Source organism: Amycolatopsis sp. NPDC051045, from assembly GCF_040682955.1.
GTDB lineage: Bacteria > Actinomycetota > Actinomycetes > Mycobacteriales > Pseudonocardiaceae > Amycolatopsis.
This window is the reverse complement of record NZ_JBFBCC010000005.1, coordinates 1-230,686: the sequence shown is the minus strand read 5'-3', so window position 1 is coordinate 230,686 and position 230,686 is coordinate 1. Positions and strand designations below refer to the sequence as shown.

Sequence of the window (230,686 nt, the reverse complement as noted above, 5' to 3'; positions counted from 1 at the left end):
GGCCGGGGCACCGTGGCCCGCGTCGATCTCGGCGGGGCGCGCGTGCGGGATCGCGGCGACCAGTTCCCGCTGCTGGTCCGCCGTGACGATCCGGTCGTGCGCGCTGCCGAGCACCAGCACGGGCGCGGTGATCCGCCCCAGCACCGGCCGCAGGTCGACGGCCCGGTCGGCCTCGATCTGCCGGTCCGCGCCGGGCTGGATCACCGTCTCCAGCGTCTTGACGAGCTGTTCGTTGCTCTCTTCGGTGGCTTGTTCCCAGTAGCGCGGACCGAACGCCATCAGCGGGAGCATCCGGGCGAAGGTCCCGGTTTCGAGCAGGTCCAGCCAATAGCGGAACTCCGCGTCCTGCCGCACGTCGGTGACGGGCCAGGCGGCGTGCAGGACCGCCGAGCGCACCCGGCCGGGGTGGGTGCCGGCGAGCTGGGCCGCCACGACTCCGCCGAGAGAGTGCCCGACGACATGGGCACGCTCCACCCGCGCGTGGTCCAGCACCGCTTCGGCCTGGGCCGCGAGGGCCGGCACGGTGATCGGGCCGCCGTCGTCGGTGGTCAGGCCGGAGCCGGGGAAATCCGGGGCGAGCACGGTGAAGTGCTCTTTCGCGATCTCGGTCAGCGGTCCCCACTGCTCGCGGGAGGCGGCGGTGCCGTGCAGCAGGAGCAGCGCGGGACCGTCGCCCGTCCGGTCGTAGTGGACGACGGCGTCTTCGAACGGCACTTTCGGCATGGTCGGCTCCTTCAGGCGATGGCGCGGAGAGCGGCGGTGAACGCGCGCGGGTCTTCCTGGTGCGGGATGTGCCCGCAGCCGGCGAGGACGTGCACCCGGGCGCCGGGCGTCTCCGCCGCGCAGCTGCGCGGGACTTCGAGGGGGATCTGGGCGTCCAGCTCGCCGTGCAGGTAGGTGATCGGGACCTTCAGGTCCTTCAGCCGGGGCCGCGGGTCGTAGGTGGTGACCTCGGTGAACAGCGCGTCGATGTAGACGCCGGAATCGAGCAGCTGGCGGACGGTCCAGTCGACCAGCCCGGGCGCGGCCTTCGGGCCGAACCAGCCGGGCACCCAGCCGGAGAGGGTGCCGGCGCGGTCGTCGACGAGCTGTTCCCGCAGCTCGTGCACCCTTTCGAGCATGCCGGTGCTCGGCCAGTAGCCGGGACCGTCGACGGCGACGACGTGCTCGACCAGCTCCGGGCGCGCCAGCGCGAGTTCGGTGGCGAAGACCGCGCCGATCGACGAGCCGACGACCGTGGGCCTGAGGTCGAGCTTTTCGATCACCACGGCGATGTCGGCGGCGATGCCGTCGACGGTGTTGCCCTCGGCGGGGTGGTCCGAGCGGCCGCACCCGCGCCAGTCGAGGGTGACGACGCGGTGATCGCGCACGAGGTCGGGCAGGCACGACTGCCAGACGCGGCCGCTGGTCCCCCAGCCGTGCAGGAACAGGAGGGCCGGGCCGGTGCCGGCGTCTTCGTAGTGCAGCCGTGTGTCGTTGACGTCCAAGGAGGGCATGCCGTCAGCCAACCTTCGGCGTCCCCGCTTTTCGATGGGCAGTCCGCTCCTACACTCATCACGAACACTGATGAATGGGGGCGCCGTGGAGCTTCGCCAGCTGAGGTACTTCGTGGCGGTCGCGGAGGAGCTGCACTTCGGGCGCGCGGCGGAGCGGCTGCACATCGTCCAGCCGGCGGTGAGCCAGCAGGTACGGCGGCTGGAGCGGGAGCTGGGGGTCACCCTGTTCGGGCGGACGACGCGCAGCGTGTCTTTGACGGAGGCCGGGCAGCGGTTCCTGCCGCACGCACGGGCGGTCCTGGCGGCGGCGGACCGGGCGGTGGACTCGGTGGCGGAGTTCCGCACGTCGCCGGCGTTGGTGCGCCTGGGGACGAGCGAAGGCCTGGGCGACCGCCTGGACGTGTTGCTGGGCGCTTTCGCGCGGCTGGCGCCTTCGGCTTCTTTGGAGCTGCTCCACGCGCCGACTCTTCAGCGTCTCCAACGGGTCCGGGACGGTTCTCTGGACGCGACCATCGTGCGCGGTTCGTGGCCCAGCTCAGGACTCGACTTCACTCCTTTGTGGATGGACGAGGTCGTGGTGGCGTTGCCTTCGTCCCACCCGTTGGCCGCCTCCTCTTGCGTCGAGTTCGCGTCACTGGCTTCCCTTCCGGCGCGGTTGAGCCCACCCTCGCGCAATCAGCCGTTGCACGACCTGGTGGTGTCTTCCTGCCGCGAAGCGGGCTTCGAGCCGGTACTGGGCAAGGAGTTCACGACGGCGCAGGACACGTTGGGGACACTGGGATTCGGCCGTCCACACTGGACGGTGTTCTACCGGGCGCACGCGAATCTGCTGCCGGTACCGGGCGTGGCGTTCCGGCCGTTGCGGAACCCGACGCCCCGGATGCAGACGTACCTGGCAACACCGGCCGACCGGCGGTTGACTCCGGAACTGGTGGCGTTGATCGAAGCCGCGCGAACCATCGAAGCCGGCTGAACAGCCTCCGCGGCGCGTTGCCCGGGCCCGGGCTCGCCGATGGGCCATCATGTCCGGGTGGCCGACGCCGAGCCGAGTAGTAAGCCTGCCGAGAAGGAGCAGAAGCCGCCCGAGGGCTTGTCACAGTTCATTGGCAAGGTGCTCGACCAGCTGAGCCTGAGTGCCTGGATGCCGGCGGCCATGCTGGTCGGCTGCGGCGCTGTCCTCCTCCAGCTCCGAAGTCAGGGCAACTTCGACCTCGGCGCCGCTGTGGTCGGGCTGACCGCGAAGCCCTTGGGCATCCTCGTCGTGCTCTTGTTCGCGCTCGTCCTGGCGGCCTTGATCAGCCAGGCGTTCTCATTCTCGGCTATCCGCTTTTTCGAGGGCTACTGGAAGGGACCACTGGTCTGGCTGGGCGTATACCGGTTCATGGTGCGACGCAAGGCAAAGAGGCGAAAGAAGCTCGCGGACAAGCTGGAGCATGAGGAACAGTACGCTTTCGACAGGGCCGTTCTGAGGATGCTCATCCTGAAGTCCCCCGGCCGGTTGTCCGCGCGGTCGCCGAGGCCCGTTATCCGAGGAACGGGCCGACCGCACGTCAGCGGCAGGGCACCGCCTTCAACTGGCAGACGGTCCTTCCCCCCGATGTGATCGGCAGGCTGTCGAGGATCAAGCAGGCCAAGGAGGACTACCCGGCCCCACACCGAACACTGCCTACCAAACTGGGCAATATCCTGCGCGCCACCGAAGATTCGATCACCAAACAGGGCCAGGACACACAGAACCTCGTCTTGCAACGTGGCGACGCCATCCCGTCTCGACTCAGGCTCCACCACGACCAGTTCCGCACCCGGCTCGACATGTACTGCACCCTGATCTTCGTCAATCTCGGGCTGGCGGGAATCACCGTCGCACTGCTCGCCCCCGCCCAGAACCCGTTGATCGGCACTGCAGCAACCACCGTGGTGTTCTTACTGCTTGCGCTCGCGAGCTACTCGGCTGCGATCACGAGCGCCCGCGGATACTGCGCGACGCTGAAGGTGATCTTCTCCACCCGCGGCGACTAGGCAGCCGACTCAGCGCTTACCGCGTGTAACCGGCACCATCGGCAAGGCCCGGCACTCCGCGAGAGAGTGCCGGGCCTTGATCCACAACCTCAGGAAGCCGGAAGGGCCGCCAACCGAGCGGTGATGCGGCCGATGTCCGCCACCGCCGTTTCCTTGCGGGTCTTGATCTTCGCCACCACGTGCTCCGGTGCCTTCGCGATGAACGCCTCGTTGCCGAGCTTTGCGTCCGTCTGGGTCAGTTCCTTCCGGGCCGCCGCCAGGTCCTTCTCCAGCCGCTTGCGCTCCGCCGCCACGTCGACCGTGCCGGACAGGTCCAGCTCCACCGTCACCACGCCGTCCGACAGGGCCACCTCCAGTGAGGCGCTCGCCGCGAACTCGTCCGAAGGCGGCGTCAGGCGCACCAGGGACCGGACCGCCTCCTCGTGGCCGCCCGTGTAGCCCGCCAGGCGGGACGCCACCTTCTGGCCCGGCTTCAGGCCCTGGTCCGCGCGGAAACGGCGGATCTCCGTTACCAGCTTCTGCACGTCCGCGATCCGGGCGTCGGCCACCGCGTCGGCGTACCCCGTGGGCGCGGCCGGCCAAGCGGCGACCACCAGCGACTCACCGCCCGTCAGCGCGGTCCAGAGCTTCTCCGTGATGAACGGGATGAACGGGTGCAGCAGCCGCAGCACCGTGTCCAGCACGTGCCCCAGGACCGACCGGGTCGCCGACACGCGCGCGGAGTCCCCTTGGTACAGCTGGACCTTCGCCAGCTCCAGGTACCAGTCGCACAGCTCGTTCCAGGTGAACTGGTAGAGCGCGCCCGCCACCTTCGCGAATTGGAAGTCCTCGAACAGGCCGTCCACTTCGGACACCAACGCGCCCAGGCGGCCCAGGATCCAGCGGTCGGCTTCGGTCAACTCCGAGGAAGCAGGCAACGGCGCGGCGACCGAAGCGCCGTTCATCATCGCGAACTTCGTGGCGTTCCACAGCTTCGTGCAGAAGTTGCGGGACCCCGCCGCCCACTCGTCGGCCAAAGCCATGTCCGCGCCCGGGTTCGCGCCGCGGGCGAGGGTGAAGCGGGTGGCGTCCGCGCCGTACGCGTCCATCCACTCCAGCGGGTCGATCACGTTGCCGCGCGACTTCGACATCTTCTTGCCCTGCGCGTCACGGATCAGGCCGTGCAGGTACACGTGGTCGAACGGCTGCTTGCCGTCCATCTGGTGCACGCCGAACATCATCATCCGGACGACCCAGAAGAACAGGATGTCGTAGCCGGTCGACAGGACGCTCGTCGGGTAGAACTTCGCCAGGTCCTCCGACGAAGACGGCCAGCCCAGCGTCGACATCGGCCACAGGCCCGACGAGAACCACGTGTCGAGGACGTCCGGGTCCTGCGTCCAGCCGTCACCGGACGGGGGCTGCTCGTCCGGGCCGACGCACACCACTTCACCGTCGGGGCCGTACCAGACCGGGATGCGGTGGCCCCACCACAGCTGGCGCGAAATCGTCCAGTCGTGCATGTTGTCGACCCAGTCGAAGTAGCGCTTGCCCAGCTCCGGCGGGTGGATCTTGGTCCGGCCGTCGCGGACCGCGTCGCCGGCCAGCTTGGCCAGCTCCTCGACCTTGACCCACCACTGCAGCGACAGCCGCGGCTCGACCACCGTGTCGCAGCGCGAGCAGTGCCCGACGGCGTGCACGTACGGCCGCTTCTCGGCGACGATCCGGCCGGCCTCGCGCAGGGCGGCGACGACCGCCGGGCGCGCCTCGAAGCGGTCGAGCCCCTCGAACGGACCGGGCGCGGTGATTTCGGCGCGCTCGTTCATGATCGTCAGCATCGGCAGGTCGTGGCGGCGGCCGATCTCGAAGTCGTTCGGATCGTGCGCCGGCGTGACCTTCACCGCACCGGTGCCGAACTCCGGGTCGACGTGCTTGTCGGCCACGATCGGGATGCGGCGGCCGGTGAGCGGCAGCTCGACCTCCGTGCCGACCAGGTGGGCGTACCGCTCGTCGTCCGGGTGGACGGCGACCGCGGTGTCACCCAGCATCGTCTCCGCGCGGGTGGTGGCGACCACGATCGCGTTGGCACCGTCGCCGTAGCGGATCGACACGAGCTCGCCGTCGTCGTCGTTGTGGTCGACCTCGATGTCCGACAGCGCCGTCTGGCAGCGCGGGCACCAGTTGATGATCCGCTCGGCGCGGTAGATCAGGCCCTCGTCGTAGAAGTTCTTGAACACCGTCTGGACGGCCTTGGAGAGGTTCTCGTCCATGGTGAACCGCTCGCGCGACCAGTCGACGCCGTCGCCGAGGCGCTTCATCTGGCCGAGGATCTTGCCGCCGTACTCGGCCTTCCACTCCCAGACGCGCTCGACGAACTTCTCCCGGCCCAGGTCGTGGCGCGAAAGGCCCTCGCCGGCCAGCTGGCGCTCGACGACGTTCTGCGTCGCGATGCCGGCGTGGTCCATGCCCGGCAGCCACAGCACCTCGTAGCCCTGCATGCGACGGCGGCGGCTCATCGCGTCCATCAGGGTGTGGTTGAGGGCGTGGCCCATGTGCAGGCTGCCGGTGACGTTGGGCGGCGGCAGTACGATCGAGAACGGCGGCTTTTCCGACGAAGCGTCGGCCGTGAAGTACCCGGCCGCTACCCAGCGGTCGTACATCGGTGCTTCCTCGGCGGCCGGGTCCCAGGCACCCGGAAGGTCGGTGGTCTGCTGCGGAGCGTTCTCGGTCACAATGGACAAGTCTACGAACCCGTCACGGCGGGTCACCCAGGGGGAAGGCACTCTCCGATGGCAGAGCCTCAGCAGCCGCAGGATCCGGACGACCAGCGCCTCGAGACGCACCCGGACCTGATGAACCCGGATTGGCAGAAGCACGCCGAACGGGACGCCTGGCTGGGCGCGAAGAAGGACCTCAGGAAGCGCCGCAAACGCGAGCGCCGCACGGGCGGCTTCCAGCAGCCGGGGCACAGCCGCTGGCCGGGGGTGCTGGCCCTGCTCATCGTGGTCGGCCTGGTCGCGGCGGCGATCATCGTGCACCAGATCCAGGGCGTCGGCGTGAACGAGTTCGCGTACTTCGGGTAACGCTCGTCCCCCGCCGTCGATGATCAGGCATCGACCTTGGGGGAGCATCGTGGACGAGGACAACCTGATCGACTCGCACCCGGACCTGATGGACCCGGACTGGCGCAAGCACGCCCGGACCGACGCGTGGCTGGGCGCGAAGAAGGACCGCAAGCAGTTCCGCAAGCAGCAGAAACGCGCCGCACGCGGCCCGCGCCGCCGCTGGTGGATCTTCGCCGTGTTCGTGCTGATCCTCGCGGTGACCTCAGCGGTGATCGTGCTGGTCGGCCGGCGGCCCGCCCACGACGCCGCGCCGCCCGACCCGACGTCGGTGCCCGACGTCGCCCCGGTCGACCTGGCCCGGCCGTACGCGCACACCCCCGCCGATGTTTGGCCGAAGGGCGTGGACGGCATCACCGCACCCGCCGCGGCCCCCGTCGGTGCCTTCGAGGCCGAGACGGTCGCCGGCGCCTACGCGAAGGTCAGGCAGGCCATCAGCGCCGCGCACCTCGACCCGGCGGTCCTGACCGCGCACGACGGGAAGGCGTTCGCGGCCTTGTTCGCGCCCGACGACCGGGACCAGATCCTCCCGGAGCTGACCAAGAAGCCGACGAAGGAAGGCGGCGGCTTCGCCGCGTACCTCACCGAGATCGCCGACGGCTACCACCTGCTCGACGCGGGCCCGCGCACCTTCGGGACGCTCACCGCGCACGCCGGCGCCAAGCCCGGTGAGCTGGTCGTCGACGCGAAGTACGCGGTTGCCTACGCCTTCGACCACGCTCACCCCAAGCAGCTCATGAGCCCCGCCGAGATCGTCACGTTCGAGCGCCTCGACGAGACCTACGTCCTCCGGAGCGGCTCGGCTTTCGCGACGGCCAGCCAGGGCCTGTGGCTCGACAAGACCACCGGCGCGTACTCATCGGTGGGCTGTGCGGCGGCGAAGGACGGCTACCTGGCGCCGGGCTACGCGAACCCGCCGTCGCCCACGCCGGCGACCGGTGACAAGGACGCGCCCGGCTACTACGACCCGAAGTACCCGGTGCCCACCCTCGACGGCTGCCCGGACTGAGATCCGGCCCACACCCGATGCACAGGCTGGACTGCACAGTTAGACTGTGTACATGGGCGAAGTACCTCCGCACGTCGCCGAGAGCGCCGGCTGGATCCGCGGGGTCGTCGGGCAGCTGCACCGGCGGCTGCGCCAGGTCGACAACGCGGGGATCCTGACGCCCTCGCAGTCCGCCGTGCTGAACCGGCTCCACCGCGAAGGCCCGGCCACGCAGGGTGAGCTCGCCGCTGCCGAGCACGTTCGGCAGCAGTCGATGGCCGCCACCCTCGGCGTCCTCGACGAGCTCGGCTACCTCGACCGCACGCCCGATCCGGCCGACCGGCGCCGCGTGGTGATCAGCCTCTCCGCCGCCGGCACCGACACCGTGCGCGGCATTCAGCAGCACCGCGACGAGTGGCTGGCCCACGCCCTGCTGGACGAGCTGTCCCCCGCCGAGCTCGACGCCGTCACCCGCGCGCTGCCGCTGCTGCAGCGCATCGCCCAACGCTGAACCCGGCCGGCCCGCGCAAAACAAGGAGTTCCTCACGCGCACCGTCACCGCTCCCGCCAAGTTCGGCGCCCGCCTGGTCACCCCGCTGGTGGCCGGCGCGGTGCTCAACCCGATCAACTCCACGCTGATCGCCGTCGCGCTCGTGCCGATCGGGCAGAGCTTCGGCGCCGGCCCCGGCCAGACCGCCTGGCTGATCTCGGCGCTGTACCTGGCCACCGCGGTCGGGCAGCCGGTGGTCGGGCTGCTGGTGGACCGCCACGGCGCCCGCCGCGTCCTGCTCGGCGGTGCGACCCTGGTGATCATCGCCGGCATCGCGGGCATGATCCCGATTTCGGTGGGCTGGCTGACCGGGGTTCGCGTCGTGCTCGGCCTGGGCACGTGCGCCGGGTTCCCGGCCGCGATGGCCGTGCTGCGCCACCACGCCGAGGCGAGCGGCCAGGGCGTGCCCGCCCGCGTGCTGTCGGTGCTGTCGATGTCCGCGCAGACGGTGATGGTGATCGGCCCGACGCTGGGCGGGCTGCTGATCGGGCTCTTCGGCTGGCCCGCGATCTTCGCGGTGAACATCCCGCTCGCCGGGCTGTCGCTGGTGCTGGCGCTGCTGTGGGTGCCGAAGGACGACCGCGGCGAACGCACCGCCACCCGGATCGACGTGCTCGGCATCGCGCTGTTCTCCGCGACCCTGCTCGCGCTGCTGTTCTTCCTGATGGACCCCGGCGCCGAGGCCTGGCTGCTCGCCGTCGTCGCCGCCTTCGGGACCGCCTTCACGCTGGTCGAGCTGCGGCGCGACGCCCCCTTCCTCGACCTGCGGGCGCTCGCGGCCAACGGCGCGATCCTGCGCACGTACCTGCGGCAGGCGCTGAGCTTCATGGCCATCTACGCGATCATGTTCGGCTACGTCCAGTGGCTGGAGACCGCCCGGCAGCTGTCCGAGGAAGCCGCCGGGCTGATGCTGCTGCCGATGTCGGGCACCGCGGTCTGCGCCGCGGCGTTTTCCGGGCGCGCGTCCGGCATCAAGGCGCGGCTGGTCACCGTCGCGGTGGCACTGGCCGGCGGTTCGGCGCTGCTCCTGCTCGTCCACGACGGCACCTGGGTCGGCGCGCTGCTCGCCCTGGCCGCGTTGTTCGGCCTGGCCCAGGGCCTGACCAGCGTCGCCAACCAGACGACGCTCTACCGCGAAGCCCCCGCCGAGCAGATGGGCACGGCGAGCGGCCTGTTCCGCACGGCCCAGTACCTCGGCGCGATCGTGGCCTCGACGCTCATCGCCCTCTGCTACAGGTCGCACGCGGACTCGGCGGGGTTGCACCGGCTGGCCGTCGCGCTGGCCGTCATCAGCGGGCTCCTGCTCGTGGTCACCCTCGCCGATCGGGGGCTGCGCACCCGGACCACGTGACCCCCTCTCATCGCCCACTCCGACAACGGCTCGCACGCGGACTCGGCGGGGTTGCACCGGCTGGCCGTCGCGCTGGCCGTCATCAGCGGGCTCCTGCTCGTGGTCACGGTCGCCGACCGGGGGCTGCGCACCCGGACCACGTGACCCTGGTGGCCGACCGCGACCATCGAGGCGCACGATGAACACATGACCCGTGAAGCGCCGGCCCAGGACGTGGACGAAACCCGCCTCGAGGTGGGCAAGCCGAAGGGCTGGGCCGCCGGGATACCCGGCGTCGCCGTGTCGCTCGCGCGCAGCGTGGAACAGATGGGCACCGGCCGGACGATCAAGGCGCTGCGGCTGCTGAACCAGCGCGAAGGCTTCGACTGCCCCGGCTGCGCGTGGCCGGAACCCCGCGAGGTCGACGGCGAGAAGCGCAAGCTGGCCGAGTTCTGCGAAAACGGCGCCAAGGCCGTCGCCGAGGAAGCCACGAAACGGCGGGTGGACCGGGCCTTCTTCGCCGCCCACCCGATCGGGGAGCTCGAAACCAAGACCGACTACTGGCTGGGCCAGCAGGGCCGGATCACCGAGCCGTTCGTGCTGCGCGAAGGTGCGACGCACTACGAGCCGATCTCCTGGGACGACGCGTTCGAGCTGGTCGCGGGCGAGCTCAAGGCGCTGACCGACCCGAACGAGGCGATCTTCTACACCTCCGGCCGCACCAGCAACGAGGCCGCGTTCCTCTACCAGCTGCTGGTGCGCTCCTTCGGCACCAACAACCTGCCGGACTGCTCCAACATGTGCCACGAGTCCTCCGGCGCGGCGCTGTCGGCCACCACCGGCATCGGCAAGGGCTCGGTGAGCCTCGCCGACATCCACCAGGCCGACCTGATCGTCGTCGTCGGGCAGAACCCGGGCACCAACCACCCGCGGATGCTCTCGGCGCTGGAGGAGGCCAAGGGCCGCGGCGCCAAGATCATCGCCGTGAACCCGCTGCCCGAAGCCGGGCTGATGCGCTTCAAGAACCCGCAGAACGTCCGTGGGGTGGTCGGCAAGGGCACGCCGCTGGCCGACGAGTTCGCCCAGGTCCGCCTCGGCGGCGACCTGGCGCTGTTCCAGGCCGTCGGGCACCTGCTGCTGGCCTGGGACGCCGAAGCGCCCGGCGCGATCGTCGACCGCGAGTTCGTCGAGCGGGTCACCGAGGGCTTCGACGACTACGCGAAGCACCTGCGGGAGATCGACTGGACGGAGGTCGAGCGGGCGACCGGCCTGACGCGGGAGCAGATCGAACGCGTCGCGCGGATGATCGCCACGTCCGAGCGGACGATCTACTGCTGGGCGATGGGCCTGACGCAGCACAAGCACGCGGTGCCGACGATCTCGGAGATCGCGAACCTGGCCCTGATGCGCGGGATGATCGGCAAGCCCGGCGCGGGCCTGTGCCCGGTGCGCGGGCACTCGAACGTCCAGGGCGACCGGACGATGGGCATCTGGGAGAAGATGCCGCAGTCGTTCATGGACGCGCTCGCCGCCGAGTTCGGCATCGAGGTCCCGCGCGAGCACGGCCTCGACACCGTCGACGCGATCCGGGCGATGCGAGACGGCCGCGGCAAGGTGTTCTTCGCCGTCGGCGGCAACTTCGCGGCGGCGACGCCGGACTCGGAGCTGACCGGGAAGGCGCTGCGCTCGTGCGCGCTGACCGTGCACGTGTCCACGAAGCTGAACCGGTCGCACGTCGTGCACGGCCGCACCGCGCTGATCCTGCCGACGCTCGGCCGCACCGAACGCGACGTCCAGGCGAGCGGCGAGCAGTTCGTCACGGTCGAGGACTCGATGTCGCAGGTGCACACCTCGCGCGGGCGCCTGCAGCCGGCGAGCGAGCACCTGCTTTCGGAGGTCGCCATCGTCTGCCGGCTGGCCGGGAAGCTGTTCGGCGCGGGCCACGCCGTGCCGTGGCGGACGTTCGAGACCGACTACGACCTGATCCGCGACCGGATTTCGCGGGTCGTGCCCGGCTGTGCCGACTACAACCGCCGCGTCCGCGAGCCGGACGGCTTCGTGCTGCCGCACGCGCCGCGCGACTCCCGCGAGTTCACCGGCACCGCGAACGGCAAGGGCAACTTCACGGTTTCGGCGCTGGAGTACCCGCAGGTCCCCGAGGGCCGGCTGCTGCTGCAGACGATGCGCAGCCACGACCAGTACAACACCACGATCTACGGGCTCTCGGACCGCTACCGCGGCATCGAGAACGCTCGCCGCGTGGTGCTGGTCAACCCGGACGACATCGCCGCACTCGGCCTGGCCGACGGCGCGCTGGTCGACCTGGTCTCCGAATGGCGCGACGACCCGGAACGTCGTGCGCCGGCGTTCCGGGTCGTCGCGTACCCGACCGCGCGCGGCTGCGCGGCGGCGTACTTCCCGGAGGCGAACGCGCTGGTGCCGCTGGACTCGGTGGCGGACAAGTCGAACACGCCGGTTTCGAAGGCGATCGTGGTGCGCCTGGAACCTCAGCCCTGAAAGTCCCGCTGCAGGGTGCCGGCCATGTCCGTGACCACGGCCTGCACGCTGTCGAGCGTCGCGGGCGGGATCAGCGCGGCCTCGGTGCCGCCGTCGGCGAGGGCCAGGCCCAGCACGACGTTCCCGGTCCGCACGGCGGCCCACCGCTCGGAGAACCCGGCCTCGTCGCCGACGCCGGTGGCGAGCCGGACGCCGGAGTGGTCGCCGAGCGCGTCGGTCATCAGCCGGGTGGCCTTGGCGGCGGCCTCGTCCGCGTCGGACTGCGTGAACCGCACCACGGCGATCGTGACGAGCCGGTAGTCCTGCAGGTTGGGCTTCCCGCCGCCGAGGTCGCGGGCGAACAGGCGACGGCAGCTGGTGACCTCGTTGCCGTCGCTGCCGCGGTCCTCGGGGACGACCGTGGTCTCGGCGGCCTTCACCGAGTCGGCCGGGATCTCGACGGTCCCGGGTGCGAGCTGCCCCTGCGCGTTCGGCCCGGGCAGCCGGCAGGCGTCGATCGCGCCCGGGTAGTGCACCGAAGCGGACGCCGACTGGCATCCGGTACAGAGAACGGCTGAAGCGAGGATGGGCAAGATCCACCCACCGCGGGCGACGCTGCTGCGCATAAATTCCGGACTTTCCGTATTCTCTGAAATTGACTTTCCGGATCGTTCACCGATCGGGTGAACTTTCCGGCCGCCACGTGGTCCTGCCCCGCCGACGGTCACCGCACCCTGCCTCACCAGTGCGGCAGCGTCAAGACCAGTGCCCCGGGTGGTCCACCGTGGTCCGGTGGTCCGGCGGGGCCGGCGGCGCCGGTGGAAATTCCGGACGCATTTCAGGTATTCAACGGAAAAACCCGTACTTCACCGTCGATCAATTCACGCAGACGACCCCGCTCGAGGTGATCGGCTCGTCACCGGCCCCCGCCGGAGCGCCGCCGCCGGCGGCCACGCCGGGGCCGTCGTACACCGTCCCGAGCACCACCTCGATGTGCCCGGCCGGCACCGACGCCGACTGCTGCGTCGCCAGCCCGCCCAGCAGCTTCGCCACCTCGGCGCCGCGCTCGGCGAGGTCGGGGCCGAACCGGACCAGTGACGTCCGCCGGGTGCCGGCGTTCTCGGTACCGCCCTGGGTGAACCCGTGCTGGACGAGGAACCCGGCCACGCGGGCCGCGAGGCCCTTCCGCGGGCTCGCGTTGGACACGTCGACGGTGACCGGGGCCGCAGCCGGCTTGGCCGGGCCCGCGGTCCCGATCAGGCTCGCCACGAAGGCCTTCACCGCGTCCGGGTCGACCCGGACCGCGGTGGCACGCGGGTTGTCCGGGTCGTAGCGGTAGTCCACGTTCACCACGGGGATCGTCGCGAACTGGATCCCGCCGCCGCTGACCCCACGCATCTGGGCGACGAAGTCGAGCAGGTTCCACGAGTCGTCCAGCACCACCGAGCGCTTCACCGCGTCGATCAGGTCCGACAGCTTCCCCGGGTCGGCCAGCGTGCCCGCCGACAGCACCTGCCTGGCCAGCCCGGCGAGGAACACCTGCTGGCGCCGGACGCGGGCGAAGTCGGTGCCCGGGAGGCCGTCGCGCTGCCGGACGAAGGCGAGCGCGTCCGCACCCGAGACGCGCTGCGGCCCGGCCTGGAAGTCCGCGCCGGAGTCCTTGTCCTTGGTGGCGTTCTTCAGGCAGACCTCGACGCCGCCGACGGCCTTGCTGATCTCGTAGAAGCTGAGCAGGTTGACCTCGGCGAAGTGGTCGATCTTCACGCCGGTGAGGTCTTCGACCGCCTGGCGCGTCGCGCGCCGCCCGGCGGTGAGGGCGGCCTGGTCGATCTTCGCCTTGTCGGTCTCCCCCTCCTTGCGCAACCGCCCCGCTTCGCCCGCCTTCGCCCGCCCGAACGCGGCGTTGATCTTCCCCTTCCCGCCCGGCATCGACACGTAGCTGTCCCGCGGGATGGAAAACGCTTTCACCTCTTTCGTGCCGTTCGGGATCCGCAGCACGATCAGGGTGTCGGTGAGGTCGTCGCCGTTGGCGCCGGCCCGCAGCTCACGCAGCAATTCCGGCGCCAGCGGGTTGCCTTGGTTGTCGCTGCGGGCGTCCCGGCCGACGAGGAGGATGTCGAGCGAGCCGTCAGCGGGCTGTTCCCCCGGCCGGGTCTCGCCGTCCGGGTCGATCACCCTGTCGCGCGTCACCCCGTCGAGGGCGTGAAGGTTCGCGTAGCCGTACGCCGTGCCGCCGAACACGATCATGGCCAGCCCGGCGACGGCCATCTTCCCCAGTGGATGCACGCCTCCTCGACGCCCGAGCACGGGCATCCGCTGCACGAGTGAGCGGAGTCACATCCGCAGGTGCGAGGCTCCGTTGAGGTCGAGGATCGTCCCGGAGGCCCAGGTCGCTTCGGCGGAAGCCAGGTACACCACGGCCGCGGCGACCTCCTCGGGCGTGCCGACCCGGCCGAACGGGCTCTGCGCGCGCAGGGCGTCGTCGATCCGGTCGGCCACGCGCTCGGTGGCGGTGAAGCCGGGAGCGACCGACGTCACGGAGATCCCGTGGGGCGCGAGGGAGACGGCGAGCGACTGGCCGAACGCGTGCAGTGCGGCCTTGCTCGCCCCGTACGCCGGGTGGTCGGGCTCGCCCCGGAACGCCCCGCGCGAGCCGATGTTGACGATCCGGCCCGGCGCGCCGCGCCCGATCAGGTGCCGGGCGACGCAGTAGCTCAGGTTCGCCGCGCCCACGAGGTTGACGTCGAGGGTGTGCCGCCAGATCCGCTGCCAGTCCGCATAGGACACCGAGGCGACCGGGTGCGCGGTGCCGGCCGACGTGGCGACGGCGGCGTTGTTGACCAGCACGTCGACCCCGCCCAGCCCGGCTTCGGCCGCGTCGGCGATGCGCCGCGCCGCCTCGGGGTCGGCGAGGTCGCCGCCGATCAGCACGTGCCCCGCGCCGGGCAGCGCGGCCAGGGTCTCCTCGGCGTCGGCGGCGCGGTGTCCGTAGTGGACGGCGATGCGGTGGCCGCGCGCCGCGAACGCGGTGGCCACCGCCCGCCCGATGCCCCGGGAAGCGCCGGTGACGAGAACGCCGTTGCTCATCCGAACAACTGCACCAGCTTCAGGAACAGCTGGTACACGCCGTAGCCGAAGGGCAGCACGACCCACGCCCAGGCCAGCACGATCAGCGGCACGCGGTTCGGCCGGGTTTCCTGTTCCGCCATCACGCCTCACTCCTCGCGGCCGTGCCCGCCGGCACCGGCTCGTGGTACTTCTCCCGCACCGGCCGCACCAGTTCGTTGGCCACGAAGCCGACCACGAGCAGGCCGATCATGATGTAGAACGACGTCGTGTACAGGTCGGGACCGGACTTGCCCGCCGCCTTCTCGCTGTCGGCGATCCGGTTGACGATCAGCGGGCCGAGCACCCCGGCCACCGACCACGCCGTGAGCAGCCTGCCGTGGATCGCGCCGACCTGGTAGGTGCCGAAGAGGTCCTTCAGGTACGCCGGGACCGTCGCGAAACCGCCGCCGTAGAACGACAGGATCACCATCGCGCACAGGATGAACACGAGCTTCGACGAGTTCTGCGTCAGCGCGATCACCAGGTACAGCACCGCGCCGACCCCGAGGTAGGTGCGGTAGATGTTCTTGCGGCCGACGAGGTCCGAAGTGGACGACCAGACGAACCGGCCGAGCATGTTGCACAGCGACAGCAGCGCGACGAACCCGGCCGCCGAGGCCACGCCCACCGGCGTCGACGTGCCCTTGAAGAAGTCCTGGATCATCGGCGAAGCCTTCTCCAGGATGCCGATGCCCGCCGTCACGTTGAAGCACAGCACGACCCAGAGGCACCAGAACTGCGGGGTCTTGAGGGCGTTGGCCGCCGACACGTTCGCGGTCGTGATCATGGCGGCGCCGTGGTCGGTCTTCGGCTCCCGGCCCGCGGGCTTCCAGTCGTCGGCCGGGACCCGCACGAGCAGCCAGCCCAGCGACATGAACACCGCGTACACGAGGCCGTGGACGAGGAACGCCGTCGCGATCGTCCCCGCGTCCGGCGCGGTGCCGAGCATCGACGACGACCACGGCGAAGCGATCAGCGCGCCGCCGCCGAAGCCCATGATCGCGATCCCGGTGGCCATGCCCGGCCGGTCCGGGAACCACTTGATCAGCGTCGACACCGGCGAGATGTAGCCGATGCCGAGCCCGACCCCGCCGATGCCGCCGTAGCCGAGGACGACCAGCCAGAACTGCCCGGTCGCCACCCCGAGCGCGGAGACGAGGAAGCCGCTGGCGAAGCAGCACATCGACACGAACATCGCCCAGCGAGGGCCGTTGCGCTCGACGAGCGTGCCGCCGAAGGCCGCGGACAGCCCGAGCATGACGATGCCGAGCTGGAACGGCAGCGAGCTCTGCGTACCGTTGAGGTGCATCGTCTTCTCGAGCGGGGTCTTGAAGACGCTCCACGCGTAAGCCTGCCCGATCGACAGGTGCACCGAGAGGGCCGCCGGCGGCACCAGCCAGCGCGTCCAGCCCGGCGGCGCCACGATCCGGGATCGGTCCAGGAAGCCGAGAGCCATCGGTTCCCTCCGTATTCTGGGGATGATGGAGGGAATGTATTACTAAATACCCGGTGTTGCACCATGCGAGTGTCAAACTTCCGGGACGGGAAAGGTGCAGGCGATGGGCAGGGTGACCGTGCGCAGGCCGGTACGGCGGATCTCCGCGACCGGGGACCGGCGCCGCCCCGACGCACTGGCGGCCGAAGAGCCCCTCGAGCTGCGGGTCGGCGGCAAGGCGCTGGCCGTCACCATGCGCACGCCGGGGCACGACGTCGAGCTGGCCCACGGGTTCCTGCTGTCCGAGGGCGTGATCGGCGGCCGCGAGGACGTGTCGGTCGCCCGCTACTGCGACGGCGTCGACGACCAGGGCCGCAACACCTACAACGTGCTGGACATCGCGCTGGCCGACGGCGTCCCGCCCCCGGACACCGGCGTGGAGCGCAACTTCTACACCACCTCGTCGTGCGGGGTCTGCGGCAAGGCCGCGCTGGACGCGGTCAAGCTCCGCACGCGCTTCTCCCCCGCCGAGGCCGCCTTCGCGGTGAAGAGCGAGACCCTGTCCGGCCTGCCGGATGTGCTGCGCACCCGCCAGAAGGTGTTCGCCAGCACCGGCGGCCTCCACGCGGCGGCGCTGTTCACCCCGGACGGCGAGCTCGACGTCGTCCGCGAGGACGTCGGACGGCACAACGCGGTGGACAAGGTGCTCGGCTGGGCCGTTCTCGCAGGACGCGTGCCGGCGCCCGGGTACGGCCTGCTGGTGTCCGGGCGTGCGTCGTTCGAGCTGGTCCAGAAGGCCGCGATGGCCGGTATCGGGCTGCTGGCCGCGGTGTCCGCGCCGTCGTCACTGGCCGTCGAGCTGGCCGAGGAGAACGGCATGACGCTGATCGGCTTCCTGCGCGGCGACTCGATGAACCTCTACACCGGTGACCACCGCTTGCTCACCTAAGCCTGCTCAATGGGGCAGCACCTTCGCCACGGCCAGGATTCCGTAGATCAGCGCGGCCAGGATCAGCACGATCATCGCGATCAGGACGAGCAGCGTCACGCAGCCGACGATGCCGTCCCGTTTGCGCATAGCGTCAGCCTAGACCGAGGCGACCCAGTTGCCGTGGAAGCCGTGGGGCACGCGGTCCGGCAGGTGGATCGCCGCCACGGTTTCCAGCGTGCCCGCGTCCAGGATCGTCAGGTCGCTGCGCTGCGTCGCCGGGTCGAAGACGAAACCCAGCAGGACGCCGTCGTCCTCGGCCGCTTCGTCGTGGCGAGGCACGAAGACGAACTCGCCGGGCTGCCGTCCGCCGCCGAACACGCGCTCGTCCCGTGAACCGGTGTGGAAGTCGTGCTTGAACAGCGAGCCGCCGGGTTGCGCGCCGTCGTCGGCCGACATCGTGTAGCCGTAGCGGTGGCGGTGGCCGACGAGCCGGTCGTCGACGCGGGGGAACTCCTGGCCGCGGTCGTCGAGCCGGTCCTCCAGGACCTTGCCCGCGACGAGGTCGACGGTCCAGCGGTCCAGGGTGGGGCCGCCCTCGTCCGGGCCGTGGAGCTCGCGGTCGAACATCCGCGGGTGGCGGACGACGTCGAGCACGACGCTGTCGTCCGACCCACCACTGTCGTAGGCGTTGAGGGGGTGGAAGACGTAGCACGGCTCGACGTCGAACCACCGGACGTCCCGGCTGCCGCCTTCGCGCGGCATGACCCCGATCCGCGCCGGGTACTTCGGGTCCCAGCGGTACGGCAGGCCGCCGTTCGCGCCGATCTTGCGGGCCATCATCGCGGTCACCGGGTCCGGCACCCGGACCTTGCCGACCATGGCCGACACCACCAGCTTCGCCGGCGTGCGCAAGGCAGCCGGCACGCCGGTGGCGACCGCCATCCCGGCGTTGAACGTGACCGGCAGGTCGTAGAACACGACGTGCTTCTCGGTCAGCGAGAAGTCGTGCATCATCGGCGACCCGGTGACCTCGACGTCGACCGTGCGGCGGGCGCGGCCGCCGGTGTCGATCACCGAGTACTGGACCTTGTTGCCCATGCCGAAGAAGTACGAGACGGCGTGCAGCTCACCGGTGCGCGGGTCGCGCTTGGGGTGGGCGGTGTAGCCGCCGGGGAGCGTGCCGTCGAAGTCGCAGCGGCCGACGGTGTCGAGCTCGTCGGTCAGCTCGTAGATCGGCGCGCCCGCCTCGACCAGGGCGAGGGTCTTGCCCGCGTGAGCGATGACGTTGGTGTTGGCGCCGAGCGCGTCCAGCCCGCAGAACCGGCTCGCGTCCTCGCCGTTCAGCGCCGCCGTGACGGCGGGGTTGCGCACCCACCGGTTGCGGTACCACTCGGCCTGGCCGTCGCGCAGGCGCACGCCGTGGACCATGCCGTCGCCCATGAACCAGTGGTAGGCCGCCGGGTCCACTTCGGACAGCGGATTGGGGCCGTTGCGCAGGTACCGGCCGTCGAGGAACTCCGGGATCCGCCCGGTGACGGCGAGCTCGGTGATCGTGTGCTCCCGGCTGACCGGGGCGAAGTTTCCTTCGAGGAACTTGTTGCCCATGCGACCCCTCCACGGATTTATAACTTGGTTATGCATACAGGTATAACAGGGTTATGGGATACTGGCAAGCATGAGCCCGAAACCGCGCGCGACGGACGTCAAGGCCCGGCTCGTCGAGGCCGCCATCCGGCTGCTCGACGAGAGCGGGCCCGAAGCCCTGCAGGCCCGCAAGCTCGCGGCCGAGGTCGGCGCCTCGACGATGGCGGTGTACACCCACTTCGGCGGCATGGCCGCGCTGGTCGACGAGGTCGCGCGCGCCGGCTACGTGCGGCTGTCGGAGTGGCTGGCCGAGGTCGGGGAAACCGGCGACCCGGTGGCGGACATCTTCAGCCTGGCCCGCACCTACCGGCAGGCGGTCGCCGAGCAGCCGCAGCTGTTCGCGGTGACGTTCGGCCAGTCCGCGCCCGGCGGCAAGCGGGCGACGCTCTCCGACCTCACGACCGAGGAAGGCCGCGAAGCCGCTCAGGAGGGGCTGGAGGCGTTCACCCACATCGTCCGCGCGACCGAGCGGGCCATCGAAGCCGGCCGGTTCCGGGCCGCGGACGAGTACCAGGCCGCCGCCCAGCTGTGGAGCGCGCTGCACGGGTTCGTCACACTGGAGGCGTCCGGCCACTTCGGCCCCGGCGAACAGGGCATAGACCACATTTTGATCCCCCTCGGGATCACGATGGCGGTGGGTCTCGGGGACACTGTGGAGCGGGCCGAACGCTCGGCCGAAACCGCGAAGGCGGCTTGGCGGGCGAGGACCGGAAACGCCGGGCAGGTCGGGAACGACTAACCCGGTGTGCAAGGGCGCGAGGGGAACGCGGAGCGGGTGCGCGGCGTCCTAATGAGGGGCAAGGGGGACGGAGACAGGTGAACGAGGAAAACGGGGAGGCGGAGCCCTCCGGGGCGGTCGTCGAGGCGGTCCAGGGCGCCCGGCGGTGGCTGAGCCGCCGTTCGGTGCTGATCGCGGGTGCGTCCGGGCTGGCCGTGACCGGCCTGGCCGTCGGCACCGCGACCGGCAAGCTGCCGTTCAGCCAGGCCCTGCAGCGCACGCTCGGCGTGACGTCGTCGAACCCGACGACCCAGCTGGGCAGCACCCGCGTCGAGCGCGTCTACTCCGCGGCCCGCGGCCGGATGGTCGACCTGGTGTTCATCCTGCCGTCGAAGACCCCACCGCGCGGGCTGCCGATGTCGCTCATGCTGCACGGCCTGCACGGCAACGCCCGCAGCGCGGCCCCGACCGGCACGCTCAAGCAGCTCGCCAGCGACGTCGCCCGCAAGGCGGTCCCGGCGTTCGGCTTCGTCGCCGTCGACGGCGGCGACAACTACTGGCACCAGGTCCACCCGGGCGACGACCCGATGGCGATGCTGCTGGAGGAGGTCCCGCAGTGGCTGCGGGCCCGCGGCTTCGCCGGCCCCACCGGGCTGCCGTTCGCCTGCACGGGCGCGTCGATGGGCGGGTTCGGCGCGCTGGTGTACACGCGCCGCCGGGTCGAGCGGCGCCAGCCGCCCGCCGCCGTCGCGACGCTGGCCCCGGCGCTGATCACGTCGTGGCCGGAGATGGCCAAGCGCCACATCTTCACCGGCATCCAGGACTGGACGGCGCTCGACCCGCTGCGGCACATCGACGAGACCAAGGGCGTGGCCAACGGCGTCTGGTGCGGCACCGAGGACTCGTTCATCACCGGCGTCCGCCGTTACATCGACGCCGCCCGCCCGGCGGTCGCGCACACGGCGCACGGCAAGCACGGCGACCCGTTCAACCGGACGGTGGTGCCGAGCTTGGTCAGCTTCCTCGGCAAGCACGTCCCCCGCGCCGACTGAGCCCGTCCCCGAAGGGCCGGGTCGTGAGCCGGGCCGCTCAGCGGGCGAAGTGGACCCGGGTCGTCGTGCGGCCCGGGACCCAATACGTGCGGACCAGGTCGGCCAGCCGGTTCACCAGCAGGAGGCCGCGCCCGCCCGGCGTCATGGCCGACGGCGGGATGCGGCCGGCCAGCGGCTCGGCGATCGTCCCGTCGTCGGTCACTTCGGCGACCACCTGCGACGGCTCCGCCCACAGCCGCAGCAAGCCGGTGCCGCCGCCGTAGAGCACGCTGTTCGTCGCCAGCTCGGCGATCGCCAGCGCGAAGTCGTCCCGCCGCGGACGGCGCAGGCCGTGCCGGGCGGCCCAGATCTCCGTGAAGCCGCGCAACGAAGCCAGCTGCCCGATGTCGAATCCGCGCTCGACCGCGCCCCACGGCGGCTCGAGCGGCCGGGTGAAGTCCGCGCGCACGCCGTCGGGATCGAAGCGCGGGCTGATGAACGGCCCGGCCAGGCCCCACAGCTCGGGATGGGTGCGCTCGGCGTCGGCCAGGATCGGCGGCGGCAGCGCCCCGACGTCGTACGGGCAGAGCACCGCCAGGTCACGTCCGGCGAAGGCGTTGTTGATGAGTGCTTCGTGCACCACGCACGCCGGGTACTCGGAGTCCGTGCGGCCGGCCCAGATCGGCTCGCCCACGATGCGCACCGGGCCGGCGTGTTCACCGGCGAAAGCGTGCAGCACCAACGGCAGGATGGCGCCGGGATTGCGGCCCGCCCGCTGCATGTCGAGCAACCGCACGTCGTTCGCCCGGCCTTCCAGGGCCTTCTCGATCAGCAGCAGGTTGCGGCCGGGAACGGCGACGGCCGCGGGCTCGCCCCGGTCGAGACCTTCCAGCAGGAACGGAATGACACCGTCGAGGTACTCGGTGTCACCGCGATAGAAGAGTGCCGGATGCCGGAACGGTCTGAGGGCATCTACCACGGGATTGTCTTACCCCGCCGCCGGTGACCGCAAACCCCTCCGGACGGCGGAGTTCACTCGACCCAACGGCCGACGACCGAAATCAGCCAGAAGCCGACCATGGTCGCGACCGCGAACAGGAGCACCCAGTTGAACAGCTGACGCCGCTCGGTCACGCCGCGCGCCTGCCACAGCCCGTACGCGGCGACGACGAACAACGGCACGGGGATCAGCGGCAACGGCGACAGCCGGGCCACCACAGCCACGACGCACGTGCCGGTGAACACGGCCAGCATGCCCATCAGCACGCGATTCAGCCACGGGTACCGGTCGGCGACGGACACGATCACGCGTTCGCTCAGCTCACGGAACCCCAGGACCCGGCCGGCCGGGACGGTCCCGGCGGGTTCCGGGGCCGGCGGTGGCGGCGCTTGCACACCACCACCGGGAGCGGCCCCGGAACCCGGGAAGGAGTCAGCAGTCATTCAGCTTTCCTGTCGGGTCTCCGGGCCGGGTGACCCGGAGACGCCCGGCCTCAGGCCGACTTCTCGCCGCGCTCGCTGCGCGTGCGCCGAGTCGGCTGCCGGGCGACGATCGTCGGGTTCACGTTCTCCCGGACGGTCTGCTCGGTGATGACGACCTTCGCCACGTCGTCGCGGCTCGGGATGTCGTACATGACCGGCTGCAGCACCTCTTCCATGATGGCGCGCAGCCCGCGGGCACCCGTGCCCCGCAGGACCGCCTGGTCGGCGATGGCCTCGAGCGCGGTCTTGGTGAACTCGAGCTCGACGTTGTCCATCTCGAAGAGCTTCTTGTACTGCTTCACCAGGGCGTTGCGCGGCTGGGTGAGGATGCTGACCAGCGATTCCTTGTCCAGGTGGCTGACCGTCGCCACGACCGGGAGCCGGCCGATGAACTCCGGGATCAGCCCGAACTTGATCAGGTCCTCGGGCATGGTGTCGGAGAAGACGTCGCTTTCCTCGATCTCGGACTTGGTGCGGATCTCCGCGCCGAAGCCGAGGCCGCGCTTGCCGACCCGCTCGTTGATGATCTTCTCCAGCCCGGCGAACGCGCCGGCCACGATGAACAGCACGTTCGTCGTGTCGATCTGGATGAACTCCTGGTGGGGGTGCTTGCGGCCGCCCTGCGGCGGGACCGAAGCGGTGGTGCCCTCGAGGATCTTCAGCAGTGCCTGCTGAACACCCTCGCCGGAGACGTCCCGGGTGATCGAGGGGTTCTCGCTCTTCCGGGCGATCTTGTCGACCTCGTCGATGTAGATGATCCCGGTCTCGGCCCGCTTGACGTCGTAGTCCGCCGCCTGGATGAGCTTGAGCAGGATGTTTTCGACGTCCTCGCCGACGTAGCCGGCCTCGGTCAGCGCCGTGGCGTCCGCGATCGCGAACGGCACGTTCAGCAGCTTCGCGAGCGTCTGCGCCAGGTAGGTCTTGCCACACCCGGTGGGGCCGAGCATCAGGATGTTCGACTTGGCGAGCTCGACCGACTCCTCCTTGGAGTCCTTCGGTCCGGCCTTGTCGTCCGCCTGGATCCGCTTGTAGTGGTTGTAGACCGCTACCGCGAGGGTCCGCTTGGCGTCCTCCTGCCCGATGATGTACTGCTCGAGGAACTCGTGGATGTCGGCGGGCTTGGGCAGCTCGTCGAGCTTCACGTCGCCGGCCTCGGCCAGCTCCTCCTCGATGATCTCATTGCAGAGGTCGATGCACTCATCGCAGATGTAGACCCCGGGGCCGGCAATGAGCTTCTTCACCTGCTTCTGGCTCTTCCCGCAGAAAGAACACTTCAGCAGGTCTCCGCCGTCACCGATCCGTGCCATGGCCGTTGACCTCGTCCCCTCCGGCGCGGGTTTCCGCGCCTGACTGTGTTGCGACGGTGCGACCCCCGGTCACGTGGACCGAGCGGAGCCCCACACATTGCCACTGACGGTACTCGTCCGATGCCGCGGGCGGGAACACCCACGAGTTCCGGGAGCACGTCAGAGGACGACCCTAAACCAGGATGCCGGTGTGTGTCGTCTTCTCGACACACACCGGCCCGGCGGATCTACAGCGCCGACGCCTTCCGGTACGGCAGCACCTCGTCGATGATGCCGTACGTCTTGGCCTCCTCGGCGGTCAGGATCTTGTCCCGCTCGATGTCCGTGCGGATCTGATCCGGGTCCTTGCCGGTGTGCTTGCCGAGGATGACCTCCATCTGGCGGCGCACCCGCTGGATCTCGTTCGCCTGGATCTCCAGGTCGGAGACCTGGCCGTAGGTGCCCTCGGTGGCGGGCTGGTGGATCAGCACGCGCGAGTTCGGCAGCGCGTAGCGCTTGCCCGGCGTGCCGGCCGCCAGCAGCACGGCGGCCGCGGAGGCGGCCTGGCCGAGGCAGTAGGTCTGGATGTCCGGGCGGACGAACTGCATGGTGTCGTAGATCGCCATCAACGAGGTGAACGAGCCACCCGGCGAGTTGATGTAGATCAGGATGTCGCGGTCCGGGTCCTCGTGCTCGAGGTGCAGCAGCTGGGCCATCACGTCGTTGGCCGACGCGTCGTCCACCTGCACGCCGAGGAAGATGACGCGCTCTTCGTACAGCTTGTTGTACGGGTTCGACTCCTTGACGCCGTAGCTGGTGCGCTCGACGTACGACGGCAGGATGTACCGCGACTGGGGGATGTTCGGGGCCCGGAAGTCACCCGGGAGCCTGAAGTTGCTCATCGAAAGTCTCCTTGGTGCTTCGCGCTCAGCGGGAGCCCGCACGGGCGATGTCGGCGGTGAGGACGTGGTCCACGAACCCGTAGTCCTTCGCCTCCTGCGCGGTGAACCAGCGGTCGCGGTCGCCGTCCGCGATGATCTGCTCGACCGTCTGCCCGGTCTGGTCCGCGGTGATCTTGGCCAGTTCCTGCTTCCACTTGTTGAAGAGGTCGGCCTGGATCGCGATGTCCGACGCCGTCCCGCCCACACCGGCCGACGGCTGGTGCATCAGGATCCGGGCGTGCGGCAGCGAGTAGCGCTTGCCCGGCGTGCCCGAGGAGAGCAGGAACTGCCCCATCGAGGCCGCCATGCCCATCGCGTAGGTCGCGACGTCCGGGCGGATCAGCTGCATGGTGTCGTAGATGGCGAACCCGGCGGTGACCGAGCCACCCGGCGAGTTGATGTAGAAGCGGATGTCGGACTCGGCGTCGTCGGCGTCGAGCAGCAACAGCTGCGCGGTGATGCGGTTGGCGATCTCGTCGTTGACCTCGGAACCGAGGACGACGATGCGCTCCTGGAGCAATCGCTCGAACACCGAGTCGGTGAGGGTGAGCCCTGCGGTGCCGGTCCGCGCCTCGGGCGTGTGCTGCGTCACGTCTGCCTGCCTTTTCGCCGGCAGCGGCCCAGTGCTGACGGCCGCCGCTGTCGTTTCAGATGCTTGAGATCTTGTATCCGACCCTAACGAACTTGGGCGGCGCAGAATGCCTGACACCGCCCAAGTTCGCTCACAGCTTCACTCCGCCGGAGTCTTCGCCGTTTCGTCGGTGACCTGCGTCTCTTCCGATGCCGCGTCGGCGGCCGGCTCGTCGCTGCCGAACAGCTCCGAAAGGTCGACCGCGGCACCCGAGCCGTCGGTCACGGTCGTCTTCCGGACGACCGAGGCGAGGGCCTTGCCGCGCCGCACGTCGGCGTAGATCGCGGTCAGCTGGCCCGACTGCTGGGCGCGCTGGACGTACTCGTCCGGGCTGATCCCGAAGCGCTGGGCCTGGTAGATGATCCGCTCGGTGAGCTCGCCGTCGTTGACCGAAACCTCTTCCTTGTCGGCGATGGTGTCCAGCAGCAGCTGCGTGCGGACGGCCTTCTCCGACTCGGTGCGGGTCTCCGCGTCGAACTCTTCGAGCGTGCGGCCTTCGGCCTCGAGGGCCTGCGCGAACTGGGCCTCGTCGTGGTCGAACGGGTGGATCGCGTCGTGCTTGCGGTTCTCGATCTCGGAGTCGAGAACCTTCTCCGGGATCGGCACCTCGGTGCGCTCCAGGAGCTCCTCGAGCACCTTGTCGCGGGCCTGGACGCCCTGCTGCATCTTCTTGACGCGGCCGAGCCGCTCGCGCAGGTCGTTCTTGAGCTCCTCGATCGTGTCGAACTCGCTCGCCATCTGAGCGAACTCGTCGTCGGCCTCGGGCAGCTCGCGCGTCTTGACCGACTGGACGGTCACGGTCACCTCGGCGTCCTTGCCGGCGTGGTCACCGGCGACGAGCTGGGTGGTGAACGTCTTCGACTCCCCGGCCGAGGCCCCGACGATCGCCTCGTCGATGCCGTCGACGAGCTGGCCGGAGCCGATCTCGTAGGACAGCCCGGTGGTGCTCGCCTCCTCGACGACCTGGCCGTCGACGGTCGCGGACAGATCGATCGAGACGAAGTCGCCGGTCTCGGCCGGGCGCTCGACGCCGGTCAGCGTGCCGAAGCGGGCGCGCAGCTCGTCGAGCTGCTCGTCCACCTCCGCGTCGGTCAGCTCGACGTCGTCGACGGTGATCGCGAAGCCTTCGAGGTCGGGCAGCTCGATCTCCGGGCGCACGTCGACCTCGGCGGTGAACTCGAGCACGTCGCGGTCCTCGAGCTTCGTCACGTCGAACTCGGGGTTGCCGAGCGTGCGGACCTCGTTGGCGCGGACGGCCTCGATGTACTTCGCCGGGATGGCCTCGTTGACGACCTCGTCGAGCACCGGGCCACGCCCGATCCGGCTTTCCAGGACGCGAGCGGGCGCCTTGCCGGGCCGGAAGCCCGGGATGCGCACCTGCTGGGCGATCTTGCGGTAGGCGCGGTCGAAGTTCGGCTTGAGCTCGTCGAACGGCACCTCGACATTGATCTTGACTCGCGTCGGGCTCAGCTGCTCGACGGTGCTCTTCAAGGTCTTCTCCTCGAGCGGTAACGATTGTGGTGGACAATCCTGCGGAAATGGCCCCGGTCACGTGCAGGCCGGGACGTCCGAGTCTAGGCCAGTGGCCTGCGCCACCGGGGCGGGGGCCACCTGCGCGGTCAGGGGCCCAGCATCCGGCCGATCACCCAGCGCATCTGACCGCTCGCGTGCGCCACCGACCCGCTGGGCTGCACCAGGTGGGAGAGCAGCAGCCGGACGAAGGCCTCGACCGCGACCGTCCACTCCGAAAGGGTCAGCCCGGCCTCCGGGTAGCACCGCGCGAACAGGGCGGCCACGGCGTCGACCGAACGCTCGAGCACGCCCTCGGGCCGGGTGGTGAGCAGCGGGAGGAAGTCGTCCCGGCCGCCCTGGGGGCAACCGAGCGCGGTCAGCAGCAGCGGGTTGGTCCTGGCGGCTTCGAGGGTCTGGCGGAACGCCGCGGTGACGCCGTCGGCCGGGCGGCCGGGGTGGGCGGCGACGACCTCGGCCACGCGCTCGGCGAAGCGCTCGGTTTCGCGCAGCAGCAACGCCTCGGCCAGCTCGGCCTTGGAGCCGAGTTCGTTGTAGACGGTCTGCCTGCTGACGCCGACGTGCGCGGCCAGCTTGCCCATCGTCACCGCGGTCCAGCCGTCCCCGGCGATGAGAGCGGCGGCCGCGTCCAGCAGCCGGTCCCGGGTGCGCGCCGGGGCGGGATGGGTGACGGCCTTCACAAGGGCAGCTTACCCAGCGCTTGCGTTCGGCTGGCCGGGACCTTTTTTCGAAGCGTGGCACAACGTTTACAAACCCAGCCGGGTTGTCTACGGTGACTCCCGCCTCGCCAGGAGCTTCTCGACCGAGGAGACCGCTCGATGCCCGTCGTCGATACCCCGCCGCGCGGCGCCCGGACGTCCGGATCCCCGTCGCCCGCGGCCGGCGTGCCGGCCCCGCGCTCGGTGCCCTCGCCCCGCATCCCGCTGCCCCGCCTCTCGGTGCCGACACTGCTGTTGTTCGTCGGCGGCGCCGCGCTGTGGGTCACCGCGACCTGGCTGCTGCTGGCCGGGATCGCGCCGCCGGTGTTCACCGTGCCGCTGCACGCGATCGTCACCTTCACGATGTTCACCGTGGTGCACGAATCCGCCCACCACGCCGCAGGCAAGCTGACATGGGTCAACGAGGTGCTCGGCAGGCTGGCGATGCCGTTCGTCGCGGCGTACGCGTCGTTCCCGCTGCTCCGGTTCATCCACAGTGAACACCACCGCAACACGAACGCGGACTCGCACACCGACCCCGACGCGTGGACGTCGCAGGGAGCCTGGTGGTCACTGCCGTTCCGCTGGCTCACCATCGATTTCTGGTACGCGCGGTTCTACACGGTTCGCGTGCGCAGTCGCCCGGCTCCGGAGCGGGCGGAGACCATCGTGCTGCTGTCGCTGGCGTTCGTCGCGGCCGCGACGCTGATCGCCGGCGGCCACGGCCGGGAACTGCTGCTGGGGTACGTGCTGCCGCAGCGGATCGGGCTGGCCGTGCTGGCCTGGTGGTTCGACTGGCTGCCGCACCACGGCCTGCCCGCCGCGAAGCCGCGCGACAAGTTCGGCACCACGCGGGTGCGGGTGGGGCTGGAGTGGCTGATGACGCCGATGATGCTGTACCAGAACTACCACCTGGTGCACCACCTCCACCCCGCCGTGCCGTTCTACCGCTACCTGCGGGCGTGGCAGGACAACCGGGACGCGTACCTGGCCCGCGACGTCCCGATCATCACGGCGTGGGGCCGGGAGCTGACCCCGGCGGAGTACCGCTCGTGGCGGCGGCTGGCCGACGACCTCGGCGACCGGGAGCCCGGCCCGGAGCCGCCCCCGCTCGGGCCGAGCCGGTTCCACCGGCTGCGGGTGCGGGAGGTCCGGCCGCTGACCGCGGACGCCGTCGCGATCACCTTCGACGTCCCGCCGCACCTGGCGCCGGAGTTCCGGTTCAGCCCCGGCCAGCACGTGACGGTCCGCGCGGTGGTCGACGGCCGTCCCGTGCGGCGGACGTACTCGATCTGCGCGCCGGCGGACTCGGGCGAGCTGCGGATCGCGGTGAAGCGGCGACCCGGTGGGGCGTTCTCCGGCTTCGCGGCCACGACGCTGGCCGCGGGCGACGTCCTCGACGTGCTGCCGCCCTCCGGCGCGTTCACGCTCACCCCCGATCCGGCGCGGACCGCGCACTACGTGGCGCTGGCCGCGGGCAGCGGCATCACGCCGGTGCTGTCCATCCTGGTCAGCACGCTCACCGCGGAGCCGCACAGCCGGGCGACGCTGCTGTACGTCAACACTTCGGGCGCGACGACGTTGTTCGCGCCGGAGCTGAGCGAGCTCGCCGAGGGGTTCGGCGGGCGGCTGCACGTCGTCCACTACCGCACCGACGAACGCGACCCGGACCTGCACGCGCACCGGCCCCGGCACTTCGACACGATCGGCGAGGCACTCGCCATCTCCCACGTGCGTTACCAGCGCGGGCGGCTCGACGGGACGCGGCTGCGCGCGCTGCTGCAGAACCGGCTGCACCCGGCGAAGGTCGACGAGTGGTTCCTCTGCGGCCCGCGCGGCCTGCTGGAGATGGCCCGCCGCACCCTCGCCGACGCGGACGTCCCGGAGGAGAACGTCCACTTCGAACTGTTCCGCGGCGCGGCGCCCCTGCGCGACCCGGCGGGCACCGCGGCGAAGGTGGCGGTGACGCTGGGCGGCACGACGACGTGCATCCGGGCCGAAGCCGGGGAGACGGTCCTGGACGCGGCTTTGCGGGCCGGGTTCGAGGTGCCGTACTCGTGCACGGGCGGCGCGTGCGGCACGTGCCGGGCGACGCTGCTGCACGGCCAGGTCGACATGGACGTCCGGTACGCACTGACCGAGGACGACGTCGCGGCGGGCCGGATCCTGACCTGCCGCTCCCGCGCGACGACCCCGCACGTCGCGGTCGACTACGACCGCCGCTGACCCGCCCCGCCCGGCCCCGAACGCCCGGGAGCCCGGGTCAGCCGGTCCGGGCCGGGGCGCCCGAAGGCGGGGTGCCCTGGCCGCCGCCCGGGGCCTGGCCCTGCTGCCCCTGGGCGCCCGCCTCGCCGTCGGTCACCGACGTCGCCGTGGCCGTGGTGCCCGACTCCGTCGCCACCACCGTCACCGTGTCGCCCGTCGCCAGGCCCGTCGCCTGCGCCGACGTGATCGTGTACGTCTTCGAGAACCCGTCGTCGCTCTTCGCGGTCAGCGACGTCGCGCTCAGCTCCGTCACCTCGCCCGTCTGCATGATCTTCGTGACGTAGCCGCCGTTCCCGTCGGAGGACACGTACTCCCCGTGCAGGGCCGCGCCCAGACCGCCGCCCGGCATGCCGCCGGGGCCGCCCGTCATGCCGCCCGGCCCGGCCTGGGCGTCGGTGGACGCCGACGACGAAGCGGCCCAGATCGCCGCTCCCCCGCCGGCCACGATCACCGCCGCGACGGCGCCCGCCGCGATCTTCTTGCCCGGTGACCGGTCCGGCCGCGGGGCCGTGCCCGGTGCGGGCGCCGCGCCCCACGTCTGGTCCGGAGTGGACGGTGCCTGCGGTGTGGTCATGATGGTGCTCCTCAACGAGATCCTTTGGTGTGATCCACGGTGGAGCCGCTCGCTGTGTGCGGACTGTGCCTGCCGTCAGCCGTTCCTGTGACCGGAGGAAGCGGACATCGGCGACGGGGCGGTCACCGCACAGCCGCCTCACAGGCAGCACACAACCCGCACACACAGCGCGGACGGACGCTGGCTCCATGGCCGCGCGAACCGTCCCCTCACGCCCCCGCCGGGGGCGGCTTTCGCTGCGCGCGAAACTGACCGGCTCGATGGTCGTGCTGCTCACCGTGGTGTGCCTGATCGTCGGGGTGGTCAGCGAATTCGCGCTCGACCTCTTCCTCACCCGCCAGGTCGACCAGCAGCTGTCCGCCGCGGCGGAGCGCTCGCTCGTCTTCGCGAGCAACGCCGGGCGCCAGCAGGGCGGCGGCCCGCCGCCGGGCGAGCAGCCCGGCCAGCACCCGCTCGGGCAGAACGTCGGCACGGTCAGCGGCACCTTCTCGGGGCGGGAGCTCGTCCACGACGACAGCATTTCCGAGCACGGCGAGCGCCTGCTCCTCTCGGCGGACCAGCAGGCCGTCATGCTCGCGGTGCCCACCGACGGCAAGCCGCACACGGTGTCCTTCGACGACCTCGGCGAGTACCGCCTGATGGCGCTGCCGGTCGCCGGGACGGCCGACGTCGTGGTCACCGGCCTGCCGATGAAACCGGTCAACGACACGTTGCTCACCGTCGGGCTGATCCTGGCCGGCGTCGCCGCCGCGGGCGTGCTCGGCGCGGCCTTCCTGGGCGCCTTCGCGGTCCGCCGCACGCTGCGCCCGCTCGAGCGCGTCGCGGCCACCGCCGGGCGCGTCACCGAGCTGCCGCTCGACCGCGGTCAGGTGGCGCTGTCCATCCGCGTGCCGGAAGGCGACACCGATCCGCGGACCGAGGTCGGCCAGGTCGGCTCGGCGCTGAACCTGATGCTCGGGCACGTCGCGCAGGCGCTGGAAGCGCGCCAGGACAGCGAAATCCGGGTCCGGCAGTTCGTCGCGGACGCCAGCCACGAGCTGCGCACGCCGCTGGCCGCGATCCGCGGGTACGCCGAACTGGCCGCCCGCGGCAGCGCGCTGGTGCCGCCGGACGTCGCGCATTCGATGGGCCGGATCCAGTCCGAGGCCGTCCGGATGACGACGCTGGTCGAGGACCTGCTGCTGCTCGCCCGGCTCGACGCGGGCCGTCCGCTGGACGTGCGGGAGGTCGATCTCACCCGGCTGGTCGCCGACACGGTCGGCGACGCCCAGGTCGCCGGGCGCGGGCACCGGTGGCTGCTGGAGCTGCCGCCGGACCCGGTCCTCGTGTCCGGCGACGTCCAGCGCCTGCACCAGGTGCTGGCCAACCTGCTGGCGAACGCCCGCACGCACACCCCGCCGGGCACGACGGTGGTGACGGCGCTGACCCGCTCGAAGGACACCCACAGCGCCGTGCTCACGGTGACCGACGACGGCCCCGGCATCGCCCCTGACCTGCTGCCGGACGTCTTCGAACGGTTCGCCCGCGGCGACTCGTCGCGCTCCCGCCAAGCCGGCAGCACCGGGCTCGGGATGGCGATCGCCGCCGCCGTCGTCGTCGCCCACCACGGCACGATCGAGGTGCACAGCCGTCCGGGCCGGACCGAGTTCGCGGTGCGCCTCCCCGTGGCCGTGCCCGCACAGCGAGTGCACAGCATCGGCACACGCCGGTCCCAGCTCGGCACCGGAAGCTGAGCTCATGACCGCTGTGACATCCGGGGCTTCGCCCCGGGCCGGGGACCCTGCCACCCCGAGCCCCCGAGAAGAGGACGCTCTCGCGTCCCGCGAAACCCTTGTGGCCCGTTCGGCACCCGCCCGCTTCTCGTGGCATCGGCCCGCCTTGGCCGTCCTGCTGCTCGGCACCGCCGTGCTCTACCTGTGGGGCCTCGGCGCCTCCGGCTGGGCCAACGCCTTCTACTCCGCGGCCGCGCAGGCGGGCTCGCAGAGCTGGAAGGCCCTGTTCTTCGGTTCCAGCGACGCGGCCAACGCGATCACCGTCGACAAGACGCCGGCCGCGCTGTGGGTGATGGGTCTGTCGGCGCGGCTGTTCGGCGTGAACGCGTGGAGCATCCTGGTGCCGCAGGCGCTGATGGGCGTCGGCTCGGTCTGGCTGCTGTACGCGACCGTCCGCCGCTCGTCCGGCCCGGCGGCCGGGCTCGTCTCGGGCCTGGTGCTGGCGCTGACCCCCGCCGCGGCCCTGATGTTCCGGTTCGACAACCCGGATGCGCTGCTCGTCCTGCTGCTGGTCGCCGGCGCGTACTGCGTGGTGCGGGCGTGCGAGAAGGCGGGCCCGCGCTGGCTCGCGCTGGCCGGCGTCGCGGTCGGCTTCGGGTTCCTGGCGAAGATGCTGCAGGCGTTCCTCGTGCTGCCCGCGTTCGCGGTGGCGTACCTGGTCGCCGCGCCGGTTCCGCTCGGCAAGCGGCTGCTGCACCTGCTCGGCGCGCTCGGCGCGACTGTCGTCTCCGCGGGCTGGTACCTGGTCGTGGTGGCGCTCTGGCCGGCGGCGGACCGGCCGTACATCGGCGGCTCGCAGACGAACTCGCTGTGGGAGCTGGTGTTCGGCTACAACGGCTTCGGCCGGATCACCGGCGACGAGGTGGGCAGCGTCGGCGGCGGCGCCGGCCGCGGCTGGGGCTCGACCGGCCTGACCAGGCTGTTCGGCAGCGAGATGGCGGGCGGAATCGCCTGGCTGCTGCCGGCGGCGCTGCCGGCGCTGGGCGCGGGCCTGTGGTTCACGCGCCGGGCCCCGCGCACGGACGCGTCACGAGCAGCCCTGCTCCTGTGGGGCGGCTGGCTGCTGGTGACGGCGCTGGTGTTCAGCTACATGGGCGGGATCATCCACCCGTACTACACGGTGGCATTGGCCCCGGCCGTGGGTGCGCTGGTGGGTACGGCAGCGGTCCAGCTGTGGCGGCTGCGAGCGAACCCCACCGCATCCGGCCTGCTCAGCGGCGGGGTGGCGCTGACAGCCTTGACGGCGTACCTGCTGCTGGGATCGTCGTGGCAGCCGTGGCTGGCCCCGACGGTGCTGGTGGGCGGCCTGCTGGCGGCGGTGGCCCTGTTCTTCGCGGCGCAGCTGACCCGCTGGGCGGCTTCGACCGTCGCGGCGTTCGCCCTGGTCGTCCTGCTTTCCGGCACGGGCGCGTACACCCTCGCCACAGCGGCGACGCCCCACAGCGGCGCCATCCCGTCGGCCGGGCCTTCCGCCGGCTTCGGCGGTCGCGGTCCAGGCGGTTTCGGCGGCCCCGGCGGCGGTCGTGGCGGTGGCCCGGGTGCGCTGCTGAGCACGACGGCACCCGGTGCTTCCCTCACGGCGTTGCTCCAGCAGGAGGCGTCGAAGTACACGTGGACGGCGGCCACGGTGTTGTCGAACGCGGCGGCGGGCTACCAGCTGGCGAGCGGAGCCCCGGTGATGGCGGTGGGCGGCTTCAACGGCACCGACCCGTACCCGACGCTGGAGCAGTTCCAGCAGTACGTGGCGAACGGGCGGATCCACTACTTCCTCGGCGAAGGCATGACGATGCAGGGCGGCAGCGGCTCGGACGCGGCCCAGCAGATCGCCGAGTGGGTGGCGTCCCGCTACTCGGCATCCACTGTGGACGGTGTAACGGTCTACGACCTGACTGCGACCGTGTGAGACACGACGAAAGCAGGGTGTGACGCCGGTCCGGGCCAGGGCAACCTGGTCAAGGACCGGCTCACTCCGGCACACTGGTGGTGCCCAGGCGAACAGGAGTCCCTGCCGATGACCGAGCCTCACGTACGGCCGGCCCGCTCCGCAGACCTGGAATCGTTCGCCGCAGTCCTCGGTGACCGCGAATTCTTCGACGATCGCTTCGAACGACAGCGGAAAGGCGACGGCAAACTGTTCTTGGCCTGGCTCGGTCCCCAGCCCGCCGGCGCGGTCTACTTGTGGCTCGAGGAGGCCGAGGAGCCGGCCATCCGCGATCACCTGCCGCACGTCCCCCTGATCACGCACCTGGCGGTCCACCGGGGCCTGCGGAGGAACGGGGTCGGCACGGCGCTGGTCGACGCGGCCGAGCGCTGCCTCGTCGAGCAGGGCTTCGACCGAGTCGCACTCGCGGTGCAGACGGACAACCGCTACGCCGCCGGCCTCTACGAGAAGCTCGAATACCGCGATTGGGGTTTCGGCGAGGTGACCTGCTACGCGCGGACGACCTTGCCGGACGGCACGGTCCTGATCGAGCCGGAGCGCTGTTACGTGCGGGTCAAAAACCTGATCCCGGTCACACCCGCGCCCCGGACCGAAGCATGGTCCGTCGGTGCGTCGCACCCGGGTTGAGCCGGACGTCGGCACCGGCCTGAGCCTCCAGCGGAATGCCCAGTGCCTCGACGGCGTGCTCGACACCGAAACCGCCGTGGTGGTCGCGCCGGAGGTCGGTGACCCGCTGCCGCCAGCGCACGCAGTCCTGCTGCCACGCGTGCAGGTACCGCACGCACAGCGCCGGCGTGATCAGTTCGCTGCGGCCGATCGCCGCCCGCAGGGAGTCGACCATCCGCGCCTGCTGGCCCGCCTCGATCGGCGCCGACCGCACCAGCTTGATGGTGTCCCGGATGATCCGGCGCCGGTCGGCGAGGAACTCCCGCCAGTACGGCCGGTCGGCGTGCGTCAGGCCGAGGTGGCTGTCGAACAGGCCGAACACCCCTTCGGCCAGGGTGTCGCCCAATTCCTCACCACGGGCGCGACGGGGGTCGCGGTAGGGGTCGTAGTCCTTCTGGACCGCGGTTCCCGTGGTCGCGGACGGACGCAGTCTCATGCCGTCGAGCAGGAAGAACCAGTCTTCGTTGTAGATGTTGGGGAAGAACGAGCTGAAGGCGGCCTCGCCGACCGCGAGCGCACCGCCCCCGATGAAGGTGTCCTGCTTCTGCCCGGCGTCCCGGATCGCGTGGCAGACGACGGAGTTGTCCGGCATGCCCACGTTGGCCAGGCCGACCACCGGGTATTCGCCGAGCAGACCGGCGGCGACATCGAGGTCGGCGGGGTTCGGCAGCTCGATGTCGTCGTCGAGGAAGAGGATCCGCTTCCAGCCGGCCAGCACCGCGATCAGCAGCCCCAGGTTCCGCTTGAAGCTGGTGTCGGTCTGCCGCCGGAACCGGGTGGACCGCAGGACCTGGTCGGTGGCGAACTCCGGCACGAGCCCGGGGTTCAGCAGGTCGATGTCGATCGCGAGCGCACGGACCCCGGCGCTCTTCGCCTCGAGGGCCGCGCTGGACGCGGTGGACCGGAGACTGCACAGCAGGAGGAGGAAGACGTCGCGTTCCTTGGCCACGGCGATGGCCTGCCTCAGGTAGGCGGCCGGACGCCCGGTGGGCACGATGATCGCGTCCATCGCCGCACCCGGGACGCCCTCCGTGTCGAAGTGCGCCAGGAGATCCTGGTGCGACTCGTGCTGCCGCGGGTTCACCCGGCAGCCTCGGGCCACTCGTGCAACCGGTTCTCCTCGAGGGTCCAGTCGGGGGTCAGGCCCTGTCCGCCGACGACAGGCACCCGGCTGATGATGCTGAAGGGTTCCACATCGCCGAACCGCTCACGCACGTACGCGATGTTCCGGTCGCGGAACCGCGCGTCCGTCAGCGCGCGAACCGCTCCGAGCGTGCCACGACCGTACATACCATTGCACACGGTCACCGTGCGCTTTCGGTTGAACGGGCTTTCTCCGCGGTAGAAGTGGGCGACGTCCTCCAGCAGGTGCTGCCGGCTGTCGAGCTTGGGTTCGAACAGCTTCGGACCGCCGTCCTGCCGCACCCGGAACCCGCCGTGTTCGGCGTCGTCGTCCCGGCCGACCTGCTCCACCGGGAGGTCCACCCGTTCGATCACGTCCCGGGTCACCGAGTTCCAGTCCACCCCGCCGAGCAGGACGAGGTGGCTCGTGTAGTCGTCGGCCGTCAGCTCCTCGCTGGTGCAGAACTTGACGTTGTTGCCGGGGTTGCGCGAGCGGATGTGCCCGAACAGCTCGATCAGCGCGTCGGGATCGGCGTAGGTGTACAGCGAGACGAAGTCGGCGCTCTCCGGGTTCGCGTAGGAGAGGTGCCGCCGGTACTTCTCCGGGAGCCGGGCGCAGACGATGGTGATGTTCTGCCCCTCGTCGAAGGTCCAGATGTCCGCCGGCGGCCGCGGCGCGGTGGACTCCCGGCCTTCGCGCAACCACAGCAGCTCTTCCAAGAGCTCCTTGCGCCGCGTCCGCTCCTCGTCCGTCAGTTGCTCGACAGGGAGGACACGCAGGGTGGCGCCGTCCAGGGACCGCCGGGTCGCGAACAGCGTCGCGTAGGCCTCGAGCCGCCTGTTCGGCGGCACGACCGGCTTGTCCGCGTTCTCCCACGACGAGATCAGCGAGATGCTGAGCGGCTTGCTCCCGCCGAGCGCCCGGGCGAGCTGGGTCTGCGTGATCCCCGCCTCGGGCCACAGGTCCTCGCGCAGCGCGCGCAGGCGGCGGGCAAGCGCAGGCCGAGGCAAGACTGGGGACACGACTCGGGCCACCCTTCAGGAAATTTCAGCACTCCCGACGAGGGCACCGATACTACTCCCCGTCACTGGTGCCCCTGTCGAGGCCCCGCCGAAGCAGGCACTGAAACGTTACGCCGAGCGGGACTTCCTCGCACCGAACAGATAACACCGATTCATCTCAGTTGATCCGGGGTACTTCGCGCCTTACAGTCTCCTTGACTGAACTTCAGTTTCAACCTGAAGGCAGGAGCGGGCCATGGACACCTCAGCAGGATTGCCCCGCCACCGGGCCATCGTGGCGGTCGACATCGAAGGCTCGACGACGCGGACCAACCCGGCCAGGGCGCAGCTCCGCACCGTCCTCTTCGAACTGCTGGACGAGGCCTTCCTGGCCGGCGGGATCACCAAGAAGTACCGCGACGGGTTCGTCGACCGCGGCGACGGCGCGCTGTGCCTGGTCCGGCCCGTCGACCAGGCCCCGAAGCCGGTGCTGCTCGCGACCGTCGTCCCCGCACTGACCGAACTGCTCGAGAAGCACGCCGAAAGCCGGCCCGCACTCGCCTTCCGGCTCCGGGTCGCGGTGCACGCGGGCGAGGTGCACTACGACGGCCGCGGCCCGTACGGCGAAGACATCGACATCGCCTGCCGCTTCGTCGATGCGCCGGAGCTGCGGCGGCAGTTGCGTATCACGGCCGCGCCGCTCGTGCTCGTTGTTTCGCAGGAGGTGCACCGCTCGGTCGTCCGGCACGGCTACCCGGGGATCGATCACAGCGCGTACCTCCGGACGGTGCCCATCAGAGTCGGCACTCAGCGGCTCCGCGGGTGGATCCACACCCCCGAAGCCGGCCGGCGCCAGGAGGACATGACCGCGTAGCACGGGAAGAGGTGGGGACGGTGGAACCGACGGGATTCTGGGCCGAGCTGGCCCCGGCCGACCGCCGCAAGCTGACGGAGTCCGCCACGCGGCGCTCCTACCGGCGCGGCGAAACCGTGTGCCGGGAAGGCGACCTCTCCAGCGTCGTGCTGGTGCTGCTGTCCGGGCACGTGCGGATCGTCCACGGCACGCCGGACGGCCGCGAGGTCGTCGTCGGGGTGCGGGGGGCCGGTGACGTCATCGGGGAACTCGCCGCGATCGACGACCTGCCGCGCTCGGCGACCGTCGAGGCGCTGGAGGACCTCGACGTGCTCGAGATTCCCGGCGGCCGGTTCGCCTCGCTGTGCCGGGCACGGTCGCGGATCTCCTGGGCTCTGCTGCTCGTGCTCTCGGGCCGCCTGCGGTCGGTCGGCAGGCAGTGGCTGGACATCGGCGGCGGAGCCGCGGCGCGGCGCGTGGCGGCTCAGCTCATGCAACTGGCCGTCCAGCACGGCGTGCCGCGCGGGGACGACATCCGGATCGCGGTCCCGGCCACGCAGGCCGAACTGGCGATGACCGCGGCGATCTCGCGTGAGTCCTGGGCGCGCGTGACGCGCAACCTGCGGCGGCAAGGGGTGATCAGCACCGGCAGAAGACAGGTGACGATCCACCGCCTGGCCGAACTTCGACGCTTGGCGAGCTGAATCCCGCGCTGTGTGTCAGCTGACACACAGGATGCGACGACCCCGAGGTTTCCTGGATCCAGGGCAGAGGAGGGCTTTCATGGACCCCTACACCACCGCACCGCGCCGGAGCCGCTGGCGCCGTGGCGTCTACGCGGCCGCTCTCGTCATCCCCTTCACCGCCTCCCAGCTGTGGGCGCTGCTGGTGCTGCTGCGGCTCGCCCCGCTGGACGGGCTGGTGGGTCAGGCTTTCGTGCTCGTCCTGCTGGGCTCCGCCGCCGCGATCTGGGCCGGCTGGCGCTGGACCTGGCAGCTCGGCCGCGACCGCGAGGTCAAACCCGAGCCCGCCCCCAAAACACGGATCCCGACATGACGTCCGGGCCGGTCATCGTCGCCGCACTCGTGCTGGCCTCCGGTGCCGGACGTCTCCTGCGCCACCTCGGCGGCCTCCTGCGCCGCCGGCCGACCGAACGGAGCACGGAAATGACCAGTACGCAACCGACCTTCCCGCTGCGGGTGTACCACTGGCGGTGGGAAATCCTGGCCGTGACGCTGCTCCCCTACGGCGCGGTGACCTTCGCGCTGTGGGCCGGCCCGCTGTGGGCATCGGCGTTCTTCGCCGCCGCGCTCGGCTTGGCGGTGCTGCGACGCCGCCAGGTGCGGGCGCGGATCAAGGCGATCGCGCTGCAGCACCGGCTGCGGGCGGTGTTCCCGCAGCTGCGCCTGCCCGGCGGCCGCCGCCCGGCGATCCTGTGGAGCCGGCCCCGCGGCGGCGACATCGTGGTGTCGCTGTACGGCCGTGAGGCGTTCGAGCACCTCCACCGGCACCGCACGGTCCTGGCCGAGGCCTGCTCGGTGCCCGAGGTGTACGTGGACCGCCACCCGAGGTACGCGAGCCTGGTGACGCTGACGATCAGCTCGACGCCGCCGAAGCGCGAGCCGGGGCGTGCTTCCCTGCCCAGCAACGTGGTGCCGCTTCGCGCCCACAGCTGAGTGCGCCGGTGCCCGGCCACGCGCCGGGCACCGCGCACAGCAACCGCACAGACAGAACACACGATCACCAAAGCGGCGGCCGCGACTGTAGGGGGCATGACAGCCACCGCCTCCGCATCACGGCCCGGGACCCTCCCGGTCGACCTGGCCGGCCCGCAGCCTGTTCTCGACGTCGTCATCCCGGTCTACAACGAAGAGACCGACCTCGAACCGTGCATCCGCCGGCTGCACGATCACCTGGCCGAGCACGTCTCCTACCCGTACCGGATCACCATCGCCGACAACGCGAGCACCGATGCGACGCTGCAGGTGGCCGAAAGACTCGCCCGGGAGTTCCCGGCGGTGGCCGTCCACCACCTCGACGAGAAGGGCCGCGGCCGCGCGCTCAACGCCGTGTGGCAGGCCTCGGACGCCGCCGTGCTCGCCTACATGGACGTCGATCTTTCCACCGATCTCGCCGCGCTCGGGCCGCTCGTCGCGCCGTTGCTGTCCGGGCACTCCGATCTGGCCATCGGCAGCAGGCTCGCCCGGGGGGCGCGAGTGGTGCGGGGCCCGAAGCGCGAGTTCATTTCCCGGTGCTACAACCTGATCCTCCGCTCGACGCTCGCCGCGAAGTTCAGCGACGCGCAGTGCGGCTTCAAGGCCATCCGCGCCGACGTCGCCCGCGAGCTGCTGCCGCACGTCGAGGACACCGGCTGGTTCTTCGACACCGAGCTGCTGGTCCTGGCGCAACGCGCCGGGCTGCGGATCCACGAGGTGCCCGTCGACTGGGTCGACGACCCGAACTCGTCGGTCAACATCGTCAAGACGGCCACCGCGGACCTCAAGGGCATCGCCCGCGTCACCAAAGCCACGTTCACCGGCGAAATCCCGATCAGCAGGCTGCGCGAGCAGCTCGGCCGGCAGCCGATCGGCGTCGACGCGCCGGGCGTGCCGCCGCGGCTGGTGACGCAGCTGGTGCGGTTCGCCGCGATCGGCGTCAGCAGCACCCTCGCCTACCTCGTGCTGTTCCTGCTGCTGCGGACGGCGGTCGGCGCGCAGCCGGCGAACTTCGCGGCGCTGCTGGTGACGGCGGTCGGGAACACCGCGCTGAACCGGCGGCTCACGTTCGGCATCCGCGGCCGCGCCGGCGCCGGGCGGCACCAGTTCGAAGGGCTGATCGTGTTCGGCCTCGGGCTCGCGCTGACGAGCGGAGCGCTGGCCCTGCTCAACGGATCCACCACCCCCGGCCTGGTCCTGGAGCTCACCGTGCTGGTGCTGGCGAACCTCGCCGCCACGGTGCTCCGGTTCCTCCTCCTGCGCGGCTGGGTGTTCAACCCGCGCCGCCAGGCCACCACTCAGAAGGAGTACTGATGACCGCCGTCCTGTCCACCCCGGTCACCGAGGAACCGGAACACCGCAAGGAGTCCGGCGCCCACGCACCGCCGCGCTGGGTCCGCCCGGCGGCGTTCGGGCTGCTGGCCGCCACCGCGGTGCTGTACTTCTGGAACCTCACCGCGTCCGGCTACGGCAACTCGTTCTACGCCGCCGCCGTCCAGTCCGGGACGCAGAGCTGGAAGGCGTGGCTGTTCGGGTCGCTGGACTCGGGGAACGTGCTGACCGTCGACAAACCGCCCGCGGCGCTGTGGGTCGCCACGGCGTTCGCCCGGATCTTCGGGTTCTCCAGCTTCACCGTGCTGGCCCCGCAGGCGCTCATGGGCGTCGCGTCCGTCGGGATCCTGTACCTGACGGTGAAGCGGACCTCCGGCCCGGCCGCCGGGCTGATGGCCGGCGGGATGCTGGCGGTGACGCCGGTCGCGGCGCTGATGTTCCGGTTCAACAACCCGGACGCGCTGCTGGTCCTGCTCATGGTCGCGGGCGCCTACTTCGTCGTGCGCGCCACGGAAAAGGCGAGCCCGCGCTGGCTCGCGCCGGCCGGGGCCGCGATCGGGTTCGGCTTCCTGACGAAGATGATGCAGGCGTTCCTGGTGCTGCCGGCGTTCGGCCTGGCCTACCTGCTCGCGGCGCCGGCGTCGCTGGGCAAGCGGCTGCTGCACCTCGGTGGCGCGGTGGTGGCGCTCGTCGTCTCGGCGGGCTGGTTCATCGCGCTGGTCGACCTGTGGCCGGCGTCGTCGCGGCCCTACATCGGCGGGTCCGAAGGGGACAGCCTGCTCGAACTCGCCCTGGGCTACAACGGTTTGGGCCGCATCTTCGGCGGCGAGGGCAACGGCGGGGGCATGGGCGGCGGCACGGGCGGCAACACCGGGTTCGGCGGGTCCACGGGGCTGTTCCGGATGTTCGGCGCCAGCTTCGGCACCGAGATTTCGTGGCTGCTGCCGGCCGCGCTGATCGGGCTGGTCGCCGGGCTGTGGTTCACGCGGCACGCGCCGCGCACCGACCGGACGCGGCTCGCGCTGGTGTTGTGGGGCGGCTGGCTGGTCGTGACGGCACTGGTGTTCAGCTTCATGAGCGGCACGGTGCACCCGTACTACGCGGTCGCGCTCGCCCCGGCGATCGCCGCGCTGGTCGCGATTTCGGGTCGCGCGCTGTGGCAGGGCCGGGCGCACCTGGCGCCGCGGGCGGTGCTGGCCGGGATGGTCGTGGCGACGGCGGTGTGGTCGTTCATCCTGCTGGACCGGACGCCGGAGTGGTTCCCGGCCCTGCGCTGGATCGTCGCGGTGCTCGGTGTGCTGGTCGGCACGGTCCTGGTGATGGGCGCGCCTGCTTCGCGTCGCCTCGTGGCCGTCACCGCGGCGGCCGTGGTCCTGACGATCGGCGTGTCTTCCGCGGCGTACGGCGTCGAGACGGCGTCGGTGGCGCACAGCGGATCGATCCCGACGTCCGGCCCGACGTCGAGCGCCATGGGCGGCTTCGGCGGGCCGGGTGGCGAGGACTCGTCGTCGAGCGCGATCGGCTCCCTGCTGGCGAAGACGACGACCAAGTGGGCTGCGGCGACGACCAGTTCGCAAAGTGCGGCCTCGCTGGAGCTCGCGAGCGGCAAGGCGGTGATCGGCATCGGCGGCTGGAGCGGTTCGGACCCGGCACCGACGCTGGCGGAGTTCAAGGCGTACGTGGCCGCGGGCGAGGTCAAGTACTACATCGAAGGCGGCCGCGGCGGCGGGCCGGGTGGCGGATCGTCGGAGATCGCGGAGTGGGTGACGGCGAACTTCACCGCCACCACGGTCGACGGCCAGACGGTCTACGACCTGCAGAGCTGAGGATCGCGAAGGGGGTCGTGAGCGGGACTTCCCGCTCACGACCCCTTTGTCCGCAGGCAGCGGCTTATAGCGAAAATATAGAGATCTTCCGTACGTTGGCGGCGACGGCGGCAGGGGGCCGCCGCACCAGGGGGTAACCGCATGACGCTCGATCGCCGCAACCTGCTCAAGCTCACCGCCGGCGCGGTGACCGTCGCCGGGGCCGCTGTGCTTTCCGGCACCGCAACGGCCACCGCCGCGGACAGCGGCCTGCCGCCCGTGCCCGGGATGCTCGGGGACCGGCGGGCCAACGAACTCTGGTACCAGCTCGACGAAATCGCGTTGTACCAGCCGTCCCAGGAAGTCCAGGACGCCTACGCCGTGCTCTTCCCGTTCATCCAGGAGAACGCTCCGGAAGGCCTGTACGAAAAGTGGCGGGAGCTGAGCCGGGAACCGGCCTACCCCGGGAACTACGCCGAGTTCGCCAAGCCGGTCGAACAGCCGCTGCGCACCCTCTCGAAACTGCAGCTCGACAACTTCGACCGCTTCTACCGCTGGGACGGCGAAGGGCTCGCGAACGCGTTCGCCGCCTTCGGGCAGGGCATCCTCTTCGACCCCCGGCGGGAGCCGGCCGAGTCGGAGGTGCACACCATGAACGGCAACCCGCCGAGCGGCTACCACTTCTGGCACTCCATCCTGCGCGCGCAGATGTTCCTCGGCATCGACCGGCACCGGTGGGCGCGGATCGACCCCCTGATCGGCTTCGGCTGGGCGCTGCAGTCCATCGCGAAACCCGACCACCGCCACGTCAACCCCGGCCTCCCGCGGGAACAGGTGCGCACGCTGGCCCGGTACTGGCTGCCGCGCACCCCCGCCCAGCTCGACCAGGACTTCCAGTCGGCGCCCTATCCCGCCTGAGCGTCCAGCACCCGCTGGTACGCCGCCCGTAGCGCGGGGCCCGGCGCGAACCCGAGCCGCTCGTCGAGGAGCTTGCGGCCCCGGTGGTACACCGCGACCGCGTCCGCAGGCCGCCCGCTCGCGCAGAGCGCGGCCATGAGCAGGGCTCGCGCGCGTTCCCGCATCGGGTGGTCGAGGACGAACGCGGTCGCGTCGGGCACCGCGCGCAGGTGGTCGCCCGCCGCGATCTCGGCCTCGATCCGGCCCTCCAGCGCCGCCAGCCGCAGTTCGTCGAACCGCGCCGCCTGACCCGCGCGGAGCGGTTCGGCGACGTCGGCGAGCACCGGACCGCGCCACAGCTCCAGTGCGGCGCGGAACAACCTCGCCGCGGGGGCCGGCCGGCCCGCGCGCAGCTCGACGTGGCCGGCCGAGGCCAGCCGCTCGAACTCCTCGGCGTCGACGGTCCCGCCCGGCGTCAGCAGGTAACCCCGGCCGGCCCGGACGAGCCGCGCCGGCCGGCCGAGGGCGTTGCGCAGCCGGGAGACGTACGTGCACACCTGCGCGTCGACCGTCGACGGCCGTTCGCCGTCCCACAGCAGCGAAATCAGCCGTTCGTCGGGCACCACCCGCCCGCGGGCCAGCAGCAACGCCGCCAGCAGCGTCCGCGGCTTCCGCCCGCCGAGCACGGCCGGGCGGCCGTCGGCGCGCGACACCGCCAGCGGCCCGAGTATCCGGAACTCCATGCCCCACCCCGTTTCCACCGTACGCGAACCGGCCCGGCCGGCCCGGAAAATCTCAGACGGCCCACAGGTTCGGCGCGGATCATGGAGGTCAGAGGGGATGAGGAGGCCGCGATGAGCACCACACGTCCGGGTTACCCGCGCTGGCACACCGCGAGCGCGCAGGGGCCGCGCTCGCTCAACGCCGACGCCGTCGGCGCGTACGCCGCCGCCGGCGGGCCCGGCATCGCGTTCGCCCTCGCCGACGGCGTCGGGGACGATCCCGCCGCCGCGCGCGCGGCCCGCACCGCCGCCGCGGCCGCCGCGCGCACGCCGGTCCACAAAGGACCGGTCGAGGCCGTCCTCGCCGCGCAGCGCGCGGTTCGCGAACAGACGCTCGGGGACGCCGTGCTCGTCGTCGCCATGCCGGCCGAGCACGGCGGGTACCGCATCGCCTGGGTCGGCGACGCCCGCGCATACGCCTGGGACGGCACCACGCTGAGCCGGCTGACCACCGACCACACGCTCGCCGAGTTCTTCCGCGCCCGCCACCAGCCGGTGACGCCGCGGATGGAGCACGTGGTCACCACCAGCGTCCGCACCGCCGAGGCGCACGAGATCGGCACGGCGGAGACGACGGCCGCGGGCCTGCTGCTGACCAGCGACGGCGTCCACAAGCCGCTCACCGGCACCGGCATCCGCGCGGTGCTGGCCCAGCCGGGCGCGGGCGCCGCCGAACTCGTCGAGGCCGCGCTCGCCCGCGGCGGTTCGGACAACGCGACCGCCCTCTACGTCGAACCCCTGGAGGCGGCCGACAACACCACGGTCCGATTTCCCGTCGCCGCGTGAAGCCTAGGCCGCGCGCTTCAGCTGCCGGTACTCCCGCAGCACCAGCACGATGATCACGACGTCGAGCGCGGCGAAGAACGGCAGCGCGATCGAGTGGGTGTGCACCGCGCGGAAGATTTCGTAGACGACGAACGCGGCGAGGATGGCGGCCGCGACCGGGTAGGCGCGGACGATCTTGCGGGCCAGCGCCCACACCAGGCCGAGCTTGATCAGCCCGTGGGCGAGCAGGTACGCGACGGCGAACGTCTTGGTGTCGCCGTGGAGGAAGTTCTCCGTCGCCGACTCGAGGTGGCGTGCCAGTGTGCCCGAGGGGTCGCCGAGCAGGTCGCGGGTGATCACGGCGTGGGTGAACCCGCTGACGGTCGACGCCGGGATGAACGCGAGGATCAGCGCCCCGACGACCTGCAGTGCGCCGTCGAGGCCCTTGAGCGCGATCGCGATCCGGAAGAACCGCTCGGTCGCCGTCGTCTTGTCCGCAGCCATGCCTCCAGCTCAGCAGAAACGGCGGATCAGCGCACGTGGACGCACTTTTCGCACCGTTCGTGGCGGGCTGTCCGGCCGGTCGGGTCCTTCCCGTAGAAGGGGTAGCACGCCGCACCGCAGACGGCGAGGAAGATCGGCCCGCACCGGAGGGGGTGCGGGCCGACCTGGTGGGCGACGGCCAGCGCGCGCCGCCGTGCGCCCGCTTCGGGGAGCCAGCCGTGGTCCGGGAGGCCGGCGCGGACCTGGGCGTCCAGCTCGTCGGCCCGGGTGATCAGGTCCGTACCCAGATCGGCGAGCCGTTCTCCCAGATCGCGGAGGATGTCGGGACGCGGCGCCTCCTCCCCGACCGTCCTCGCCAGCCACGCCAGATCGGGGACGAGCGAAGCGTGGAGGTCGCGGATGCGCTCCAGCAGCCGCTGGTCCCGGCCGGCACCGTTCAGCACCGCGCCAGCCACGCCGACTCGCATCCGGTACACGTCGGATCGAACCAATTCCCCCCGAGCTGCGGAACGTCGCGCACCGCGACGGTCACTTCCTCCCCGCACAAAGCCACGAACCGTTCCTCCGGACGCGGAGGGAACGGCCCGTCGAGCGCGTGGCGTTTTCCCTCCGCTTGCTGCCACCTCAACATGATGTCCAGTCAATCTGTCCGATCCGGTGGACACCAACACGCCGAGGGGGTGATGAACGGGGGGCCGAGCGACGAAAGCGAATTCTTCGCGCCGGGCCCGGGTCAGCGGCCCTCGACGGGCTTCGCCGACGTCTCCGCCCGCACCACGTCCTCGGCGAAGGCGACCGCCGTCTTCGCGCCTTCGTCGCCGAAGATCGGGCCGTTCGTGTACAGGCCGTCGATGATGAACATGACGCGGTCCGCCAGGCGCTCCGGGTCCGGTGCCGGCGTCTCCGCGGCCAGCTCCCGCAACTGCGTCCGGACCCGCGTGAAGTGGTCCATCGACACCCGGTGGGCCGGGTGCCGTCGATCCGGGAACTCGGCGAACGTGGTGCGCAGCGGGCACCCGCGCGTGCCTGGCTCGCTGACCCGCACCCCCACCTCGCGCACGAGCTCCACCAACTGCCCGCCCGGGCTTCCCGCAGCCGCTCTCGCCCCGTCGACGATGGCGTCCCAGTCGCCGCTGCAGCGCTTCAAGTAGGCCACGACCAGGTCGTCCTTGCTCGCGAACTGGCCGTAGAGCAGGTTCTTGCCGCACCCGCACTCGTCGATGATCTGCTGCATCCCGACGGCGTGCACGCCGTACCTGTTGAACAACCGGGTGGCGGTTTCGAGGATGCGCTCACGAGCATCCGGCGTCGGCTTGCGCGGCATCCGGGAATCGTACCGGACCGAATGGTCCACATCGTGGATTCCGGTTTGACAAGCGCCGACGGACGCGGCCATGATTCGGACCGTTCGGTCCCGGACCGATCGGTCCGACACACCTGGGGGTTCCTTTGACCGTCTCCACGCCGTCCGTCGCGGTCCACGACCGCCTCACCCCGCGCGCCCGCGGCCTGCTGCTCGTGCTCTGCGGCGCGCTGTTCCTCGACGCCCTCGACGTCTCGATGAAGGGCGTCGCGCTGCCCTCGATCGGCGCCGAACTCGGCATGTCCACCGGCTCCCTGCAGTGGGTGGTCAGCGGCTACGTCCTGGGCTTCGGCGGCTTCCTGCTGCTCGGCGGCCGCGCCGCCGACCTGCTCGGCCGCCGCCGGATGCTGATCGGCGCGCTCGCGGTGTTCGCCGTCGCCACCGCGCTCGGTGGCTTCGCCACCAGCGGTCCGCTGCTCATCGCGGCCCGGTTCGTCACCGGGATCAGCGCCGCGTTCAGCGCGCCCGCCGGGTTCTCGATCATCACGACGAGCTTCGCCGAGGGCCCGGCCCGCAACAAGGCGCTGTCGATCTACACCGCCACCGGCGCGACCGGCTTCTCGCTCGGGCTGGTCGCGGGCGGGCTGCTCACCGAGATCAGCTGGCGGTGGGTGTTCCACGCGCCGGTGCTCGTCGCGTTCGCGACGCTGATCGGCGCGCTCGCCGTCGTCCCGCGCACGCCCGCCGCACCGGGCCGGGGGTTCGACATCGCCGGTTCGGCGACGATCACCGCGGCGATGCTCCTGCTGGTGTTCACACTGGTCGAGGCACCGAACGCGGGCTGGGCGTCGGTGCGGACGCTCGGGTCGCTGGTGGCCGTCGCGGTGCTGCTGGCGCTGTTCGTCGTGATCGAACGCCGGGTGGCGCACCCGTTGCTGCGGCTGGGGATCCTGCGATCCGGCGCGCTGGTGCGGGCCAACGTCGCGGCGATGTCGCTGCTCGGCGGCTGGGTCGGCGCGCTGTTCATCATCACCCTGTACCTGCAGGGCTTCCGCGGCTGGTCGGCACTGGAAACCGGTCTCGCGGTGTGCCCGAGCGGCATCGTCGTGGCGGTCCTCGCGCCGCGGATCGCCGCGCCGCTGGTCGGCCGGTACGGCTCGGGCCGCGTCGCGCTGGCGGGCCTCGTGTCGTCGGTGGCGGCGTACGCGCTGCTGCAGTTCCTGGACGCCTCGAGCGGCTACGCGACGCTGATGCTGCCGGCGTTCCTGCTGGTGGGAGTGGCCTTCACGCTGACCTACGGGCCACTGACGATGGCGGCCGCGGACAGTGTCCCGGCCGCCGACCAGGGCCTCGCCGGCGGGCTGGTGAACACGGCGTTCCAGATCGGGCCGGCGCTGACGCTGGGCGTGGTCTCGGCGGTGACCGCGACCGGCAGCCTCCGGGCGGCCCTCGTGGTCCCGCTGATCGTGGCCGCGCTGGGGGTGGCCACGATGCTCCCCGCCCTGCGCCGCGCCTGAAAGCCGTGAATGCCACCTTGAGGGACGTCATGTCCCTCAAGGTGGCATTCACGGACCTTCGCTAGAGCGCGGGCGGCGCCGAGCTGGTGCCCCAGGTCGTGGGGGTATCGGCGAGGGTGAAGCGGATCTTGCCCGCGCGGAGCAGGTCCGCGTGGGAGATCCAGCTGCGGTCGTAGCCGCGGTGTCCGATGCGGACGTCCGCTGTGTACTGCAGCTTCGACGCGCTCGCGCCCGGCGCCTCGATCTCGATCTTGCGGCCGCCGGCCGGGCGGATCTCGACCTTTTCGAACATCGGCGTGCTGAGCAGGTACGTCCCGGAGCCCGGCTGGGCTTCGAAGACGCCGGTCATGCCGAAGACGAGCCACGACGAGATGGTGCCGAGGTCGTCGTTGCCGGGCATGCCGTACGGCGTGTCGGTGAACAACGTCCGCGCTGCGCGCAGCACGGCCGAGGTCTTCCACGGCGCGCCCGTCCAGCTGTACATCCAGGGCGCGTGCAGATCGGGCTCGTTGTTCGGGTTGAAGGCGAAGTTGTTGTGGTAGTCGTACGCGCCGTGGACCCAGGAGTCCTTGGCGGCCTTCGCCGGGTCGGTGAGCAGCAGCGGCAGGTCGAAGAAGGTGTCGAGCCGCCGCTCCGCCTGCGCCGGGCCGCCCATCAGGCCGAACAGCTTCGCGGTGTCCTGCTGGGCGAGCCATTGGTACTGCCATGGCGTGCCCTCGTGGAAGCCGGTGGACTTCGCGGGGTCGGGATCGCCGACGCCGGTGCCGTCCGCGGCTTTGGTGCGCGGGAACCCGGTGAAGCCGTGCGACTCGACGCTGGTGTCCCACAGCTTGGCGAAGTTGCCGCAGCGGTCCTTGAGCGTCTTCGCCTCGTCACCGTAGCCCAGCCCTTGCGCCATTGTGGACAGTGCGCAGTCGGCGAGGGCGTACTCGAGGGTCGCCGAACCGGCCTGGCGGGTGTCGCCGTAGGTGTAGCCCGGCAGGTCCTGGTAACCGATCCAGCCGTTCTGCACGTAGGTCGGGTTGCCGTCGCGGCCGCGGAAGATCGACTGGTCCTTCGGCACTTCGTTGGCGTTGCGCCACAACGCGTCGAACAGCTGCCGCGCGGTCCGGTCGTCGAGCAGGCCGCGGCGGTAGTTGTCGACCACCCACGGCGTCACGGGGTCGCCGCTCATCACGTTCGTCTCGCCGCCGGCGAGCGCCCAGCGCGGGACCCAGCCGCCGTCCTGGTAGATCTTGAGGACGGACTTGGTCATGTCCGCGGCTTTGTCCGGGTGCAGCAGCGCGACCAGCTGGTTCTGCGAGCGGTAGGTGTCCCACAGGGAGAACATCTGGTAGTAGGTGTCACGGCTGCGGTGCACCCGGTCGTCGAAGCCGCGGTACGAACCGTCCACATCGGACCCGGCGGACGGGTGCAGCAGCGACCGGTACAACGCGCTGTAGTAGGTGCGCTGGTCGGCGGTCGTCCCGCCGGCGACGCGCAGGCGGTTCAGCTCGTCGAGCCAGGTGTCGTGGGCCTGTTTCTTCGCCCGGTCGAACGACTTCGGCTGCTCGGCCGCGCGGTTCAGGCGGGCGCCGTCGACGGAGGTGTAGGAGAGCCCGACCGAGGCGCCGACCTGGTTCTTCGCGGTGTCGAAGGTGAGCCAGGCACCGGTGCGCTGGGTACCGAGCCGGGCGTCGCGCTGGTTCGGCGTCAGCTTGCCGTCGGTCCAGGTGCCGAAGCCGGTGAACTTGCGGTCGAACTTGGCGCTGAAGAAGACCTTGTAGCGCTCCTTCTGCGTCTCCCAGCAGAAGTTGCCGCCCTGCAGCCACCCTTCGACGGTGTCGTCGCCGACGACGTGGACGTCCCCGGCGTAGGTGTAGCCGTTGCTCTCGCCGACCTCGATGAGGACGTTTTCGCTGGTGGCGTTGGCCGGGAAAGTGTAGCGGTGCTGGCCGGTGCGCTGGGTCGCGGTGAGTTCGGCGTCGATGCCGTTGTCGAGCTTGACCCCGTAGTACCCGGGTTGACGGGTCTCGTTGGCGTGGCTGAACTTGGCGCCGTACTGCGCGGGGTCACTGCTGGTGACCGCGCCGGCGGTGGGCATGAACCGCACGTTCCCCATGGTCTGGCAGCCGACGCCCGAGAGGTGGGTGTGGCTGAAGCCGAGGGTGGTGTCCTGCGCGTAGTCGTAGGACGCGTACTTCTTGAGCTGGGTGTCCGGGCTGAGCTGGACCATCCCGAAGGGCGTGGTGGCACCGGGGAAGGTGGTGCCGTCGCCGTTGTTGCCGATCGAGGTGTCGACGAGCGTGGTGGGATCGTCGGCGAACCTCGGGTCGTCGTGGGCTTCGGCCGGGGTGGCCAGGGCCATCGTCGTGGCTCCGGCGAGCAGGGCGGCCAGGACGCGCGTCCCCCCTGTCGAGGTGAACCGTCTCATCCGTGTCCTCCTGACAACGTTGTCACATGCACGGTGGGATCTTTTCCGTTGTCCGGTGGACAAATCAAGTCCCCACGGTCGCGCCCCGCAGTCAGACGAAGTGCGTGACGTGGCCACCGAGGATCGTGGCCGTCACCGGGAGGTTCCGGAGATCCGACGGCGAGAGCGTCGACGGGTCCGCCGCTGTCACCATCAGGTCCGCGATGTCTCCCACCGCGACTCCCCGGCGTCCTCCCGAAGACGCGGCCAGCGCGTCGGGCAGGGTGATCGACTGCTCCGGGTGCCAAGGCGGGCGGTCGTCGTCCGTGCGGGAGATCGCCGAGGCGATCCCGTCCCACGGGTCCAGCGGGGCCACCGGGGCGTCCGAGCCGAACTCCAGGCGGGCCCCCGACTCCAGCAGAGAGCGGTAGGGGAAAGCCCGTGAAGTACGCCCGTGCCAGTGGCGGTCCGCGACATCGCGGTCGTCCGGCTGGTGCGACGGCTGCACGGCCGCGATCACGCCCAGGGAAGCGAACCGCGGGACGTCGGACGGGGAAAGCAGCTGGGCGTGCTCGATCCGCCCGGGGCAGCCGACCTCCTCGAACGCGTCCAGCGCGATCGTGTTCGCCCGGTCGCCGATCGCGTGGACCGCCGGGATCAGCCCGTGGTCGAACGCCCGGCGCATCAAGGGGACCAGGGAAGACGGCGGAAGTTCCAGCTGCCCGGACGAGTCGCTGCCGGGGTAGGGGTCGTGGCAGTAGGCGGTGCGGGTGTTGAGGGACCCGTCCACGAAGAGCTTGAACGGCCCGACCGTCAGGAGCCCGCCGGAGTCCGGCAGGACGTCGCCCGTGCGGTGGCCGCGCTCGATGGTCTGGTCCAGGAGGTGCTTCGCGATCACGCAGGAGATGCGGGCGGCCGGGGCGGCCCGGCGCGTCCAGTCCGCCACCGTGTCCGCGTACTCGTAGTCGACGATCTGCGTCACGCCGCGCGCGGCCGCCGCGGAAACCGCTTCCGCCACCCACTGGTCCTGGACGTCGATCGCCGCCGTGGGGAGCTGGGCCGTCGCGGTCATGCAGTCGCTCTCCAGCAGCACGCCCGTCGGGTGGTCGCGACCGATCAGCTTCAGCGCAGCCGGGCTGAGCCACAACGTGTGCAGGTCCGCGCTGAACAACGCGACCGCGCGCCCGGGCAGCGCCCGCTGCAGCAGATCCTTGTGCGGCTTGTCCGGCCACAGCCCGTCGCGGAACCCCGCGCCCACGACGAGTTCCGTCTGCGGCGCCGGTGTCGCCAGCAGGTGCGCGAGCAGCAGCTCGATCGCCTCCCCCGCCGAGCGCGCCGCGTCCAGGGGGATGCGCCGCCGGAAGGTCGCCCACTGCAGGACGTGGACGTGCGCGTCGACCAGCCCCGGCAGCAGCGTCCCGCCGTGACCGTCGACCACCCGCGCCGCGAACCCGCCGGACCCCGGTTCGGCGATCGACGTGACCCGGCCGTCGTTGACCCGGACGTCGGCGAGGTCGCCACCGAGACCCGGCCGGACGCGGCGCAGCAGGAGATCATCCATGCGGACCACCTTGCCAGCCGGACCCGTCCGGGTGAAGCACGGCTTGAGATGGGAAATATCCGGGTACCAGATACCGTTGGCATCACTGGCAGCCGTCGCCCGCCGAAGGGTCAGGGCCGGTCCATGGGCGCCGCCTTCACAAGCCGCGCAGGGTTCGACTCCCTCGGTTGCCGCTCGAATCCGTGAATGCCACCTTGAGGGACGCTCAGTCCGTCAGGGTGGCGTTCACGGATCTTCAGCCGACCGAGGAACGCCTGGGTGAGGCCGTCGGCGGTGATCGCTCCGGCCGACGTCGCCCCTGGAGTTCACTGTCCATTTCGGACAAAGCCGCGCGCGCCTTTTGGAGGAGCTCGGGCGCGGCGGGCGGGTGGGTCAGCACGTGGCCCGCCGCGCGGAAGCAGGCCTCGAAGCCGTCGATCATGGCCCGGCCGAGGTAGCGCCACAGCAGCAGCCGGCGCGTTCGGTGAAGAGCCGGATGGCGGCGCTTTCACACGAAGACGCCGCTTCCGGTGACCGCTCAACCGCCGAGCCGATTAGGCCATTTGGCTCGCAACCAATTGCGGTCTATGGGCTAACTGTCTGATTGCTGCCGCAGATTCCACCCTGTGTACTGCTCGGACGCACATCTTCACGAAGGGTCGTTTCAGTGGAACAGCACAGATCGCGCTGGAGACGGCGGGCCGGGATCACCATCCTCGCCACCGCGCTCGGCGCCTCCGTCCTCGGCGTGGCCGTCCCGGTGGCCTCCGCCCAGCAAGCCCCGCCGACCAACGGCGCGGCCGACGGCAAGACCCTCGACGAGCACGACCGCGCGCTCGTCGCCGAAGCCGAGAAGGCCGGGAAGCCGGACGTCACGCTGCTGATCGCCGCGGAAAAGGGGCAGACCGGCACCGCCGTGACCGAGCTCAAGGCCCTCGGCGGGGTCGTCCAGTCCACCGACACCAAGCTCGACTACGTCAAGGTCAGCATCCCGACCGGCAAGGCCGAGAAGGCGGCGAAGCTCAAGTCGGTGAACGCCGTCGACGTCGACGGGCTCATCGTGCGCGACGACCCGAAGCCCGACGGCGCGCAGGCCCCGGCGCCGCAGCCCGCCCCGGGCAAGGACACCCCGCGCGTCAACCCGTACCTGCCGACCGGGGACACCTACGCCGCGCAGTTCGGCCAGGTCCTGCCCAACTGGGACGGCAAGGACACCACGGTCGCGGTGCTCGACTCCGGCGTCGACCTCGACTCCCCCGCGCTGGCCACCACCAGCCACGGCGAACGCAAGATCGTCGACTGGTACAACGCCAACGCCACCAACTCCGGCGACGGCACCTGGGTCAAGCAGTCCACCCAGACCTACACCGGCACGTTCACGGCGAACGGCAAGACCTGGACGGCCCCGGCGACCGGCGGCCCGTTCACGTTCGGCGTGTTCGGCGAAACCGCGGGCGACCTGGGCGCCGCCGACAGCGAGACCGGCGGTGACATCAACCGCGACGGCGACCGCGCCGACTCCTGGGGCGTGCTGCTGAACCCCGCCACCAAGGAGGTCCGGGTCGACCTCAACGGCAACGGCGACTTCGCCGACGAAAAGCCGATGACCGACTACAACAAGAAGTACGACGTCGGCTTCTTCGGCACCGACAACCCGGCGACCGACATCGCCGAGCGGATGGCCTTCGTGGTCCAGACCGACAAGGCGGGTTACGTCGGCATCGGCATCGCCGGTGCGGAGCACGGTTCGCACGTCGCCGGCATCGCCGCCGGCAACGACCTGTTCGGCGGCAAGATGGACGGCGCGGCCCCGGGCGCGAAGGTCCTGGCCGTCAAGGTCTGCCTGACCAGTGCCGGCTGCACCTCGTCCGGCCTGGTCGACGGTGTCGTTTACGCCGCCAGCCACGGCGCCGACGTCATCAACATCTCGATCGGCGGCCTGCCGGCCCTCAACGACGGCAACAACGCCCGCGCGGAGCTCTACAACCGCACGATCGCCGAGTACAACGTCCAGATCTTCATCTCGGCGGGCAACAGCGGCGCCGGGGCGAACACCGTCGGCGACCCGTCGGTGGCCACGGACGCGATCTCGGTCGGCTCGTACATCACCAAGGAGACCTGGCTGTCGAACTACGGCTCGGTCACCAAGAACCCCGAGTCGATGCACCCGTTCTCCTCGCGCGGCCCGCGGGAAGACGGCGGCTTCAAGCCGGACATCATCGCGCCCGGCGCGGCGATCGCCACCGTCCCGCGGTGGGAGGCACCGAGCCCGGTGGCCGGCACGTACCCCCTGCCGGCCGGCTACGCGATGCTGCAGGGCACGTCGATGGCGGCGCCGCAGGCGACCGGCGCGGCGGCGCTGCTGGTGAGCGCGTACAAGGCCACGCACAAGGGCCAGCGGCCGCCGGTCGCGCAGCTGCGTGCGGCCATCAAGTCGACCGCGCGGTTCGTGCCGGGCATCGGCGCGTACGCCCAGGGCGCGGGCCTGTTCAACGTCCCCGCCGCGTTCGTCGCGCTTTCGCTGAACCCGAAGCCGGACGCCGTCTCGACGTCGGTCGAGGTGCACACCGTCCAGTCCGGGCTGCTGGCCACGCCGAACACGGGCGTGGGCATCCACGACCGCGAGGGCGTGACCACGGGCAAGGCGTACACCCGGACCTACACGATCACCCGCACCACGGGTTCGGCGCACCCGGTGCCGTACTTCGTGCGGTGGGTCGGCAACGACGGCACGTTCTCCTCGGGCGCCACGGTGGCGCTGCCGCTGAACACCCCGGTGAAGTTCGACGTCCAGGTGAACCCGAAGAGCACCGGGGTCCACTCGGCCCTGCTCTACCTGGACAACCCGCTGACCATCGGCATCGACGTGCAGACCCTCAACACGGTCTTCGCGCCGCAGGAGTTCGTCGCGGGCAAGGGCTTCCAGGTCGACGTCGCGGGCAAGGCCGCCCGCAACCAGGCGACCAGCTACTTCGTGCGGGTGCCGCAGGGCGCCAGCGCGCTGAAGGTGGACCTGGACGCCGGCGGCGGCGCCCCGGGCAAGGGCCAGGTGCGGTTCCTGCGGTACGACCCGACCGGTGTCCCGGCCGAGGCCAGCACCGCGACGACCGCCTGCTACCTGCCCGACGCGGGTGCGGGCTGCGCCGGCGGCACGCCGACCAGCCGGACCATCGCCAACCCGCTGCCGGGCGTGTGGGAGATCGTCGTCGAAGCGCGCCGGACGTCCGATGTGGCCGAAGCGCCGTACAAGCTGTCGGCCGCGGTGCTGGGCACGGCGATCTCGCCGAACCCGGACACCATCGCCTCGGCCACGCTGAACACGCCGATCTCGCGGTCCTACACCGTGCAGAACACGCTCGGCGCGTTCACCGGCAAGCTCACCGGGGCCACGCTGGGCAGCGCGAAGACGCAGCGGCCGTCCATCGCCGAGGGCACGCAGCAGCAGTACCAGATCCCGGTGACGGCGGGCTCGACGGCGCTGACGGTCACCATCGGCAAGACGTCCGACGTGGGCGCCGACCTCGACCTGGTGCTGTACAACTGCACCTCCGGGTCCTGCGTGCAGGCGGCGGTCAGCGCGGACGGTGACTCCGAGGAGTCGGTGACCGTGGCCAACCCGGCCGCGGGCACGTGGGTCGCGCTGGTCGACGGCTACGCGGTGCCGGGCGGCACCACGGAGTACGACTACCTCGACGTGTTCACCAACCCGGCGTTCGGTTCGGTCGCGGTGACCGACGCGAACGCGCTGCGGGCGTCGGGCAGCTCGTGGACGGTGCCGGCGACGGTCACGGCCACCGCCGTCCCGGGCGCGGGCCGGACCCTGCGCGGTCAGCTGACCGTGCAGACCGACGCCGGTGTCACGGTCGGCTCCTCGCTGGTGCTGATCAACGCGGTGAGCTAGTTCGCAAGTCCGTGAAGGCCGCCTCGAGGATTCCCCGGGGCGGCCTTCACGCTTCCTGAGCCCGGGTGAGGAACGGTGCCGGGTCGGCCAGGACGCGGTGGATGACCCGGCCGGCCGCGCCGAGGGTCGCCGCGTCGCCGCCGAGGCGGGAGGCGCTCAGGACCGGGGGCGTGCCGCGCAGGCCGCCGAGACGGGTGGCCAGCACCTCCGACACCGGCCCGGACAACCACGGGTACAGCTGCGTGAAGACCCCGCCCAGCACGATGCGGTCGAGGTCCAGGAGGTTCACCGCCGACGTCAGGGCGATGCCGAGGGCGCGCCCGGCCGCCGCGCACGCCGCCAGCGCCGTCTCGTCACCGCGCTCGAGGGCGCTCAGCAAGGCCGGCACCGAAGCCGCGTTCCCGGCCGTCAGCAGTGCTTCCTGCCCGGCGTAGGTTTCCAGGCAGCCGCTGCCGCCGCAGCGGCACGGCGCCCCCTCCGGGGCCACGACCACGTGCCCCAGCTCGCCGGCCAGGCCGGTCGCGCCGGAGTACAGCACGCCGTTCACGACCAGGCCGGCGCCGATGCCGATTTCGCCGGACACGTAGAGGAAGTCGCGCTCGCCGTCGCCGTACCAGAGCTCGCCAAGGGCGGCGAGGTTCGCTTCGTTGTCGAGCTCGACCGGGACCGGCAGCCGCAGCAGCTCGGCCGCGCGGACGTCCTGCCAGCCGAGGTGGGGGGCGCTGAACAGCACGCCGTCGCCGACCGGGCCGGACACCGCCAGCACCGCGCCCGCCGCCTCCAGCCCCAGCCGGTGGGCCTCGGTGAGCGCGTCGGTGGCCAGGTCCTGCAGCTCGCCCAGCACCTTCTTCGGCCGCGAGCCACGGTTGTCGCGTTCGCGGCGGGCGGCGAACCGGACCTCGCCGGTGAGGTCGAGCACGCGCACCGCGAGGTAGTCGACGTTGATTTCCAGCCCCAGCGACGCCACGCGCGCCCCGCTGAGCACGACGTCCACCCCCGGCCGGCCGCGTTCGCCCGCCCGCGCGGGGCCGGTCTCGGCGAGCAGGCCCGCGTCCACCAGGTCGCCGACGAGCTTGCTCACGGTCGACTTGGTCAGGCCGGTGACCTCGGCGAGCGCGGCCCGGGTGAGCGGACCGCCGCGGCTGACGGCGCCCAGTACGACCTCGAGGTTGCGGGCGCGCATCTCCTCGTGCCGCACGGCCTGCGTCATCGTGTCCTCCCGCGAAGCACTGTAACCCGGCCCCTTGACGCCGGGGACCCCCGCGGCGCATATTTAGTCTACAACGTGAACTAAATGAAGGGACAGTCATGAGCGACTACGCTCCCCAGCCGGCCGACAAGTTCACCTTCGGCCTCTGGACCGTGGGCTGGCCGGCGAACGACCCGTTCGGGGTCGCGACGCGGGCGCCGCTCGACCCGGTCGAGAGCGTGCACCGGCTCGCGGAGCTGGGCGCCTACGGCGTGACCTTCCACGACGACGACCTGCTGGCCACCGAGCCGGACCGCGACAAGGCGATCGAGCGGTTCCGCAAGGCGCTGGCCGAGACCGGCCTGAAGGTGCCGATGGCGACGACGAACCTGTTCACCCACCCGGTGTTCAAGGACGGCGGCCTGACCAGCAACGACCGCGACGTCCGGCGGTACGCGCTGCGGAAGGTGCGCCGGAACATCGACCTCGCGGCCGAACTCGGCGCCGAGACCTACGTCGTGTGGGGCGGCCGCGAAGGCGCGGAATCGGACGCCGCGAAGGACGTCCGGGCGGCCTTGGCCCGCTACAAGGAGGGCTTGGACCTGCTCGCCGACTACGTCGTCGAGAAGGGCTACTCGCTGCGGTTCGCGCTGGAGCCGAAGCCGAACGAGCCGCGCGGCGACATCCTGCTGCCGACGATCGGGCACGCGCTGGGCTTCATCTCGCAGCTCGCGCGGCCGGAGATGTTCGGGCTCAACCCGGAGGTCGGGCACGAGCAGATGGCCGGGCTCAACTTCGTGCACGGCATCTCCCAGGCGCTGTGGCAGGGCAAGCTGTTCCACATCGACCTCAACGGCCAGCACGGCCCGAAGTACGACCAGGACCTGATCTTCGGCCACGGCGACCTGAAGAGCGCGTTCTTCCTGGTCGACCTGCTGGAGAACGGCGGCTACGAGGGGCCGCGGCACTTCGACTACAAGCCGCTGCGCACCGAGGACCCGTCGGACGTGTGGGTGTCGGCGGCAGCGAACATGCGGACGTACCTGATCCTCAAGGAGAAGGCGCGGAAGTTCCGCGAGGACCCCGAGGTCACCGAGGCCCTGGCGGCGTCGCGGGTGCCGGACCTCTCGACGCCGACGCTGGCCCCGGGCGAGACGTTCGACGACGTCCTGAAGGACGACTTCGACCTCGACGCGGCGGCCGCGCGCGGCTACCACTTCACGCGGCTCAACCAGCTGGCCCTGGAGCACCTCCTCGGCGTCCGCTGACCGGCGGTCAACCGCTACGCCGCGGGCAGCAGCCCCGCGGCGTAGCGGATCGCGCCCAGGAGGAGCGCACGGAAAGCCGGGTCGGCGTATGACTCGGTCGTGTGGCCGAGTCCGGTGTAGAACGCCCGGCCGCGGCCCTGCGGGTGACACCACGTGATGGGGTGGTCCGCCCCCATCCCGCCACCGGCGTAACTGGACTCGTCCAGCGTCTGCAGCACGCGCACGCGGCCCCGCGGGTTGGCGCGGAAGTCGTACAGCTCGTCGGTCCGGGTCCACACCGGCGGCAGATGGGCCGTCGCCGGGTGCGTGCTGTCCTCGGTCACGAAACGAGCCTGCTGGATCGCCGGGTGGGTCTTGAACCAGGCTCCCACCAGCTGTCCGTACCACGGCCACTCGTACCCCGTGTCGGCGGCCGCGTGGATGCCGACGTAACCGCCACCGCCCTCTACATAGGACTCGAACGTCGCCTGCTGCGCCGCGTCCAGGACTTCACCGCTGGTCGACAGGAACACCACCGCGTCAGAGGAGGCCGTGACCGCCGACGCGTCCTCGGTGGCCGTGACGTCGAAACCGTGCACCGCGCCCAGGTCCCGGATCGCCCGGATTCCCGCCGGAATCGAGTCGTGCCGGTACCCGGCCGTCTTGGAAAACACCAGCACCCGCACCGGTGACCTCCTCACTCGACGGGAATGGCGGCCGCCAGCAGCAGGTCCTTGACTTCGGTGGCGTGGACCTTCTCGCGCGCGAACGCCGGGTCCGAGCACAGGAACACCGGCCCGTCCTCGGCCGAATCGGGCAGCCGGCCGTGGCTGCCGCGCACCGGCGCGGGATCGAGCGGGACGACCTGCATCGAATACCGGAGGCCGAGCTTCTTGCGGGCCAGCGCGGCCGCCGCCTTCAGCTTCACCATCGGATCGTTCGGGTCGAAGAACAGCTCGGCCGGGTCGTAGCCGGGCTTGCGGTGGATCTCGACGGTCTTCGCGAAGTCCGGCGCGCGGTCGTCGCTCAGCCAGTAGTAGTAGGTGAACCAGGCGTCCGGCTCGGCGACGGCGACCAGCTCGCCGGCCCGCTCGTGGTCGATCCCCCACCCGGCCTGCCCCGCCCGGTCCAGCACGACGTCCACACCGGACAGTCCCGCCACGATGTCCCGCACCCGCGGGAGGTCGGCCGGGTCGGCGACGTAGACGTGCGCGACCTGGTGGTCGGCCACCGCGAACGCCCGGGACGTCCACGGGTCCAGGTACTCCATGCCCGCCTGGACGTACACGTTCAGCAGGCCTTCGCGACGCAGGGCCCGGTTGATGCCGACCGGCCGGTTCGCGTTCGTGATGCCGTACTCCGACAGCGCGACGACGGTGTGCCCGCCCGCGGCCGCGAAGTCCAGCAACGGCTTCAGCGCGGTGTCGACCTCGCGCGCGGCGGCCGCGGCCTGGGGCGCGTCGGGGCCGAAGCGCTGCAGGTCGTAGTCCAGGTGGGGAAGGTAGACGAGCGTGGTGTCCGGCCGGTCCTGGGTCATGACCTGCTGCGCCGCGGCGATGATCCACTTCGACGAGGCGATCGACGCCGTCGGGCCCCAGTAGGTGAACAGCGGGAATTCGCCGAGGTTCCCCACCAGCCGGTCGTGCAGCTGCGGCGGGTAGGTGTAGGCGTCCGGGGACTTCTTGCCGTCGGCGTGGTAGATCGGCCGCGGGGTCACCGTGAGGTCGGTGTCCGCGCCCATCGCGTACCACCAGCAGACGTTCGCGACCCGGTGGCCGGGCTGCGCGCGGCGGGCGGCGTCCCAGAACTTGTCCCCCAGCACCAGCTTGTTGTGCTGGCGCCAGAGGAACACCTCGCCGAGCTCGCGGAAGTACCAGCCGTTGCCGACGATGCCGTGCCCGGCCGGGGTGAGCCCGGTCAGGAACGTCGACTGCACCGAACACGTCACCGCCGGGAACACGGTGTCCAGCTGCGCGGTGAAGCCGGGTTCGGCCATCTTGCGCAGGTTCGGCATGTGCGGGAGCAGCCGCGGGGTCAGCCCGACGACGTCGAGTACCAGCAAGCTCATGCGGAGACCTCTTCCAAGCCCAGGGTGATCAGTTCTCGCCGGGTCCAGTCCAGCTCGGCCGCGATGCCCGCGACCAGCCCGGCGTCGTCGGCGGGTGCGTCCGGGAGCACCTGCCAGGTGTAGGTCTCGACCTCGACGTGGTCGGTGCGCGCGGTGCCGCCGCCGAACAGCTCGGCGAGGGTCCCGGCCAGCACCGGCCGGGTCGACCTCAGCGGCGGCGCCGGGTCGGCGTGCAGCGGCACGTGGAAGTGCACCCGCCACGGCCCTTCGCCCGGGAGGCCACCGTCAAGCGCGAGGTCGAGGTCGTCGGCGCCCGGCGGAGCACCTTCGTTGCTCTGATGCAGGAACCGGGGTTCCACAAAGGACTCCAGGGCTCGCCGCGTCGCCGGGTCGGCCGGGTTCGCCGCCTCCAGTGCCGCCGACGCCTGGAGCTTGACCACGTCGAGCCCGGCGGCTTCGAGGCGGCCCAGCGCCGCCGCCGGGTCTTCGAACCCGACCGCGAGGTGACAGGTGTCCAGGCAGACACCCAGCCAGTCCTTGTCCACTTCGGACAACAGGGCCGCGGCCTGCTCGGTGGTCTCGATGACGCAACCGGGTTCGGGCTCGAACGCCACGCGCACCGGACGGTCCTGCTTCGCCAGCCCCTCCGCGAGCACTTCGAGCTGCCCGCGGTCGTCCCGCCATTCGGTGCGCCAGCCGAGCGGCAGGGTCGACACGCTGCCGCGCACGGCGTCGTCCGGCAGCAGCTCGCCCAGCAGCCGGGCCAGGTCCAGCGTGTAGGCGGTCCGCTCGGGAGTGGACCAGTCCGGCCGGTACACCTTGTGCTTGACGACGGGATCGTGGAACCCCTGGTAGGGGAACCCGTTGAGCGTCACGACCTCGAGGCCACGGGCGGTCAGTTCGGTGCGCAGCCGGGCCACCGCGCCCGGGTCGGCGACCAGTTCGGAAGCCACCGGCCGGGCCAGCCACAGGCCGAGCCCGAGCCGGTCGACGCCCAAGCGCTCCCGCACCGGCTCGCCGAAGCGGGCCAGCTGGGTGAGCACGCCGTCGAGGTCCTCGGCTTGGTGCACGTTCGTGCAGTAGGCGAGGTGGACGAGCGTGCCGTCACGGTGCCGGAACCTCACTTGCGCGGCCCTCGCAGGATCGAGTTGCCCGCGAACTCGGCGGCCGCGGTGCCCGATTCGAGGTCCAGCCGTCCGCTCTGGCCGTAGAACGCCACGGGGTTGCGCCACAGCACCAGGTCCACGTCGTCCTCGGTGAAGCCGGCGGCCAGCATCGCGTCGCCGGTCTTGCGCGTCTTGAGCGGGTCGCTCTTGCCCCAGTCGGCCGCCGAGTTCACCAGGACACGCTCGGTGCCGTACTCCCGCAGGATCGCGACCATCCGGTCCTCGTCCATCTTCGTGTCCGGGTAGATGGAGAACCCGAGCCAGCAGCCGGACTCCTTGACCATCCGCACGGTCAGCTCGTTGAGGTGGTCGAGCACCACGCGTTCCGGCGCGATCCCCGACTCGCGGACGACGGCGATGCTCCGCTCGGTCCCGGCCGCCTTGTCGCGGTGCGGGGTGTGCACGAGCGCGGGCAGGTCGTGGTCGATCGCCAGGGCCAGCTGCGCGGCGAACGCCGTGTCCTCTTCGGCGGTCATCGAGTCGTAGCCGATCTCGCCGACCGCGACCACGCCGTCCTTCTCCAGGTACCGCGGCAGCAGGTCGAGGACCGGCGTGCAGCGCGGGTCGTTGGCCTCCTTGGGGTTGAGCGCGATCGTGCAGTGGTGGGCGATGCCGAACTGGCTCGCGCGGAACGGCTCCCAGCCGACGAGCGCGTCGAAGTAGTCGGTGAAGCTGCCGACGCCGGTGCGCGGCTGGCCCAGCCAGAACGCCGGTTCGACGAGCGCCCGGACCCCGGCGGCGTGCATGGCCGCGTAGTCGTCGGTGGTCCGGGAGCTCATGTGGATGTGGGGATCGAAGATGCGCATCAGCCGTCCTGTTCGTTCAGCAGCTTGACGAGATCGGCGGGGACTTCGCGGCCGGCCGCGGTGCGCTCGGCGGCGAACGACCGCAGCATGCGCAACAGCTCCTCGTCGGTCCGGCGGTCCAGGCCGGCCACGTCGGCCAGCGGGATCCCCATGAAGACGCACTTCAGGACGCCGTGGCGGTACGCGGCGTCGTCGAGGTGCGTCGCGGCGTACTCACCCATCGCCGCGGCGACGAGCCGGGTGTCGTTGGTGCGCAAGGCGTCCGCGACCAGCTCCCGCCCGGCATCCCCCGTGTCCACGAAGGACAGTCCACGGAGGACGGCCCGCTTCTCCGCCGCGTCGCCGTAGCGGTAGAGATCGGGCATCTCCGCCGCGGCACCGGTGGCCGCTTCCAGGAGCCGGACGCGGGCCACGTCGTCGACCGTCCAGCCCGGCACGGCCGACGGCCCCCGGCCGCAGCGGCGGCCGACGGCGGGGAACACCGCGCGCAACGCCGCCGCGTCGGCGGCCACCTTGGCCAGCGCTTCTTCGAGCCAGGCGGTCACGCGACCACCGCCGCGCGCAGGAACTCCAGCGATTCACGGGCGATCCGCGGGGCCGCGTGGCTGTCCCGCGGCAGCTCGACGGCGACGAGCCCGGTGTACGGCGCGAGCGCGGCCAGCACCGGCGGGAAGTCGATCTCGCCCCGGCCGAACTCGAGGTGTTCGTGCGTGCCGCGGCGCATGTCGTCGATCTGGACGTTGACCAGCCGCGGCAGGGCGCGGCGGACGCAGTCCGGCACGGACGCGGACTCGTTGCACCGGCAGTGCCCGATGTCCAGCGTCAGCCCGAACCGCTCCGGGTCGCCGAGCCGCCGCGCCAGCTCGAAGTAGCCGTCGAGGTCCTCGACGAGCATCCCGGGCTCGGGTTCGAACCCGAGGTCGACGTCGTGCTCGTCGGCGGCCTTGAGCACCTCCGCGCAGCCGTCGACCAGGTACGCCCAGGCGTCCTCGGCCGGGAGGTCCGCGGGTTTGTTGCCGCTCCAGAAGGACACGGCCTCCGCCCCGAGGTCGGCGGCGATCTCGACGGCCCGGGTCAGGAACTCGACGCGGCGGGCGCGATCGGCGTCGAGGAACGTCGGCGAGTGCTTGCGCCACGGGTCGAGCAGGAACCGCGCGCCCGTCTCGACCACCACGCCGAGGCCGAGCCGGTCCAGGTCGGCGGCGACTTCGGCGACGCGGCGGGCGAGGTCCGGCCCGAAGGGGTCGAGGTGCTGGTGGTCGAGGGTGAGCGCGACGCCGTCGTACCCGAGGTCGGCCAGCACGCGCAGCGCGTCCCCGAGCCGGTGGTTGGCGAAGCCGTTGGTGCCGTACCCGAACCTCATGTCGGCGACACCTTCCGGCTCAGCGCCCGCGCGAGCGGGAACGCGGCGGCCACGGCCAGCGCCGAGCGCCACGCGCCGGTCCGGGCGATCAGCCCGGCCTGCAGCGGGATCATGCCGTGGATCCCGGCGCCGACCGCACGCCGGATGTTCGGTGCGGCGGGGTCTCGGACGGCGTCGTACTGCGCCCGCCCGGTCGTCAGCGCGTACGCGCCCAGCAACCCCGAAGCCAGCGGGCCACCGCGGCCGCCGGCCACGCGGACGGCGACCGTCGCGGCCAGGGTGGCCGCGGGCAACGCGGGCTTCGCACCGCTCACTTCGGACCGCGACAGCGTTGTCACCGCGTAGGTGTGCGCCCCGACCGTCAGCGCCGCCGGCAGCGCGGGCTTCGCCCCGCCCGCCCCGAGCAGGACGTCGAGGGTCCGGGCCGCGGCCATCGCGGCCGGGCCGAGCACGGTGTTCTTGAGCACGAAGTCGTACGCCCAGACGGTCGCGGCCAGCGGCAGCGCGACGCGCAGCGCCCGCTGGCCCCCGGCGGCCGCGGCGATGCCCAGCCCGCCGACGGTCAGCCCGGTGGCGATGCCGAGCGCGGTGCCCGGCTTGACGCGGCCCGACGGGATCGGCCGCTCCGGTCGTTCGACCGCGTCGAGGTCACGGTCGGCGTAGTCGTTGAGCGCCATGCCCGCCCAGTAGATGCAGACGGAAGCGCCGGTCAGGGCGAGCGTGCGGCGGCCGAACGGCCAGCCCGACGCCGCGGCCCCGGCGACGGCGTCGCCGGGCACGGTCAGCGCGGCGGGCGCGCGGACGAGTTCGACGAGCGCCTTCACCGGTGCGCCCACTCGCGCAGGGCCGCGTACTGCGACGCCAGGTCGTGCGGTCCGCCGCCGGCGGGATCCTTGAAGAAGAACCCGAACTCGGCCACCGGGCCGGCCACGCCGTCGCGGCACGCCTTGCCGGTCAGCCGGGCGAGGTCGAGCACCAGCGGCGCGGCGAGCGCCGAGTCGCAGCCCTGCCAGGTGAGCTGGAGCGTCATGCGCGCGCCGAGGAACCCTTCGAACAGCACGTGGTCCCAGGCGGTCTTCCAGTCGCCGAGCGCCGGCACGTAGTCGATGTGCACCTCGCCGTCGACGTCACGGCCGAGGTTCCGCGACAGCACCTGCTGCTTGGACGCGTTCTTGCTCGACGCGGCGCCGGGGTCGGCGAGCGTCGCGCCGTCGCCGCCGCCGAGCAGGTTCGTGCCCGACCAGGACAGGACGTTCAGCCCGCGCTGGGCGAACATCGGCGCGAGCACCGACCGCAGCAGCGTCTCGCCGGTCTTGCCGTCGCGGCCCGCGTACGGCAGTCCCGTGGTGCGGGCCAGCTCGTCGAGCGCGGGCAGGCGCGCCCCGGTGGACGGGGTGAAGTCGACAAAGCCACAACCGGCGCGGAAGGCGGCGTAGGCGTACAGCGCGCTCGCGGGCAGTACGTCCTCACCCGCGTCCAGCGCGGCGTCGAGGGCGGCCAGGGAAGCGTGCGCCGGGTGCGGGGCGCACGGCGGTTCGGTGGAGGCGACGTTGAGGACGACGACGTGGTCCAGACCCTCCCGGAACTCGGTCAGGTCCGCGACGATCCGGTCGATCGCCGCGCGGCCGCTGCCGGACGGCGCCGGGCGCAGCCGGGCCTCCGCCGCGTTCAGCTCGGCCACCACGGCGCCGGGCAGCGCCGGCGGCAGCACGCCGGCCGCCGCAAGGTGCTCGGCCCGCTTGACCAGCGGCGTGTCGACCACGTCGTGGCCTCCGAAGACCAGATCCCCCAAGCCGGGCAGCTCGGCCCCGGCGAAGTCCGGCAGTTCGGTCACGCAGCCCGTGCGCGCGGCCAGTCCCGCCCGCATGGCGGCGGCCCCGGCGAGGGCCGTGGTGGCCACCGATCCTCGGGCACCGATCAGCCAGACACCGATCTTCCCCATGATTCCTCCCAGTTCAGGTCACTGCACCGCGCACGCCGCCCCCGGCCACCCGCGGTCCGGACCTCGCTCGCCGCGGGCGTTCGCCGGGCGCGCAGATGTCCACATGATCTACATCGCTGTACCCGATCGAGTGTTTCCGTTCACTCTTCAGTGCACATCATCCGTCGAACCTGAGCCAGGCCGGCCGACGCAGCGTGCGCCAGGGATCACCGCGCCCAGGCCTTGGCGCAGGTCCGGCTCAGGCCGAGGCGATCCCGGGGAAGCTCAGTGTGCCGAGAGCCGCGACGAGCGGGGCCAGCTCCGGCAGGGTCCCCGCCTCGCCCAATGCCTCCGCCAGCGCCGTGTCGTGCGTGGGCCGCGCCGCCGTCAGCAGCGCCTGGCCCGCCGGCGTCACCTCCGTGTAGATGCCGCGGCGGTCGTCCGCGCAGAGGTAGCGGGCCAGCAGCCCGCGGCCCTCCAGCCGCGTGACCAGCCGCGTCGTCGCCGACTGGCTGAGCACCACGGCGTTCGCGAGCTGGTTCATCCGCAGGTGGAAGCCGTCCTGGCGGGCCAGCACGTCCAGCACCGTGTACTCGCTCACCGACAGCTGGTGGTCGCGCTCGAGCGCGCGCTGCAGCCCGTCCTCGATCCGCGCGTGGAGCGCGGCCAGCGTCCGCCAGCCCTGCGCACGGGCTTCGACGGCGTCGTCGTCCAGTGACACGGTTCACCTCTCCCCGGCTTGCGCGCGCAGCTCGGGACGCTGCACTGTGTGCAAGGCGCAATAAACGGCGTCTGCAACTATTTCGGACGCTCGTAGTTGCCAACGCCAGTAACCAGTCTACCCGTGGAAGAAGGAAGTCCATGCCCGCCGCTCTGCTCGCACTGGCGATCAGCGCTTTCGGGATCGGCACCACCGAATTCGTGATCATGGGCCTGCTGCCCGAGGTCGCGGCCGACTTCGGCGTCTCGATCCCGTCCGCAGGCCTGCTCATCTCGGGCTACGCGCTCGGCGTCGTCGTCGGCGCTCCCCTGCTCACCGCACTCGCCTCCCGGGTGCCGCGCAAGACCGTGCTGGTCGCCCTGATGGGCCTGTTCATCGCGGGCAACGTGCTCTCGGCGCTGGCCCCCAGCTACAGCCTGCTGATGACCGGGCGGGTGGTCGCCGCTCTCTCGCACGGCGCGTTCTTCGGCGTCGGCTCGGTCGTCGCCGCCTCGCTCGTCGCCCCGGCCAAACGGGCCGGCGCCATCGCGCTGATGTTCACCGGGCTGACCGTGGCCAACGTGCTCGGCGTGCCCGCCGGCACCGCACTCGGCCAGGCCTTCGGCTGGCGCTCGACGTTCTGGGTGGTCAGTGCCCTCGGCGTCGTCGGCGCCTTCGGCATCCTCGCGCTCCTGCCCCACCAGGAACCCGGCCCGGACGGCGGCCTGCGCGGCGAACTCGCCGTGTTCCGCCGCCCGCAGGTGTGGCTCGCCCTGGTCATGACCGCGCTCGGTTTCGCCGGGGTGTTCGCGTCCTTCACCTACATCGCCCCGATGATGACGCAGGTCGCGGGCTTCTCCGGCGGCGCCGTCACCTGGCTGCTGGTGCTCTTCGGCGCCGGCCTGTTCGCCGGCAACCTGCTCGGCGGCAAGGCCGCGGACCGCAGGCTGATGCCCAGCCTGTACGTCATCCTCGCCGCGTTGGCGCTCGTGCTGGTGGCGTTCGTGTTCACCGCGCACGCGAAGGTGCCGGCGGCGATCACGATCGCCCTGTTCGGCGCGGCGGGTTTCGCCACCGTGCCGCCGCTGCAGGCCCGGGTGCTGGCCAAGGCCGAAGGCGCCCCCGCGCTGGCGTCGGCGGCGAACATCGCCGCGTTCAACCTCGGCAACGCCGGCGGCGCGTGGCTCGGCGGCCAGGCCATCGACGCCGGCCTCGGCTACACCGCGCCCAACTGGATCGGCGCCGCGCTCGCCGCGGCGGGCCTCGCCGTGGCGCTCGTCTCCGGCCTGCTGGACCGCAGGACGCCGGCTAGTTTCGTGGCCGGGGAACGGGTACCCGCCTGATGAACCACCCACCGAAAGGAACCCTCGTGACCAGCGTGCCCGTCATCGAACTCAACAACGGCGTACGGATGCCGCAACTCGGCTACGGCGTGTTCCAGGTCCCGGACGACGAGACCGCCACCGCCGTGAAGGCCGCCCTCGAAGCGGGCTACCGCAGCATCGACACCGCTGCTGTCTACGGCAACGAAAAGGGCGTCGGTCAGGCGATCGCCGAGTCCGGTATCCCCCGCGACGAGCTCTTCGTCACCACGAAGCTGTGGAACGCCGCCCAGGGCTACGACTCGACGCTCAAGGCGTTCGACGCCAGCATGGCCCGGCTGGGCTTGGAGCAGCTGGACCTCTACCTGATCCACTGGCCGACCCCGGCGCGCGACAAGTACCTCGACACCTGGAAGGCGTTCGAGAAGCTCCACGCCGACGGCCGCGTCCGCGCGATCGGCGTGTCCAACTTCCAGGCCGCCCACCTCGAGCGTCTGCTCGACGCCGCCAACGTCGCCCCGGCGGTCAACCAGGTCGAGCTGCACCCGTACCTGCAGCAGCTGGAGCTGCGCGAGTTCGACGCGAAGCACGGCATCGCGACCGAGGCGTGGAGCCCGCTCGCCAAGGGCGGCAGCCTGCTCGGCGACCCGGTGATCGCCGAGCTCGCGGTAAGGCACAGCCGCACGCCGGCGCAGATCGTGCTGCGCTGGCACCTGCAGCTGGGCAACGTCGTGATCCCGAAGTCGGTCACGCCGTCCCGGATCGAGGAGAACTTCGACGTGTCCGGGTTCACCCTGACGGAGGAGGAGATGGAGTCGCTGACCCCGCTGGACCGCGGCGAGCGCACCGGCCCGGACCCGGACACCTTCAACGCCGCCTGAGCGCACCTTCGAAAGTCCGTGAATGTCACCTTGAGGGACTTGGCGTCCCTCAAGGTGACATTCACGGCTTTGCGGTCACTGCTTGCGGGCGACCCCGCCCAGCGTCAGGAAGTTGAGTTCGCCCAGCGGGTGCAGGCGGGGGCCGTCCGGCCACCATTCGTGCAGGTAGACCAGCCCCGGCCGGAGCAGCTCGGTGCCGTCGAAGAACGCCGCGATCTGCTCGCGCGTGCGGTGGACGCTGCCCAGCCCGGTGCCCTGGAAACTGGTCTCCAGCAGCCGGGTCAGCTCCTGGCGAGGAGAATCCTCCTCCGGGTCGAGGTTGTGCGTGAGCAGCAGGAACGACCCGGGTGCGAGCGCGTCGACGTACTCCGCGACGATCGCCTTCGCGCGGTCGTAGTCGTCGATGTGGTGGACGACCGACGTGAGGATCAGCGCCACCGGGCGCGAAAAGTCGAGGTACTCCTTGACGACCTCGTCGGCGAGGGTTTCGGCGGGCCGCGTCAGGTCGGCGCCCGTGACGTGGGTCAGGTAGTTCTCCTCGAGCAGCGCCCGGCCGTGCACCTGCACCAGCGGGTCGTTGTCGACGTACACCACCTGCGCGTCCGGGTTGTACCGCTGCGCCACCTCGTGGGTGTTCTCCGCGGTCGGCATGCCGGACCCCAGGTCGAGGAACTGGTCGATGCCGCGCTTGCCGGCGAGGAACCGCACCGCGCGCACCAGCCAGTCCCGGTGCTCCTTCGCCATCACGCGCGCGCCGGGCGCGATGGCCAGCAGCCGCCGCATCGCTTCCCGGTCCACCTCGTAGTGGTCGTGCCCGCCGAGCAGTGCGTCGGACAGCCGGGCCAGGCTCGCCTTGCTGAAATCGAGGGCGGCCGCACCGCCCTCGGTTCCGGACCGCAGGTCGCCAGGCGTCATCGGCTGTTCTCCCACTCTGCGCGTGGCGACGACGCCCCTGCCCGGGCTCGCTCACCGTGTCCGGCGACGGACAGTGCTCAGATTACGACATGCGGTGCACCAAGTGAACCGGGCACAAGGGCCTTGCCTGCCAGGGAGAACTACCCGAACTTGAGTTCCCGCCAGCTTTGTCCCCCATCCGTGGTCCGATACAGGGCGGAGCCACCGTAGGCGTCCGGCTGGCCGTCGACGACGACCCCGGTGCCGCGGCCGGGGAAGTCCAGATCGGTCAGCGCGAAGCCGCGTTCGGTCAGCGCGAGCGTCGTCCAGGTGCGGCCGCCGTCGGCCGTGCTGTGCAGGAAGCCGACGCCACCGCCCACCGCCGCGACCGTCGCGGACGTCGGCGAGGCCGCGTCGAAGCCCTGGTTGATGCCGGCGAACGGCGCGGCGACGACCTCGCTGAACCTCCCGCCGAGCTGCGGGGCGTGCCGCAGCTGCCGCTCGGTCGAACCGGGCGACGGCGAGCCGGGACTGCTGCTGCACAACGCCACGACCTGCCGTTCGCGGACCCCGGCGAGCGAGGCGACCGACCCCTCGGGGCACGGCGGATCGGCCGGGCTGAACCGGACGCCGTCGCGGGAGGTCCAGTACTTCTCGGTGCCGTAGTCCGCGCCGAGCGCGACCTGCAGGCCGCCGCCGACGGCCAGGTCGCCGTAGGTGAGGCCGCCGGTGACCGCGAACCCGGGCACTGGGGCCAGCACCGGCGAGCCGGCGGCCCCCGAATACAGCCGGGTCGAGCCGCGGCCCTCGCCGTAGCTGGTCAGCATGGCGAAGACGCGGCCACCCGTTTCGGTGATCTTCGACAGGTAGTACGGCTCCCGCGCGCCGGTCAGGGTGACCGGGTACCAGGTGGTGCCGCCGTCGCGGGTCGTGCGCACGTGGACGCCGTCGCTGACGTACGCGACGCGGTCGCCGAAGACCCGCAGCGCGACGTGGTTGTGGTTGTCCGGCAGCGCCATCGGCGGCGCTCCCAGCCGCCGCCAGTGCCGTCCGGCGTCGGTGGTGCCCAGCAGCGCCGGGCACCACGACTTCGCGCACGGCGAGTACCCCAGGACGTACCCGGTCTCCGGGCCGGTCCAGCTCGTCGACGCGGGCCGGAATCCCTGCGGGACCCGGATTACGGCCGCCGTCGCGGGCGAGGCGAACGCGGCCAGCAGGGCGAGGACGGACACCAGCAGCGCCGAGCGCCGGGGAGTTCTCATGATCACCTGGACGTCTCGCGCGGGGCCGGGGTTGCCCACCCCGGGCGGAGTTCGGCCGGGCGGCTCAGCGCGGTGCGGCCAGCCGGGCGTCCAGCTCCGCGACGTCCGCCACGAACCAGACGTCCTTGCCGCGGTTCGATTCCCGCACGACGTCACGGAACACGGTGCTCGCTTCGACGTGCCGGCGGACGTCGCCGAGCAGCACCAGCCGGTAGCCGTACTGGACGATCTTCGAGAAGAAGTGCCCGATGAGCTTCGCCTTCATGTCGAAGAACCGCGCGGGAAACCGCTCGACCGGCACGACGAGGACGTCGACGGCCTGGCCGTAGGTGGCGCCGATCAGGTCGACGGCGTCCTGCTCGGTGCCGAGCTCGGAGCCCTCGGCGGGCTCGAACCACACCCTCGTGCCGTGGCGCTGCTCGATCACGGTCGTGCTCCTTCCAGGAACGGGACCACCGATCCGGCCCAGCCGGGCAGGAAGTGCCCGGCGTCCCCGGCCAGCCGCACGTCGGCGCCGGGCAGGGCTTCTCGCAGCTTCGCCGCCGCGTCGCGCTGGTCGAGGAGGACGTCGTGCGCGCCGAAGCGCCGCTCGGACGGCACGGGCCAGCGGTCCAGGAGTGCGTCGTAGCGTTCGCGGACCGCTGCCGCCCCGGCCGCCGAACGGTAGACCGCGGTCACGGCAGGTTCTCCGTCACCGAGGCCACCCAGCGCAGCAGGTCGGCCCCGGCGGCCAGGTCACCGAGCACGATGATCTTCATGGTGGAGCGCTCCCCGTCGTAGATGGTTTCGACGCGCAGGGGCCGCTCGCCGCCGTCCCGCGGCCCGTTCACCGAGGCCACGACCATGGTCGCGATCCGGTCGGCTGCCGCCCGGTCGACGCCGCCGATCTCGGCGACCCCCGACAGCTCGGCGGTCGGGGCCGCGGCCCGCTCGGCGACCGGCAGCCCGGTGAAGGCCGCCAGGTCCTCGGCCGTGATCCGGTACTGCTTGCCGATCCGGACCGCCTTCAGCCGGCCGTCCCGCACGTAGTTCCGGACCGTCCGGACGTGCAGGCCGAGCTGCGCGGCGACCTGTTCGACGGAGAAGACGTCCTGCGCCATGACCCTCCTTGAGTTCCTCAAACTACCCTATCACGCCCACCCGAGGGGCAGTTTTGGGAACATGCGGTTCGCTCACCCGGGTGACGGGTATTCCACGGTGTTGTTCCCGCTCGCCAGATACGTCCACATCGGACAGTCGAAAGGACGGCGCCGACGATGCCGTACCCCCCGCCCCCGGAACCGTACGGAACGCCGTACGAGCCCGCACCGGCCGAAGAAATCGTGGAGCGCACCCACCCGCGCATCCGCGTGGTGCGCACGATCAACGCCCTCATCCACCTCGTCTGCGCGGTGTTCGCGCTGGTCCTGGCCGTGCACATCGTGCTGGTGCTGGGCGAGGCGAACTCGGCGAACGGCTTCGCGCACCTGATCTCGGAATGGTCGTCGGGTGTCTCGCTCGGCCTGCGCAACCTCTTCACGCCGGACTCGGAGAAGCTGCGGACGTTCCTCAACGACGGCCTCGCCGCCGTCATCTGGCTCGTCATCGGCGCCATCCTGACCGACGTCATCACCCGCATCGGCGTGCCCGGCCCCAAGCGGGTCTGGTACCGGCGCAGCTACCGCTGAGCCCTCGGTTCCCCGGCACGAAGAAGGCCTCCCCGGACTCGGGGAGGCCTTCTTCGTGGACTTTCTAGAGCTGGGCCTGGTCGGCACCCGGTTGGACGGGCTCCGGTTCGGCTTCGGGCCCGGCCGGGTCGGCGGGCTCGCCGCCGCGGGGTACGGGAACGCCCTCGGCGGCGATCGCGTCGAAGTGTTCACGGCACCAGCGGCCGTAGCGCCTTGCCTGCACAGTCATCGCGTTCACCTCCTCTCCACGGGCGGTCCTGGCGTATCCTCAGCGTCCTCCGCCGGGATGCCGAAAGCCAACAGATTTAAGCGGGACTTAACACACGATCGGGTGAACGTCTACAAAGGACACCGGTCAGCCCGCGAACTCCCGCACGACCGTCCGGCAGAACGCCGGCAAGTCGTCCGGATTGCGGCTGGAAACCAGGCCGTTGTCGACCACTACCTCTTCGTCGACGACTTCGGCGCCGGCGTTACGCAGGTCGGTCCGGATGCTCGGGTACGACGTCAGCCGGCGGCCACGGACGACATCCGCTTCGACGAGCGTCCACGGACCGTGGCAGATCACGCCGACCGGCTTGCCGGCGCGCACGAAGTCGCCGACGAACTTGACCGCGTCGGGGCTCGTGCGCAGGTTGTCGGGGTTCATCGTGCCGCCGGGCAGCAGCAGGGCGTCGAAGTCGCCGATCCCGACGTCGGCGACCTTCCGGTCCACCGGGAACCGGTCGCCCTTGTCGATGTCGCCGTTCATCGCCTGGATCTCGCCGGTGTCCAGCGACACCAGCTCGACCGTCGCGCCCTCGTCGAGGACGGCCTGGCGCGGCTTCTCCAGCTCGACCTGTTCGACGCCGTCCGCGGCCAGGATCGCGACCCGGCGTCCTTGCAATGCGTTCGCCATGAGGCTCCTCCGTCGGGAACAGGGGGCGGTGCACCGGGGGAATTACCCCCTGGACGCCCGGCCAAACCCAGTCCAAAGAGGACTGTGACCTCCGGGGCTCCGCCCCGGGCCGGGGGCTCCGCCACCCGGACCCCCCGAACGAAATCAGTCAGTCGGCGCACTCGATGGCCAGCACGGCGATGTCGTCGTGGGCGGAGCTGCCGAGCCAGTCGCGCACGGCCTGACGCAGCCGCCGCACCACCTCGCGGGCCGGCTCGCCCGCCGCGGCCGTGAGCACCGCGCGCAGCCGGTCGTCGCCGAAGAGCTCCGTCTGGTTGTGGCGGTTGCGGGCCTCGGTGATGCCGTCGGTGTAGAGCAGGCAGACGTCGCCGCGCTCCAGCCGCACCTCCGCCTCGGCGAACCGGGCCTGCGGCGAGATGCCGACCAGCGTGCCCGGGACGGTGACCTCCTCCACCACGCCCGACCGGCGGACGATCAGCGGCGCCGGGTGGCCGCCGGAGGCCAGGGTCAGGCCCACGCCGCCGTCCGACGGCCGGGCGGTGCCGAGCACGAGGGTGGCGAACCGGCTGCTGCCCCCGGCGATGAGCAGCTCGTTGAGCAGCCGCAGCAGGGTGCGGCCGTCGCGTTCGACCATGGCGAGCGCGGACAGCGCGTGCCGGACCCGGCCGGTCAGCGCGGCGGCCTCGGGGCCCTTGCCGCAGACGTCGCCGAGCACCAGGAACGCGCTGCCGTCGTCGTGGGCCTGGACGTCGAAGAAGTCGCCGCCGACCGCGAGGACCCCGCCCGCCGGCTCGTACCAGGTCTCGAACCGGGCGCCGTCGAGCTCCGGCGGGTCGACCGGGCGCAGTGTCGTCTCCAGGCCGCGCGTCGCCTCTTCCTGCCGGGCGTAGCGCTGGGCGTTGGCCAGCGCCGTCCCGGCCGCCTTGGCGAACTCGATCACCGCGCGGGGCTGCTCGGCGCCGAACGCGGGCTCGCCGCGGCGGCCCAGCAGCAGGGCGCCGGTGACCCCGGCGCTCGCGCTCGGCCCGAGCGAGACCACGGAGACGTCGGCGTGCCCGGCGAACCGGTCGGCGACGACCGACGGCAGCGTGGCGACCTCGGCCGCGGGCACGGGGGCCGGCTGGGGACGCCCGGCGGCGAAGGTCGCCGCCAGCACCGGCGCGAGCTGGGCCGGCACCCGCCGGATCCGGCCGTGGCCCTGCGCGGCCGGGCGCTCGCAGCTCCACCACTCCCACCGGCCGCGGGTGGTCGGCAGCAGCACGAAAACGGTTTCGGCCAGCGCGGACGCGGCCAGCTCGGCGATCACCCTGGCCGTGCCGTGGCGCCCGTGCGCGGCGGCCAGCCGGGGGCCGGCCTCGGCCAGGAAGTCACCCACGTGCCGCCGCGGGACGTCCTCGGCGGACACGGTCCAGGCGTGCCAGCCGCCGGGGAGGGCGCGGATCCGGGCCGGGTGGCGGCGCCCGGCCACCTCGACGTGGGCCAACCCCTGCTCTGCGGGGGTCCGGGTGGCGGAGCCCCTGACCCGCGGCGAAGCGGCGGATATCACGGCCTGTTCCGCGTGCAGCTGCGGCTCGGCGTCGCCGGTCAGCTCCCGCGCCGCCGGGTTCGCCCAGCGCACGACTCCGGCGGTGTCCTGCAGGAACACCGCGTCGCGCACGTCTTCGAGGACCGCCCGGCCGAACGCGTCGAAGCCCGGCGGCCCGCCGTCACCGGGCATCGGCGGCAGGGCCGCCGACGCCGGGGCCGGACGTGACACCATGCACGGACCTCCTGCCTCCGGACTGCTGTCGCACGGCTACCGCGTGAGCGGGCGGGCTGGCTCGAAGTGTAGGGCGAAGCATGGCACGCTGGGTCGACGACCACGCCTGGTGCATGCGTGGTGGAGAGGGTCGGCACACATGACAACGGAATCCCAGAGCGAAGCGGCCGCGCTGGAGCGGGTGCTCGTTGCGGTGCGGGATCTCGGGGACGGCAACTTCCGCCGGCGGCTCGTTCCGCACGGCGACGGCATCTCGGCGCAGCTCGCTGTCGCGTTCAACGACATCGCCGAGCGCAACCAGCGGCTGGTCAGCGAGCTGCTGCGGGTGCGCGCGGCCGTCGGGCAGGAAGGCAGGCTCAGCGAGCGGCTGGAGGGCCAGGTCGGCCCCGGCGGCTGGACCACCGCCGTCGACGCCGTGAACGGCCTGGTCGAGGACCTCACCCGGCCGGCGATCGAGCTGGAGCGCGTGCTCGGCGGGGTCGCCGACGGCGACCTGTCCCAGCCGATGACGCTGACCCTCGACGGGCGCCCGCTGCGAGGCGCGTACGCCACGCTGGCGAGGACGGTCAACGGCCTCATCGCGCAGCTGTCGAGGTTCGCCGCCGAAGTGACGAGGCTCTCCCGCGAGATCGCGGGTGAGGGACGTCTCGGTGGCCAGGCGGTCGTCCCGGGCGTGTCGGGCACCTGGCGCGACCTGACCGACTCGGTCAACTTCATGGCCGACAACCTCACCGAGCAGGTCCGCAACATCGCCCAGGTCACCACCGCCGTCGCGCGCGGCGACCTGACCCAGAAGATCAACGTCGACGCCCGCGGCGAGATCCTCGAGCTCAAGAACACCATCAACACGATGGTCGACCAGCTCTCGGCGTTCGCCGACGAGGTCACCCGCGTCTCCCGCGAGGTCGGCTCGGACGGCAAGCTCGGCGGCCAGGCCCAGGTGCCGGGCGTCGCCGGGACGTGGCGTGACCTGACCGACTCGGTCAACCTGATGGCCGACAACCTGACCGACCAGGTCCGCGGGATCTCCCAGGTGGCGACCGCGGTGGCCACCGGTGACCTGACGAAGAAGATCGAGGTCGACGCCCGCGGCGAGATCCTGCAGCTGAAGAACACGCTGAACACGATGGTCGACCAGCTCTCGGCGTTCGCCGGCGAAGTCACCCGGGTGGCGCGCGAGGTCGGCAGCGAGGGCAAGCTGGGCGGGCAGGCCGAGGTGCCCGGCGCGGCCGGGACGTGGCGCAGCCTCACCGACTCGGTCAACCAGATGGCCGACAACCTCACCGACCAGGTCCGCAACATCTCGCACGTGACCACGGCCGTGGCGAAGGGCGACCTGACGCAGAAGATCACCGTCGACGCCCGCGGCGAGTTCTTCGAGCTCAAGACGACCATGAACACCATGGTGGACCAGCTCTCGGCGTTCGCCGACGAAGTCACCCGGGTGGCGCGCGAGGTCGGCACCGAGGGTCAGCTGGGCGGGCAGGCGCAGGTCCCCGGCGTCGCCGGCACCTGGCGCGACCTCACCGGCTCGGTGAACTTCATGGCGAACAACCTGACCACCCAGGTCCGGAACATCGCCCAGGTCGCGACCGCCGTCGCGCGCGGCGACCTGACGCAGAAGATCGCGGTGGACGCCCGCGGCGAGATCCTGGAGCTCAAGAACACGCTGAACACGATGGTGGATCAGCTGTCCGCGTTCGCGGACGAAGTCACCCGGGTGGCGCGCGAGGTCGGCACCGAAGGCAAGCTCGGCGGCCAGGCCACCGTGCCCGGCGTCGCCGGGACCTGGAAGGACCTCACCGACAACGTCAACTCCATGGCGAACAACCTGACCGACCAGGTCCGGAACATCGCCCAGGTGACGGCCGCGGTCGCGAAGGGCGACCTGACGCAGAAGATCACCGTCGACGCTCGCGGCGAGATCCTCGAGCTCAAGACGACGCTGAACACGATGGTGGACCAGCTGTCCGCGTTCGCGGACGAAGTCACCCGGGTGGCGCGCGAAGTCGGCACCGAAGGCATCCTCGGCGGCCAGGCCCGCGTCCGCGGCGTCGCGGGCACGTGGAAGGACCTCACCGACAACGTCAACGTCATGGCCGACAACCTGACCGACCAGGTGCGCAACATCGCCACCGTGGCGAGCGCGGTGGCCAACGGCGACCTGTCGAAGAAGATCCGCATCGAGGCCCAGGGCGAGGTCGCGGCGCTGGCCGAGACGCTGAACGGCATGGTCGAGACGCTGCGCGCGTTCGCCGACGAGGTCACCCGCGTCGCCCGCGAAGTCGGCACCGAAGGCATCCTCGGCGGCCAGGCCCGCGTCCCCGGCGTCGCCGGGACCTGGAAGGACCTGACCGAAAACGTCAACTTCATGGCGCACAACCTGACCAGCCAGGTGCGCAACATCTCGCAGGTGACCACCGCGGTCGCGAAGGGCGACCTGACGAAGAAGATCGACGTCGACGCCCGCGGCGAGATCCTCGAGCTCAAGACCACGATGAACACGATGGTCGACCAGCTCTCGGCGTTCGCATCCGAGGTCACGCGTGTGGCGCGCGAAGTCGGCACGGAGGGCAAGCTCGGCGGCCAGGCCGAGGTCGACGGCGTGTCCGGCACCTGGCAGCGGCTCACCGAGAGCGTGAACCAGCTGGCCGGGAACCTGACCACCCAGGTCCGCGCCATCGCGCAGGTGGCGACCGCGGTGACGGCCGGCGATCTGACCCGGCACATCACGGTCGACGCGTCCGGCGAGGTCGCCGACCTCAAGGACAACATCAACCAGATGATCGCGAACCTCAAGGAGACGACGAGGACCAACCGCGAGCAGGACTGGCTGAAGACGAACCTCGCGCAGCTGTCGGGGCGGATGCAGGGGCACCGCGACCTGGCGTCGGTCGCCGCGCTGATCCTGTCCGAGCTGGCCCCGCTGGTGCGGGCGCAGCAGGGCGCGTTCTTCCTGGCCCGCGAAGACGACCGCGACGGCACGGTGCTCGAGTGCATCGCCGCGTACGGGCTGGCGCAGTCCCGCGCGGGACTGCGGTTCGCGATGGGCGAGTCGCTGATCGGCCAGGCCGCCGTCGACCAGCGCACGATCCTCGTGCACAACGCGCCGCCGGAGTACGCGCTGATCTCGTCCGGGCTCGGCTCGGCGGCGCCGGTGAACCTCATCGTGCTGCCGGTGCTGTTCCAGGGCGAGGTGCTCGGCGTGCTGGAGCTGGCCTCGGTGAACGAGTTCAGCACGGTGCACCAGGACCTGCTGGAGCAGCTGCGGCACACGATCGGCGTCAACGTCAACACGATCCTGTCGAACTCGCGGACCGAGGCGCTGCTCACCGAGTCGCAGCGGCTGGCGCAGGAGCTGCGGGCCCGGTCCGAGCAGCTCCAGGCCCAGCAGGGCGAGCTGCGGCGGTCCAACACCGAGCTCGCCGAGAAGGCCGCGCTGCTGGCCCAGCAGAACCGCGACATCGAGGTCAAGAACAGCGAAATCGAGCAGGCCCGCCAGGAGCTGGAGGAACGCGCCGGGCAGCTGACGGTGGCGTCGCAGTACAAGACGGAGTTCATGGCGAACATGTCGCACGAGCTGCGGACGCCGCTGAACAGCGCGTTGATCCTGGCGAAGCTGCTGTCGGAGAACCCCGAAGGCAACCTGACGGAGAAGCAGATCCAGTTCGCGAAGACGATCTACGCGGCCGGGTCGGACCTGCAGCAGCTGATCAACGACATCCTCGACCTGGCCAAGGTCGAGGCGGGCCGGCTGGACATGCAGATGTCCGACATCACGCTGCCCGAGCTGGTCGATTACGTCGAATCGCTGTGCCGGCCGCTGACCGCGGACAAGGGCCTCGACTTCGCCGTCCACATCGACCCGCCGGTGCCGGGCAGCGTCCACACCGACGAGCACCGGCTCCAGCAGATCCTCCGCAACCTCCTGTCGAACGCGGCGAAGTTCACCGACGAGGGCGGCGTCCGGCTGCACATCCGCGCCGCCGACCCGGCCGAGGTGGAGCAGGAGGCGCTCCGGAACGCGCCGGGCATCATCGCGTTCGCGGTCGAGGACACCGGGATAGGAATACCGGAGGAGAAGCTGGCGGTCATCTTCGAGGCGTTCCGCCAGGCGGACGGCACGACCAGCCGCAAGTACGGCGGCACCGGCCTGGGGTTGAACATCAGCCAGCAGCTGACCGAGCTCCTGGGCGGCGAGCTGCGCGTGGTGAGCGAACCGGGCGTCGGCAGCACGTTCACCCTGTACCTCCCGGTGGCGGCGGCCAACCTGGTCGACCCGGTGACGGCGTTGTCCTCGCCCCGGCTCCCGGCGGTCCCGAGCACGGTCCGGGTGGCAGCGCCCGACCTCGCCCCGAAGCGCTTCCACGGCGAAAAGGTCCTGATCGTCGACGACGACCTCCGCAACGTGTTCGCGTTGGCGGCGGTCCTGGAGCAGGCGGGCCTGGAGGTGATCTACGCGGAGACGGGCGTCGACGGCATCCGCGCCCTCGAGCGCAACGAGGACACGGCCCTGGTCCTGATGGACGTGATGATGCCGGAACTCGACGGAAACGCCACGATCGCAGCCATCCGAGCCGAGGCGGCCAACGCCGACCTGCCGGTGATCGCGGTCACAGCCAAGGCGACCGCGGAGGACCGAGCCCGCACCCTGGCCAGCGGCGCGGACGACTACATCACCAAACCGGTGGACACGGACAAACTGCTGGACGTGATAGCGGCCAAACTGGAAGCCGACGCCGCATCGACTCGCGACGCCGGCCCTGCAGCCAACGGAGCGGGTGACGGGAATCGAACCCGCGTAGCTAGTTTGGAAGACTAGGGCTCTACCATTGAGCTACACCCGCGTGCCCCCGAGGTACCCGGGTGCATCGCCAGCTTAGCGTGACCCGCTAGGCTGATCGCACACCCCCCTGGGGGTGGACCCGGGATGTGGCGCAGCTTGGTAGCGCATCCGCTTTGGGAGCGGAGGGTCGCAGGTTCAAATCCTGTCATCCCGACCAGATAGTCTTCTTTCACACCACGCCCGACGAGCAGATGCTCGCCGGGCGTGTTTGTGTGCGCACGTTCCGTGATGGCGACGCGCTCGCCGAACGTCGCCACGAGAACGTCAGACGGGCGGGCGCGGTCGGTGGTGGGTCGACTGGCCCTGCATGCGTTGGTCGCGTCAGAGGCGATCCGGGACGCCGGATCTGGGACCGCAGATGGTGCGGCGAGCCGGATGGTCTCCCCCACCTCCAGCAAGGCGGCGAACGGCTGCGTGAGGTCGGCCCGCTCCACACTGCTGTCCTGCCCGATGTAGAGCTTCTCGAAGAACCCCTGGTTGATCTGCCTCCTGATGTTGTTCGGCGCGCTGAGGTAGGCGGCCTCGCAGTGGCTGGCTGCGGCCAGCGCTCCGCCCAGGGTGGCTTCGACGTCGGCCGTGACGACCTGGGCGGCCTTGATCTCACCGTCAGCCTCAGCAAGCGCGCGAGTTAGCCGCTTCATCTCGGAGGCCAGGAGGTCTTGCGGGATGGCCAGGTGCCCGCCCCTCCCGCGACGAGGCTTGCGGGATGGTGAAGCTATTATCGAACCCGAGGCATACCTTTGGACTTTGCCCCCCGTCCAAGTCCGCCACCCCCTGATTCTTCGACCAGTTGTCCGTTGTGGCAGGTCGGCTCGTCAGGCTTGCTATCGTTGCGTGGTCGGGCTCGCGCCGATCCGCCCCTTTGCCTCAGTGGTCAGGTGGCAGCCCGTTTCGATTGAGATGACCGTGGTCGTGCCTGACGACAGCGTCAGCGTTGCTCCGTACTGGTCCCGCAATTCGAACTCAAACGTGGGCGGCTTGTTTGTCTGCAGCCCTGGTTTGCTGAACCCGTAGCCATTGCCAACATCCGCTGCGATGCGCTTCGCGCCAGCCCACTGCTCGACGGAGATACCTTTGGGCGCGGTAATGAAGCTAAGGAACGTGCGAACCGCGTCACGGCTGTCGACGCCCGGGAATTCATTAGCGCAGCCTGACTGACGACCGTCGTGCTTGTCGATCCAGCCGGTGATGCTGAGCTCGTTCGTTAGCTTCGTTTGCAGCGTCTTGCGGGCTTCTTCGTAACGGGCGACGGCTTCGTCAATCGTCGGCCGCCGGAGGAGTTCGGCGTACTGGTGCTGGCTGGGCACTGGTGTCTCCGATGACGGTGTTCCGAGGTATTGACCGCCGTCATCGCAGGCCGCGAGCAGTAGGGCGCCCGCGGCCATCGCGGCGGCCAGCAAGGTTCTGGTGGGCATGGAGGTCATCTTCCTACCGTGCGGGTATCGCAAGCTGCGGCATACCCGCCACGATGGCCGCAATGTTGTGCTTGCTGGTGGTGTCGCTGCCATCCGGCAGCGTCCGGGTGTACTCGCTATGTCCGTATGACGCGGCCAGAGGGGTACCGTCCGAGCCGGTGGCGGCGCCGGCTGACAGTTGAGTCATGCCGTCCATGGCGTAGGGGGCCGCGCCGTAGCGCCACGTTTCAGGCACCCACTGCGCGACAGGGTCACCGTCGGCCCTGATGTTGTAGGCGTGGCCGCCCGGCACCTTCAGGTCGTGGGCGGTGTTGTCGATGCCGAAGTGGTCCGCCACGCCTGGCGAGCCGAACACCACCGCGTCATCCACGCCCGTGCCGCCGTGGGTCAGGCTGATGCCGGTCACGATGGAGCCCTGCGAGTGCCCGAGTGCGGTGAAGTGCGGATCGGTTGGACGGGCGGCGTTAATGCCCTGGTCGAACTTCGCCAGCTTGTCGCCGCCGATGTTGGCGTTCTCGCTGGTGATGAGCCCCGCCAGCGAGCCCTTGTCGTCGAATGACGAGGGCTCGTAGCCGATCCACGTCACGGTGGCGACGGTTCCGCCGCCTTGGGTGGCGAGCATCCGCTCCGCGCTGCGCTGCACGCCGTCCATGTCGTCGACGTAGCCGTGCATGTTGCCGTCGACCGTGCTGTTCATGCCGGGGGTGAAGACGGTGACATGCTGCGCCGTATCGACATCACCGTTGGCAATGGCGGCTTTCGGGTGGTCGCCGGTCATGTCCACGGACATCAGCTGGCGGTTGGGGTTCAGGCTGCCGTCCGGGTTGTGCATCATGCCGGAGATCGCATCAAGCGCTTTGAGCCGTTCTTCGACGCGGGCGATCTCGCTGGAGCCACCGCCGTTGCGCCGCAGCCGGTCGAGTTCGGCGGTGAAGCTGCGCTTCTCCTGCTCGACGAGGCTCAGATTGGCTTTGCTGCGGTCGGCGGCCTTGATGCCGTCCCGGTTGCCGACCCAGTCAGGATGCTGGGCGATCAGCTGCTGCCGCTCCTTGTCCGACAGTGCCGCCCACCAGGCCGCGTTCATCGACGGGTCCGCGTCGACCGCTGGTGGAGGCATGATCGAGGGGGCCGCCATGGCGGCTCCGGAGTTGCCGGCCGCGGCCAGGCTGGTGTGCTCGTTGTCGTTGGCTGTGGCATCGATGACCTGGCCGGCTTGGATGAGGTCGAGCACTGCGCACAGGTCTTCATCGACATTCGTCGCCTGCCGCAAGACTTCTTCGACGCGGTCTTTGAGTTCCTCGGCGATGCGGCCGCGTTCTTCGGCTACCAGTTCGCGCTGGTCCTCCGGCACGTCGGGCACGCCGTTGTCGACGATCGCCCCGTCACCGGCAATGGTGAAGTGGTTGCTCGCGGCAATCGCCTCGGCCTCCTTGACGCCGTTCTGCACGCCCGTGATGGCGTCACCGACATCGCCTGCCCTTCGACGCAGGGCAGCGAGACCGAGCCCATGGCCCGCGTGGAGAGGTCCGCAGTGGCTGCCGACTCCTGCGCCGCATAGTGGTCAGCCGCCTTCGCCATATTGCCTGCGTGCGTGTCCAGGCGGGATTCAAATCCCTGCTGCCGGTACACCAAAACGTGTTTGACCTCGGCCATCTTCAGCGCTGCCCGCGACCCCGGCATCCCCAGATCGCCAGTAGGTACGGCCGCCGTGCACCCCGCGCCGCGCAGCCATCGGCCACCCGCCCCGCGGCTTGCCCGGTGTGGCGGATCTTCGCGATCACCACCTGGTAACCCGTGCTGACAATGCCCTCCCCGGTATGTGGCAGCTCTGTCACTCTAGGGCATGACATCAGGCGGGAACAACCGTGCGAAAGCGGCGTGACCAGGCGAAATATAAGTCGAGAGGATCTACGCAGGCGCCCTGTGAGTAGTTTTACTCAGGTCTCCTCGCCTGGGCACTCCGACTCGGGTGCAGTCTCTTGATCCGGCCGACGCATTCGAGAAGTGACGTCTTCAAGGCGGACCACCAGTGCCATGGTGCCCGCAGGTGCGGTGCCCTCATCGACGGCCCGGCGCAAACGGGCGGCCGTTCCGCCAGCTCGTCGGCTAACCCTGCCAGCCGCGCGGAGATCGCCTCGGGCGCGCTCTCGTTGGCTTCAAGGTGCCGGGTTTCGTCGTCATGTTCCATCTCGATCCTGTTCTGAGCTGGTGAGTCTCGGCTTCGTTGTCCCCGGCTTGCCGCCACCGCCGGAAGTCCGGCGAGCTGGTGTACACCGTCGGCGCCTCACCGGAGTACTGGGCAGCCGCCCGGCTGCACGTGCCGACCAGTTGCGGCACGCCGGCTACCTCCGCTGGCGCAACCGCCACTGCCACCCCGAACGCCCCTTCGCAGCCATCTCCAAAATCCGCCGCCCCGACTACCTGCCCACCGTTGCTTGATACGGCACTAAAAGGCGGTTGCGCAGGCGGGAGAGCGGGGCCACATACCGGGGAAGCCAGTTCCCCACCCACCGAGGTGTGCCGATTCCGGCCGCTCCTGCTCCGACGTGGCCCCAGCCCCACAAGTCGTCGGGTTCGAGCCCTTGACCGCGTGGGTTGGCCCGGCTGAGCGTCGCAGGTGGCCCGTGTGGTTGACACGTCGCTGCTGGGCACGCTCGCGCGTGCCAGCGGCGTGCGTCAGTGGGCGGGGGCGGTGACCAGCTTGCGGATGGTCATCGGCTCGGCGAGGACCCGCTCCAGTACCTGCTGTACGTGGCGGAAGTGAGCAGTGGTGAAGTGGTCGGCGAGGGCCTGCGCGTTTGCCCATTCCTCGACAATCGCCATGCGGGCGCAGTTGTTGGGGTCGGTGTAGGGGCGGTAGGCAAGGCAACCGGGTTCTTCGAGGGACGGCTCGATCATCGCCTCCAGGGCGGTGCGGAGCCGGTCCTCCTGTCCGGGTGCGGCCACGCACTCGGCGACGACGGTGAGGGACATGCCGATGAATCTCCTTACGCGGTAGTGGAAGTCACGGGCGGCCGGGGCCGCTGCCCGCCCCGGATGTGGTGATGGCGGTGGCGATTTCGTCCAGGTCGGCCGGCGTCAGTGCTACCGACCCCGCGCCGATCCAGCCGTCGACCTGGCCGGGCTTGCGGGCACCGACGATGGCTCCGGTGATGCCGGGCCACGCCAACACCCAGGCGATGGCCACCTCGGCGACGGTGACACCGTGCCGCTCGGCGATGGGGCGCAGTGCGTCCGCCAGCCGGAGGTTGGCAGACAAGCCCGCGGTGAAGTCCTGGTGGACGGCTCGCCAGTCATCCGCGGGCAGGTTCGCCGCGCGCTCGGCGGAAAAGGCGCCGGTGAGCAGCCCGGATTGCAGCGGGGAGTAGACGATCACGCCCGTGTTGTGGGTCCTCGCCCAGGCGATCTCGCCGGACGCGGAGCGGTTGATCGCCGAGAACGGCGGCTGGATGACATCGACGTGGGCGATCCGCTCCGCGGCCTCCAACTGCTCGGGAGAGTGGTTGGACAGGCCGATCGCCCGGACTTTGCCCTCGGCTTTCAGATCGGCCATGACCTGCCAGTATTCCTCCAGCGGGGTGGCATTCGGGGAGACGGCGCCGCTGCCGTCACCCGCGTACTCCAGGGACTCGCCGGTGTCCGGCCAGTGCACCTGGTACAGGTCGATGCGCTCGACGCCCAGCCGGCGCAGCGAGTCCTCGATCTCGCGGCGGACACTGGCCGGCTTCATGACCCGCCGAGGCGCGGCCTGCGGGTTGTCCGCGTTCCAGATCAGGCCGGCCTTGGTGAAGATGTACGGGCGCTCGGCCTGACGCAGGTGGGCGACGGCCTTGCCGACCAGCTCCTCGGAATGACCAAGACCGTAGGCGGCGGCGGTGTCGATCCAGTTGACCCCGGAAGCGACTGCGTGCTGGATCGCGGCGATCGACTCGGCGTCATCGGTGGCACCCCAGCCGAAGCGCCAGCCGGATCCGGACACCGCCCAGGAGCCGAACCCGAGGCGGGTGATGTCCATACCGGTGCTACCGAGGGGACGGGTGGGCAGGTGCGTGGTGGTCATGGCGGAGTTCTCCCTGTGGGTGGCGCGTCGGGCGCTCTGGGCACCTGGTGACCGGAACTGTTCCGGTGCCCAGCACTCTGGCGCCCCCGCGGCAGTTCACCCAGTGGCAGCCGGTGCCTGGGCACGGCATGACCAGGCTGGAGCGGCAAACGGGGAAGCTGGACAGGGATACTTGTCGCATGGCACTGGACAGGCGCGCAGAACTGGGTGAATTCCTACGATCTCGCAGGGCCCGGTTGAGGCCCGAAGAGCTGGGGCTGCCCGACTACGGCGGCCAGCGGCGCGTTCCCGGACTGCGCAGGGAGGAGCTGGCCCGGTTGGCCGGGGTGAGCGTGGACCACTACGTGCGCCTGGAGCAGGGACGCACCCTGCACTTTTCCGGGGCAGTGCTGGACGCAGTCGCCCGCGCGCTGCGCTTGGACGCGGTGGAGCGCGAGCACCTGTACCGGCTGGCGCGGCCGTGGCCGGAATCGGACCGCCCGGAAGGGCCACCGCAATCGCAGCAGGTGCGGCCGGGGCTGCGCCGGCTGCTGGACTCGGCGGCCGATGTGCCGGCATACATCGTCGGCCGAAACACCGACGTGCTGGCGTGGAACCGACTCGCAGCGGCACTGATCACGGACTTCGGCGCGCTGCCGCCCAGGCAGCGGAACCTGGCCCGCCTGGTGTTCCTGGACGAGGGGATGCGCAGCCTGTACGCCGACTGGCACGGCAAAGCCACCGACGTGGCCGCCTACCTCCGGCTCGACGCGGGACGTCACCCGGACGATCCGCACACGGCAGCACTGCTCGACGAACTTCTCACCGCCAGCCCGGAATTCCGAGAAGCATGGGCAGAGCACCACCTCAAGGACAAGACCCACGGCCGGTACCTCTACCGGCACCCAGTAGTCGGCGAACTGGATCTCGGATTCGAAACGCTACGGCTCCCCGACGACCCGGACCAAGCGCTGGTCGCTCACACGGTGGAGGAAGGCTCAGCGGCCCAGACCGCGCTACGACTGCTGGCGACGTGGGCCCAAGAGAGCCTGCCGGTGGGCTGAGCCCATACCTCCGTCCTGCGCTCCCAGGCGAACAGGCAGGCCAGCAGAAACGGTTCTTCAGCTCAGCAGGCCAGGAGGCTCCGGTGTTGAGCGCTCCAAATGGCCGAACGGACCACCGCGCTACTTCGAGCTGAGCAGACCCCTCTTGAGCCACACCCGCCAAAAGTCGTTGGTCCATTCGGCGGAACATCGAACCTTCGGCGTCACATTTTCCATGATCGTAGCGAGTCACGACTGGCGAGATCTCTCGGACAACGAGACAGAGGCGAATATGACACCGATCCACCGTCGAGCAGCCAGTGCTCTCCTGGCCGTGATCGTCTTCCCCTGGCTGACCGCAGAAAGCTGCGAAGACAACACCGAATCCCACCCGGATACCTCGGTGCAGCAGAGCACCAGAACACCGATTGCTCCCGGCGGCACACCTGATATCGGCGGCGATTCCGTGACCACGAGCCCTCTGGTGGGAGCTCCACCTTCCGAGGACAGGCCCGAAGCCACCGGACTCACGATCACGCAGCCGCCGGCGACCAGCCTCTCGCCGTCTCCGACGACGCCTTCCGCCGTGGAGTCGCCGACCGCCGGTACCCCGTCGGTGCCGTGACGAACCCGACGACGAAGAAGCAAGCTGATCAAAGCGGTCCGTGGACCCGAATCTCGACGTTGCTGTCGCAAACAGTCCTGCTATCGGCCCTCTTGTACTACTTCGGCTGGGTTCGCACTCAGGCCGTGTGGGAGTACTTCGGGATAGACACCAGCCTGTTGGGATTCTCGACGCCGGACTATGCTTTACGGAGTATCAACTCGACCATTCTGCCGCTGATCGGCTTCGGCATCCTGGCTTTGTCCTTGGCGACGCTTCACCGAACAGTGTTTCTCCCTGCGGCCACAGCAGCACGGTCAACCTCGCGGCGAAGGCTGGCCGATGGTGCGATCATCGCCTGCTACGCCGCGGGCGGCCTGACACTCGCGGCGATCGGGATCGGTTTCCTGATACCTGCAAGTATAAACTGGGCCCCGACCATCGCTCTCTCCTTCATGTTGCTGACGGCCACAGGCCTCATTGCCTACCTGGACCATCTGCGGTCCCTGCAGATGCGAATGACCAGCCGCCACCCACGTGAGAAATCATCGGTCCGGCCGTCCGCACTCGCCGCCTTGGCCGCGATCGGCGCCCTATGGTCAGTCTCCTCGTATGCACGTACCAATGGAGAGCAGTCGGCCCGTGACGTCGCCGACCACTTGAATTCACGCCCAGCGATCGCGCTCTACAGCGTTGGACGACTTGCCGTATCCGGCCCGGGCATCTCGATCACCGAGATCAGCCAAAAAGACTCAAAGTACAAGTTCTGCTACACAGGCCTCGTCTCGTTGATCCACACTTCGGACAAGTATTTGCTGACCTCACAGCAATGGAGACACGGACGCGACGCCGTGTACGTGATCCCGATCAGCGGCGATGTGCGAATTGACGCGATCGCACGGTGAGTGTCAGACTTGCCGATTCGCACATACGCAGCACCTCGACGTAGCATTTCACCAGCATTCTTCCTTCCGCTGGGATGTCAATTCCGCACAAGTGGCGGTCTCGCGTGCTACCGCGCATCACTGGCCCTGGTTGAACTACACGCACCAGTCAGCCATCCTCGATCAGGAACGGTTGAGGGGAATCGTGGCCGCGCGTAGCAGCCGCCGCTGCCCACGATGCCGGGCGCCTAGCGTCTGACCCGACCCTGCGTGTCACGCCAGATGGCCTGCACGCTCGTAAATGGAGGTATTTGAGATCAATATCGGTCCTGATGGCGACCAAGAGGCCGACGGGTGTGATCGACATATCGCAGCCATCGACGCTCCGGTCCGATTAGACATGATCGGAATTTGCACTCAACTTGCTGGTCAGACACCGATTCGGCGACCGTCAGGTCAGCATCCATGGTTACGCCCGCAAATTGACAAACAGCAGACGCTCGCGGCCTGGTTGATAAGCTCCCGAAGGAGTAGGATGCGCCAAGAGCGGCCGCTGCTCGGACGGGAGGCCGCCACAGAGGACGCGAATAGCAGAGGATGCGTCATGGATAAATCTTTGCTGACCCACATCGAAGCCACCGTCGGAAGCGAAAAAGCTACCATTTCTGCAGACGATCACAATATTGTAGCCATTGCACAGGAGGCAATCAGGAGCGGCAGGTCCGCTTCGTTCTACCTATCCCCCGATCAGGCAAACGCTGTTCGATCTTGGTATTGGACACCCGAGCGAGTCAAAGCGTCAGGGATCAAGACGATATCCAGCGAAGAGAAGGAAAGAATTGAATCCGAGCTGGGAATCGAGAACATCGAGACGTTCCGCTGCAGCCGCACCCAGTGCGAGTGCGGGCAGTTTTATGGCGCGTTTGAGTTTTTACAACAGGGGATCCGTGAACATGGAGAGGAGGCAGTGAAAGCGATCTTCAAGCTAGCGAACTCGACTTTCCTTCGCGCCAATCCGTCCCTTGTAGTCGTTTGCCCCAATTGCAAGCAACTATTGGGAGGCGGCATCGAGTATGATTGTGACAGGTACGGGGGATGCTGCTACCAGGAGTCCGTAGTGCAAGTGGCGCGGGATTACACCTGATCGAGTCCCACTCCCTGAAACGAACGGATGATGCTGCCATGGCGACAATATCTCACCAGATCGAACACTGGACCATGACCATACCTCCCGGGAAGTCTTTCTGGCTATCATATGGACCGAATGATCGATACAAGAACAGTACCGTTCAAGTAATGTGCTCTCCGGACACTCTGACCGGAGACACGACTACGCACAGTACACAGACGCTGTCGGTGTCAGAGGTCTTCAATACTCAAGTCCCCACAGTACAAGGAGACCTGGTATTTACCAGCGCTTACGCCGGATTCAACATTGTCAACCGTGGAAGCAACACAATAAAATACTTTTCCGTGACCATTACCACTATCGGACCATGAGGGGCCCTGATGCGACTTACGGCTTATCATGACCCCAATGGCAATATAGTGGGCCTGGCGGCTTCTCCTTCAGACGACTCGACCCCCGCAGAAGTTGTGACGCAGACACAACCCGGGCTACGTGCGACCGAGATCGAGGTACCTCCCGGGGCGGACCTGGACCCTGACAATCCACTCCGGCTAAAAGAGGAACTCGGCAAGCTGGCGAAAGACTACCGAATCGAGAGCGGCGCCCTCGCGAGGAGGTCCTGACTGAGGCCACGCGATCTTAGCTCGAAATCCACCGATTGAGTCAGTCTTGACAGTTCTCGCCGAGTTCATCAAGTCGTCGCACGACGGTGCTGAGCAGTCGACTGTTGTCGGTCTTGTCGAGGAGGGCTATCGCCCGGCGCCAGGAGGCCCGGGCCTCTTCGAACCGTTCCGCCCTGGCCAACGCACCGCCGAAGTTGTTGAGGGCTTGGGCTTCCTCGTACCGGTCACCGAGTTCGCGTGCGATGGCCAGGGCTTGCCGATAACGGGCCATCGCCAGGTCATTCTGTCTCGTGGCAAAATAAGCATTGCCAAGACTGTTCTCGGTCGCCCCTTCGCCGCGAAGGTTTCCCGCAATGCGGGCCACCACGATAGATTCCAGATAGTATTTGATCGCTTCGTCGTACCGCTCCAGCCAATAGTACGCATCGCCGATGTTGTTCAGGGCGATTCCCTCATCCTTCCGCGCCCCGACCTGGCGGAATCCAGCGAGCACGATTTGCAGCTGCTCGATGCTCTCCTCGTATCTTTTCTGGGCGAACAGCGTCACGGCTTTGCTTCCGGCGACACTGAGCGCGAGCAGCACATCGACCGACGGAAGCGACGGTCGCTCGGCAAGCCGGGTAGCTTCATCGAGTAGCTCCAGCGCTCGGTTCGGATTCCCCGCCCGCGTGTACGTTGTCGCCAGGGCCTGCAGGGCTGCCGCGATGCCTTCACGATGCTTCGTTGCGCGTAACACCTTCAGCGCTTCTTCCCCGTACGCGACAGCGTCATCGAACCGGCGCATCGCCAGGTGGCATTCACCAATGCCACTCAGCGCAATGCCCTGCTCAACCTTGTCGGAGCGCTCCTGCGCGGCGTCGACCGCGAATCGGAGGGCATTGATGGCGTCGTTCCAGCTTCCCCTCAACCCGAGGAAGTGGTACAACCGGCCCCCCAGGCTTCCGGCGATGTCATTTCTTCCGATTTGGGCGGCCAATGCGACCGCCGGTATCAGGTTCGGCCGCTCCCGGTCGAACCACTCGAAAAACTCTGCCGAGGTCGCGAAAAGTCCTGCGGTCAGAGGCCTGACATGCTCAGCCAAGGATTCCGCCTGCGTGTGCATGACGGCCTCGAAAACCGCATCATGATAATAAGCCAGGAAACGTTGAATCGTGCCATCCCTGGCTTCGTCGGTTTCGTCGCGGCTGAGCCGTTCTTCGGCGTAGAGCCGGATCAGGTCGTGAAACTGGAAAGTATCCCGCCCTGCGCGCTGGATCATATGCGCACTCAACAGAATGGCCAATGACCGCCTGGCTTCCCTGTCCGTGAGACCAGTGAGCCTCGCGGCGGCGGCCACGCTTGTTCGCGGGCCCGGATTGACGGTGAGCAGACGGAATGTCCGCGCGTCCCTTGACTCCAGGAGCTCATAGGAGAGATCGATGGTCGCGCGAAGCGAGCGTTCACTGCCGGTACTCAATTCGTTGAGCCGCTCCGCGCGATCGGCCAACGTCCGGGCGAGCGTCGCGATCGTCTGCTCACGGTCGTTGACCAGGATCGCTGCGGCGATGGCCAGCGCCAAGGGGAAGCAGCCGCAAAACCGGGCCAGGTCCGACGCGGCTCCGCCAGCCTCGTCGATCCGATCGTCACCCGGATGCGCCGAGGCCAGGAGTCCGGCCACCAACGCGACGGCCTCTTCGGCGCTGAGTGGCCCAACGTCAAGTTGCCGGGCTCCGGGCAGATCACTCAAGGTATGCCTACTGGTGACGAGCACTCGGTGGCGGACATCGCCGGGCAGCAGCTCTTTGACCTGGCCGGCCGAGAACGCGTTGTCCAGGACGACGAGCGCTCGACCTGGTCGCTCAGCCAGCAACGAGCGAAACAACAATGCCCGGCTCGCAAGATCAGGCGGGACCCTTTCGCCCGCCACGCCCAGTGCACGCAACAACGGTTCCAACGCTGTCCCGGGATCCACTCGACGCCGGGCGTCGTAGCCGTGCAGGTCGACGAACAGCACACCGCCGGGGAACTCACCGGCATCCACGGCACTGCGCGCGGCCTGCAGGGCCAGCGTGGTCTTGCCGATTCCCGCCGGTCCGGTGACGACCGTAACCCGGGAACTCGCTGTCGTGGCACCCACGCACGTCGCCAGCGCAGCGATTTCGGCGGAACGCCCGGTGAACCCCGTGTCCGTCGGCGGAAGTCCGGCGAGTGCGATCGGGACCTCGGCGCCGAGGACGACCTGGTCGATATGCCCGGCCTGGATCAACGGACCGAACGAGGATCCGACGAACTCGTTGTGGGACATCTTCCTGTTTTACCGCACCGCAGGGCCCGGCTGAAGAAAGCAGACTCCGCTCCGCGAGGCAGCCCGGCCACCCGGTTCGGTGGCCGGGCCGCGCACCCCCAGTCAGCCGTGGTCGAGGCCCGGCTCGCCCCAGCAGCCGAGGTCCAGGTCACCGTGCTGAACGTGCTCGAGGTACAGCGGCTCCGCCAAGACCTGATCGAGTGCCGCGACCACTGCCGGCAGGTCCCCGACCGGGACCTCGAACACCGCCGGGTGACGGTCCGGCTCCGCACCCACCGATGCCAAGCCAGCGCTGCGCACGCAGGCGCGAAACCTCTCGCACCGGGTGGCCCCACCGCCGAATCGCCCGTCCGGCGCATGGGCTGAATTCACCCGGGCGGGGTGTTCTGCGACCTGCAGCGCCTCAAGGTGTGACACAACACGAGCGCCGCGCGATATCCACGTCGAAGCTGAAGGGAGCGTGGTCGATGGCGGGCAGGCAGGTGCGGCTACAACACGACGTCCGCATCGTCTCGGTTGTCGCCGGGCACACCCCTGAGGAACTCCGCTACTCCGGAATCACCATCCACTGCATCGACGGCGGCGCCGTCGTCGAGCAGACCTGGATCCCGCTTGGAACGGACCCGACATACGCCGATGACGAGGCACTGCTCACCGCCTGGCACGCCGCCCTCAGCTGGAGCCGCTCCCCAACCGACACCCCGTCGACGTAATAGCCGGCTCGGCCGGAACCCCACCCGCAGACGGTCACTTCCCTTACGGTCCGGCGTCGACGACCTTGCCGTACTCGGGGCGGGTGGTGTTGTCACGGACTGGCGGCGGCCTGGGACACCGCGTTGACCGCGAGACAGCTGTCCAGCGGCGGTACGACTGGCCAAGCTCGGCGCTATGACCTGAGGCGGGCCATCAGGGTGATGGCTGCCCGGATGAGGAGCGTTGCGCACCTGGACAGCTATCACGTTGATGTGCGTCGTCCGGGGCTACGGGCAACCGAGGAAACCGATCGACGAGGCCTTGTCGTTCCACTCGGGGGCGAAGGGCCCGTAAAGGGTGGCAGGCATGGTGTTGTCCGGGTCGCCGCCTTTGATGTCCCAGGAGACGCAGTATTTCTGGCCGGTGAAGTTGGCCCAGGAGCTGGCGTCGTCGTTGAAGTCGCCGCCGCTGCATCCCGCGCACCGGATGGTTCGGAAGTCGGCGGTGTAGGTACCGGCTCGCCAACCGGCCATGAATCCGGTGTAGTCGATGTTCTGCCACAGGCACACGGAGCCGGCCGGGCAATCGGCCAGTCCCGCGGCCTCCACGTACAGCACCGGTGCGGCGGCGGGCCCGGCGTAGGTGGTGCCGTTCGCCGTGGCCGGCGACGCCGCGGCGACGAGCACGGCGGCACCGGACACTGCGATGAAAGCCTTGGTGAAGATGCGGTGCATGGTGGTTCTCCGTTCTCCGGTTCGGTGGGGCGTGGCACGCGAAGCCCGGACAATGGCCTCCGGGACACCGGTTACAGCTCGCGTGTCCGCCCCTCACTCCGGAGAGTTTCGGGAACCTCCTTGCCCAGCGGTGGCGGCATGTCCGCCATCCTGCGAATCCTGTCTCCGGTCATCCCGTAACGGCTCAGGAACGCCTGCCGCAACGTCTCCGCCGACCGGAACCCACAGCGCCGGGCGATCGCGGCCAGCGATAGTTCACTGCCGCGCACCAGGTGAGCGGCAGCTTCGGTCCGCGCCATCCGGACCGCGCGCGCCGGCGTGACACCCCACTGGCTCGTGAACAGCCGCGTAAGGTGCCGGACGCTGACCCCGGCGCGGGCCGCCAGCGCCGGCGGACTGAGATCTTCGGCGAGGTGGGTGGCGATGTACCCCGCCAGGTCCCGCACGACCCGATCGCCTGGTGGGGGCGCCAAGAACGTGCTGATCTGCGCCTGGTCAGCGGGCCGGTGCAGGTAGGCGACCATCTCCCGGGCCACCTCGCGGGCCAGCGTGGGACCGTGGTCGTCCTCGACCAGCGCCAGCGCGAGGTCCAGCGCGCTCGTGACACCGGCGGAGGTGTAGACGTTCCCGTCACGCACATAGAGCGGGGCCGGGTCCACGGTGACGGCAGGGAAGATCGAGGCCATCAGCTCGCTGTAGCCCCAATGAGTGGTCGCCCGGCGACCGTCGAGCAGACCCGCCGCGGCCAGCACGAACGCGCCAGGGCACACCGAGGCGATCCGCCTGCTGCGGGGCGCCAGCCGCCGCACCTGCGTCAGAAGCCCGTCGTCGGTCATCGCCGTCTCCGTGCCGTGGCCGCCGACGACCAGCATCGTGTCGATCCGGCCGGTCACCGACGCCAGCCTCCGGCCCCCGGAGAGGCCGATCCCGGACGAGCTGCGCACCGGTCTCCCCGTCACCGACCCGAGCTCGACCGCGTACGGCGGACTCGCCCCATATTCGTTCGCGATTTCGAACGTCGCACTCGAGCAGGCGACATCGAGGATCTGCGCATCGTCGTAGGCGACGACCAGCACCCGCCGGGTCACCGTGTACTGGGCACTCAAACCGCTGCCCCCCGCCCGTAGACCGCGGGGTCGAGTTTACGCGGGTCACACAGTCCGCGATCGTGGGTCGCGGCAAGAAGTCACGACGACCGTGAACCGGACGGCGCACCGGGGGTGATCAGGCCGGTTTCGTAAGCCAGCACCACGGCCTGGGCCCGGCTGGTCAGGTCGAGCTTCGTCATGACGCGGTTCAGGTGGGTCTTGACCGTGCCCTCGCTGATCATGAGCCGCCCGGCGATGTCCCGGTTGGTGAGGCCCGTGCCGACCAGGCAGAGGATTTCGCGCTCCCGGGCGGTGAGCGTGCCGAGCCGCGGGTGGTCGCCGCGGGCCGGGGCGTGGTGCTGGACGTAGGTTTCGATCAGGCGTCGCGTGACGGTGGGCGCGAAGAGCAGGTCGCCGGCGGCCACGGTGTGGATCGCGTGCACCAGGCGGGCCGGTTCGGCTTCCTTCAGCAGGAAGCCCGCCGCACCGGCGCGGAGGGCTTCGTAGACGTACTCGTCGATGTCGAACGTGGTGAGGATCAGGATGCGCGGGGCGGGATCCTCGGCACCGGCCAGGATGCGGCGCGTGGCCGTCACCCCGCCGACGCCGGGCATGCGCACGTCCATGAGGATCACGTCCGGCCGGGTCGCCGCGGCGCGGGCGACGGCCTGTTCGCCGTCCGCGGCCTCGCCGACGACCTCCAGCCCCGGCGCCGCGCGCAGCAGGGCCGCCAGACCGGCGCGGACCAGCGGCTGGTCGTCGACGACGAGCACGGTGGTGGTCATCTCGAAAGTCCCCCGGTGGACGCATCAGGACAGCGGCAGCGCCAGCTCCACCGCGAACCCGCCGTCCGGTCCCGGGCCCACGGTAACCGTTCCACCGTACAGCTTCGCGCGTTCGCGCATGCCCATTACGCCGTATCCTCCCGGCTCCTCCCGCGTGGCCGACCCCGGCCCGCTGCGGATCGTCGCGGTCACCGCGTGCGGCAGCCGGTGCACGGCGATCGCCACCGGGCCCGGTCCGGCGTGCTTGATCGCGTTGGTCAGCGCCTCCTGGACGATCCGGTACACGGTGAGCTGCAGCCCCGACGGCAGGTTTTCCAGGTCACCACTGGTTTCCAGGCTGACCTCGACGCCTCCGGCGCGAGCCCGGCCCGCCAGTGGCGCCAGCTGGTTCAGCCCGGGCGCGGGCTCGGGTTCCCCGCCGGTGCCCGCGCCGTCGTTCTCCCGCAGGAGGACCAGCAGCCGCCGCATCTCTTCCAGCGCCTCCCGGCTGACGGCGCCGATGGTGTCCACGGCGGCGCGCGCCGTCGGCGGATCGGTGTCGAACACGTAGCCGGCCAAACCGGCCTGCATGGAGATCATCGACATGTGGTGCGCGACGACGTCGTGCAGTTCCCTGGCGATCCGCAGCCGTTCCTCGGTCAGGGCCCGCTCGATGCGCCGCGCCTGGTCGCAGCGCAGCCGCTCGGTGGCTTCCGCCAGCTGCTCGTTCCGCTCGGCGAGCCGGCGGCCGACGCCGCCGAGCCCCCAGGCCACGGCGGTGACGGCGACCGCTTCGGCGACGACTGCGGCGAGCGGCGCGTGCAACGCGAGTCCACTGCACAGCACGACGACGGCGGTGACCACGGCACCGATCGCGGTCTGCCACCGCGGTTTCGCCGCCGCGAGGCTGTAGAAGGCGAGCACCGGACCCCACAGGTGCAGACCGGGCAGGTAGCCGAGCGCCGCGTACACCACGTACGCGGCGGAACTCCCCAGCAGCGCGGGCATCGGGCGGACGCGGCGGGCGGCTAGAGGCAGGCAGATCACGCAGGTGAGGAGGACGGCCCACGCGTCGAACCCGCGATGCCCGGGCGGCCGGTACAGCGCGCCGACCGCGCCCATCATGGCGAGCATCGTCACGGCCAGCGCGAGGTCCACGGCCCGCGGATACCGCCGCACGAACTCCATCCGGTGCACCGGCCGAGCCTAACCAGCTCGGCCCGCGGTCGCGTCCAATCCCGGGCATACCGCCGAAGTTGACGAACGGCCCACCATGCCGCCGCGGGCACAGGCGGATCTCCACTCCGCGGCAGACGAAATCCCCCCGCGCCGGTCCGTAGGTTCGTCCCCGAGCCGCCGCAGCCCGCGACGGCAGGAGAGGGGAAACCGATGTTGTCTGCCCAGCTCGCGTCGATCCGCAAGCCCGCCGCGATCGCCGTCTCATCGCTGGCCGCGCTCGCCGCCTTCGCCGCGCCGTCCGGCGCTGCGACCGCCGCCGAACCGGGAGCGGAGCCGATCGGCACCGTCGCGCCGTACGACCCGCCCTCCGACGAAGGCAGTGCCCAGGCGGGCGGGTCGCGGTGGATCGACATCTACTCCAAGGACGGCGGAACGCGGGGCGCCCGGTACTACGGAACGCTGCGCTGGCGCGGCAAGGCACCCTATTCCGGTCGCGTCAGCGGAGAGGTCGAGGACCGCGACAAGGACGGCTACTGCGCCGTCGCCGAGGTGGCACTGGACGGCTACCGCTACACGTTGCTGGACCAGCGGGCGTGCGGCGGCGGGCTGACCCACGGCATCGGCTTCAACTACCGGAACACGGACATCGCCAAGGTCCGGGTGTGCCGTCTGAAGGACAACAAGTGGCTCTACAACTGCAGCGCGTGGAGCTGATCCGGGGGACGCGGCCGCGGCGCGCGAGTGCGTCGCGGCCGCGCTTGACCCGTTGTCGAGAACCAGGAAGGGATTTCGGCTCGTGAGACGGAAGGCGTGGCTGTCGCCCTGATCGCCGTCGCGGTGGGCGCCGGGCCGGTGATCGCGGGCCCGGCAGGCGCGGAACCGGGCGCCTGCCGGGCTGCGGTGGCCCCCCGGACCCCCCACGGTGCCTCGACCTCCTGTTGACAGCGTTGGCGTGGTCGGCTTGGTGAGGTTGGTGCGATCCGCTACCCGCTGGTGCCCGGCTCGAGTTCGCGCCGGACGGCGGCGCTCGTCAGCCAGGTCGACAGGGCCTCCGCCAGCGCCTTCGGCTGGTCCTCCGGGGTGTGGTGGCCCGTCTTCTCCGGACGGCTCACCACCTCCATCGACGCGAACGTCGAAGCGCACCACTCGACCATCGAGGGCGTCAACATCGTGTCGGGACCCGGCTCGAACGTGACCAGCAGCTTCGGAATCGAAGGCGAAGACCCCAGCCACTTGCCGAACGCCTCGATGCGGGCCACCACCGCAGCCGGTTCGCCGCCCAGGGGCAACGAGCGCGCCCACTTCAGCAACGGGACGCGCGACTCCGGAGTCGGGTACGGGCGCGCGTACTCCGGCGGGAGCCCGGCCAGGAAGTTCCCCACCAGAGACTCGCCGACGCCGGGGGTCTTGATCGCGCGGAACAGCTCCGCGCCCGCCGGTGGGAACTCCTCCCACGACATCGGCTTCAGGACCGCTTCGGTGAACGCCAGGCCGCGGACCCGCGACGGGTGCCGGGACGCCCAGTCCGCCGCCAGTGCGCCGCCCCAGTCATGACCCACCAAGACCACGTTGTCCAAGGACAGGGCGTCGAACCACTCGTCGAGGTAACGCGCGTGGTCGTCGAATGTGTAGGAGATGTTCGGCTTGGGGGAATCGCCCATGCCGATCAGGTCCGGCGCCAGCCGCCGCCCCGGCAGCGACGGCATCACGTTGCGCCACAAGTAAGACGACGTCGGGTTGCCGTGCAGGAACACCAGCGGCTCCCCGCTGCCCGTCTCGCGGTATGCCAAGACCGTCACTTGAACGCCCCCGCGAAGCGCGATGCCCAGTCGGCGAAGGGGCGCGGTGGGCGGCCGAGTACCCGCGAGACGTCCGGGCTCACCCGCTGCTCCTCGGGCGTCGGCGTGCCCAGGATGGCCAGCGTCGAGTCCGCGATCTCCGGCGGCATGAAGCCCAGCAGCACCGCGCGTGCTTCCTCCCGGGTCTGCGGAACGAACCGCACCGGCTCCCCCACCGCTTCGCCGATCGCCGCCGCCTGGTCGCGCGGGGACAGCAGGGACGGGCCGGTCAATACGTACGTCTCGCCCGCGTGCGACGGAGAACGCAAAGCTTCCGCCGCCACCGAAGCGATGTCCTCCGGGTCGATCACCGGCAACGCGACTTCGGCGAACGGCGCCGCCACCTCGCGCCGGGTGCGCACGCTTTCCGCCCACTGGAAAGCGTTCGACGCGAAACCGGCCGGGCGCAACACCGTCCACTTCAGACCCGAGGCCTGCACCGCCTCCTCGAACACCGCCGGGTGCCGGCCTGTTCCGACCCCCTGCGAGGACAGCAGCACCACCCGCTCGACGCCGGCCTCCCGCGCTCGCACCAGCACCGGCTCCAAGGCACCCCGAAACCCCGGCGGCGCCATCAAGAACGCCGCCGTCGCGCCTTCGAAAGACAGCGTCGAAGCCAGCTCCCCCTGACGCGCCACCACTCCCGGTGGCACCTCGGTGATCCGGCGGGACACCGCCGTCACCTCTTCACCCGCCGCCGCCAACGCCCGCACCAGCGGTGCTCCGACATTTCCCGTCGCTCCCACAACCATGATCATGGGAACGACGCTACATTCATCGGTATAGTAGGTACCTAGAGGAAAGTATTGGCTGGAGGCCCCGAAGTGACCGAGACCACACCCGAGCTGGCCTGCCCCATCGCCCCGGTGGTGGACATCGTCTTCAGCCGCTGGACCACCCCCATCCTGTGGGCGCTCCACGAGTACGGCCGGCAGCGGTTCGTCGAACTGCAGCGCCGCATCACCACGATCACGCCCAAGGTGCTCACCCAGCGGCTGCGGCAGCTGGAACGGGACGGCCTCGTCGTGCGGACCTACCACGCCGAGGTCCCGCCGCGAGTGGAGTACGAGATCAGCGAGCTGGGCCGCAGCCTCGGCCCGCTGTTCGCGACGCTCGCCGAATGGTCGGGCAATCTCGAGAAGGTCGAGACGGCCCGGCAGTCCTACGACTCCCGCAGCTCGGCCAGGTAGTCCTCGGCCGCGGCGGCCATACGAGAAGCTTACGGAGAGCCGTCCAGGTAGTCGAGGTTCGCCGGGCCGTCGGCCGTCGTCGCGGTCAGGCGGACCGCGTGCGCACCGGCGGGCAGGGCGATCGGCCGGACGACCGTGCTCCACGTCGTCCAGGCGCCGGTCGCCGGGAACGGCACGGCCGTGGCCACCACCGTGCCGTCGACCGAGATGTCCACCGGGCGGGCCGCCGCCGTGCCGTTCGCGTAGCCGAACGTCAGCGCCGACACCGGTCCCGTCACCTGCCATTCGACGTAGCTGCCGACGGCGTTGGCGCCGTTCGCGAAGCCGGTGCCCGAGTACCCCGCGTGGTTCGCGTCGATCGTGCCGCCCGCCGAGAGGGAAGCGGACTCGGCTTCATAGCGCGTCGAGCCACCGGCGCGAGACACGCGGTACAGCACCGTCGCGTGCGAGGGCACCGACGCGCTGATCGTGCCGGTGGTCGTCCGGGTGGCCTTGCTCCACAGGTCTTTCAGCGTGTACGTGGACGCGCTGCCGATGCCCGTGGCGGACGCGGTCGTGCCGATCGTCGCCGTCGCCGTCGTTTCGTTGGACAGCGCCACCGCGCGGTCGCCGTCCGCCAGCACCTTGCTGTAGACGACCAGGCCCGCGTTCGCGCTCAGCACGGTCGCCTGCTTGCCCAGCGGGTCCTGGTCGAGCGCGATGACGTCGGTGTTCTTCAAGATCGCGAAGTTGTCGTCCGACACCTTGCGCAGATCGCTGCCGATCAGCAGCGGCGCCGCCATCATCGCCCACAGGCTGAAGTGCGTGCGGTACTCCGCCGCGGTCATCCCGCCGTTGCCGACCTCCAGCATGTCCGGGTCGTTCCAGTGCCCGGGGCCGGCGTACTGCGCGAGGCCGCGGTTGGCCTGCGCCTTGCCGATCATGCTCGACCACTTGTCGGAGATGTCGCCGGTGGTGCGCCACAGGTTCCCGACCGGCGCGGCCCACGTCCACGGCTGGTTCTGGCCCCACTCGCAGATCGAGTACGCGATGGGGCGGCCGGACTTCGCGAGCGCGTCCCGCATCGCCTTGTACCGCTGCTGCGCGTCGACGCCCTGGTTGTTGCAGTTGTCGTACTTCAGGTAGTCGACACCCCAGGAGGCGAACAGGTTCGCGTCCTGCTGCTCGTGCCCCAACGCGCCGGGGAAGCCGGCCTTGTTGCAGGTCTTCGTGCCGGCACTGGTGTAGATGCCGAATTTCAGCCCCTTGCCGTGCACGTAGTCGGCGAGGGCCTTGATGCCGCTGGGAAACCGCGCCGGGTCCGGGACCAGGTTCCCCGCCGAGTTGCGTGACGGCAGCGCCCAGCAGTCGTCGATGTTGACGTAGGTGTAGCCGGCGTCCTTGAGGCCCTTGCCGACGAAGATGTCCGCGATGCCCTTGATCATCGCTTCGTCGAACTCGGCGCGGCACTGCGTCGAGTTCCAGTTGTTGAAGCCCATCGGCGGGGTGCGCAGCAGGCCGTTTTCGAGGGCCGACGCCGTGGGTGAACCGAGGACGAGACCGCTGGCCGCGAGCGCGAGCGCGGCGGCCGCGCTCGCGAGGCGCCGGAGTGTGGACATGCGTGCTCCCGGAGGTGAGGTGAAGGGGGCGACCTCCGGTTAGTAAAAGGTCCTTCCAATCGAGCGTCAAGGTGCGGTGCACGAAACATCAGATATGAGGTCGGATCATCCCGGTCACCGGCACGGCGCGGGCAACTCCTCCACCAGCCAGGTGTGGATCTGCCGGGCCGCATCCGCCACGTCCTCCCCCGTCTTCAGGGTCAGCACCGGCACCCGCGGCTCGGCGAGCGGTGCGCCGAACAGCCGCAGGTAGGCCCCGACGGCCGTCAATCCGGCGTCCGGCACGGTCTCGGGCAGCTCGTCGAACTCCACCTCCGCCGGGTCGGCGAGCACCACCCCGGTCGCGCCGGCGGTGTCCGCCACGGCGGCGGCGAGCAGCGCACCCGAGCCCGACCCCAGCAGGACGAACGGCTCGCCGTCCGCCTGGGCGTGGATCGCTTCGGCCGCCGTCGCGACCAGCGTGGCCAGGTCGGCGGGAGCGGGGGTCTCGCCGTCGAAGCCCGGTGCGGGCAGCAGCCACGTCTCGCGGACGCCGTCGAACCGCGCGGTGACGTCTTCGCACCACCGGGTCGAGCCGGTCAGCGTGCCGAACGCGAACAGCAGCGGGCGGGACGCGCCCGTTGTCGCGCGCCGGAGCCGGGGCGTCCACGGGGCCGCGGGCAGGAACTGCGCGGCGGTGCTCAGGAACGTCCGGAACTCGGCCGTGCGGCCGCTTTCCCGGGCCGTCCGGAGGAGCGTCCCCAGCGAGCCGCCGGGGTCCGCCGAGGTCAGGGAGACGTTGGCCAAGAGGTGGCCGGCGAGCTCGGCGACCGTCGGGTAGTCCCAGACCAGCGCGGCGGGCAGCTCGAGGCCGGTCGCCGCGCTGATCCGGTTGCGCAGTTCGACGACGCCGAGGGAGGTGAACCCCAGCTCGGCGAACGCGGACTCCGGCTCGACCGCGTCCACCGACGGGTGGCCCAGCGTCGCCGCCACCTCCGCCCGGACCCACTCGAGGAGCCACCCGGGGCGCTCGCCGGCCGGGAGGTCCGCCAGGCGCCCGGTGATCGGCTCGGCCTGTGGCACCGCGGTCTCTTCGACCACCGCCGAGTCCGGCAGCACCATGTCGAGCCAGTAGCGGCTCCGCTGGAAGGCGTACGTGGGCAGGTCGACCCGGGTGGCACCCGGGAAGAACGGCGCCCAGCCGACGTCGACACCCTGGACGTGAGCAGTGCTCAGTGCAGAGATCAGTGCTCTCTCTTCGTCGCGATCACGCCGCATCACCGGGACGGCGACACAGCTCCCGCCGAGGGTTTCCTTGGCCATCGCGCTGAGCACGCCGTCGGGGCCCAGCTCCAGGAACGTCGTCACGTCCTCCCTTTCGAGGGCTCGCACGGCGTCGGCGAACCGGACGGTCTCGCGCACGTGGCGGACCCAGTAGTCCGCGGTGAACGGTTCGGCGAGAGCACCGCTCACATTCGAGATCACCGGTATTTCCGCCGGGTGGTAGGTCAAGGTCTCGGCAACCGCGCGGAAGTCCTCGAGCATGGGGGCCATCAGCGGCGAGTGGAAGGCGTGGCTGACCTTCAGCCGCTTGGTCTTGGGGAACTGCGCCGCGATCGCCAGCACCTCGGCCTCGGCGCCGGAGACGACCACCGACTCCGGGCCGTTGACCGCCGCGATCGACACGCCCCCGGTCAGGACGATTGCGGACTCCGGGGCGGCGATCGAGACCATCGCCCCGCCGGGCGGCAGGGCCTGCATCAGCGAGGCACGGGCGGCGACCAGGCGGCACGCGTCCTCGAGGGACAACACCCCGGCGAGGTGGGCGGCGGAGATTTCGCCGATCGAGTGGCCGGCCACGAAGTCCGGGCGGACGCCGAACGATTCGACGAGGCGGAACAGCGCGACCTCGACCGCGAACAAGGCGGGCTGGGTGAACTCCGTGCGGTTCAGCAGTTCGGCGTCGTCGAAGGCCTCGCGCAGCTCCGGGCCGAAGTGCGCGAGCACCGCATCGAAGGCCGAGGCGTAGACCGGGAACCGCTCGGACAGCTCCCGGCCCATGCCCACGCGCTGCGCACCTTGACCGGTGCACAGCGCCGCGAGCCGGCCGGGCCGTTCGCGGCCGGTGACCACGTTCGGCGCGGATCGCCCGTCCGCCAGTGCGGCCAGCCCGCTCAGCAACTCGTCGGTGGTGGCCCCCTGGACGACGGCACGGTGTGCGAACCGGCTCCGCGAGGAAACCAGGGACAGCCCGACGTCGGCCGGGTGATCGGCGACGGCCAGCAGCTGAGCGGCCTGCGCGCGCAACGCGGCTTCACTCCGGCCGGACAACACCCAGGGCAGCACGCCGGTATCGCCGCGCTCGGCGACGACCGGCGGCAGCGAGGGAGCTTGCTCGAGGATCGCGTGCGCGTTGGTCCCGCTGACGCCGAACGACGACACCCCCGCTCGCCGCGGCCGGTCGGTCGCCCACTCCCGGGCCTCGGTCAGCAGTTCCACCGCGCCGGCCGTCCAGTCCACATGAGACGACGGGGTGTCCACGTGCAGCGTCGGCGGCAGAATGCCGTGCCGCATCGCCATGATCATCTTGATGACGCCGCCGACCCCGGCCGCCGCCTGCGTGTGCCCGATGTTGGACTTCAGCGACCCCAGCCACAACGGCGTCGGCCGGTCCTGGCCGTAGGTCGCCAGGATCGCCTGCGCCTCGATCGGGTCGCCGAGCGTCGTGCCGGTGCCGTGGCCTTCCACGACGTCCACATCGGACGGTTGCAGCCCGGCCCCGGCCAGCGCCGCGCGGATCACGCGTTGCTGCGAAGGGCCGTTGGGGGCGGTCAGGCCGTTCGACGCGCCGTCGGAGTTCACCGCCGTGCCGCGGACCACCGCGAGCACCGGGTGACCGAGCCGCCGGGCATCGGAAAGCCTTTCCACCGCGAGGATTCCGGCGCCTTCGCCCCAGCCGGTGCCGTCCGCCGCGTCGGCGAACGACTTGCACCGGCCGTCGGCCGCGAGGCCGCGCTGCCGGCTGAAGTCGATGAACACGCCCGGCGTCGAGAGCACCGTCACGCCGCCCGCCAGCGCGAGATCGCACTCGTCCTGGCGCAGCGCCTGGCACGCCAGGTGCAGCGCCACCAGCGACGACGAGCACGCCGTGTCCACGGTGATCGCCGGGCCTTCCAGGCCGAGCGCGTACGCGACGCGGCCGGAGACCACGCTCGCCGAGCTGCCGGTGCCGAGGAAGCCCTCGACGCCCTCGGGCACGGCGAGCGGCCGGGACGCGTAGTCGGAGTACATGACGCCGGTGAAGACGCCGGTCCGGCTGCCGCGCAGCGACTCCGGGTCGATGCCCGCGCGTTCCAGGGCTTCCCACGACGTCTCCAGCAGCAGCCGCTGCTGCGGGTCCATGGCGAGCGCCTCGCGGGGCGAGATGCCGAAGAAGCCCGCGTCGAAGTCGGCGGCGTCGTAGAGGAATCCGCCTTCCTTGGCGTAGCTGGTGCCCGGGTGGTCCGGGTCGGGGTCGTAGAGCGCGTCGGCGTCCCAGCCGCGGTCGTCCGGGAGACCGGCGATCGCGTCGCGGCCCTCGGCGACCAGGTCCCAGAGGTCCTCCGGGCTCCGGACCCCGCCGGGGTAGCGGCAGCCGATGCCGACGACGACGATCGGGTCGCCGTCCACCCGGCGCTCCCGCACCACCACCGGCGCCGATTCCCCGCAGATCCGCTCGACCACGTACCGGGTGAGTGCCTGCGGGGTCGGGTGGTCGAAGACGAGCGTCGCCGGCAGCCGCAGGCCGGTCTCGGCGGCGAGCCGGTTGCGCAGCTCGAGGGCGGTCAGCGAGTCGAAGCCGAGTTCCTTGAACGCGCGCGCCGGTTCGACGGCGGTTCCCGAGGCGTAGCCGAGCACGCCCGCGACGAGCCCGCGGACGAGGTCGAGGACCTGACGGACGCGGTCGTCCGCGCCGAGCCCGGCGAGCCGGCCGGCGAACGAAGACGGGCCGGTCGCGGCCGTCGCCTGCCGTCGCGGCGGGGGCAGCAGGCCGTGGAGCAGCGCGGGCGTCACCGGCTGACGGCGCAGGGCGGCGAGTTCGAGCCGGACCGGCGCGAGCACGGCCTGGTCCGCGGCCACCGCCCGGTCGAACAGCGCCAGACCGAGTTCGGTGTCCAGCGGGGTCATGCCCGCGCCCGCCATGCGCTGGAGGTCGCTCTCGGCGAGGTGCCCGGTCATCGAGCTGGCCTCGGCCCAGAGCCCCCAGGCCAGAGCGACCGCGGGCAGCCCTTGTGCGCGGCGGTGCTGCGCGAGCGCGTCGAGGTAGGCGTTCGCGGCGGCGTAGTTGGCCTGGCCCGCGCCGCCCATGGTGGCGGCGAAGGAGGAGAACAGGACGAACGCCGACAGGTCCGAGGTGAGTTCGTGCAGGTTGAGCGCCGCGTCGGCCTTGGGCCGCAGGACGGTGTCCAGGCGGTCCGGGGTGAGGGATTCGACGACGCCGTCGTCCAGCACCCCGGCCGCGTGCACGACCGCCGAGACGTCGTGCTCGGCCAGGACCGCCGCCAGCCGCGCGCGGTCGGCGGCGTCGCAGGCGACGGCCGTCGCGGTGGCGCCCAGCGCGGTGAGTTCGTGGACGAGCTCCGGCGCGGGTCCGCGGCGGGACAGCAGGAGCAGTCGCCGGACACCGTGGCTGGTGACGAGGTGCCGGGCGATCAGGCCGCCGAGCAGGCCGGACGCTCCGGTGATCAGCACCGCGCCGTCACCCCACGCCGGTGTCTCGTCCACAGTGGACGCCCGGGCCAGCCGGGGGACGTGCCACTTCCCCGCGCGCAGGGCCAGCTGGGGCTCCCCGAGCGGCAGCTCGGCCGGGACCTCGCCGGCGTCGACGAGCACGAACCGGCCGGGGTTCTCGGCCTGAGCCGATCGCACCAGGCCGGTCACGGCCGCGGCGGCGAGGTCGGTGACGTCCTCGCCGCCGACCGAGACCGCGCCGGAGGTGGCGACGACCAGCAGCTCGTCGGACGTGAGCCCCTCCTGGAGCCGCGCGAGGACCGCCGCGGTCACCTCCCGCACCGAACCGCCCGGGACCCGGAACACCGTGAAGCCGGTGGTCACGTCGGTGACGGTCAGCTCGGGCCAGACGACTTCGAAGAGCGCGTCACGCGTGGGGTCGGTCTTGGCGGGTGTCCGCAGCGTCAACGAACGGACCTCGCCGACCGGGACGCCGGTTTCGTCGGCCAGGGTCAGCGCGACGGCGTCGCCGGACACCCGCGTCAGCGCCACCCGCAGCACGGTCGCGCCGGACGCGGTCAGGGAAACACCGCTCCACGCGAACGGGAGCTTCGGCCCGTCGCCGGCCACGGTGAGGGCACCGAACCCGGCCGCGTGCAGAGCCGCGTCGAGCAGTGCCGGATGCAGGCCGAACCGGGCCGCCTCGGCCCGCAGGGCCTCGGGCAGTTCGACCTCGGCGAAGACTTCGCTCCCCCGGGTCCACACCGCGCGCAGGCCGCGGAAAGCCGGGCCGTAGTCGACGCCGGTGGCCGCCATGGCCGGGTAGAAGCCGTCCAGCGAGGCGCGCTCGGCTCCGGCGGGCGGCCAGGCTTCCCAGGGCTCGGCGGTGGGAGCGTCCTCGGTCAGGAGGCCGGTGGCGTGGCGGGTCCACGGCGTGAACTCGTCCGGGCGGGAGTGGATGGCGAGGTCACCGTCGTCGGTCACCGAGACCTGGAGCTGAACCCCGCCGTGGGCGGGCAGCACCAAGGGGGTTTCCAGGGTCAGCTCGTCCAGCGTGCGCCGGCCCGCCTGGTCGCCGGCGCGGAGCGCGAGTTCGACGAACGCCGTGCCCGGCAACAGGACTTCGCCGCCGACGCGGTGATCCGCCAGCCACGGCAGGCTGGACAGCGAGAGCTTTCCGGTGAGCACTGCGCCGCCGGAGTCCGCGAGACCGACCACGGCGCCGAGCAGCGGGTGCTCCGCCGGGGTCAGCCCGAGGCCGCCCGCGTCGCCGACGGCGACCAGCCGCGGCCAGTAGCGCTCGTGCTGGAACGCGTACGTGGGCAGCTCGGTGCGCCGGGCACCGGGGAAAGCGTCGTCCCAGCGGACCTCGACGCCGTGCACCCAGGCTTCGGCCAGGGAGGTGCAGAACCGGGCGAGCCCGCCGTCCTCACGGCGCAGCGAGCCGAGCGCGGTCACCTCGTCGCCGCCGATCGCCATGGTCAGCACGGGGTGCGGCGACGCCTCGACGAAGGTGCGGAAGCCCTGCTCGGTCAGCGCGGCCACGGCGGTGTCGAGCCGGACCGGACGGCGGAGGTTGGTGTACCAGTACCCGGCGTCCAGGTCGGTGCCGTCGATCCAGGCGCCGGTGACCGTCGAGAAGAAGCCGATCGTGGTGGGCCGGGGCGAGACCGGAGCCAGGACCTCGAGGAGGCGTTCGCGAATCCGTTCGACCTGCGGCGAGTGCGACGCGTAGTCCACGGGGACCCGCTTCGCGCGGACATCGGTGCAGGCCGCCATCAGTTCGTCGAGCGCGTCGGGCGTCCCGGAGACGACCACCGCGGCGGGGCCGTTGATCGCGGCGATCGACAGCCGCTCGCCCCAGGGCGCGATCCGGGCCGCCACCGCGTCGGCGGGCTCGGCGATCGAGACCATGCCGCCTTCGCCCGCCAGCGCCAGGATCGCCTGGCTGCGCAGGGCGACAACGCGGGCACCGTCCTCGAGGGACAGTGCACCCGAGACGACGGCGGCGGCGATCTCGCCCTGCGAGTGCCCGACGACGGCGGCGGGCTCGACGCCGTAGGAGCGCCACAGCTCCGCGAGCGAGACCATCACCGCGAACAACGCGGGCTGCACGACGTCGACGCGGTCCAGCATCGCGGCGTCCCGGACGACGTCGGTCAGCGACCAGTCGACAAAGGACGCCAGAGCGGCCGCGCACTCGGCCATGCGCCCGGCGAACACCGGCGACTCGGCCAGCAGGTCCACGGCCATCCCGGCCCACTGGGATCCCTGGCCGGGGAACACCATCGCGACCTTGCCCGGGGCGGCCGTCCCCTTGACGACGGTGGGCGCCGGGCGGTCCTCGGCCAGCGCGGTGAGCCCGGCGACCAGGCCGGGGCGGTCGCCGACGACCACCGCGCGGTGGTCGAACGCGGACCGCGTCGTGGCCAAGGAGAGCCCGATGTCACCGGCCGGGCGGTCCCCCACGCCGTCGGCCAGCGCCGCGGCTTGGGCCCGGAGGGCCTCCGGGGACCGGGCCGACAGCACCCAGGGCACGACCTGCCCGGGCTCGTCGGGTCCGGCGGCGCGCCGGTCTTCGGCCGGGGCCTCCTCCAGGATCGTGTGCACGTTGGTGCCGCTCATGCCGAACGCCGAGACCGCGGCCCGGCGCGGCCGGTCCGGCTGCCACTCGCGGCGCTCGGTGAGCAGTTCCACGGACCCCGCCGACCAGTTCACCCGCGACGAGGGTTCGTCGACGTGCAGGGTCGGCGGCAGGACGCCGTGGCGCATCGCCATGACCACCTTGATGACGCCGGCGACCCCGGCCGCGGCCTGGGTGTGGCCGATGTTCGACTTGACCGAGCCCAGCCACAACGGCGTCTCACGCTCCTGGCCATAGGTCGCCAGCAGCGCCTGAGCCTCGATCGGGTCACCCAGCGTCGTCCCGGTGCCGTGCGCCTCGACCGCATCGACGTCCGAAGTGGACAGACCGGCGTCGGCCAGCGCCGCCCGGATCACCCGCTGCTGCGAAGGACCGTTCGGCGCCGTCAGGCCGTTCGACGCACCATCGGAGTTCACCGCCGAACCCCGCACGACCGCCAGAACCGGGTGCCCGTGGCGGCGCGCGTCGGACAGCCGCTCCACGACGACCACGCCGCTGCCCTCACCCCACGACGTGCCGTCGGCGGATTCGGCGAACGCCTTGCACCGGCCATCCGGGGCCAGGCCGCGCAGCCGGCTGAACGCGATGAACGAGCCCGGGGTCGGCAGCACGGTCACCCCGCCGGCGAGCGCGAGGTCGCACTCGCCCTGCCGCAGGGCCTGCACCGCCAGGTGCAGCGCCACCAGGGACGACGAGCACGCCGTGTCGACCGTGAGCGTCGGTCCCTCCAGGCCGAACGCGTAGGCGACGCGTCCGGAAAGGACACTGGCCGCGTTGCTCGTGGCGAGGTGCCCTTCGAGCGCCTCGGCGGAGCTGAGCATGAGGGTGCCGTAGTCCTGGCCGTTGGAGCCGACGAAGACCCCCGTCCGGCTGCCCTTCAGCGACGGCGGGCGGATCCCCGCGTGCTCCAGGGCCTCCCACGACGTCTCCAGCAGCAGCCGCTGCTGCGGGTCCATGGCCAGCGCCTCGCGCGGCGAGATGCCGAAGAACCCGGCGTCGAAGTCCGCGACGCCCTCGATGAAGCCGCCTTCGCGCACGTACGACGTCCCCGGCGCTTCCGGGTCGGGGTCGTACAGCGAGCCGAGCTCCCACCCGCGGTCCTCGGGGAACCCGGAGATGGCGTCCTGCCCGCCCTCGACCAGCTCCCACAGCTGCGCAGGGGTGCGGACCCCACCCGGGAACCGGCAGCCCAGGCCGACGATCGCGACGGGTTCGGTGGTTTGCGCCTCGTGGAGCCTGCGGCGGGTGTCCTGCAGATCGGCCGTCACCCGCTTGAGGAAGTAGCGGAGCTTCTCCTCGTTGTCCATCGTCTTCTCACTCCATGCAGTCGCGGGCGCCGGATCAGGAGATGCCGAACTCTTTGCCGAGGAGGTCGAACATCTCCTCGTCGCTGGCGGTTTCGAGGCTCGGGGCGGCCGGTTCGCCCGCCCAGCCCGCGGTGAGCAGCCGCAGCTGTTCGGCGACGCGGGCCCGGTCGGCCTCGCCGAGGGTGGCCCCGACCCGGCCGAGCTCGTCGAGCAGTCCGTCGACGCCCCGCGGCGCCGGGGTGTCTTCCCGCAGTTCCGCGGTCAGGTGCCGGGCCAGCGCGGAGGGCGACGGGTGGTCGAAGATGAGCGTCGCGGGCAGGTTCAGCCCGGTGACGCGGTCCAGGCGGTTGCGGAGCTCGACCGCGGTCAGCGACGTGAAGCCGGTTTCGCTGAACGCCCGGTCCGGCGCCACGTCGGCCGCCCGGCCGTGGCCGAGCACCGCCGCGACGTGCTCGCGGACGACGTCGAGGACGAGTTCGCCCGCGTCGGCCGCGGACAGCCCGGCCAGGCGGTCGCCCAGCCCGGCGGGCGCCTCGGCGACGGGAGCCGCCGGGGCCAGTTCGGCATACAGCGGGCGCACCTGGCCCGGGAGGTAGGTGTCCCAGTCGATGTCGGCGACGACCTGCGACCGCGTGATCCGGCCGAGTACGGCCGCGGCCTCTGCCGCGGGCAGCGGGGTGACACCCGCACGCCGCATCCGGTCCGCGTTCCCGGCGGCCATGCCGTCGCCCGCCCAGGGACCCCAGGCGATCGAGACGGCCGGGCGGCCCATCGCCCGGCGGCGCTGGGCGAGCGCGTCCAGTTCGGCGTTGGCGGCCGCGTAGTTCGCCTGGCCCGCGGCGCCGACCGCGCCGGCGAGGGAGGAGAACAGCACGAAGGCGTCGAGGTCGCCGGTCAGCTCGTCGAGGACCCGGGCCCCGGTCACCTTGGCGTGCAGGACTTCGGCGAACCGGTCGCCGGTCAGGGTGTCGACGACGCCGTCGTCGAGGACGCCGGCCGCGTGCACCACCGCGGACACGGGGTGCTCGGCCAGCAGGGCCGCGACCGCGTCCCGGTCGGCGACGTCGCAGGCGACGACCGTCATCCGCGCCCCCGGTGCCTCGCCACCGCGGCGACCGGCCAGGACGACGTGCTCGGCGCCGTGGCCGAGCAGCCAGCGGGCGACGTGCCCGCCGAGCGCCCCCGTGCCGCCGGTGACGAGGACGGTTCCCGAGGGCGTCCACTGTGGACCCGTGCCGGTGTCGCGGACGAGGCGGCGGGCGAAGACCCCGGCGGACCGCACGGCGAGTTCTTCCTCGCCACCGGTGGCGAGGACCGCGCACAGCCGCTCACCGTCCTCGGCGCCGAGGGTGTCCGGCAGGTCGACCAGGCCGCCCCAGCGGTGGGGGTGCTCCATCGCGACCGTCCGGCCGAAGCCCCAGAACTGGGCCTGGGCCGGGTCGGCGACCGGCTCGCTGTCCGCCGTCGCGACCGCGCCGCGGGTGGCGCACCACAGCGGCGCGGTGACGCCGGCGTCACCCAGACCTTGGACCAGCGCGAGGGTCTGCGGGAGCCCGGCGGCCACCGCCGACGCCGGGGCGCCGGTCGCGAAAGCGAGCAGCGACAGCGCGCCCACCGGCGTGGAGCCTTCTTCCGCCAGCTTGGCTTCGACGAGCTTCGCGACCGTGCTGCGATCGGCGTCCTCGGGCACCCGGACGACCAGGGGCCGCGCCCCCGACGTCGCGAAGGCGCCCGCCACCGCGGCCACGGCGCCGGGGTCGTCGAGGGTCTCCGGCAGGACGAACAGCCAGTCGCCGGACACCGCGGCGCCGGTTTCGCGCAGCTTGCGCCAGACGACCCGGTAGCGCCAGGAATCGGCCGGGGAGTCCGCCCGGCTTTCCCGCCGCCAGCCGGACAGCGCGGGCAGGGCGGTGCCGATGGCGGCGAGCTGGTCGCTGTCGAGGTCGAGCAGCGAGCCGAGCGAGTCCAGGTCCTCGCCCTCGACCGCGCGCCAGAACTCGGCGTCCACTGCGGACACCGGAGCTTGGGGAGCCGGTTCGGGCCAGAAGCGCTGCCGCTGGAAGGGGTAGGTGGGCAGCTCCACCGGGCGCGCGGGCGGGTAGAACGCGGCCCAGTCGATCGGCACCCCGGCCGTGTGGAGGGTGGCCAGCGCGGTCAGGATCGCGCGCTCCTCGCCCCGGTCGCGGCGCAGCGCCGGGACGACCGTGCCTTCCGTGACCATCGGGGTCAGGACGGCGTCCGGGCCCAGCTCGAGGAACGTCGTCGCGCCCGCGTCGACCAGAGCTCGGACGCCATCGGCGAACCGGACGGCTTCGCGGACGTGACGGACCCAGTAGCCGGCGGTGAACGGCTCGGCGAGAGCACCGCTCACATTCGAGATCACCGGGATCTCGGCCGGGTGGTACGTCAAGCCTTCCGCGACGACCTGGAAGTCTTCCAGCATCGGGTCCATCAGCGGCGAGTGGAACGCGTGGCTCACGGTGAGCCGCTTGGTCTTCACCCCGCGCGCGGCGAACTCCGCGGCGATTTCCAGCACCGCGGCCTCTTCGCCGGAGATCACGACCGATTCGGCGCCGTTCACCGCCGCGATCGAGACCCGCTCGTCGACGGGGATGTCGGCCTCCGGCGCGGCGATGGACACCATCGCCCCTTCGGCAGGCAGGGCCTGCATGAGGGCGGCACGGGCCGCGACCAGCGCGCAGGCGTCCGGCAGCGTCAGCACCCCGGCGACGTGGGCCGCGACGAGCTCGCCGATCGAGTGCCCGGCGACGAAGTCCGGGCGCACGCCCCACGCCGTCACGAGCCGGTACAGCGCGACCTCGACGGCGAACAGCGCGGGCTGGGTGTACCCCGTCCGGTCGAGCCGGTCGCCGCCGTCGAAGACGATCTCGCGCAACGACGCGTCGAGCAGGCCGTCGAACTCCGCGCACACGGCGTCGAAGGCGTCGGCGAACACGGGGAACCGGTCGTACAGTTCGCGGCCCATCCCGGTGCGCTGGGCGCCCTGGCCGGTGAACAGCACGGCCAGGCGGCCACCGGGGGCCGCGGTGCCGAGCACCGCGTCGGCCAGGTCCGCCAGTCCGGAAAGGAGTTCGGCCGGGCCGTCGCCGACCACCACGGCCCGGTGTTCGAGGGCCGCGCGGCCGGTCGCCAGGGTGCGGCCGACGCCGGCTACCGGAGCGTCCTCGCCGAGGGCCGTGCGAAGGCGGCGGGCCTGGTCGCGCAGGGCCTGCTCGTCCTTCGCGGACAACGGCCAGAGGGTCAGTCCCCCTTGCGCCGGGGACGGCGGCTCGGGTTCCCCGGCTTCGAGGACCAGGTGCGCGTTGGTGCCGCTGACGCCGAACGCCGACACCCCGGCGCGGCGGGCGCGCCCGGTCTCCGGCCAAGGCGTCGCTTCGGTGAGCAGCTCGACGGCTCCCGCCGACCAGTCCACATGGGACGACGGCGCGTCCACGTGCAGCGTCCGCGGGAGGACGCCGTGGCGCATCGCCAGCACCATCTTGATGACCCCGGCGATGCCCGCGGCGGCCTGGGTGTGGCCGATGTTCGACTTCACCGAGCCCAGCCACAACGGCGTCTCGCGGTCCTGGCCATAGGTGGCCAGCAGGGCTTGGGCCTCGATCGGGTCGCCGAGGGTCGTGCCGGTGCCGTGGGCTTCCACCGCGTCGACGTCCGAAGTGGACAGACCGGCGTCGGCCAGCGCCGCCCGGATCACCCGCTGCTGCGAAGGACCGTTCGGCGCGGTCAAGCCGTTGGACGCGCCGTCGGAGTTCACCGCCGAACCCCGCACGACGGCGAGGACCTGGTGACCGTGGCGGCGGGCGTCGGACAGCCGTTCCAGGAGCACGAGCCCGGCGCCTTCGCCCCAGCCCGTGCCGTCCGCCGCCTCCGCGAACGCCTTGCACCGGCCGTCGGAGGCCAGCCCGCGCTGGCGGCTGAACTCGACAAAGGTGGCCGGGGTCGACATCACGGTCGCGCCGCCCGCCAGCGCCAGGTCGCACTCGCCCCGGCGCAGCGCCTGGGCGGCGAGGTGGATGGCGACCAGCGACGACGAGCACGCGGTGTCGATGGTGAGCGCGGGACCTTCGAGCCCGAACGCGTAGGCCAGCCGCCCGGACACGACGGCGGCGGCGTTGCCGGTGCCGATGAAGCCGCCGACCTCCTCACCCGCCGCGCCGAGCAGGCCCGCGTAGTCCTGGCCGTTGGTCCCGGCGAACACGCCGGTGCGGCTGCCGCGCAGCGCGTGCGGGTCGATCCCCGCCCGCTCGAAGACCTCCCAGGTGATCTCCAGCAGCAGGCGCTGCTGCGGGTCCATGGCGAGCGCTTCCCGCGGCGAGATCCCGAAGAAGGCGGCGTCGAACTCGGCCGCGGCGTCGAGGAAACCGCCGTCGCGGACGTAGCTGTGGCCGCTCTTGCCCGGGTCCGGGTCGTAGAGCGCGCCGAGGTCCCAGCCGCGGTCCTCGGGCAGGCCGGTCATCGCATCGACGCCGTCGGCGACGAGCCGCCAGAGGTCCTCCGGCGTGGCGACCGAGCCGGGGAACCGGCAGCCCATCGCGACGAGCGCGATCGGCTCCTCGGTGGGGGTCACGGGCCCGGTTCCGACCGGTTCCGGCAGGCGGCCGAGCAGCTCGCGGTGCAGGTGGCGGGCCAGCGCGGCCGGGGTCGGGTGGTCGAACACCAGCGTCGCGGGCAGGCTCAGCCCGGTCGCCGCGTCGAGGCGGTTGCGCAGTTCGACGGCGGTCAGCGAGGTGAACCCGCTGTCGGAGAACGCGCGCCCGGCGTCGACCGCGGCCGCGTCGGGGTAGCCGAGCACCGCCGCGACGTGGGTGCGGGTCAGGTCGAGGACCGTGCGGGCCGCGTCCTCTTCGGACAGTCCGGCGAGCAGCCCCGCCGGTTCCGCGGCGACCGGTTCCGGGCTCGCGGACGGCTCGGCGAACCCGGCGAACAGCGGCCGGGGCCGGACGGCCCGCAGCGCGGGGAGGTAGACGTCCCAGTCGAGGTCGGCCACCACGGCCACCGGCGCGTCCCCGGTGGCTTCGAGTGCGAGGGCGTCGAGGGCGAGGCCGGGTTCCAGGGCGCCGACGCCCGCGGCACGCAGACGCCGGCGCGTCTCGGCGTCACCCGCGGCCATCCCGTCACCCGCCCACGGGCCCCACGCGATCGAGACGGCGGGCAGCCCGGCGGCGCGCCGCTGCTGGGCGAGCGCGTCGAGGTGGGCGTTGGCGGCGGCGTAGCTGCCCTGGCCCGCCGCACCGAACGCGCCGGCCATCGACGAGAACAGCACGAACGCGTCGAGGTCGCCGGTGAGCGCGGACAGGTTCTCGGCCGCGGTCGCCTTCGCGCGCAGCACGGCGTCGAAGCGCTCCGGGGTGAGCGACTCGATGACGCCGTCGTCCAGGACGCCCGCCGCGTGCACCACGGCACGCAGGCGGTCGGGGAGCACCGCGGCCAGTGCGTCGCGGTCGGCGGCGTCGCAGGCCACGATCGAGACCGCGCAGCCGAGGGCGGTCAGCTCGCGTTCGAGTTCGGCCGCCCCCGGCGCGGCCGGTCCGCGGCGGCTGAGCAGCACCAGCCGCTCGGCACCGCCGGTGGCCAGCCGCCGGGCGACCTGGGCGCCGAGCGCGCCCGTGCCGCCGGTGACCAGCACGGTTCCCCGCGGCTGCCAGGCCTCATCCGGCGTCGCGGAGCGGCGTTCCAGCCGCCGCGCGAAGACCCCGGACGGGCGCAGCGCGACCTCGTCCTCGGTGCCGGCCAGCACGGACGCCAGCCGTTCGCGGCCGCGGTCGTCCAGCTCGGCAGGCAGGTCGACCAGGCCACCCCAGCGCTGCGGGTACTCCATCGCCGCCGTCCGGCCGAGGCCCCAGACCTGGGCCTGGGCCGGCGCTTCGACGCGGTCGGCGCGCACGGCCGCGACCGCGCCCCGGGTGAGGCACCACAGGCGCCCGCCGAGGTCGCCGATGGCCTGCAGCAAGGTGGCTGTGCCCGCCGCGATCCCACGTCCGCCGTCGGCCAGGGCCAGCAGCGAAAGCACACCGTCCACATCGGATCCGTCGAGGGCTTCGCGTACCCGCACGGCGAACTCCGCACGCGGCAGCAGCGGGTCGATGCGCACCGGGGTGATGCGGCCGCCGCGTTCGATGATCGTCTGCGCGACCCCGGCCACGACGCCGGTCTCGCCCGCCTCGGGCACGACCAGCAGCCAGTGACCCGGGGTCGCGGTCGCGCTCGGCGGCACCGGGCGCCAGGCGACGCCGTACCGCCACGAATCCACAGTGGACTCCTGGCGGCGCCGCCGGTACCAGGCCGACAGGGCCGGGGTCACCGCCGCGGCGACGTCGTCGTCCAGCATCAGTTCGGTGGCGAGCCGGCCGCTTGCGACGACGTTCCAGAAGCCGGAGTCGCCCCCGGGCGCTGCGCCGGGCTCACCAGCGAGCCAGTAGCGCTGGTGCCGGAAGGCGTAGGTGGGCAGATCGACCCGGCGGCCACCGGGCAACAACGACGTCCAGTCGACGTGCACGCCGTGGACGTGAACGGTGCTCAGCGCCGTGAGCAGTGCTCTCTCTTCGGAGCGGTCACGCCGCAACGCCGGGACCGCGGTACCGCCGACCATCGCACTGAGCACGCCGTCCGGGCCCAGTTCCAGGAACACGTCGGCCCCGGCGGCTTGCAGCGTGGAGATGCCGTCGGCGAAGCGAACCGTCTCCCGCACGTGCCGCACCCAATACTCCGCGGTGAACGGCTCCGCGAGAGCACCGCTCACATTCGAGATCACCGGAATCCGCGCCGGGTGGTACGTCAGGGTCTCCGCCACCGCACGGAACTCGTCCAGCATCGGGTCCATCAGCGGCGAGTGGAACGCGTGGCTCACCTTCAGCCGCTTGGTCTTGGAGAACTTCGCCGCGATCTCCAGCACCGCGGCCTCGTCCCCGGAAATCACCACCGACTCCGGACCGTTCACGGCCGCGATCGAGACGCCCTCGGTGAGCACGATGGCCGACTCCGGGGCCGCGATCGACACCATCGCCCCGCCGGCCGGCAAGGCCTGCATCAGGGACGCCCGCGCCGACACGAGGCGGCATGCGTCTTCGAGGGACAGCACCCCGGCCACGTGGGCGGCCGAGATCTCGCCGATCGAATGCCCCGCCACGAATTCCGGGCGCACCCCGAAGGATTCCACCAAGCGGAACAACGCCACCTCGACCGCGAACAACGCCGGCTGGGTGAACTCGGTCCGGTCCAGCTGCCCGGCGTCGTCGAACGCCGAGCGCAGGTCCGGGCCGAAGTGCGCGAGCACGGAGTCGAAAGCTTCGGCGTAGACCGGGAACCGCTCGTACAGCTCGCGGCCCATCCCCGGCCGCTGGGCGCCCTGGCCGGTGAACAGCACCGCCGGCCGCCGGTCCGGGCGCGCGATGCCGGTCACCGCCGGGTTGTCCAGCGCGGCGAGGAGCTCCTCGCGGTCACGGCCGAACACGACCATCCGGTGTTCGAGGGCGGCGCGGGAGGTCAGCAGCGAGAAGCCGACGTCGACCGGGGAAAGCTCCGGCCGGGCTTCGACGTGCGTGCGGAGGCGCTCGGCCTGGGCAGCGAGCGCGTCGGCGTCGCGGGCGGACAGCAGCCAGGGGACCGGGCCGGAAGGCGCCGGGGGCTCGGGCTCGGCCCCCACCGCCGGGGCCTGCTCGATGATCGTGTGGGCGTTGGTGCCGGAGATGCCGAACGACGAGATCCCGGCGCGGCGCGGCCGTCCGGTCTCGGGCCAGCGCCGGGCGTCGGTGAGCAGCTCGATCGCGCCGGACTCCCAGTCGACGCGCGACGACGGCGCGTCCACGTGCAGGGTCTTCGGGAGAACGCCGTGCCGCAGCGCCATGACGACCTTGATCACGCCCGCGACCCCGGCCGCCGCCTGCGTGTGCCCGATGTTCGACTTGAGCGAGCCCAGCCACAGCGGTTCGTCGCGGTCCTGTCCGTAGGTGTCCAGGAGCGCCTGGGCCTCGATCGGGTCGCCGAGGGTGGTGCCGGTACCGTGCGCCTCGACGGCGTCCACTTCCGACGGACCAAGGCCCGCGCCGGCGAGCGCGGCCCGGATGACCCGTTGCTGTGACGGGCCGTTCGGTGCGGTCAGGCCGTTGGACGCGCCGTCGGAGTTCACCGCGGAACCTCGCACCACGGCGAGGACTTCGTGGCCGTGGCGGCGGGCGTCGGACAGGCGTTCCAGCAGCACCAGGCCGGCGCCTTCACCCCAGCCGGTGCCGTCCGCGGCCTCTGCGAACGCCTTGCAGCGGCCGTCGGAGGCGAGCCCGCCCTGCCGGTCGAACTCCACGAACATGCCGGGCTGCGCCATCACCGCGACACCACCCGCCAGCGCGAGGTCGCATTCGCCACGGCGCAGGGCCTGCACCGCCCAGTGCAGGGCGACCAGCGACGACGAGCAGGCGGTGTCGATCGACACGGCGGGACCTTCGAAGCCGAAGGTGTAGGCCACGCGGCCGGAGACGACGCTGGTCGCGTTGCCGGTCAGCAGGTGGCCTTCGACCCCGGCGGCCACCTCGGCCACGCCGCTGCCGTAAGCCTGGTGCGCGGCGCCGACGAAGACGCCCGTGCTGCTGCCCCGCAGCGAGCGCGGGTCGATCCCGGCGCGTTCCAGCGCTTCCCAGGAGATCTCCAGCAGCAGCCGCTGCTGCGGGTCCATGGCCAGGGCTTCGTGCGGCGAGATGCCGAAGAACTCGGCGTCGAAGCCGCCGGCGTCGTGCACGAACCCGCCCTCGGCGGCGCCCAGGGCCGCGAGGTCCCAGCCGCGGTCGGCGGGCAGCGCCGTGAGCGCGTCGCGCCCGGTCGCGACCAGGCGCCACAGGTCTTCCGGCGACGTCACGTCGCCCGGGTAGCGGCAGCTCATCGCGACGATGGCGATCGGGTCGTCGTCGGCGACGGTGGTGATCGCCGCCGTCGTGGCGGGCCCGGTGTCGCCGCCCAGCTCGGCCTGCAGCAGTGCGGCGAGCGCCTGGGGGTTGGGGTGGTCGAAGATGACCGTCGCCGGCAGCCGCAGGCCGGTCACCGCGGTGAGCCGGTTGCGCAGTTCGACGGCGGTCAGGGAGTCGAAGCCCAGGTCCTTGAAGGCTTTGGCCGGTTCGACGGCGTCCGCGCCGTCGTGGCCGAGGACCGCCGCGACGTGCGAGCGGACGAGGTCGAGCAGGAACCGGCGGACGTCGTCGCCGCCGAGCCCGGCCAGCTCGGCGGCGAGCCCGCCGGTGCCGGACGGCAGGCCGGCCGCGCGGCGGGTGCGCACGCGGACCAGGCCGTGCCACAGCGCGGGCAGGTGCTCGGCCTGGGCGCGCAGCGCGGCGAGGTCGACGCGGACCGGGACGACGCACCCGGCGCCGGCGACCTGGGCGGCGTCGAACAGCGCCAAGGCTTCCGCGGTGCCCAGTGCGCCGATGCCGGACCGCGCGATCCGCGAAAGGTCCTCTTCGTCGAGGGTGGCGGTCATGCCGCTCGCTTCGGCCCACTGGCCCCAGGCGAGGGAGACGCCGGGCAGGCCCTCGGCGCGACGGCGGGCGGCGAGCGCGTCGAGGGCGGCGTTGGCGGCCGCGTAGTTGGCCTGGCCCGCGGCACCGGCCACCCCGGCGAGCGAGGAGTACAGGGCGAACCACGCGAGGTCGCGGTCCCGGGTGAGCTCGTGCAGGTTCAGCGCGGCATCGACCTTCGGGCCGACGACCGCGTCGATCCGGCCGGGGGTGAGCGATTCGACGACGCCGTCGTCGAGCACGCCCGCGGTGTGGACGACACCGGTCAGGTTCACCGGCTCGAGCAGCGCGGCGAGGGCAGTGCGGTCGGTGACGTCGCAGCTTTCGACGCGCACGTTCGCGCCGAGGTCCGTCAGCTCGGCGACGAGCTCGGCCGCACTCGGGGCGTCGGCGCCACGGCGGCTGGTCAGCAGTAGGTTCCGGACGCCGTGCGCGGTCACCAGGTGGCGCGCCAGGAGCCCGCCGAGGGTGCCGGTGCCGCCGGTGACGAGCACGGTGCCTTCGGGGTCCGGCTTTGCCGGGACGGTCAGGACGTTCTTGCCGATGTGCTTGGCCTGGCTGATGAACCGGAACGCGTCGGGCGCGCGGACGACGTCCCAGGCGCGGATCGGCAGCGGGGTCAGTTCCCGGTTTTCGAACAGCGTCAGCAGGGTCCGGAGGATTTCCCGGATGCGGTCCGGCCCGGGGTCGCCGAGGTCGAAGGGGCGGTAGGTGACGCCGTCGCGGACGGCCGGGTCGCGCAGGTCGGTCTTGCCCATTTCGAGGAACCGGCCGCCGGGGGGCAGCAGGTCGAGCGAGGCGTCCACAAAGGACCCGGTGAGCGAGTTGAGCACGACGTGGACGCCGCGGCCGTGCGTGGCGGCCCGGAACTGCCCGGCGAACCCGAGGTCGCGCGAAGACGCGATGTGGGTGACGCCGAGGGCGCGGACGGCGTCCTGCTTCGCCGGGCTCGCCGTGGCGAACACCTCGGCGCCCTTCCAGCGGGCGAGCTGAACGGCGGCCATCCCGACGCCGCCGGCGGCCGCGTGGACGAGCACGGACTGGCCGGCGGCGAGCCCACCGAGGTCGAACAGGGCGTAGTAGGCGGTGACGAAAGCGACCGGCACGGACGCGGCCTCGGCGAAGGTCCACCCGGCCGGCACCGGGACGAGCAGCCGGGCATCGGTCACCGCGGACGGCCCGAACGCGCCGGTGAACAGGCCGAACACGCGGTCGCCGACCGCGAGCCCGGCGACGTCCGGCGCGACTTCGGTGACGACCCCGGCGGCCTCGGACCCGAGGACGGCGGCCGGGTCGGGGTACATGCCGAGAGCGATCAGGACGTCGCGGAAGTTGACCCCGGCCGCGCGCACGGCGACCCGGACCTCACCGCAGGCGAGTTGCTTCGGGGGTTCCGGCTGGAGGGAGAGGCCGTCGAGGGTGCCGCCGGTGGTGGTCAGCCGCCACGGCTCGCCCGGGATGGTCAGGGCGCCGCTCTGGGCACGGGCCAGGCGCGGGGCGGTGAAGGTGCCTTCGCGGACGGCGACCTGGGGTTCCGCGGCGGGCAGCGTGGTGAGGTCGGGCCACGGTGTGCCGTCGAGGTCGAGGAGCTGGAACCGGCCGGGGTGCTCGGACTGGGCGGAGCGCACCAGGCCCTGGACGGCGGCCGCGGCGGGATCGGTGTCGCCGCCGCGGGTGACCACGACCAGCCGGCCGGGCCGATCGGCGGCGAGCCAGGACTGCACGAGGGCGAGGGCGCGGTGGGTGGCGTCCCGGACCGAGGTCGCGGTGGCCGCTGTGTCTGCTGTGGCTGCTGTGGCTGCTGTGGCGAAGACGATGGGGGCGTCGGTGTCCACATCGGACACGAGGGGAAGGGGGAGGCCGAGGGGGTCGGGGCCGAGGACGACCGCGCCGGCCGGCGATCCGGCCGCGACCGGCGTCCAGTCGAGGCGGAAGAGGGAGCCGTTCTGCACGGGGGCGGCCGCGGCGGCGGCGGAGATCGGGCGCAGGACGAGGGAGCCGACCGAGGCGACGGGGCCGCCGGCCTGGTCGCAGACGGTCACGGCGACCGCGTTGTCTCCGGCCGGGGACAGCCGGACGCGCAAGGCTGTGGCGCCGGAGGCGTGCAGGGCTACGCCGCTCCAGGAGAACGGCATGCCGCCGGCCGCGGGGCCGGTGGCGGTGGCGGCGGCCGAAGCGGCACCGGCATCGGCGGTGTCGGCCGAACCAGCGGAGCCGGGACCGTTGGCATTGAGGGTGGCGGTGGCCGAAGCGGCGCCCGCGCCAGCAGTGTCCGCCGAACCAGCGGAGCCGGGACCGTTGGCATTGAGGGTGGCGGTGGCGGTGGCCGAAGCGGCGCCCGCGCCAGCAGTGTCGGCCGAACCAGCGGAGCCGGTGCCGGCCGGACCGGCTGCGTTGCCGGTGCCCGGGGCCGCGAGGCCCAGCGGGTGCAAGGCCGCGTCCAGGAGGGCCGGGTGCAGGCCGAAGGCCGCCGCGTCCGTGCGGAACTCCTCCGGCAGTGCCACTTCGGCGAATGTGTCGGCCCCTCGGCGCCACACCGTGCCCAGGCCGTGGAAGGCCTCGCCGTAGGTGAAGCCGAGGGCGGCCAGCTGGTCGTAGAGGCCGTCGGTCGGGATGCGGTCGGCGCCCGGCGGTGGCCATTCGGTCAGCTCCTCGGCCTGCGGTGCGCCCGTCGCGAGGAGACCGCTCGCGTGGCGGGTCCACGTGTCCGCGTCCTGGCCGGGCGTGGCGCCGTCGTCCGGGCGGGAGTAGAGCGTCAGCTCGCGGCGGCCCGCGCCGTCTGCCGGACCGACGAACACCTGGACCGCGACGCCCCCACGGCCGGGCAGGACGAGCGGGGCTTCGAGGGTCAGCTCGTCGACGAGGTCACAGCCGACCTGGTCGCCGGCGCGGATGGCCAGTTCCAGCAGCGCCGTGCCCGGGACGAGGACCGCGCCGCCCAGTGCGTGGCCGGCCAGCCACGGCTGGGTCTCCAGGGACAGCCGCCCGGTGAACACCACGCCGTCGTGGCCGGCCAAGCTGACCGCGGCGCCGAGCAGCGGGTGGTCGAGCGCACCCAGGCCGAGCGACCCGGCGTCCCCGTGCGCGACGCCGCCGCGCGGCCAGAAACGCTGGCGTTGGAAGGCGTAGGCGGGCAGGTCGATGCGGCGGCCGCCGGGGAAGAACGGGGTCCAGTCGACGTCGACGCCGTGGACGTGAACGGTGCTCAACGCCGTGAGCAGTGTTCTCTCTTCGGAGCGGTCACGCCGCAACGCCGGGACCGCGACGCCGCCGACCATCGCACTGAGCACGCCGTCCGGGCCCAGCTCCAGGAACACCCGCACACCCGCGGCCTCCAGCGTCGAAACGCCGTCGGCGAACCGGACCGCCTCCCGCACGTGCCGCACCCAATACTCCGCCGTGAACGGCTCCGCGAGAGCACCGCTCACATTCGAGATCACCGGAATCCGCGCCGAGTGGTACGTCAAAGTCTCCGCGACCGCACGGAACTCGTCCAGCATCGGGTCCATCAACGGCGAATGGAACGCGTGACTCACCTTCAGCCGCTTGGTCTTCGCGAACTTCGCCGCGATCTCCAGCACCGCAGCCTCGTCACCCGAAATCACCACCGACTCCGGACCATTCACCGCCGCAATCGAGACACCCTCAGTCAGCACGATGTCAGCCTCGGGAGCGGCGATCGACACCATCGCCCCACCCGGCGGCAACGCCTGCATCAACGACGCCCGAGCCGACACCAGACGGCACGCGTCCACAAGAGACAACACCCCGGCCACATGCGCCGCCGAAATCTCCCCGATCGAATGCCCCGCCACAAAATCCGGCCGCACACCGAAAGACTCCACCAGCCGGAACAACGCCACCTCGACCGCGAACAACGCCGGCTGGGTGAACTCCGTCCGGTCCAGACGCACCGCGTCGTCGAAGGCCTCGCGCAACTCCGGACCGAACTGCGCACACACCTCGTCGAAAGCCGAGGCATACACCGGAAACCGCTCGTACAACGAACGACCCATCCCGGCCCGCTGCGCACCCTGACCGGTGAACAACACCGCCAGCAACGCATCCGGATCGGCGGTGCCGGTGACGGCGTCCTCGATGCGCTCCAGACCGGCCCGCAACTCATCTCGATCAAAACCGAGCACCACCGCGCGGTGGGCCAGCCCGGCTCGGGTGACGGCCAGGGAATAGCCGCCGTCGACCGGGTCCGGGTCGGCGGCCAGCAACCGCCGGGCCTGCTCCCGCAACGCCGCGTCGCTCGCGCCGGACACCACCCAGGGCAGCAGCCCGGCCGAGCGGGGGCCCGGTTCGAGCGCCTCGACCGGCGGTGCCTCCTCGACGATGACGTGCACGTTCGTGCCGCTCACGCCGAACGCCGACACCCCGGCGCGGCGCGGCGTCTCCCCGGCGAGCCACGGCCGCGGCGAAGTCAGCAGTTCCACCGCACCCGCCGACCAGTCCACTTCGGACGACGGAGCGTCGACGTGCAGGGTCCGCGGCAGCACCTCGTGCCGCAGGGCCATGACCATCTTGATGACGCCCGCGATGCCGGACGCCGACTGCGTGTGCCCGATGTTCGACTTCAGCGCGCCCAGCCACAGCGGCCGGTCCGCGGGCCGGTCCTGGCCGTAGGTCGCCAGCAGCGCCTGGGCCTCGATCGGGTCGCCGAGCGCGGTTCCGGTGCCGTGCGCCTCGACCGCGTCGACGTCCGAAGTGGACAGACCGGCGTTGGCGAGGGCCTGGCGGATGACGCGCTGCTGCGACGGGCCGTTCGGTGCGGTCAGGCCGTTCGACGCGCCGTCGGAGTTGACCGCGGAGCCGCGGATCACGCCGAGGATCCGGTGCCCGTTGCGCTGGGCGTCGGCCAGCTTTTCCAGCAGCACCATGCCGACGCCCTCGCCCCAGCCGGTGCCGTCGGCGGCGTCGGCGAAGGACTTGCACCGGCCGTCCGAAGCCAGTCCGCGCTGGCGGCTGAACTCGGCGAAGGCCAGCGGGCTGACCATCACGGTGACGCCGCCGGCCAGCGCGAGGCCGCATTCGTCCTGCCGCAGCGCCTGGCACGCCCAGTGCAGGGCGACCAACGACGACGAACAAGCGGTGTCCACGGTGACCGACGGACCTTCCAGCCCGAAGGTGTAGGACAGCCGCCCGGACATGACACTGGGCGCTTCACCGGTGAGCAGGTAGCCCTCGGAGCCCGCGGCCGCCTGCAGCGTGCTGCTGTAGCCGGACGCGTTGGCGCCGATGAACACGCCGGTCCGGCTGCCGCGCAAGGAGAACGGGTCGAGCCTGCCGCGCTCCAGGAGTTCCCAGGACGTCTCCAGCAGCAGGCGCTGCTGCGGGTCCATGGCCAGTGCCTCGCGCGGCGAGATGCCGAACAGCCCGGGGTCGAAGCAGGCCGCGTCCCGGACGAACCCGCCCTCGACCGCGCGGGCGCCTTCCGCGCCGTACATGCGCTCGACGTCCCAGCCGCGGTCCTCCGGGAAGCCCGCCATCGCGTCGGTGCCGCCCGCGACCAGGTCCCACAGGTCCTCGGGCGAGGTGACGCCGCCCGGGTACCGGCAGGCGAGGGAGATGATGGCGATCGGCTCCTGCTCCGCCGCCTCGGCCGCCTGCAGCCGCTGCCTGGTCTGGTGCAGGTCGGCGGTCACGCGCTTGAGGTACTCGAGGAGCTTGTCCTGCTCTGCCATCGCCAACCTCATCCGTTCGTCCAGTCAGGGCGTCGCTCAGTCAGGCGTCGCTCAGTCAGCGTCACTGCGCCGGCGGCGGGGAAATTCCGAGCTCGTTGTCGATGAAGGCGAAGACCTCGGCCGCCGAGGCGTCCGCCAGCTGCGCCTTCGGCGGGCCCGCGGTGTCCGCGCTCCAGTGGTTCAGCAGGGACTTCAGCCGCATCTCCACGCGCATCCGGACGTTCTCGTCCGGCTCGAGGTCCGTCAGCGACGCCTCCAGCCGGTCGAGCGCGCCGAACGCCGACTCGGCGGGTGTGCCGCCGGGAGCGATCCCGGCCGCCAGGAACCGGGCGAGCGCGAGGGGGGTCGGGTGGTCGAAGACGGCGGTGGCCGCCAGCCGCAGGCCGGTGACCTCGCGCAGCCGGTTGCGCACCTCGACCGCGGTCACCGAGTCGAACCCGAGGTCGCGGAACGGGCGGGTGCTGCCCACGGCGTCGGGGCCGCGGTGGCCGAGCACGGCCGCGGCCTCGGTGCGGACCAGGTCGAGCACGGCCCGGTCGCGTTCGGCTTCCGGCAGCCCGGCCAGCCGCTCGCGCCACCCGGCCGCGGCGCCTTCGTCGTGCCGGTCCTGGTCGGCTTCCAGCCGGTCGAGCACGCGGCGGACCGCGGGCAGGTCCTCGATCAGCGGGCGGCGCCGCGACGCCGTGAAGGCCGGAACGAACCGTTCCCAGTCGACGTCGGCCACGGCCAGGAAGGTCTCGTCGCGGTCGAGCGCGCCCTGCAGCGCGGCCACGGCCCGGTCGGGCGCCATCGGCCGGAGGCCACGGCGGCGCAGCTGCTGCTCGCCATCGCCGGAGGCCATGCCGCCGCCGGCCCACAACCCCCAGGCCACCGAGGTCGCCTTCGCCCCGCGGGCGCGGCGCTGTTCGGCGAGCGCGTCCAGGTAGGCGTTCGCAGCGGCGTAGGCGCCCTGGCCCGCGCTGCCCCAGACCCCGGAGTTGGAGGAGAACAGCACGAACGCTTCGAGGTCGTCGCCGAGCAGCGCGTCCAGGTGCGCCGCACCCGCGACCTTGGCGGCGAGGACGTCTTCGAACTCGGCCAGGCCGGTCTCGGCGAGGGTGCTCGACTGCGGCAGCCCGGCCGCGTGCACGACGGCCACCGGCGGGTGGACGAGGCTGTCCAGCAGGGCTTCGACGGCCTTGCGCTCGGCGACGTCGCACGCGGCGATGGTCACCGCGCAGCCGTACCCCCGCAGCTCTTCGGCCAGTTCGGCCGCGCCCGGGGCGGCTTCGCCCCGGCGGCTGGTGAGCACGAGGTGCTCGGCGCCGGAGCGGCCCAGCCAGCGGGCGACGTGCGCGCCGAGCGCGCCGGTGCCGCCGGTGACGAGCACGGTGCCGTGCGGCCGCCACGGCTCGCCCGTCGGGGCCGGGCGGGCCGGACGCAGCCGCCGGGCCAGGACGCCGTGGGCGCGGATCGCGAGCTGGTCCTCGCCGCCGGGCTCGGCCAGCAGCCCGGCCAGCCGGTCGGCGGCCCGCTCGTCGAGTGCGGCGGGCAGGTCGACCAGCCCGCCCCAGTGGCCGGGGTACTCCAGGCCGAGCACGCGGCCGAGGCCCCAGAGCTGCGCGGGCACACTCGACGCCGGGGCGTCGTCAGGACCGGTGGCCACGGCACCGCGGGTGAGCAGCCACAGCGGGGCGTCGATCCCGGCGGCGGCCAAAGCCGGGGCGAGTGCGGCCGTGGCGGCCACCCCGGCCGCGATCAGCGGGTGCCCGGGCAGCGGCGTTTCGTCCAGCCCCAGCAGGGAAACCACCCCGGCGTACTCGCCCGGCGGCAGGTCCGGCCCGGCGGTGACGACGTCGGCGCCGCGCGAGGCGAGCGCGTCGAGCACCGCCGTGACGAATCCGCGGTGACCGTCCGGAACGAGCGCCAGCCAGCGACCGGACAGCAGGGGCAGCGCGGGCTCGGCGACCGGTACCCAGCCGACCTTCAGGCACCACGAGTCCACAGTGGATTCTCGAGCCCGGCGTTCGCGCCAGCGGGCCAGCGCGGGGAGCACCTCGTCGAGCGCGCCCCGGTCGACGCCGAGGGCACCGGCGAGGTCTTCGGTTTCTTCGAGCGCCGTCCAGAGCCCGTCGTCGGCCGGGGCCGCGGGGGCCGGATCCAGCCAGTACCGCTGGTGGTCGAAGGCGTACGTCGGCAGCGGGACCAGCCGGGCACCTTCGCCGAACGTGGGCGTCCAGTCGAGGTCGACGCCGTGGACCCACGCCTCGGCGAACGAGGTGTACAGCCGGTCGAGGCCGCCTTCGCCGCGGCGCAGGGTGCCGGTGACGAGGGCTTCGCGGCCGAGGTCGTCGAGGGTGTCCTGGACGCTCATCGTCAGCACCGGGTGCGGGCTGCACTCGACGAAGGTGTCGTAACCGGCTTCGGCCAGCAGCCGCGTGGTCGTGCCGAACAGCACCGGGTTGCGCAGGTTGGTGTACCAGTAGCGGCTGTCGAGCCCCGCGGTGTCCACCGGCTCGGCGGTCACCGTCGAATAGAAGGCGATCTCCGACGACCGCGGCGAAACCGGCGCGAGCAGCTCGCGCAGCTCGGCTTCGATGAGTTCGACCTGGACCGAGTGGGACGCGTAGTCGACCGGGATCCGCTTGGCGCGGATGCCGTCGGCTTCGCAGGACTCGATCAGCTCGTCGAGGGCGCCCGGCTCGCCGGACACCACCACCGCGGCCGGACCGTTCAGCGCCGCGATCGACAGTTCGCCGGTCAGCCGCGTCTCGACCGTTTCGCGGGCGGCGGCCACCGACACCATGCCCCCGCGCCCGGCCAGGGCCAGGATCGCCTTGCTGCGCAACGCGACCACGCGAGCACCGTCTTCGAGCGACAGCGCACCCGACACCACCGCGGCGGCGATCTCGCCCTGGGAGTGGCCGAGCACGGCGTCGGGCCGGACGCCGTGCGCGCGCCAGGCTTCGGCCAGCGACACCATCACGGCGAACAGGGCGGGCTGCACGACGTCGACCCGCCGCAGCATCGCTTCGTCGCCGAGGACTTCGGCCAGCGACCAGTCGACGAACGGCGCCAGCGCGTGTTCGCAGTCCCGCATGCGGGCCGCGAACGCCGGCGACGTTTCCATCAGGTCCAAAGCCATCCCCACCCACTGCGAGCCCTGCCCGGGAAAGACGAAGGCGACCTTGCCCCCGTGGCGCGCGCTGCCCCGCACCAGGCCGGGAACGGCCCGGCCGTGGGCGAGCGCGCCCAGCGGGTCGTGCCCGCCGGGCTCGCCGGTGGTCACGAGCACCGCCCGTTGCTCGAACGTAGACCGGGATTTCGCGAGGGAGTACCCCACATCTGCGGCCCGGACCCCCTGTGCGGCCCCTACCCGCGCCTGCAGCCGGCGGGCCTGCGCGACGAGCGAGGCCGGCGTCTTCGCGGACAGGACCCAGGGCACCGGGCCGGTCGCGACCGGCCCGGACGGCTCGGCCGCGACCGGCTCCGGTGCGGCTTCGAGGACCGCATGGGCGTTGGTGCCGCTCATGCCGAACGACGACACGGCCGCGCGGCGCGGTCGGCCGCTCTCGGGCCACGGCCGGTTTCCGGTCAGCAGCCGGACGTTCCCGGCCGACCAGTCCACGTGGGACGACGGCGTGCCGGCGTGCAGCGTGCCCGGGAGCACGCCGTGGCGCAGGGCCAGCACCATCTTGATCACCCCGGCGACGCCGGAGGCGGCCTGGCTGTGCCCGATGTTGGACTTCACCGAGCCGAGCCACAGGGGGTTCGCCCGGTCCCGGCCGTAGGTGGCCAGCAGCGCCTGCGCTTCGATCGGGTCGCCGAGGGTGGTGCCGGTGCCGTGCGCTTCGACGGCGTCGACGTCGTCGAAGGTCAGCCGGGCGTTGGCCACCGCCTGGCGGATCACCTGCTGCTGGGCGGGGCCGTTGGGCGCGGTGAGGCCGTTGGACGCGCCGTCCTGGTTGACCGCCGAGCCGCGGATGACGGCGAGCACCTCGTGGCCGTGGCGCTGGGCGTCGGCGAGCCGTTCGACCAGCACGACCCCGGCGCCCTCGGCCATGCCCATGCCGTCGGCGTCGTCGGAGAACGCCTTGCAGCGGCCGTCGCCGGCGAGCGCGCGCTGGCGGCTGAAGGCGACGAACGACGCCGGCGTCGACATCAGCGCCACCCCGCCCGCGAGAGCCATCGTGCACTCGCCGGTGCGCAGCGACTGGCACGCCAGGTGCAGCGCGACCAGCGAAGACGAGCACGCGGTGTCGACGGTGACCGCCGGGCCGGTGAGCCCGAAGGTGTAGGAGATCCGGCCGGAGACGACGCTCGCGGCGCCGCCGGTGAGCAGGTGCCCGGCCGAGCTGTCCGGCTGGGCGAGCCCGATGCCGTAGTCGGCGTAGTTGGTGCCGACGAACACGCCGGTCGCGCTCCCCCGCAGGCTCTCCGGGTCGAGGCCGGCGCGTTCCATCGCCTCCCACGACGTCTCCAGCAGCAGCCGCTGCTGGGGGTCCATGGTCAGGGCTTCGCGCGGTGAGATGCCGAAGAAGCCCGGGTCGAAGTCACCGGCGTCGTGCAGGAACCCGCCGTGGCGGGTGTAGCTGGTGCCGTCGTGGTCGGGGTCGGGGTCGAACAACGCCTCGACGTCCCAGCCGCGGTCGGCCGGGAACCCGGTGATCGCGTCGCCGCCGGCGGTGATCAGCTCCCAGAGGTCCTCCGGGCTGGTGACGCCGCCGGGGTAGCGGCAGCTCATCGCGACGATCGCGATCGGCTCGTCGTCGGCGACCGCGACGACGGTCTCGGTGACCGTTGCCGGGGCGCCGAGCAGGAACTCGGTGATGCGCTCGGCGGTCGGGTGGTCGAAGGCGAGGGTGGCCGGGAGGCTCCGGCCGGTCTCGGCGGCGAGCCGGTTGCGCAGCTCGACCGCGGTCAGCGAGTCGAAGCCGAGTTCCCGCAGGGCCACGCCCGGCGCGACGGCGTCCGGGCTGTCGTGGCCCAGTACCGCCGCCGCGGTGGCGCGGACCAGGTCGAGCACGGTCCGGGTGCGATCCGCCGGGGACAGCCCGGCCAGGCGGTCACGCAGTCCGCCGGTCGCGGGCGGGGTGCTCTCGACCGTCAGCGCGTGGCGGACCTCGGGCAGCTCGTCGAGCAGCGGGCGGGGCCGCAGGGCGGTGAACACCGGCGCGAACCGGGCCCAGTCGACGTCGGCCACGGCCAGGAACGTCTCGTCGTCGGCGAGGACCTGCCGCAGGCCCGCGAACGCGAGGTCGGGGTCGAGGAACGGCAGGCCCTGGCGCAGCAGGCGGCTCGCGTCGAAGTCCTGGTTCTCCTTGGCGGGGTTGGCGGCGTTCCAGACGCCCCAGGCGAGCGAGGTGGCCCGCAGGCCGCGGGCGCGCCGCCGCCGGGCGAGGGCGTCGAGGTGGGCGTTGGCCGCGGCGTAGGCGGCGTGGTCGCCGCTGCCCCAGACGCCGGCGATGGAGGAGAAGAGGACGAACGCGTCGAGGTCGTGGTCGAACACCGCGTCGAGGTTTTCGGCGCCGAGCACCTTGGCGCGGGCGACGGCGGCGAATCCGGCGAGGTCGGTGGCGTCGATCGAGGCCAGTTCGATCAGGGCGGCGGCGTGGATCACCGCTCGGATGTCGTGCCGTTCGGCGAGCGCTTCGACGTCGGCGCGGTTTGCGACGTCACAGGCGGCGAAGGTGATGCCCGGATCGGCGGCGAGTTCGGCGGCGCCGGGGGCCTGGTCGCCGCGGCGGCTGGCCAGGACGACGTGGCCGGCGCCGGCGCCGCGGAGCCAGCGGGCGATCCGCGGGCCGAGGGCGCCGGTGCCCCCGGTGACCAGGACGGTACCGCTCAGGGACCACGAGCCGGGTGCGGTTCGCGGCGGGGTGGCGCGGACCAGGCGGCGGACGAGCGCTCCGGAGGGCCGGATGGCGAACTGGTCCTCGTCACCGGGGGTGGCGAGGATGGCGGCAAGGCGCGCGGCGGCGCGGTCGTCGAGGTCGGCGGGCAGATCGATCAGGCCGCCCCAGCGGCCGGGGTGTTCCAGGCCGATGACCCGGCCGAGCCCCCAGATCTGAGCCTGGGCAGGCGAGGGCGAGTCCGTGGCGACGGCACCGGACGTCAGCAGCCACAGCGGCGCGTCGATCCCCGCGTCGCCGAGGGCCTGCGCGAGCAGCAGCGTCCCCGCGACCCCGGACGGCAGTTCGGGGAACTCCGGGTGCGGCCGCTCGTCGAAGCCCAGCAACGACACCACGCCCGCCACATCCGGCCCGGCTTCGCGCAGCCGGGCGGCCAGGCTTTCGCGGTCGCCGGTCACCGGCACGACCTCGGCTCCGAGCACCTCCGGGACGGACGAGTCCTGGCCGGGCGCCACCACGGCGAGCCACCGACCGGTCGGCGTGCCCGCCGGCTCGGCCGCCGGGCGCCAGCGGACGTCGTACCGCCAGGAGTCCACAGTAGACTTCTCGCGGGCCGTCCGCCGCCACTCGCTCAGTGCGGGCAGCAGCTCGCTCAGCGAAATTTCGGGGTCGACGCCGAGCGTGTCGGCGAGGGCCTGCAGGTCGCGGCTGTCGACGACCTCCCAGAAACCCGAGTCCGCCGGGGCCGGCGCTGCGGGCGTGCCGGGCTTCAGCCAGTAGTGGCGCTGCTGGAAGGCGTAGGTGGGCAGCTCGACGCGGGCCGCACCGGCGAAGTACGGCGTCCAATCGACCTTCACGCCGTGGACGTGCGCTTCGGCGACCGACAGCGCGAACCGGTCCAGGCCGCCTTCGCCGCGGCGCAGGGACCCGAGCGCGACGACGTCTTCCCCGATCGCCATGGTCAGCACCGGGTGCGGCGACGCCTCGACGAAGATCCCGAAACCCTCGCTCTTCAGCTGCGCGACGGCCGTGTCCAGCCGCACGGTGCTGCGCAGGTTCGTGTACCAGTACTCCGCGTCCAGCTCGGCACCGTCGATCCACTCGCCGGTGACGGTCGAGAAGAACCCGGTCCCGGCCGTGCGCGGGGTGATCGGCGCGAGCACGTCGAGGAGTTCGTCCCGCAGCTGCTCCACCTGCACGGAGTGGGACGCGTAGTCCACCGGGATCCGGCGGGTGCGCACCTCGGCACAGGCGGCCATGAACTCGTCGAGCGCGCCGGGCTCGCCGGAGACGACGGTCGACGCCGGACCGTTCACAGCGGCGATGCCGATCCGTTCGCCCCAGGGGGCGGCGAGCTCTTCGGTCCGGTCGCGGGACGCGGCGACCGAGACCATGCCCCCCGCGCCCGCCAAGGCGAGAATAGCTTTGCTGCGCAGGGCGACCACGCGAGCACCGTCCTCGAGGGACAGTGCACCGGAGACCACCGCGGCCGCGATCTCGCCCTGGGAGTGGCCGATCACCGCGTCCGGGCGCACACCGTGGGCGGCCCAGAGCGCGGCCAGGGACACCATCATCGCGAACAGCGCGGGCTGCACGACGTCGACGCGGTCCAGTTCGGTCTCGTCGAGCAGCGAGAAGCCGGTGTACGGTTCGAGCGCCCGCGCGCACTCGGTGAACCGGGCCGCGAACACCTCCGAGCCGGCCAGGAGTTCGGCGGCCATCCCGGTCCACTGCGCGCCTTGGCCGGGGAAAACCATGGCGACCTTGCCGCTCCCGGCGACCCCCGAGACGACGTGGGGAGCGGGCGTGCCGTCGGCGAGCGCGCGGACCCCGGCCAGGAGATGCTCCCGGTTCGCACCGACCACGACGGCGCGGTGCGCGAACGTCGACCGGGTCGTCGCCAGCGAGAAGGCGATACCGGCCGGATCGGCGTCCACAAGAGACAGCCGGGCGGCTTGCTCGCGCAGGGCTTCGGCGGACTTGGCCGACAGGACCCACGGCACCACCCCGGACGTGCTTCCCGGGGACGGCGGCTCGGGCGCGGCTTCCTCCAGGATGATGTGCGCGTTGGTGCCCGAGATGCCGAACGACGACACCGCACCGCGGCGCGGCCGGTCGGCGAGCCACTCCCGGCCTTCCTGGAGCAGCTCGACCGCCCCGGCGGTCCAGTCGATCTTCGCCGACGGCGTCCCCGCGTGCAGGGTCGGCGGCATCCGGCGGTTCCGCAGCGCCATCACGAGCTTGATGACCCCGCTGACCCCGGCCGCGGCCTGCGTGTGGCCGATGTTCGACTTGACCGATCCGAGCCACAACGGGGTCGCACGGTCCTGCCCGTAGGTGGCCAGCAGCGCTTGCGCCTCGATGGGGTCGCCCAGCGCCGTGCCGGTGCCGTGCGCCTCGACCAGCTCGACATCCACAGTGGACAGCCGGGCGTCGGCGAGCGCGTCCCGGATCACGCGCTGCTGGGCCGGGCCGTTCGGGGCGGAGAGGCCGCTGCTCGCCCCGTCCTGGTTCACCGCCGAGCCGCGGACCACCGCGAGCACCGGGTGGCCGAGGCGCTGCGCGTCGGCCAGCCGCTCGACCAGCAGCATGCCGACGCCCTCGCCCCAGCCGGTGCCGTCGGCACCGTCGGCGAACGCCTTGCACCGCCCGTTCCCGGACAACCCGCCCTGACGGCTCATCTCGGTGAACATGTCCGGGTTGACCATCACCGCGGCGCCACCCGCGAGCGCGAGGTCGGACTCTCCGCGCCGCAGCGACTGGACGGCCAGGTGCAGCGCGACCAGCGAGGACGAACAAGCCGTGTCGACGGTGACCGACGGACCCTCCAGGCCGAGGGTGTAGGAGATCCGGCCGGACAGGACGCTGGTGGCGGTGCCGGTCATCAGGTGCCCCGCGACCGCCTCGGCCTCCTCCCCCGCGCCGGTGCCGTAGCCCTGGGAGGCCGCGCCGACGAACACCGCCGACCGGCTGCCGCGCAGCGTCTCCGGGATGATCCCGGCCCGTTCGAGTGCTTCCCACGACGTCTCGAGCAGCAGCCGCTGCTGCGGATCCATGGCGAGGGCTTCGCGCGGTGAAATGCCGAAGAAGCCCGCGTCGAACCGGCCCGCGTCGTGCACGAAGCCGCCCTCGGCGACGAAACCGGCGTCGTGCGCGTCCGGCCAGCCGCGGTCGGCGGGGAACCCGGACATCCCGTCGGCGCCGCTGTCCACCAGCCGCCAGAGGTCCTCGGGCGAGCGGACGCCGCCGGGGAACCGGCAGGCCATCCCGACGATCGCGACCGGCGCGGACCCGGCGTTCTCGACCTCCTGGACGCGCTTGCGGGCGCGCCGGAGGTCCGCGGTCACCTTCTTCAGGTACTCCCGGAGCTTCGCGTCGTTGTCCATCAGGCCCCATCCCGTCGCGTGCCGTCCATTCAGGACAGTCCGAGTTCGTTGTCGATCAGGTCGAAGATTTCGTCGTCGGTCGCGGAGTCGAGTTCGGCGTCCCCGTCCTCGGCCCCCTCGGTGGCCCGGCGGCGGGCGAGCAGCGTCTCCAGCCGTGCGGTGACTTTCCTGGAGACGCTGTCGCCGGCGCGTTCCAGCAGCCGGTCCAGTTCGGCCAGCACCGCGTCGTCCGCGTCGACGGCGGCGGGGGCCAGCCCGGCCAGCAGGTGCGCGGCCAGGTCGGCCGGCGACGGGTGGTCGAAGATCAACGTGGCCGGCAGCCGCAGCCCGCTCTCGGCGGTGAGCCGGTTGCGCAGCTCCACCGCGGTCAGCGAGTCGAAGCCCAGGTCGAGGAAGCCGCGGCCGCCCTCGACGTCGGCGGCCGAGCCGTGGCCCAGCACCGTGGCGACGTGCCCGCGCACGACGTCGAGGAGGAACTCCTCGCGTTGGGGCTCGGGCACGCCCGCGAGCCGGTCGCGCAGCGACGGACCGGCCGGCACCGCCACCTCGGCGGTCCGGCGAGCCGGGGCCCGGACCAGCGACGCGAACAGCGGCGGCAACCCGGACTGGGCGGCCAGCGCCGCCGGGTCGAGCTGCAGCGGCAGCAGCGCCGGTTCCGGCCGGGCGGACGCGGCGTCGAACAGGTCGAGGCCGCGTTCGGCGGTGAACGGGACGAACGCGGACCGCGCCAGTTTAGCGAGGTCGGTTTCGCGGAGCATCCCGTCGGTGGCCCAGGGCCCCCAGCCCAGCGACCCGGCCGGGAGCCCCCGGGCCGCGCGGTGCTGCGCCAGGGCGTCGAGGAACGCGTTGGCCGCGGCGTAGTTGCCCTGCCCGGGGCTGCCCAGCGTGGCCGCCGCCGAGGAGAACAGCACGAACGCCGAGAGGCCCCGGTCGCGGGTGAGTTCGTGCAGGTTCAGGGCCGCGTCCACCTTCGGCCGCAGCACCGCGTTCAGCCGCTCGGGCGTGAGGGACGCGACGACGCCGTCGTCGAGGACACCGGCCGCGTGCACCACGCCGGTGAGCGCGGGGATCGCGGCGAGCACGGCGGCCAGCTCACGGCGGTCGGCGGCGTCGGCGGCCACGATCCGGACGTCCGCGCCGAGCTCCCGCAGCCCGGCGGCCAGCTCGGCCGCGCCGGGAGCGTCCGGGCCGCGCCGGCTCAGCAGGACCAGGTCGCGGACGCCGTGCCCGGTGACCAGCCGCCGGGCGACCAGGCCGCCCAGCGCGCCGGTGCCGCCGGTGATGAGCACCGTGCCGTCGCCGAAGCACGGCGGCATGGTGAGCACGACCTTGCCGACGTGCTTGGCCTGGCTGACGAACCGGAACGCCTCCGGCGCGCGCCGGACGTCCCAGGTCCGCACCGGCAGCGGCGTCAGCGCTCCGGCCTCGAACAGCGCGAGCACCTCGGTGAAGAGCTCCCGGATGCGGTCCGGGCCCGCTTCGACGAGGTCGAACGCCTGGTACCGGACGCCCGGGTGGGCGGCGGCGACGGCGCTTGCGTCGCGCACGTCGGCCTTGCCCATCTCGAGGAACCGCCCACCGCGCGGCATCAGCGCGAAGGACGCGTCCACGAACTCGTGGGTCAGGGCGTTGAGCACGACGTCGACGCCCCGGCCCCCGCTGGCCTCGCGGAACAGCTCCGCGAACCCGGTCGTGCGTGACGAAGCGAGGTGCGCGTCGTCGAGCCCGGACGCGCGCAGGACGTCCCACTTGCCGGGGCTCGCGGTGGCGTACACCTCGGCGCCGAGGTGGCGGGCCAGCTGGATGGCGGCCATGCCGACGCCACCGGCGCCGGCGTGCACCAGGACCGACTCCCCGGCCCGCAGCCCGGCCAAGTCCACGAGCCCGTAGTAGGCGGTGAGGAACACGATGGGCACCGACGCCGCTTCGCTGAACGACCAGCCGTCGGGAATCTTCGCCAGCATCCGCTGGTCGGCGACCGAGCGCGGGCCGAAGGAGCCGGGGAAGAAGCCCATCACCTTGTCGCCGGGCGCGAGCCCGGTGACGCCTTCGCCGCATTCCAGCACGACGCCGGCGCCTTCGATGCCCATGAGCGGCTCGCCCGGGTACACGCCGAGGCCGATGAGGACGTCGCGGAAGTTCATCCCGGCGGCGCGGATGGCCACCCGGACCGTGCCCGGCTCCAGCCGCTCCGGCAGCGGGTTCGGCACCAGCGCGAGGTTCTGCAGGGTGCCGCGGCCGGTGCTGTCGAGCCGCCAGTCGCCCTCGGCGGGTGGCTGGAGCAAAGGAGCCGCGCCGGCGCGCACGAGCCGCGCGGCCAGTGCCCGGCCGTCCCGCAGCGCGAGCTGCGGTTCGCCGGAAGCGACCGCGCCGAGCAGCGCCGCCGAGCGCGGGTCCTCGTCGTCGAGGTCGACCAGCACGAGCCGGCCGGGGTTTTCGAACTGCGCCGACCGCAGCAGGCCCCACACCGGCGCGGCGGTGAGGTCGGGGACGCGGTCGCCGTCGGCCGCGCCGACCGCGCCGCGGGTGACCAGCACGAGCCGGGCGGTGGCGAACCGCTCGTCGGCCAGCCACTCCCGCACCAGCTCGAGCGCGAAACCGGCCCGCTCGCGCGGCTGCGTCGAGTGCCGGATCGCGGAGAACACGTACTGCGGTTCTTCGCCGCTTTCCTCGGTGCGGCGGCCCAGTTCCGCCAGGTCCACACAGGACTCGACGGTGCCGGCCGAGCCGAGCCCGGCGACCAGGCCCAGCGGGTCCGGGCCGATGACCGCGTACCGGCCGCCCGCCGCTTCCGGCACCGGGATCGGCGTCCACTCGACGGCGAACAGCGCGTCGCCGCCGTCCGGGCCGCGCAGCTGCTCGGCCGAGACCGGGCGCAGCACCAGCGCGGCCACCGACGCCACCGGTGCGCCGGTGGCGTCGGCGACGTCGACGGCGACCGCGTCCCCGGCACCCGGCCGCAGCCGGACCCGCAGCGCGGTGGCGCCGGTGGCGTGCAGGGTGACGCCGGTCCAGGCGAACGGCAGCCGGGGGCCGGTTTCGCCGTCGCGCAGGCCCAGTGCGTGCAGTGCGGCGTCCAGCAGGGCCGGGTGCAGGCCGAACGCGCCCGCCTGCTGCCGTTCCGGCAACGCGACCTCGGCGTAGATCTCCTCGCCGAGGCGCCAGGCCGCCCGCAAGCCGCGGAAGGCCGGGCCGTAGCCGAACCCGGACGCCGCCAGTTGGTCGTAGAAGCCGGTCACGTCGACCGGTTCCGCACCGGCGGGCGGCCATTCGGCCAGCGCGGCCGGGTCCCCCGCGGCCGCCGGCGCGAGGACGCCCGCGGCGTGCGCGGTCCACTCGTCCCGGCCTTCCGGGCGCGAATGGATCGTCAGCTCGCGGCGGCCGTCGGCGGCCGGCCCGCCGACCGACACCTGGATCGCGACGGCGTCCTGCTCGCGCAGCACGAGCGGGGCCGCGAGGGTCAGTTCCTCCACGACCGGGCAACCGACCTGGTCACCCGCCCGGACCGCCAGCTCGACGAAGGCGGTGCCGGGCAGCAGGACGGTGCCGAGCACCGTGTGGTCGGCCAGCCACGGCTGCGCGGCGAGCGACAGCCGCCCGGTGAGGACCACGTCGTCACCCCCGGCCAGCGGCAGCGACGCGGCCAGCAGCGGGTGCGCCGCGTCGGTGAGCCCGGCTGCGGCCACGTCCCCGGCCACGGCGGAGACCTCCGGCCAGTACCGGCGGTGCTGGAAGGCGTACGTCGGCAGCGGAACCCGGCGGGCCCCGGGGACCGCGGCCGAGAGGTCGACCGGGACCCCGCGGACCCAGAGCCCGGCCAGCGCGGTGGCGAACGTGCGTTCTTCCGGGCGGTCGCGGCGCAGCAGCGGCACCGCCACGACGTCCTCGCCGAGGCAGTCCGCGGCCATGGCGCTGAGCACCGCGTCCGGCCCGGCTTCGAGGAACGTCCGGACGCCCAGCCCGGCCAGGGTGGCGACGGCGTCGGCGAACCGCACCGACGCCCGCACCTGGCGCACCCAGTAGTCCGGTGTGGACAGTTCGGGGCCGGCGAGCGCGCCGGTCACGGTCGACACCACGGTCCGCTCGGCCGGGTGGTAGGTCAGGGTCTCGGCGACCGCGGCGAAGTCGTCGAGCATCGCGTCCATCCGCGGGGAGTGGAACGCGTGGCTCACCTTGAGCCGCTTCGTCCGCACGCCCGCCGCCGCGAACCCGGCGGCCAGCTCCAGCACGACGTCCTCGTCGCCGGAGACGACGACCGAGCCGGGCCCGTTCACCGCCGCGATGCCGGCCCGCCCGCCGGTCTTGGCCACCTCCGCGGCCACGGCTTCCTCGCCGGCGCGCAGCGACACCATCGCCCCGCCGGCCGGCAGAGCCTCCATCAACCGGCCGCGGGCGGCGACCAGCTCGGCGGCGTCGCGCAGCGACAGGACGCCGGCGACGTGCGCGGCGACCAGCTCGCCGATCGAGTGACCGGCGAGGTGGTCCGGCCGCACGCCCCAGCTTTCGGCCAGCCGGTACAGGGCCAGCTCCACGGCGAACAGCGCCGTCTGGGTGTAGGCGGTCCGGTCCAGCAGCGCGGCTTCGGGCGTGCCGGGCTCGGCGAACACCAGGTCACGCAGGGAGTGCTCCAGGTGCGGGTCGAGGTGCGCGCAGGCCTCGTCGAACGCGTCGGCGTAGACCTCGAACCGGGCGTAGAGCTCCCGGCCCATCCCGGCGCGCTGGGCGCCCTGCCCGGTGAACAGCACGGCGAGCGGCCCGGTGGCCGCTTCCCCCGCGATGACCTCGGCGGCCGGCGTGCCGGCGGCGAGCGCGGCCAGTCCCGCCCGGAAGTCCCCGGCCGTGGTGCCGAGCACGACGGCGCGGTGGTCCAGCGCGGCCCGGCCGGTGGCCAGCGAGAACCCGACGTCGGCCGGGTTGCCGTCCACTTCGGACAGCTGAGCGGCCTGGGCGCGCAGCGCGGCCACCGACCGGCCCGACACCGGCCACGGCACCAGCCCCTCCGGCGGCTCGGTCGCGGCCTCGGCCGGAGCGGGCCCGGCCTGCTCGATGATGGTGTGCGCGTTGGTCCCGGAAATGCCGAAGGAGGAGATCCCGGCGCGCCGCGGCCGGTCGGCCGGCCACTCCCGGGCCTCGGTCAGCAGCTCGACCGCACCCGCCGTCCAATCCACGTGGGACGAGGGCGCGTCGACGTGCAGCGACTTCGGCAGCAGGCCGTGCCGCATGGCCATGACCATCTTGATGATCCCGGCGGCGCCGGCGGCGGCCTGCGTGTGGCCGATGTTCGACTTCACCGAGCCCAGCCACAGCGGCGTCTCGCGGTCCTGGCCGTAGGTCGCCAGCACCGCCTGCGCCTCGATCGGATCACCCAGGGTCGTCCCGGTGCCGTGCGCCTCGACCACGTCCACATCGGACGGTGCCAGGCCCGCGTTCGCCAGCGCCGCGCGGATCACCCGCTGCTGCGAGGGACCGTTCGGCGCGGTCAGGCCGTTCGACGCACCGTCGGAGTTGACCGCCGAGCCCCGGACGAGCGCCAGGACCTCGTGGCCGTTTCGGCGGGCGTCCGAGAGCCGCTCCAGCAGGAGCAGCCCGGCGCCCTCCGCCCAGCCGGTGCCGTCCGCCGCCTCGGCGAACGGCTTGCACCGGCCGTCGGGGGCCAGCCCGCGCTGCCGGCTGAACTCGACGAACGCCCCCGGGGTCGACATGACGGTGACCCCGCCGGCGACGGCCATCGTGGACTCGCCCTGGCGCAGCGACTGACAGGCCAGGTGCAGCGCGACCAGCGAAGACGAGCACGCCGTGTCGACCGCGACCGACGGCCCCTCCAGTCCGAAGGTGTAGGAGACGCGCCCGGCGATGACGCTGGTCGTGTTGCCGGTCAGGAGGTGGCCCTCGACGCCCGAGGACGCGCCCAGCAGGGTGACGTAGTCCTGGCCGTTGGTGCCGGCGAACACCCCGGTCTTCGTGCCGCGCAGCGACTGCGGGTCGATGCCCGCCCGCTCGAACAGTTCCCACGACGTCTCCAGCAGCAGCCGCTGCTGCGGATCCATCGCGAGGGCCTCGCGGGGCGAGATGCCGAAGAAGCCGGCGTCGAACTCCCCCACCCCCTCGAGGAACCCGCCTTCGCGGGCGTAGCTGCGGCCGCTCTTGCCCGGGTCCGGGTCGTAGAGCGCACCGACGTCCCAGCCGCGGTCGGCGGGGAACGCGGCGATGCCGTCGCCGCCCGCACCGACCAGGCGCCAAAGGTCTTCCGGGGAGCGGACCCCGCCCGGGTAGCGGCAGCTCATCGCGACGATGGCGATCGGGTCGTCGGCCGGGACGGCGACGGCCGCGGGCCGCCCCGGTTCCGGGGCGTCGGCGCCGAAGATCTCCTCGAGCAGGCGGTCGGTCAGGTCCGCCGGGGTCGGGTGGTCGAACACGAGCGTCGACGGCAGGGCGAGGCCGGTTTCGGCGGCCAGCCCGTTGCGCAGCTCGACGGCGGTGAGCGAGTCGAAGCCCAGGTCCTTGAAGGGCCGCGCCGGCTCGATCGCCTCGGCGCCGTCGTGCCCGAGGACCGCCGCGGCGCGGACGCGCACGACGTCCAGGAGCACGCGGCGGCGTTCGGGACCGGGCAGCACGGCCAGGCGGCCGGTCAGCTCGGCCGTGCCGCGGGCGGTGCTCTCGGCCCCCGCCGCGGCGGCGGTGAACTCGGGCAGTTCGCTCATGAGCGGCCGGGGCCGGGCGGCCGCGTACGACGGCGCGAACCGGGCCCAATCGACGTCGGCGACGACGACGGTGGTCTCGTCGAGCTCGACGGCCTGCAGCAGCGCCCGCAGGCCGAGGTCCGGGTCCAGCGGGTTGAGCCCGCGACGGCGAAGCAGCTCTTCGCCCTCTTCGGAGGCGCCCATGCCGGCCCCCGCCCACGGGCCCCAGGCGATCGACGTCCCGGTGCGCCCGGCAGCGCGGCGGCGTTCGGCCAGCGCGTCGAGGTGCGCGTTCGCCGCGGCGTAGGCGCCCTGGTGCCCGCTGCCCCAGACCCCGGCGATCGACGAGAAGAGCACGAAGGCTTCGAGCGGGTTGTCGCCGAGGAGTTCGTCGAGGTGGGCGGCGCCGTCCACCTTCGCGCTGACCACTTCCGCGAAGTCCGTTGTGGACGATTCGGTGATCGGGGTGAACCGGCCGTGGCCCGCGGCGTGGAAGACCGCGGAAACCGGCCGCCGGGCGAGGACTTCCGCCAGGGCCGCGCGGTCGGCGACGTCGCAGGCCACGATCTCGGGCTCGGCGCCGAGGTCACGCAGCCGCGTCGCGAGGTCGTCCGCGCCGGGCGCCGCCGGGCCGCGCCGGCTGAGCAGCAGCAGATGCCGGGCGCCGCGGGCGGCCAGGGTGCGGGCCAGTGCGCTGCCCAGCGCCCCGGTGCCGCCGGTGATCAGGACAGTGCCCTCGGGGGTCCAGCCGCCGGGCTCGGCCCCGGCCGGGGCGCGGACGAGCCGGGGCACGAACGCGCCGGACGCCCGCAGGGCCACCTGGTCCTCGCCGGTGCCCGCGGCGAGGAGGGCCGCGAGCCGGGCGTGGCCACGGTCGTCGAGGGTGGCCGGGAGGTCCAGGAGCCCGATTTCGCGGCCGGTGAGTTCGAGGGCGGCGACCCGGCCGAGGCCCCAGACCTGCGCCTGCGCCGGATCGGGGGCGGCGTCGGACCGGCCGGTGCGCACGGCTTCGGTGGTGACGCACCAGAACGGGCCGGGCAGTTCGGCCTCGGCGACGGCCTGCAGCACGGTGAGGGCTTCGTCGAGGTCGGCCGGAAAAGCCAGCGCTCCGGCGATGTCTTTCACATCATGCAGGCGTTCGAGGCCCGCGGTGCGGACCTCCGCGCCACGCTCGGCCAGGCTTTCCGCGATCCCGGCGTTCTCGCTGCCGATGAGCAGCCAGGTGCCGGACAGCCGGCCGGCCGGGACCGGGTGCGGCCGCCAGGTGAGGCGGTACCGCCACGAATCCAGGGTGCTCGCCTCGCGGTGGCGGGTGCGCCAGGCCCGCAGCGCGGGCTGGATCGCGCCGGCGAGGTCCTCGTCGACGGCGAGGTCCCGGGCCAGGTCGCCGTGCTCCACGGCGGCCCAGAACGCGGCGTCGGCGGTGTCGGCGGCCGGTTGCCGGCGGGCGGGTTCGAGCCAGTAGCGCTGGTGCTCGAAGGGGTACGTCGGCAGCGCGACGGCGCGGCCGGCAGAACCGGCGTAGAGGCTCGGCCAGTCCAGGTCGATGCCGCTGACGTGCAGCCGGGCCAGCGCGGTGAACAGGGTTCGTTCCTCGTCGCGGTCGCGGCGCAGGGCGGGGATCGCCGTGCCCGGGACCATCGAGCTGAGCACGCCGTCCGGGCCCAGTTCCAGGAACACCCCGACCCCCGCGGCCGCCAGCGTCGACACACCGTCGCCGAACCGGACGGCTTCGCGTACGTGCCGGACCCAGTAGTCCGCGGTGAACGGCTCGGCGAGCGCACCGCTCACGTTCGAGATCACCGGGATCTCCGCCGGGTGGTACTGGAGCTGCTCCGCAATCGAGCGGAATTCCTCCAGCATCGGATCCATCAACGGCGAGTGGAACGCGTGGCTCACCTTCAGCCGCTTGGTCTTCGGGAACTTCGCCGCGATCTCCAGCACCGCAGCCTCGTCACCCGAAATCACCACCGACTCCGGACCGTTCACCGCCGCGATCGAGACACCCTCGATCAACACGATGTCCGACTCCGGCGCGGCGATCGACACCATCGCCCCACCCGGCGGCAACGCCTGCATCAACGACGCCCGAGCCGACACCAGACGACAAGCATCCACAAGAGACAACACCCCGGCCACGTGCGCCGCCGAAATCTCCCCGATCGAATGCCCCGCCACAAAATCCGGCCGCACACCGAAAGACTCCACCAGCCGGAACAACGCCACCTCGACCGCGAACAACGCGGGCTGGGTGAACTCGGTGCGGTCCAAGAGCCCGTCGTCGTCGAAGGCCTCGCGCAACCGGGGACCGAAGTGCGCGCACACCGCATCGAAAGCCTCGGCGTACACCGGGAACCGGTCGTACAGCCCCCGGCCCATCCCGGCCCGCTGGGCGCCCTGGCCGGTGAACAACACGGCCAGCAGCGCGTCCCGGTCGGCCGTCCCGGTCACCACGGCGGTGTCCGTGCCGCCATCGGCGAGGACACCCAGCGCCCGGTCGACCTCTCCGCCGGACGCGACGAGCACCGCGCGGTGCTGGTGCGTGGCGCGCGTGAAAGCCAAGGAATACGCGAGGTCCTGCGGCGCCACGTCCGTGCCCCGGAGCCGATCCGCCTGGGCCCGCAACGCCGTGGCACTCCGGGCCGACAGCGGCACGAGCGGCGGCGTCGCGTCCGGACCCGCGGGAGCGACGGCGGCGGGTTCGGCCTCCTCCAAGACGACGTGGGCATTGGTGCCGCTCACCCCGAAGGCCGAGACGGCCGCGCGGCGCGGGCCGTCGGAAGCCCACTCCCGTTCCTCGGTGAGCAGTTCGACGGCGCCCGTGGACCAGTCCACGTGGGACGACGGCGTGTCGACGTGCAAGGTGCGGGGCAGCACGCCGTGCCGCATCGCCAGGACCATCTTGATCACGCCCGCGACCCCGGAGGCGGACTGGGTGTGCCCGATGTTCGATTTCAGCGAGCCGAGCCACAGGGGCCGGTCCCGGTCGCGGCCGTAGGTGGCCAGCAAGGCCTGCGCCTCGATGGGGTCACCGAGCCGGGTCCCGGTTCCGTGCGCCTCGACAGCGTCCACATCGGACGTGGCCAGGCCCGCGTTGGCCAGCGCGGCCCGGATCACCCGCTGCTGCGACGGACCGTTCGGCGCGCTCAGACCGTTGGACGCACCATCCTGGTTCACCGCCGAACCCCGCACCACAGCGAGCACCGAGTGGCCGTTGCGCTGAGCATCGGACAGTCGTTCCAGCAGCACGAGGCCGACACCCTCGCCCCAGCCGGTGCCGTCGGCGGCGTCGGCGAAGGACTTGCAGCGGCCGTCCTCGGCGAGCCCGCGCTGGCGGCTGAACTCGACGAAGGCGGCCGGGTGCGCCATCACGGTGACCCCGCCCGCCAAGGCCATCGAGCACTCGCCCTGCCGCAGCGACTGGCACGCCAGGTGCAGCGCCACCAGCGACGACGAGCACGCCGTGTCCACGGTGACCGCCGGGCCCTCCAGGCCGAAGGTGTAGGACAGGCGGCCCGAGACGACGGCCGGGGCACTGCCGGTCAGCAGGTAACCCTCGGAGCCGCCGGACTCGTCGCGGGCGCCGACGCCGTAGCCGGAGGAGGTGGCCCCGACGAAGACGCCGGTTCCGCTGCCGCGCAACGCATCCGGGTCGATGCCGGCCCGCTCGAAGACTTCCCAGGACGTCTCCAGCAGCACCCGCTGCTGCGGGTCCATGGCCAGGGCTTCGCGCGGCGAGATGCCGAAGAACCCGGCGTCGAACTCCGCCGCCGTGGTCATGAACCCGCCTTCGCGGGTGTAGCTGGTGCCGAGGTTCGCCGGGTCCGGGTCGTAGAGCGCGGCCAGGTCCCAGCCGCGGTCGGCGGGGAACGGGCCGACGCCGTCCGCGCCGTCGGCCAGCAGGCGCCACAGGTCCTCGGGCGACCGCACGTCCCCCGGGTAGCGGCAGCCCATGGCCACGATGGCGATCGGCTCGTCGGAGACGGCCGCGGCGACCGGGCCGGGCCCGTCGGTCACGACGCCGGAAACCTCGCGCAGGAGGTGCTCGGCCAGTGCCCGCGGGTGCGGGTGGTCGAAGACGACGGTCGACGGGAGGCGGACACCGGTCGCGGCGGTCAGCCGGTTGCGGAGTTCGACGGCGGTCAGCGAGTCGAAGCCGAGTTCGCGGAAGGCCCGGTCGGCGGGGACGGCCGCGCCCGAGTCGTGCCCCAGCACGGCGGCGGCCTGCGCGCGCACGAGGTCGAGGACGTGGTGCGCGGCCTCGCGCGCGCCGAGCCCGCGCACGGCCTCGGCGAGGCCGGTGCCGACCTCGGTGACGACCTCCTCTGCGTATTCACGCACCTCGGGCAGGTCTTCGATCAGCGGGCGGCGCCGGGCGGCGGTGAACCCGGCGGCGAACCGGGGCCAGTCCATGTCGGCGACGGCCACGAACGTCTCGTCGGCGTCCAGCGCGTGCTGCAGGGCGGCGATGGCGAGCTTCGGGTCCATTTCCCGCAGGCCGCGGCGGCGCAGGTGGTCCTTCGCCTCGGCGCTGCCCGCCATCCCCTCGCCCGCCCAGGAACCCCAGGCCACCGAAGTCGCCTTCCGGCCGCGCGCGCGTCGGCGGGCGGCGAGCGCGTCGAGGTGGGCGTTCGCGGCGGCGTAGGCGCCCTGGCCCGCGCTGCCCCAGACGCCCGCGTTGGAGGAGAAGAGGACGAAGGCGTCGAGGTCGTCGCCGAGCAGCTCGTCCAGGTGGTCGGCGCCGGCGGCCTTGGCCGCGAGGACCTCGGCGAACTCGCCGGCAGTCGTGTCCGCGACGGTGCCCGCCTGCGGCAGGCCGGCGGTGTGCACGACGGCGCGCACTTCGCCCAGCCCGGCGACGAGCGCGGCGACGGCGTCGCGGTCGGCGAGGTCGCAGGCGGCGAAGGTGACTGCGGCGCCGAGAGCGGTCAGTTCGGCTTCGAGCTCGGCGGCGCCCGGAGCAGCCGCCCCGCGGCGGCTGACGAGGACGAGGTGCTCGGCGCCGGACCGGGCCAGCCAGCGGGCGACGTGTCCGCCGAGCGCACCGGTGCCCCCGGTGACCAGCACGGTGCCCTCGGGCCGCCACCTGTGCGCGGGTTCGCCTCCGGGTGCGTGGGCGAGCCTTCGCGCGAAGACGCCCGACGCGCGGATGGCGACCTGGTCCTCGTGGTCGAGCCCGGCGAGAACGGCGGTCAGGCGCCGCGCGGCCCGGCGGTCGAGGGTGCCGGGGAGGTCGACGAGGCCGCCCCACCGTTCCGGGTGTTCGAGGCCGACGACCCGGCCCAGCGCCCAGATCTGCGCGGGGTCCGCGGCGGGAGCCTCGTCGCCGGGCAGCGCGGCGACGGCGTTGCGGGTCAGCAGCCAGAGGGGCGCGGTGCTCCCGGCCAGTGCCTGGGCGAGGAGGAGGGTGCCGGGCGCGTCGGGGAGCAGGGAAAGCACCCCGGTGGCATCGGTGAGGTCGTCGAGCGAATCGATGACCACCGGCTCGGCCCCGGCGGCAGCCAGGCACTCCGCCACGTCGGTGGCGTCGGTGCCAGGGGCGACGACCACCACCCACCGCCCGGACAGCGTCGCGGTTTCCGGCGCGGCGAGCGGCTTCCACTCGACGCGGTACCGCCAGGAGTCCACAATGGACTTCTCTTGGCGAAGACGGCGCCAGCGGGCCAGTGCGGGCAGCAGCTCGCCGAACGACGTCTCGGAGCCGACCCCGAGCAGCTCGGCCAGCGTGCCGAGGTCCTCCCCGTCGACCGCGGCCCAGAACCGGGCGTCCGCGGGATCCCCGGCGACGGGCCGGTTGGGCGCGTCGAGCCAGTAACGCTTGCGCTGGAAGGCGTAGGTCGGCAGGTCGACGATACGGCCGTCCGGGAAGGCCGGCGTCCAATCGACGGCCACCCCGTTGACGTGCGCCTCGGCGAGCGCGGTGTGGAACCTGGTCAAGCCACCGTCGTCACGACGCAACGAGCCGAGCGCGAGCACATCGTCGCCGATCGCCATCGTGAGCACCGGGTGCGGCGAAGCTTCGATGAACGTCGAGAACCCTTCGCCCTTCAGCAACTCGACGGCGGAGTCCAGCCGCACCGTGCTGCGCAGGTTCGTGTACCAGTACTCCGCGTCCAGCGCCGAGCCGTCGATCCCCTCCCCGCTCACCGTCGAGATGAAGGATGTCTCCGCCGATCGAGGCGTGATCGGGCCGAGCACCTCGAGGAGTTCCTCGCGCAGCTGCTCGACCTGCGCCGAGTGCGAGGCGTAGTCCACCGGCACCCGCTTCGCGCGAACCCCGTCGGCTTCGCAAGCCGCGACCAGCTCGTCGAGAGCCCCCGGCTCGCCGGAGACCACCACCGCGGCGGGACCGTTCACGGCGGCGATCGACAACCCGCCCGTGAGCCGCTCTTCGACGGTGGCAAGAGGTGCCGCCACCGACACCATCCCACCGCGACCGGCCAGCGCGAGAATCGCCTTGCTGCGCAACGCCACGACCCGAGCGCCGTCCTCGAGCGACAGGGCACCCGACACCACCGCGGCCGCGATCTCACCCTGAGAATGGCCGACCACGGCGTCGGGCACGACGCCGAACGACCGCCACAACTCCGCCAGCGACACCATCACCGCGAACAAGGCCGGCTGGACCACATCGACCCGGCCCAACGCCTCCGCATCAGCCAGCACCTGGCGCAACGGCCAATCCACAAAGGACCCCAGGGCCGTCGCGCACTCGTCCAGCCGGGCGGCGAACACCGGCGAAGACTCCGCCAGCTCCAGCGCCATCCCGGCCCACTGCGAACCCTGCCCCGGGAACACCAGGGCCACCTTGCCGCGGACCGAGGCTTCCCCGGTGACCAGGGCCGAGCTCGCCGAGCCGGAGGCAAGGGCGGCGAGCCCGCCGTCCCCGGTGACCACCGCGCGGTGACTGAGCAGCGCCCGGGACTTCACCAGCGAGAACCCGATGTCGGCAGGATCGCCGACGTGGTCCAGCAACGCCGCTGCCTGCGCCCGCAAAGCTTCGGAAGAACCGGCCGACAACACCCAAGGCACCGCGCCCGAAGCCGCCCGCGCCGGCGGAGCGGGTTCCTCCGGGACCTGCTCCAGGATCACGTGCGCGTTGGTCCCGCTGACCCCGAACGACGAGACGCCGATCCGCCGCGGCTGCCCGGTTTCCGGCCACGGCGTCGCCTCGGTGAGCAGCCGGACCTCCCCGGCACTCCAGTCCACTTGGGACGACGGCGCGTCGATGTGCAGGCTCCGGGGCAGCAGGCCCCGGCGCATGGCCTGGACGGACTTGATGATCCCGGCCACCCCGGCCGCGGCCTGGGTGTGCCCGAGGTTGGACTTGACCGAGCCGAGCAGCAGCGGCCGGTCGGCCGCGCGGCCGCGGCCGTAGGTGGCCAGCAGCGCCTGCGCCTCGATCGGGTCGCCGAGGGTGGTGCCGGTGCCGTGCGCTTCGACCGCGTCGACCTGCTCGGCCGACAGCTGGGCGCGCTCCAGCGCGGCGCGGATGACCCGCTGCTGCGACGGCCCGTTCGGCGCGGTCAAGCCGCTGCTCGCGCCGTCCTGGTTGACCGCGGAGCCGCGGACGACAGCGAGCACCGGGTGCCCGTGGCGGCGCGCGTCGGAAAGGCGTTCGACGAGCAGCATCCCGGCGCCCTCGCCCCAGCCGGTGCCGTCGGCGGCGTCGGCGAAGGGCTTGCAGCGGCCGTCGGCGGCCAGGCCGCGCTGACGGCTGAACGCGGTGAAGGTGCCCGGCGTGGCCATCACCGTCACCCCGCCGGCCAGGGCCAGGGAGCAGTCGCCGAGCCGGACGGCCTGGCAGGCCAGGTGCAGGGCCACGAGCGACGACGAGCAGGCGGTGTCGATGGTGACCGCGGGACCTTCGAGGCCGAGGGTGTAGGCGATCCGGCCGGACGCGACGCTGCCCGCACTGCCGTTGCCGAGATGGGCCTCGAACTCCGCGAACACCTCGGGCGCGAGCAGCAGCCGGGCCGCGTAGTCGGAGTACATCACCCCGGCGTAGACGCCGACCTTTTCGCCGCGCACGGACGCCGGGTCGATGCCCGCCCGTTCCAGCACCTCCCACGACACTTCCAGGAGCAGCCGCTGCTGCGGGTCCATGGCGAGGGCCTCACGCGGGGAGATCCCGAAGAAGCCGGCGTCGAAGTCGGCCGCGTCGTGCAGGAACGCGCCCTCCCGGGTGTAGCTGGTGCCCGCGCTGCCGGGGTCGGCGTCGTAGAGCGCCGCCAGGTCCCAGCCGCGGTCGGCGGGGAAGGCCCCGACCGCGTCCTCCCCGGCTTCCAGCAGGTCCCACAGCTGTTCGGGGGTGCGGACGCCGCCGGGGAACCGGCAGCTCATGCCGACGATGGCGACCGGCTCCTGCGCGCGGTCCTCGTTCTCCTTCAGCCGCCGCCGGGCCTCGCGCAGATCGGCCGTGGCCCGCTTGAGGTAGTCCAGGAGCTTCTGTTCGTTCGACATTCAGGACATCCCCAGTTCGTCGTCGAGGAGCTCGAAGATCTCCTCGGCGGTGGCGTCGGCCAGTTCCGTGCCGGGTTCCTCCCGGCGGTCGTCGGTCGCGGTCCACCGGGCCAGCAGCTCGCGCAGGCGTTCGGTGATGAGGTCGCGTTCGCCGGCGCCGGGCTCGGTCGCGGCGAGCACCGCGGTCAACCGGTCCAGCTCGGCGTGGACGGGCAGGACGACCGTCGCCCCCTCCGCGGGCAGCTCGGCGCACAGGTGCTTGGTGAGCGCGTCCGGGTTCGGGTAGTCGAAGATCAGCGTGGCGGGCAGCCGCAGCCCGGTCACCGCGTTGAGCCGGTTGCGCAGCTCCAACGCGGTCAACGAGTCGAACCCGAGGTCGAGGAAGCCGCGGCCGGCTTCGACGGCGTGGCCCGAGGCGTACCCGAGCACGGCCGCGACCTGGGCGCGCACGACCTCGTCGACGACGCGGAACTGTTCGGCCTCCGGCAGGCCGGCGAGCCGCTCGGCCAGCCCGGGTCCGGCCGGGACGCCGTCGCGCACGGTCCGCCGCGCCGGCGTCCGCACCAGCCCGCGCAGCAGCGCCGGGACCTCGGCCCGGGCGCGCCAGGCGGCCAGGTCGAGCGCGACCGGCATGAGCAGCGGCTCGCCGGTCCCGAGAGCGAGGTCGAACAGCCGCAGCGCGCGGTCGGTGGGCAGGGCGCGGACGCCCGACCGGCCGAGCCGCGAGACGTCGTCGTCGCCGAGGTGCGCGGTCAGGCCGCTGCGCGCCTCCCACAGCCCCCACGCGAGCGAAGTCGCGGCCAGGCCCCGGCCGTGGCGGTGCTGGGCGAGGGCGTCGAGGTAGGCGTTGGCCGCGGAGTAGCCGGCCTGGCCCGCGCCGCCCATCGTCGTCGCGAAGGAGGAGAACAGGACGAACGCGTCGAGGTCGAGGTGCGCGGTGAGTTCGTGCAGGTGCCGCGCGGCCACGGCCTTGGGCCGCAGGACGGTGTCCAGCCGCTCCGGCGTCAGTGCTTCGAGGACGCCGTCGTCGAGCGCGCCCGCGGCGTGCACCACCGCCGTGAGCGGGTGCTCGGCGGGGATGTGCGCCAAGGCGTCTTCGAGGGCGGCCCGGTCGGCGACGTCGCAGGCGAGCGCGGTCACCGACGCCCCGGCGGCGGTCAGCTCTTCGGCGACGCCGGGTGCGCTACGGCTGAGCAGCAGGAGGTGGCGGACGCCGTGGACGGTCACCAGGTGCCGGGCGAGCAGGCCGCCGAGCACGCCGCTCGCGCCGGTGACGAGAACCGTCCCGTCCGGGTCCCAGGTGTGTGCCTCGGCGGGCGGGGTCGCCCGCGCCAGGCGGGGTACGTGGAGTTCGCCGTCGCGCAACGCCAGCTGCGGTTCCCCCGAAGCGGCCGCCGCACCGGCCCAGGTGGCGATGTCCTCCGGGGTGTCGACGTCCAAGAGGACGAACCGGCCCGGGTGTTCCGATTGGGCCGAACGCACGAGACCCCAGACGGCCGCCGCGGCGGGGTCGGCGGGCGCCTCCCCCACGGCCGACTCGGTGACCAGCACCAGCCGCCCGTCGGGCGCTCCGGCCAGGAAGTCCTGCACGGTCTCGAGCGCCTCGGCCGTCACGTCACCGCGGCACTCGGTGTAGGCGACCGGCCCGGGTTCGCCGAGGGGCACGGCCGGGGCTGCGGGTTCGACGTCGAGCCGCGGCCAGGCGAGGGTGAACAGGGCGTCGGCGCCGTGGTCCGCGGCGGCCGCCAGCTGCCCGGCCGAAATCGGCCGCATGACGAGGGATTCCGCGGCAGCGACCGGCGCGCCGGTCTCGTCGGCGACGGCGACCGAGACGCCGTCCGCGCCGAGCGCACCGAGGCGGACCCGCAGCGTGGTGGCCCCGGTCGCGTACAGCCGGACGCCGGTCCACGCGAACGGCAGCCGGGCGCCGGCCTGGGCGCTGGTCAGGCCGATCGGGTGCAGGGCCGCGTCGAGCAGGGCGGGGTGCAGGCCGTAGCGAGCCGCTTCGGCGCGCTGCTCGTCGGGCAGGACGACCTCGGCGTAGAGGTCGTCGCCGTGCCGCCAGGCCGCGCGCAGGCCCTGGAACGCCGGGCCGTAGCGGTAGCCGTGACCGGCGAGGGTGTCGTAGTGGCCGTCGACCGGCAGCGGTTCCGCGCCGGCGGGCGGCCACGCGGTGAGGGCCGTGCCCGGCTCGGCGCCGATGGCCAGCACTCCCTCGGCGTGCTGGGTCCAGTCGAGGTCGTCGCCGAGCCGCGAGTGGACGGTCACCGCGCGGCGGCCGTGCTCGTCGGCGGCTTCGACCCGGGCCTGGACGGCGACGCCGCCGCGGCGGGGCAGCACCAGCGGCGCCTGCAGGGTCAGCTCTTCGACGGTCGCGCAGCCGACCTGGTCGGCCGCCCGCACGGCGAGCTCGACGAACGCGGTGCCCGGCAACAGCACGGTGTCGCCGACCGCGTGGTCGGCGAGCCACGGGTGAGTGCTCAGGGACAGCCGTCCGGTGAGCAGCGTGGTGCCGGTGCCCGCGACGGCCACGGCCGCGCCGAGCAGCGGGTGCCCGGCGTCGGTGAGGCCGAGGCCGCCGGCGTCTCCCGCGGTGACCGCGGTCCACTGCGGCCAGTACCGCTCCTGCTGGAAGGGGTAGGTGGGGACGTCGGTGAACCGGGCGCCGGGGAAAGCGGGGGTCCAGTCGACCCGCACCCCGCTGACGTGCGCCTCGGCGAGGGCGGTGTAGAAGCGGGAGAGCCCGCCGTCGTCGCGGCGGAGCGAGCCCAGCGCGACGACGTCTTCCCCGATCGCCATGGTCAGCACCGGATGGGGCGAAGCCTCCACGAACGTGCCGAACCCCTCGCTCTTCAGCCGCTCGACCGCGATGTCGAGGCGGACCGTCTCGCGCAGGTTCGTGTACCAGTACTCCGCATCCAAAGTGGACCCCTCGGCCCATTCGCCGGTCACCGTGGAGAAAAACGCCGTGGCCGCTTCGCGCGGAGCAATGGGGCCGAGGACGTCCTGGAGCTCGGCACGGAGCTGTTCCACCTGCGCGGAGTGCGACGCATAGTCCACCGGCACCCGCTTCGCGCGCAGGCCGCCGGCTTCGCAGGCTGCGACGAACTCGTCCAGGGCTGCGGGCTCGCCGGACACCACGACCGCGGCCGGGCCGTTGACCGCCGCGATCGAGATCCCGTCCGTGAGGCGTTCTTCGACGGTGCCCAGGGGTGCCGCGACCGACACCATCCCGCCACGACCGGCCAAGGCGAGGATCGCCTTGCTGCGCAACGCCACGACCCGGGCGCCGTCTTCCAGGGAGAGCGCACCGGACACCACGGCCGCGGCGATCTCGCCCTGCGAGTGCCCGACCACCGCGTCCGGCACGACACCGAACGAGCGCCACAACTCGGCCAGCGACACCATCACCGCGAACAACACGGGCTGCACCACATCGACCCGGCTCAACGCCTCCGCATCGGCCAGGGCATCCCGCAAGGACCAATCCACAAAGGATTCCAGGGCCGAGCCGCATTCGGCCAACCGGGCCGCGAACACCGGTGCGGAGTCCGCGAGTTCCAGCGCCATCCCGGCCCATTGCGAACCCTGGCCCGGGAAGACGAGAGCCACCTTGCCCGGGGCACCGGCGACCCCGGTGACCACGTTCCCGGCGGGCCTGCCCTCCGCGACGGCGGTCAGGGAGTCGTGCTCCGCGCCGACCACCACCGCGCGGTACGGGAACCGCGAGCGGGCCGTGGCCAGCGAGAACCCGACGTCCGCCGGGGCGCCGTCGACCGCGGTGAGGGCGGCGGCCTGGTCACGCAGCGCGGCTTCGGTCCGCCCGGACAGCACCCACGGCACCGGCCCGGGGACCGGTTCGCGTTCCTCGGCCACGACGGCCGGCGCCTCTTCGAGGATCGTGTGCGCGTTGGTGCCGGAGATGCCGAACGACGACACCCCGGCCCGCCGGGGCCGCCCGGGGGTCCAGTCCCGGGACTCGGTCAGCAGCTCGACCGCACCGGCCGCCCAGTCCACATGCGACGAAGGCGCGTCGACGTGCAGCGTCGGCGGCAGGACGCCGTGCCGCATCGCCATCACCATCTTGATCACGCCCGCGACCCCGGCCGCGGCCTGGGTGTGCCCGAGGTTCGACTTGATCGAACCCAGCCACAGCGGTTCGTCCCGGTCCCGGCCGTAGGTCGCGAGCAACGCCTGCGCCTCGATCGGGTCGCCCAGGGTCGTCCCGGTGCCGTGCGCCTCGACGGCGTCCACTTCGGACGGAGCAAGGCCCGCGTCCGCCAGCGCCGCCCGGATGACCCGCTGCTGCGACGGGCCGTTCGGCGCGGTCAGGCCGTTGGACGCGCCGTCCGAGTTCACCGCCGAACCGCGTACCACGGCGAGGACGCGGCGGCCCTCGCGCAGCGCGTCGGACAGCCGCTGCACCAGCAGCATGCCCGCGCCTTCGGAGAACCCGGCGCCGTCGGCCGCCTCGGCGAACGCCTTGCACCGGCCGTCCGCGGCGAGGCCGCGCTGGAGGCTGAAGTCGACGAACATGCCGGGGGTCGCCATCACGGTCGCCCCGCCGGCCAGCGCCATCGAGCACTCGCCGCGCCGCAGTGCCTGCACCGCCAGGTGCAACGCCACCAGCGACGACGAACACGCCGTGTCCACCGTCAGCGACGGGCCTTCCAGCCCGAACACGTACGACAACCGGCCGGAGACGACGCTGGCGGCGTTGCCGACGCCGGCGTGGCCTTCCAGGGACTCGGTCGAGCGCTCCAGCAGGGCCGGGTAGTCCTGGCCGTTGGTGCCGGCGAACACGCCGATCCGCTCGCCCCGCACCGACGCCGGGTCCAGCCCGGCGCGTTCGAACGCCTCCCACGACGTCTGCAGCAGCAGCCGCTGCTGCGGGTCCATGGCGAGCGCCTCCCGCGGCGAGATCCCGAAGAAGCCGGGGTCGAAGCGGGTGGTGTCGGCGAGGAAGCCGCCCTCCCGGGCGTAACTCTTGCCGGTGGCTCCGGGCTCCGGGTCGTAGATCTCTTCGAGGTCCCAGCCGCGGTCGTCCGGGAACGGCGTGATGCCGTCGCCGCCCGCGGCGACCAGCCGCCAGAGGTCCTCCGGCGAGCGGACCCCGCCCGGGAAACGGCAGCCGATTCCGACGATCGCCACCGCCTCCGGGGGGTCCGTGGGGGCGGAGCCCCTCGGGCGGGGTTCGGGGGTCGCACCCCCGAATTGACGCTGCTCGTCCGCGTTCGCGGCGACCGGCCGCTCGTCGGCGGTTTCCCGGCCGCCGCCGAGCAGTTCGCCGAGGTACCCGGCGAGGACGGTGACCGTCGGGTGGTCGAACACCAGCGTCGCGGGCAGCCGCAGGCCGGTCGCGGTGGCCAGCCGGGTGCGCAGCTCGACCGCCGTCAGCGAGTCGAAGCCGAGTTCGGAGAAGGCGCGTTCGACGTCGACCGCGGCCGGGGAGGCGTGGCCGAGCACGGCCGCGGCCTGCGCGCGGACCAGGCCGGTCAGCACGCGGCGGGCTTCCGGCGCGCTCAGCCCGGCGAGTTCCGCGGCGAAGCCGGAGGTCGACGGCGCCGGTTCCTCGACGGCTTCCGGGATCTCGGCGAGCAGCGGCCGGGTGCGGGCGGCGGCGAAGGCCGGGGCGAAGCGCGGCCAGTCGACGTCGGCCACGACCACGGTGGTGTCGTCGAGGTCGAGGGCCCGGCCGAGCGCGGTCAGCGCCAGGTCCGGGTCGAGGGGCGGGACGCCCTCGGCCGCCAGCCGGGCGCGGTCGACACCTTCCTCGGCGTCCCAGACGCCCCAGGCGATCGACGTCGCGGCCGCCCCGCGGGCCCGGCGGCGCTCGGCGAGCGCGTCGAGATGGGCGTTCGCGGCCGCGTAGGCGCCGTGGGCACCGCTGCCGACGACGGCGGCGATGGAGGAGAACAGGACGAAGGCGTCGAGGCCGTCCGGGAGCAGGGCATCGAGGTGGTCGGCGGCGTCGGCCTTCACCCGGCACGCCCGGTCCAGGAGCTCCGGGCCGGTTTCGGCGAGGGGCGCCAGGTCCGTGACGGCGGCGGCGTGGAACACCGACCGCACCGGACCGTGCGCTTCGAGCACCGCGGCCAGCTGGGCGCGATCGGCGACGTCGCAAGGCGCCTCGACCACTTCGGCGTCGTGCCCGCGCAGGGTTTCCACGCCGGGCAGGGCCGCCGCGGCGAGCACGATCCGGGTGGCGCCCCGGGTGATCAGCCAGCGGGCGAGCCGGACGGCCGCGTAGCCGTCGACGTCGGTGACGAGCACCGTGCCTTCGGGCCGCCAGCGGCGAGCGGGTTCCCCGGTCTCGGCGTGGACGAGCCGCCGGGCGAACACGCCGGAAGCGCGCAGGGCCACCTGGTCCTCGCCGGTGGTCCCGGCCAGCACGGCGGCCAGCCGGGCCCCGGTGGTTTCGTCGAGGGTGGGCGGCAGGTCGACCAGCCCACCCCAGCGGGTGGGGTGCTCGAGCCCGGCGACGCGGCCGAGGCCCCACACCCGGGCCTGCACGGGGTCGGGGGCGTTGTCCTCCGGCCCGGTGGCCACGGCTCCCTCGGTCAGGAGCCAGAGCGGGGCGTCGACGCGGGTCAGTTCGAGGGCGGTCGCGGCGTCCGGGCGGACGGCCACGACACCGGCCAGGTCTTCGTCGTCCTCGACGATCTCGGCGCCGTGCGCGGTCAAGATTGCTTGGACGTCGTCGCCGGCTCCGACGACTCGCCAGCGGCCGGTGAGGCGCGCTGGTGGCGCGGCGACGGGGCGCCAGGCGATCCGGTAGCGCCAGGAGTCCGTGGTGGCCTCGTCGCGGCGGCGGCTGCGCCACTTCGCGAGCGCGGGCAGGACGGCGTCGAGCGGGGCGTCCTCGGCGAGGTCGAGAACGCCGGCGAACGCCGGGACGTCCTGGTCGCCGACGACCTCCCAGAACCGCTGGTCGGCCGGGTCGGCGGGGACGGGCTCGGCCTCCGGGACGTCGAGCCAGTACCGCTCCCGCTGGAAGGCGTAGGTGGGGAGGTCGGCCGGGCGCACGTCGGGGAAGGCCGGAGTCCAGTCGACCTGCACGCCGTTGACGTGCGCCTCGGCGAGCGCGGTGTGGAAGCGGGTGAGGCCGCCGTCGTCCCGGCGCAGACTCCCGAGCGCAACGACGTCCTCCCCGATGGCCATCGTGAGCACCGGGTGTGGCGACGCTTCGACGAACGTGCCGAAACCCTCGCTCTTCAGCCGCTCGACCGCCGTGTCCAGCCGGACCGTGCTGCGCAGGTTGGTGTACCAGTACTCCGCGTCCAATGTGGACCCGTCAACCCACTCGCCGGTCACCGTCGAGATGAAGGCGGTCTCCCCTGGCTGCGGGGTGATCGGGGCCAAGACGTCGAGGAGCTCGTCGCGTAGCTGCTCCACCTGCGGCGAGTGAGAGGCATAGTCCACCGGCACCCTCTTCACGCGAATGTCGTCCGCACGGCAGGCCGCCATGAACTCGTCCAGGGCTTCCGGTGAACCGGAGATCACCACGGCCGTCGGGCCGTTCACCGCCGCGATCGAGATTCCGTCGATCAGCCGCTCTTCAACGGTGGCCAAGGGCGCCGCCACCGAGACCATCCCGCCGCCACCGGCCAACGCCAGGATCGCCCTGCTCCGCAAGGCCACCACCCGAGCGCCATCCTCCAGCGACAACGCGCCCGACACCACCGCGGCCGCGATCTCACCCTGCGAATGCCCCACCACGGCATCGGGCACGACACCGAACGACCGCCACAACTCCGCGAGCGAGACCATCACCGCGAACAACGCCGGCTGCACCACATCGACCCGGCTCAGCGCCTCCGCATCGGCCAGTACCTCACGCAGCGACCAGTCCACAAAGGACTCCAAGGCAGCCGCGCACTCGTCGAGACGAGCCGCGAACACCGGCGAGGCATCCGCGAGTTCGAGAGCCATCCCGGCCCACTGCGAACCCTGACCGGGGAACACCAGCGCCACCTTGCCCGGCGCACCCGCCTCCCCCACGACGACATTCGACGCGGGAACACCTTCCGCGAGTGCCGCAAGACCACCGGTGAGATCCTCGCCGACCACGACCGCGCGGTGCCGGAACAGCGACCGAGCCTTCACCAGCGCCGCCCCGATCGACGCGGCCGGGAGCTCAGCTGCCCGGCCGAGCAGCGCACCGGCCTGCGCCCGCAGAGCCCCGGCCGTCCCCCCCGACAGCACCCACGGCACCGCCGCCCCCGAGCGCCCCGATGGGGCGTTCGGTGCGTCAGACGCCTCCAGGATCGCGTGTGCGTTCGTGCCGCTCACCCCGAACGACGACACCCCGGCCCGCCGCGGGCGGTCGCCGGAGGCCCACTCGCGGGCCTCGGTCAGCAGCTCCACCGACCCGGCCGACCAGTCCACGTGCGACGAAGGCGCGTCGACGTGCAGCGTCCGCGGTAGCACGCCGTGGCGCATCGCCATCACCATCTTGATGACGCCACCGACGCCGGCCGCCGCCTGCGTGTGGCCGATGTTCGACTTCAGCGACCCCAGCCACAACGGGCTCGAGCGGTCCTGGCCGTAGGCTTCCAGCAGCGCCTGCGCCTCGATGGGGTCACCGAGGGTCGTGCCGGTGCCGTGCGCCTCGACGGCGTCCACTTCGGACGCCGGCAGCCCCGCGTTCGCCAAAGCCTGGCGGATCACCCGCTGCTGGGCCGGGCCGTTGGGGGCGGTGAGGCCGTTGGACGCGCCGTCGGAGTTCACCGCCGTCCCGCGGACGACGGCGAGTACGGGGTGACCGTGGCGCCGGGCGTCGGACAGCCGTTCCACCAGCAGGAGCCCGGCGCCTTCGCCCCAGCCGGTGCCGTCGGCGGCGTCCGCGAACGACTTGCACCGGCCGTCGGCCGCGAGCCCGCGCTGGCGGCTGAACTCGACGAACAGCGCGGGCGTCGACAGGACCGTGACCCCGCCGGCCAGCGCCAGGTCGCACTCGCCCTGCCGCAGCGACTGGCACGCCAGGTGCAGCGCCACCAGCGACGACGAGCACGCCGTGTCCACGGTGATCGCCGGGCCTTCGAGGCCGAAGGCGTAGGCGATCCGGCCGGAGGCGACACTGCCGGCGCTGCCGTTGCCGAGGTAGCCCTCGTAACCCTCCAATCCACTTCGGACGTTCTGCAGCCGGGTGGCGTAGTCCTGGTACATCACGCCGGCGAACACGCCGGTCCGGCTGCCGCGCACCGCGTCCGGCACGATGCCGGCGCGCTCGAACACCTCCCACGCGACTTCCAGCAGCAGCCGCTGCTGCGGGTCCGTCGCGGTCGCTTCGCGCGGCGACATGCCGAAGAACTCGGCGTCGAAATCGGCGGCGTCGTAGAGGAACCCGCCTTCGCGGGCGTAGGACGTCCCGCGGTGGGCGGGGTCGTCGTCGAAGAGGTCACGCTCGGGCCAGCCCCGGTCGGCGGGGAACGCCGAAACGGCGTCGCGGCCCTCGGCGACCAGCTGCCAGAGGTCGTCCGGGGAGGCGATGCCACCCGGGTACCGGCAGCTCATCGCGACGATCGCGATCGGCTCGTCGGCCTCGGCCTTTTTCGTGACGGCGGTCCGGGCCGTCCGCCCGGCGAGGTGGGCGGCGAGCACCGCCGGGGTCGGGTGGTCGAACACCAGCGTCGCGGGCAGCCGCAGGCCGGTGGCCGCGGCGAGGCGGTTGCGCAGGTCGACCGCGGTCAGCGAGTCGAACCCGAGGTCCTTGAACGCGCGGGCCGGGTCGATCGCCTGCGCCGACGCGTGCCCGAGCACGGCCGCCACCTGCGTGCGGACCAGGTCGAGCAGCCCCTCTTCGGACAGCTCCGCCGGCCGGTGGCCGCCGGCCGCGGCGGTGCGCCGGACCGACGGCGGGAAGAGCCCGCGGAACAGCGGCGAGACGGTGCCGTCGGTGGCCTGGCGGCGCAGTGCGGCCGCGTCGAGAGCGATCGGGACCAGCGCGGCCGGGCCCGCGGCGACGGCCCGGTCGAACAACGCGAGCCCCTGCGCGGAGTCCAGCGGGCGCACGCCGGAGCGGCCGAGCCGGTCCCGCGCGCGGTCGTCGAGGTGCCCGGTCATCCCGCTGGCCTCGGCCCACAGGCCCCAGGCGAGTGACACGGCCGGCTGCCCGGCCGCGCGCCGCCGCTGGGCGAGGGCGTCGAGGTAGGCGTTGGCGGCGGCGTAGTTGCCCTGCCCGCTGCCCCCGGTCGTGCCGGCGGCGGCCGAGAACAGCACGAAGGCGGCGAGGTCGGTGGTCAGCTCGTCGAGGTTGCGGGCGGCGTCGGCTTTCGGGCGCAGGACCGCGGCCAGCCGCGCCGGGGTGAGGGCCTCGACGACGCCGTCGTCGAGGACGCCCGCGGCGTGCACGACGGCGGAAACACGATGCGCGGCCAGCACTTCGGCCAGCCGGTCGCGGTCGGCCGCGTCACAGGCGGCGAAGACGGCTTCGGTACCCGCGGCGGCGAGGTCGTCGGCGAGTCCGTCCGCGCCGGGCGCTTCCGCGCCGCGGCGGCTGAGCAGCACCAGCTGCCGGACCCCGTGTTCCCGCGCGAGGTGCCGGGCCACGAGCCCGCCGAGGACACCCGAAGCGCCGGTCACCAGCACGGCGCCGTCACCCCAGCCGGCGGCCTCCCCGGTGACGGTGGCGCGGGCCAGCCGCGGCACGAACACACGCCCGTCGCGGACCGCCGACTGCGGCTCGGGCGGGACGACCGGGTGGTCCGGATCGTCGGTGTCCAGCAGCGCGAACCGGCCGGGGTGCTCCGACTGCGCCGAGCGCACCAGACCCCACGCGGCGGCGAGGTCCGGGTCCGGCGCTTCGCCCTCGTGGACCGCGACCGCGCCGCTGGTGACGAAGACGAGGACTTCGGCGCGTTCGGTGGCGAGCCAGTCCTGGACGAGGCCGAGAACGTGGTGGACCGGCGCACCGGTGAGGGGTTCGAAGACGGCCTCGATGCCGGGGGCTTCCGGGACTTCGGTCCACTCGACGACGTACAGGTCGTCGGCGGACCGGTCGTCGGCGGACCGGTCCAGGCCACCGGCGGGCAGCGGGCGGAAGACCAAGGACTCGGCGGAAGCGACCGGGGCGCCGGCCGGGTCGGCGACCTCGACCGTGATTTCGTCGGGACCGCGGCGGGTCAGCCGGACGCGGAGCGCGGACGCCCCGGTGGCGTGCAGGGCGACCCGCGTCCAGGCGAACGGCAGCCGCGCCTGTCCGTCCGCTGTGGACACGAGAGCGAGCGGGTGCAGGGCCGCGTCGAGCAGGGCCGGGTGCAGGCCGAAGCGGGCCGCGTCCCGCGTCTCGGGCAGTTCGACCTCGGCGAAGATCTCCTCGCCGCGCCGCCACGCCGAGCGCAGGCCTTGGAAGGCGGGTCCGTAGCCGTAGCCCGCCGCCGCGTGGAGACCCTCGTAGAAGCCGTCGAGGTCGATCCTGGCCGCGCCCTCGGGCGGCCAGGAGTCCAGGGTGAACCCGGCGTCGGGCGTGCCGGGGGCGAGGACGCCGGCGGCGTGGCGGGTCCAGGGGTCGTCCTCGTCGCGCCGCGAGTGCACCTCGATCGCGCGGTGGCCGCTCTCGTCGGCCGCCCCCACCCAGACCTGCAGCGCGCGGCTGTCGCGGGCGCGCAGGGTCAGCGGCGTTTCGAGGGTGAGCTCCTCGACCGTGCCGCAGCCGGCGCGGTCGCCCGCCTGGACGGCGAGTTCGAGGAAGGCGGTGCCGGGCACCAGGATCGTGCCCTGCACGGCGTGGTCGGCGAGCCACGGCTGGGCCTGCGGGGAGACGCGGCCGGTGAGCACGAGACCGTCGCCGGCGGCCAGCGCCACGGCCGCGCCCAGCAGCGGGTGCCCGGTGGCGCTGAGACCGAGCGCGCCCGCGTCGCCCGCGTCGGCGACCACGTCGGGCCAGAAGCGTTCGCGCTGAAAGGCGTAAGTGGGGAGGTCGGCCGGGCGCGCGCCCGGGAAGGCCGGAGTCCAGTCGACGTCTACGCCGTTAACATGCGCCTCGGCAAGGGCCGTGTGGAACCGGGCCAGACCGCCGTCGTCCCGGCGCAGACTCCCCAGCGCAACGACATCCTCGCCGATCGCCATCGTGAGCACCGGGTGTGGCGACGCTTCGACGAACGTGCCGAAACCCTCGTTCTTCAGCCGCTCGACCGCCGTGTCCAGCCGAACCGTGCCGCGCAGGTTCGTGTACCAGTACTCCGCGTCCAATGTGGACCCGTCGGCCCACTCGCCGGTCACCGTCGAGATGAAGGCGGTCTCCCCTGGCTGCGGGGTGATCGGGGCCAAGACGTCGAGGAGCTCGTCGCGTAGCTGCTCCACCTGCGGCGAGTGCGACGCGTAGTCCACCGGCACCCGCTTCACGCGAATGTCGTCCGCACGACAAGCCGCCATGAACTCGTCCAGAGCCTCCGGCGCACCGGAGACCACCACGGCCGTCGGCCCGTTGACGGCGGCAACCGAGACGCCTTCGGTCAGGCGCTCCTCGACGGTTTCCAGACCGGCCGCGATCGACACCATCCCGCCGCCACCGGCCAACGCCAGGATCGCCCTGCTCCGCAGCGCCACCACCCGAGCACCGTCCTCGAGGGACAGCGCCCCCGAGACCACGGCGGCCGCGATCTCACCCTGCGAATGCCCGACCACCGCGTCCGGCACCACACCGAACGACCGCCACAACTCCGCCAGCGAGACCATCACCGCGAACAACGCCGGCTGCACCACGTCAACCCGGCTCAGCGCCTCCACATCGGCCAGCACCTCGCGCAACGACCAGTCCACAAAGGACCCGAGTGCCGAGCCGCACTCGTCCAAGCGGGCCGCGAACACCGGCGAAGACTCCGCCAGCTCCAGCGCCATCCCGGCCCACTGCGAACCCTGCCCCGGGAACACCAGCGCCACCTTGCCCGGCGCCCCGGCCTCCCCCACGATCACGTTCGCCGCGGGAACACCTTCGGCGAGCGCGGTGAGACCTCCGGCGAGGTCGTCGCCGACGACCACCGCGCGGTGCGGGAACGCCGTGCGGGTGGTGACCAGGGAGAACCCGATGTCGGCCGGGTTGCCGTGGTCGTGCCCGGCCAGCGCGGCGGCCTGCGCCTTGAGCGCCTGCGGGGTCCGCGCGGACAGCACCCACGGCACCGGCGTCGCCACAGCGGACGCTTCCGGCTCCTCGGCGTCCGGCGCGGCTTCGAGGATCGCGTGGGCGTTGGTGCCGCTCATGCCGAACGCGGACACACCCGCGCGGCGCGGTTCGCCGGTCTCCGGCCACGGCCGGGCCTCGGTGAGCAGCCGGACCCCGCCGGACGCCCAGTCGACGTGCGGAGTCGGCGCGTCGACGTGCAGCGTCCGCGGCAGGACGCCGTGCCGCATCGCCATCACCATCTTGATCACCCCGGCGACCCCGGCGGCGCCCTGGGTGTGGCCCACGTTCGACTTCAGCGACCCGAGGAACAGCGGATCGTCGCCCGTGCGGGCCCGGCCGTAGGTGGCCAGCAGCGCCTGCGCCTCGATCGGGTCGCCGAGGGTGGTGCCGGTGCCGTGCGCCTCGACCGCGTCGACCTGCTTCGCCGAGAGCCGCGCGCTGGCCAGCGCCTCGGTGATCACGCGTTCCTGCGCGGGCCCGTTGGGCGCGGTCAGGCCGTTGGACGCGCCGTCGGAGTTGATCGCCGAGCCGCGGACCACGGCGAGCACCGGGTGCCCGTGGCGCTGGGCGTCGGACAGCCGTTCCAGCACCAGCATGCCGGCGCCTTCGCCCCAGCCGGTGCCGTCGGCGGCGCCGGCGAAGGACTTGCAGCGGCCGTCGGGGGCCAGGCCGCGCTGCCGGCTGAACGCGACGAACGCCGCCGGGGTGGACAACACGGTCACGCCACCGGCGAGGGCGAGGGAGCACTCGCGGCGGCGAAGCGCGTGACACGCCCAGTGCAGCGCGACGAGCGAAGACGAGCAGGCGGTGTCGACCGTGACGGCGGCGCCGGCGAGGCCGAGGAAGTAGGAGAGCCGTCCGGAGACGACGGCGGTGGCGGTGCCGGTGAGCAGGTGCCCTTCGACGCTCTCGCCGGCGCCGCGCATGAGGTTCGCGTAGTCCTGCCCGGTGTTGCCGACGAAGACGCCGGTCTCCGAGCCGGCCAGCGAAGCCGGGTCGATGCGTGCGCGTTCGATGGCCTCCCAGGTCGTCTCCAGCAGCAGCCGCTGCTGGGCGTCCATGGCGAGCGCCTCACGCGGGGAGATGCCGAAGAACCCGGCGTCGAAGTCGGCGACGTCGTGCAGGAAGCCGCCGGACGCGGTGTGCGAGGTGCCCGGCCGGTCGGGATCGGGGTCGCGGAGCGCGTCGAGGTCCCAGCCGCGGTTCTCCGGGAAGCCGGTCACGGCGTCGGTGCCCGCGGCGACCAGGTCCCACAGGTCCTGCGGCGACCGGACGCCGCCGGGCAGCCGGCACCCCATGCCGACGATCGCGATGGGCTCCTGCTCGGCGTCCTCGACCGCCTGCAGCCGCCGGCGCGTCTGGTGCAGATTGGTCGTGACCCACCTGAGGTGCTCGCGCAGCGTCTCCTCGTCGGCCATGTCAGTGCCACCAGCCTTTTCTCCAGCGAAGTGCGGACACCCGGCACATCCGCGCGCCGAAGTGGCATCAAAGTGAGGCTATGGGACCCGTTTTGGCCCTACAACCCCTAAAGATTCCCCTAACAGGGGCCCCTACACAGGGAAATCCTGCTCCCGGCGGGGAGCAGGATTTCCTTTTTCGGGCGGGCTTTTACAATTTACCGAGGTCATTGTTGATGAATTCCAGAAGTGCGTCGTCGTCGGCGAAATCGAGCTCGCCCGCCGGGGCTTTCGCGGCCGGTTCGGCGTAGCGGCTCAGCAGCGTCTGCAGCCGCACGGCGAGCTCGGTCCGCGTCAACCGGTCGGGCTCGCCGCCGGCCAGGGCCGCTTCCAGCCGGTCGAGCTCGGCCAGGACGCTCGGGGTGCTCTCCCCCAGCTCCGCCCCCAGGTGCTCGGCCAGCGCGGTGGCGTTGGGGTGGTTGAACACCAGGGTGGGGGGCAGCGTGAGCCCGGTCGCCGCGGCGAGCCGGGTCCGCAGTTCGACGGCGGTGAGCGAGTCGAAGCCGAGTTCGGTGAACGCGCGTTTCGGGTCGACCGCGGCGGTGGTGGCGTGCCCCAGCACCTGCGCGGCCTCCGTCCGGATCAGGGTGACCAGCTCCGCGAGCAGGTCGGCGGGCGCCAGGCCGGTGAACCGCGTGGCCCCGGTGACCGCGGGCGGCTCGGGGAGCTGCGCTTCGGGCAGTTCGGTGAACAAGCGGCTCGGGCGGGTGGCGGTGAAGGCGGCGGCGAACCGCGCCCAGTCGACGTCCGCGACGACCACGGCAGTGTCCCCGGCACCGACGGCCGCCCGCAGCGCGGCGAGCGCCCCGGCCGGCGGCAGCGGCGTCAGCCCGCGACGGCGGAGGTGCTCCTGTTCGGCGGCGCCGGCGGCCATCCCGCTGCCGGCCCACGGTCCCCACGCGACCGACGTCGCGACGCGGCCACGGGCCCGCCGCTGTCCGGCGAGGGCGTCGAGCTGCGCGTTCGCCGCGGCGTAGGCGGTCTGGCCACCGCTGCCCCACACGCCGGAGATGGACGAGAACAGGACGAAGGCTTCGAGGTCGTCGCCGAGCAGCTCGTCGAGGTGCCGGGCGGCGGCCACCTTGGCCTCGAGGACCCGCCGGAACCCGTCGTCGCCGAGGTCGGCGAACGCGGTGGCCTGGCTCGCGCCGGCCGCGTGCACGACGGCGGTGACCGCCGGGATTCGCTCGAGGACGCGGGACAGGTCTTCACGGTCGCTCACGTCGCAGGCGAGGACGGTGGCTTCGGCACCGGCGGCGCGCAGTTCATCGACGAGTCCGGCGGCGCCCGGCGCATCCGGGCCGCGGCGGCTCAGCAGGACCAGGCGCCCGGCCCCCGCCCCGGCGGCCCAGCGGGCGACGGTCGCGCCCAGAGCCCCGGTGCCCCCGGTGATGAGGACGGTGCCACTGGGAGTCCACGACGGCGCGGGGACCGGCAGCGACGCGCGCACCAGGCGGCGTGCGAACACCCCGGACGGGCGCAGTGCGAGCTGATCCTCGCCGGTCGCCCTCTCCGGGACCCGAGCAGCCGGCTGCTGGTCCTCGCCGCCCCCAGCAGGGACATTCGTCAGGGCCTCGGCGGCCGGGCGCCGCTCCGCAACGCCTGCACCGGTTGCGATCCCTGCGACCCGAGCACCCAGCCGCTGGTCCTCGCCGCCCGCACCGGCCGCCATCCCTGCGACCCGAGCACCCAGCCGCTGGTCCTCGCCGCCCGCACCGGTGATGACTCCCCACACCCGGGCTGCCTGCTGCTCGTCCGGGGTCTCGGGCACGTCCAGCAGACCACCCCAGCGTTCCGGAGCCTCCAGCGCCAGCGCCCGGCCGAAGCCCCACAACCCGGCCAATTCCGGGTCTCCGGCGGTGTCGTCGCCGGGCACGGTGACCGCGCCGAGGGTGACGCACCACAGCGGCGCGGCCATTTCAGCCCTGGCCAACGCGACGGCATCCGCCAAAGCGTCGTCGCCGGGTGCCGAAACCAGTACCACTCCGTCGAGGGGGCCGGCCGCCGCAGGCAGCTCGCCCGGTCCGGTGACGAGGACTCCGGGGCGCGCCAAGGCGTCCGCCCAGCGGCGGGCCGCGCCGGGGGCCGCCACGATCACGTACCGGCCGGCCGGGGTCGCCGCGACGGGCTCCGGCACCGAGACCCAGGTGATCCGGTAGCGCCACGAGTCCGTCACCGCGGCCTCGGCCCGCTCCCGCCGCCACGACGCCAGCGCGGGCAGCACCTTGGCGACGTCCGGTTCGGGCACGCCCGTCCCGGCCGCGAGCCCGGCGGCGTCCGCGCGGTCGACCGCGGCCCAGAACTGCGCGTCGACCTCGCCGCCCACCGGGCGCGGGGCCGGAGCGGGCCAGAAGCGCTCTCGCTGGAATGCGTGAGTGGGCAAGGGAATCCGGTGGCCGGGCAGCGTGGTCCAGTCCAGCGACACCCCGGTGGTGTGCAAGGCCGCCAAGGCGGTGAAGAACGTTCGTGCTTCGTCACGGTCGCGGCGCAGGGCCGGGATCGCCGTGCCCGGGACCATCGAGCTCAGCACACCGTCCGGCCCCAGCTCCAGGAACACCCCGACCCCCGCGGCCGCCAGCGTCGAGACGCCGTCGGCGAACCGGACCGCTTCGCGCACGTGGCGGACCCAGTAGTCCGCGGTGAACGGCTCCGCGAGAGCACCGCTCACATTCGAGATCACCGGAATCCGCGCCGGGTGGTACGTCAAAGTCTCCACCACGGCCCGGAACTCGTCCAGCATCGGATCCATCAACGGCGAATGGAACGCGTGACTCACCTTCAGCCGCTTGGTCTTCGCGAACTTCGCCGCGATCTCCAGCACCGCAGCCTCGTCACCCGAAATCACCACCGACTCCGGACCATTCATCGCCGCAATCGAGACACCCTCAGTCAACACGATGTCCGACTCCGGGGCGGCGATCGACACCATCGCCCCACCCGGCGGCAACGCCTGCATCAACGACGCCCGAGCCGACACCAGACGACAAGCATCCACAAGAGACAACACCCCGGCCACGTGCGCCGCCGAAATCTCCCCGATCGAATGCCCCGCCACAAAATCCGGCCGCACACCCCACGACTCGGCGAGCCGGTACAGCGCGACTTCCACCGCGAAGAGCGCGGGCTGGGTGGCTCCGGTCTCGTCCAAGGACGCCCCGGTGAAGACCACTTCGCGCAGCGGGCGGTCCAAGAGCCGGTCGAACTCGGCGCACACCGCGTCGAACGCTTCGGCGTACACCGGGAACCGGTCGTAGAGCCCCCGGCCCATCCCGGCCCGCTGCGCACCCTGGCCGGTGAAGAGGACGGCGAGCGAACCCGGCTGCACCTCCCCGCGGACCACGCCCGGGTCCGGTGCGCCTTCCGCCAGCGCGGTCAGGCCGCGGACCAACTCGCTGTCGTCCTCGGCGAGCACCACCGCGCGGTGCGGCAGGGCCGCGCGGCCGGTCGCCAGGGAGAAGGCGACGTCCGGCAGCGCGCCGCGCTCGGCGGCCAGCAAGCGGCGGGCCTGCTCACGCAGCCCGGCCTCGGTCTGCGCGGAGACGGGTACCGGCAGCAGGCCCACCGGTGCGGTGTCGTGGACGACGACGTCGTCGGGTGCCTGTTCGAGGATGGTGTGGGCGTTGGTGCCGGAGATCCCGAACGACGACACGCCCGCGCGCCGGGGCCGGTCGGACGGCCACTTCCGGGTCTCGGTGAGCACCTCGACCGCGCCCGCGCTCCAGTCCACATGGGACGACGGCGCGTCGACGTGCAGCGATGGCGGCAGAACGCCGTTCCGCATCGCCATGACCACCTTGATGATCCCGGCGACCCCGGCGGCCGCCTGGGTGTGGCCGAGGTTGGACTTCACCGAACCCAGCCACAGCGGCTCTTCGCGCTCCTGGCCGTAGGTGGCCAGCAAGGCCTGCGCCTCGATCGGATCACCGAGCTTCGTTCCGGTGCCGTGCGCCTCGACAACGTCCACTTCGGACGGCTTCAGCCCCGCGTCGGCGAGGGCCGCCCGGATCACCCGCTGCTGCGACGGGCCGTTCGGCGCGGTCAAGCCGTTCGACGCGCCGTCCGAGTTCACCGCCGAACCCCGCACCACGGCCAAGATCTCGTGACCGTGGCGGCGGGCGTCGGACAACCGCTCCACCAGCAGCAGGCCGGCGCCTTCGCCCCAGCCGGTACCGTCCGCGCCCTCGGCGAACGCCTTGCAGCGGCCGTCCGGGGCAAGGCCGCCCTGGCGGTCGAACTCGACGAACGCCCCCGGCGTCGCCATCACCGTGACGCCGCCGGCGACGGCGAGGTCGCATTCGCCCGCCCGCAGCGCCTGCCGCGCCCAGTGCAGCGCGACCAGCGACGACGAGCAGGCCGTGTCCACGGTGACTGCGGGGCCTTCGAGCCCGAAGGCGTAGGCGATCCGGCCGGACACCACGGCGGCCGCGTTGCCCGTGCCGACGTAGCCGGCGACGTCATCGCCCGCGTCGGTGAGCAGCGCGGGGTAGTCCTGGCCGTTGGTGCCGGCGAAGACGCCGATCCGTTCGCCGCGCAGCGAGCGCGGGTCGAGGCCCGCGCGCTCGAACAGCTCCCACGCCGTTTCCAGGAGGATCCGCTGCTGCGGGTCCATGGCCAGGGCCTCGCGCGGCGAGATGCCGAAGAGGGCGGCGTCGAAGTCCGCGGCCCCGGCGAGGAACCCGCCCGGCCGGACGGCGGCGAGGTGGTCCGGCCAGCCGCGGTCGGCGGGCGGGGCGGACAGCGCGTCGGCCCCGCGCGCGACGAGGTCCCAGAGGTCTTCCGGCGACCGGACCTCGCCGGGGAACCGGCACGCCATCGCGACGATCGCGATCGGCTCGTCGTCGCCCGTGGTGGCAGCATGCTCCACTATCGGAGCAGTGCTCTCGTTTGTGAGCAGGGCGTGGAGGTGCCGGGCGAGGGTGGCCGGGTCGGGGTGGTCGTAGGTGAGGGTGGCGGGCAGGTCGAGGCCGGTGGCGGCGCGCAGGCGGTTGCGCAGTTCGACGGCCGAGAGCGAGGTGAACCCGAGGTCGCTGAAGGCGCGGCCACGGTCGACGGCGGCCGCCGAAGCGTGCCCCAGCACCGCGGCGACGTGTTCGCGGACGAGGTCCAGCACGCCGGCCGCGGTGAGTTCGAGGGCGACGGCGGTCTCGGCCGGAGGGGCCAGCTCGGCGAGCAGCGGGCTCGGCCGGGCGGCGGTGAACGCCGGGCCGAAGACCGCCCAGTCGACGTCGGCGATCGCGACGGCCGTGTCCCCCGCGGCGAGCGCCCCTTCGAGCGCGTCGAGCGCGAGGTCGGGGTCGAGCGGCCTGAGCCCGGCGGCACCGAGCCGCGCGGTGACTTCGCCGCCGGCCATCCCCCCGCCGGCCCACGGTCCCCAGGCGACGGCCAAGGCGGGCAGGCCCGCGGCGCGGCGCGTCTCGGCCAGGGCATCGAGCCGGGCGTTGGCGGCCGCGTAGGCGGCTTGCCCGGCGGCGCCGAGGGTGCCGGCGAGGCCGGAGAACAGGACGAAGGCGTCGAGGTCCCGGGTCAGCTCGCTGAGGTGGAGCGCGCCGGTGACCTTGGCCGCCTCGACGTGGGCGAGCCGCTCGGGGGTGAGGGTGTCGAGGACGCCGTCGTCGAGGACGCCGGCAGCGTGGATGACGACCCGGAGGTCGGCGCCGATCCGGTCGAGAAGGGCGGCGAGCGCGGTCCGGTCGGCGACATCGCAGGCTTCGACGGCGGTCTCGGTCCCGGCGGCGATCAGCTCGGCGGCCAGTGCGGCGGCGCCGGGGGCGTCGGGGCCGCGCCGGGAGGTGAGGACGAGCCGGTCGGCACCGTGCGCCGCGGCCCAGCGGGCGACGCGGGCGCCGAGCGCGCCGGTGCCGCCGGTGATCAGGACCGTGCCGCGGAGGTGCCCGTGGCCCGAGTTTCCGGCCGGAGCGGAACTGCCGGAGCCGCCGGCAACCGACACCGCGCCGGCCGTGCCGCGGGGCCGCCAGTCCGCTGCCTTCCCGGCCGGGGCGGGGACGAGCCGCCGCGCGAACACGCCCGAACCGCGCACCGCCACCTGGTCCTCGTCGCCGCCCAGTGCCGCCAGGAGGCGGCCTGCGGCCCTTTCGTCCAGCTCGGCGGGGAGGTCGACGAGGCCGCCCCAGCGGTCGGGTACCTCCAGCGCCGCGCTGCGGCCGAGGCCCCAGAGGCCGGCCTGCTCCGGCGCGGTGAGCGCGTCGGAGCGGCCGACCGCGACCGCGCCGCGGGTCAGGCACCACAGCGGCGCGGTGCTCCCCGCGTCGCCGAGGGCCTGGAGGAGAACCGTGGTCGCGGCCACGTCACCGCCGACGGACAGCACCCCGGTCCAGCCCTGACCGGCTGCGCGCAGGCGGTCGGCCAACGCGGCCCGGGACTCCCCGACCGTGGTCAGGGGCACGATCCCGGTGAGCAGCGTGGCCAGCCGCGCCGCGGTTTCGTCCCCGGCCGGAGAGACCAGCAGCCACCGCCCCGGCGTACCCGGGCCGGGGGTGAACGGCGTCCACTCGGCCCGGTACCGCCACGCCGCCACCGTGCTGTCCCGGCGGCTGCGGTGCCGCCAGGCGGACAGAGCCGGGCGCACCGCTTCCGCCAGCTGTGCGTCGAGGCCGAGCGCGGCGGCGAGGTCGCCGGTGTCCGCGCTTTCCACCGCCGACCAGAACGCCCCGTCCTCTGTGGACACTTCCGCCGTGCCGGTGAGCCAGTAGTGCTGCCGCTGGAACGGGTACGTCGGCAGGTCGACCCGCGTCCCGGTCGGCAGGAACGCGGCCCAGTCGACGTCGACGCCGTGGACGTGAACAGTGCTCAACGCCGTGAGCAGTGCTCTCTCTTCGGAGCGGTCACGCCGCAACGCCGGGACCGCGGTACCGCCGACCATCGCACTGAGCACCCCGTCCGGGCCCAGCTCCAGGAAGATGCCGACGCCCTCGGCTTCGAGCGTCGAAACGCCGTCGGCGAACCGGACCGCCTCCCGCACGTGCCGCACCCAATACTCCGCCGTGAACGGCTCCGCGAGAGCACCGCTCACATTCGAGATCACCGGAATCCGCGCCGGGTGGTACGTCAGGGTCTCCGCGACCGCACGGAACTCGTCCAGCATCGGGTCCATCAGCGGTGAGTGGAACGCGTGGCTCACCTTCAGCCGCTTGGTCTTCGCGAACTTCGCCGCGATCTCCAGCACCGCAGCCTCGTCCCCGGAAATCACCACCGACTCCGGACCGTTCACCGCCGCAATCGAGACACCCTCAGTCAGGACAATCTCGGACTCAGGGGCGGCGATCGACACCATCGCCCCACCCGGCGGCAACGCCTGCATCAACGACGCCCGAGCCGACACCAGACGGCACGCGTCCTCAAGGGACAACACTCCGGCCACGTGCGCGGCCGAAATCTCCCCGATCGAATGCCCCGCCACGAAATCCGGGCGCACACCGAAAGACTCCACCAGCCGGAACAACGCCACCTCGACCGCGAACAACGCCGGCTGGGTGAACTCCGTCCGGTCCAGACGCACCGCGTCGTCGAAGGCCTCGCGCAACTCCGGACCGAAGTGCGCACAGACCTCGTCGAAAGCCGAGGCGTACACCGGGAACCGCTCGTACAGCCCCCGGCCCATCCCGGCCCGCTGCGCACCCTGGCCGGTGAACAACACCGCCAGCCCGCCCCGCACGACGCTGCCACGCACCAGGTTCGGCGCACCGCCACCGGCGGCGAGGGCGGAAAGTCCCGTCCGGAACTCCTCGGCCGAGGTACCGAACACGACGGCCCGGTCCTCGAACGCGCTGCGCCCGGCGAGCAGCGTCGCGCCGACGTCCGGGAGATCGCCGTCGGCGAAAGGAACCAGAGCCGCCGCCTGGGCGCGCAGAGCGTCCGCGCCGCGAGCCGACACCAGCCACGGCACCGGTCCCGTCACCGGCGTCGCGGACGGTACCGGCGTGGGTTCGGCCTCCTCCACGATCACGTGCGCGTTGGTCCCGGAGATCCCGAACGACGACACGCCCGCCCGGCGCGGCCGGTCACCGGCACGCCACTCCCGCTCCGAGGTCAACAGCCGGACCGCACCGGCCGACCAGTCCACCTGCGACGACGGCCGGTCCACGTGCAGCGTCCGCGGAAGCACGCCGTGCCGCATCGCCATGACCATCTTGATCACGCCCGCCACCCCGGACGCCGACTGCGTGTGCCCGATGTTCGACTTCACCGAACCCAGCCACAGCGGCGTTTCCCGGTCGCGGCCGTAGGTTTCCAGCAGCGCCTGCGCTTCGATCGGATCGCCCAGCGCGGTCCCGGTGCCGTGCGCCTCGACGACGTCGACGTCCGCCGCAGCCAGCCGGGCCGCCGCGAGGGCGGCGGTGATCACCCGGCGCTGGGACGGGCCGTTGGGGGCGGTGAGCCCGTTCGACGCGCCGTCGGAGTTCACCGCCGAGCCGCGCAGGACCGCCAGCACCGGGTGCCCGTGGCGCCGCGCGTCCGAGAGCCGCTCGACCAGCAGCAGGCCGGCGCCCTCGGCCCAGCCGGTGCCGTCGGCCGCGTCGGCGAAGGCCTTGCACCGCCCGTCGGCCGCCAGGCCGCCCTGCCGGTCGAACTCGGCGAAGGTGCCCGGGGTGGCCATGACGGTGACCCCGCCGGCGATCGCGAGGGTGCACTCGCCGCGCCGCAGCGCTTGGGCGGCGAGGTGCAGGGCGACCAGCGACGACGAGCACGCGGAGTCGATCGTGACCGACGGGCCTTCCAGGCCGAGGTGGTAGGACAGCCGCCCGGACAGCACGCTGCCCGCCGTCCCGGTGAGCAGGTAGCCGGCGACCTCGTCCTCACCACCGGAGGTGCCGTACCCCGAAGCGGCGCCACCGACGAACACACCGGTGCTGCTGCGCCGCAACGACTTCGGTGCGATCCGCGCCCGTTCCAGCAGTTCCCACGACGTCTCCAGCAGCAGCCGCTGCTGGGGGTCCATGGCGAGCGCCTCGCGGGGCGAGATGCCGAAGAACCCGGCGTCGAACTCGCCCGCCTCGTGCAGGAAGCCGCCCTGGAAGGAACCCACCGGCCAGCCACGGTCGTCCGGGAAGCCGCCGATCGCGTCGGTGCCGCTCTCGACCAGCCGCCACAGGTCCTCGGGCGAACCGACGCCGCCGGGGTAGCGGCAGCTCATGGCCACGATCGCGACGGGCTCCCGGTCCCGGGCCTCAACGTCGGCGAGCCGGTCGCGGGTGTCCTTCAGATCGGCCGTGACGAACTTGAGGTAGTCACGGAGTTTCTGCTCGTTGGCCATGGCCGCCCCACTGTCTTTCACGAAGTACGGAAGGTGCTGTCGATGAAGTCGAAGAGCTCGTCGTCGCTGGCGCCGCCGAGGTCGGTCCCGCCGGGACCGCCGGCCAGCTCGCTCCAGCGGGTGAGGAAGCCCTTCAGGCGAGCGGTGATCTCGTCACTCGCCGGCACCCGGGCCAGGTCCGCCTCGGTGACGGTCGCGAACGCGGCCTCCAGCCGGTCGAGCTCGTCCAGCAGCCGGACGCCGGACGCCTCGCCGTCGCCGCCGAACCGGCGGTCCAGTTCCTCGGCCAGGTCGGCGGCCGTCGGGTGGTCGAAGGCGAGGGACGCGGGCAGGCTCAGCCCGGTCCCGGCGGCGAGCCGGTTGCGCAGCTCGACCGCCATCAGCGAGTCGAAACCGAGCTCCTTGAACGCGCGCTCGGGCCCGATCGACGCGGCCGAAGTGTGCCCGAGCACGCCCGCGACCTGCTCCAGGACCAGCGTGAGCAGCGCTTTCGGCCGGTCGGGCAGCGCAGCGAAGCCGGTCGCGGGTTCCGACGGCTCCGGTTCGGCCAGTGCGGCCCGTACCGCCGCGAGGTCGGCCAGGAGCGGGCGCGGCCGGGCCGCGGTGAAGACCGGCGCGAACCGGGCCCAGTCGACGTCGGCGACGACGACGGCCGTGTCGCCGGCGGCCAGCGCCCGCCGGAACGCCGCGACACCGAGCGCGGGATCCATCGGCGGGAGCCCGCGCCCGCGCAGCATGCGCACGGCGTCGACATCGGCCGCCATCCCGGACCCGGCCCACGGGCCCCAGGCGATCGCGGTCGCGGGGCGCCCGCGGCCCCGGCGCTGCTCGGCCAGCGCGTCGAGGAACGCGTTGGCCGCGCCGTAGACCGCCTGCTCGCCGCTGCCCCACACCCCGGAGATCGAGGAGAACAGCACGAACGCGGCCAGGTCGTGGTCGCGGGTCAGCTCGTCGAGGTGCCGGGCCCCGGCCACCTTCCCGGCCAGGACCGCCGCCACCTCCTCGGGCGTGATCGCGGAGATCGGGCCGTGCTGGCCGGTGCCGGCGGCGTGCACGACCGCGGTCAGCGGCAGTTCCGCCGGGATCGCCGCGAGGACCTCCGCCAGGGCGTCCCGGTCCGCCACGTCACAAGCGGCGAGCGTGACCCGCACGCCCAGGGCAGACAGCTCCGAGGCCAGCTCGGCCGCGCCGGGTGCCTCGGCGCCGCGCCGGCCGGTGAGGACGAGGTGTTCGGCGCCCGCCGTGGCGAGTTCCCGGGCCACCGCGGCGCCGAGCGCGCCGGTGCCGCCGGTGACCAGCACCGTGCCGCGGGGCCGCCAGTCCCGCGTTTCCCCGGCCGGGGCGGGCGCGAGCCGGCGGGCGAAGACGCCGTCCGGCCGGATGGCCACCTCGTCCTCGGTGCCGTCGGCGAGCACCGCGGCGAGCCGGGCCCCGGCCGCCGCGTCGAGGATTTCGGGCAGGTCGGCGAGACCACCCCACGCGGACGGCAGCTCCAGGGCCGCGATCCGGCCGAAGCCCCAAGTCGTCGCCTGGTCCGGGCGGGACACGTCCATGACCGCGCCCTGGGTGAGACACCACAGCCGCGCCGGGACGCCGGAATCGGCGAAGGCTTGGGTGAGCGTGAGGTTGGCGGCCAGCCCCGCTTCGGGTCCGCCGGTGCAGGCCAGCACGGACACCACGCCTTCGACGTCGGCGTGGTCGCGGAGCAGGGCCGTCAGCGCGGCACGGTCCCCGGCACCGGACTCGACCACCGGTTCGGCGCCGTGGGCGGCCAACGCCTCCGCCACCGCCGCGACGGGCCCGTCCGCGCCGAGGACGAGCCAGCGGCCGGTCAGCCGGCCCGCGGCCACGGCCACGGGCCGCCAGGTGACCCGGTACCGCCAAGTGTCCACGGTGGACGATGCGCGCCAGCGGTCCAGCGCCGCCATGGCGTCGGCGTCCAGTCCGAGGTCACCCGCGTCGACCGCGGCCCAGAAGCCGCGGTCGCCGGTTTCGGCCGGGGGCGCGGGTTCGAGCCAGAACCGCGACCGCTGGAAGGCGTACGTCGGCAGTTCGGTCCGCCGGGCGCCCTCCAGGAGCACCGAGGCGTCGAGGGGGAACCCGGCGGTCCGCAGCCGCGCGAACGCCGTGACCACGGCTCGCGGCTCGTCTTCGCCGGCCCGCAGCGTCGGCACCGCCGGGACGTCGGCGGTCTCGGCCGCCATCGCCGACAGGACGGCGTCGGGACCGAGTTCCAGGAAAGTGCTCGCGCCGCCGTCGGCGAGGGTGCGCACCGCGTCGGCGAACCGGACGGTCTCGCGCACGTGCCGCACCCAGTAGTCCGGGGCGAACGGCTCGGCGAGCGCGCCGGTCAAGGTGGACACCACCGGGATCACCGGCTCGCGGTACTCCAGTTCCGCGGCCACCGCACGGAATTCCGCCAGCATGGGGTCCATCAGCGGCGAGTGGAAGGCATGGCTGACGCGCAGCCGCTTGGTCTTGACGCCGCGGGCCGCGAATTCCCCGGCCAGCGTCAGGACCGCGGTCTCCTCGCCGGAGAGCACCGTACTGGCCGGCCCGTTGACCGCCGCGATGCCGACGCGGTCGTCGTCCAGTGCGGCCCGGACGTCCGCCTCGGGAGCGCCGACGGCGACCATCGCACCACCCTCGGGCAGCGCCTGCATCAGGCTCGCCCGCGCGGCGACCAGCGTGCACGCGTCGGGCAGCGACAGCACTCCGGCGACGTGCGCGGCGGCCAGCTCGCCGATCGAATGCCCGGCCACGAAGTCCGGCCGCACGCCCCACGACTCGACGAGCCGGAAGAGGGCGACTTCGAGGGCGAAGATCGCGGGCTGGGCATTACCGGTTTGGTCGAGCTGCTCCAGGTCGATGTCCCCGAGCAGGGCACGAACCTCGTCGAAGGCCCGGGCGAACACCGGGAACCGCGCGTACAGCTCGCGGCCCATGCCCGGCCGCTGCGCGCCCTGCCCGGTGAAGAGGACGGCCAGGCGGCCGGGGGTGCCGCTGCCGGTGAGCGCGCCGGGGTCGCCGCCGGCGATCGCGGCCAGCGCGGCCAGCAGCCCGGGACCGGATTCGCCGACGACCGCCGCGCGGTGGCCGAGGTCGGCCCGGGTCGTGGCCAGGCTGAGCGCGACGTCCGCGGGAACCACCTCGCGGTCGCCCAGGAACTCGTGCAACCGGGCGGCCTGGGCCCGCAGCGCCGCCGGGCTCTTGGCCGACAGCAGCCACGGCACCGGACCGGCGACCGGCTCGCGGTCCTCGGCGACGGCGTCCGGGGCCTGCTCGAGGATGGTGTGGGCGTTGGTGCCGGAGATCCCGAACGACGAGACGCCCGCCCGCCGCGGCCGGCCGGAAGCCCACTCGCGCGATTCGGTCAGCAGCTCGACCGCGCCCGACGTCCAGTCCACCTGGGACGACGGGGTGTCGACGTGCAACGTCCGCGGCAGGACACCGTTCCGCATCGCCATGACCATCTTGATCACCCCCGCCACCCCCGCGGCGGCCTGGGTGTGGCCCAGGTTGGACTTCACCGAGCCGAGCCGGAGCGGCGTTTCCCGCTCTCGGCCGTAGGTCGCGAGCAGCGCCTGCGCTTCGATCGGGTCGCCCAGCTTCGTGCCGGTCCCGTGCGCTTCCACGGCGTCCACTTCGGACGGGGACAGCCCGGCATCGGCCAGTGCCGCCCGGATCACCCGCTGCTGCGACGGGCCGTTCGGCGCGGTCAAGCCGTTCGACGCCCCGTCGGAGTTCACGGCCGAGCCGCGCACCACCGCCAGGACCTCGTGCCCGAGGCGACGCGCGTCCGACAGCCGCTCCACCAGCAGCAGGCCGACGCCCTCGGCCATGCCGGTCCCGTCCGCGCCCTCGGCGAAGGCCTTGCACCGGCCGTCGGCGGCCAAGCCGCGCTGCTGGCTGAAGGCGAGCAGGACGCCGGGGGTCGGCATGACCGTCACCCCGCCCGCGAGGGCCAGATCGCACTCGCCGCGCCGCAGCGCCTGCACCGCCAGGTGCAACGCCACCAGCGACGACGAACACGCCGTGTCCACCGTCAGCGACGGGCCTTCCAGCCCGAACACGTACGACAACCGGCCCGACGCCACCGACGACGTGCCGCCGGTCATGAGGTGCCCCTCGAGACCGTCGGTGGCCGCACCGGTGCCGTAGCCGGAGGTGGCGGCACCGACGAACACCCCGGTCCGGCTGCCCCGGACCGACGACGGGTCGATGCCGGCGCGTTCGAACGCCTCCCACGTCGCTTCCAGCAGCAGCCGCTGCTGCGGGTCCATGGTCAGCGCCTCGCGCGGCGAGATGTCGAACAGCTCCGGGTCGAACCGGCCGGCGTCGAGCACGAACCCGCCACTGCGGGCGTAGATCCGGCCCGGCGTCCCCGGTTCGGGCGCGTACAGCCCGTCGAGGTCCCAGCCGCGGTCGTCCGGGAACGGCGAGATCGCGTCGACGCCCCCCGCCACCAGCGACCACAGGTCCTCCGGCGAGGCGACCGAGCCCGGGTAGCGGCAGCTCATCGCGACGATCACGACCGGGTCGTCGCCGGTCACGCCGGCCGCCACCACCTCCACGGCCGCCGCACCGCCGCCGAACAATTCGGTGCGCAGCAGCGTCACCAGCGCCGCCGGGGCCGGGTGGTCGAACACCAGCGTCGCGGGCAGCCGCAGGCCGGTCGCGGCCCCGAGCCGGTTGCGCAGCTCGACCGCGGTCAGGGAGTCGAAGCCGAGTTCGGCGAACGAGCGGTCCGGCTCGATTTCGCCGGCCGTGTCGTGTCCGAGTACCGCGGCCACGTGGTCACGGACCAGTTCCAGCAGACGGCGATCGCGTTCGGCGGCGGGCAGCGGCCGCAGCCGGACGGCCAGGTCGCCGTCCCCGGCCGCGGCCGCGGTGGCGGCCCGGCGGGTGCCGCGGACGAGTCCGCGCAGCAGCGGCGGCACCGGGCCGGTCGCCCCCGAGAGGTCCAGGCGCGCCGGGATCGCGAGGGTCTCGCCGCGCGCGATGGCCGCGTCGAACAACGCCAGGCCTTCGGCGTCGGACAGCCCGGTCATCCCGCCTCGCGACATCCGGGCCAGGTCGGCGGCGCCCAGGTGACCGGTCATGCCGCTCGCCTCCGCCCACAGGCCCCAGGCCAGCGACACGCCCGGCAGGCCGAGCGCGCGGCGGTGCGCGGCCAGGGCGTCGAGCGCGGTGTTCGCGGCCGCGTAGTTGCCCTGCCCGGCCGTGCCGAACACACCCGCGGCGGCCGAGAAGAGCACGAACAACGCGAGGTCCGTGTGCCGGGTCAGCTCGTGCAGGTTGAGGGCGGCGGTGGCCTTGGGCCGCAGCACGTCCGCGAGCCTCGCCGGGTCGAGGCCGGTGAACAGGCCGTCGTCGAGAACACCGGCGGTGTGCACGACGCCGGTCAGCGGCCGGTCGGCGGGGATCGCGGCCAGCACCTGCGCGAGCGCGTCGCGGTCGGCGGCGTCGCAGGCGGTGATCGTGACTTCGGCACCCAGTGCGGTCAGGTCGCCGGCCAGTTCGAGGGCGCCGGGCGCGGCCGGGCCGCGGCGGCTGACCAGCAGCAGCCGCCGGACGCCGTGCGCGGTCACCAGGTGCCGCGCGACGCGGGCGCCGAGCGTGCCGGTGCCGCCGGTGACGAGCACGGTGCCGTCGGGGTCGAGCGGCCGCGGCAGGGTCACGACGTTCTTGCCGACGTGCCGGGCCTGGCTGATGAACCGGAACGCTTCCGGTACTTGGCGCACGTCCCAGGTCCGCCGCGGAAGCGGGGTGAGCGCGCCGTCCCGGAACAGCCCGGCGAGTTCGCGCAGGATTTCCTGCAGGCGCCCGGGTCCGGCTTCGATGAGGTCGAACGCGCGGTACCGGACGCCTTCGTGGGCGCGGGCGACTTCGTCGGCGTCGCGGACGTCGGCCTTGCCCATCTCGACGAACCGGCCGCCGCGCGGCAGCAGCCGCAGGGACGCGTCGACGAACTCGCCGGCCAGGGCGTCGAGCACGACGTCGACCCCGCGGCCGCCGGTCGCCGCACGGAAGTGGTCCTCGAAGGACAGGGATCGGGAGTCTCCGAGGTGGCCGGGGTCGAGGCCGAGATCCCGAAGCACGTCGTGCTTGCCGGCGCTCGCGGTGGCGAACACCTCGGCGCCGCGGTGCCGGGCGAGCTGGACGGCGGCCATCCCGACCCCGCCCGCGGCCGCGTGCACGAGCACGGACTGGCCCGCTTCGAGCCCGCCGAGGTCGAACAGCCCGTAGTAGGCGGTGGCGAAGGCGACGGGCACCGACGCGGCCTCGGCGAAGCTCCAGCCGTCCGGCATCGGGGTGACCAGGCGGTGGTCGGTGACCGCGACCGGGCCGAGCGCGCCGGTGAACAGGCCGGTGACGCGGTCGCCGGCGGCGAGGCCGCGCACCCGTTCCCCGGTTTCCAGCACGACCCCGGCGGCCTCGCCGCCCATCAGCGCCTGGCCCGGGTACATCCCGAGCGTGATGAGGACGTCTCGGAAGTTCAGCCCGGCGGCGCGGACCGCGACGCGGATTTCGTCGGGCCCGAGGTCGGCCTCGGCCTCCGGCGCCGGAAGCGTCGCGAGGCCGTCGAGGGTGCCGGTGCCGGTGGTGCCGACGCGCCAAGCGTGGTCCGCGGGCAGGGCCAGTTCGGTGGCCGGGCGGGCCAAGCGCGGCACGAGCAGCGTCCCCGCACGGGCCACGACCTGCGGTTCTCCGGACGCCAGCGCCGCGCCGACGGCGGCTTCGGCGTCGGCCCGGTCGTCGACGTCCAGCAGGACGAACCGGCCCGGGTGTTCCGTCTGCGCCGAGCGGATCAGGCCCCAGACCGGCGCCTGGGCCAGCCCGGGCACCGGGTCGCCGGGCAGCGCGGCGAGCGCGCCCGTGGTGAGCACGACGAGCCGGGCGCCGGCGAACCGCTCGTCGGCCAGCCATTCCTGCGCGGTCGTGAGCACCTGGTCGGTGCCGGTGACCGGCAGGACCACCGCGTCCGGCACGGCGCCGAGGTCGGCCGGCGACCCGGACAGCCAAACGAACCCGGGCGCCTCCCCGGCCGCGGTGAGCGGAAGCCATTCCGTGCGGAACAGCGTGTCCGGCACGGCGTCCACTGTGGACGCGGTCTGGAACGCCAGCGAGCCGATGACCGCGACCGGGCGGCCCGCCGGGTCGGTGGCCACGACCGACACGGCGTTCGGGCCGGCCGCGGCCAGGCGCACGCGCAGGGCGGTGGCCCCGGCGGCGAACAACGCGACGTCGGTGAAGGCGAAGGGAAGGCGGGCCTGGCCGTCGTCGGGGAAGAACCCGCCGAGGCCCAGCGCGTGCAGGGCGGCGTCGAGCAGGGCGGGGTGCAGAGCGAACGCGTCGGTGCCGGGCAGCGCCACCTCGGCGAACACCTCGCCGTCACGGCGCCAGGCCGCACGCAGGCCGCGGAAGGCGGGCCCGTAGTGGTACCCGGCCTCGGCGAGCGCGGCGTAGTGGCCGTCGACGTCGAGGGCTTCCGCGCCGGCAGGCGGCCACTCCGCCGGAATCCCGGCGGGCTCGGGCGTGCCGGGGGCCAGGACGCCCTGGGCGTGCCGGGTCCAGCGCGCGCCGGGCTGGTCGGGACGGGCGCTGATGGTCACGCCGCGGCGGCCGTCTTCGCCCGGTGCGTCCGCGACGACCTGGAGCTGGACGCCGCCGGTGGCGGGCACGGAAAGGGGCGCGCCGAGGGTGAGCTCTTCGACGGTGCCGCACCCGGTGTGGTCACCGGCGTGGATCGCGAGTTCGGCGAAGGCCGTGCCGGGCAGGAGAACCGCGCCGAGGACCTCGTGGTCGGCGAGCCAGGGGTGGGTGCGCCGGGACAGCCGTCCGGTGAGCACGAGCCGGTCGTCGTCGGCGAGGGTGACCGCGGCGCCGAGCAGCGGGTGCTCGACGGCGCCGAGGCCGAGCCCGGCGGCGTCGCCGGTGCGGGTGGCCGGGCGGGGCCAGTACTGCTTGCGCTGGAAGGCGTAGGTGGGGAGGTCGACGACGTGGGCGTCCGGGAAGGCCGGGGTCCAGTCGACCTGCACGCCGTTCACGTGCGCCTCGGCGAGCGCCGTGTGGAAGCGGGTGAGACCGCCGTCGTCCCGGCGCAGACTCCCCAGCGCAACGACATCCTCGCCGATCGCCATCGTCAGGACCGGGTGCGGGGAAGTCTCGACGAACGTGCCGAAACCCTCGCTCTTCAGCCGCTCGACCGCCGTGTCCAGCCGGACCGTGCTGCGCAGGTTGGTGTACCAGTACTCCGCGTCCAATGTGGACCCGTCAACCCACTCGCCGGTCACCGTCGAGATGAAGGCCGTTTCGGTCGCGTGCGGGGTGATCGGGGCCAAGACGCCGAGGAGTTCGTCCCGCAGTTGCTCGACCTGCGGCGAGTGGGACGCGTAGTCCACCGGCACCCGCTTCGCGCGGATCCCGTCGGCTTCGCAAGCCGCGATCAGCTCGTCGAGGGCCCCCGGCTCACCGGAGACCACGACCGCGGCCGGGCCGTTCACCGCCGCGATCGACAGCCCGGTCGTGAGCCGCGCTTCGACCGCGGCGAGGGATGCCGCCACCGACACCATCCCGCCGCGCCCGGCGAGGGCGAGGATCGCCTTGCTGCGCAGCGCGACCACGCGCGCGCCATCCCCCAGCGACAGCGCGCCCGCCACCACCGCGGCGGCGATCTCCCCCTGCGAATGACCCACGACCGCGTCCGGCACCACGCCGAACGACCGCCACAGCTCGGCCAGCGACACCATCACGGCGAACAGCGCGGGTTGCACGACGTCGACCCGGCTCAGCGCCTCCGCGTCGGCCAGGACTTCACGCAAGGACCAGTCGACAAAGGACTCCAGGGCCGTCGCGCACTCGGCCAGCCGGGCGGCGAACACCGGCGACGAGTCCGCCAGCTCCAGCGCCATGCCCGCCCACTGGGAACCCTGCCCGGGGAACACCAGCGCGACCTTGCCCGGTGTCCCGGCGACGCCGGTCACGACGTCGGCCGCCGGGGTGCCGTCGGCCAGGGCGCCCAAGCCGGCAGCGAGGTCGCCGACCACCACCGCGCGGTGCGGCAAGGAAGCCCGGGTGGTGACCAGGGAAAAACCGATGTCCGCCGGAGCGTCGTCCACCCGGGCGAGCAGCGCCTGCGCTTGTCCACGCAGCGCATCGGCGGAGCGCGCCGACAACACCCACGGCACCGGTCCCGCCGCGGTGGCCGGCGCGAGCTCGGGCTGGGGAACGGCTTCCAGGACGGTGTGCGCGTTGGTCCCGCTCATGCCGAACGACGAGACCGCGGCCCGGCGCGGCCGGTCACCTGAGGGCCACTCCCGGGTCTCGGTCAGCAGCTCGACCGCGCCCGCAGTCCAGTCCACATGGGACGAGGGGGCGTCGACGTGCAGGGTCCGCGGCAGCACGCCGTGCCGCATCGCCATCACCATCTTGATCACCCCGGCGACCCCGGCCGCCGCCTGGGTGTGGCCGATGTTCGACTTCACCGAGCCGAGCCACAGCGGCGTCGAACGGTCCTGGCCGTACGTGGCCAGGAGCGCCTGCGCCTCGATCGGGTCGCCCAGGGTCGTGCCGGTGCCGTGCGCCTCCACCGCGTCCACATCGGACGATGCCAGCCCGGCCCCGGCCAGCGCGGCCCGGATCACGCGCTGCTGGGCCGGGCCGTTGGGCGCGGTGAGGCCGTTGGACGCGCCGTCGGAGTTGACCGCCGAGCCGCGGACCACGGCCAGGACCTGGTGGCCGTGGCGCCGCGCGTCCGAAAGCCGTTCCAGCAGCAGCAGACCGGCGCCTTCGCCCCAGGCCGTGCCGTCCGCGGCCTCGGCGAAGGCCTTGCAGCGCCCGTCGGCGGCGAGCCCGCGCTGGCGGCTGAACTCGACGAACGTGCCCGGCGTGGCCATCACGGTGACCCCGCCGGCCAGGGCCATCGAGCACTCGCCGAGCCGCAGCGACTGGACCGCCAGGTGCAGCGCGACCAGCGACGAAGAGCACGCGGTGTCGACGGAGACGGCCGGGCCCTCCAGCCCGAAGGTGTAGGCCAGCCGCCCGGAAGCGACGCTCGCCGCGTTGCCCGTGGCGAGGTGCCCCTCGAGGACGTCGGCCGAACCGAGGAGCAGGGTCGTGTAGTCGTGGCTGTTGGTGCCGGCGAACACGCCGGTCCGGCTGCCCCGCACGGTCGCCGGGTCGAGGCCCGCCCGCTCGAAGGCCTCCCACGCGAGCTCCAGCAGGAGCCGTTGCTGCGGGTCCATCGCGAGCGCCTCACGCGGCGAAATGCCGAAGAAGCCGGCGTCGAACCCGCCCGCCGAGTCGAGGAACGCGCCCTCGGTCACGGTGACCGAGCCGAGCCGGGCCGGGTCGGCGTCGTAGAGGTTCTCCAGGTCCCAGCCGCGGTCGGCCGGGAAGCCCGACACCGCGTCCGCGCCTTCGGCCACCAGGCGCCACAGGTCTTCCGGAGAAGCGACCCCGCCCGCGTACCGGCAGCTCATCGCGACGATCGCGATCGGCTCGTCGGGATGAGCGGACACCGCCGCCGGAGCTTCGGTGACCGCGTCACCCAGGATCCCCGCCCGCAGGTGCCCGGCGAGCGCGACTGGCGTCGGCCAGTCGTAGACGAGCGTCGCGGGCAGGGCGAGCCCGGTTTCCGCGCGCAGGGCGTCCCGCAGCTCGATCGCGGTCAGGGAGTCGAAGCCGATCTCCTGGAAGGCGCGGTCCGGCGCGACGGCGGCCGCGCTCGGGTGCCCGAGCACCGCGGCGGCCTGGTCGCGGACCAGCTGGAGCAGCACCTCGTCGGCGACGGCCGGGGACAGCCCGCGCAGCCGGGTGACGAGACCGCCGGGCTCGGGCGCCGGTCCGGCGTCGAGGGTCGCTTCGGGGATCGTGCTCAGCAGCGGGCTCGGCCGCCGGGAGGTGAAGGCGGCGGTGAACCGGGCCCAGTCGACGTCGGCGACGGTGACGGCCGTGTCCCCGCCCGCGGCACGCAGAAGGGCCGAGACGGCCGCCCCCGGCTCCAGCGCGCGGAGGCCACGGCGCAGCAAGTAGTCCTCGGCGTCGTTGTCGGCGGCCATCCCGCCGTCCGCCCACGGGCCCCACGCCACCGCGGTGGCGGCCAGGCCGCGGGCCCGGCGGGCTTCGGCGAGCGCGTCGAGGTAGGCGTTGGCGGCGCCGTAGAACGCCTGCTGCCCGCTGCCCCACACCCCGGCGATCGAGGAGAAGAGGACGAACGCGTCGAGGTCGGTGTCGGCGAGCAGGGCGTCGAGGTGCCGCGCGCCGGTCGCCTTGGCCGCCCACTGCCCGGCGAAGTCGTCCGCCTCCGGCAGCGGTGCGGACCGGACGACGCCTGCCGTGTGCACGACGGCGGTGAGCCCCGGGCTGATGCGGTCGAGCAGGTGCGCCACGAAGTCCCGGTCCGCGATGTCGCCGGCGGCGAACGTCACCTCGGTGCCCAGTTCGGTGAGCTCGGCGGTCAGCTCGGTGGCGCCCGGTGCATCGGCACCTCGGCGGGAGACGAGCACGAGGTGGTCGGCGCCTTCACGGGCGAGGCGGCGGGCGACGTGCGCGCCCAGTGCGCCGGTGCCGCCGGTGACGAGCACGGTGCCGCGCGGGGTCCACGCCGGGCCGGGCGGCGGCGGGGCGTGTTCGAGCCGGCGGCCGTAGGAACCGTCCGCGCGCAGCGCGACCTGGTCCTCGCCGTTGCCGCTCAGCAGGGCGGCGAACCGGGAGGCCAGCTCCGCGTCCACTGTGGACGGCAGGTCGGCGAGGCCGCCCCAGCGGTCCGGGAGTTCCAGCGCGGCGGCGCGGCCGAGACCCCAGACGGCGGCCTGGTCCGGATCCGGTGCGGGGTCCGCGCCGGTGGCCCGGACGGCACCCGAGGTGACGCACCACAGCGGCGCCTCGACCCCGGCCTCGCCGAGGGCCTGGATGAGCTCGACGGTCCGCTCCGGCCCGGCGCCGCTGAGCACCACGACCGGATCCGCGGCACCGACGGTCTCCGCGGTGATCGGCCCGTCGAGCCGGAGCACCCGGCCTTCCCAGTGGGCCAGTGCGGCTTCCAGCTGCGGGGACGGGTCGACGAGGAGGCAGTCACCGGCGAGGGCCGGCGCAGTGGAGTGCGGCAGGCGGGTCCAGGTGACGCGGTAGCGCTCCGCGCCGGCCACCGGCTGGTGGGCCGGAGCCGGCCAGAACCGCTGCCGCTGGAACGGGTACGTGGGCAGCTCGGCCCGCGGCCCAGCGGGCAGGTACGCGGCCCAGTCGACGGTGCCGCCGTGCACCCACACCCCGGCGAGCGCGGTCAGGAGGATCCGCTCCTCGTCACGGTCACGCCGCAACGCGGCCACGGCCATCCCCGGGACCATCGCGCTGAGCACCCCGTCCGGGCCCAGCTCCAGGAAAATCCGGGCGCCCTCGGCTTCGAGAGTGGTGACCCCCTCGGCGAACCGGACCGCTTCCCGCACATGGCGCACCCAGTAGTCGGCCGTGAACGGCTGGGCGAGCGCACCGGTCACGTTCGAGACCACCGGGATCTCCGCCGGGTGGTACTGGAGCTGCTCCGCGACCGAGCGGAATTCCTCCAGCATCGGATCCATCAACGGCGAGTGGAACGCGTGACTCACCTTGAGCCGCTTGGTCTTCGGGAACCTCGCCGCGATCTCCAACACCGCAGCCTCGTCGCCCGAGATCACCACCGACTCCGGACCGTTCACCGCCGCGATCGAGACACCCTCAGTCAGGACAATCTCGGACTCGGGGGCAGCGATCGACACCATCGCCCCACCCCGCGGCAACGCCTGCATCAACGACGCCCGCGCCGCCACCAGACGGCACGCGTCCCCAAGAGACAACACCCCGGCCACGTGCGCGGCCGAAATCTCCCCGATCGAATGCCCGGCCACGAAATCCGGCCGGACACCCCACGACTCCACCAACCGGAACAACGCCACCTCGACCGCGAACAACGCGGGCTGAGCGAGGCCGGTGTCGTCCAACCCGGGGACATCGCCGAACACCGCATCCCGCACCGGAACGGCGAAGTGCCCGCACACCTCGTCGAACGCCGAGGCGTAGACCGGGAACCGCTCGTACAGGTCACGGCCCATGCCGACCCGCTGCGCGCCCTGGCCGGTGAACAGCACCGCCAGCCGGGCGTCCTCCCGGACCTCCCCGGTGACCGCGTTCGAGCCGGCCGGGTCGAGGACGACCGAGCGGTGCTCGAACGCCGTCCGGGTCGTGGCCAGCGTCCGGGCCACGTCTGCGGGATCGGCCGTCACCGCGGCGAGCCGCGAAGCCTGCGCTCGCAGCGCTTCCGGGGTCTTCGCCGACAGCACCCACGGCGTCAGCGTGCCCACCGGCGCTTCCGCGGGCACCGGCTCGGCGGGCGGGACGGCTTCGAGGATGGTGTGGGCGTTGGTGCCGCTGACGCCGAACGAGGACACGGCGGCCCGGCGCGGCCGGTCGCCGGACGGCCACTCCCGGGCCTCGGTCAGCAGCTCGACCGCACCCGCCGACCAGTCCACATGCGACGAAGGCGCGTCAACGTGCAGCGTCTGCGGCAGCACACCGTGCCGCATCGCCATCACCATCTTGATCACGCCGGCCACGCCCGCCGCGGCCTGCGTGTGGCCGATGTTCGACTTCACCGAACCCAGCCACAGCGGCGTTTCCCGGTCCTGACCGTAGGTGGCCAGGAGCGCCTGCGCTTCGATCGGGTCGCCCAGGGTCGTCCCGGTCCCATGCGCCTCGACGACGTCGATGTCCGATGTGGACAGGCGAGCGCTGTCCAGCGCCGCCCGGATCACCCGTTGCTGGGCCGGGCCGTTCGGCGCGGTCAGGCCGTTGGACGCGCCGTCGGAGTTGACCGCCGAGCCGCGCACCACGGCCAGGACCTCGTGCCCGTGGCGGCGCGCGTCGGACAGCCGCTCGACCAGCAGCACGCCGACGCCTTCGCCCCAGCCGGTGCCGTCGGCGGCCTCCGCGAACGCCTTGACCCGGCCGTCCGGGGCCAGCCCGCGCTGGCGGCTGAACTCGACGAACGTGCCCGGCGTGGCCATCACGGTGACCCCGCCGGCCAAAGCCAGGTCGCATTCGCCCTGCCGCAGCGCCTGCGCGGCGAGGTGCAGCGCGACCAGCGACGACGAGCACGCCGTGTCGACGGTCAGCGCCGAGCCTTCGAACCCGAACAGGTACGCCAGCCGGCCCGAGACGACGCTGGCCGCGTTGCCGGTGCCGAGGTAGCCCTCGACGTCCTCGGCCGACGACCGCAGCAGGGTGGCGTAGTCCTGGCCGTTGGAGCCGACGAACACGCCGGTCCGGCTGCCCCGGAGCGACGCCGGGTCGATCCCGGCGCGCTCGAAGGCCTCCCACGACGTCTCCAGCAGCAGCCGCTGCTGCGGGTCCATGGCGAGCGCCTCGCGAGGCGAGATGCCGAAGAACCCGGCGTCGAAGAGGTCCGCGTCGTGCAGGAACGCGCCTTCCCGCGCGTACGTCGTGCCCGGACGGCCACCGGCGTCGTCGAACAGCGACGCGGTGTCCCACCCGCGGTTGGCGGGGAACGCCGAGACGGCCTCCCCGCCGCGGGCCACCAGGTCCCACAGCCCCTCCGGCGACCGCACGCCGCCGGGGAACCGGCAGGCCATCGCGACGATGGCGATCGGCTCGGTCGCGGCCTCGACGAGCTGCCGGTTCTGCCGCCGCAGCCGCTCGGCCTCCTTCACGGAGGCGCGCAGCGCGTCGAGCACCTTCTCGGGCGTGGCCATGGTTCAGCTCCAGGAGTGGGTCATCGGGAATCGGTACCGTCCAGCGCCAGCCGCACCAGCGCTTCGGCGTCCAGGTCGTCGACGGCGCCGGTGTCGCCGCCGTCGGCCGCGTCCAGCCCGGCCAGCTCCAGCAGCGCCGTCATCAGGCCGGCGTCGCGGAACCGGGCCAGCGGCACGGTGGCCAGCGCCGCCCGGATCCGGGCCTCTTCGGGGTCGGCCGCGGCGCCGGGCCGCAGGACGTCGAGCAGGTGCGCGGCGAGCGCCGCCGGGGTGGGGTGGTCGAACACGACCGTCGCGGGCAGGGCCACGCCGGCCGCCGCCGCCAGGCGGTTGCGGAACTCCACCGAGGTCAGCGAGTCGAAGCCCAGCTCGGTGAACGGCCGGGCCGCGGCGACGGCGTCGGCGCCGCGGTGTCCCAGCGCGACCGCGGCCTCGGTGCGGACCAGGCCCAGCAGCGCCCGCTCGGCCTCCGCCTCGGACAGCCCGGCCAGCTTCTCGCGCAGGTCGTCCGAGGCGGGGACTTCCGCGGCCGCTTCGAGCACCCGCCGCGCTTCCGGCACGCCGAGCAGCAGGGAACTCGGGCGGGCGGAGGTGAACGCGGGCACGAACCGCGTCCAGTCGACGTCGGCCAGGGTGAGCGTGGTCTCGTCCCGGCCGACCGCGCCGGCGAGCGCGCGGACGGCGAGGGCGGGCCGCAGCGGAGTCAGGCCGCGGCGCCGGAGGTAGTCCTCGGCGTCGTGGTCGGCGGCCATCCCGCCGTCCGCCCACGGGCCCCAGGCCAGCGCGGTCGCGGTCCGGCCCGCGGCCCGGCGGCGCCGGGCGAGCGCGTCGAGGTGCGCGTTGGCCGCGCCGTAGGCGGACTGCCCACCGCTGCCCCAGACCCCGGCGATCGAGGAGAACAGCACGAAAGCGTCCAGTTCGGTGTCGCCGAGCAGGGCGTCGAGGTTCTCGGCGCCGGTCACCTTGGCGGCCAGGATGTCCGCGAAGGCCCCGAGGTCCGGGTCGTCCAGGGGCGTCGCTCCCCCGGCTCCGGCCGCGTGGACGACGGCGGTCAGGTCGTCGCCGAGCTCGTCGAGCACCGCGGCGAGCGCGGCGCGGTCGGCGACGTCGCAGGCCACGATCGTCACCTCCGCCCCCGAGCCGGTCAGTTCGGCGAGGAGGTCTTGCGCGCCCGGTGCTTGCGCGCCGCGGCGGCTGGTGAGGACGATCCGCTCGGCGCCCGCCGTGGCCAGCCAGCGCGCGACGTGGGCGCCGAGCGCGCCCGTGCCGCCGGTGACGAGCACCGTGCCGCGCGGCTGCCACGGCCGGCCGGCCGGGGCGCCGGTGACGGGGACGAGCCGCCGGGCGAACCGCCCGTCCGCCCGCACGGCGACCTGGTCCTCTGTCGGGTCCGCCAGCGCCTGGACCAGCAGCTCGCCGGTCCGGACGTCGAATGGTGAGACACGCGGTGCTCCGTCGCCCGGCCCCTCGGGAAATTCTGCGGGCAGGTCGATCAGGCCGCCCCAGCCGTCGGGCCGGTCGAGGGCGGCACTGCGGCCGAGCCCCCAGACCTGGGCCTGGACGGCGTCGGGGGCCGGGTCGGGACGGCCGATCGCCACGGCGCCCCTGGTGACTGTCCACACGGGAATGCCGGGCACGGCCCGGAGCAAGGCGAGCGTCGCCGCCACCCCGGCCGGGACGACCTCCGTTCCCGCGGTGAGGGCCAGCAGGGACAGAACGGCGTCCGCGCCCGGGGCGGCCGCCGCGAGAGTCTCTTCGCTCGGGTCGTCGAGCCGGATGACCGCAACCCCGTGCGCGGTGAGGGCCGCGGCGACCTGGTCGCCCAGGCGCGCTTCCCCGGCCGGGGCGGCCAGCAGCCAGGTGCCCGACGGCGCCGCGCCGGTTTCGCGGGCCGGTTCCCAGGCCACCCGGTACCGCCACCCGTCCACAGCGGACTCTTCGGCGTGTTGCCTTCGCCAGGACGACAACGCGGGAAGCAGGGCGGTCAGGGACGCACGCTGGTCCTCGTCGATCGCCAGTGCGCCGGCCAGCTCACCGACGTCCTCGCGGTCGACCGCCGACCAGAACGCGGTGTCCGCCGCGGGCGCGGGGGCGGCGGCTTCGAGCCAGTAGTGCTCGTGCTGGAAGGCGTAGGTGGGCAGGTTCACGCGCCCGGTGGGACCGAACACGGCGGCCAGGTCGGCGGACGCCCCGTTCGCGAACAACGTCGCCAGCGCGGTCAGCGCGGCCTCGCCGTCGGGCCGGTCGCGGCGCAGCGACGGCACCACCACGGCAGCCCCGGACACACTGTCGCGGGCCATCGAGCTGAGGACGCCGTCCGGACCCAATTCCAGGAAGAACCGCGCGCCTTCGGCTTCGAGTGCCGCGACGCCGTCGGCGAACCGGACGGCCTCCCGCACGTGCCGTACCCAGTAGTCCGCCGTGAACGGCTCCGCGAGAGCACCGCTCACATTCGAGATCACCGGTATCTCCGCCGGGTGGTAGGTGACCTTGTCGGCGGCCGCGCGGAACTCGTCGAGCATCGGGTCCAGGTGCGGCGAGTGGAAGGCGTGGCTGACACTGAGCCGCTTCGTCCGCACGCCCCGCTCCGCGAACTCTGCGGCGACGGCGAGGACTTCGGGTTCGTCGCCGGAGACCACCACCGATGCCGGACCGTTGACGGCGGCGATGGCCACTCGACCACCCAGCAGGGGCAGGACAGCGGACTCGGGCGCGGCGATCGACACCATCGCCCCGCCCTTCGGCAGCGCCTGCATCAGCGCCGCACGGGCCGACACGAGCAGGCACGCGTCTTCGAGGGAGAACACCCCGGCGACGTGCGCCGCCGCGAGCTCCCCGATGGAGTGCCCGGCGACGAAGGCGGGCCGGACGCCCCACGACTCGAAGAGCCGGTACAGCGCGACCTCCACGGCGAACAGCGCGGGCTGGGTGAACCCGGTCTCGTCCAGGCCCGGTGCGTCGCCGAACACGACGTCGCGCACGGGCACGGTGAACTCGGCGCAGATCGCGTCGAACGCCTCCGCGTAGACCGGGTACCGGTCGTACAGCTCGCGGCCCATGCCGGTCCGCTGCGCGCCCTGGCCGGTGAACAGCACCGCGAGCCTGCCGGACGACGCCGTGCCGCGGACGACCCCGGGTGCGGGCTCACCGGCGGCCAGCGCGTGCAGCCCGTCGAGCAGTTCCGCCCGGCTGCCGCCGAGGACGACCGCGCGGTCGTCGAAGCGGGCGCGAGCGAGCAGCGCCCCGGCGATGGCCGTCGGGGAAGCATCGACGGCGGCCAGCTTGCGGGCCTGGGCCCGCAGCGCCGGTTCGCCCTTGGCCGACAGCGCCCAGGCGACCACCGGCGGCTCCGGCGTCACCACCGGCGCCGGTGCCGGTTCGGCGGGGAGTTCGAGGATGGCGTGGGCGTTGGTGCCGGAGATGCCGAACGCCGACACCCCGGCCCGGCGCGGGCGGCCGGTGGCGGGCCACGGCCGCTGCTCGGTGAGCAGCTCGACCGCCCCCGACGCCCAGTCCACCCGGGTCGACGGCGTGTCCACGTGCAGGGTCTTCGGCAGCACGCCGTGACGCATGGCCATGACCATCTTGATCACCCCGGCCACGCCCGCGGCCGACTGGGTGTGCCCGAGGTTGGACTTCAGCGACCCCAGCCACAGGGGCTCGTCGCGATCTTGGCCGTAGGTCGCCAGCACCGCCTGCGCCTCGATCGGATCACCCAGGGTCGTCCCGGTGCCGTGCGCCTCGACCACGTCCACATCGGACGGTGCCAGGCCCGCGTTCGCCAGCGCCGCGCGGATCACCCGCTGCTGGGAGGGACCGTTCGGCGCGGTCAGGCCGTTCGACGCGCCATCGGAGTTGACCGCCGAGCCGCGCAGGAGTGCCAGCACCTCGTGGCCGTTGCGCCGCGCGTCGGAGAGCCGCTCCAGGACGACCAGGCCGGCGCCTTCGCTCCAGCCGGTGCCGTCGGCGGCGTCGGCGAAGGCCTTGCACCGGCCGTCCGCGGACAGCCCGCGCTGCCGGCTGAACTCGACGAAGATGTCCGGCGTGCCGAGGACCGCCACCCCGCCCGCGAGCGCCAGGTCGCATTCGCCCTGGCGGAGCGCCTGCCCGGCCAGGTGCAGCGCGACCAGCGACGACGAGCAGGCGGTGTCCACGGTGACCGCGGAACCTTCCAGGCCCAGGTGATAGGCGACCCGGCCGGACAGCACGCTGCCCGCGTTGCCGGTGAGCAGGTGCCCCTCGACGCCGTCCGCGGCCGGTGCGCGGCCCGCGGCGTACCCGGAGTGGGCCGCGCCGACGAACACGCCGGTGTTGCTGCCGCGCAGCGTGCCCGGGTCGATGCCCGCCCGTTCGAAGGCCTCCCACGAGACTTCCAGGAGCAGCCGCTGCTGCGGGTCCATGGCCAGGGCTTCGCGCGGGGAGATCCCGAAGAACGCCGCGTCGAAGCGGGCGGCGCCGGGCAGGAAGCCGCCCCCGGTCGCGTAGAAGGTGCCCGGGTGCGCCGGATCCGGGTGGTAGAGCTCGTCGACGGGCCAGCCGCGGTCGGCCGGGAACCCGCCGATGGCGTCGCGGCCCTCGGCGACCAGCCGCCACAGGGCGTCGGCCGAATCGACGTCGCCCGGGAAGCGGCAGCTCATCGCGACGATGGCGATCGGGTCGTCGCCGGCGGCCCGTGGCGCCGGGACGACCGCGGCGGCCGCGGGTGCCGTCCCGGCCAGGTCGCCGTAGAGGAACCCGGCCAGCGCCTCCGGGTTCGGGTAGTCGAAGACAAGTGTCGCGGGCAGCGCGCGGCCGGTCGCGGTGGCGAGCCGGTTGCGCAGTTCCACCGCGGTCAGCGAGTCGAACCCGGTGTCCTTGAACGCCCGCCCGGGCTCGACGGCGTCGGGGCTCGCGTGCCCCAGCACCGCCGCGACGTGCTTGCGGACCAGGTCCAGCAGCTTTCCGCGAGCTTCTTCGGGGTCGAGGCCGGCCCACCCGTCCTCGGCGACGGCGGCCCGCGCGACCCGGCGGACCGGCGTGCGCACCAGCCCGCGCCACAGCGGGGCGAGGTCGTCCGCCGTGCGCAGGGCGGCGAGGTCCAGGCGCAGCGGCACGGCGACCGGCCGGCCGAGCCCGATGGCGGCGTCCAGCGCGACCAAGGCGTCCTCTGTGGACAGCGGGCGGATCCCGGCCCGTTCGATGCGGCCGCGGTCGCGCTCGCCGAGCTTGCCGGTCATCGCGCTGCCGAGCGCCCACTGGCCCCAGGCGAGGGAAACCGCGGGCAGGCCACGGGACCGCCGTCGCGCGGCGAGCGCGTCCAGTGCGCTGTTCGCCGCGGCGTACCCGCTTTGCCCGGCCGCGCCGACGATGCCGGCGACCGAGGAGAACAGGACGAACCAGGCCAGGTCGTGGTCCCGGGTAAGCCTGTCGAGCGCCGACGCGCCGTCCACTTTGGCGCGAAGCACCGAGGCCACCCGGGCCGGTGTCTGCGCTTCGAGCACGCCGTCGTCGAGGATCCCGGCGGCGTGCACCACCCCGATCAGCGGCGGCCCGGCGGGGATCTCCCGCAGCACGTCCGCCGCGCAGCCGGGCTCGGCCACGTCGCCGGCGACCACGATCGCCTCGACGCCGAGCGCGGTCAGTTCTTCGCGCAGCCCGGCGGCACCGGGTGCGTCCGGGCCCCGCCTGCTCACCAGCACCAGCCGCCGGACGCCCGGGCGGCGGGCCAGGTGCCGGGCCACCGCGGCGCCGAGCGTGCCGGTGCCGCCGGTGACGAGGACGGTGCCCACCGGTTCCGGGCGCGGCAGCGTGAGCACGTTCTTGCCGACGTGCTTGGCCTGGCTGACGAACCGGAAGGCCTCGGCCGCGCGGCCGAGTTCCCAGGCGCGCAGCGGCAACGGCGTCAGCTCGCCGCGGCCGAAAGCGGCCAGCAGGTCGGCGAGGATGGCCGCGATCCGGTCCGGGCCGGGGTCACCGAGGTCGAAGGTGTGGTAGCCGGGGCCCTCGCGGACGTCGGTCTTGCCCAGCTCGACGAACCGGCCGCCGGGGGCGAGCAGCTCCAGCGAGGCGTCGATGAACGGGCCGGTCAGGGAGTTCAGGACGACGTCGACGCTCCCGAACTTGTCCCGGAAGTCCAGGGTGCGCGAGCTCGCCAGGTGCGCGTCGTCGAGGCCGAGTTCGCGCAGCACCGCGTGCTTGCTCTCGCTCGCCGTCGCGAACACCTCGGCCCCCTTCCAGCGGGCCAGCTGCACGGCGGCCATCCCGACCCCGCCGGCGGCCGCGTGGACGAGCACGGACTGCCCGGCGCTCAGCCCGCCGAGGTCGAAGAGGCCGTAGTAGGCGGTCACGAAGGCGACCGGGACGGTCGCCGCCTCGGCGAACGTCCATCCGGCGGGGATCGGCGCCAGCCGGTGGGCGTCGGCGACGGCCCGCGGGCCGAAGGCGTCGTCGACCAGGCCGAACACGCGGTCCCCGACGGCGAGGTTGCTGACACCTCGGCCGGCCTCGACGACCACGCCCGCCGCTTCGGACCCGAGGCGCGCCTCGGGATCCGGGTACATGCCGAGGGAGATGAGCACGTCGCGGAAGTTGAGCCCGGCCGCGCGCACCTCGATGCGGACGTCGCGTTCGCCCAGCGGCGCTTCGGCCGCTTCGGTCAGCGCCAGGCCGTCGGTGGTGCCGGTGCCGGTGGTGACCAGCCGCCACGAGCCCGCGGCGGGCGGCTTCAGCGGCATTCCGGTCGCGCGGACCAGTCTTGGCGCCGAGGCGATGCCTTCGCGCAAGGCAAGCTGCGGCTCCCCAAAAGCGTCCACAGTAGACAGCAGGTCCAGTGACCGCGGGTCGTCGTCGACGTCGACCAGGAGGAACCGGCCGGGGTGTTCCGTCTGCGCGGACCGCACCAGGCCCCCGGCGGCCGCGGCCGCGAGGTCGCCGTCAGCCGCACCGCGGGTGACGAAGACGAGCCGGCCCGGGCGCTCCCCGGCGAGCCAGGACTGCAGCAGTTCCAGGACCTGGCCGGTGGTTCGCTGCACGGCTTCGGGGTCATCGCCGCCGGTGACCGATTCGAAGACGAGGTCCGTGCTGGACGCCGCGGGGTCGGCGGTGACCGGCGTCCAGACCTGTTCGAACAGCGTGTCCGGGATGGTGTCCGGCGCCGCGACCGGCCGCAGCAGCAGCGAGCCGACGGTGACGACCGGGGCACCGGTGGCGTCCCACGCGGTGAGCGCGACGGCGTTCTCCCCCGCCGGGGACAGCCGGACCCGCAGCTCGGTGGCCCCGGTGGCGTGCACCGCGACCCGGGTGAAGGAGAAGGGGACGCGGGCCGAACCGTCGTCGGGAGTGACGATGCCGAGGCCCAGCGGATGCAGGGCGGCGTCGAGCAGGGCCGGGTGCAGCGCGAACCCGGCGGCGTCGAACGGCTCCGGCAGCGCCACTTCGGCGAACACCTCGGTGCCGTCCCGCCAGACGCGGGTGAGGCCGCCGAAGGCGTCCCCGTAGGCGAAGCCCATCGCGGCGAGCCGCGGGTACAGAGCGGTGATGTCGACCGGTTCGGCCCCCGGCGGCGGCCACTCGGCGGCACTTTCCCGTGAAAGTGCCGCACGGCTGACACTGCCGGTGGCGTGCCGGGTCCAGTCGGCGTCGGAACCGGCGGGGCGGGAGGACACCGTGATCGGGCGGCGGCCGTCCGGGCCCGCGGGGCCGGCCGAGACCTGGACGGTGACCGCGCCGCGAGCGGGCAGGACCAGCGGCGCGGCGAAGGTCAGCTCGTCGACGACGGCGCAGCCGGTCTGGTCGCCGGCCTGCACGACCAGTTCGAGCAGCGCGGTGCCGGGCAGCAGGACGGTGCCGGACAGCGCGTGCCCGGCCAGCCACGGGTGCGTCTCCAGCGACAGCCGTCCGCTGAGGACGGTGCCCTCGTCGCCGGCCAGCTCGACCGCCGCGCCGAGCAGCGGGTGTTCGAGCGCGCCCACGCCGACCGCGCCGAGGTCGCCGCGGGCCGCCACCGGGCGCGGCCAGTAGCGTTCGCGCTGGAACGGGTAGGTCGGCAGGGCGATCCGGCGGCCCCCGGGGAAGAAGGCGGCCCAGTCGACGTCGACGCCGTGGACGTGAACGGTGCTCAATGCCGTGAGCAGTGCTCTCTCGTCGTCGCGGTCACGGCGCAGGGCGGGGACGGCGGTGCCGTCGACCAGCGCGCTGAGGACCCCGTCGGGGCCCAGTTCGAGGAAGATCCCGACGCCGGCGGCCCGCAGGGTCGAGACACCGTCGGCGAACCGGACGGCCTCCCGGACGTGCCGGACCCAGTAATCCGCCGTGAACGGCTCGGCGAGAGCACCGCTCACATTCGAGATCACCGGAATTTCGGCGGGGTGGTGCGTCAGCGTTTCGGCGACCGCGCGGAACTCCGCCAGCATCGGGTCCATCAGCGGCGAGTGGAACGCGTGGCTCACGGTGAGCCGCTTGGTCTTGACGCCGTCCGCGGCAAAGCCGGCGGCAATGTCCAGCACCACGGCTTCGACCCCGGAGAGCACCACCGATGACGGGCCGTTGACCGCCGCGACGGACACGCCGTCACAACCGTCCACCACGGACAGTACGTCGGCCTCGGAGGCGGCGATCGACACCATCGCCCCACCGGCGGGCAGTGCCTGCATCAGCGAAGCACGGGCCGCGACCAGGCGGCAGGCATCCTCGAGCGAGAGCACCCCGGCGACGTGGGCGGCCGAGATTTCGCCGATCGAGTGCCCGGCCACGAAATCCGGACGGACGCCGAACGACTCGGCCAGCCGGAACAACGCGACCTCGACCGCGAACAGCGCGGGCTGGGTGAATTCCGTCCGGTCGAGCAGCTCAGGGTCACCGAAGGCTTCGCGCAGCTGCGGACCGAAGTGCGCAAGCACGGCATCGAACGCTTCGGCATAGACCGCGAACCGGTCGTGGAGACCGCGGCCCATGCCGGCCCGCTGCGCACCCTGGCCGGTGAACAGCACGGCCAGCAACGCATCCGGGTCGGCGGTGCCGGTGATGACGTCGGAGCCGAGCAGCACGGCACGGTGGTCGAGCCGGGCCCGGGTGGTGGCCAGCGAGAAGCCGAGGTCCACCGGGTTCGCGTCCAGTTCGCGAACCTGGGCGGTCAACGCGGTGAGGGCCGCTTCGTCGTGGGCGGAGAGCACCCACGGCAGCAGCGCGTCCGTCGGCTCGGGTTCGGGTTGCGGCGAGCCGGCCGGTGCCTGTTCCAGGATCGTGTGCACGTTGGTGCCGCTGACGCCGAACGCCGAGACCGCGGCCCGGCGCGGCCGGTCGCGCTCCGGCCAGCCGCGGGCTTCGGTGAGCAGCTCGACCGCCCCGGCCGACCAGTCCACCTGGGCCGACGGCGCGTCGACGTGCAGCGTGCGCGGCAGGACGCCGTGGCGCAGGGCCTCGACCGTCTTGATCACCCCGGCCATCCCGGCCGCGGCTTGCGTGTGCCCCAGGTTGGACTTGACCGACCCGAGCCACAGCGGCTCGTCGCGGTCCTGGCCGTAGGTGGCCAGCAGCGCCTGCGCTTCGATCGGGTCACCCAGCCGGGTCCCCGTGCCGTGCGCCTCGACAGCGTCCACATCGGACGTCGTCAGGCCCGCGTTGGCCAGCGCGGCCCGGATCACCCGCTGCTGCGACGGACCGTTCGGCGCACTCAAGCCGTTGGACGCACCATCCTGGTTCACCGCCGAACCCCGGACCACGGCGAGCACCGAGTGGCCGTTGCGCTGAGCGTCCGACAACCGCTCCAGCAAGACCAGGCCGACACCCTCGCCCCAGCCGGTGCCGTCCGCCGCGTCGGCGAACGCTTTGCAGCGGCCGTCCCCGGCCAGCCCGCGCTGGCGGGCGAACTCCAGGAACGCCATCGGCTTGGCCATGATCGCCACGCCGCCGGCCAGCGCCAGCGAGCACTCGCCCTGCCGCAGCGACTGCGCGGCCAGGTGCATCGCGACCAGGGCCGACGAGCACGCGGTGTCGACGGTGACCGCCGGGCCCTCCAGCCCGAAGGTGTAGGACAGCCGCCCGGACATCACGCTGGGTGCCTCGCCGGTGAGCAGGTACCCCTCCGAACCGGACGGTCCCTGTTCGAGGTTCGCGCCGTAGCCGGAGCTGCTGGCCCCGACGAAGACGCCGGTCCGGCTGCCGCGCAGGGTGGCGGGATCGAGCCCGGCCCGCTCGAACACCTCCCACGACGTCTCCAGCAGCACCCGCTGCTGCGGGTCCATCGCCAAGGCCTCCCGCGGGGAGATGCCGAAGAAGCCCGCGTCGAACTCGGCCGCGCCGGCCACGAACCCGCCGACCTCGGCGAATTCCGCATCGCCGAACGACGCCAGGTCCCAGCCGCGGTCGGCGGGGAACTCCGTCAGCGCGTCCACGCCGTCGGCGACCAGCCGCCAGAGGTCTTCCGGCGAGCGCACGCCACCGGGGAACCGGCAGCCCATGGCCACGATCGCGATCGGCTCGTCGGTGGCCGCGGCCGAGGTGACCACCGCGGTTCCGGTCCGGCCCAGCAGCAGCCGGTGCAGCTCGTCGGCGAGCGCGGCCGGGGTCGGGTGGTCGAACACCAGCGTCGCGGGCAGCGTGAGCCCGGTCGCCGCGTTGATCCGGTTGCGGACCTCGACCGCGGTCAGCGAGTCGAAGCCGAGTTCCCGGAACGCCCGCCCGGCCGGAACCGCCGTGGCCGAATCGTGCCCGAGGACCGCCGCGGCCTGGCTGCGCACGAGGTCCAGCAGCAGCCGCCGCGCCTCCGCTTCGCCCAGTTCCGCGACCCGGCGGGCGAGCGCCGGACGTGCCGGCTCCGGCTCTTCGGAGGCTTCGAGGAGGGCCTGGACTTCGGGGAGGTCTTCGATCAGCGGACGCCGCCGGGACAGCGTGAAGCCGGGTGCGAACCGGGCCCAGTCGACGTCGGCGACGGCCAAGAAGACGTCACCGGCGTCGAGGGCCTGGCAGAGCGCCTCCACCGCGGCTTCCGGGGCCATCTCGCGCAACCCGCGGCGGCGCAGCTGGTCCTCCAGCTCGACGTCGCCCGCCATGCCGCCGCCGCCCCAGAAACCCCAGGCCACCGAGGTCGCGGCGGCCCCGCGGGCCCGCCGCTGCTCGGCGAGGGCGTCGAGGTAGGCGTTGCCCGCGCCGTACGCTCCTTGGCCGCCGCTGCCCCAGACACCGGCGTTCGAGGAGAAGAGCACGAAGGCGTCGAGGTCGTCGCCGAGCAGTTCGTCGAGGTGGCGGGCGCCCGCGACCTTGCCGCCGATCACGGCGGCGAACTCGGCCGGGGTGGTGGTCAGCACCGGGGTGGCCTGCGGCAGCCCGGCGGCGTGCACGACCGCGCGCACCGGCTCGTCGAGCTCCGCCAGCAGCGCGGCCAGCGCGTCGCGGTCGGCGACGTCGCACGCGGCGATCGTCACCCGCGTCCCGAGCGCTTCCAGTTCGGCGGCCAGTTCGGCCGCACCCGGAGCGTCCGGGCCACGGCGGCTGGTCAGCACCAGGTGCGCGGCGCCGTCGGCGGCGAGGCGGCGGGCGACGTGCCCGCCCAGCGCGCCGGTGCCGCCGGTCACCAGCACCGTGCCGCGCGGCTTCCACCGCTGCGCGGCCGGGGTGAAGGGCGCGCGGACCAGGCGGCGGGCCAGCAGCCCGGACGGCCGGATCGCGAGCTGGTCCTCGGCGTCCACTCCGGACAGTGCGGCGGCGAGCGCGGCCGCGGTCGTGGTGGCCGGCTCGGCGGGCAGGTCGAGCAGCCCACCCCAGATCGCGGGCAGTTCGAGACCGATCACCCGGCCGAGGCCCCACGTCATCGCCTGCGCGGGACGGATGTCGCCGGCGACGACCGCGCCGCGGGTGAGCAGCCACAACGGCGTCTCGACACCGCTCTCGGCCATGGCCTGCGCCAGCGCGAGGTTCGCGGTGGCCCCGGCGGGGAGGAAGTCCGCCTCCGGATCGGCGCGTTCGTCGAGCGCGAGCAGCGACACGACACCGGCGTAACCGTGCAGGTCCGCGAAGTCCGTCGTCACGACCGGCTCGGCGCCGTGAGCGGCGAGTGCGCCGGGGACGCCGGCGTCGTCGTGCCCGGGCGGGACGACGACCAGCCAGCGGCCGGACAGCTCCGGCGCGTCCGGCGTGCTCACGGGCTTCCACTCGATGCGGTAGCGCCAGGAGTCCACTTCGGACGCGGCGCGAGCACGCTCGCGCCAGCGGGTCAGCGCGGGCAGGACCTCGGCCAAGGTGCTGCCGGGTTCGACGTCGAGGGTGCCGGCGACGGCCGCCAGGTCGAGGCCGTCCACGGCGGCCCAGAACGCGGCGTCCACCGGGTCGGCGGCCGTCTGCGTCGTGGTGCCCGCGTCGAGCCAGTAGCGGCGGCGCTGGAAGGCGTAGGTGGGCAGCTCGACGCGGCGGGCGCCGGGGAACGCGGGCGTCCAGTCCACCGGGACCCCGCGCACGTGCGCCTCGCCGAGCGCACGGAGGAACCGCTCGTACCCGCCGTCGTCGCGACGCAGGGAACCGAGCGCTTCGACACCGTCGGTCTCGCCGATCGCCATGGTCAGCACCGGGTGCGGCGAGGACTCGACGAACGTGCCGAACCCTTCCGCGGCGAGGGTGCGGACCGCGACGTCGAGCCGGACGGTCTCGCGGAGGTTGGTGTACCAGTACCCGGCGTCGAGCTCGGCGCCGTCGAGCCGGCTTCCGGTGACGGTGGAGAAGAACGGGATGTCGCCGGTCCGCGGCCGGATCGGAGCCAGGACGTCGAGGAGTTCGGCCCGCAACTGTTCGACCTGCGGCGAATGGGACGCGTAGTCGACGGGGATCCGCTTGGCGCGGACGCCGTCCGCCTCGCACGCGGCGAGGAGGGCGTCCAGCGCGCCGGGCTCGCCCGAGACGACGACGGCGGCCGGGCCGTTGACGGCGGCGATCGACAGCCCGCCGGTCAGCCGCGCCTCGACCGCTTCCAGGGGTGCCGCGACCGACACCATGCCCCCGCCGCCGGCCAGGGCCAGGATCGCCTTGCTGCGCAGCGCGACGACCCGGGCGCCGTCCTCGATGGACAACGCGCCCGACACGACCGCGGCCGCGATCTCGCCCTGCGAGTGGCCGACCACCGCGGCCGGGACCACGCCGAAGGACCGCCACAGCTCCGCCAGCGACACCATCACGGCCCACAACGCGGGCTGCACGACATCGACCCGGGTCAGCGCGCCGGCGTCGGCCAGGACGTCCCGCAGCGACCAGTCCACAAAGGAGTCCAAGGCCGCCGCGCACTCGTCGAGCCGCACGGCGAACACCGGCGACGACTCCGCCAGTTCGAGGGCCATGCCCGCCCACTGCGAGCCCTGGCCGGGGAACACCAGCGCGGTCCGGCCCGGAGCCGCCGTCCCGGTGACCACGTTCGGCGCCGGAAGGTCCTCGGCCAGCGCGGACAGCCCGGCCAGCAGCGCGTCCCGGCCGGCGCCGGTGACGACCGCGCGGTGCGGGAAGGCGGTCCGGGAAGTCGCCAGCGAGAACGCGATGTCGGCCGGGTGGTGCCCGGCGGCCCGCTGCTGGAGGGCGACGGCCTGCGCCCGCAACGCCTCGGGCGTCTTCGCGGACAGCACCCACGGCACGACCGAGGGTTCGGGCGTGGGCCCGGCGCCGGTGACGTCGCCCTGCTCGAGGATGACGTGGGCGTTCGTGCCGGAGATGCCGAACGACGAGATCGCGGCCCGCCGCGGCCGCGGCCGCTCCCACGGACGCGGCTCGTCGAGCAGCCGCACGGCGCCGCTCTCCCAGTCCACGTGGGACGACGGCGTCTCGGCGTGCAGCGTCCGCGGCAGCACGCCGTGCCGCAGCGCCTGCACCGTCTTGATCACCCCGGCGACCCCGGCGGCGGCCTGGGTGTGGCCGATGTTCGACTTGAGCGAGCCGAGCCACAGCGGCTCGTCGCGGTCCTGGCCGTAGGTCGCGAGCAGCGCCTGCGCCTCGATCGGGTCACCCAGCGCCGTGCCGGTGCCGTGCGCTTCGACCAGATCGACGTCCGATGTGGACAGTCCCGCATCGGCGAGGGCGGCGCGGATGACGCGCTGCTGGGCCGGCCCGCTGGGCGCGCTGAGCCCGTTGGACGCACCGTCCTGGTTCAGCGCACTGCCGCGCAGCACGGCGAGCACCGGGTGGCCGAGCCGCCGCGCGTCGGACAGCCGCTCGACGAGCACCAGACCCGCGCCTTCGGCCATGCCCATGCCGTCGGCGCCGGCCCCGAACGCCTTGCAGCGCCCGTCCGCGGCCAGCCCGCGCTGGCGGCTGAAGGCGGTGAACGACGCCGGCGTCACCATCACCGCGACACCGCCCGCGAGCGCGAGGGAGCACTCGCCGCGACGCAGGGCCTGTGCGGCCAGGTGCAGCGCCACCAGCGACGAGGAGCAGGCGGCGTCGATGGTGATCGCCGGTCCCTCCAGCCCGAGCGTGTAGGCGATCCGGCCGGACAGCACGCTCGACACGCTGCCGGTGAGCAGGTGCCCTTCGAGGCCGTCCGGGATCTCCCGCATCCGGGCGTGGTAGTCCTGGTAGTTGGCGCCGACGAAGACGCCCGCGGGTTCGCCGCGCAGCGTGGCCGGGTCGATTCCGGCGTGCTCGACGGTTTCCCACGCGATCTCCAGCAGCAGCCGCTGCTGCGGGTCCATGGCCAGGGCCTCGCGCGGCGAGATGCCGAAGAAGCCGGCGTCGAACTCGGCGACGTCGTGGAGGAAGCCGCCTTCGCGGACCGTCGAGGTGCCCTGCTCGTCGGTGTCGCTGCCGCCGAACAGCTTCGCCAGGTCCCAGCCCCGGTCGGTGGGAAACCCGGAGATGGCGTCGCGGCCTTCGGCGACGAGGGTCCACAGGTCGTCCGCGGACCGCACGCCGCCGGGGTAGCGGCAGCCCATGCCGATGACGGCGATCGGGTCGTCGGCGGCCGCGACCCGGGTGACGGTGGCCGGCCCGGTCCGCGTGCCGAGGGCCGCGTCCTTCAGGTGCGCGGCCAGCCGCAGCGGGGTCGGGTGGTCGAAGACCAGGGTCGCGGGCAGCCGCAGGCCGGTCGCGGCGGCGATCCGGTTGCGGACGTCCAGCGCGGTCAGCGAGTCGAAGCCGAGGTCGGTGAACGGCCGGTCCGGTTCGACGGCGTCGCCGCTCGCGTGCCCGAGCACCGCGGCGGCCTGGGCGCGCACCAGCTCCAGCAGCACCCGGCCGGCTTCGCCGGCGGAAAGCCCGGCGAGCTGCGCCGCCAGCGGGGTCGTCTCCACGGCCGGCGCTTTCGTCGCTTCGCGCAACCGCCGGACCGGGGGCAGGTCGTCGAACAGGGGCCGGGCGCGGCCGGCGGTGAACACCGGCATGAACCGGGCCCAGTCGACGTCGGCGAGCACGACGAACGTCTCGTCGTGGCCGAGGGTCTCGTGCAGCGCGGTGATCGCCGTGGCCGGGTCCATCAGCGGCAGTCCGCGCCGGGCCAGCTGACCGGAATCGACGCCCTCGGACATCCCGCCCCGGCCCTCGATGTCCGTCGGCGCCCAGACCCCCCAGGCGATCGACGTCGCGGTCGCGCCGCGGGCCCGGCGCTGCTCGGCCAGGGTGTCGAGGAAGGTGTTGGCGGCGGAGTAGGCCGCGTGGTCGCCGCTGCCCCAGACCCCGGCGATCGAGGAGAACAGCACGAACGCGTCGAGGTCGTCGCCGAGCAGGGCGTCGAGGTGCCGGGCGCCCGCCACCTTGGCCCGGACGACCTCGGCGAACCCCGGCAGCGTCGTCTCGGTCACCGGCAGCAGCTCGACCGTGCCGGCCGCGTGGAAGACCGCGCGGACCGGCTCTCCGAGGTCCGCCAGCAGCGCGGCGAGGGCGTCGCGGTCGGCGACGTCGCAGCGCGCGAGGGTGACGCGGGTGCCGAGCGCTTCCAGTTCGGCGGCCAGTTCGGCGGCGCCGGGCGCGTCCGGTCCGCGGCGGCCGGTCAGCACGAGGTGCGTGGCGCCTTCGGCCGCGAGCCAGCGGGCGACGTGCGTGCCGAGGGCGCCGGTGCCGCCGGTGACGAGCACCGTGCCCTCGGGCCGCCAGTGCCGCGGCGCTTCTCCCCGGCCGGCAGCGAGCAGCCGCCGGACGCGCAGACCGCCCGGCCGCACGGCGACCTGGTCCTCGTCACCGCGGGCGGCGAGGATCCGGCCCAGCTGGTCGAGTTCGGCCGGGCCGGGCTCGGCGGTGAGGTCGACGAGGCCGCCCCAGCGGTCGGCGTGTTCCAGCGCGAGGACGCGGCCGAGGCCCCAGAGCAGGGACTGCTCGAGGCCGGGCAGTGCGTCGGCGGGCCCGGTGCGGACCGCGCCGCGGGTCAGGACCCACAGCGGGGCGGTGACGCCGGCGTCACCCAGCGCCTGGGCCAGGACGAGCGTCAGGATCAGCCCGGCCGGGCTGTCCGGGAACTCCGGGTGCGGCCGTTCGTCGGCGGCGAGCAACGACACCACGCCGTCGAACGGCCCGGTCAGGCGCTCGGCGAGCCCGGCCCGGTCGGTGCCGGGGGTGAGGGTCGAGGTGACGACGTCGGCGGTGCGAGCGAGGGCGTCCACGACGTCCTGGCCGGTGCCGTCCTCGCCGCGCACGACCAGCCAGCGCCCGGACGGCGTGGCGGCGGGCAGGTCGGCGGGCTTCCAGGTGATCCCGTACCGCCAGGAGTCCACAGTGGACTCGATCTGGCGGCGCCGTCGCCACTGGGCCAGCGCCGGGAGGACCTCGTCCAGCGGCGCGTCGACGGCCACCCCGAGTGCGCCGGCGAAGCCGGCCGGGTCGTCGCGGTCCACGACGTCCCAGAACCGCGCGTCGGCGGGCGCGGCCTCGCCGCCGTGCCCGTCCTCGGTGCGCAGCCAGAAGCTGTCCCGCTGGAAGGCGTAGGTGGGCAGGTCCACGCGGCTCGCGCCGGGGAACGCCGGGGTCCACCCGACCTCGACGCCGGCGCAGTGCGCCTCGCCCAAGGCCAGCTGGAACCGGGCGAGGCCGCCGTCGCCGCGGCGCAGGGTGCCCAGCGCGGTCGCCGTCTCGCCGATGGCCATGGTCAGCACCGGGTGCGGTGACGCCTCGATGAAGGTGCCGAACCCGCGCTCGGTCAGCGCCCGCACGGCGTCGTCGAGCAGCACGGTGCCGCGGAGGTTGGTGTACCAGTACCCGGCGTCCAGTTCGGCGCCGTCGGCCCAGTCGCCGGTCACGGTCGAGAAGAACCCGGTCTCGGCGGTTCGCGGGGCGATCGGGGCGAGCACGGTCAGCAGTTCGTCGCGGATCTCTTCGACCTGCGCGGAGTGCGACGCGTAGTCCACCGGGATCCGCTTGGCGCGGACGCCGTCGGCTTCGCACGACGCGATCAACGCGTCGAGAGCGCCTCGGTCACCCGAGACCACCACCGCGGCCGGGCCGTTCACCGCCGCGATCGACAGCCCTTCGGTCAGCCGCGCTTCGACGGTCTCCAGGGAAGCGGCCACCGAAACCATGCCACCGCGTCCGGCCAGGGCGAGGATCGCCTTGCTCCGCAAGGCCACCACCCGGGCGCCGTCCTCGAGCGACAACGCGCCCGCCACCACCGCGGCCGCGATCTCCCCCTGCGAATGCCCCACCACCGCATCGGGCACGACACCGTACGAGCGCCACAGCTGGGCCAGCGACACCATCACGGCGAACAGCGCGGGCTGGACCACGTCGACCCGCGCCAGCGCCTCGGCGTCGGCGAGGACTTCGCGCAACGACCAGTCCACAAAGGACGCGAGCGCCGCCGCGCACTCGTCGAGCCGGGCCGCGAAGACCGGCGACGACTCGGCCAGTTCCAGGGCCATCCCGGCCCACTGCGAACCCTGGCCGGGAAACACCAGCGCGACCTTGCCCGGCTTCCCGGCGATCCCGGACACCACGGAGTCGTCCGGCGTGCCCGCGGCGACGGCGGCGAGCCCGCGCAGCAGTTCCGCACGGTCCCGGCCGACCACGACGGCGCGGTGCTCGAACCGCGCCCGCGTCACGGCCAGCGAGTACCCGACCTCGGGCAGCCCCAGCCCGTCCACACCGGACACGAGCGTCGCGGCCTGTGCGCGCAGCGCTTCCGCCGTGCGGCCCGAGACGACCCAGGGAACGACGCCGGGCACGGGAGCAGGCTCCGCGGGTTCGGCGGGCGGCGCGGCTTCGAGGATGGCGTGCGCGTTCGTGCCGCTGATCCCGAAGGACGAGACGGCCGCGCGCCGCGGGTGGTCGCGTTCGGGCCACTCGACGTCGCCGTCCAGCAACCGCAGCGTGCCCGCCGACCAGTCCACTTCGGACGTCGGACGCCCGGCGTGCTTCGACGCGGGCAGCGTCGCGTGCTGCAGCGCCAGCACCGCCTTCAGCACCCCGGCGACGCCCGCGGCGGCCTGCGTGTGCCCGATGTTCGACTTCACCGAGCCCAGCCACAGCGGCCGTTCCGGCGACCGGCCGCGCCCGTAGGTCTCCAGCAGCGCCTGCGCTTCGATCGGGTCGCCGAGCGGGGTGCCGGTGCCGTGCGCCTCCATCAGGTCGACCTGGCTCGCCGCCACGCGCGCGTTGGCGAGCGCGTCGAGGATCACCCGTTCCTGCGACGGCCCGTTCGGGGCGCTCAGCCCGTTCGACGCGCCGTCGGAGTTGACCGCCGAGCCGCGCACGACCGCGAGCACCGGGTGGCCGTTGCGCTGGGCGTCGGACAGCCGTTCCAGCACCAGCATCCCGGCGCCCTCGGCGGCGCCGAAGCCGTCGGCGTCCGCGGAGAACGGCTTGCAGCGGCCGTCCGGTGAAAGGGCCCGCTGCCGGCTGAGCTCGATGAGGATGCCCGGGGTCGCCATCACCGTCACCCCGCCGGCCAGCGCCAGCGTGCACTCGTCGCGGCGCAGCGCCTGCACCGCCCAGTGCAGTGCCACCAGCGAGGACGAGCAGGCGGTGTCGACGGTGACCGCTGGACCTTCCAGGCCCAGGACGTAGGCGATGCGGCCGGAGGCGACGCTGGTGATCGTGCCGGTGAGCAGGTGCCCCTCGACCGATTCGGGGACCTTGTGCGAGCTCGGCGCGTAGTTCTGCTGCATGGCCCCGACGAACACGCCGGTGCGGCTCGACCGCAGCGTCCGCGGGTCGATGCCGCCGCGTTCGAGGGCCTCCCACGACGTCTCCAGCAGGAGCCGCTGCTGGGGGTCCATCGCGAGCGCCTCGCGCGGCGAGATGCCGAAGAAGCCGGCGTCGAACCGGTCGGCGTCGTGCAGGAACGCGCCGCCGCGCATGGAGAACGTGCCGGGCCGCGACGGGTCGGGGTCGTACAGCGAGGCCCAGTCCCGGTTGGCGGGCAGGTCCCCGATGACGTCACCGCCCTCGGACACCAGGCGCCACAACGCTTCCGGCGTCTCGATCCCACCCGGGAAGCGGCAGCCCATGCCGACGATCGCGATCGGCTCGGTGTTCCGCGCCTCGAAGTCCCGCAACCGCTGCTTGGCCTGGCGCAGGTCCGCCGCGGCCAGCTTCAGGTAGTCGCGGAGCTTGTCCTCGTTCGCCATGTGCCGTCAACTCCGTGCCTTGTACGCCGAACCCGTCTCAGGACAGGTCGAGCTCCCGATCGAGCAGTGCGAAGATTTCGTCGTCCGACGCGGCGTCGAGCGGGTCGTCCCCCGGTTCGGGTCCGCTCACCTCAACCGCGCCGTCCAGCCGGAACAGCAGGTCGCGCAGCCGGACCTTGACCCGGCCGTGCAGCGGCGGGCCGCTCGGCTCGCCGAACAGGGCCTGCTCCAGCCGGTCCAGGCCGGCGAGCACGTCGGAGTCCTCCGCCGCGGGGCTCAGCGCTTCCAGCAGGTGCCCGGCCAGCGCGGCCGGGGTCGGGTAGTCGAAGGCCAGCGTGGTGCGCAGCTTCAGCCCGGTCGCCTCGGCGAGCCGGTTGCGCAGCGCCACCGCGGTCAGCGACTCGAAGCCGAGTTCGGTGAACGTGCTGTCGCCGTCGATCCCGGCCGCGGTGTCACGGCCGAGGGTCTGCGCGGTGTGCTCGCGGACCAGGTCCAGCAGCAGTTCGGCGCGCGCGGGCGCGGGCAGCGCGGCCAGCTTCGCGGCGAACCCGCCGTCCGGTGCGGTCCGGCTCACCGGCCCGGCGTGCGGGGCGCGGACGTACTCTTGCGGCAGCGCGCCGAGGACGACGTTCTCGGCGGAGAAGACCGGCCGGCCCACCCCGTCGCCGACCGCCACCGACACCGAGTCCGGGCCGTTCGCCCGCAGCCGGATCCGCAGTGCCGTCGCGCCGGCCGCGTGCAGGGTCAGCCCGCTCCACGAGGACGCGAGCCAGCCGTCGGAGTCCGCCGCGGCGGGGAACAGCGCGACGGCCTGCAGGGCCGAGTCCAGCAGCGCGGGGTGGATCCCGTAGCCGGCACCGCTGCCGGCTTCCGGGGGCAAAGCCGCTTCGGCGAACAGTTCGCCGTCCAGGGACCAGGCCGCGGTGAGCCCGCCGAACGCGGGCCCGAGGTCGATCCCGTAGCCGCGCAGGCGTTCGCGGACGGTCCCGGCGTCTTCCGGGCGCGCACCGGGCGGTGGCCATTCGGCGAGCACGGGCTCGGCCGCCGCCGCCCCCGCCGTCTCGGCCATGATCCCGGTCGCGTGCCGCGTCCACGGCCCGCCCTGGGCGGCGCCGACCGAGTCCGGCCGGGCGAACACCCCGATCCGGCGCGCCCCGGCGTCGTCGACCGGGCCGATCCGCACCTGCAGGCACATTCCTTGCGGAGAGAGTGCGTCTTCGGCGAAGACGACCGGCAGGTGCTGGGTGAGCTCCTCGATCCGGGCGCAGCCCAGCTCGGAAGCCGCGTGCAGGGTGAGTTCGACGAGCACCGACGACGGCAGCACGGTCCGGCCGAGCACGGTGTGCCCGGCGAGCCACAGGTGCTGCGCGGCCGAGACGCGGCCGGTGAACAGCCAGCCGCCGTCCTCGGCGAGTTCGAGCGCCGCGCCGAGCAGGGGGTGCCCGGCGGCCAGCAGGCCGGCGGCGGCGACCGTGGCGTCGGAGCCGGACTCCGGCAGCGCGACCGGTTCGGCCACGCCGGGGAAGGCCGCGGTCCAGTCCACACTGGCCCCGCAGACGTAGGCCGCGGCGAGCGAGCCGAGGAACGAACGCGGGCCGTCCTCGCGGCGGCGGATCGTGCCGAGCACCGCGGCCCGGCCGTCGAGCGCGTCGATCGTGTCCTGCACCGCGACCGTCAGCACCGGGTGCGGGCTGATTTCGGCGAAGACGCCGTGGCCCTGCTCGACGAGCCCGCGGGTGGCCTCGTCGAAGCGGACCGGGTTGCGCAGGTTCCGGAACCAGTAGCCGGCGTCGAGCGCGGCGGTGTCCAGCGGGCCTTCGGTCACCGTCGAGTGGAACGGGACGACGGTGGACGACGGGGCCAGCGGGGCGAGGTCGGCCAGCAGCCGGTCCCGGATGCCGTCGATGTGCCGCGAGTGCGCGGCCAGCCCGACCGGGATGCGCCGGGCTCGCACGCCCTCGGCGGTCAGGTCGGCCAGGAGTTCTTCCACCGCTGCGGAATCGCCCGAGACGACCACCCACGACGGCGCGTTCACCGCGCCGATGTCCAGCCCGTCGCGGCCCGCCAGCCGGGACCGCACCTCGGCCACCGGCAGCGGGACCGAGATCATGTCGCCGCGCCCGGACAGCGTCGCCTGGGCGCTGCTCCACAACGCGGCGACGCGCATGCCGTCCGCGTGCGAAAGCGCTCCGGTCGCGCAGGCGGCGGCCACCTCGCCGAGGCTGTGCCCGACGACGGCGGCCGGCTCGACGCCGTGCGCGCGCCACAGCGCGGCCAGCGCCACCATCACCGCGAACAGCACCGGCTGCACGACGTCGGCGCCGTCGTCGAGGGTGGGCGCGCCGGGGTGTCCACGAAGGACGTCCACAACGGACCAGTCGGCGAAGGCGGCGAGCGCGGCGTCGCAGCGGGCCAGTTCCGCGGCGAACACCGGCGACCAGTCCAGCAGGTCCAGCGCCATGCCCGGCCACTGCGAACCCTGGCCGGGGAAGACGAACACGACCCGCTCGGCCCGCCGGGCGCTGCCGCGCACCACTTCGGGCGGGTTCTGCCCGGCGGCCAGGGTCTCCAGCCCGCGCCGCCCGTCGGCGCGGTCGCCGGCCAGCAGCACGGCCCGGTGCGCCCGGCCGGTGTCCTCGGCGGCAACCGAGCGCGCGAACGACTCGAACGGCGTGTCCGGGTGGTCGGCGAGGTACCGCGCGAGGCGGTGGGCCTTCGACCGCAGCCCCGCTTTGCTGTCCGCGGAGACGATCAGCGGCACGACGTCGTGACCACTGCCGGTGTGCTCGTGCTCGGTGGTCAGGGTCGGGGTCGCCACTCGTTACCTCCCGGGATGGGCGTCCGGCTCAAGGGAGACGCACGGAGAACGGGTTCCGGAACACGTCGCCCGGGTCCCACCGCGCCTTGACTGCCTGCAGCCGCGGGTAGTTGTGCTGGTGGTAGAGCTCGTGCCAGGCCAGCCCGGAGCCGTTCCACCGCTCGTCCTGCACGTCGAAGTCCGGGTTGTTCACGTAGGACCCGTTGGTGCGGTCGTCGGGCACCGGCACGCCGCCGGTTCCGGCGTAGACGTCCGCATAAAACTCGCGGAGCCACGCCAAGTGGGGTTCGGCCTGTTCGGAGGCGTCCCAGTGCGTGGAGTAGACGAGCTTGAGGATGCTGTCGCGCTGGGCGATCGCGGTGTCGGCCGGCGAGAGGGCGTTCATCCGCCCGCCGCAGCCGACGAACATCACGCCGGCGCGGTGGTTGCCGTAGTCCTCGCGCAGCAGGTGCCGGTAGAGCTTCGCGGCCTGCTCGTCGGTGCAGCGGCGCCGCAGGTCCGCGGCCTTGATCTTGAAGCTCAGCGTGTGGTCGCCGCTGTCGGCGATCCCGCCCCACGACGTCGCGTGCAGCCACGGCAGCTCCTGCCGGCTGCTCAGCGCCGGGGCGACGCCGAGCTCCCGGCGGATCGCCGCCACGTAGTCGTCGAGCAGGCCGGTCGCGTTCGGGGCGGCACTGTCGATCTGTGTCGACATAGCGACGAACTGGGACGCCCGCGTCCCGCACCACAGGCCGCTGTAGAGGTCTTCGTACGGGCAGCCGGGGTCGCTGTTGCGCTCGTACCACTCGCCGTGATTGCGCAGGAGACGGGTGAACGCGGCTTCGTCGAGCATGTCCCACACCCAGACGTCCTGCTGCACCAGCAGCCGGGCGGGCGGGGACGGCAGCAGCGCACCCGGCTCGCCGGTCGCGCCGGGGATCCGCAGCCAGTAGCGCGTCACGACGCCGAAGTTGCCGCCGCCACCGCCGGTGTGCGCCCACCACAGGTCGTGGTTTTCGTCGCCGGGGTCGCGGGTCGCGACCACCGCCCGCGCGGTACCGGTCTCGTCGACCACGACCACTTCGACCGCGTACAGGTGGTCGGAGACGTAGCCGAGCTTCCGCGACAGCGGGCCGTACCCGCCGCCCGCGATGTGCCCGCCCAGGCCGACGCTCGGGCAGGACCCGGCCGGGATCGTGACGCCCCAGCGCTTGTAGAGCGTCCGGTAGGCCTGGCCCACGGTCGCGCCCGGCTCGACGACGAAGGCGTCGCGGACCGGGTCGAAGTCGATCCGGTGCATTTCGGACAGGTCGATGACCACCTGGACGTCCGGCGCGCCGACCATCGCCTCGACGCAGTGCCCGCCGCTGCGGACGGCGATCCGCCGTCCTTCGCGCACCGCGGCGCCGACCACCTGCACGACCTCTTCGGTGGTGGACGGCACGCAGACGTAGTCGGGCTTGCCGACCCAGCGCTGGTTGACCCCGCGCACGAGATCGGCGTACCGGGCGTCGTCCGGCAGAACGGTCACCGCACCCATCGATCGGCCTCATTCCCGTTCGGTCACCATTTCGCAGCTTTTTATCGACACTGCCGCCAACACCGGAAATGGGCATCCCACACCGGCATCGTGGCCGAACACTACGGCGGCGCCGTCGGCCACTCCAACCCCTAACCGCGGGCAACTGCTGCTCGACCTGCCCTTGCTTAGGGGCGCGCTAGGGGTTACCGGCCCGATCGGCCGCTGCTAGCTTCACCCTGCGGAAATCTTTATTCTGCTGAAGACAAGGGCGGGCAATCGTGGCCGAACTCCATTCATGGCAGCCGATCGACGAAAACGCGGACGACAAGGAAGTAATCATCACGGTTGATTTCACGGTCACCGGGCGGCCGGAGGCGGGTTTCGCCGAGCTCGCGAAGCACCTCGAGACGCCGTACGGCATCTGGGAGAGCCTGCCGCCCGCCGTCGGCGACGAGACCGGCATGACCGGCGACGACTACCTCGACCGGTGGACCACCGAGCTGCGCGCGAGCGGCGCCGAGGTCAAGGCGGTATTCGGCTACTGCGCGTCCAGTGTGTTCGCGCTGGCCATCGCCGAGCGCGTCGCGACCTGGCAGCCGAAGCCGCGCGTGGTCCTGTTCGACCCGACCGCCGCCACCGGGTTCACCGTGCTGCACTACGGCTTCTTCCGCGTGGTGGACGCCCTCGCGGCTGTTCTCACCGAGGACGAGGTGCGCAACGCCCACGCCGCCGGCGAAGCCGCCCAGCGCACCCACGACGACCTGGAGACGCTCACCAAGGAGTTCGTGCGGCTCTACCGCGAGGTCGGCACCACGGCGTTCGAGCGGGTCGAGCTGGACGCCGACCGCGCCGACGAGCTGGTCGCCTGGTTCAGCAGTTACCTGACCTACCTCGTGGCGGCCTCCCAGCTCACCGTCACCGGCGACCTCGACGGCGTCGACGTGATCCGCTCCGCCGAACTGCCCGGCGCGCTGGAGATCGGCGCGCGCGAGGTCCGGTTCGACATCGACCACTCCGGCCTGCTCAGCCAGCCGGAGGTCGCGCAGGCCGTCCGCGGCCTGCTCCCCTGACCGTCCCCTCCGCCCGATAGCCAGCAGGAGAGCTGATGCCGACGTCACCGACCGGTCTGGGCACCGGCACCGAAAACCGAGCCGCGGCGGAAGCCGAAGCCGCGCTCGCCGGGCACCCCGGGGTCGCCCGGGCCAGCGTCACCCGCGAGCCCGGGACCGGGCGGCTCGTCGCCCGGGTCGTGCCGCGGGACCCGGTCGCCGAAGACGGCGACGACCGCAAGCGCGTCGACGAGTGGCAGCTGATCTACGAGTGGGTCTACGGCGAGCTGCCCGAGTCCGGCGGGCTCGGCGAGAACTTCGTGGGCTGGCACAGCACCTACACCGGGCTGCCGATCGAGCTCGCGCAGATGCGGGAGTGGCGGGACGCGACCGTGGAGCGGATCCGGACGCTGCGGCCCCGCCGGGTGCTGGAGATCGGCGTCGGCACCGGCCTGCTGATGGCCAAGCTCGCGCCGTCGTGCGAGGAGTACGTGGCGACGGACTTCTCCGCCACCGTGATCGAGACGCTCACCGGGCAGGTCGCCGCCGACCCCGCGCTGGCCGACGTGACGCTGCACCACCGCGAGGCCGACGACTTCTCCGGGCTGCCGGAGAACCACTTCGACACGGTGGTGATCAACTCCGTCGTGCAGTACTTCCCCGACATCGGCTACCTGGCGGACGTGCTGCGCCAGGCGGCCGCGCTGGTCGTGCCCGGCGGCGCGGTGTTCGTCGGCGACGTGCGGAACCTGCGGCTGCTGCGGGCCTTCCGCGCCGCGGTGCTCGCCGACGAGCTGGCCGCGGCCCCCGAAGCGGCGCGCGAGCTCGTCGAGACCAGCGTGCTCGAAGAAAAGGAACTGCTCGTCGACCCGGACTTCTTCCCGGCGCTGGCCGCGACGCTGCCCGGAATCGCGGCGGCGGACGTCCGGTTGAAGCGGGCCCGCCACCACAACGAACTGAGCCGGCACCGCTACGACGCCGTGCTGCGCAAGGCACCCGCGGAGACCGTCGAGCCCACGCACACGCTGGCCTGGGACCCGGCCGCGCTGGAAACGCTGCTGAGCGACGTCCGGCCGCCGTCCGCGCGGATCACCGGCGTGCCGAACGGCCGGGTCGCGCGGGAACTGGCCGCGCTGGCGAAGCTCGACACCGGCACCGCGCCCGCCGCGGTGACCGCGCCGGACCCGGAAGACCTCCACGAGATCGGCCGGCGGCGCGGATACCAGGCCGCGGTGACCTGGTCGGCCGACGGACCCGGCCTGGTCGACGTCGTCTACGCCCCCGACGGCGAACCGGTGACCGTGCCCGCCGGGACCGGGACGCCCGGGCTGCCCTTCACCGCCTACGCGAACGCGCCGTCGCGGGCGGCGAAGACGAGCACGTTCGTCGCCGAACTGCGCGCGTACCTCGCCGCCCGGCTGCCCGCCGAGTCGGTTCCGCACGCCTTCGACACCGTCGAAAGCCTTCCCGAAGGGACCGGACATGCCGACCGCTGAGGGGACGCCGCGGATTCCGGCGACCCGCAAGGAAGAAGGTCTCTGGCTGCTCGAGCGGCTGGTGCCCGGCGAAGGCGTCAACAACGTGCCGGGCGTCGCGCTGCAGGTCGCGGGCCGGCTCGACCGGACCGTCCTGCAGGAGGCCGTCGCGCAGCTGGTGCGCCGGTACGACGCCCTGCGGACCGTCTTCCACGCCGAGGAAACCCGGCTCACCAAGGAGGTGCTGCCGTCCGTCCCGGTCCACCTGGAGGGCGAGGACAGCACCGACGTCGAGGCCGGGCTGCGCGAGCTCATCACGCGGCCGTTCGCCTTGGACGGCACTCCGCTGCTGCGCGTCGGCCTGTTCCACGGCCCGGAGCACGACTCGGTCGGCGTGGCCGTGCACCACCTGATCTTCGACGGCACCTCGATGTCGATCTTCCTGGAGGAGCTCGCCGCCGTCTACGACGCGGTGCTGGCCGGGGACCTCCCGGACGCCGGCCCGCCCGTCCCGCTCTGGCCGGAGTCCGAGCCGAAACCGGCGAGCCTCGCCTTCTGGCGCGAGCACCTGCGGGACTTCGACGCGGGCGGGCCCGGGCTGTGGTGCGGCGGCCAGGAGAGCGCGCAGCCGACCCTGCGCGGCGAGCAGCTCGTCCGCCCGTTCTCCGGCGCGGCCAAGGACGTGGTCACCGCGCTGCAGAAGGAGCTCAAGGCCCCCGACGTCGTCGTGCTGCTGGCCGCCTACTACCTGCTGCTGCACGCCCACGGCGCCGGTTCCGACCTGGCCGTCGGCTTCCCGGTGAACGTCCGCAGCCAGCAGGCCCAGCGCGCCATCGGTTACCACGTCAACATCGTCCCGCTGCGCGTGCGGATCGATCCGGCCGAGACGTTCCGGACGTTCAGCCGGCGGGTGCGCGACCTGTTCTTCGAGGCGATCGCGCACGCGGACGTGCCGATGGACGTCCTGCTGCCGGAGGTCGAGCGCGCCGGTTCCTCCTGGCGCACCACCATGTTCCGGCACGTGTTCAACTACCTGCCCTTCGGCGGGCGGGCGGCCACGAGCATCGGCGGCGCGCCCGCCGACGTCGTCGAGATCGACCCCGGGCACAGCAAGTTCGACCTCGAGTTCGTCATCCTGCCGTCGGCGGAGGAGAGCCGCGTCAAAGCGGTCTACGGCGCCGAAGTGCTCGACCGCGGCGAGGTCGAGCTGCTGCTGGAGCGCTACGACGCCCTGCTCGTCGCGGCGGCGAGTGCGCCGGACCGGCCGCTGGGCGAGCTGGACGGCTGGGGCGCCACCGACCACGCGGTCCTCGACGCTCCTCGGCAACCGCCTTCACCGGGTACCGCGCTCACCGCGATCGCCCGCCACGTCTCGGAGAACCCCGGCGCGCCCGCGATCGTGACCGGCGAAAGCACGACCTCCTACCGGGATCTCTGGCGCGCCGCGGCGGCGGTCACGACCCTGCTGGCCGACGCCGGGACCGGGCCGGGTGACGTTGTCGCCGTGGCCGTCCCGCGCGGTCCGGACCTCGCGGCCGCGATCCTCGGCAGCTGGCTGGCCGGTGCGACCGTCACCACGGACATCTCCGACGCGAAACTGGTGCTCGGCCCCGAGGAGATCTCCTACGCCGTCACGGTGACCGTCGACCCGGACGCTTCGGCCGTGTCCCCGGACGGCCCCGCGCTGCCCGGCGTGACCCACCGGGAGCTCGCGGACTCCGTCCGGCCGGTCGCGGGGCTGGTAGCCGCCCGGCCGGTGCTGTGGCTTTCCGCCGCCGTCTCGGAACTGCTGCTGGCCCTGACCACCGGCGCGCCGCTGGTCGTGGCGCCCGACGCGGCCCGCACCGACGGGCACCTGCTCGCCGGGCTGCTCACCCGCCACGACGTCGGCGTCGTGCACGCCACCCCGGCCGTCTGGTCCCGCGTGGTCGAGCACCTCGGCGAAGCCGCCGGCGGCCGCACCGCGCTGATCGGCGCCGAACCCGCGCCCGGCCCGCTCGTCCGCACCCTGCGCGCGCTCGAAGCCGACGTCCACACCGTGTTCCCCGTCCGGGGCCGCTGGGTGCTCGCCGACGGCGTGCCGGTCGCGGGCCTCGACGCCGACGTCGTCGCCCCGGACGGACGGCGGCTGCCGCTGGGCGTGCGCGGCGAGCTCCGGCTCGGCGGCACCGCCACCGGCGTGCTCGCGCACTGGCGCACCGACGGGTCCCTGCACGTCCACGGCCCGCTCGAGCGTCAGCTGACGCTCGGCGGCACCCGCGTCGACCTGGCGACCGTGGAGGACGCGCTGACCGCGCACACCGACGTCGTCGCGGCCGCGGTGACCGTGCCCCCCGGCACGGACGAGCTGGTCGCCGTGGTGCACGCACCGGACAAGCCGCAGCTCGCCGCCGAACTGGCCCGGCACGCCGAGACCGCCCTGCCGCCGCGGGCGCGTCCGGCGCGGTACCTGCGGGTCGACGCGCTGCCCGAGACGGCCGCGCACACGGTGGACCGGGCGGCGGTCGCCGCACTGGCCGCCACGGCCGGGCCGGCGGCACCCCCGGCCGAAGCCGCTCCGGACGCCACGACCGGCGCCGTCATGGCGATGTTCGCGACGCTGCTGAAGCGCACCGACGTCACCGAGGACACCAACTTCTTCGCCAGTGGCGGGCATTCACTGCTGGCCGCCCAGCTCGTCCAGCGGATCCAGAAGCAGACCGGAGTCCGGCTCAAGCTGTCCGCCGCCTTCTCCCACCCGACGCCGGCCGCGCTGGCGGAGCTGATCACCGAACGCGGGAGCACCCGATGACGACGTCCTTCAACCCGGCGCCAGCACCTTTCGCGCGGGCCGAGACCATGCACGGCCTGTTCGAATGGTGCGCCGTCCGCTGGCCGGACCGCACCGCGCTGCACCACCGCGGGCGGGACACCACCTACCGGGAACTGGCGGAGACCGCCGACGCCTACGCGGCCGAACTGCAGGCCCGCGGCGTCGAACGCGGCTCGCTCGTGCCGGTGCTGCTGCCGCGCTCCCCCGAGCTGTTCGCGACGCTGCTGGCCGTGCTCAAGTGCGGCGCCGCCTACGCCGCGCTCGACCTGCGGTGGCCGTCCAGCAGGCTCGCCGGGCTGATCGAGCACCTCGGCGGGCCGGTGGTCGCCGCCGAGCGGGGTGCCCGGTGGCCGTCGGTGTGGTCCCCGCCGGAACAGCCGATCCCCGGTGCCCGGCCGGCCGCGGTCGACGTCGGCGCCGACGACGCCTGCGCGGTGTTCTTCACCTCCGGGACCACCGGCACGCCGAAGGGCGTGGTCACCGCGCACCGCGGCAACGTGCGGCTGTTCGACGACTGGCTGTTCACGCCGCTGGACTCCGGCGCGGTGATGCCGCAGGCGCTCGCGGCGACGTGGGACGCCTTCGGCCTCGACTCCTGGGGCGTGCTGTTCAACGGCGGCACCCTCGTCCTGCTCGAGGACACCCTCGAGCTGGCGACGAAACTGCGTGACCTCGTCGCGATCCACGGCGTCACCACGATCTTCCCGCCCACCGCGGTGTTCCACAGCATGGTCGACAACGACCTCGACGCCTTCGCCGGCCTGCGGGCGGTGGGCACCGGCGGCGAGCGGCTCTCGGCGCGGCACGCCGCCCGGTTCCTCGAGGCGTACCCGGACATCCCGCTGTACAACATGTACGGCCCGGTCGAGTCGAGCGTCGCGGCCACCTGCCACCGCGTGCGACCCGAGGACTGCACCGCGCCCGGTTCGGTCCCGCTCGGTGTCCCGTTCCCCAACACCCAGGCCTACATCCTCGACGGCGACCGGCTGTGCGAAGCCGGCGAAAGCGGCGAGATCGCGTTGGGTGGCAAAGGATTGGCGCTCGGTTACTTCGAGGACGCCGAGCTGACCGCGCGGAAGTTCGGGTCGATTTCCCTGCCGTCCGGGCCGGAACGGGTCTACCGCACCGGCGACCTCGGGCGCTGGAGCGCCGACGGCCTGCTGCACTTCGAAGGCCGCGCGGACCGCCAGGTCAAGATCCGCGGCCACCGCATCGAACTCGACGACGTCGAGCAGAACGCCGGGCGGGTGCCGGGCGTCGGTGCTTGCGCGGTGGTGCCGGTGACCGGCGCCGACGGCGCGTACGAGGATCTTTGCCTGTTCTACGCCGGCTCCGGCGACACCGCACCCGGCGAGGACGAGCTGCGCGCCCGGCTGGCCGAGCGGCTGCCCGGCTACCTGGTACCCGCGCTCGTGCGGCGGATGGAACGGCTGCCGGTGCTGGAAGACCGGAAACTGGACCGGCGTGCGCTGACCGAGCTGGCCGCACGCCTGCGCACGGCGGCCGGACCGGTAGCGGAATCGCCCCTCTCGGACACCGAAGCCGCGGTGGCGCGGATCCTGCGCGAGATCATCGGCGTGCCGTCGATCGCCGCCGACGTCTCGTTCTTCCGCCAAGGCGGCAACTCGCTGTCCGCCGCCCAGCTGTGCTCGCGGATCAGCCGCGACCTCGGCGTCAAGCTGCGGATCTCCCAGGTGTTCGAAGCGCCGACCGTGCGGGGCGTGGCCGGGCTGATCACCGCCGGAAAGCCGTAACCCTCTCGGAAAGGTTGCTCATGTCGGTCCAGCAGGCCGAGGACATGACCACGCAGATGCGGGTGCTGTGGACCCTCGGCGAACTCGGCGACCCCCTGGCCCTGCTGCTGCGCGGCCCGGAGGATCCCTACCCGCTCTACGAACGGATCCGCGCGAAGGGCCCGCTGCACCGCAGCGAACTCGGCGCCTGGACGACGGTCGACCACGCGACGGCCACGAAGGTGCTGCGGGACCGCCGGTTCGGGGTGCTGAAGTCCGACGGGACCCCGATCAGCCCGGTGATCACGACGTTCGACAACTCGATGCTCGGGGCCGACGGCGCCGACCACGCGCGGCTGCGGAAGCTGGCCACGCCGTTCCTGAGCCCCAAGGCGATCGCCGGGTTCCGCGACCGGCTGACCGCGATCTGCCACGAGCTGCTGGACCGGGTCGACACGAGCCGGGAGTTCGACCTGATGGCGTCGTTCGCCGACCTCATCCCGGTCACCGTGGTCGCCACCATCTTCGACATCCCCGAGCCGTTCCTGAGCCGGTACCTCGAGCACGGACCGAAGTTCGGCACGATCTTCGACGAGATCACCTCGGCCGAGCACATCGCGGGCGTCCAGCGGTCGCTGGACGAGCTCGACGCGCTGTTCACCGAGCTGATGGAGCTGCGCCTGGCCCACCCCGGCGACGACGCGGTCAGCAAGCTGCTCACCGCCCGCGCCGAGGACCGGCTGACCACGCACGAACTGGTGTCGCTGTGCCAGCTGCTCACGCTGGCCGGCGCGGAGTCGACGGTGAACCTCATCGGCGTCGGCGTCAAGACCATGCTCGAGCGGCGTGACCAGTGGGAGAAGCTGGTGGCGGACCCGGACCTGGCACCGGCGGCGGCGCAGGAGTCGCTGCGGTTCGAGGCGCCGGTCCAGCAGTCCAGCCGCGTGTCCACAGTGGACGTGGAGGTCGACGGCACGCTGATCCCCGCCGACACGGCCGTGGTGGTGCTGACGGGGGGCTGCAACCGCGACCCCGCGGTCTGGGACCGCCCGGCCCACTTCGACGTCACCCGCCCGACGACCCCGGACAACCTGTCGTTCTCGGGCGGCTCGCACTACTGCCTGGGCGCGCCGTTGGCCCGCCTGGAAGCGGACGTCGCGTTCCGCGTCCTGGCCACCCGCCTGCCCGACCTCCACCAGACGGGCCCGGCCGACCGCCGCCGCTCGGCGATCATCCGAGGCCTCCGCCACCTACCGGTGTCGAACGGCTGACGAACCCTCCGGACGGCCGGCGCCCCAACCGGGCGCCGGCCGTCCGCTCGTTTCAGGCCACACGCGTGACTGAGCCCGGAACCGGCGTGATTGAAGCCGGAACTCGCGTGATTGAAGCCGGAACTCGCGAGTCACGGCCCTGATCACGTGAGTTCCGGCTCCAGGCACGCGTGATGCGCCTCAGCGGACCGCGACTTGGGTGGCCGGGGCCGTCGAGGCTGATGATGAGCCGGCGCGGATCGCGCGGGTGCCCGCTCCGCGCTTCCACGCCTTGGCCGTCACGTCCCAGTAGGACAGCTGGCGGGGGTCGACGTGGATCGTCAGCGTGCGGTACGCCCCCGCCGTCAGGGTCACCTTCGCGTAGCCGCCCAGTGCCGTCGACGGCTGGGGGGCCGTCACCTCCGGGCTCGGGCCGACGAACACCTGGGCCACCTCCGTGCCCGTGCGGGTGCCGGTGTTGCGGACCGTCACCTTCACGTCGAGGCCGCCGTCGGAGGCGTTCGTCGCCGTCAGGCCGCTGTAGGCGAACGTCGTGTACGAAAGGCCGAAGCCGAACGGGAACAGCGGGGCCGTCTTGTGGCCGGCGTACCAGCGGTAGCCGATGTCGACGCCCTCGGTGTAGCTCACCTGGCCGTCCTGCCCCGGGTACAGCCCGGCGCCGCCGCTGACGAGCGTGTGGGCTTCGTCCACCGGGAACGTCTGCGTCAGCTTGCCCTGCGGGTTGACGTCGCCGTACAGCAGCGCCGTCGTCGCCTCCGCGCCCTTCTGCCCGGGGTACCACATCTCCAGCACCGCGGCCGTCTTGGCCAGCCACGGCATCTTCACCGCGGACCCGGTGTTCAGCACCACGACGGTGCGCGGGTTCGCCGCGGCGACGGCGTCGATCAGCTCGTCCTGGTAGCCGGGCAGCGCGAGGTCCGGCCGGTCGAGGCCTTCGGAGCTGTCGTCGTAGGCGAACACGATCGGCGTGGTGGCCGCCTTGGCCGCCGTGACCGCCTGATCGATCTTCGCCTGGGCCGCGGCCGGGGTGATCCAGTGCAGGTTCACCTTCAGCGGGTTGACGAAGTCCGCGAACCCGTACAGCAGCAGCGTGTGCGGCCCCGCGGTCAGGTGCACGGTGATCCCCGTGTAGCCGGCCGCGATGGAGTCGCCGAACAGGCCGCTCGCCGTCCCGTCCACCTGGAGGAAACCGCCACCCCCGGTCGTCTGCAGCTGGATGCTGTAGTCGCCTTCGCTCGGTGCGGTGATCGTGCCGTTGTAGAACACGCCCTCCGCGCCGGCGGGCAGCCCGCCGCCCTGGGTGAACGCCGGGGACAGCGCGCCGGCCGGCACGACGTCGCCCGCCGGGTCGTAGCCCGGGGTGTACGTCGTCGTGCTGCCCGCGCGCTGCTTGATCAGGTCGGCCGGCGCGGCCGGCGTCGCGGACGGGAGCACGTGGGAGCTGCCGCCGCCGTTGAGCTTCGGCGTCTTCGCGTTGTAACCGATCACCGCAACCTTGCCGGAGCGCGCGGTGCTCAGCGGCAGCGCCGCCTTTTCGTTGCGCAGCAGCACCGCGCCCGCCTGGGCGACGTCCTGCGCGGTCGCCGTCAACCCGGCGAGGTCACGGGACGGCCGGGCCGGGTTGTCCAGCAGGTGAAAACGGTCCAGCTGACCGAGGATGCGCCCGACGGCGGTGTCCAAAGCGGACTGCGGGATCGTCCCCGCGGCGATCGCCGCCTTGAGCCGGTCGCCGAAGTAGGTCCCGTCCGGCATCTCCTGGTCGAGGCCCTTGACCAGGCTGTCCGGGGTCAGCGACATCCGCCAGTCCGACATCACCCAGCCCTGGAACGCCAGCTGCTCCCGCAGGATCCCGGTCAGCAGGTCGGAGTTCGCGCAGGCGGACGGGCCGTTGAGGTTGTTGTACGAGCACATCACCGCGCCGGCCCCGGCCTTGACCGCGGCCTCGAACCCGGGCAGCTCGACCTCGTGCAGCGTCTGGTCGTCCATCACGACGTTGATCGTCTGCCGGTCGTTCTCCTGGTTGTTCCCGGCGAGGTGCTTGACGACCGGGATGGTGCCCTGGCCGGCGATGCCCCGCACCTCGGCGCCGGCCATCCGCGACGTCAGCAGCGGGTCCTCGCTGAAGGTCTCGAAATTCCGGCCGCCGTAAGGGATCCGGATGGTGTTGACCATCGGGGAGAGCAGGACGTCGGTGCCCAGCGCGCGGGCTTCGCGGCCGACACCGGCGCCGTAGCGGGTGGCGAGCGACTCGTCGAAGCTGGAGGCGAGCGAAACCGGCGCGGGCATGACGACCGAAGGCTTGTCCACCCGCACGCCGGCGGAGCCGTCCGCCAGCCGCAGCGACGGCACGCCGAGGCGGGGTACGCCCGGCACGTACCCGGCTTCGCCGACGTTGTCCGGGTCGTTGCCGCCGTGCACCAGGGAAAGCTTCTCGTCGAGGGTCAGCTCGCCGACGATGCTCCGCACCCTCGGCGAGAACTTCGCGGCCGGGTCGGCCGCGGCGCCGGCCGCCGCGAAGCCGGACGTCAAGAGCACGCCGGCCAGGACGACCGCCGCCGGGCGCAGCCGCGCCCGTAGAAGATCATTACGCATAGTCACCCCAGAAACCCGCGAAAGGGTCGCCCCCGCCGCTAGTTGGTCCAATCGACGACCAACCTAGGTGACTGCTGCACGGACCGTAACCCCTGAAAACTTCCCGCTAATTCCGCGTGACGTCCAGGCTGGCTTCGCCGCCGCGGATCTCCCCGAGGTGCAGGTGGTACCCCAGGAAATCGAGATCGACGCCCTGGAAGAGGGAAACACTGATGCCGTTGGCCAGGAAGGTGACGGAATTGTTGTCCACTTTCTGCACCGCCAGTTCCTGCCCGCCGAGGTCCACCTTTCCTCCGCTGACGAGGTTGAAATGGCAGGACCGTTCCGCGCAACCCAAATCGATCAGGTGATCGCACCCGGTCACCGAAAGAGAAGTGACGACGGCGAACAGGCACACCACAATCGCTCGACGCATGCTGATCCCCCTGAATCATTCGGCCGACGGCAGGACACACGGAATGACGATGGTGATTTCGGTCGGGCCGCCCGGCGGGCTGGCCAATTCCACGACGCCGTCGAACGCCGCGATCCGCCGCTGGACGCCGGGCAGCCCGGTCCCGCGGCCGAAGTCGGCGCCGCCCTTGCCGTCGTCGGCGACGACCACCCGCAGCGCGCCCGGCCGGTGGGTGACGCTCACCCGCACGCGCTTGGCCGCCGCGTGCTTGGCCGCGTTGGCCAGCAGTTCGGCGACGGAAAAGTAGACGGCCGACTCCACGGCCGCGTCGGGACGGCCGATCAACCCGACCTCGACGTCGGTGGGCACCGGGGCGTCCATCGCGAGGTCCTCGAGCGCGGCGCCCAGGCCGCGATCGGCGAGCATCGGGGGCTGGATGCCGTGCACCAGCCCGCGCAGCTCCCGCAGCGCCGCGGCGGACAGCTCGCGCGCGCCGGCCAGCTGCCGCCGGACCTCGTCGGGGTCGGTGTCGAGCAGCATCTCGGCGGTGCCGAGCGAAATGCCGATGGCGATCAGCCGCGCCTGGGCGCCGTCGTGCAGGTCACGCTCGATCCGCCGCAGCTCGGCGGCCTGCGCGTCGATCGCCGCGGCCCGCGTGGCGAACAGCCGCTCCACCCGCCGCGCCAGCAGCGCCCGCTCGTCGGGCGCCAGCAGCCACCGCGTCCAGGCTTCGTGCAGGCCGACGGCGCCGGGCGCGGCCACCAGCCCCAGCACCAGCAGCGCCAGCCCCGCGACGACCGTCGCGGCGATCCCGGCCGGGGTGCCCACCGGCAGCGGGAAGTACCACGCCGCCCCGGCCCCGAGGTGCGGCGCGGTGAGCGGCGCGACCAGCAGGAACGCCCCGAACCCGGCGAGCGCGACCGGGACGGCCGCCAGGAGGCCGCCCGACAGCGGGTTGACCACCAGCCAGCACAGGTCCCGCCAGGTGGCCGGGTCGGTGAAGAACCAGCGGCCGCGCCGCTGAGCCAGGGAGACCCAGCGGAACTTGTGGAAGTCGTAGCCGTTCCAGTACCAGCCGTTCTCGGTGCGTTCCAGCGCCGGCAACGGCAGATACGGTGATTCGATGGCCCCGCCGTAGAGCGCGGGCGCGCATTTGCGGGAAAGCGCCGGCAACAGACGGCACGCCGGAATGGCCACCAGCACGGTGAGTCCCGCGGCCGCTACGTATTCCGGCAGCCAGATCAGCGCGGGCAGCGTGAGAACGCACACCTGCACCGCCGCGAACAGCACGAGAACGACCAGCCGCGCCATTCCGGCGACGCCCCGCCGGACGACCGAGGCACTTCGCCGGGGAATCGTCGACATCGCCAGATCATACTCTCCACGGGAGAGTGTTCCCGGTCGGCTCATCGCGTCCCCCATCGTCTCCAGGGGGCCGGATCGGCCCGCTCGCACTCGAGGTCGTTCCAGTCTGGGGGCGCCCCGAGGGGGAAGACAATCGGCCAAGCCCACTCATAGGGGTATAGGTACCCATACCCCTATGTTCGGTCTAACAGGCTCACGCCGACCGGGACCGCGACACTACCGTTGTCCCCGGAGCGGCGCCACGACGCAAGCGAATGGCGTCCGGAAACGCGACCGAACTCGCGATCTACCCAGGAGCAGCAATGAACGAAGCCGGCATTCAACGCACCCAGGCCGATGCACCCTCCCACGGGGAACCGCGGAACCCGCGGCTGGCGCTGTTCGCTTCCGCGGCTTTCGACCTGATCGTCCCGCTCGCCGTCTACTACATCCTGCGCCAGAACGGTGTCCCGCTGTTGACCGCGGCGATCATCGGTGGGATCGTGCCGGTGGTCCGCACCGTGTACGTCTTCGCCCGGTACCGCAAGATCGACGGGCTCGGCCTCTTCATGGTGACGATGATGGTCATCGGTACCGCGGTCTCGCTCATTTCGGGCGACGCGCGGTTCTTCTTCGCCAAGGACGGCTGGCTCACCGCCATGTTCGGCGTCTGGATGCTGATCACGCTGTTCTTCGAGAAGCCGTTCTTCCTGCACGCCGGGGTCAGCATCGCGCGCACCAAGCGGGGCGGCGCCGGCGCCGAGGTGTGGGAGCGCCGCTGGGACACCGAGCCGCAGATGCGCCGCGGCCTTCGCCTGCTGACGGCGGTCTTCGGCGTCGGCATGATCGTGGACGCGGTCGTCCGCGTCGTGCTCGCCTACACCCTGCCGCTCGACGACATCAACCTGGTGACGACCGTGCAGTGGATCGTGGTCCTCGGCGGGCTCATCGGCTTCATGGCCTACTACACCCGCAAGCACGACCTGCGTGCCTGAGGGCCCCCGGCCGTCCACCGCAATCCGAGGAGCTTTCCCATGGCACACATCGCGCTGCTGACCATCCCCGCGTACGGCCACGTCATGCCGACGCTGGACGTGGCCGCCGAGCTGGTCCGCCGCGGTCACCGCGTCACCTTCGCCACGACGGACCAGTTCGCGGACCTCGTGGCGCCGACCGGGGCCCGGGTCCTGCGGTACGAATCTTCCCTGACCCCCAAGCCGCGCACCGAGGACCCGCCCGCCGACTTCGCCGCCTGGCTGCCGCTGGTGCTGGTCATGGAAAGCACGGCGACCATCCCGGTGTTCGAGGCGGCCTTCGCCGACGACGTGCCGGACCTGATCCTCTACGACCGGACCGTGTACGCGACCGGGCGGGTGCTCGCCGCCAAGTGGGGCAAGCCCGCGGTGGAGCTGTTCCCGTCCTTCGCCTACAACGACCACTGGTCGCTGGCGAAGTTCCTCGGCGAGGAAAACGGTTTCAGCGAGGAGCACCCCGCCCGCGTCGCGTTCCGCGAGAAGATCGCCGAGCTGACCGCGGCCCACGGCGTCCCGGCGATCTCGCCGGCGGACTTCGCCATCGGCCGCGAGGAATTCGCGCTTGCCTTCGTGGCCAGGGAATTCCAGTACCAGGGCGAGACTTTCGACGACCACTTCGCGTTCGTCGGCCCGTGCCTCGGCGACCGGACGTTCCAGGGCGAGTGGCAGCCGCCGTCGGACGGGCGGCCGGTGCTGCTGGTCTCGCTCGGCACGGCGTTCAACGACCGGCCGGACTTCTTCCGGGCCGTCGTGGCGGCGTTCACCGGCGAGGACTGGCACGTCGTGCTCTCGATCGGCGCGCTCGACCCGGCCGAGCTCGGCGAGCTGCCGCCGAACGTCGAGGCGCACGCGCAGGTGCCGCAGCTGGCGGTGCTGCAGCACGCCTCGGCCTTCATCACCCACTCGGGCATGGGCGGGACGATGGAGGCGCTGTACTTCGACACGCCGATGGTTTCCCTGCCGCAGAGCGTCGAGCAGGCCGCCGTGGCCAACCGGGTGGCCGAACTCGGCCTCGGCACGAACCTGGCCGGCCAGGAGCCCACGCCGGAGCGGCTGCGCGACGCCGTCCGGTCGACGGCGGCCGACGGGCGGATCCGCGCCGCGGTCGCCGCGATGGGCGCGCGGGTCCGCGCCGCCGGTGGCGCGTCCCGCGCGGCCGACGAGCTCGAGCGGCACCTCAAGCACACTTCCTGACCCGCTGGTTCGGCAGAACCAGCCGCCTGTGGGGAAGGGCCGAGGTTGTCCCCCAGCACCACGGCCCTTCCTCACCCCGTACGCGCTCTTTTCGACACTGATCTCCTGGAGGACCGGCGTGCAGGACGCTGTGGTGGTACGGGACCTCGTGAAGAGGTACCCGAAAGCGGAACGGCCTGCGGTCGACGGCCTCGGTTTCACCATCGCCACCGGCGAGGTGTTCGGCCTGCTGGGCCCCAACGGCGCAGGCAAGACGACGACGGTCAGCATGCTGACCACCCGCGCGCTGCCGACGTCCGGGCACGCCGAGGTGGCCGGCATCGACGTCGTCAAGGACGCGACGGCGGCCCGGCAGGCGCTGGCCGTCGTGCCGCAGCGCAACAATCTCGACCAGTCGCTGACCGTGCGGCAGAACCTGCTGTTCCACGCCGCTTACCACGGCATGGGGCGGACGCAGCGGCACCGCCGGGCCGACGAGCTGATCGAGTGGATGGGTCTCGGCCCGCGGGCCAAGGCCCGGGTCGACGAGATGTCCGGTGGCCAGGCCCAGCGCGTGATGATCGCCCGCGCGCTGATGCACAAGCCGAAGGTGATGTTCCTGGACGAACCGGCGACCGGGCTGGACCCGCAGTCGCGGCTGTTCGTGCACGAGCGCGTCGCCGAGCTGACGGCCGAGGGCGTCACCGTCGTGGTCACCACGCACGACATGGAAGAGGCGGCCAAGCTGTGCGACCGGGTCGGCATCGTCGACCGCGGCAAGCTGCTGGCCCTCGACACGACCGACGCGCTGACGCGGTCGCTGCCCGGCAGCACGACGCTCACCGTGGGCGTCGGCCTGGCCGATTCGCCCGCCGAAGCCGTGGGCAAGGAACTGGCGCAGGTGCCCGCCGTCGAGCGGGTCGAGCGGCTCGCCGCCGCCGGCCGGGCCGCCGCCGACGAGAACGCCGTCCAGTTCCGCCTGTACACCGAAGTCGAACCCGCTTCGCTGCTGCCGGGTGTCCTGGCCGTGCTGGGCCGGGAGCGGTGCGAGGTCACCGCCATCTCGTTCGGCAAGCCCACCCTCGAAGACGTGTTCATCTCCATCACCGGACGGGACCTCCGATGACCGCCACGACTCTCGCCGGGGACCCCGGGCTCGACACCGGCACCGGCAGCAGCCAGGCCCGCGCGTTCTTCGCCGTGCTCGGCCGCGACTTCTTCGTCACCGGGCGCGAGCTGCTGCCGTTCCTGGCGCAGATGCTCATCCAGCCGCTGTTCCTGTTGTTCATCTTCGGCAAGGTGCTGTCGCAGATCGGCTACGCGGGCGCGGGGTACGCCCAGATCCTGCTGCCCGGCATGGTCGCGATGAACGCGTTCACCGGGGCGCTGCAGAACACCGCGCTGCCGCTGGTGCTGGACTTCTCGGTGACCAGGGAAATCGAGGACCGGCTGCTCGCGCCGCTGTCGATCCGGCTGGTGGCGGTGGAGAAGATGCTGTTCGGCGCGATCCGCGGCGTCATCGCCGGCCTGGTGATGATCCCCATCGGCCTGCTCATCCTCGACGGCGTGCGCTGGGACCCGGCGGCGCTGCCGGGCGTGGCCGGGGTCGTGGCGCTGGGCTCGCTGGCCGGCGCGGCCGTGGGCATGGTGCTCGGCACGATCGTGCCGCCCCGCCACATCAATCTGGTGTTCACGATCCTGCTGGTGCCGCTGATCTTCACCGGGTCCGGGCAGTTCCCGTGGCTGAGCCTGTCCGGTTTGCGGTGGTTCCAGGTGATTTGCGCGGCGAATCCGCTCACGTACGTCTCGGAGGCGTTGCGACGGCTGGTGATGCCGGACCAGGTGCAGTCGATTCCGCTGTGGATTTCCCTGCTCGTCATGGTGGTGGCGACGGTGATCTTCGGCGCGTTCGGGATCGCCGGGTTCCTCAAGCGCGCGCTGGACTGACTCGGGGTAACCGGACGGGTGCGCCGGAGGTACGGTTGGCACACCCAGCCCGGCCCCGCCCGGCCCGGAACCCCAGGAGCGGTTCGTGCGCGTTGTCCTCGCGGAGGATCTCTACCTGCTTCGAGACGGTATGACGAGGCTGCTCGAAGCACACGGGTTCACCGTCGTGAGCGCGGTCGGCAACGCCACGGAGCTGTTGAAGGCCATTGAGGACCACGAGCCGGACATCGCCGTGGTGGACGTGCGCCTGCCGCCCAAGTTCAGCGACGAGGGCATCCGGGCGGCCCTGGAGGCCCGCAGGCGCCGGCCGGGCTTGCCGGTGCTGGTGCTGTCCCAGCACGTCGAGCAGACGTACGCCCGCGAGTTGCTGGCGGACGGAGCGGGCGCGATCGGCTACCTGCTGAAGGACCGGGTGCTGAACGCGGACCAGTTCGTCGACGCGCTCCGCATGGTGGCGGCGGGCGGCACGGCGATGGACCCCGAGGTCATCACGAAGCTCCTGGCGAGCCGCTCCCGCCGCGACCCGCTGGACGCGTTGACCCCACGGGAGCGCCAGGTCCTGGAGCTGATGGCGGAGGGCCGGTCGAACGCGGCGATCGCCCAGCGGATGACGATCAGCGAAGCGGCAGTCGGCAAGCACACGGCGAGCATCTTCACGAAGCTGGACCTGGCCCAGCACGAGGACGACAACCGGCGGGTGCTGGCGGTGCTGACGTACTTGAGCAGCAAGGTGCGGCAGGGTTGACCGGCGTGGCTGCGGGGCAGATACAGCTCCCGGTCGATCAACGCATGCCCACGATCGGAAACGCAGGCGAGGAACGTGCCGATCTGGCAGTTCTCGATCCGGCCCGCCGTCCCGGAATACTGCCGCTGCACCCCCGCGGACTTGGTGCCCTTCTTCAGGAAGCCGGTGTCGTCCACGATCAGCACACCACCCGGCTCACCGAGGTGCTCGACCACCACCGTGATGATCCACCACACCCCACCCAACAGCCGTTGCAGTACCAGTACTGCGGGAACTTCCGCGGATTGCTGCCGGGTCGGCCGAAGGGGTTCGACAGGCCTATCGACGGCAGGCGTCTTCCCACCACCAGCCGTCGCCGAGTGAGCGGCAGCAGGCCGGGAAATCGCTGATGAGCGACGACAGATTCGGGTCGGTGGCCCAGGTGGCGGCCGGTATCGATCCGCTGATGTGTATCCAGTGTTCCTGGCTGCACAACGAGAACATGTCCTTCCCGCCCGGTGTCTCCGGCTCGGCGCTCCAGTACAGCACGGACGAACCGTTGCCAGCTCTGACGAACGTGGCAGGACCGTTCGGGGACAGCTCCCGAACATGCGCGGGAAGGGCGATCTGGCAGCGGTGGACCGTGCGACCGTAGGGGTCGATCGTCTCTTCCGGCGTACAGGACAGGGTAGCGACGGCGTCGAAACTCGATCGCTGGAGGACGAATCGGGTCCACATGTAGCCGTGCTGCCACGGCGCGACCACGATCACGGCACCCACCAGGACGGTCACCGCGGCCAGCAACGCGACCTGCCGCCGCCGTCGCCGCTTCCACAGTTCATAGGAGACGCTTGCCGTGAGCGAGATCGCCGGCACGAATGCCACGACAAGGACCGCCAGCTCGACGCCGAAGAAGACGATCGGGCGGAGATGCAGCTCCAGCCAGCTCTGCCAGTACAACGCGGCGGCGACCACCAGCCAGCCGAGTCCCGCGATGAGCAGCGACGTGCGCACCGCCGATCGCGCGGGCACGTCCGGCACGGCCTCGCTGTCCTGTTCCTCGTCCTCGGGCGGCTTCGTCATCGAGCCAATGAGACCCGAAAACCGGGCATCCGGATACGACGCGGCCATAACAAGAGGATCACGGCTCGCGCCTGGACCAGCGCCCGCGGCCACGTCACAACGACGACGCTCGCCACACAGACCGGCGCACCCGGAGTCGGCACCCAGGCGGTTACCCACTCAACTGCCGTTGCAGTATTAGTACTCCAGCCGCACTTCGTTAGGTGGGGTGGCGTCGTCGGTAGTGGCTGGTCTTGGCGCGGTGCTGATGACGTCGTCGCCACTGTGACCAGGCCC

119 protein-coding genes, 2 tRNA genes and 1 pseudogene (1 of these 122 cut by a window edge) are annotated in these 230,686 nt (G+C 72.6%); 48 read left to right on the top strand and 74 right to left on the bottom strand.

The annotated features are described in order from the left end of the window. Positions 1 to 723 carry the 5' portion of an alpha/beta hydrolase gene (locus tag AB0M80_RS14830; RefSeq protein ID WP_364564038.1) on the bottom strand. Its footprint begins 57 nt before the window's first position, so only the first 723 of its 780 coding nucleotides appear in the window; its start codon is at positions 721 to 723; its stop codon lies beyond the left edge, outside the window. Positions 724 to 734: 11 nt separating this feature from the next. Beyond that, entirely contained in the window at positions 735 to 1,496 is a 762-nt protein-coding gene (locus tag AB0M80_RS14825; protein ID WP_364564035.1) for an alpha/beta hydrolase, read from the bottom strand. Between the two features lie 85 nt (positions 1,497 to 1,581). Between AB0M80_RS14825 and AB0M80_RS14820 the strand changes: the two genes are divergently transcribed. From AB0M80_RS14820 to AB0M80_RS14810, 3 genes are read left to right on the top strand one after another with little or no spacing between them, the layout of a single operon-like run. Next, positions 1,582 to 2,469: a LysR family transcriptional regulator gene (locus AB0M80_RS14820; protein ID WP_364564033.1), complete on the top strand. Its 888-nt coding sequence runs from the start codon at positions 1,582 to 1,584 to the stop codon at positions 2,467 to 2,469. Between the two features lie 57 nt (positions 2,470 to 2,526). Continuing rightward, positions 2,527 to 3,099 (top strand): hypothetical protein, encoded by a 573-nt coding sequence (locus AB0M80_RS14815; RefSeq protein WP_364564030.1) that lies wholly within the window; start codon positions 2,527 to 2,529, stop codon positions 3,097 to 3,099. Further along, positions 3,096 to 3,515: a hypothetical protein gene (locus tag AB0M80_RS14810; RefSeq protein WP_364564027.1), complete on the top strand. Its 420-nt coding sequence runs from the start codon at positions 3,096 to 3,098 to the stop codon at positions 3,513 to 3,515. Before AB0M80_RS14815 ends, AB0M80_RS14810 begins: the two co-directional genes overlap by 4 nt. Positions 3,516 to 3,604: 89 nt before the next feature. Here AB0M80_RS14810 and AB0M80_RS14805 read toward each other — a convergent pair whose 3' ends face one another. Then, positions 3,605 to 6,226, bottom strand: coding sequence for a valine--tRNA ligase (locus tag AB0M80_RS14805; protein WP_364564024.1), 2,622 nt, complete (start codon positions 6,224 to 6,226; stop codon positions 3,605 to 3,607). A 57-nt stretch (positions 6,227 to 6,283) separates the two neighbouring features. Between AB0M80_RS14805 and AB0M80_RS14800 the strand changes: the two genes are divergently transcribed. The 5 genes from AB0M80_RS14800 (at position 6,284) to AB0M80_RS14780 (ending at position 12,001) form a co-directional block, all read left to right on the top strand. After that, positions 6,284 to 6,577, top strand: a complete 294-nt coding sequence (locus AB0M80_RS14800) for a hypothetical protein (RefSeq protein WP_364564021.1) — start codon at positions 6,284 to 6,286, stop codon at positions 6,575 to 6,577. A 49-nt stretch (positions 6,578 to 6,626) separates the two neighbouring features. Next, a complete protein-coding gene (locus tag AB0M80_RS14795) occupies positions 6,627 to 7,625 on the top strand; it encodes a hypothetical protein (protein WP_364564019.1) in 999 nt (332 codons plus the stop codon). A gap of 52 nt (positions 7,626 to 7,677) precedes the next feature. After that, positions 7,678 to 8,115, top strand: coding sequence for a MarR family transcriptional regulator (locus AB0M80_RS14790; RefSeq protein WP_364564016.1), 438 nt, complete (start codon positions 7,678 to 7,680; stop codon positions 8,113 to 8,115). A gap of 88 nt (positions 8,116 to 8,203) precedes the next feature. Next, complete coding sequence (locus tag AB0M80_RS14785) at positions 8,204 to 9,505, top strand: MFS transporter (protein ID WP_364564014.1); 1,302 nt, start codon at positions 8,204 to 8,206, stop codon at positions 9,503 to 9,505. A gap of 186 nt (positions 9,506 to 9,691) precedes the next feature. Beyond that, positions 9,692 to 12,001 (top strand): FdhF/YdeP family oxidoreductase, encoded by a 2,310-nt coding sequence (locus AB0M80_RS14780; protein WP_364564011.1) that lies wholly within the window; start codon positions 9,692 to 9,694, stop codon positions 11,999 to 12,001. On the opposite strand, the gene AB0M80_RS14775 is transcribed toward AB0M80_RS14780, so the two are convergent. The 5 genes from AB0M80_RS14775 to AB0M80_RS14755 all read right to left on the bottom strand — a co-directional run bounded on the left by AB0M80_RS14775 (position 11,992) and on the right by AB0M80_RS14755 (position 16,544). Further along, complete coding sequence (locus AB0M80_RS14775) at positions 11,992 to 12,516, bottom strand: hypothetical protein (protein ID WP_364564008.1); 525 nt, start codon at positions 12,514 to 12,516, stop codon at positions 11,992 to 11,994. The two genes, AB0M80_RS14780 and AB0M80_RS14775, sit on opposite strands and share 10 nt — an antisense overlap. 340 nt (positions 12,517 to 12,856) lie before the next feature. After that, a complete protein-coding gene (locus AB0M80_RS14770) occupies positions 12,857 to 14,266 on the bottom strand; it encodes an LCP family protein (protein ID WP_364564005.1) in 1,410 nt (469 codons plus the stop codon). Between the two features lie 48 nt (positions 14,267 to 14,314). Further along, the gene (locus AB0M80_RS14765; protein WP_364564002.1) at positions 14,315 to 15,067 is read right to left on the bottom strand and encodes an SDR family oxidoreductase; all 753 of its coding nucleotides are present in this window, start codon (positions 15,065 to 15,067) and stop codon (positions 14,315 to 14,317) included. Further along, on the bottom strand, positions 15,064 to 15,189 hold the full coding sequence (locus tag AB0M80_RS14760) for a hypothetical protein (protein ID WP_364563999.1): 126 nt from the start codon (positions 15,187 to 15,189) through the stop codon (positions 15,064 to 15,066). Before AB0M80_RS14760 ends, AB0M80_RS14765 begins: the two co-directional genes overlap by 4 nt. Next, positions 15,189 to 16,544 (bottom strand): OFA family MFS transporter, encoded by a 1,356-nt coding sequence (locus AB0M80_RS14755; protein WP_364563996.1) that lies wholly within the window; start codon positions 16,542 to 16,544, stop codon positions 15,189 to 15,191. Before AB0M80_RS14755 ends, AB0M80_RS14760 begins: the two co-directional genes overlap by 1 nt. Positions 16,545 to 16,647: 103 nt before the next feature. Here AB0M80_RS14755 and fdhD point away from each other — a divergent pair, with 103 nt between their 5' ends. Then, complete coding sequence (fdhD, locus tag AB0M80_RS14750; protein ID WP_364563993.1) at positions 16,648 to 17,472, top strand: formate dehydrogenase accessory sulfurtransferase FdhD; 825 nt, start codon at positions 16,648 to 16,650, stop codon at positions 17,470 to 17,472. A 6-nt stretch (positions 17,473 to 17,478) separates the two neighbouring features. On the opposite strand, the gene AB0M80_RS14745 is transcribed toward fdhD, so the two are convergent. Together AB0M80_RS14745 and AB0M80_RS14740 are read right to left on the bottom strand one after the other, a co-directional pair. Continuing rightward, a complete protein-coding gene (locus tag AB0M80_RS14745; protein WP_364563990.1) occupies positions 17,479 to 17,601 on the bottom strand; it encodes a hypothetical protein in 123 nt (40 codons plus the stop codon). 9 nt (positions 17,602 to 17,610) lie between these two features. Continuing rightward, complete coding sequence (locus AB0M80_RS14740; RefSeq protein WP_364563988.1) at positions 17,611 to 19,059, bottom strand: carotenoid oxygenase family protein; 1,449 nt, start codon at positions 19,057 to 19,059, stop codon at positions 17,611 to 17,613. 70 nt (positions 19,060 to 19,129) lie between these two features. On the opposite strand from AB0M80_RS14740, the gene AB0M80_RS14735 reads away from it, so the two are divergent. Next, complete coding sequence (locus AB0M80_RS14735; protein ID WP_364563986.1) at positions 19,130 to 19,837, top strand: TetR/AcrR family transcriptional regulator; 708 nt, start codon at positions 19,130 to 19,132, stop codon at positions 19,835 to 19,837. Between the two features lie 77 nt (positions 19,838 to 19,914). Continuing rightward, the gene (locus AB0M80_RS14730; RefSeq protein WP_364563985.1) at positions 19,915 to 20,868 is read left to right on the top strand and encodes an alpha/beta hydrolase-fold protein; all 954 of its coding nucleotides are present in this window, start codon (positions 19,915 to 19,917) and stop codon (positions 20,866 to 20,868) included. A 37-nt stretch (positions 20,869 to 20,905) separates the two neighbouring features. On the opposite strand, the gene AB0M80_RS14725 is transcribed toward AB0M80_RS14730, so the two are convergent. From AB0M80_RS14725 to AB0M80_RS14695, 7 genes are all read right to left on the bottom strand, one after another. Beyond that, complete coding sequence (locus AB0M80_RS14725; protein WP_364563983.1) at positions 20,906 to 21,826, bottom strand: anti-sigma factor RsbA family regulatory protein; 921 nt, start codon at positions 21,824 to 21,826, stop codon at positions 20,906 to 20,908. A gap of 53 nt (positions 21,827 to 21,879) precedes the next feature. After that, a complete protein-coding gene (locus AB0M80_RS14720) occupies positions 21,880 to 22,290 on the bottom strand; it encodes a hypothetical protein (RefSeq protein WP_364563981.1) in 411 nt (136 codons plus the stop codon). 50 nt (positions 22,291 to 22,340) lie between these two features. After that, positions 22,341 to 23,636, bottom strand: a complete 1,296-nt coding sequence (gene clpX, locus AB0M80_RS14715; protein ID WP_364563979.1) for an ATP-dependent Clp protease ATP-binding subunit ClpX — start codon at positions 23,634 to 23,636, stop codon at positions 22,341 to 22,343. Between the two features lie 227 nt (positions 23,637 to 23,863). After that, positions 23,864 to 24,517: an ATP-dependent Clp protease proteolytic subunit gene (locus tag AB0M80_RS14710; RefSeq protein ID WP_364563977.1), complete on the bottom strand. Its 654-nt coding sequence runs from the start codon at positions 24,515 to 24,517 to the stop codon at positions 23,864 to 23,866. 25 nt (positions 24,518 to 24,542) lie between these two features. Then, positions 24,543 to 25,148 carry an ATP-dependent Clp protease proteolytic subunit gene (locus AB0M80_RS14705; protein WP_364563976.1) on the bottom strand — a complete coding sequence of 202 codons (606 nt, stop codon included), beginning with the start codon at positions 25,146 to 25,148 and terminating at the stop codon, positions 24,543 to 24,545. A gap of 138 nt (positions 25,149 to 25,286) precedes the next feature. Further along, positions 25,287 to 26,678: a trigger factor gene (gene tig / locus AB0M80_RS14700; protein ID WP_364563974.1), complete on the bottom strand. Its 1,392-nt coding sequence runs from the start codon at positions 26,676 to 26,678 to the stop codon at positions 25,287 to 25,289. Between the two features lie 128 nt (positions 26,679 to 26,806). Continuing rightward, positions 26,807 to 27,397: a TetR family transcriptional regulator gene (locus AB0M80_RS14695; protein ID WP_364563972.1), complete on the bottom strand. Its 591-nt coding sequence runs from the start codon at positions 27,395 to 27,397 to the stop codon at positions 26,807 to 26,809. A 138-nt stretch (positions 27,398 to 27,535) separates the two neighbouring features. On the opposite strand from AB0M80_RS14695, the gene AB0M80_RS14690 reads away from it, so the two are divergent. Further along, positions 27,536 to 29,641 carry a fatty acid desaturase gene (locus tag AB0M80_RS14690; protein ID WP_364563969.1) on the top strand — a complete coding sequence of 702 codons (2,106 nt, stop codon included), beginning with the start codon at positions 27,536 to 27,538 and terminating at the stop codon, positions 29,639 to 29,641. Positions 29,642 to 29,678: 37 nt separating this feature from the next. On the opposite strand, the gene AB0M80_RS14685 is transcribed toward AB0M80_RS14690, so the two are convergent. Continuing rightward, entirely contained in the window at positions 29,679 to 30,254 is a 576-nt protein-coding gene (locus AB0M80_RS14685; protein ID WP_364563966.1) for a hypothetical protein, read from the bottom strand. Positions 30,255 to 30,442: 188 nt separating this feature from the next. On the opposite strand from AB0M80_RS14685, the gene AB0M80_RS14680 reads away from it, so the two are divergent. The 3 genes from AB0M80_RS14680 (at position 30,443) to AB0M80_RS14670 (ending at position 34,595) form a co-directional block, all read left to right on the top strand. Beyond that, the gene (locus AB0M80_RS14680; RefSeq protein WP_364563958.1) at positions 30,443 to 31,987 is read left to right on the top strand and encodes an ATP-binding protein; all 1,545 of its coding nucleotides are present in this window, start codon (positions 30,443 to 30,445) and stop codon (positions 31,985 to 31,987) included. Between the two features lie 100 nt (positions 31,988 to 32,087). Further along, positions 32,088 to 33,929, top strand: coding sequence for a glycosyltransferase family 39 protein (locus tag AB0M80_RS14675; protein ID WP_364564770.1), 1,842 nt, complete (start codon positions 32,088 to 32,090; stop codon positions 33,927 to 33,929). A 108-nt stretch (positions 33,930 to 34,037) separates the two neighbouring features. Further along, on the top strand, positions 34,038 to 34,595 hold the full coding sequence (locus AB0M80_RS14670) for a GNAT family N-acetyltransferase (RefSeq protein WP_364563956.1): 558 nt from the start codon (positions 34,038 to 34,040) through the stop codon (positions 34,593 to 34,595). On the opposite strand, the gene AB0M80_RS14665 is transcribed toward AB0M80_RS14670, so the two are convergent. Further along, a complete protein-coding gene (locus tag AB0M80_RS14665; protein WP_364563953.1) occupies positions 34,540 to 35,718 on the bottom strand; it encodes a hypothetical protein in 1,179 nt (392 codons plus the stop codon). The two genes, AB0M80_RS14670 and AB0M80_RS14665, sit on opposite strands and share 56 nt — an antisense overlap. Beyond that, positions 35,715 to 36,779 carry a helix-turn-helix transcriptional regulator gene (locus AB0M80_RS14660; RefSeq protein WP_364563951.1) on the bottom strand — a complete coding sequence of 355 codons (1,065 nt, stop codon included), beginning with the start codon at positions 36,777 to 36,779 and terminating at the stop codon, positions 35,715 to 35,717. The genes AB0M80_RS14665 and AB0M80_RS14660 overlap by 4 nt, the downstream gene beginning before the upstream one ends. Before the next feature lie 235 nt (positions 36,780 to 37,014). Here AB0M80_RS14660 and AB0M80_RS14655 point away from each other — a divergent pair, with 235 nt between their 5' ends. The 7 genes from AB0M80_RS14655 to AB0M80_RS14625 all read left to right on the top strand — a co-directional run bounded on the left by AB0M80_RS14655 (position 37,015) and on the right by AB0M80_RS14625 (position 43,381). After that, positions 37,015 to 37,632 (top strand): hypothetical protein, encoded by a 618-nt coding sequence (locus AB0M80_RS14655; RefSeq protein ID WP_364563948.1) that lies wholly within the window; start codon positions 37,015 to 37,017, stop codon positions 37,630 to 37,632. A 20-nt stretch (positions 37,633 to 37,652) separates the two neighbouring features. Then, positions 37,653 to 38,315, top strand: a complete 663-nt coding sequence (locus AB0M80_RS14650) for a Crp/Fnr family transcriptional regulator (RefSeq protein WP_364563945.1) — start codon at positions 37,653 to 37,655, stop codon at positions 38,313 to 38,315. A 79-nt stretch (positions 38,316 to 38,394) separates the two neighbouring features. Continuing rightward, positions 38,395 to 38,667 carry a hypothetical protein gene (locus tag AB0M80_RS14645; protein WP_364563942.1) on the top strand — a complete coding sequence of 91 codons (273 nt, stop codon included), beginning with the start codon at positions 38,395 to 38,397 and terminating at the stop codon, positions 38,665 to 38,667. Further along, a complete protein-coding gene (locus AB0M80_RS14640; RefSeq protein WP_364563939.1) occupies positions 38,664 to 39,287 on the top strand; it encodes a hypothetical protein in 624 nt (207 codons plus the stop codon). The genes AB0M80_RS14645 and AB0M80_RS14640 overlap by 4 nt, the downstream gene beginning before the upstream one ends. A gap of 96 nt (positions 39,288 to 39,383) precedes the next feature. Next, positions 39,384 to 40,640, top strand: coding sequence for a bifunctional glycosyltransferase family 2/GtrA family protein (locus tag AB0M80_RS14635; protein WP_364563936.1), 1,257 nt, complete (start codon positions 39,384 to 39,386; stop codon positions 40,638 to 40,640). Beyond that, positions 40,640 to 42,484 carry a glycosyltransferase family 39 protein gene (locus AB0M80_RS14630; protein ID WP_364563933.1) on the top strand — a complete coding sequence of 615 codons (1,845 nt, stop codon included), beginning with the start codon at positions 40,640 to 40,642 and terminating at the stop codon, positions 42,482 to 42,484. The genes AB0M80_RS14635 and AB0M80_RS14630 overlap by 1 nt, the downstream gene beginning before the upstream one ends. A 141-nt stretch (positions 42,485 to 42,625) precedes the next feature. Beyond that, positions 42,626 to 43,381 (top strand): hypothetical protein, encoded by a 756-nt coding sequence (locus tag AB0M80_RS14625; protein ID WP_364563930.1) that lies wholly within the window; start codon positions 42,626 to 42,628, stop codon positions 43,379 to 43,381. Here the strand turns inward: AB0M80_RS14625 and AB0M80_RS14620 are convergent. Continuing rightward, entirely contained in the window at positions 43,369 to 44,103 is a 735-nt protein-coding gene (locus AB0M80_RS14620; RefSeq protein ID WP_364563927.1) for an AfsR/SARP family transcriptional regulator, read from the bottom strand. The genes AB0M80_RS14625 and AB0M80_RS14620 overlap by 13 nt on opposite strands. Before the next feature lie 111 nt (positions 44,104 to 44,214). Here AB0M80_RS14620 and AB0M80_RS14615 point away from each other — a divergent pair, with 111 nt between their 5' ends. Next, positions 44,215 to 44,928, top strand: a complete 714-nt coding sequence (locus AB0M80_RS14615) for a serine/threonine protein phosphatase (RefSeq protein ID WP_364563924.1) — start codon at positions 44,215 to 44,217, stop codon at positions 44,926 to 44,928. 3 nt (positions 44,929 to 44,931) lie between these two features. Here the strand turns inward: AB0M80_RS14615 and AB0M80_RS14610 are convergent, their stop codons facing one another. The 4 genes from AB0M80_RS14610 to AB0M80_RS14595 all read right to left on the bottom strand — a co-directional run bounded on the left by AB0M80_RS14610 (position 44,932) and on the right by AB0M80_RS14595 (position 46,735). After that, positions 44,932 to 45,411, bottom strand: coding sequence for a DUF2127 domain-containing protein (locus tag AB0M80_RS14610; RefSeq protein ID WP_364563922.1), 480 nt, complete (start codon positions 45,409 to 45,411; stop codon positions 44,932 to 44,934). 26 nt (positions 45,412 to 45,437) lie between these two features. Beyond that, complete coding sequence (locus AB0M80_RS14605) at positions 45,438 to 45,878, bottom strand: hypothetical protein (RefSeq protein ID WP_364563919.1); 441 nt, start codon at positions 45,876 to 45,878, stop codon at positions 45,438 to 45,440. Next, positions 45,848 to 46,042, bottom strand: coding sequence for a zinc finger protein (locus tag AB0M80_RS14600; RefSeq protein WP_364563917.1), 195 nt, complete (start codon positions 46,040 to 46,042; stop codon positions 45,848 to 45,850). Before AB0M80_RS14600 ends, AB0M80_RS14605 begins: the two co-directional genes overlap by 31 nt. A 102-nt stretch (positions 46,043 to 46,144) precedes the next feature. After that, on the bottom strand, positions 46,145 to 46,735 hold the full coding sequence (locus tag AB0M80_RS14595) for a TetR/AcrR family transcriptional regulator (RefSeq protein ID WP_364563914.1): 591 nt from the start codon (positions 46,733 to 46,735) through the stop codon (positions 46,145 to 46,147). A 125-nt stretch (positions 46,736 to 46,860) separates the two neighbouring features. Between AB0M80_RS14595 and AB0M80_RS14590 the strand changes: the two genes are divergently transcribed. After that, positions 46,861 to 48,231 carry an MFS transporter gene (locus tag AB0M80_RS14590; protein ID WP_364563911.1) on the top strand — a complete coding sequence of 457 codons (1,371 nt, stop codon included), beginning with the start codon at positions 46,861 to 46,863 and terminating at the stop codon, positions 48,229 to 48,231. Between the two features lie 61 nt (positions 48,232 to 48,292). Here the strand turns inward: AB0M80_RS14590 and AB0M80_RS14585 are convergent, their stop codons facing one another. Further along, positions 48,293 to 50,644, bottom strand: coding sequence for a GH92 family glycosyl hydrolase (locus tag AB0M80_RS14585; RefSeq protein WP_364563908.1), 2,352 nt, complete (start codon positions 50,642 to 50,644; stop codon positions 48,293 to 48,295). 91 nt (positions 50,645 to 50,735) lie between these two features. After that, positions 50,736 to 52,184, bottom strand: a complete 1,449-nt coding sequence (locus tag AB0M80_RS14580; RefSeq protein WP_364563905.1) for an amidohydrolase family protein — start codon at positions 52,182 to 52,184, stop codon at positions 50,736 to 50,738. Positions 52,185 to 52,830: 646 nt separating this feature from the next. Here AB0M80_RS14580 and AB0M80_RS14575 point away from each other — a divergent pair. Next, positions 52,831 to 56,064 (top strand): S8 family serine peptidase, encoded by a 3,234-nt coding sequence (locus tag AB0M80_RS14575; protein WP_364563903.1) that lies wholly within the window; start codon positions 52,831 to 52,833, stop codon positions 56,062 to 56,064. 46 nt (positions 56,065 to 56,110) lie between these two features. Here the strand turns inward: AB0M80_RS14575 and AB0M80_RS14570 are convergent, their stop codons facing one another. Next, positions 56,111 to 57,274 carry an ROK family transcriptional regulator gene (locus tag AB0M80_RS14570; RefSeq protein ID WP_364563900.1) on the bottom strand — a complete coding sequence of 388 codons (1,164 nt, stop codon included), beginning with the start codon at positions 57,272 to 57,274 and terminating at the stop codon, positions 56,111 to 56,113. 98 nt (positions 57,275 to 57,372) lie between these two features. Between AB0M80_RS14570 and xylA the strand changes: the two genes are divergently transcribed. Beyond that, positions 57,373 to 58,521: a xylose isomerase gene (gene xylA, locus AB0M80_RS14565; protein ID WP_364563898.1), complete on the top strand. Its 1,149-nt coding sequence runs from the start codon at positions 57,373 to 57,375 to the stop codon at positions 58,519 to 58,521. Between the two features lie 14 nt (positions 58,522 to 58,535). Here the strand turns inward: xylA and AB0M80_RS14560 are convergent, their stop codons facing one another. From AB0M80_RS14560 to AB0M80_RS14520, 9 genes are all read right to left on the bottom strand, one after another. Next, entirely contained in the window at positions 58,536 to 59,186 is a 651-nt protein-coding gene (locus AB0M80_RS14560) for a ThuA domain-containing protein (protein WP_364563896.1), read from the bottom strand. Positions 59,187 to 59,197: 11 nt separating this feature from the next. Next, on the bottom strand, positions 59,198 to 60,568 hold the full coding sequence (locus AB0M80_RS14555) for a nucleotide pyrophosphatase/phosphodiesterase family protein (RefSeq protein WP_364563893.1): 1,371 nt from the start codon (positions 60,566 to 60,568) through the stop codon (positions 59,198 to 59,200). After that, positions 60,565 to 61,692, bottom strand: a complete 1,128-nt coding sequence (gene eboE / locus AB0M80_RS14550; RefSeq protein ID WP_364563891.1) for a metabolite traffic protein EboE — start codon at positions 61,690 to 61,692, stop codon at positions 60,565 to 60,567. The genes AB0M80_RS14555 and eboE overlap by 4 nt, the downstream gene beginning before the upstream one ends. After that, a complete protein-coding gene (locus AB0M80_RS14545; RefSeq protein WP_364563888.1) occupies positions 61,689 to 62,540 on the bottom strand; it encodes a TatD family hydrolase in 852 nt (283 codons plus the stop codon). The genes eboE and AB0M80_RS14545 overlap by 4 nt, the downstream gene beginning before the upstream one ends. Next, positions 62,540 to 63,085, bottom strand: a complete 546-nt coding sequence (locus AB0M80_RS14540; RefSeq protein ID WP_364563885.1) for an EboA domain-containing protein — start codon at positions 63,083 to 63,085, stop codon at positions 62,540 to 62,542. Before AB0M80_RS14540 ends, AB0M80_RS14545 begins: the two co-directional genes overlap by 1 nt. Next, positions 63,082 to 63,903, bottom strand: coding sequence for a sugar phosphate isomerase/epimerase family protein (locus AB0M80_RS14535; RefSeq protein WP_364563882.1), 822 nt, complete (start codon positions 63,901 to 63,903; stop codon positions 63,082 to 63,084). The genes AB0M80_RS14540 and AB0M80_RS14535 overlap by 4 nt, the downstream gene beginning before the upstream one ends. Continuing rightward, positions 63,900 to 64,727: an SCO3242 family prenyltransferase gene (locus AB0M80_RS14530; protein WP_364564769.1), complete on the bottom strand. Its 828-nt coding sequence runs from the start codon at positions 64,725 to 64,727 to the stop codon at positions 63,900 to 63,902. Before AB0M80_RS14530 ends, AB0M80_RS14535 begins: the two co-directional genes overlap by 4 nt. Then, positions 64,724 to 65,845: an inositol-3-phosphate synthase gene (locus AB0M80_RS14525; protein ID WP_364563879.1), complete on the bottom strand. Its 1,122-nt coding sequence runs from the start codon at positions 65,843 to 65,845 to the stop codon at positions 64,724 to 64,726. Before AB0M80_RS14525 ends, AB0M80_RS14530 begins: the two co-directional genes overlap by 4 nt. Positions 65,846 to 66,083: 238 nt before the next feature. After that, the gene (locus AB0M80_RS14520) at positions 66,084 to 66,545 is read right to left on the bottom strand and encodes a MarR family transcriptional regulator (protein WP_364563876.1); all 462 of its coding nucleotides are present in this window, start codon (positions 66,543 to 66,545) and stop codon (positions 66,084 to 66,086) included. Between the two features lie 140 nt (positions 66,546 to 66,685). On the opposite strand from AB0M80_RS14520, the gene AB0M80_RS14515 reads away from it, so the two are divergent. Next, positions 66,686 to 67,867 (top strand): MFS transporter, encoded by a 1,182-nt coding sequence (locus tag AB0M80_RS14515; protein ID WP_364563873.1) that lies wholly within the window; start codon positions 66,686 to 66,688, stop codon positions 67,865 to 67,867. 26 nt (positions 67,868 to 67,893) lie between these two features. Further along, the gene (locus tag AB0M80_RS14510; RefSeq protein WP_364563870.1) at positions 67,894 to 68,727 is read left to right on the top strand and encodes an aldo/keto reductase; all 834 of its coding nucleotides are present in this window, start codon (positions 67,894 to 67,896) and stop codon (positions 68,725 to 68,727) included. A 75-nt stretch (positions 68,728 to 68,802) separates the two neighbouring features. On the opposite strand, the gene AB0M80_RS14505 is transcribed toward AB0M80_RS14510, so the two are convergent. From AB0M80_RS14505 to AB0M80_RS14485, 5 genes are all read right to left on the bottom strand, one after another. Continuing rightward, the gene (locus AB0M80_RS14505; protein WP_364563867.1) at positions 68,803 to 69,642 is read right to left on the bottom strand and encodes an SAM-dependent methyltransferase; all 840 of its coding nucleotides are present in this window, start codon (positions 69,640 to 69,642) and stop codon (positions 68,803 to 68,805) included. 140 nt (positions 69,643 to 69,782) lie between these two features. Next, the gene (locus AB0M80_RS14500) at positions 69,783 to 70,883 is read right to left on the bottom strand and encodes a hypothetical protein (RefSeq protein WP_364563865.1); all 1,101 of its coding nucleotides are present in this window, start codon (positions 70,881 to 70,883) and stop codon (positions 69,783 to 69,785) included. Between the two features lie 64 nt (positions 70,884 to 70,947). Beyond that, positions 70,948 to 71,310 (bottom strand): DUF4180 domain-containing protein, encoded by a 363-nt coding sequence (locus AB0M80_RS14495; RefSeq protein WP_364563862.1) that lies wholly within the window; start codon positions 71,308 to 71,310, stop codon positions 70,948 to 70,950. Continuing rightward, positions 71,307 to 71,561 (bottom strand): hypothetical protein, encoded by a 255-nt coding sequence (locus tag AB0M80_RS14490; protein WP_364563859.1) that lies wholly within the window; start codon positions 71,559 to 71,561, stop codon positions 71,307 to 71,309. The genes AB0M80_RS14495 and AB0M80_RS14490 overlap by 4 nt, the downstream gene beginning before the upstream one ends. Next, on the bottom strand, positions 71,558 to 71,983 hold the full coding sequence (locus AB0M80_RS14485; RefSeq protein WP_364563857.1) for a helix-turn-helix domain-containing protein: 426 nt from the start codon (positions 71,981 to 71,983) through the stop codon (positions 71,558 to 71,560). Before AB0M80_RS14485 ends, AB0M80_RS14490 begins: the two co-directional genes overlap by 4 nt. 156 nt (positions 71,984 to 72,139) lie before the next feature. Here AB0M80_RS14485 and AB0M80_RS14480 point away from each other — a divergent pair, with 156 nt between their 5' ends. After that, on the top strand, positions 72,140 to 72,550 hold the full coding sequence (locus tag AB0M80_RS14480) for a hypothetical protein (protein ID WP_364563855.1): 411 nt from the start codon (positions 72,140 to 72,142) through the stop codon (positions 72,548 to 72,550). Positions 72,551 to 72,614: 64 nt separating this feature from the next. Here the strand turns inward: AB0M80_RS14480 and AB0M80_RS14475 are convergent, their stop codons facing one another. The 3 genes from AB0M80_RS14475 to AB0M80_RS14465 form a co-directional block, all read right to left on the bottom strand. After that, on the bottom strand, positions 72,615 to 72,779 hold the full coding sequence (locus AB0M80_RS14475) for a hypothetical protein (protein ID WP_364563853.1): 165 nt from the start codon (positions 72,777 to 72,779) through the stop codon (positions 72,615 to 72,617). Positions 72,780 to 72,905: 126 nt separating this feature from the next. After that, positions 72,906 to 73,448, bottom strand: coding sequence for a type 1 glutamine amidotransferase domain-containing protein (locus AB0M80_RS14470; RefSeq protein ID WP_364563851.1), 543 nt, complete (start codon positions 73,446 to 73,448; stop codon positions 72,906 to 72,908). Positions 73,449 to 73,596: 148 nt separating this feature from the next. Beyond that, on the bottom strand, positions 73,597 to 75,207 hold the full coding sequence (locus AB0M80_RS14465; RefSeq protein WP_364563848.1) for a SpoIIE family protein phosphatase: 1,611 nt from the start codon (positions 75,205 to 75,207) through the stop codon (positions 73,597 to 73,599). Positions 75,208 to 75,346: 139 nt separating this feature from the next. Here AB0M80_RS14465 and AB0M80_RS14460 point away from each other — a divergent pair, with 139 nt between their 5' ends. Beyond that, complete coding sequence (locus AB0M80_RS14460; protein WP_364564768.1) at positions 75,347 to 80,029, top strand: HAMP domain-containing protein; 4,683 nt, start codon at positions 75,347 to 75,349, stop codon at positions 80,027 to 80,029. Here the strand turns inward: AB0M80_RS14460 and AB0M80_RS14455 are convergent. Continuing rightward, positions 79,984 to 80,054, bottom strand: a tRNA-Gly gene (locus AB0M80_RS14455). The two genes, AB0M80_RS14460 and AB0M80_RS14455, sit on opposite strands and share 46 nt — an antisense overlap. A 79-nt stretch (positions 80,055 to 80,133) precedes the next feature. Between AB0M80_RS14455 and AB0M80_RS14450 the strand changes: the two genes are divergently transcribed. Further along, positions 80,134 to 80,210 (top strand) — tRNA-Pro (locus tag AB0M80_RS14450). Positions 80,211 to 80,877: 667 nt separating this feature from the next. Here AB0M80_RS14450 and AB0M80_RS14445 read toward each other — a convergent pair. The 4 genes from AB0M80_RS14445 to AB0M80_RS14430 form a co-directional block, all read right to left on the bottom strand. Next, the gene (locus tag AB0M80_RS14445; protein WP_364563845.1) at positions 80,878 to 81,477 is read right to left on the bottom strand and encodes an LppA family lipoprotein; all 600 of its coding nucleotides are present in this window, start codon (positions 81,475 to 81,477) and stop codon (positions 80,878 to 80,880) included. A gap of 4 nt (positions 81,478 to 81,481) precedes the next feature. Further along, on the bottom strand, positions 81,482 to 82,915 hold the full coding sequence (locus tag AB0M80_RS14440) for an alpha/beta hydrolase (protein ID WP_364563842.1): 1,434 nt from the start codon (positions 82,913 to 82,915) through the stop codon (positions 81,482 to 81,484). 1,229 nt (positions 82,916 to 84,144) lie between these two features. After that, positions 84,145 to 84,441: a putative quinol monooxygenase gene (locus AB0M80_RS14435; protein ID WP_364563839.1), complete on the bottom strand. Its 297-nt coding sequence runs from the start codon at positions 84,439 to 84,441 to the stop codon at positions 84,145 to 84,147. A 31-nt stretch (positions 84,442 to 84,472) separates the two neighbouring features. Beyond that, positions 84,473 to 85,528, bottom strand: a complete 1,056-nt coding sequence (locus AB0M80_RS14430) for an aldo/keto reductase (RefSeq protein WP_364563837.1) — start codon at positions 85,526 to 85,528, stop codon at positions 84,473 to 84,475. A gap of 179 nt (positions 85,529 to 85,707) precedes the next feature. Here AB0M80_RS14430 and AB0M80_RS14425 point away from each other — a divergent pair, with 179 nt between their 5' ends. From AB0M80_RS14425 to AB0M80_RS14410, 4 genes are all read left to right on the top strand, one after another. Further along, positions 85,708 to 86,571 carry a helix-turn-helix transcriptional regulator gene (locus AB0M80_RS14425; RefSeq protein ID WP_364563834.1) on the top strand — a complete coding sequence of 288 codons (864 nt, stop codon included), beginning with the start codon at positions 85,708 to 85,710 and terminating at the stop codon, positions 86,569 to 86,571. A 145-nt stretch (positions 86,572 to 86,716) separates the two neighbouring features. Next, positions 86,717 to 87,175 carry a hypothetical protein gene (locus AB0M80_RS14420; RefSeq protein WP_364563831.1) on the top strand — a complete coding sequence of 153 codons (459 nt, stop codon included), beginning with the start codon at positions 86,717 to 86,719 and terminating at the stop codon, positions 87,173 to 87,175. After that, entirely contained in the window at positions 87,172 to 88,059 is an 888-nt protein-coding gene (locus AB0M80_RS14415) for a hypothetical protein (RefSeq protein WP_364563829.1), read from the top strand. The genes AB0M80_RS14420 and AB0M80_RS14415 overlap by 4 nt, the downstream gene beginning before the upstream one ends. 583 nt (positions 88,060 to 88,642) lie before the next feature. Further along, on the top strand, positions 88,643 to 89,182 hold the full coding sequence (locus tag AB0M80_RS14410) for a hypothetical protein (RefSeq protein ID WP_364563827.1): 540 nt from the start codon (positions 88,643 to 88,645) through the stop codon (positions 89,180 to 89,182). A gap of 648 nt (positions 89,183 to 89,830) precedes the next feature. Here AB0M80_RS14410 and AB0M80_RS14405 read toward each other — a convergent pair. Both AB0M80_RS14405 and AB0M80_RS14400 read right to left on the bottom strand, forming a co-directional pair. Then, on the bottom strand, positions 89,831 to 92,074 hold the full coding sequence (locus AB0M80_RS14405) for a tetratricopeptide repeat protein (protein ID WP_364563824.1): 2,244 nt from the start codon (positions 92,072 to 92,074) through the stop codon (positions 89,831 to 89,833). Between the two features lie 102 nt (positions 92,075 to 92,176). Then, on the bottom strand, positions 92,177 to 92,350 hold the full coding sequence (locus AB0M80_RS14400; RefSeq protein ID WP_364563822.1) for a hypothetical protein: 174 nt from the start codon (positions 92,348 to 92,350) through the stop codon (positions 92,177 to 92,179). Between the two features lie 191 nt (positions 92,351 to 92,541). On the opposite strand from AB0M80_RS14400, the gene AB0M80_RS14395 reads away from it, so the two are divergent. Beyond that, positions 92,542 to 92,787 carry a hypothetical protein gene (locus tag AB0M80_RS14395; RefSeq protein ID WP_364563820.1) on the top strand — a complete coding sequence of 82 codons (246 nt, stop codon included), beginning with the start codon at positions 92,542 to 92,544 and terminating at the stop codon, positions 92,785 to 92,787. Positions 92,788 to 93,054: 267 nt separating this feature from the next. Here AB0M80_RS14395 and AB0M80_RS14390 read toward each other — a convergent pair whose 3' ends face one another. From AB0M80_RS14390 to AB0M80_RS14375, 4 genes are all read right to left on the bottom strand, one after another. Further along, on the bottom strand, positions 93,055 to 93,501 hold the full coding sequence (locus AB0M80_RS14390) for a peptidase inhibitor family I36 protein (RefSeq protein ID WP_364563818.1): 447 nt from the start codon (positions 93,499 to 93,501) through the stop codon (positions 93,055 to 93,057). A 71-nt stretch (positions 93,502 to 93,572) separates the two neighbouring features. After that, positions 93,573 to 94,577, bottom strand: coding sequence for a DJ-1/PfpI family protein (locus AB0M80_RS14385; protein ID WP_364564765.1), 1,005 nt, complete (start codon positions 94,575 to 94,577; stop codon positions 93,573 to 93,575). A gap of 110 nt (positions 94,578 to 94,687) precedes the next feature. After that, complete coding sequence (locus AB0M80_RS14380; RefSeq protein WP_364563815.1) at positions 94,688 to 95,374, bottom strand: response regulator transcription factor; 687 nt, start codon at positions 95,372 to 95,374, stop codon at positions 94,688 to 94,690. 24 nt (positions 95,375 to 95,398) lie between these two features. After that, a complete protein-coding gene (locus AB0M80_RS14375) occupies positions 95,399 to 96,541 on the bottom strand; it encodes a sensor histidine kinase (protein WP_364564763.1) in 1,143 nt (380 codons plus the stop codon). A 201-nt stretch (positions 96,542 to 96,742) separates the two neighbouring features. Here AB0M80_RS14375 and AB0M80_RS14370 point away from each other — a divergent pair, with 201 nt between their 5' ends. Beyond that, on the top strand, positions 96,743 to 97,246 hold the full coding sequence (locus AB0M80_RS14370) for a hypothetical protein (protein WP_364563812.1): 504 nt from the start codon (positions 96,743 to 96,745) through the stop codon (positions 97,244 to 97,246). A gap of 269 nt (positions 97,247 to 97,515) precedes the next feature. On the opposite strand, the gene AB0M80_RS14365 is transcribed toward AB0M80_RS14370, so the two are convergent. Continuing rightward, positions 97,516 to 98,331, bottom strand: coding sequence for an alpha/beta fold hydrolase (locus tag AB0M80_RS14365; RefSeq protein ID WP_364563810.1), 816 nt, complete (start codon positions 98,329 to 98,331; stop codon positions 97,516 to 97,518). Next, positions 98,328 to 99,128, bottom strand: coding sequence for an NAD(P)H-binding protein (locus tag AB0M80_RS14360; RefSeq protein WP_364563807.1), 801 nt, complete (start codon positions 99,126 to 99,128; stop codon positions 98,328 to 98,330). The genes AB0M80_RS14365 and AB0M80_RS14360 overlap by 4 nt, the downstream gene beginning before the upstream one ends. Positions 99,129 to 99,194: 66 nt before the next feature. Here AB0M80_RS14360 and AB0M80_RS14355 point away from each other — a divergent pair, with 66 nt between their 5' ends. Further along, positions 99,195 to 99,560, top strand: a complete 366-nt coding sequence (locus AB0M80_RS14355) for a helix-turn-helix domain-containing protein (protein WP_364563804.1) — start codon at positions 99,195 to 99,197, stop codon at positions 99,558 to 99,560. A gap of 29 nt (positions 99,561 to 99,589) precedes the next feature. Here AB0M80_RS14355 and AB0M80_RS14350 read toward each other — a convergent pair whose 3' ends face one another. From AB0M80_RS14350 to AB0M80_RS14300, 11 genes are all read right to left on the bottom strand, one after another. Then, on the bottom strand, positions 99,590 to 101,158 hold the full coding sequence (locus AB0M80_RS14350) for a carbohydrate-binding protein (RefSeq protein WP_364563801.1): 1,569 nt from the start codon (positions 101,156 to 101,158) through the stop codon (positions 99,590 to 99,592). A gap of 114 nt (positions 101,159 to 101,272) precedes the next feature. Beyond that, positions 101,273 to 109,798 (bottom strand): SDR family NAD(P)-dependent oxidoreductase, encoded by an 8,526-nt coding sequence (locus AB0M80_RS14345; RefSeq protein WP_364563798.1) that lies wholly within the window; start codon positions 109,796 to 109,798, stop codon positions 101,273 to 101,275. A gap of 34 nt (positions 109,799 to 109,832) precedes the next feature. Then, entirely contained in the window at positions 109,833 to 125,006 is a 15,174-nt protein-coding gene (locus AB0M80_RS14340; RefSeq protein WP_364563795.1) for a type I polyketide synthase, read from the bottom strand. Positions 125,007 to 125,067: 61 nt separating this feature from the next. Then, positions 125,068 to 134,223 (bottom strand): type I polyketide synthase, encoded by a 9,156-nt coding sequence (locus tag AB0M80_RS14335; protein ID WP_364563792.1) that lies wholly within the window; start codon positions 134,221 to 134,223, stop codon positions 125,068 to 125,070. A 29-nt stretch (positions 134,224 to 134,252) separates the two neighbouring features. Next, positions 134,253 to 149,366 carry a type I polyketide synthase gene (locus AB0M80_RS14330; RefSeq protein ID WP_364563789.1) on the bottom strand — a complete coding sequence of 5,038 codons (15,114 nt, stop codon included), beginning with the start codon at positions 149,364 to 149,366 and terminating at the stop codon, positions 134,253 to 134,255. Continuing rightward, positions 149,367 to 163,907, bottom strand: coding sequence for an SDR family NAD(P)-dependent oxidoreductase (locus AB0M80_RS14325; RefSeq protein ID WP_364563786.1), 14,541 nt, complete (start codon positions 163,905 to 163,907; stop codon positions 149,367 to 149,369). 190 nt (positions 163,908 to 164,097) lie between these two features. Further along, positions 164,098 to 173,217 (bottom strand): SDR family NAD(P)-dependent oxidoreductase, encoded by a 9,120-nt coding sequence (locus AB0M80_RS14320; RefSeq protein ID WP_364563783.1) that lies wholly within the window; start codon positions 173,215 to 173,217, stop codon positions 164,098 to 164,100. Positions 173,218 to 173,234: 17 nt separating this feature from the next. After that, entirely contained in the window at positions 173,235 to 187,964 is a 14,730-nt protein-coding gene (locus AB0M80_RS14315) for a type I polyketide synthase (RefSeq protein WP_364563780.1), read from the bottom strand. Positions 187,965 to 187,984: 20 nt separating this feature from the next. Further along, positions 187,985 to 207,460: a type I polyketide synthase gene (locus AB0M80_RS14310; RefSeq protein ID WP_364563777.1), complete on the bottom strand. Its 19,476-nt coding sequence runs from the start codon at positions 207,458 to 207,460 to the stop codon at positions 187,985 to 187,987. 37 nt (positions 207,461 to 207,497) lie between these two features. Next, positions 207,498 to 210,278, bottom strand: a complete 2,781-nt coding sequence (locus tag AB0M80_RS14305) for an acyltransferase domain-containing protein (protein ID WP_364563774.1) — start codon at positions 210,276 to 210,278, stop codon at positions 207,498 to 207,500. Between the two features lie 28 nt (positions 210,279 to 210,306). Continuing rightward, entirely contained in the window at positions 210,307 to 211,797 is a 1,491-nt protein-coding gene (locus tag AB0M80_RS14300) for an FAD-binding protein (RefSeq protein ID WP_364563771.1), read from the bottom strand. A 260-nt stretch (positions 211,798 to 212,057) separates the two neighbouring features. Between AB0M80_RS14300 and AB0M80_RS14295 the strand changes: the two genes are divergently transcribed. The 5 genes from AB0M80_RS14295 to AB0M80_RS14275 are packed head-to-tail and all read left to right on the top strand — an operon-like array spanning position 212,058 to position 220,119. Next, positions 212,058 to 212,849, top strand: a complete 792-nt coding sequence (locus AB0M80_RS14295) for a hypothetical protein (RefSeq protein ID WP_364563768.1) — start codon at positions 212,058 to 212,060, stop codon at positions 212,847 to 212,849. Positions 212,850 to 212,884: 35 nt separating this feature from the next. Continuing rightward, positions 212,885 to 214,324 carry a methyltransferase gene (locus AB0M80_RS14290; protein WP_364563765.1) on the top strand — a complete coding sequence of 480 codons (1,440 nt, stop codon included), beginning with the start codon at positions 212,885 to 212,887 and terminating at the stop codon, positions 214,322 to 214,324. Further along, entirely contained in the window at positions 214,311 to 217,094 is a 2,784-nt protein-coding gene (locus tag AB0M80_RS14285; RefSeq protein ID WP_364563762.1) for a condensation domain-containing protein, read from the top strand. The genes AB0M80_RS14290 and AB0M80_RS14285 overlap by 14 nt, the downstream gene beginning before the upstream one ends. Further along, the gene (locus tag AB0M80_RS14280) at positions 217,091 to 218,869 is read left to right on the top strand and encodes a non-ribosomal peptide synthetase (protein ID WP_364563759.1); all 1,779 of its coding nucleotides are present in this window, start codon (positions 217,091 to 217,093) and stop codon (positions 218,867 to 218,869) included. The genes AB0M80_RS14285 and AB0M80_RS14280 overlap by 4 nt, the downstream gene beginning before the upstream one ends. 20 nt (positions 218,870 to 218,889) lie before the next feature. Then, positions 218,890 to 220,119: a cytochrome P450 gene (locus AB0M80_RS14275; protein WP_364563756.1), complete on the top strand. Its 1,230-nt coding sequence runs from the start codon at positions 218,890 to 218,892 to the stop codon at positions 220,117 to 220,119. A gap of 180 nt (positions 220,120 to 220,299) precedes the next feature. On the opposite strand, the gene AB0M80_RS14270 is transcribed toward AB0M80_RS14275, so the two are convergent. The 3 genes from AB0M80_RS14270 to AB0M80_RS14260 form a co-directional block, all read right to left on the bottom strand. Next, entirely contained in the window at positions 220,300 to 222,711 is a 2,412-nt protein-coding gene (locus tag AB0M80_RS14270) for a glycoside hydrolase family 3 C-terminal domain-containing protein (RefSeq protein ID WP_364564761.1), read from the bottom strand. A gap of 106 nt (positions 222,712 to 222,817) precedes the next feature. Next, positions 222,818 to 223,126, bottom strand: a complete 309-nt coding sequence (locus tag AB0M80_RS14265) for a hypothetical protein (protein ID WP_364563753.1) — start codon at positions 223,124 to 223,126, stop codon at positions 222,818 to 222,820. Positions 223,127 to 223,141: 15 nt separating this feature from the next. Beyond that, on the bottom strand, positions 223,142 to 224,470 hold the full coding sequence (locus AB0M80_RS14260; RefSeq protein ID WP_364563750.1) for a histidine kinase: 1,329 nt from the start codon (positions 224,468 to 224,470) through the stop codon (positions 223,142 to 223,144). Between the two features lie 302 nt (positions 224,471 to 224,772). Between AB0M80_RS14260 and AB0M80_RS14255 the strand changes: the two genes are divergently transcribed. The 5 genes from AB0M80_RS14255 (at position 224,773) to AB0M80_RS14235 (ending at position 229,348) form a co-directional block, all read left to right on the top strand. Continuing rightward, complete coding sequence (locus AB0M80_RS14255) at positions 224,773 to 225,444, top strand: VC0807 family protein (RefSeq protein WP_364563747.1); 672 nt, start codon at positions 224,773 to 224,775, stop codon at positions 225,442 to 225,444. Between the two features lie 39 nt (positions 225,445 to 225,483). Beyond that, positions 225,484 to 226,677: a macrolide family glycosyltransferase gene (locus tag AB0M80_RS14250; protein ID WP_364563744.1), complete on the top strand. Its 1,194-nt coding sequence runs from the start codon at positions 225,484 to 225,486 to the stop codon at positions 226,675 to 226,677. 118 nt (positions 226,678 to 226,795) lie between these two features. Beyond that, positions 226,796 to 227,782, top strand: a complete 987-nt coding sequence (locus AB0M80_RS14245; RefSeq protein ID WP_364563741.1) for an ABC transporter ATP-binding protein — start codon at positions 226,796 to 226,798, stop codon at positions 227,780 to 227,782. Further along, positions 227,779 to 228,603, top strand: coding sequence for an ABC transporter permease (locus AB0M80_RS14240; RefSeq protein ID WP_364563738.1), 825 nt, complete (start codon positions 227,779 to 227,781; stop codon positions 228,601 to 228,603). Before AB0M80_RS14245 ends, AB0M80_RS14240 begins: the two co-directional genes overlap by 4 nt. A gap of 85 nt (positions 228,604 to 228,688) precedes the next feature. Next, positions 228,689 to 229,348, top strand: a complete 660-nt coding sequence (locus AB0M80_RS14235) for a response regulator transcription factor (protein ID WP_364563735.1) — start codon at positions 228,689 to 228,691, stop codon at positions 229,346 to 229,348. 8 nt (positions 229,349 to 229,356) lie between these two features. On the opposite strand, the pseudogene AB0M80_RS14230 reads toward AB0M80_RS14235, so the two are convergent. Together AB0M80_RS14230 and AB0M80_RS14225 are read right to left on the bottom strand one after the other, a co-directional pair. Then, positions 229,357 to 229,563 (bottom strand): annotated as a pseudogene (locus tag AB0M80_RS14230) (transposase); the annotation flags it as partial. 103 nt (positions 229,564 to 229,666) lie between these two features. Continuing rightward, a complete protein-coding gene (locus AB0M80_RS14225; protein WP_364563732.1) occupies positions 229,667 to 230,458 on the bottom strand; it encodes a hypothetical protein in 792 nt (263 codons plus the stop codon). Between the last annotated feature and the right edge of the window lie 228 nt (positions 230,459 to 230,686).

Excerpts from the sequence above, each read along its gene's own strand:
- AB0M80_RS14690 (WP_364563969.1), top strand. The coding sequence starts at position 27,536 with ATGCCCGTCGTCGATACCCCGCCGCGCGGCGCCCGGACGTCCGGATCC.
- AB0M80_RS14280 (WP_364563759.1), top strand. The coding sequence starts at position 217,091 with ATGACGACGTCCTTCAACCCGGCGCCAGCACCTTTCGCGCGGGCCGAG.
- AB0M80_RS14765 (WP_364564002.1), bottom strand. The coding sequence starts at position 15,067 with ATGAGCAACGGCGTTCTCGTCACCGGCGCTTCCCGGGGCATCGGGCGG.
- fdhD (WP_364563993.1), top strand. The coding sequence starts at position 16,648 with ATGGGCAGGGTGACCGTGCGCAGGCCGGTACGGCGGATCTCCGCGACC.
- AB0M80_RS14370 (WP_364563812.1), top strand. The coding sequence starts at position 96,743 with ATGTTGTCTGCCCAGCTCGCGTCGATCCGCAAGCCCGCCGCGATCGCC.
- AB0M80_RS14345 (WP_364563798.1), bottom strand. The coding sequence starts at position 109,798 with ATGGACAACGAGGAGAAGCTCCGCTACTTCCTCAAGCGGGTGACGGCC.
- AB0M80_RS14670 (WP_364563956.1), top strand. The coding sequence starts at position 34,038 with ATGACCGAGCCTCACGTACGGCCGGCCCGCTCCGCAGACCTGGAATCG.
- AB0M80_RS14500 (WP_364563865.1), bottom strand. The coding sequence starts at position 70,883 with ATGAGAACTCCCCGGCGCTCGGCGCTGCTGGTGTCCGTCCTCGCCCTG.
- AB0M80_RS14680 (WP_364563958.1), top strand. The coding sequence starts at position 30,443 with ATGGCCGCGCGAACCGTCCCCTCACGCCCCCGCCGGGGGCGGCTTTCG.
- xylA (WP_364563898.1), top strand. The coding sequence starts at position 57,373 with ATGAGCGACTACGCTCCCCAGCCGGCCGACAAGTTCACCTTCGGCCTC.
- AB0M80_RS14360 (WP_364563807.1), bottom strand. The coding sequence starts at position 99,128 with ATGATCATGGTTGTGGGAGCGACGGGAAATGTCGGAGCACCGCTGGTG.
- AB0M80_RS14475 (WP_364563853.1), bottom strand. The coding sequence starts at position 72,779 with ATGACTGTGCAGGCAAGGCGCTACGGCCGCTGGTGCCGTGAACACTTC.
- AB0M80_RS14275 (WP_364563756.1), top strand. The coding sequence starts at position 218,890 with ATGTCGGTCCAGCAGGCCGAGGACATGACCACGCAGATGCGGGTGCTG.
- AB0M80_RS14340 (WP_364563795.1), bottom strand. The coding sequence starts at position 125,006 with ATGGCAGAGCAGGACAAGCTCCTCGAGTACCTCAAGCGCGTGACCGCC.
- AB0M80_RS14570 (WP_364563900.1), bottom strand. The coding sequence starts at position 57,274 with ATGACGCAGGCCGTGCGGCACGAGGAGATGCGCGCCCGCAACCTCGAG.
- AB0M80_RS14685 (WP_364563966.1), bottom strand. The coding sequence starts at position 30,254 with ATGACCACACCGCAGGCACCGTCCACTCCGGACCAGACGTGGGGCGCG.
- AB0M80_RS14645 (WP_364563942.1), top strand. The coding sequence starts at position 38,395 with ATGGACCCCTACACCACCGCACCGCGCCGGAGCCGCTGGCGCCGTGGC.
- AB0M80_RS14240 (WP_364563738.1), top strand. The coding sequence starts at position 227,779 with ATGACCGCCACGACTCTCGCCGGGGACCCCGGGCTCGACACCGGCACC.
- AB0M80_RS14250 (WP_364563744.1), top strand. The coding sequence starts at position 225,484 with ATGGCACACATCGCGCTGCTGACCATCCCCGCGTACGGCCACGTCATG.
- AB0M80_RS14395 (WP_364563820.1), top strand. The coding sequence starts at position 92,542 with ATGGCGGGCAGGCAGGTGCGGCTACAACACGACGTCCGCATCGTCTCG.
- AB0M80_RS14595 (WP_364563914.1), bottom strand. The coding sequence starts at position 46,735 with ATGCCGCGCAAGCCGACGCCGGATGCTCGTGAGCGCATCCTCGAAACC.
- AB0M80_RS14790 (WP_364564016.1), top strand. The coding sequence starts at position 7,678 with ATGGGCGAAGTACCTCCGCACGTCGCCGAGAGCGCCGGCTGGATCCGC.
- AB0M80_RS14485 (WP_364563857.1), bottom strand. The coding sequence starts at position 71,983 with ATGGCGCAGGACGTCTTCTCCGTCGAACAGGTCGCCGCGCAGCTCGGC.
- AB0M80_RS14745 (WP_364563990.1), bottom strand. The coding sequence starts at position 17,601 with ATGCGCAAACGGGACGGCATCGTCGGCTGCGTGACGCTGCTCGTCCTG.
- AB0M80_RS14225 (WP_364563732.1), bottom strand. The coding sequence starts at position 230,458 with ATGGCCGCGTCGTATCCGGATGCCCGGTTTTCGGGTCTCATTGGCTCG.
- AB0M80_RS14610 (WP_364563922.1), bottom strand. The coding sequence starts at position 45,411 with ATGGCTGCGGACAAGACGACGGCGACCGAGCGGTTCTTCCGGATCGCG.
- AB0M80_RS14265 (WP_364563753.1), bottom strand. The coding sequence starts at position 223,126 with ATGCGTCGAGCGATTGTGGTGTGCCTGTTCGCCGTCGTCACTTCTCTT.
- AB0M80_RS14465 (WP_364563848.1), bottom strand. The coding sequence starts at position 75,207 with ATGGTGTCACGTCCGGCCCCGGCGTCGGCGGCCCTGCCGCCGATGCCC.
- AB0M80_RS14315 (WP_364563780.1), bottom strand. The coding sequence starts at position 187,964 with ATGGCCACGCCCGAGAAGGTGCTCGACGCGCTGCGCGCCTCCGTGAAG.
- AB0M80_RS14445 (WP_364563845.1), bottom strand. The coding sequence starts at position 81,477 with ATGACCTCCATGCCCACCAGAACCTTGCTGGCCGCCGCGATGGCCGCG.
- AB0M80_RS14615 (WP_364563924.1), top strand. The coding sequence starts at position 44,215 with ATGAGCACCACACGTCCGGGTTACCCGCGCTGGCACACCGCGAGCGCG.
- AB0M80_RS14585 (WP_364563908.1), bottom strand. The coding sequence starts at position 50,644 with ATGAGACGGTTCACCTCGACAGGGGGGACGCGCGTCCTGGCCGCCCTG.
- AB0M80_RS14825 (WP_364564035.1), bottom strand. The coding sequence starts at position 1,496 with ATGCCCTCCTTGGACGTCAACGACACACGGCTGCACTACGAAGACGCC.
- AB0M80_RS14635 (WP_364563936.1), top strand. The coding sequence starts at position 39,384 with ATGACAGCCACCGCCTCCGCATCACGGCCCGGGACCCTCCCGGTCGAC.
- AB0M80_RS14435 (WP_364563839.1), bottom strand. The coding sequence starts at position 84,441 with ATGTCCCTCACCGTCGTCGCCGAGTGCGTGGCCGCACCCGGACAGGAG.
- AB0M80_RS14760 (WP_364563999.1), bottom strand. The coding sequence starts at position 15,189 with ATGGCGGAACAGGAAACCCGGCCGAACCGCGTGCCGCTGATCGTGCTG.
- AB0M80_RS14350 (WP_364563801.1), bottom strand. The coding sequence starts at position 101,158 with ATGTCCACACTCCGGCGCCTCGCGAGCGCGGCCGCCGCGCTCGCGCTC.
- AB0M80_RS14320 (WP_364563783.1), bottom strand. The coding sequence starts at position 173,217 with ATGGCCAACGAGCAGAAACTCCGTGACTACCTCAAGTTCGTCACGGCC.
- AB0M80_RS14710 (WP_364563977.1), bottom strand. The coding sequence starts at position 24,517 with ATGAGCAACTTCAGGCTCCCGGGTGACTTCCGGGCCCCGAACATCCCC.
- AB0M80_RS14580 (WP_364563905.1), bottom strand. The coding sequence starts at position 52,184 with ATGGATGATCTCCTGCTGCGCCGCGTCCGGCCGGGTCTCGGTGGCGAC.
- AB0M80_RS14390 (WP_364563818.1), bottom strand. The coding sequence starts at position 93,501 with ATGCACCGCATCTTCACCAAGGCTTTCATCGCAGTGTCCGGTGCCGCC.
- AB0M80_RS14640 (WP_364563939.1), top strand. The coding sequence starts at position 38,664 with ATGACGTCCGGGCCGGTCATCGTCGCCGCACTCGTGCTGGCCTCCGGT.
- AB0M80_RS14325 (WP_364563786.1), bottom strand. The coding sequence starts at position 163,907 with ATGGCCGACGAGGAGACGCTGCGCGAGCACCTCAGGTGGGTCACGACC.
- clpX (WP_364563979.1), bottom strand. The coding sequence starts at position 23,636 with ATGGCACGGATCGGTGACGGCGGAGACCTGCTGAAGTGTTCTTTCTGC.
- AB0M80_RS14470 (WP_364563851.1), bottom strand. The coding sequence starts at position 73,448 with ATGGCGAACGCATTGCAAGGACGCCGGGTCGCGATCCTGGCCGCGGAC.
- AB0M80_RS14600 (WP_364563917.1), bottom strand. The coding sequence starts at position 46,042 with ATGTTGAGGTGGCAGCAAGCGGAGGGAAAACGCCACGCGCTCGACGGG.
- AB0M80_RS14505 (WP_364563867.1), bottom strand. The coding sequence starts at position 69,642 with ATGACGCCTGGCGACCTGCGGTCCGGAACCGAGGGCGGTGCGGCCGCC.
- AB0M80_RS14430 (WP_364563837.1), bottom strand. The coding sequence starts at position 85,528 with ATGACCACCACGCACCTGCCCACCCGTCCCCTCGGTAGCACCGGTATG.
- AB0M80_RS14335 (WP_364563792.1), bottom strand. The coding sequence starts at position 134,223 with ATGGACAACGACGCGAAGCTCCGGGAGTACCTGAAGAAGGTGACCGCG.
- AB0M80_RS14425 (WP_364563834.1), top strand. The coding sequence starts at position 85,708 with ATGGCACTGGACAGGCGCGCAGAACTGGGTGAATTCCTACGATCTCGC.
- AB0M80_RS14460 (WP_364564768.1), top strand. The coding sequence starts at position 75,347 with ATGACAACGGAATCCCAGAGCGAAGCGGCCGCGCTGGAGCGGGTGCTC.
- AB0M80_RS14270 (WP_364564761.1), bottom strand. The coding sequence starts at position 222,711 with ATGCGTAATGATCTTCTACGGGCGCGGCTGCGCCCGGCGGCGGTCGTC.
- AB0M80_RS14310 (WP_364563777.1), bottom strand. The coding sequence starts at position 207,460 with ATGGCGAACGAGGACAAGCTCCGCGACTACCTGAAGCTGGCCGCGGCG.
- AB0M80_RS14290 (WP_364563765.1), top strand. The coding sequence starts at position 212,885 with ATGCCGACGTCACCGACCGGTCTGGGCACCGGCACCGAAAACCGAGCC.
- AB0M80_RS14655 (WP_364563948.1), top strand. The coding sequence starts at position 37,015 with ATGGACACCTCAGCAGGATTGCCCCGCCACCGGGCCATCGTGGCGGTC.
- AB0M80_RS14800 (WP_364564021.1), top strand. The coding sequence starts at position 6,284 with ATGGCAGAGCCTCAGCAGCCGCAGGATCCGGACGACCAGCGCCTCGAG.
- AB0M80_RS14255 (WP_364563747.1), top strand. The coding sequence starts at position 224,773 with ATGAACGAAGCCGGCATTCAACGCACCCAGGCCGATGCACCCTCCCAC.
- AB0M80_RS14330 (WP_364563789.1), bottom strand. The coding sequence starts at position 149,366 with ATGTCGAACGAACAGAAGCTCCTGGACTACCTCAAGCGGGCCACGGCC.
- AB0M80_RS14380 (WP_364563815.1), bottom strand. The coding sequence starts at position 95,374 with ATGACCACCACCGTGCTCGTCGTCGACGACCAGCCGCTGGTCCGCGCC.
- AB0M80_RS14755 (WP_364563996.1), bottom strand. The coding sequence starts at position 16,544 with ATGGCTCTCGGCTTCCTGGACCGATCCCGGATCGTGGCGCCGCCGGGC.
- AB0M80_RS14555 (WP_364563893.1), bottom strand. The coding sequence starts at position 60,568 with ATGAGCTTGCTGGTACTCGACGTCGTCGGGCTGACCCCGCGGCTGCTC.
- AB0M80_RS14260 (WP_364563750.1), bottom strand. The coding sequence starts at position 224,470 with ATGTCGACGATTCCCCGGCGAAGTGCCTCGGTCGTCCGGCGGGGCGTC.
- AB0M80_RS14525 (WP_364563879.1), bottom strand. The coding sequence starts at position 65,845 with ATGGGGAAGATCGGTGTCTGGCTGATCGGTGCCCGAGGATCGGTGGCC.
- AB0M80_RS14515 (WP_364563873.1), top strand. The coding sequence starts at position 66,686 with ATGCCCGCCGCTCTGCTCGCACTGGCGATCAGCGCTTTCGGGATCGGC.
- AB0M80_RS14405 (WP_364563824.1), bottom strand. The coding sequence starts at position 92,074 with ATGTCCCACAACGAGTTCGTCGGATCCTCGTTCGGTCCGTTGATCCAG.
- AB0M80_RS14740 (WP_364563988.1), bottom strand. The coding sequence starts at position 19,059 with ATGGGCAACAAGTTCCTCGAAGGAAACTTCGCCCCGGTCAGCCGGGAG.
- AB0M80_RS14780 (WP_364564011.1), top strand. The coding sequence starts at position 9,692 with ATGACCCGTGAAGCGCCGGCCCAGGACGTGGACGAAACCCGCCTCGAG.
- AB0M80_RS14535 (WP_364563882.1), bottom strand. The coding sequence starts at position 63,903 with ATGAGGTTCGGGTACGGCACCAACGGCTTCGCCAACCACCGGCTCGGG.
- AB0M80_RS14375 (WP_364564763.1), bottom strand. The coding sequence starts at position 96,541 with ATGGAGTTCGTGCGGCGGTATCCGCGGGCCGTGGACCTCGCGCTGGCC.
- AB0M80_RS14625 (WP_364563930.1), top strand. The coding sequence starts at position 42,626 with ATGACGCTCGATCGCCGCAACCTGCTCAAGCTCACCGCCGGCGCGGTG.
- AB0M80_RS14605 (WP_364563919.1), bottom strand. The coding sequence starts at position 45,878 with ATGCGAGTCGGCGTGGCTGGCGCGGTGCTGAACGGTGCCGGCCGGGAC.
- AB0M80_RS14620 (WP_364563927.1), bottom strand. The coding sequence starts at position 44,103 with ATGGAGTTCCGGATACTCGGGCCGCTGGCGGTGTCGCGCGCCGACGGC.
- AB0M80_RS14545 (WP_364563888.1), bottom strand. The coding sequence starts at position 62,540 with ATGCGCATCTTCGATCCCCACATCCACATGAGCTCCCGGACCACCGAC.
- AB0M80_RS14285 (WP_364563762.1), top strand. The coding sequence starts at position 214,311 with ATGCCGACCGCTGAGGGGACGCCGCGGATTCCGGCGACCCGCAAGGAA.
- AB0M80_RS14630 (WP_364563933.1), top strand. The coding sequence starts at position 40,640 with ATGACCGCCGTCCTGTCCACCCCGGTCACCGAGGAACCGGAACACCGC.
- AB0M80_RS14735 (WP_364563986.1), top strand. The coding sequence starts at position 19,130 with ATGAGCCCGAAACCGCGCGCGACGGACGTCAAGGCCCGGCTCGTCGAG.
- AB0M80_RS14410 (WP_364563827.1), top strand. The coding sequence starts at position 88,643 with ATGGATAAATCTTTGCTGACCCACATCGAAGCCACCGTCGGAAGCGAA.
- AB0M80_RS14480 (WP_364563855.1), top strand. The coding sequence starts at position 72,140 with ATGCCGTACCCCCCGCCCCCGGAACCGTACGGAACGCCGTACGAGCCC.
- AB0M80_RS14300 (WP_364563771.1), bottom strand. The coding sequence starts at position 211,797 with ATGGGTGCGGTGACCGTTCTGCCGGACGACGCCCGGTACGCCGATCTC.
- AB0M80_RS14720 (WP_364563981.1), bottom strand. The coding sequence starts at position 22,290 with ATGACTGCTGACTCCTTCCCGGGTTCCGGGGCCGCTCCCGGTGGTGGT.